Origin of the sequence: Gilliamella sp. Choc6-1, from assembly GCF_001690385.1 — a bacterium.
GTDB classification, from domain to species: Bacteria; Pseudomonadota; Gammaproteobacteria; order Enterobacterales; family Orbaceae; genus Gilliamella; species Gilliamella apicola_A.
Genome location: NZ_LZHI01000066.1, coordinates 1 through 230,686, shown reverse-complemented (window position 1 = coordinate 230,686; position 230,686 = coordinate 1). Strand labels below are relative to the sequence as shown.

General features: G+C 34.3%; 191 protein-coding genes, 6 tRNA genes, 3 other RNA genes, 2 pseudogenes and 2 riboswitches (1 of these 204 cut by a window edge). Of the genes and pseudogenes, 88 read left to right on the top strand and 114 right to left on the bottom strand.

Annotation, left to right across the window (positions count from 1 at the left end; translation table 11 throughout):
* The 15 genes from tssE to tssB all read right to left on the bottom strand — a co-directional run.
* A protein-coding gene (gene tssE / locus A9G36_RS09425; protein ID WP_034943643.1) for a type VI secretion system baseplate subunit TssE crosses the window boundary here: on the bottom strand, window positions 1-287 show its 5' portion. Its footprint begins 139 nt before the window's first position; 287 of the gene's 426 nt are visible here — the first part of the coding sequence; it begins with the start codon at window positions 285-287; the stop codon falls past the left edge of the window.
* Window positions 288-289: 2 nt separating this feature from the next.
* On the bottom strand, window positions 290-805 hold the full coding sequence (gene tssJ / locus A9G36_RS09420) for a type VI secretion system lipoprotein TssJ (RefSeq protein WP_051825029.1): 516 nt from the start codon (window positions 803-805) through the stop codon (window positions 290-292).
* A gap of 17 nt (window positions 806-822) precedes the next feature.
* A complete protein-coding gene (gene tssG, locus A9G36_RS09415; protein ID WP_065569374.1) occupies window positions 823-1,872 on the bottom strand; it encodes a type VI secretion system baseplate subunit TssG in 1,050 nt (349 codons plus the stop codon).
* The gene (gene tssF, locus A9G36_RS09410) at window positions 1,836-3,599 is read right to left on the bottom strand and encodes a type VI secretion system baseplate subunit TssF (protein WP_065569375.1); all 1,764 of its coding nucleotides are present in this window, start codon (window positions 3,597-3,599) and stop codon (window positions 1,836-1,838) included. Before tssF ends, tssG begins: the two co-directional genes overlap by 37 nt.
* Before the next feature lie 49 nt (window positions 3,600-3,648).
* Window positions 3,649-5,262: a type VI secretion system protein TssA gene (gene tssA / locus A9G36_RS09405; protein WP_065569376.1), complete on the bottom strand. Its 1,614-nt coding sequence runs from the start codon at window positions 5,260-5,262 to the stop codon at window positions 3,649-3,651.
* A gap of 33 nt (window positions 5,263-5,295) precedes the next feature.
* On the bottom strand, window positions 5,296-8,634 hold the full coding sequence (locus A9G36_RS09400; protein ID WP_065585657.1) for an ImcF-related family protein: 3,339 nt from the start codon (window positions 8,632-8,634) through the stop codon (window positions 5,296-5,298).
* Between the two features lie 18 nt (window positions 8,635-8,652).
* A complete protein-coding gene (locus A9G36_RS09395; RefSeq protein ID WP_034943660.1) occupies window positions 8,653-9,774 on the bottom strand; it encodes a hypothetical protein in 1,122 nt (373 codons plus the stop codon).
* A 4-nt stretch (window positions 9,775-9,778) separates the two neighbouring features.
* Window positions 9,779-10,045 carry a PAAR domain-containing protein gene (locus A9G36_RS09390; RefSeq protein ID WP_065569378.1) on the bottom strand — a complete coding sequence of 89 codons (267 nt, stop codon included), beginning with the start codon at window positions 10,043-10,045 and terminating at the stop codon, window positions 9,779-9,781.
* A 16-nt stretch (window positions 10,046-10,061) separates the two neighbouring features.
* Window positions 10,062-12,905: a type VI secretion system ATPase TssH gene (gene tssH / locus A9G36_RS09385; RefSeq protein ID WP_065569379.1), complete on the bottom strand. Its 2,844-nt coding sequence runs from the start codon at window positions 12,903-12,905 to the stop codon at window positions 10,062-10,064.
* A 90-nt stretch (window positions 12,906-12,995) separates the two neighbouring features.
* Window positions 12,996-13,484 carry an Hcp family type VI secretion system effector gene (locus A9G36_RS09380; RefSeq protein WP_065569380.1) on the bottom strand — a complete coding sequence of 163 codons (489 nt, stop codon included), beginning with the start codon at window positions 13,482-13,484 and terminating at the stop codon, window positions 12,996-12,998.
* A gap of 34 nt (window positions 13,485-13,518) precedes the next feature.
* Complete coding sequence (locus A9G36_RS09375; protein WP_065569381.1) at window positions 13,519-15,270, bottom strand: OmpA family protein; 1,752 nt, start codon at window positions 15,268-15,270, stop codon at window positions 13,519-13,521.
* A 9-nt stretch (window positions 15,271-15,279) separates the two neighbouring features.
* Window positions 15,280-15,945 carry a type VI secretion system protein TssL, short form gene (gene tssL / locus A9G36_RS09370; protein ID WP_051825031.1) on the bottom strand — a complete coding sequence of 222 codons (666 nt, stop codon included), beginning with the start codon at window positions 15,943-15,945 and terminating at the stop codon, window positions 15,280-15,282.
* 9 nt (window positions 15,946-15,954) lie between these two features.
* Window positions 15,955-17,307: a type VI secretion system baseplate subunit TssK gene (gene tssK / locus A9G36_RS09365; protein ID WP_034943669.1), complete on the bottom strand. Its 1,353-nt coding sequence runs from the start codon at window positions 17,305-17,307 to the stop codon at window positions 15,955-15,957.
* Between the two features lie 50 nt (window positions 17,308-17,357).
* Entirely contained in the window at window positions 17,358-18,890 is a 1,533-nt protein-coding gene (gene tssC, locus A9G36_RS09360) for a type VI secretion system contractile sheath large subunit (RefSeq protein ID WP_065569382.1), read from the bottom strand.
* Between the two features lie 76 nt (window positions 18,891-18,966).
* Window positions 18,967-19,467 carry a type VI secretion system contractile sheath small subunit gene (tssB, locus tag A9G36_RS09355; protein ID WP_034943675.1) on the bottom strand — a complete coding sequence of 167 codons (501 nt, stop codon included), beginning with the start codon at window positions 19,465-19,467 and terminating at the stop codon, window positions 18,967-18,969.
* A gap of 514 nt (window positions 19,468-19,981) precedes the next feature.
* Here tssB and A9G36_RS09350 point away from each other — a divergent pair.
* Genes A9G36_RS09350 through A9G36_RS09335 form a run of 4 tightly spaced genes read left to right on the top strand, consistent with a single transcriptional unit; the run spans window position 19,982 to window position 23,498 of the window.
* Window positions 19,982-20,902 (top strand): metal ABC transporter substrate-binding protein, encoded by a 921-nt coding sequence (locus A9G36_RS09350; RefSeq protein WP_034943678.1) that lies wholly within the window; start codon window positions 19,982-19,984, stop codon window positions 20,900-20,902.
* Entirely contained in the window at window positions 20,902-21,798 is an 897-nt protein-coding gene (locus A9G36_RS09345) for a manganese/iron ABC transporter ATP-binding protein (protein ID WP_065569383.1), read from the top strand. The genes A9G36_RS09350 and A9G36_RS09345 overlap by 1 nt, the downstream gene beginning before the upstream one ends.
* Window positions 21,799-22,665, top strand: a complete 867-nt coding sequence (locus A9G36_RS09340) for a metal ABC transporter permease (protein ID WP_065573904.1) — start codon at window positions 21,799-21,801, stop codon at window positions 22,663-22,665.
* On the top strand, window positions 22,662-23,498 hold the full coding sequence (locus A9G36_RS09335; RefSeq protein ID WP_034943686.1) for a metal ABC transporter permease: 837 nt from the start codon (window positions 22,662-22,664) through the stop codon (window positions 23,496-23,498). The genes A9G36_RS09340 and A9G36_RS09335 overlap by 4 nt, the downstream gene beginning before the upstream one ends.
* 85 nt (window positions 23,499-23,583) lie before the next feature.
* Here the strand turns inward: A9G36_RS09335 and dnaB are convergent, their stop codons facing one another.
* Genes dnaB through A9G36_RS09320 form a run of 3 tightly spaced genes read right to left on the bottom strand, consistent with a single transcriptional unit; the run spans window position 23,584 to window position 26,842 of the window.
* The gene (gene dnaB / locus A9G36_RS09330) at window positions 23,584-25,008 is read right to left on the bottom strand and encodes a replicative DNA helicase (RefSeq protein ID WP_034943689.1); all 1,425 of its coding nucleotides are present in this window, start codon (window positions 25,006-25,008) and stop codon (window positions 23,584-23,586) included.
* A 36-nt stretch (window positions 25,009-25,044) separates the two neighbouring features.
* Complete coding sequence (truA, locus tag A9G36_RS09325) at window positions 25,045-25,836, bottom strand: tRNA pseudouridine(38-40) synthase TruA (protein ID WP_034943691.1); 792 nt, start codon at window positions 25,834-25,836, stop codon at window positions 25,045-25,047.
* Window positions 25,823-26,842, bottom strand: a complete 1,020-nt coding sequence (locus tag A9G36_RS09320) for an aspartate-semialdehyde dehydrogenase (RefSeq protein WP_034943694.1) — start codon at window positions 26,840-26,842, stop codon at window positions 25,823-25,825. Before A9G36_RS09320 ends, truA begins: the two co-directional genes overlap by 14 nt.
* A 179-nt stretch (window positions 26,843-27,021) precedes the next feature.
* On the opposite strand from A9G36_RS09320, the gene A9G36_RS09315 reads away from it, so the two are divergent.
* Window positions 27,022-28,068, top strand: a complete 1,047-nt coding sequence (locus A9G36_RS09315) for a LacI family DNA-binding transcriptional regulator (RefSeq protein ID WP_065585656.1) — start codon at window positions 27,022-27,024, stop codon at window positions 28,066-28,068.
* A gap of 69 nt (window positions 28,069-28,137) precedes the next feature.
* Here the strand turns inward: A9G36_RS09315 and truB are convergent, their stop codons facing one another.
* From truB to A9G36_RS09260, 11 genes are all read right to left on the bottom strand, one after another.
* On the bottom strand, window positions 28,138-29,043 hold the full coding sequence (gene truB / locus A9G36_RS09310; RefSeq protein WP_065569385.1) for a tRNA pseudouridine(55) synthase TruB: 906 nt from the start codon (window positions 29,041-29,043) through the stop codon (window positions 28,138-28,140).
* A gap of 63 nt (window positions 29,044-29,106) precedes the next feature.
* A complete protein-coding gene (gene rbfA, locus A9G36_RS09305) occupies window positions 29,107-29,484 on the bottom strand; it encodes a 30S ribosome-binding factor RbfA (RefSeq protein WP_034943701.1) in 378 nt (125 codons plus the stop codon).
* Between the two features lie 75 nt (window positions 29,485-29,559).
* Entirely contained in the window at window positions 29,560-32,220 is a 2,661-nt protein-coding gene (infB, locus tag A9G36_RS09300) for a translation initiation factor IF-2 (RefSeq protein WP_034943702.1), read from the bottom strand.
* A 17-nt stretch (window positions 32,221-32,237) separates the two neighbouring features.
* On the bottom strand, window positions 32,238-33,713 hold the full coding sequence (gene nusA, locus A9G36_RS09295) for a transcription termination factor NusA (protein ID WP_065569387.1): 1,476 nt from the start codon (window positions 33,711-33,713) through the stop codon (window positions 32,238-32,240).
* A gap of 17 nt (window positions 33,714-33,730) precedes the next feature.
* Window positions 33,731-34,192 carry a ribosome maturation factor RimP gene (gene rimP / locus A9G36_RS09290; RefSeq protein WP_034944727.1) on the bottom strand — a complete coding sequence of 154 codons (462 nt, stop codon included), beginning with the start codon at window positions 34,190-34,192 and terminating at the stop codon, window positions 33,731-33,733.
* 190 nt (window positions 34,193-34,382) lie between these two features.
* Window positions 34,383-34,459, bottom strand: a tRNA-Met gene (locus tag A9G36_RS09285).
* A gap of 218 nt (window positions 34,460-34,677) precedes the next feature.
* Window positions 34,678-35,484, bottom strand: coding sequence for a tryptophan synthase subunit alpha (trpA, locus tag A9G36_RS09280; protein WP_065569388.1), 807 nt, complete (start codon window positions 35,482-35,484; stop codon window positions 34,678-34,680).
* Window positions 35,481-36,674 (bottom strand): tryptophan synthase subunit beta, encoded by a 1,194-nt coding sequence (trpB, locus tag A9G36_RS09275; protein ID WP_034943712.1) that lies wholly within the window; start codon window positions 36,672-36,674, stop codon window positions 35,481-35,483. Before trpB ends, trpA begins: the two co-directional genes overlap by 4 nt.
* A gap of 26 nt (window positions 36,675-36,700) precedes the next feature.
* On the bottom strand, window positions 36,701-38,083 hold the full coding sequence (gene trpCF, locus A9G36_RS09270) for a bifunctional indole-3-glycerol-phosphate synthase TrpC/phosphoribosylanthranilate isomerase TrpF (RefSeq protein ID WP_065585655.1): 1,383 nt from the start codon (window positions 38,081-38,083) through the stop codon (window positions 36,701-36,703).
* A 15-nt stretch (window positions 38,084-38,098) separates the two neighbouring features.
* A complete protein-coding gene (trpD, locus tag A9G36_RS09265; protein ID WP_065569390.1) occupies window positions 38,099-39,730 on the bottom strand; it encodes a bifunctional anthranilate synthase glutamate amidotransferase component TrpG/anthranilate phosphoribosyltransferase TrpD in 1,632 nt (543 codons plus the stop codon).
* Window positions 39,730-41,292, bottom strand: coding sequence for an anthranilate synthase component 1 (locus A9G36_RS09260; RefSeq protein WP_065585654.1), 1,563 nt, complete (start codon window positions 41,290-41,292; stop codon window positions 39,730-39,732). Before A9G36_RS09260 ends, trpD begins: the two co-directional genes overlap by 1 nt.
* A 382-nt stretch (window positions 41,293-41,674) precedes the next feature.
* Here A9G36_RS09260 and A9G36_RS09255 point away from each other — a divergent pair, with 382 nt between their 5' ends.
* Complete coding sequence (locus A9G36_RS09255; protein WP_065569392.1) at window positions 41,675-42,583, top strand: SPFH domain-containing protein; 909 nt, start codon at window positions 41,675-41,677, stop codon at window positions 42,581-42,583.
* A gap of 108 nt (window positions 42,584-42,691) precedes the next feature.
* Window positions 42,692-43,153, top strand: a complete 462-nt coding sequence (locus A9G36_RS09250) for an NfeD family protein (RefSeq protein WP_218055783.1) — start codon at window positions 42,692-42,694, stop codon at window positions 43,151-43,153.
* Window positions 43,154-43,457: 304 nt separating this feature from the next.
* Here A9G36_RS09250 and A9G36_RS09245 read toward each other — a convergent pair whose 3' ends face one another.
* From A9G36_RS09245 to dapD, 3 genes are all read right to left on the bottom strand, one after another.
* Window positions 43,458-45,605 carry a carbon starvation CstA family protein gene (locus A9G36_RS09245; protein ID WP_141670382.1) on the bottom strand — a complete coding sequence of 716 codons (2,148 nt, stop codon included), beginning with the start codon at window positions 45,603-45,605 and terminating at the stop codon, window positions 43,458-43,460.
* 491 nt (window positions 45,606-46,096) lie between these two features.
* Entirely contained in the window at window positions 46,097-46,588 is a 492-nt protein-coding gene (locus A9G36_RS09240; RefSeq protein WP_034943734.1) for a YajQ family cyclic di-GMP-binding protein, read from the bottom strand.
* A 102-nt stretch (window positions 46,589-46,690) separates the two neighbouring features.
* Window positions 46,691-47,515, bottom strand: a complete 825-nt coding sequence (gene dapD / locus A9G36_RS09235; protein ID WP_034943736.1) for a 2,3,4,5-tetrahydropyridine-2,6-dicarboxylate N-succinyltransferase — start codon at window positions 47,513-47,515, stop codon at window positions 46,691-46,693.
* A gap of 226 nt (window positions 47,516-47,741) precedes the next feature.
* Here dapD and A9G36_RS09230 point away from each other — a divergent pair, with 226 nt between their 5' ends.
* From A9G36_RS09230 to A9G36_RS09215, 4 genes are read left to right on the top strand one after another with little or no spacing between them, the layout of a single operon-like run.
* Complete coding sequence (locus A9G36_RS09230; protein ID WP_034943739.1) at window positions 47,742-48,218, top strand: hypothetical protein; 477 nt, start codon at window positions 47,742-47,744, stop codon at window positions 48,216-48,218.
* On the top strand, window positions 48,176-48,775 hold the full coding sequence (locus A9G36_RS09225) for a prepilin peptidase-dependent protein (RefSeq protein ID WP_141670706.1): 600 nt from the start codon (window positions 48,176-48,178) through the stop codon (window positions 48,773-48,775). The genes A9G36_RS09230 and A9G36_RS09225 overlap by 43 nt, the downstream gene beginning before the upstream one ends.
* The gene (locus A9G36_RS09220) at window positions 48,759-49,196 is read left to right on the top strand and encodes a DUF2509 family protein (protein WP_034943747.1); all 438 of its coding nucleotides are present in this window, start codon (window positions 48,759-48,761) and stop codon (window positions 49,194-49,196) included. The genes A9G36_RS09225 and A9G36_RS09220 overlap by 17 nt, the downstream gene beginning before the upstream one ends.
* Window positions 49,189-49,512, top strand: a complete 324-nt coding sequence (locus A9G36_RS09215; RefSeq protein WP_051825032.1) for a type IV pilus modification PilV family protein — start codon at window positions 49,189-49,191, stop codon at window positions 49,510-49,512. The genes A9G36_RS09220 and A9G36_RS09215 overlap by 8 nt, the downstream gene beginning before the upstream one ends.
* 31 nt (window positions 49,513-49,543) lie before the next feature.
* Here A9G36_RS09215 and A9G36_RS09210 read toward each other — a convergent pair whose 3' ends face one another.
* The gene (locus tag A9G36_RS09210; RefSeq protein ID WP_034943749.1) at window positions 49,544-50,299 is read right to left on the bottom strand and encodes an alpha/beta fold hydrolase; all 756 of its coding nucleotides are present in this window, start codon (window positions 50,297-50,299) and stop codon (window positions 49,544-49,546) included.
* 137 nt (window positions 50,300-50,436) lie between these two features.
* On the opposite strand from A9G36_RS09210, the gene A9G36_RS09205 reads away from it, so the two are divergent.
* The 14 genes from A9G36_RS09205 to A9G36_RS09140 all read left to right on the top strand — a co-directional run bounded on the left by A9G36_RS09205 (window position 50,437) and on the right by A9G36_RS09140 (window position 65,987).
* Window positions 50,437-52,380, top strand: a complete 1,944-nt coding sequence (locus A9G36_RS09205; protein ID WP_065585653.1) for an exoribonuclease II — start codon at window positions 50,437-50,439, stop codon at window positions 52,378-52,380.
* A 196-nt stretch (window positions 52,381-52,576) separates the two neighbouring features.
* Window positions 52,577-52,813 carry a YecH family metal-binding protein gene (locus A9G36_RS09200; protein ID WP_034943757.1) on the top strand — a complete coding sequence of 79 codons (237 nt, stop codon included), beginning with the start codon at window positions 52,577-52,579 and terminating at the stop codon, window positions 52,811-52,813.
* A gap of 157 nt (window positions 52,814-52,970) precedes the next feature.
* Window positions 52,971-53,636, top strand: coding sequence for a hypothetical protein (locus A9G36_RS09195; protein ID WP_034943760.1), 666 nt, complete (start codon window positions 52,971-52,973; stop codon window positions 53,634-53,636).
* Between the two features lie 18 nt (window positions 53,637-53,654).
* Window positions 53,655-55,217 carry a glucan biosynthesis protein G gene (locus A9G36_RS09190; protein ID WP_051825033.1) on the top strand — a complete coding sequence of 521 codons (1,563 nt, stop codon included), beginning with the start codon at window positions 53,655-53,657 and terminating at the stop codon, window positions 55,215-55,217.
* A 14-nt stretch (window positions 55,218-55,231) separates the two neighbouring features.
* Window positions 55,232-57,586 (top strand): glucans biosynthesis glucosyltransferase MdoH, encoded by a 2,355-nt coding sequence (gene mdoH / locus A9G36_RS09185; RefSeq protein WP_065569395.1) that lies wholly within the window; start codon window positions 55,232-55,234, stop codon window positions 57,584-57,586.
* 63 nt (window positions 57,587-57,649) lie between these two features.
* A complete protein-coding gene (gene epmA / locus A9G36_RS09180) occupies window positions 57,650-58,624 on the top strand; it encodes an elongation factor P--(R)-beta-lysine ligase (protein WP_034943762.1) in 975 nt (324 codons plus the stop codon).
* Between the two features lie 2 nt (window positions 58,625-58,626).
* Window positions 58,627-59,985 carry a DNA recombination protein RmuC gene (gene rmuC, locus A9G36_RS09175; protein ID WP_065569396.1) on the top strand — a complete coding sequence of 453 codons (1,359 nt, stop codon included), beginning with the start codon at window positions 58,627-58,629 and terminating at the stop codon, window positions 59,983-59,985.
* Between the two features lie 149 nt (window positions 59,986-60,134).
* On the top strand, window positions 60,135-60,380 hold the full coding sequence (xseB, locus tag A9G36_RS09170) for an exodeoxyribonuclease VII small subunit (RefSeq protein ID WP_034943764.1): 246 nt from the start codon (window positions 60,135-60,137) through the stop codon (window positions 60,378-60,380).
* Window positions 60,373-61,242, top strand: a complete 870-nt coding sequence (ispA, locus tag A9G36_RS09165) for a (2E,6E)-farnesyl diphosphate synthase (protein WP_034943767.1) — start codon at window positions 60,373-60,375, stop codon at window positions 61,240-61,242. The genes xseB and ispA overlap by 8 nt, the downstream gene beginning before the upstream one ends.
* 25 nt (window positions 61,243-61,267) lie before the next feature.
* Window positions 61,268-63,127 (top strand): 1-deoxy-D-xylulose-5-phosphate synthase, encoded by a 1,860-nt coding sequence (gene dxs, locus A9G36_RS09160; protein ID WP_065569397.1) that lies wholly within the window; start codon window positions 61,268-61,270, stop codon window positions 63,125-63,127.
* A 3-nt stretch (window positions 63,128-63,130) separates the two neighbouring features.
* Entirely contained in the window at window positions 63,131-63,415 is a 285-nt protein-coding gene (gene zapA / locus A9G36_RS09155; RefSeq protein ID WP_034943774.1) for a cell division protein ZapA, read from the top strand.
* 65 nt (window positions 63,416-63,480) lie between these two features.
* A non-coding RNA gene (ssrS, locus tag A9G36_RS09150) (6S RNA) lies at window positions 63,481-63,662 on the top strand.
* Between the two features lie 18 nt (window positions 63,663-63,680).
* Window positions 63,681-64,226 carry a 5-formyltetrahydrofolate cyclo-ligase gene (locus A9G36_RS09145; RefSeq protein ID WP_065569398.1) on the top strand — a complete coding sequence of 182 codons (546 nt, stop codon included), beginning with the start codon at window positions 63,681-63,683 and terminating at the stop codon, window positions 64,224-64,226.
* A 300-nt stretch (window positions 64,227-64,526) separates the two neighbouring features.
* Window positions 64,527-65,987, top strand: a complete 1,461-nt coding sequence (locus A9G36_RS09140; protein WP_065585652.1) for a catalase — start codon at window positions 64,527-64,529, stop codon at window positions 65,985-65,987.
* A gap of 351 nt (window positions 65,988-66,338) precedes the next feature.
* On the opposite strand, the gene rlmB is transcribed toward A9G36_RS09140, so the two are convergent.
* From rlmB to A9G36_RS09060, 16 genes are all read right to left on the bottom strand, one after another.
* Window positions 66,339-67,091 carry a 23S rRNA (guanosine(2251)-2'-O)-methyltransferase RlmB gene (gene rlmB, locus A9G36_RS09135; protein WP_034943783.1) on the bottom strand — a complete coding sequence of 251 codons (753 nt, stop codon included), beginning with the start codon at window positions 67,089-67,091 and terminating at the stop codon, window positions 66,339-66,341.
* A 26-nt stretch (window positions 67,092-67,117) separates the two neighbouring features.
* Complete coding sequence (gene rnr / locus A9G36_RS09130) at window positions 67,118-69,541, bottom strand: ribonuclease R (protein ID WP_065585651.1); 2,424 nt, start codon at window positions 69,539-69,541, stop codon at window positions 67,118-67,120.
* A gap of 187 nt (window positions 69,542-69,728) precedes the next feature.
* Window positions 69,729-70,409, bottom strand: coding sequence for a hypothetical protein (locus tag A9G36_RS09125; protein WP_065585650.1), 681 nt, complete (start codon window positions 70,407-70,409; stop codon window positions 69,729-69,731).
* A 102-nt stretch (window positions 70,410-70,511) separates the two neighbouring features.
* Window positions 70,512-71,192 (bottom strand): hypothetical protein, encoded by a 681-nt coding sequence (locus A9G36_RS09120; RefSeq protein ID WP_065585649.1) that lies wholly within the window; start codon window positions 71,190-71,192, stop codon window positions 70,512-70,514.
* A 14-nt stretch (window positions 71,193-71,206) separates the two neighbouring features.
* Entirely contained in the window at window positions 71,207-75,658 is a 4,452-nt protein-coding gene (locus A9G36_RS09115; protein ID WP_065585648.1) for a toxin VasX, read from the bottom strand.
* Between the two features lie 45 nt (window positions 75,659-75,703).
* Window positions 75,704-76,666: a hypothetical protein gene (locus A9G36_RS09110; protein ID WP_034943799.1), complete on the bottom strand. Its 963-nt coding sequence runs from the start codon at window positions 76,664-76,666 to the stop codon at window positions 75,704-75,706.
* Between the two features lie 324 nt (window positions 76,667-76,990).
* Entirely contained in the window at window positions 76,991-78,283 is a 1,293-nt protein-coding gene (purD, locus tag A9G36_RS09105; RefSeq protein ID WP_034943802.1) for a phosphoribosylamine--glycine ligase, read from the bottom strand.
* 93 nt (window positions 78,284-78,376) lie between these two features.
* Window positions 78,377-79,969, bottom strand: a complete 1,593-nt coding sequence (purH, locus tag A9G36_RS09100; protein ID WP_034943804.1) for a bifunctional phosphoribosylaminoimidazolecarboxamide formyltransferase/IMP cyclohydrolase — start codon at window positions 79,967-79,969, stop codon at window positions 78,377-78,379.
* Window positions 79,970-80,363: 394 nt separating this feature from the next.
* Complete coding sequence (gene era / locus A9G36_RS09095; protein WP_034943806.1) at window positions 80,364-81,269, bottom strand: GTPase Era; 906 nt, start codon at window positions 81,267-81,269, stop codon at window positions 80,364-80,366.
* Complete coding sequence (gene rnc / locus A9G36_RS09090; protein ID WP_034943808.1) at window positions 81,266-81,940, bottom strand: ribonuclease III; 675 nt, start codon at window positions 81,938-81,940, stop codon at window positions 81,266-81,268. Before rnc ends, era begins: the two co-directional genes overlap by 4 nt.
* A gap of 12 nt (window positions 81,941-81,952) precedes the next feature.
* Window positions 81,953-82,954: a signal peptidase I gene (gene lepB / locus A9G36_RS09085; RefSeq protein WP_034943810.1), complete on the bottom strand. Its 1,002-nt coding sequence runs from the start codon at window positions 82,952-82,954 to the stop codon at window positions 81,953-81,955.
* Between the two features lie 24 nt (window positions 82,955-82,978).
* Entirely contained in the window at window positions 82,979-84,775 is a 1,797-nt protein-coding gene (lepA, locus tag A9G36_RS09080) for a translation elongation factor 4 (protein ID WP_034943812.1), read from the bottom strand.
* Between the two features lie 136 nt (window positions 84,776-84,911).
* Window positions 84,912-85,814, bottom strand: a complete 903-nt coding sequence (locus tag A9G36_RS09075) for a MucB/RseB C-terminal domain-containing protein (RefSeq protein WP_255305681.1) — start codon at window positions 85,812-85,814, stop codon at window positions 84,912-84,914.
* A 105-nt stretch (window positions 85,815-85,919) separates the two neighbouring features.
* A complete protein-coding gene (locus A9G36_RS09070; RefSeq protein WP_034943819.1) occupies window positions 85,920-86,480 on the bottom strand; it encodes an RseA family anti-sigma factor in 561 nt (186 codons plus the stop codon).
* A 49-nt stretch (window positions 86,481-86,529) separates the two neighbouring features.
* Window positions 86,530-87,102, bottom strand: coding sequence for an RNA polymerase sigma factor RpoE (gene rpoE / locus A9G36_RS09065; RefSeq protein ID WP_065569407.1), 573 nt, complete (start codon window positions 87,100-87,102; stop codon window positions 86,530-86,532).
* Window positions 87,103-87,311: 209 nt separating this feature from the next.
* On the bottom strand, window positions 87,312-89,783 hold the full coding sequence (locus A9G36_RS09060) for a class I adenylate cyclase (RefSeq protein ID WP_065585647.1): 2,472 nt from the start codon (window positions 89,781-89,783) through the stop codon (window positions 87,312-87,314).
* A 1,026-nt stretch (window positions 89,784-90,809) separates the two neighbouring features.
* On the opposite strand from A9G36_RS09060, the gene A9G36_RS09055 reads away from it, so the two are divergent.
* Window positions 90,810-91,610 carry a YdgH/BhsA/McbA-like domain containing protein gene (locus A9G36_RS09055; protein ID WP_065574225.1) on the top strand — a complete coding sequence of 267 codons (801 nt, stop codon included), beginning with the start codon at window positions 90,810-90,812 and terminating at the stop codon, window positions 91,608-91,610.
* A 425-nt stretch (window positions 91,611-92,035) separates the two neighbouring features.
* Here A9G36_RS09055 and A9G36_RS09050 read toward each other — a convergent pair.
* The 9 genes from A9G36_RS09050 to A9G36_RS09010 all read right to left on the bottom strand — a co-directional run bounded on the left by A9G36_RS09050 (window position 92,036) and on the right by A9G36_RS09010 (window position 99,199).
* Window positions 92,036-92,110 (bottom strand) — tRNA-Gln (locus A9G36_RS09050).
* A 192-nt stretch (window positions 92,111-92,302) separates the two neighbouring features.
* A tRNA-Gln gene (locus A9G36_RS09045) sits at window positions 92,303-92,377 on the bottom strand.
* 24 nt (window positions 92,378-92,401) lie between these two features.
* Window positions 92,402-92,486 (bottom strand) — tRNA-Leu (locus tag A9G36_RS09040).
* 37 nt (window positions 92,487-92,523) lie between these two features.
* Window positions 92,524-92,600, bottom strand: a tRNA-Met gene (locus A9G36_RS09035).
* A gap of 116 nt (window positions 92,601-92,716) precedes the next feature.
* Window positions 92,717-93,814, bottom strand: a complete 1,098-nt coding sequence (locus A9G36_RS09030; RefSeq protein WP_034943828.1) for a CCA tRNA nucleotidyltransferase — start codon at window positions 93,812-93,814, stop codon at window positions 92,717-92,719.
* Window positions 93,815-94,429, bottom strand: a complete 615-nt coding sequence (locus tag A9G36_RS09025) for a TIGR04211 family SH3 domain-containing protein (RefSeq protein WP_051825037.1) — start codon at window positions 94,427-94,429, stop codon at window positions 93,815-93,817.
* Window positions 94,430-94,978: 549 nt separating this feature from the next.
* A complete protein-coding gene (gene recB, locus A9G36_RS09020) occupies window positions 94,979-98,455 on the bottom strand; it encodes an exodeoxyribonuclease V subunit beta (RefSeq protein WP_065585646.1) in 3,477 nt (1,158 codons plus the stop codon).
* On the bottom strand, window positions 98,434-98,877 hold the full coding sequence (sixA, locus tag A9G36_RS09015; RefSeq protein ID WP_218055706.1) for a phosphohistidine phosphatase SixA: 444 nt from the start codon (window positions 98,875-98,877) through the stop codon (window positions 98,434-98,436). The genes recB and sixA overlap by 22 nt, the downstream gene beginning before the upstream one ends.
* A gap of 25 nt (window positions 98,878-98,902) precedes the next feature.
* Complete coding sequence (locus A9G36_RS09010; protein ID WP_034943839.1) at window positions 98,903-99,199, bottom strand: YfcZ/YiiS family protein; 297 nt, start codon at window positions 99,197-99,199, stop codon at window positions 98,903-98,905.
* A gap of 716 nt (window positions 99,200-99,915) precedes the next feature.
* On the opposite strand from A9G36_RS09010, the gene A9G36_RS09005 reads away from it, so the two are divergent.
* Window positions 99,916-100,104, top strand: a complete 189-nt coding sequence (locus A9G36_RS09005; protein WP_065569412.1) for a hypothetical protein — start codon at window positions 99,916-99,918, stop codon at window positions 100,102-100,104.
* Between the two features lie 20 nt (window positions 100,105-100,124).
* Here A9G36_RS09005 and A9G36_RS10380 read toward each other — a convergent pair whose 3' ends face one another.
* The 13 genes from A9G36_RS10380 to proQ all read right to left on the bottom strand — a co-directional run bounded on the left by A9G36_RS10380 (window position 100,125) and on the right by proQ (window position 113,204).
* The gene (locus tag A9G36_RS10380) at window positions 100,125-100,259 is read right to left on the bottom strand and encodes a hypothetical protein (protein WP_255305680.1); all 135 of its coding nucleotides are present in this window, start codon (window positions 100,257-100,259) and stop codon (window positions 100,125-100,127) included.
* A 56-nt stretch (window positions 100,260-100,315) separates the two neighbouring features.
* Entirely contained in the window at window positions 100,316-102,079 is a 1,764-nt protein-coding gene (locus A9G36_RS09000; protein ID WP_081296685.1) for a DEAD/DEAH family ATP-dependent RNA helicase, read from the bottom strand.
* Window positions 102,080-102,479: 400 nt separating this feature from the next.
* Complete coding sequence (gene nlpI / locus A9G36_RS08995) at window positions 102,480-103,331, bottom strand: lipoprotein NlpI (protein WP_034943844.1); 852 nt, start codon at window positions 103,329-103,331, stop codon at window positions 102,480-102,482.
* A 24-nt stretch (window positions 103,332-103,355) separates the two neighbouring features.
* Window positions 103,356-105,470, bottom strand: coding sequence for a polyribonucleotide nucleotidyltransferase (gene pnp / locus A9G36_RS08990; RefSeq protein ID WP_034943847.1), 2,115 nt, complete (start codon window positions 105,468-105,470; stop codon window positions 103,356-103,358).
* Between the two features lie 304 nt (window positions 105,471-105,774).
* A complete protein-coding gene (gene rpsO, locus A9G36_RS08985) occupies window positions 105,775-106,044 on the bottom strand; it encodes a 30S ribosomal protein S15 (RefSeq protein ID WP_034943850.1) in 270 nt (89 codons plus the stop codon).
* 150 nt (window positions 106,045-106,194) lie between these two features.
* Window positions 106,195-107,118, bottom strand: coding sequence for a LysR family transcriptional regulator (locus tag A9G36_RS08980; RefSeq protein ID WP_034944753.1), 924 nt, complete (start codon window positions 107,116-107,118; stop codon window positions 106,195-106,197).
* 267 nt (window positions 107,119-107,385) lie between these two features.
* A complete protein-coding gene (locus A9G36_RS08975; RefSeq protein WP_065569413.1) occupies window positions 107,386-108,138 on the bottom strand; it encodes a TSUP family transporter in 753 nt (250 codons plus the stop codon).
* The gene (aroC, locus tag A9G36_RS08970) at window positions 108,135-109,208 is read right to left on the bottom strand and encodes a chorismate synthase (protein WP_034943855.1); all 1,074 of its coding nucleotides are present in this window, start codon (window positions 109,206-109,208) and stop codon (window positions 108,135-108,137) included. Before aroC ends, A9G36_RS08975 begins: the two co-directional genes overlap by 4 nt.
* 30 nt (window positions 109,209-109,238) lie before the next feature.
* A complete protein-coding gene (prmB, locus tag A9G36_RS08965; RefSeq protein ID WP_051825038.1) occupies window positions 109,239-110,132 on the bottom strand; it encodes a 50S ribosomal protein L3 N(5)-glutamine methyltransferase in 894 nt (297 codons plus the stop codon).
* Between the two features lie 153 nt (window positions 110,133-110,285).
* Window positions 110,286-110,373 (bottom strand) — tRNA-Ser (locus A9G36_RS08960).
* Between the two features lie 57 nt (window positions 110,374-110,430).
* Complete coding sequence (gene cydH / locus A9G36_RS10045) at window positions 110,431-110,520, bottom strand: cytochrome bd-I oxidase subunit CydH (protein WP_176701033.1); 90 nt, start codon at window positions 110,518-110,520, stop codon at window positions 110,431-110,433.
* 83 nt (window positions 110,521-110,603) lie between these two features.
* Window positions 110,604-112,634 carry a carboxy terminal-processing peptidase gene (prc, locus tag A9G36_RS08955; protein ID WP_034943861.1) on the bottom strand — a complete coding sequence of 677 codons (2,031 nt, stop codon included), beginning with the start codon at window positions 112,632-112,634 and terminating at the stop codon, window positions 110,604-110,606.
* 9 nt (window positions 112,635-112,643) lie between these two features.
* Entirely contained in the window at window positions 112,644-113,204 is a 561-nt protein-coding gene (proQ, locus tag A9G36_RS08950; RefSeq protein ID WP_065569414.1) for an RNA chaperone ProQ, read from the bottom strand.
* 1,007 nt (window positions 113,205-114,211) lie between these two features.
* On the opposite strand from proQ, the gene rnpB reads away from it, so the two are divergent.
* Window positions 114,212-114,602: RNase P RNA component class A (gene rnpB, locus A9G36_RS08945), an RNA gene on the top strand.
* Here the strand turns inward: rnpB and A9G36_RS08940 are convergent.
* The 6 genes from A9G36_RS08940 to A9G36_RS08915 form a co-directional block, all read right to left on the bottom strand.
* Window positions 114,597-115,304, bottom strand: a complete 708-nt coding sequence (locus A9G36_RS08940) for a DedA family protein (RefSeq protein WP_034943867.1) — start codon at window positions 115,302-115,304, stop codon at window positions 114,597-114,599. The genes rnpB and A9G36_RS08940 overlap by 6 nt on opposite strands.
* 32 nt (window positions 115,305-115,336) lie before the next feature.
* A complete protein-coding gene (gene tldD / locus A9G36_RS08935; RefSeq protein ID WP_034943870.1) occupies window positions 115,337-116,791 on the bottom strand; it encodes a metalloprotease TldD in 1,455 nt (484 codons plus the stop codon).
* Window positions 116,792-116,944: 153 nt separating this feature from the next.
* A complete protein-coding gene (gene rng, locus A9G36_RS08930) occupies window positions 116,945-118,420 on the bottom strand; it encodes a ribonuclease G (protein WP_034943873.1) in 1,476 nt (491 codons plus the stop codon).
* Window positions 118,421-118,430: 10 nt separating this feature from the next.
* Complete coding sequence (mreD, locus tag A9G36_RS08925; protein ID WP_034943877.1) at window positions 118,431-118,916, bottom strand: rod shape-determining protein MreD; 486 nt, start codon at window positions 118,914-118,916, stop codon at window positions 118,431-118,433.
* Window positions 118,903-119,745, bottom strand: a complete 843-nt coding sequence (gene mreC, locus A9G36_RS08920) for a rod shape-determining protein MreC (RefSeq protein WP_051825039.1) — start codon at window positions 119,743-119,745, stop codon at window positions 118,903-118,905. Before mreC ends, mreD begins: the two co-directional genes overlap by 14 nt.
* A 155-nt stretch (window positions 119,746-119,900) precedes the next feature.
* On the bottom strand, window positions 119,901-120,944 hold the full coding sequence (locus tag A9G36_RS08915; protein ID WP_034943880.1) for a rod shape-determining protein: 1,044 nt from the start codon (window positions 120,942-120,944) through the stop codon (window positions 119,901-119,903).
* A 370-nt stretch (window positions 120,945-121,314) separates the two neighbouring features.
* Between A9G36_RS08915 and accB the strand changes: the two genes are divergently transcribed.
* A complete protein-coding gene (accB, locus tag A9G36_RS08910; protein WP_034943883.1) occupies window positions 121,315-121,779 on the top strand; it encodes an acetyl-CoA carboxylase biotin carboxyl carrier protein in 465 nt (154 codons plus the stop codon).
* Window positions 121,780-121,820: 41 nt separating this feature from the next.
* Complete coding sequence (gene accC, locus A9G36_RS08905; RefSeq protein WP_034943886.1) at window positions 121,821-123,164, top strand: acetyl-CoA carboxylase biotin carboxylase subunit; 1,344 nt, start codon at window positions 121,821-121,823, stop codon at window positions 123,162-123,164.
* A gap of 128 nt (window positions 123,165-123,292) precedes the next feature.
* Here the strand turns inward: accC and A9G36_RS08900 are convergent, their stop codons facing one another.
* Together A9G36_RS08900 and A9G36_RS08895 are read right to left on the bottom strand one after the other, a co-directional pair.
* Window positions 123,293-124,063: an ABC transporter permease gene (locus A9G36_RS08900; RefSeq protein WP_034943889.1), complete on the bottom strand. Its 771-nt coding sequence runs from the start codon at window positions 124,061-124,063 to the stop codon at window positions 123,293-123,295.
* A complete protein-coding gene (locus A9G36_RS08895; protein WP_065569417.1) occupies window positions 124,056-125,000 on the bottom strand; it encodes an ABC transporter ATP-binding protein in 945 nt (314 codons plus the stop codon). Before A9G36_RS08895 ends, A9G36_RS08900 begins: the two co-directional genes overlap by 8 nt.
* Window positions 125,001-125,263: 263 nt before the next feature.
* Here A9G36_RS08895 and mog point away from each other — a divergent pair, with 263 nt between their 5' ends.
* The 5 genes from mog (at window position 125,264) to cysS (ending at window position 130,586) form a co-directional block, all read left to right on the top strand.
* The gene (gene mog, locus A9G36_RS08890; protein WP_065585645.1) at window positions 125,264-125,842 is read left to right on the top strand and encodes a molybdopterin adenylyltransferase; all 579 of its coding nucleotides are present in this window, start codon (window positions 125,264-125,266) and stop codon (window positions 125,840-125,842) included.
* Window positions 125,843-126,032: 190 nt separating this feature from the next.
* The gene (gene argR / locus A9G36_RS08885) at window positions 126,033-126,491 is read left to right on the top strand and encodes a transcriptional regulator ArgR (RefSeq protein ID WP_034943898.1); all 459 of its coding nucleotides are present in this window, start codon (window positions 126,033-126,035) and stop codon (window positions 126,489-126,491) included.
* Window positions 126,492-126,601: 110 nt separating this feature from the next.
* Window positions 126,602-126,775: riboswitch (Lysine riboswitch) on the top strand.
* 83 nt (window positions 126,776-126,858) lie between these two features.
* Entirely contained in the window at window positions 126,859-128,220 is a 1,362-nt protein-coding gene (lysC, locus tag A9G36_RS08880; protein WP_065569419.1) for a lysine-sensitive aspartokinase 3, read from the top strand.
* Window positions 128,221-128,532: 312 nt separating this feature from the next.
* Window positions 128,533-128,775, top strand: a complete 243-nt coding sequence (locus tag A9G36_RS08875) for a GlsB/YeaQ/YmgE family stress response membrane protein (RefSeq protein ID WP_034943904.1) — start codon at window positions 128,533-128,535, stop codon at window positions 128,773-128,775.
* Between the two features lie 413 nt (window positions 128,776-129,188).
* Window positions 129,189-130,586, top strand: coding sequence for a cysteine--tRNA ligase (gene cysS / locus A9G36_RS08870; RefSeq protein WP_065569420.1), 1,398 nt, complete (start codon window positions 129,189-129,191; stop codon window positions 130,584-130,586).
* A 101-nt stretch (window positions 130,587-130,687) separates the two neighbouring features.
* On the opposite strand, the gene trmJ is transcribed toward cysS, so the two are convergent.
* The gene (gene trmJ, locus A9G36_RS08865; protein ID WP_065585660.1) at window positions 130,688-131,377 is read right to left on the bottom strand and encodes a tRNA (cytosine(32)/uridine(32)-2'-O)-methyltransferase TrmJ; all 690 of its coding nucleotides are present in this window, start codon (window positions 131,375-131,377) and stop codon (window positions 130,688-130,690) included.
* A gap of 312 nt (window positions 131,378-131,689) precedes the next feature.
* Here trmJ and hpf point away from each other — a divergent pair.
* The 3 genes and pseudogenes from hpf (at window position 131,690) to mutY (ending at window position 134,314) form a co-directional block, all read left to right on the top strand.
* Window positions 131,690-132,017, top strand: a pseudogene (hpf, locus tag A9G36_RS08860) (ribosome hibernation-promoting factor, HPF/YfiA family).
* Between the two features lie 99 nt (window positions 132,018-132,116).
* The gene (gene pheA, locus A9G36_RS08855; RefSeq protein ID WP_065585644.1) at window positions 132,117-133,268 is read left to right on the top strand and encodes a bifunctional chorismate mutase/prephenate dehydratase; all 1,152 of its coding nucleotides are present in this window, start codon (window positions 132,117-132,119) and stop codon (window positions 133,266-133,268) included.
* Window positions 133,269-133,273: 5 nt separating this feature from the next.
* A complete protein-coding gene (gene mutY / locus A9G36_RS08850; RefSeq protein WP_065585659.1) occupies window positions 133,274-134,314 on the top strand; it encodes an A/G-specific adenine glycosylase in 1,041 nt (346 codons plus the stop codon).
* A 228-nt stretch (window positions 134,315-134,542) separates the two neighbouring features.
* Here the strand turns inward: mutY and A9G36_RS08845 are convergent, their stop codons facing one another.
* Both A9G36_RS08845 and tatA read right to left on the bottom strand, forming a co-directional pair.
* Window positions 134,543-135,727, bottom strand: a complete 1,185-nt coding sequence (locus A9G36_RS08845) for an FAD-dependent monooxygenase (protein WP_065585643.1) — start codon at window positions 135,725-135,727, stop codon at window positions 134,543-134,545.
* A gap of 15 nt (window positions 135,728-135,742) precedes the next feature.
* Entirely contained in the window at window positions 135,743-135,925 is a 183-nt protein-coding gene (tatA, locus tag A9G36_RS08840; RefSeq protein ID WP_176701036.1) for a Sec-independent protein translocase subunit TatA, read from the bottom strand.
* A 654-nt stretch (window positions 135,926-136,579) separates the two neighbouring features.
* Here tatA and A9G36_RS08835 point away from each other — a divergent pair.
* Window positions 136,580-137,269 (top strand): LexA family transcriptional regulator, encoded by a 690-nt coding sequence (locus A9G36_RS08835; RefSeq protein WP_065569425.1) that lies wholly within the window; start codon window positions 136,580-136,582, stop codon window positions 137,267-137,269.
* A gap of 253 nt (window positions 137,270-137,522) precedes the next feature.
* A complete protein-coding gene (locus A9G36_RS08830; RefSeq protein WP_065585642.1) occupies window positions 137,523-139,358 on the top strand; it encodes an ABC transporter ATP-binding protein in 1,836 nt (611 codons plus the stop codon).
* A 57-nt stretch (window positions 139,359-139,415) separates the two neighbouring features.
* On the opposite strand, the gene dacB is transcribed toward A9G36_RS08830, so the two are convergent.
* Window positions 139,416-140,852 carry a serine-type D-Ala-D-Ala carboxypeptidase gene (gene dacB / locus A9G36_RS08825; protein ID WP_065569427.1) on the bottom strand — a complete coding sequence of 479 codons (1,437 nt, stop codon included), beginning with the start codon at window positions 140,850-140,852 and terminating at the stop codon, window positions 139,416-139,418.
* 170 nt (window positions 140,853-141,022) lie between these two features.
* Here dacB and A9G36_RS08820 point away from each other — a divergent pair, with 170 nt between their 5' ends.
* A complete protein-coding gene (locus tag A9G36_RS08820; protein ID WP_065569428.1) occupies window positions 141,023-142,042 on the top strand; it encodes a TerC/Alx family metal homeostasis membrane protein in 1,020 nt (339 codons plus the stop codon).
* 41 nt (window positions 142,043-142,083) lie between these two features.
* Here A9G36_RS08820 and cycA read toward each other — a convergent pair whose 3' ends face one another.
* Window positions 142,084-143,463: a D-serine/D-alanine/glycine transporter gene (cycA, locus tag A9G36_RS08815; protein WP_034943930.1), complete on the bottom strand. Its 1,380-nt coding sequence runs from the start codon at window positions 143,461-143,463 to the stop codon at window positions 142,084-142,086.
* 192 nt (window positions 143,464-143,655) lie between these two features.
* Between cycA and mltA the strand changes: the two genes are divergently transcribed.
* The 3 genes from mltA (at window position 143,656) to asmA (ending at window position 147,333) form a co-directional block, all read left to right on the top strand.
* Window positions 143,656-144,732: a murein transglycosylase A gene (gene mltA, locus A9G36_RS08810; protein ID WP_065569429.1), complete on the top strand. Its 1,077-nt coding sequence runs from the start codon at window positions 143,656-143,658 to the stop codon at window positions 144,730-144,732.
* 69 nt (window positions 144,733-144,801) lie between these two features.
* Window positions 144,802-145,383, top strand: coding sequence for a dCTP deaminase (dcd, locus tag A9G36_RS08805; RefSeq protein WP_034943933.1), 582 nt, complete (start codon window positions 144,802-144,804; stop codon window positions 145,381-145,383).
* Between the two features lie 33 nt (window positions 145,384-145,416).
* Window positions 145,417-147,333 (top strand): outer membrane assembly protein AsmA, encoded by a 1,917-nt coding sequence (gene asmA, locus A9G36_RS08800; protein WP_065569430.1) that lies wholly within the window; start codon window positions 145,417-145,419, stop codon window positions 147,331-147,333.
* A 65-nt stretch (window positions 147,334-147,398) separates the two neighbouring features.
* Here asmA and hslU read toward each other — a convergent pair whose 3' ends face one another.
* From hslU to sucC, 11 genes are all read right to left on the bottom strand, one after another.
* The gene (hslU, locus tag A9G36_RS08795) at window positions 147,399-148,727 is read right to left on the bottom strand and encodes an HslU--HslV peptidase ATPase subunit (RefSeq protein ID WP_065585641.1); all 1,329 of its coding nucleotides are present in this window, start codon (window positions 148,725-148,727) and stop codon (window positions 147,399-147,401) included.
* Window positions 148,728-148,753: 26 nt separating this feature from the next.
* Window positions 148,754-149,281 (bottom strand): ATP-dependent protease subunit HslV, encoded by a 528-nt coding sequence (gene hslV / locus A9G36_RS08790; protein WP_034943942.1) that lies wholly within the window; start codon window positions 149,279-149,281, stop codon window positions 148,754-148,756.
* A gap of 151 nt (window positions 149,282-149,432) precedes the next feature.
* Window positions 149,433-150,311, bottom strand: coding sequence for a cell envelope integrity protein TolA (gene tolA / locus A9G36_RS08785; protein WP_065585640.1), 879 nt, complete (start codon window positions 150,309-150,311; stop codon window positions 149,433-149,435).
* A 38-nt stretch (window positions 150,312-150,349) separates the two neighbouring features.
* Window positions 150,350-150,769, bottom strand: a complete 420-nt coding sequence (gene tolR, locus A9G36_RS08780) for a colicin uptake protein TolR (RefSeq protein ID WP_034943948.1) — start codon at window positions 150,767-150,769, stop codon at window positions 150,350-150,352.
* A 2-nt stretch (window positions 150,770-150,771) separates the two neighbouring features.
* Window positions 150,772-151,452 (bottom strand): protein TolQ, encoded by a 681-nt coding sequence (gene tolQ / locus A9G36_RS08775; RefSeq protein ID WP_065569433.1) that lies wholly within the window; start codon window positions 151,450-151,452, stop codon window positions 150,772-150,774.
* Complete coding sequence (gene ybgC, locus A9G36_RS08770; protein ID WP_034943954.1) at window positions 151,453-151,848, bottom strand: tol-pal system-associated acyl-CoA thioesterase; 396 nt, start codon at window positions 151,846-151,848, stop codon at window positions 151,453-151,455. It lies immediately after the preceding gene.
* A 194-nt stretch (window positions 151,849-152,042) separates the two neighbouring features.
* On the bottom strand, window positions 152,043-152,153 hold the full coding sequence (locus tag A9G36_RS10040) for a cytochrome bd oxidase small subunit, CydX/CbdX family (RefSeq protein WP_141670384.1): 111 nt from the start codon (window positions 152,151-152,153) through the stop codon (window positions 152,043-152,045).
* Window positions 152,154-152,162: 9 nt separating this feature from the next.
* The gene (gene cydB / locus A9G36_RS08765) at window positions 152,163-153,299 is read right to left on the bottom strand and encodes a cytochrome d ubiquinol oxidase subunit II (RefSeq protein WP_065569435.1); all 1,137 of its coding nucleotides are present in this window, start codon (window positions 153,297-153,299) and stop codon (window positions 152,163-152,165) included.
* A 12-nt stretch (window positions 153,300-153,311) separates the two neighbouring features.
* Window positions 153,312-154,889 (bottom strand): cytochrome ubiquinol oxidase subunit I, encoded by a 1,578-nt coding sequence (locus A9G36_RS08760; protein WP_034943961.1) that lies wholly within the window; start codon window positions 154,887-154,889, stop codon window positions 153,312-153,314.
* A 101-nt stretch (window positions 154,890-154,990) separates the two neighbouring features.
* A complete protein-coding gene (sucD, locus tag A9G36_RS08755; RefSeq protein ID WP_034943964.1) occupies window positions 154,991-155,863 on the bottom strand; it encodes a succinate--CoA ligase subunit alpha in 873 nt (290 codons plus the stop codon).
* Window positions 155,864-155,888: 25 nt separating this feature from the next.
* Window positions 155,889-157,061 carry an ADP-forming succinate--CoA ligase subunit beta gene (gene sucC / locus A9G36_RS08750; protein ID WP_034943967.1) on the bottom strand — a complete coding sequence of 391 codons (1,173 nt, stop codon included), beginning with the start codon at window positions 157,059-157,061 and terminating at the stop codon, window positions 155,889-155,891.
* 187 nt (window positions 157,062-157,248) lie between these two features.
* Here sucC and fldA point away from each other — a divergent pair, with 187 nt between their 5' ends.
* From fldA to cls, 5 genes are all read left to right on the top strand, one after another.
* Complete coding sequence (gene fldA, locus A9G36_RS08745) at window positions 157,249-157,761, top strand: flavodoxin FldA (RefSeq protein ID WP_034943970.1); 513 nt, start codon at window positions 157,249-157,251, stop codon at window positions 157,759-157,761.
* Between the two features lie 75 nt (window positions 157,762-157,836).
* Window positions 157,837-158,295, top strand: coding sequence for a ferric iron uptake transcriptional regulator (gene fur / locus A9G36_RS08740; RefSeq protein WP_034943973.1), 459 nt, complete (start codon window positions 157,837-157,839; stop codon window positions 158,293-158,295).
* A gap of 70 nt (window positions 158,296-158,365) precedes the next feature.
* Window positions 158,366-158,908, top strand: a complete 543-nt coding sequence (locus A9G36_RS08735; protein ID WP_065569438.1) for an inner membrane-spanning protein YciB — start codon at window positions 158,366-158,368, stop codon at window positions 158,906-158,908.
* 27 nt (window positions 158,909-158,935) lie between these two features.
* Window positions 158,936-159,394, top strand: coding sequence for an acyl-CoA thioester hydrolase YciA (gene yciA / locus A9G36_RS08730; protein ID WP_065569439.1), 459 nt, complete (start codon window positions 158,936-158,938; stop codon window positions 159,392-159,394).
* A 5-nt stretch (window positions 159,395-159,399) separates the two neighbouring features.
* Window positions 159,400-160,863 carry a cardiolipin synthase gene (gene cls, locus A9G36_RS08725; protein WP_065569440.1) on the top strand — a complete coding sequence of 488 codons (1,464 nt, stop codon included), beginning with the start codon at window positions 159,400-159,402 and terminating at the stop codon, window positions 160,861-160,863.
* A 43-nt stretch (window positions 160,864-160,906) separates the two neighbouring features.
* Here the strand turns inward: cls and cpdA are convergent, their stop codons facing one another.
* Entirely contained in the window at window positions 160,907-161,737 is an 831-nt protein-coding gene (gene cpdA / locus A9G36_RS08720; RefSeq protein WP_034943986.1) for a 3',5'-cyclic-AMP phosphodiesterase, read from the bottom strand.
* Between the two features lie 138 nt (window positions 161,738-161,875).
* Window positions 161,876-162,505: an ADP-ribose diphosphatase gene (gene nudF / locus A9G36_RS08715; protein ID WP_034943989.1), complete on the bottom strand. Its 630-nt coding sequence runs from the start codon at window positions 162,503-162,505 to the stop codon at window positions 161,876-161,878.
* 139 nt (window positions 162,506-162,644) lie between these two features.
* On the opposite strand from nudF, the gene tolC reads away from it, so the two are divergent.
* Complete coding sequence (tolC, locus tag A9G36_RS08710; RefSeq protein ID WP_051825042.1) at window positions 162,645-163,979, top strand: outer membrane channel protein TolC; 1,335 nt, start codon at window positions 162,645-162,647, stop codon at window positions 163,977-163,979.
* Between the two features lie 792 nt (window positions 163,980-164,771).
* On the opposite strand, the gene metG is transcribed toward tolC, so the two are convergent.
* Window positions 164,772-166,799, bottom strand: coding sequence for a methionine--tRNA ligase (gene metG, locus A9G36_RS08705; protein WP_065569442.1), 2,028 nt, complete (start codon window positions 166,797-166,799; stop codon window positions 164,772-164,774).
* Window positions 166,800-167,050: 251 nt separating this feature from the next.
* Here metG and apbC point away from each other — a divergent pair, with 251 nt between their 5' ends.
* Entirely contained in the window at window positions 167,051-168,124 is a 1,074-nt protein-coding gene (apbC, locus tag A9G36_RS08700) for an iron-sulfur cluster carrier protein ApbC (RefSeq protein ID WP_065569443.1), read from the top strand.
* A 137-nt stretch (window positions 168,125-168,261) separates the two neighbouring features.
* On the opposite strand, the gene A9G36_RS08695 is transcribed toward apbC, so the two are convergent.
* Entirely contained in the window at window positions 168,262-169,002 is a 741-nt protein-coding gene (locus tag A9G36_RS08695; RefSeq protein ID WP_065569444.1) for an acid phosphatase, read from the bottom strand.
* A gap of 449 nt (window positions 169,003-169,451) precedes the next feature.
* On the opposite strand from A9G36_RS08695, the gene tpx reads away from it, so the two are divergent.
* Window positions 169,452-169,964 carry a thiol peroxidase gene (gene tpx, locus A9G36_RS08690; RefSeq protein WP_065569445.1) on the top strand — a complete coding sequence of 171 codons (513 nt, stop codon included), beginning with the start codon at window positions 169,452-169,454 and terminating at the stop codon, window positions 169,962-169,964.
* A 140-nt stretch (window positions 169,965-170,104) separates the two neighbouring features.
* Window positions 170,105-171,286 carry a sugar transporter gene (locus A9G36_RS08685; RefSeq protein ID WP_034915274.1) on the top strand — a complete coding sequence of 394 codons (1,182 nt, stop codon included), beginning with the start codon at window positions 170,105-170,107 and terminating at the stop codon, window positions 171,284-171,286.
* Window positions 171,287-171,389: 103 nt separating this feature from the next.
* On the opposite strand, the gene A9G36_RS08680 is transcribed toward A9G36_RS08685, so the two are convergent.
* Entirely contained in the window at window positions 171,390-173,315 is a 1,926-nt protein-coding gene (locus A9G36_RS08680; protein ID WP_065574216.1) for an ABC transporter ATP-binding protein, read from the bottom strand.
* Window positions 173,316-173,514: 199 nt separating this feature from the next.
* Between A9G36_RS08680 and A9G36_RS08675 the strand changes: the two genes are divergently transcribed.
* Window positions 173,515-175,683: a hypothetical protein gene (locus tag A9G36_RS08675; protein WP_065569447.1), complete on the top strand. Its 2,169-nt coding sequence runs from the start codon at window positions 173,515-173,517 to the stop codon at window positions 175,681-175,683.
* Window positions 175,684-175,751: 68 nt separating this feature from the next.
* On the opposite strand, the gene glyA is transcribed toward A9G36_RS08675, so the two are convergent.
* A complete protein-coding gene (glyA, locus tag A9G36_RS08670; protein ID WP_065585639.1) occupies window positions 175,752-177,008 on the bottom strand; it encodes a serine hydroxymethyltransferase in 1,257 nt (418 codons plus the stop codon).
* Between the two features lie 473 nt (window positions 177,009-177,481).
* Here glyA and A9G36_RS08665 point away from each other — a divergent pair, with 473 nt between their 5' ends.
* The 12 genes from A9G36_RS08665 (at window position 177,482) to thiD (ending at window position 189,008) form a co-directional block, all read left to right on the top strand.
* Entirely contained in the window at window positions 177,482-178,822 is a 1,341-nt protein-coding gene (locus A9G36_RS08665) for an LTA synthase family protein (RefSeq protein ID WP_065574215.1), read from the top strand.
* Between the two features lie 379 nt (window positions 178,823-179,201).
* A complete protein-coding gene (gutQ, locus tag A9G36_RS08660) occupies window positions 179,202-180,164 on the top strand; it encodes an arabinose-5-phosphate isomerase GutQ (RefSeq protein ID WP_034944025.1) in 963 nt (320 codons plus the stop codon).
* 188 nt (window positions 180,165-180,352) lie between these two features.
* Window positions 180,353-180,874, top strand: coding sequence for a shikimate kinase AroK (aroK, locus tag A9G36_RS08655; RefSeq protein ID WP_034944028.1), 522 nt, complete (start codon window positions 180,353-180,355; stop codon window positions 180,872-180,874).
* Window positions 180,875-180,956: 82 nt separating this feature from the next.
* On the top strand, window positions 180,957-181,811 hold the full coding sequence (locus A9G36_RS08650; protein WP_065569451.1) for an SPOR domain-containing protein: 855 nt from the start codon (window positions 180,957-180,959) through the stop codon (window positions 181,809-181,811).
* A gap of 46 nt (window positions 181,812-181,857) precedes the next feature.
* On the top strand, window positions 181,858-182,679 hold the full coding sequence (locus A9G36_RS08645) for a Dam family site-specific DNA-(adenine-N6)-methyltransferase (RefSeq protein ID WP_034944036.1): 822 nt from the start codon (window positions 181,858-181,860) through the stop codon (window positions 182,677-182,679).
* Window positions 182,680-182,728: 49 nt separating this feature from the next.
* On the top strand, window positions 182,729-183,397 hold the full coding sequence (rpe, locus tag A9G36_RS08640) for a ribulose-phosphate 3-epimerase (RefSeq protein WP_034944040.1): 669 nt from the start codon (window positions 182,729-182,731) through the stop codon (window positions 183,395-183,397).
* Window position 183,398: 1 nt separating this feature from the next.
* Window positions 183,399-184,097: a phosphoglycolate phosphatase gene (locus A9G36_RS08635; protein ID WP_034944043.1), complete on the top strand. Its 699-nt coding sequence runs from the start codon at window positions 183,399-183,401 to the stop codon at window positions 184,095-184,097.
* A gap of 19 nt (window positions 184,098-184,116) precedes the next feature.
* A complete protein-coding gene (gene trpS / locus A9G36_RS08630; RefSeq protein WP_065569452.1) occupies window positions 184,117-185,112 on the top strand; it encodes a tryptophan--tRNA ligase in 996 nt (331 codons plus the stop codon).
* 95 nt (window positions 185,113-185,207) lie between these two features.
* Entirely contained in the window at window positions 185,208-186,569 is a 1,362-nt protein-coding gene (gene trkA, locus A9G36_RS08625; RefSeq protein ID WP_065569453.1) for a Trk system potassium transporter TrkA, read from the top strand.
* Window positions 186,570-186,606: 37 nt separating this feature from the next.
* Window positions 186,607-186,709: riboswitch (TPP riboswitch) on the top strand.
* Window positions 186,710-186,759: 50 nt separating this feature from the next.
* Window positions 186,760-187,551: a hydroxyethylthiazole kinase gene (gene thiM / locus A9G36_RS08620; RefSeq protein WP_065574214.1), complete on the top strand. Its 792-nt coding sequence runs from the start codon at window positions 186,760-186,762 to the stop codon at window positions 187,549-187,551.
* Window positions 187,552-187,560: 9 nt separating this feature from the next.
* Window positions 187,561-188,202: a thiamine phosphate synthase gene (gene thiE / locus A9G36_RS08615; RefSeq protein WP_065569455.1), complete on the top strand. Its 642-nt coding sequence runs from the start codon at window positions 187,561-187,563 to the stop codon at window positions 188,200-188,202.
* A gap of 11 nt (window positions 188,203-188,213) precedes the next feature.
* Window positions 188,214-189,008, top strand: a complete 795-nt coding sequence (gene thiD, locus A9G36_RS08610) for a bifunctional hydroxymethylpyrimidine kinase/phosphomethylpyrimidine kinase (protein ID WP_065585638.1) — start codon at window positions 188,214-188,216, stop codon at window positions 189,006-189,008.
* A gap of 207 nt (window positions 189,009-189,215) precedes the next feature.
* On the opposite strand, the gene A9G36_RS08605 is transcribed toward thiD, so the two are convergent.
* On the bottom strand, window positions 189,216-189,419 hold the full coding sequence (locus tag A9G36_RS08605) for a heavy-metal-associated domain-containing protein (RefSeq protein WP_065569456.1): 204 nt from the start codon (window positions 189,417-189,419) through the stop codon (window positions 189,216-189,218).
* A gap of 357 nt (window positions 189,420-189,776) precedes the next feature.
* Between A9G36_RS08605 and A9G36_RS08600 the strand changes: the two genes are divergently transcribed.
* Complete coding sequence (locus A9G36_RS08600; protein ID WP_051825046.1) at window positions 189,777-190,220, top strand: DUF3597 domain-containing protein; 444 nt, start codon at window positions 189,777-189,779, stop codon at window positions 190,218-190,220.
* A 103-nt stretch (window positions 190,221-190,323) separates the two neighbouring features.
* On the opposite strand, the gene pth is transcribed toward A9G36_RS08600, so the two are convergent.
* Together pth and A9G36_RS08590 are read right to left on the bottom strand one after the other, a co-directional pair.
* Window positions 190,324-190,908 (bottom strand): aminoacyl-tRNA hydrolase, encoded by a 585-nt coding sequence (gene pth / locus A9G36_RS08595; protein ID WP_065569457.1) that lies wholly within the window; start codon window positions 190,906-190,908, stop codon window positions 190,324-190,326.
* A 73-nt stretch (window positions 190,909-190,981) separates the two neighbouring features.
* Window positions 190,982-191,929, bottom strand: a complete 948-nt coding sequence (locus A9G36_RS08590; protein WP_034944068.1) for a ribose-phosphate pyrophosphokinase — start codon at window positions 191,927-191,929, stop codon at window positions 190,982-190,984.
* Window positions 191,930-192,196: 267 nt separating this feature from the next.
* Here A9G36_RS08590 and trmB point away from each other — a divergent pair, with 267 nt between their 5' ends.
* From trmB to relA, 4 genes are all read left to right on the top strand, one after another.
* Window positions 192,197-192,898, top strand: coding sequence for a tRNA (guanosine(46)-N7)-methyltransferase TrmB (trmB, locus tag A9G36_RS08585; protein WP_034944071.1), 702 nt, complete (start codon window positions 192,197-192,199; stop codon window positions 192,896-192,898).
* A gap of 339 nt (window positions 192,899-193,237) precedes the next feature.
* Window positions 193,238-193,726 carry a pantetheine-phosphate adenylyltransferase gene (coaD, locus tag A9G36_RS08580; RefSeq protein WP_034944074.1) on the top strand — a complete coding sequence of 163 codons (489 nt, stop codon included), beginning with the start codon at window positions 193,238-193,240 and terminating at the stop codon, window positions 193,724-193,726.
* Between the two features lie 11 nt (window positions 193,727-193,737).
* The gene (gene rlmD, locus A9G36_RS08575) at window positions 193,738-195,075 is read left to right on the top strand and encodes a 23S rRNA (uracil(1939)-C(5))-methyltransferase RlmD (RefSeq protein WP_034944079.1); all 1,338 of its coding nucleotides are present in this window, start codon (window positions 193,738-193,740) and stop codon (window positions 195,073-195,075) included.
* Between the two features lie 2 nt (window positions 195,076-195,077).
* Window positions 195,078-197,324, top strand: coding sequence for a GTP diphosphokinase (gene relA / locus A9G36_RS08570; protein WP_034944082.1), 2,247 nt, complete (start codon window positions 195,078-195,080; stop codon window positions 197,322-197,324).
* Window positions 197,325-197,367: 43 nt separating this feature from the next.
* Here relA and folA read toward each other — a convergent pair whose 3' ends face one another.
* Window positions 197,368-197,868, bottom strand: a complete 501-nt coding sequence (gene folA, locus A9G36_RS08565; protein WP_176701035.1) for a type 3 dihydrofolate reductase — start codon at window positions 197,866-197,868, stop codon at window positions 197,368-197,370.
* 5 nt (window positions 197,869-197,873) lie between these two features.
* Window positions 197,874-198,938 (bottom strand): MJ1255/VC2487 family glycosyltransferase, encoded by a 1,065-nt coding sequence (locus A9G36_RS08560; RefSeq protein ID WP_034944089.1) that lies wholly within the window; start codon window positions 198,936-198,938, stop codon window positions 197,874-197,876.
* 844 nt (window positions 198,939-199,782) lie between these two features.
* On the opposite strand from A9G36_RS08560, the gene A9G36_RS08555 reads away from it, so the two are divergent.
* The 4 genes from A9G36_RS08555 to mutT all read left to right on the top strand — a co-directional run bounded on the left by A9G36_RS08555 (window position 199,783) and on the right by mutT (window position 205,142).
* On the top strand, window positions 199,783-201,321 hold the full coding sequence (locus tag A9G36_RS08555; RefSeq protein WP_065569458.1) for a multicopper oxidase family protein: 1,539 nt from the start codon (window positions 199,783-199,785) through the stop codon (window positions 201,319-201,321).
* 146 nt (window positions 201,322-201,467) lie between these two features.
* A complete protein-coding gene (locus A9G36_RS08550) occupies window positions 201,468-201,806 on the top strand; it encodes a hypothetical protein (RefSeq protein ID WP_034944092.1) in 339 nt (112 codons plus the stop codon).
* Window positions 201,807-201,892: 86 nt separating this feature from the next.
* Entirely contained in the window at window positions 201,893-204,619 is a 2,727-nt protein-coding gene (gene secA / locus A9G36_RS08545) for a preprotein translocase subunit SecA (RefSeq protein WP_065585637.1), read from the top strand.
* 118 nt (window positions 204,620-204,737) lie between these two features.
* The gene (mutT, locus tag A9G36_RS08540) at window positions 204,738-205,142 is read left to right on the top strand and encodes an 8-oxo-dGTP diphosphatase MutT (protein WP_034944098.1); all 405 of its coding nucleotides are present in this window, start codon (window positions 204,738-204,740) and stop codon (window positions 205,140-205,142) included.
* 549 nt (window positions 205,143-205,691) lie between these two features.
* Here mutT and A9G36_RS08535 read toward each other — a convergent pair.
* The 5 genes from A9G36_RS08535 to A9G36_RS08515 are packed head-to-tail and all read right to left on the bottom strand — an operon-like array spanning window position 205,692 to window position 207,578.
* Window positions 205,692-206,075: an SMR family transporter gene (locus tag A9G36_RS08535; protein ID WP_065569460.1), complete on the bottom strand. Its 384-nt coding sequence runs from the start codon at window positions 206,073-206,075 to the stop codon at window positions 205,692-205,694.
* On the bottom strand, window positions 206,072-206,431 hold the full coding sequence (locus A9G36_RS10035) for an EamA family transporter (RefSeq protein ID WP_034944770.1): 360 nt from the start codon (window positions 206,429-206,431) through the stop codon (window positions 206,072-206,074). The genes A9G36_RS08535 and A9G36_RS10035 overlap by 4 nt, the downstream gene beginning before the upstream one ends.
* A complete protein-coding gene (gene zur / locus A9G36_RS10030) occupies window positions 206,419-206,853 on the bottom strand; it encodes a zinc uptake transcriptional repressor Zur (protein ID WP_176701032.1) in 435 nt (144 codons plus the stop codon). The genes A9G36_RS10035 and zur overlap by 13 nt, the downstream gene beginning before the upstream one ends.
* A gap of 10 nt (window positions 206,854-206,863) precedes the next feature.
* Complete coding sequence (locus tag A9G36_RS08520) at window positions 206,864-207,154, bottom strand: RnfH family protein (protein ID WP_176701034.1); 291 nt, start codon at window positions 207,152-207,154, stop codon at window positions 206,864-206,866.
* Complete coding sequence (locus A9G36_RS08515; protein ID WP_034944108.1) at window positions 207,150-207,578, bottom strand: type II toxin-antitoxin system RatA family toxin; 429 nt, start codon at window positions 207,576-207,578, stop codon at window positions 207,150-207,152. Before A9G36_RS08515 ends, A9G36_RS08520 begins: the two co-directional genes overlap by 5 nt.
* 64 nt (window positions 207,579-207,642) lie before the next feature.
* Between A9G36_RS08515 and smpB the strand changes: the two genes are divergently transcribed.
* Entirely contained in the window at window positions 207,643-208,125 is a 483-nt protein-coding gene (gene smpB, locus A9G36_RS08510; protein WP_034944110.1) for an SsrA-binding protein SmpB, read from the top strand.
* A gap of 1,234 nt (window positions 208,126-209,359) precedes the next feature.
* Window positions 209,360-210,142, top strand: a pseudogene (locus A9G36_RS10550) (FCD domain-containing protein).
* Between the two features lie 158 nt (window positions 210,143-210,300).
* Here the strand turns inward: A9G36_RS10550 and lolA are convergent.
* Window positions 210,301-210,894, bottom strand: coding sequence for an outer membrane lipoprotein chaperone LolA (gene lolA, locus A9G36_RS08500; RefSeq protein WP_065569462.1), 594 nt, complete (start codon window positions 210,892-210,894; stop codon window positions 210,301-210,303).
* A 198-nt stretch (window positions 210,895-211,092) separates the two neighbouring features.
* On the opposite strand from lolA, the gene A9G36_RS08495 reads away from it, so the two are divergent.
* The 7 genes from A9G36_RS08495 to A9G36_RS08465 all read left to right on the top strand — a co-directional run bounded on the left by A9G36_RS08495 (window position 211,093) and on the right by A9G36_RS08465 (window position 221,830).
* Window positions 211,093-212,433 (top strand): replication-associated recombination protein A, encoded by a 1,341-nt coding sequence (locus tag A9G36_RS08495; protein ID WP_065569463.1) that lies wholly within the window; start codon window positions 211,093-211,095, stop codon window positions 212,431-212,433.
* A 528-nt stretch (window positions 212,434-212,961) separates the two neighbouring features.
* Window positions 212,962-215,250 carry a class 1a ribonucleoside-diphosphate reductase subunit alpha gene (nrdA, locus tag A9G36_RS08490; protein ID WP_065585658.1) on the top strand — a complete coding sequence of 763 codons (2,289 nt, stop codon included), beginning with the start codon at window positions 212,962-212,964 and terminating at the stop codon, window positions 215,248-215,250.
* 145 nt (window positions 215,251-215,395) lie between these two features.
* The gene (nrdB, locus tag A9G36_RS08485) at window positions 215,396-216,526 is read left to right on the top strand and encodes a class Ia ribonucleoside-diphosphate reductase subunit beta (protein WP_034944777.1); all 1,131 of its coding nucleotides are present in this window, start codon (window positions 215,396-215,398) and stop codon (window positions 216,524-216,526) included.
* A gap of 165 nt (window positions 216,527-216,691) precedes the next feature.
* Window positions 216,692-217,330, top strand: a complete 639-nt coding sequence (locus A9G36_RS08480; RefSeq protein WP_065569464.1) for a DUF7424 family protein — start codon at window positions 216,692-216,694, stop codon at window positions 217,328-217,330.
* Window positions 217,331-217,588: 258 nt separating this feature from the next.
* Entirely contained in the window at window positions 217,589-218,029 is a 441-nt protein-coding gene (locus tag A9G36_RS08475; RefSeq protein WP_034944123.1) for a hypothetical protein, read from the top strand.
* A 161-nt stretch (window positions 218,030-218,190) separates the two neighbouring features.
* The gene (glnD, locus tag A9G36_RS08470; protein ID WP_065575647.1) at window positions 218,191-220,881 is read left to right on the top strand and encodes a bifunctional uridylyltransferase/uridylyl-removing protein GlnD; all 2,691 of its coding nucleotides are present in this window, start codon (window positions 218,191-218,193) and stop codon (window positions 220,879-220,881) included.
* A gap of 25 nt (window positions 220,882-220,906) precedes the next feature.
* Window positions 220,907-221,830: an AEC family transporter gene (locus tag A9G36_RS08465; protein ID WP_065585636.1), complete on the top strand. Its 924-nt coding sequence runs from the start codon at window positions 220,907-220,909 to the stop codon at window positions 221,828-221,830.
* 38 nt (window positions 221,831-221,868) lie between these two features.
* Here A9G36_RS08465 and A9G36_RS08460 read toward each other — a convergent pair whose 3' ends face one another.
* Entirely contained in the window at window positions 221,869-222,510 is a 642-nt protein-coding gene (locus A9G36_RS08460; RefSeq protein ID WP_141670386.1) for an HD domain-containing protein, read from the bottom strand.
* A 354-nt stretch (window positions 222,511-222,864) separates the two neighbouring features.
* Between A9G36_RS08460 and mprF the strand changes: the two genes are divergently transcribed.
* Both mprF and A9G36_RS08450 read left to right on the top strand, forming a co-directional pair.
* Entirely contained in the window at window positions 222,865-225,468 is a 2,604-nt protein-coding gene (gene mprF / locus A9G36_RS08455; RefSeq protein WP_065569467.1) for a bifunctional lysylphosphatidylglycerol flippase/synthetase MprF, read from the top strand.
* 1 nt (window position 225,469) lies between these two features.
* A complete protein-coding gene (locus tag A9G36_RS08450; protein WP_065569468.1) occupies window positions 225,470-226,750 on the top strand; it encodes a virulence factor family protein in 1,281 nt (426 codons plus the stop codon).
* A gap of 80 nt (window positions 226,751-226,830) precedes the next feature.
* Here A9G36_RS08450 and A9G36_RS08445 read toward each other — a convergent pair whose 3' ends face one another.
* Complete coding sequence (locus A9G36_RS08445) at window positions 226,831-227,733, bottom strand: DMT family transporter (protein WP_218055710.1); 903 nt, start codon at window positions 227,731-227,733, stop codon at window positions 226,831-226,833.
* Window positions 227,734-228,332: 599 nt separating this feature from the next.
* Between A9G36_RS08445 and ssrA the strand changes: the two genes are divergently transcribed.
* Together ssrA and A9G36_RS08435 are read left to right on the top strand one after the other, a co-directional pair.
* Window positions 228,333-228,697: a transfer-messenger RNA gene (ssrA, locus tag A9G36_RS08440) on the top strand.
* 584 nt (window positions 228,698-229,281) lie between these two features.
* Window positions 229,282-230,686: type VI secretion system Vgr family protein (locus tag A9G36_RS08435; RefSeq protein WP_141670643.1), on the top strand; the 1,405-nt coding region annotated here is incomplete at its 3' end.

Here is a 230,686-nt window from a genome sequence, read left to right as displayed (position 1 = left end):
TCATCTATGTTGATATCAATTGAAGCTAATCTTGGCTCATACATCAGCAGTGTCCGTTCAATCGCTCTCATTAAGACATAAGCCGATGAAGGTAGCGCTTGAAAAACGGTGGACATGTCTGGTAATCCATAGTCTGGCAGGTGGTGAATTGCCCCTGCACGACTATTTAAAATTCGTTCAATGTTATCCATGACACTGATAATGGTTTGTTCATTTTCGGCTACGTCATCGATCGGTATGCCTGATTCAAAGTAACCGTATAGCATGTCGTATAACGAAGCACTCATTTTTACTCTTCTTCCTCTAATTTTATTGAGTATTGTTTTGCCGAAATTTCACGTGCTGAAGTAATGTTTAGGTCACCACGCTTTAACACTAATCGCCATGTGTTATTTTTTAGGTTTGGCTCTTTAAAAAGTGCAATAACTCCAACGGCATTCGCTTTTTTGTTTAATGGTGTATCAATTGAAATTGCGGTATCAGGTTTTAATACGACTTCTTTACTTTCTAACAATGAATCGCCTAATACATCACTATCTTGAGTAACTAGGTCTTGGTAAGTTGCAGAATTAAATTTGTTATTATTTTTCAATTGGTAAATGCGTATTACAACTGGTGAAGATCTTCCGTCATCCCCCATGTTTAATTCTGATCTGGCTATGAGGTCTAAATGCAGTGTTCTTATATTCCATTTAAATACTGAATCACTAAGATCCGATGCTGATTCAGTTACGCTTTGTGCAATACCACATCCTGTTAACCATACAATTGATAAACTCGCAATTAATAATTTGATTAATTTCATTTTGATTCCTTTTCTTTTTAATGTGCATTGTAATCAATCCCCGAATATTGCCCTATGTTTATAGCAACGGTTTCTTGAATTGATTCATTATTGGTGTTTGCTTTGCTAAATGAGGCTGTCAGTCCTAATCGACAATTCTTCGAGGTTAGCCTGCTACTTGGCAAAAAGTTTTTCTTGATTTTAAGTGTTAGTTTGGCATCAACTTGATAGCCTAAATAAACTCGTAATAAAGCTAATATATCTTGAAATAATTGACCATCCGGCAGTAACTCTGCTATCTGCTCTTCATATTGAGGAGTGATAGCAATATGGATAGTTTGGTTGCATTCTTTAAAACGCGATCCTAATGCTCTAGCACCATTTAATCCCATTCGCTGTTGCCCTTTTCCCCCTAATTTGACCGGCGTGTCTATAGTGTGCCAAATTGGATAAAATTCAGTGACATCTACTTTGGCGTCATCCACCATCACCCGAATTAATCCAGCGACCCCTTCAGCAGTGCGTGTTTTTTGAGACATTAATCCTAATAATGCCAAAAAACGGGATAATGGAGTGCCTATTTGGTCACCTGTGCCTTTAATTCCTAAACCTATTAAGCCCAATAAACATTGGGAAACAGGATCACGCCCGCCGCTGGTAAAACTCGAAGGGTAGTGATACTTTAACCATATACGATAAAACTGCGTGATGATCCGGTGATTGAACATATCCAAAAAATCTGTCATCACTTGGTAATTATCTTCACGGCGTATAATGTTGTTAAGTAATCTTAACGGTAATACGGCATCAACCCCATATAATCCAAGAAATCGGGTTCTGACTGTCGCAGGACGATTTAAATAAGGCGTCCGTTCAATATATTTGAGCTCACTAGCTGGAAAAGACATGTCCACCGAAGGTGCAAAACGCAATGGGTCGGCAGCAGGTGATTCGTTTTTACCCAATATAGGTTCTGATGCATATAATTGTTCAAGTAACTGACAAAAACGATAAAAGTTTATTTTTGGCAGTTCTTTTTCAATCATTTGCATTAAAGGGCTGTTTTCGATACTTTGCTCTGATTCCATACTATTTTCTTTCCTGTTGGTAAACTAATGATAACCAGTTGTGTAAATAGATTAACATCGGCATACAAGGCAAAAAATTGCTGTAGTAATTCGCCAAATAACATCATGTCACTTTCACCTGTGAATTGATAACTGTTTAGTGTAACTTCAATTTCAATTCCACGTTGTAACATGCCGTTTTCTGTTCGTTTTATTATTCGATGTGAGACTTCAATAATTCCTTCTAAACGTCGGCGATTAATTTCATTTTCTGTCCAGTCGTATAAAGCAAGTGTTCCACGTAACACTTCGGCATTCATTAGCGATAGGTAGTTCGGCGCTAGGTGTGATAGTACTCGCCAATAAAAACGGTCTTCTGTTGGTGGGTAACATGGCATTGTCGGCGAACATAAGTTGCGTACTTTGGCAATGCTACTATGAGAATCAGCAAGTTCGTGAATTCGAGCATTACGTAACGCTTTTCGCGGTAACATGCCATTGGTACCTGTTACTCGTAAAGATAACGTTTCATTTTCAAAGTGTTCATCTTTATCCCAGATTTTTCCACCAAGAATTAGCCATGTGTCATGCAGCCCCGATGCGCCTTTACGAACGCGCGTGTGATAATAGCGTTCTGGTGAGTCATGTCGTAACATACCACCACGATGTTTAAAACTAGTAAAAGGAACATAACGATATCGTCCTTCTTTTGTAATAGCTTCTACATGTTCAACTGAGTAAACTTCGACATGTCCGTCTTGTCTTAATAATGGGCGAAGTAGGTATTCGCTTTCTAATTGATTTACTACAATAGGATCGGCTTCCATATCAAATAGGTTAATGACTGGAACACAATGTAAACGGATATTGTCATAAGCCAATGGCATATCGCTTGGCCAAGTTTCACTAAGTGTTAATTCAATGTCAATATAGGTACAAGATTCTGGTACATTTTTTATGTTTAAACCATGCAGATCAACAAACATGAATTTTTCACGAAATGCAAAATATTCTAATAGCAGTTGATAGCCAGAGAAAGCATTATCTGGCTTTAACCATAAGCGATCCTCATCAGCAAATCCTACTGGTGTTATTTTACCGTCGAAGCTAAATTTTTCTTCGGTATTAGTTGAGTAGCGTAGATGCATAGCCGCTACTTGTTGAGTTAAAGCATGATGTAATGTAGAAGCTATTGGAGCATCAGCATTGAGATAAAGCCGTAAACAAGACAGGTCGATCTGTTCAAAGTCAGCTAGCTCACTAAAGCTTAAACGTATTGATATTACACTTCGGCCGTCATGACTTAATTCAAGTTTTGCTCGATTTATTTTTATTGGTTGTAATGTGACTGATTGTGTTGTTCTAAATGGGCATTTAGTTCCAACATGCCCTAAGGGCTCAGTCTGTACTTGTAATCCTTTTGGAATCACTTCTTGGCGCGATAATATGGAATAATCAGGCGTTAATTCAACTATCGACATGGAAGGAATTAAACGCAGGTAATGTGGCCAAAGTAATGTCACCAAACTTTCAGTTAGTTCGGGTATATCATCGTCAATTTTCTGACGTAACCGCCCGGTTAAAAAAGCAAAACCTTCAAATAATCGTTCTACGTAAGGATCGCGATCACCTACACGATCTAAGTTTAATAAACTTGCTCTGTCTGGGTGTATTTTAGCGAACTCTTTTCCAGCTTCTCGCAAATAACGCATTTCTGATTCGTAATAGCGTAGAATTAAATCATCCATTGTTTTTCTCTTAACTGATTATATTTTTGTCTTTTAGTTATAAATAATGTTACATCGCATTTAATGCACGAGCAGGATCAAGCTGCATTAATTCATGTTGTAACAGATCTATTTGTTCTGGCAGATTGACTTTTATGCCGTCTTTTAATTGGCTTTTTTGTTTCATTAATCTCAGTAGAAAACGTTTTACATCAAAGATTAATTCGGGCTCCCATTGAATTAATGTCAATGTTTCTTGTTGATTATTCAATCCAATTAGTAATTTTAGTGCAATATCTTGTTTACCAAGCTGTTCAGCAATTCGAGCTTGTGTATATTGAAGTAAATATCGTTGCTTCGGTGAGCGTACAGATGGTAAGTTTTGTAACCATTGAAATGATTTTTCTAAATTTTCGCTACGCGCTAATTCTTGGGCTTGTTTTTCAATTTCTACCCAATCGTTTTCGCCCGATATTGAAACTGGACCAATGCTGTCATCTTCATCTAAATGGTGTATACGCGCGTTTGTCGCTATCCAATTTAAGGTTTCATCGTCAGCAAATGGCATTCCATTATCAAAACAAAGGCGCTCAATACCATTGAGTCGTTCTAACATTAATCCGATGTCAGCCAAAAAAATATCTGCCCAAGATTGATGAGGCTCACCCAATTTTTGAAGCGATAAGATCGTTGCTCGTTGTAAATCTAACCAGAAGTGATTTGCCCCTTCCATAAAGGCAGCTTCAACACGTTCAAATAATTCCGCCCATTGTTGTTGTAGGATCAATCGATTAATATTTTGTTTAAGTTCAGCCCTTGGTGCTGGTAAGCGTGTTCTACCTCTCTGATCAACTGGCGGTAAGTCAATTATGGTATCCCATCTAAGTATTCGTAAAAATCGCCCTGCTGGTAAATACCCTTCTGGTTTTTCACGCAGGAAAGCAGCCATTTTGCGAGCTTGATCAAGAAGATCACGTTGAGAGCTAATTTTTACATCAGCAATTTTTATCGGCGATTCAACAGCTGATGCCGTTTCTGTTGTTGCCTGTTTTGCTGCTTCTTCAGTTGATGTATTTGCAGCTTGTTGCTTTAGGTTGTTATTAAAAAAATGAAAAAGTGCTGATAAATCTGGTGGTTCAACCGTTTGTTCTGGCGTTTCACCTACAAATAATTTTTTACAACTTTGATCTATTTCATTTAATGCAATAATAATACGACTTAAATTTTCTTCAGAAATTGGCTGCACTAAGGTAAGTTGGTCGATAAACCTAGCATTAGCTAACCATTCGATCGCATTTTTACGAATGTTATGTCGAGAGGGATAGATCGATGATCCAAATGTGTTAAGTAAGCCACCAAGTAGTTCTATCCCATCTGCATAGCCATCTGCACCGTCAACGTATAATCGAGCAAGACAATAATAAGTAGCAACACGGATGTCTTTACTACTTTGTTTTATCATGTTTTCGCTTTCAGTAACAATCATTGGGTAATCAATGCCTGAAAGCTTATTGATTTCATCTTTTATTTCTTGAAAAGTATCATAATAAGTTAAATCTTCACCCGAAGGTTTGTCTGGACTGATTGGTTGTAACCAATCAGTCCATTTTTGATTTAGCTGTTCTTTTGCTGATTCACTGGTATCTTGCGTGCCAAAGATACGACTTAACAGTTGGCTAAACATAACAATTTTCCATTATTTGATTTTTATTAATCTCTATTCAAATACCGTTTGTGGTAAATTAAAGTTGCGTAATTTCAACAGTGTTAATGGTCCACCACCTAACTGTGTTCGTAGAATGAATCTTAATTTATTGTCATCAGGTGTCTTCCATACTATCTCATAACGTGATGAGTCTAATGGTTTAACTGACGCTGTTTCAAGAAGTCGTACCCAAGCCCAATCTCCATTAAAGTATTCATAAAGTTGTAAGCCAGTTTCATCACTGCTCCAGCTAAGTTGTGAATACGGTGAGTAACCATCGCCTGGCCAGTTAAATCGTTGCCATGTTGGTGCTTGGTTAAAATATTCCAATTTTTGTTTGTTGATAACTAATTCTGTGCGAGCTATTTTGTCCCCACTTCGTGGCATTAAATCAAATGATAATCCGATATCGCCCGATGTAATCAATTCGGATGAAATATCATTAAATAAATTTAATGTTTCAAGAAACTCTGGTGAGAAGTTTAAACCTTGGGCATTGACAGCATTGACAATCCATCTTCCACCTTTTTTCTCTAGAACACCACTTAGTTCGTTAATAATGAAGTTATCAATAATTCCTGTGTCAGAACGTAGGAATCGAGCAAGCTCCGCTAAAGATGCTTCATTTTCACTATTTTTGAATGGATAGCGTCCTGCAAAGGATTTTTCCCATTGGTTCACAATGTAATTTTGCCAAACTTCATTGAAACTGTTTGTTGCAGGAGAAAGTACAACTTGCCACGATTGTTCAAGTGGTTGTTTAAACAAACTATAACCAAATCCAGCCCATTCATCTCCAAGGTTAGCTGCAATTAAGTTTCCGTAATCTCGTGTTTCTGTTAGGTCAACGGACGTGCCTTTAAAAACACTTTTAGCTAGCACTTGCATCATGGCTTGAGGATCAGGGCTATTTGTTACATTTTGTAATTTTAAGCGCACTTGTGTAACACGTGATAAATAACTCTGTAATGAAAGCCCACTGTTATTATCATTTTTAAGTAAATTAATTAAAGGGGCAAATGTAGCAGTTAAAGGTCCTGATCCTTCATTCTCTTTTAGCATGCTTCTTGATGATTTTTTACCCATAATTTCTTGCGCAGTACGCATTAAATTATCAGATATGCCATCTTTTGAGAACTCAGTTTCTGATTCATATTTGACAATATTAATCAAAGCGATGAGTGGGGAATGCCGGCTATCAGCAAGTAATGTTAATTGTTCAATAGAGTCTGAAATATTTTCAGTTTGTTGCCACTGTATAGTATTTAAAAAATATAACCAAGCTGCACCAAATTCATTAAAATAACGTTCAGTAAGTTCTTTTTTCAATACTTCAGGCGAAATTGCTCTTGTTAGGCTATTTTTACCACCTTCGCCTAATACCCAGTCAATTTGATCTCTACGTGTTTTAGCCGCATCTTCAATTTCATCTTTTATGGTGTTTTCCCATGCTTTTCGAGTGTAGATACCCGGCACTTCAACATCATTAAAGAAGAGTATATGACTGTCTATCCCAGGCAGTAATTCATATAAACTTAGATTTGAATACTGTTGACTAGCACGTTGAATTATTTCTTGGTACAGTCTATTAACCGCATTTTGAACACCTATTTTATTGATTAATACTCTTCGTGAATTTTTAACCAATAGTTTATCTTCGCTTAGCGTCCAGTCAGAATGCGTTTTAAGCATTTGTCCCCAAAAACGAACCAAATCAGGCATTAGTCGCTGCCAATCACCGTCGTTAACACCTTCAGGTGTTCGCCATCTTTGCGAAGCAAATTGGCTTAAATATTTGCCATCACTTTTATCTGATTGGCTCATCATTAAATATGCTTTTAATACATCATATGCAGAATCAACAAGTTTAGCTCGCTCAGGGTTATCTGGTGGTAATTCAGTTAATAAAGTTAAATAATCTGTCAATAAATTATGAAATGGTGTAGCAATATTGCGTGAGTTAGTTGTTCTATAGCTAAGCAATAATTTATTTAACAGTGGATCATTATGATTTAATCCAAAACCATAAAATAACGGTACGCCATGTTGTTTGCGATACAGGAGCTGTTCAATGCGTTGTTGTAATTGATATTGTATCTGTAATCTTGCTGTATAATCTTGTTTAACAGAATTATCAGCTTGTGTAGCCAACTCAATACTTTCATTAATTAATGATGCATTTTTAACGTAGGATGTGATTAAGCCTGCGCCAAACATCAAAATAGCTCCGATAAGAGCACACCCAGAAACCATTCCCCATTGAAGACCAATACGTTTACCAGTTAGCTGCGTTGCATCATCACTGATTGACTCCCATGTTGGTGTCATTGTAAGGTAGTTATCAAAGAATTGTTCTTCTTCATCGGTTGGTAACTCTTGATGAGGTATGAAAAATAGTCCACGAATACGCGGAGAATATGGCAATGAGATCAATGCATTTAGGTAACGCCTAATATTTTCTATATCGCCTTTAACTAGCTTTTGACTTAATTTAAGTAAGAATGTATATAAAACGTTTTCTTTTATTTGCTGTACTCCACGCTTACTGCATTCTTCCGATAGTTTATTGAGTGAGAATACCACTGATTCCATTGATTCTGGTGTTAAACTAGAGAAGAAAAGACCAACACTTTGTTCAGTTCTCCCTGCTTGTGACCATGTATTTTCTTGGGCAGCAACTAAGTAGAGAGGTGCAGACCATTTTAATAGTTTATCTCGCGATTGGGATTGTAATATTGCCTTCTCAATAATTAATTGTTGTTGTCGAGAGTTGACAAGATAATCTTTATTTACAACCCATATGATTGCATCTAACGGTTTACGAGAGAATGGTAACCAACGTGAGAAGTGTTTTCTTAATGCGATTGACCATGATGTATTAAGTTGTTCTTCAACATCACCGCCATAGATCATTAATGTTTTATCGTTTAGCTGCCATTTGTCTTGTTGTAAACGAGGAAATGCTGATTGAACATCAGTTGATGTACCTAATACAAGGCATTTGCGAATTTTATAACGCCAAAATAAACCGCGTCGGTATTTACATTCTTTTTGAATTTCTGAAAATTCATTAAATGTTTTTATTTTTTTATGGCTAGTAGTTGTTTCTTTAGGATTAAGTGATTCACGTTTAACTCTATCTCTTACCCAGCCTATACGACTTCTTAAAATAAGGGAAGGAGCTATAATCAGACCCACTATAAATAACATGCCATATAGCCATATCTCAAATTTTCTTCCTAATGTCTTATAACCTAACTCGTCGCCAAAAAGGTATATACCCATGGCTAATGATGCGGCTCCTATCAGGATAATGAAAATTAATCCAAACTGCTTCCATTTACTTCTCATTACAACACCCTTTCCCGTTTACGCTAATGTCACTACCGAAAATAACCATTGATTTTGGTTTCTAGTAGCAATTAAATTATTCCGTTTAGTTTTATTTATCATTTCAGAACTCATTGCTAACGCTAGCCAATAAGATAACTCTGTTTGTTTACCTACAAACTTTTCTAGTCCATATAATTGCTCAGGCTCTACACTTTGATTAACTAGCTGTTTGTTGATTTCTGTTTCTTGTTTATTATCTAAATTAACAAACCAAAGATGACTTACTTGTTTTATTGCAGGTTGCATTTCAACCATTTGCTTAATTGCAATTGGCAATTCTTCATCAATCATCGGTCTTAAAATTTGAGCTTTAGCTTTCTTTATTTCTAAATCTTGATATTGGGCATTATTTACCAATAAAAAGGCAGCTAAAAACTCTGAGGCACTAGATTGAGTATTATTAATAATAATTAACTCAATCATTGGCTGTGGTGAATCTATCCATTCGGCAATTTTTTCAATATTAGGCACAGTGTCAATCATATAATTTAAATTATAATCATGTTTAATCCCTGAGTTACGATAAGCTCGAGCTATTTCTCTATCAATATTTTCATATGAGTCAATTGGCATATAGAGAGAAATATTGATATTTGCTTTACTCGGTAAGATCGATATAGCATCGCTCATTGAACAAAATATATTATCAAAAGCCGAGGTTAGTTCAGACTTGTCTTTAAATTTTAGCGATTTATTAATTTTGGAATGCAAATTTGAGCCATTCTCTAAAATAGAACTGGCAGTTATTTCATCCGGTATTACATAAGCGCTGTCAAGAACCAATAATGACTTCATTGCCCACTTTTGCCAATTTTGTTCAACTTTTTTTTGTTCATCTTGCCAAATATCATATTTTTCTTGTGCAAGCCCATATAGGTATAATCGAATACTAAAAGCTGAACCACCTATTAATGTCGGAAAAAATGCTACACCGACCCAATATGTCCACTGTGAGGCGTAACTATCATTTGGCCAAGCTTTTGCAAGAATAAAGCTTGAGATAATAGCTAAAGCAGTGATAAAAAGCCCCCATCTTCCGCGATTTAATTGCACTGGAGGTCTTACAATATTGGTAATATTAGGTTTAGGCCAAGACATAATATTATTCAATCTCCGCAGTAGTAATTGTGGCTATAACTTTACAGCCACACGCACACTCGCACTGATCCATCGCTATCCCTTTTCCATCTGAAAAGCTTTTTTCAGATGATTCCACAATTGGATTTACACCATGATATTTTATAGGGCAACTAACCAGATCACCAATTAAAGCAGCAGGCTTACCTTCTATAATCATAGCTGATGAAGCCGAAATTACCGATCCACCGTGTGTTGTTGGATCTCCTAATCGCACTATATTCTTACCCATTTTTTATTTCCTTTATTTATTCCTTAATTTTCAAATCTTCTTTTGTTTTTTTAGAAGTCTTTTGTTTACTGTTTTGAGTATCATCTGCTGGTTTTATTTTAGCTGTTTTAGCCTTTGTCGCTTTAGTTTTCGCTTTACCATTATCTGTTACCCATTCCAATACAATTCCTTCAGATTCGTTAAAATCAAGTAGTAAAGTTTGAACTTTGCTATTAGCAATGTTGCTTCTTTGTAAAAGTAAATTTGATACCACAGGTAAAATTTGCTGATTTAAAATACTGTCAATATTGCGAGCACCTGTGTCTGGTAATAAGCATGCTGAAACCAACGTATCGTAAAGTTTTTCGCCAACTTTAAACACGACTTTGTAGTGTTTTTGTAATCGGCTCGCAACTTTGTTTAATTTCATTTCGACTATTCGACGTAGCGCATCTTGACCTAACGGGGTGTAAATGACCGTTTGGAAACGAGCAAGTAACGCCGGTTGGAAGTGTTCACGAATAATAGGTCGTAATAATTCTTGTTGTGTTGCAGTGTCTGCATCTGGCATTTCTTCAAAAAGTGCCATAAGCTCATCACTTCCTAGGTTAGATGTCATTAATATTAATGTATTGCGGAAATCGATTTCTCGACCTTCACCATCTCGCATAAATCCACGATCAAACACTTGATAGAATAAGTTTAGTACATCACGATGTGCTTTTTCGACTTCATCTAATAGTACAACACTGTATGGTCTTTTACGGACAGCTTCAGTTAGTATCCCACCTTGTCCATATCCCACATATCCAGGAGGAGAACCTTTAAGTTGCGATACCGTATGCGCCTCTTGATATTCTGACATATTAATTGTCACTAATGATTGCTCACCACCAAATAGTGTGTCAGCAAGCGCTAACGCAGTTTCTGTTTTACCCACACCCGATGGACCAACTAATAAAAATACACCCATTGGGGCATCTTCAGAAGTAAGCCCTGTTTTTGCTGCACGAATACGCTTAGCAATTTCAAATAGCGCAGTATCTTGCCCAACAACCCGTTGACGTAAATCATCTTCAAGTGCTAATAAATGGCTTTGCTCATCTTTTAATAAGCTTTCCAAAGGTACGCCTGTCCAATCTGAAATAACTGAAGAAACAGTACGGCTATCAACATCAAGTGAAAGTAATGGATTATTACCTTGTAATTCATTTAATTGTTGTTGCTTTTCAGAAAGTTTCTTAAGAATTTTTGTATCTGTATCAGTAGTGATTTCTTTACGCAATTCAATTAATTCTTCAACTAACTCCTTCTCTTTTTCAAATTGAGCTTGTTGAGTAGCTAATTTTTTGTGCAATTCATTGAGCTGTAATTCAATTTCAGTTATACGCTCACTAGATAAATTTTCACCTAATGCTAAATCAGCTTCTATGGCTTCTTGTTCTATCCCAAGAGAATCTATTTTTGCTTCAAGTTGGACTATTGATTCAGGAATAGTATCAAGCCCCATTCTTACACGTGCCGATGCTGTATCCAGTAGATCTACCGCTTTATCCGGCAGTTGACGGCCACTAATGTAACGCCTTGATAATGAAACGGCAGTTTTGACTGCTTCATCTGAGATATGTACGCCATGATGTTTAGCATAACGCGATTTTAATCCACGCAACATAAGGCAGGCTTTTTCGTCATCAGGTTCATCAACTTTGACTATTTGGAAACGACGCTCCAATGCGGCATCTTTTTCAAAATATTGTTTATATTCTGACCATGTGGTCGCAGCTATAGTCCGTAACTCACCTCTAGCCAATGCTGGTTTTAATAAATTTGCAGCATCAGCACCACCAGCAGAATTGCCTGCACCAATAATGGTATGTGCTTCGTCAATAAATAATAGTATTGGTGTTGGTGATTGTTGAACAGCATCAATAACATTTTTTAATCTTTGCTCAAATTCACCTTTAACACCCGCACCAGCTTGTAATAGACCAAGATCAAGCGATAATATACTAACATTTGCAAGATTTTTAGGTATGTTACCTTCAGCAATACGAAGTGCTAAACCTTCAACTAAGGCTGTTTTACCAACACCCGGTTCTCCAACTAGTATTGGGTTATTTTTTCGGCGTCGAGATAAAATATCTACCATTTGTCTGATTTCATTATCACGACCAAAAACAGGATCGATTCTACCTGCTTTAGCTTTTTCTGTTACATTTTCAGTAAAGCGTTCAAGTGCTGCCTGAAGATGTTTTTGCAACGTAGCTTGTTTATCTGTGTCATTTTTAGAATCAGACGTTGATAATTTTTGTGCATTATTTGCTGAACTGCCTTCCGTTGTTGATTCAATATTCAAATTATCTGCTGTATCAATGTTAGCTTCTGAATAATAATTAGATTGATTAATTGGGTTTTCATCTGACAGTTCATCTAATTTGGAACGCATTTTTTTCAATGATACAGGCGATAAACTTAATAATTGCCAAGCATCTTGTGCTTTTAAGCAATGTGGCATTTCTTGCAATGCTTGTAATATATGGACTGAACGAATCGCTTCTTCATGATCTTCTAGCGATGCTTTTAACCATGCTGATTGTATTATAGCAATCAACGATGGCGATAAACTTGGTTTTGTATTAATGGTATGAGGCAATGCGTCTAGATAATTTAGTAATCCTGTCCAGACTTTATCCATATCAAATTGATAATGCCTTGCAATAATTGTAATATCACCTGAACCCTGTTCTAATAATTTTAATAACCAATGTTCAAGTGTAATTTCTGTATGTGCTCGTGTTTGGCATAAACCAGCCGCAGCTTCGAGTGATTTAGCACAATACGAATTTAGTCGTCTTAATAAAACAGAGGGATCAGCAATCATTACTACTATTCCTTTCTTTAATTCCATTATTTGTTAGTTTAAAAATGCTGATCCAATTAATACTAATTGGATCAGCGCGTTAATTAAAAATTAACCTCGGCTTTCTACCCAGCTATCTGAGTGGATGATGTTGCCATCTTTGTAAGTCCAAGTAATTTTTTCATAACGAAGTTCAACACGCTCTAAGTGATTGTATTGTTCTTTCGTTGGATCTTTGATGTTGTGCATTTCAGGTTTAACAGAAACAACTTTTACGCCATCCATTAAAGTATTGAAATATTCAACTTCTTGACCTGCATCGTTAATTTTGTACCATTTGATCTCAACTGTTTTTAAGTTTTGACCAGTAGTAACAGCTTTGTAAAGGTATGGTGATGAAGCATCAACTTCTTTAACAAATTCAAGTGCTTTATGAACACGAGTACCTGTTAATTTACCTGTATTACCATCTGTTGGGATGTATACTTTGTGATCAAACTCAACCACTTCTACACTACCTTCACGACCTACAACGGTTACAGAACCTTTAATTTCAGCACCGCCATCATCTTTTAAAAACATATAAGCTGGAACAGCCATTGTTTATCTCCTTTTGTTGTTTTTGTTTCAAAAATTAGTTCTCTTTCACCAATATACAATTTGATGTTTGAGGAACTAAGTTTATTTCCACCCTTCGGTTTTTTGCACGATTCTCTGGAGTATCGTTACTTACCAAAGGTTTTTTTGCGCCATACCCTTGTATAGCGAAACAGGTATCAGGAATATCACTGGTTTTTAATATCCAGTCACGCACCGACATCGCTCGATTAAATGATAGTTGACTATTTTTGGCATCATCTCCAATTGAGTCGGTATGTCCTGTAATTATGATTAACCAACCCGTTTCCGGATTAGCATTCATCTGTTTTTTTATTTCAATTAATGCATTGATTAAGAATTTTTCTGAACCAGATTTTAAGCTCGATTGCCCACTTTCAAACAAGGCCATACTATCTAAACGAATTGGTGGAAGTGGATCTACTGTCACAATTTTAGGTTCAACAATGACAATTTCTTTTGGTTTTGCAACATAGTCGCTCATGGTCACATTGAGCGGTTCAGTTAATCGCAAACCTTTATAAAGCCCCAAACCTAAGCGAACTGGTTCACCCTTTGTATAATATTCATTTAGCATTGATTTATCTTCTTGTAAGGCCTCAAGCGCCTGACGTTTTGCATCATAATTATCCATTGGAATCAAGCGATAATGATGAATATCATTTTTTATTCGTTCAATAAGTTTTGCATTATTCCAAAATGATGCCCCTAAGCACCCCATAATAAATAGAGATGTGATAATCACTAAACCACAAATCATCGAGCTAATTGGTGAAAATGGGTAAGCAATAGGCATGAATTTCACTAATGCATCCGGAGGACTTACGTTGTCTTGTATGCTATGAGTATTAGGAAGCGATAATGTAGTCACACTTTCCCACAATTTTTGCATGACATTATTTTTTACTGTCGATTTATTAGTAGGATAAATTGCTACTCCCGATGGTATGCATTTAGCAATCGGTTGTTTGTCATTTACTAAAGTAGCTAATACTGTGCTTTCTAGCCAAGTTTCAGTTTCGTTTAAAAATGGGCGAATTCTTAATCGGCGTTCACGTTCATCAGTTGGGATTTTAATATCATTGACCCAATTATCTATCGGCGATAAATACTGATCAAGTAGATATAACTTTTGATTTAAAGATCGAAACCAATAAACTGGTAATGGGTTATATTCATCGTAGATTAAATCGTTAAGCCCGATATGCGTTGATACATATACCGGTAATTGATATTTTGCAATTCTACAGGTATCGACCCATGATTGGCGGAATGCCTGTAATTTAGCTATGAAAAACCCATGTTTATCTTCCACTTCTGGCGTAATTGCAAGAAATAGCCCTACTCGTCCTAACATGTCTGGCCATTTGGCAATTAATGAGTCATAAACTATAGGTAAATGCGAAAACTCGTCAACATAAATCCAAACGGCTTCTGAAGAAATAACTACATTAGATTCAGCTAAGGATAAATCTTCCGGGAAAAAATCTTTTGCCGCACTGCCTGAAACCAATAAAATTGGTAAACGGTAACGCTGCCTTGCTGGTAATAAGTCAAGCTTCTGAGTTAAAAACTGAATATTGGCTGTTGATGAGGCAAGTACTTTTCTGTAGCGTTGCATCTGCCAAAGAATTCCACCAGCAATAGCAAAAATTAAGCCAGTACCTATAATTTTCCAGCCAATTGCTACTGGTAAAAAAACAAACAATAGCAATAGGCTTAATATAACAGCATAGATAACCTGAATGCGCTTAGGATAATCGCTCATAATGCACCTTTAACCAACTAATTGTTTAACTAAATTATCTAGCTGATTATTAAATACAAAATAAAGGGCAAGAACCGAAATAACTGACAATACAGTGCATGTTAATAACACTGTTTTTCTTCCCTTATATCGGTAAATTTTTGTTTGTTCAATAATTGGGTAAGATTGTTCTGGCTCGTACTCTCGTAAAGCTTCACGTAGTGCTATGATTAGGTGTTCTCGTTCCATTTGAGGTTTATCAAGATAGCATCCCTGAAAACCAAGTCCAAGAACTCTGTCAAAACAAGCTAATACAAGACCTTCTTTTTTATCCGCCTTTAAACGAGCTCGGATTTTTTCAAACAGATCATAACCTGCATTATGTGTGTTGAAAAAAATCACTTGCAGCGGAGAACCCAACCATTCATCATAGTCTTGGTTTTTCGGATTGTCTCGATGACAAAGTAATACAGTCTCATCTAATAAAGCACATAATGCATAACTGATATCGTCAATTACATCTTGGCTGTATTGTGCGTTATATAATTTTTCACGTACGCTTGTAACTTGCTGTTTACAAAGCTCGTATAATTTGTGTCCTGAAGGAATATCCGCTTTTGCTTTAAGTTGGACAACCACTAAGATTGAATCGCGTAATAATTCATCAATAACAATTGGTTTTGGTTCTATACTCATAATTTAATCCTATGTTCGCAAAACTGCGAATAGCTCCAATGAAATATCTTGCATTGCTCGAGGTACATAAAATTCACAACACCTTGTTTCTAACATATTTTTTGCCGCACTATGGGTCAAATCCAATGCAAAATATTGATTATCTAGACGCACAGGTATTGCTGCGGGTACATGGCTTAAGGCTTTAATTGGAATTCCAGATAGTGCTGAGTGGATGATTTGTTTTACATCATCTGGTGCACCGGCTTTACACAAGATTGGGAATCGAGATTGTAACTGATGTCCTGGCATGCTTGATCGAACAGAAAGATAGAAATCTGCATCTTCGACGATGCGTGAATCATTTAATCGTCCTGTCCATAGTGTATCTTTGTCATGAACTAGTTCAATCTTAATTACTCTTGATGGTAAACTTTCTTCAAGCAAATTGCGAATTAATCCAAATAGTGGTGGAAAAACTTCATTAAGCTTGTCATGTTTATAAGTCGGAATACCATCAACACTATTTAATAACGAAAATGTTAATAGTGCCCCTGTAAATGAAGTTAATACTTGATAAAGTCTTTCTGGATGTAAGGATGGATTATCACGTAAGAATTTAAGTTGAGGCTCAAATGTGTTTAATGCATTTAAGAGCCAAAATAACGAAACATCAGCAGTCGCAAATTCAGCTATTTGTTGATTACGCTCATGTCGCATTCCTGTTAGATGTAGGCGTTTTGCTTGCACTTGTACACATAAAAGTTCTAATTCTTTTATAAGTGTTCCACTTTGTGTGTAAAGGTTTACCATTGGGTGAAGATAATCAAGATCAAGGACAAATTTACCGTTAAGATCACGTTTTAAACGAGCTATAGGACACGTTAAATAATCATTGTGATTTTCAAAGTCAAATAAGAATTTCAATGCATAACGTTCAACTGCAATCGTTTCAACATTTTGCCCCAGTAAATCAGGTACTTCTACCCATTCTTGTCGATAACGTAATGGACGTTCAAGTCGCTGGTTATCTTGCAGACAGTTACCGCCATTGGATTGCAATAATGGAATAGCAATTAATACAGTTACTTCCTCAAGCTCAATAGGAATATCAGTATTTAATACTCTAGCTTCAGGTAATTTATCAGCGATATCAGTATTAACTACTACTCCATCAGGAAATCGAACACTTATTGACTCAGCTTGTAACCGATCAACTGTCAACGCATTTGTATCAATGGTTAAATGCTCAATTCCCCATGGGTTAGCAACCGACATAGCTGCTAACTTTTGTGAAGTAAATTGTTGCCACAAGCCTTGCTGTTGAAACTGCTGAGGCGTCAAAAAGACGCCTTCATTCCACAAAGGACGAAAAATTTTCATGTATCCTAAATACTCCTAGTTATTAGATATTAATCAAATCAGACTAAAATTTATGATTTAGCCTTAGGCATTTGTGACACCATTGATAAGTTAATATCCATCCCTTCCACTTGGAAATGAGGTACTAGGAATGTTTTAACACGGAAGAAACCTGGATTATCTTCAATATCTTCAACAATAACTTTCGCCTCTCTTAATGGATGTGCTGCTTGGACTTCATCACTTGGGTCAGTCATTTCAGTGACAAGGTTGCCAATCCATTTGTTTAGCTCAAGTTCTAACATTCGACGATCTTTTGTTGCACCAATATTTTCTCGTTGGATTACTTTTAAGTAATGTGCGATACGTGATAATAAGAAAATATATGGTAAACGAGAATTTATACGGCTATTTGATGACGCTTCTTTCGTGTCGTAAACAGCAGGTTTTTGAGCTGAGTTAGCAGAGAAGAAACAAGCATAATCCCTATTTTTATAGAATGAAAGTGGGATAAATCCTAAATTAGCAAATTCAAACTCACGTGTTTCAGGAATAAGTACCTCTGTTGGGATTTTGACTTGATTACCTGTTCCTAAATCGTAAAGGTGGATTGGTAGATCTTCAACAAGCCCACCAGCTTGTGGTCCACGAATTTGAACACACCAACCATTACGAACAAAACTTTGTGCCATGTTAGCTGCAAAAGCATAAGAAGCATTAGCCCATAAGTAACGGTTGTGCTCTACACCTTTAACATCTTCAATATAGTTAAAATTACGTACAGGAACAGTATCTGGACCATAAGGTAAGCGAGCAAGCACTCTTGGAAAAGTTAATCCAACATAACGGGCGTCATCTGTTTCTCGGAAACTATTCCATTTAGTATATTCAGCACGATCAAAATAGTTACCTATATCTTTAATTGCAGCAACTTCTTCCATTGTTTCTTTACCAAAGAATTTTGGACCAACCGAACTTACAAACGGCATGTGCGCTGCAGCAGCAACTTTTGATACGTTTCTTAATAAAGAAATATCTTGAGGGCTACGATCAAATTCGTAATTCGAGATAGTTACTCCAATAGGCTCTCCACCTGGTGTGTCGTATTCCTGAGTATAAGTATGCCGATAAAAACCTGATTGGCTAATTTCTGGGGCATCTTCGAAGTCTTGACGCAGTTCTTCTTTTGATACATCCAATAATTCAATTTTAACATTACGGCGGAAATCAGTGCGATCAACTAAGAATTTCAATCCACGCCAAGTGGATTCAATTTCTTGGAATGTTTCATTATGCATGATTTCATCAAGCTGACGACTTATTTTTTGATCTATTTGACTAATATGGTAGTCTAATAAGTGTTTATCTAATTTTTCAACTTTATTTGATGAACCTTGTATTAATTGAAGCAAAATATTAATTGCCATGGTAACACGTTCATCTTGTGAAGATTCGAATAATACTTCGTTATCTTCATATCTATCAATTCCGCCCGCTTTTTTAATTGGGTTTAAATTTATTTTATCAAATAAAGATTGGTAAACACTGCTATTTTCTTCAACAACCGTTTTAGTAGCATTGTTTGTTTGATTTTGCACGTTCATTAATTTCTTCTCTTGCTTTTATCAAAACTTTATATTTTGTTTTGAAAATAATTACATTAATTTATTAAAAAAATATTTATTTATCACTTTCCGCTACGATTGATTCCAATTCTGCACGGAGTTCATCTGATAGTTGTTCGTCTTTAACGATTTTTTCTAATTCATAACGAAATGTAGCGTTATCTAATAAATTAGATTTTAAATCTCTTAATAAATTACGCATCGCAAGCAATGAACGTAGTTCTGGAACTTTTTTGGCAACTTGCTCGGGTGAAAAATCATTCATTGACTCAAACGCCAAATTCACAACAATTTCGCTACCATCATCCGCAATTTTGTTTGGAACAGTAATATTGGCTTCAGGTTTAAAATCATTTAATACAGCATCAAAATTATTTTTATTAATCGATACTTTTTGTTTATCTGAAAGTGATCGCTTGTCTTTACCTCGACCATAATCACCTACAGATAAAATTTTGAGAGGTAATTCAACTTTTTTTGTGGCTCCACCTGTGTGTAAATCAAGATTGATACTGACTCGAGCAGAAGGAACTTCGTTTTGATAACTACTAGACATAATTTCTCCTTTAATTTCCTTTTCCTTTAAAATAATGTTTAATTAGCAGGCTTAAGTGGAGAGTAAATTACACGATTTACGGATAAATTACAATCTCATCCTGCAATTTAAATGTATTTAATTTTTATAAAAACTCTTAAAAACTATCGCTAATCAAGTAATATTAAGGGTTTTTAAAATTTTTATATCATGAAATATTTGATTAATTTTTAAGCTGGTTTATTGCAAATAATCTTCTGATTGGTGCAATTTTGTCCTTATTGAGTTAGAATTAACAAATAATTTTCATTTTTTTATAGTACCAGCTCTTATAAGCTTTATGTTTTCTAATTAACTATTATTTTAATAGATAGGAATTATCTGCTATCTATTTTATTTTTTTATAAAATATTCTAATAACTTTGACTTCTTTATTTAATGATAATAATTCTCATTATTATTTTAATAAACTTTTGTATTATCATATAATGCAATAACGTTGTTATAAGATTGCATATGAAACAAGGAGTAGCTAATGAAGCTTATTTTTTTTAAAAGCCGAAAACCGGTATTAAAAGCCATATTGACCTCTTTAATTCTTTTGACTGCTCTTTTAGATTCTGCTTTAGCAATCGATAAAAAATTTAAAGTTGTTACAACCTTTACTATCATTCAAGATATCGCGCAGAATGTTGCTGGCAATGCTGCTACAGTCGAATCTATTACAAAAATAGGGGCTGAAATTCATGAGTACGATCCTACTCCTCAAGATATTACTAAAATGCTTTCCGCTGATTTAGTCTTGTGGAATGGGCTTAATTTAGAATTACGGTTTAAACGCTTTTTTGAAGATATTCAAGATGTACCTTCTGTTGTGGTAACTGAAGGTATTGAACCAATATCTATTCAAGAAGGCACTTATAAAGGTAATCCTAATCCACATGCTTGGATGTCGCCAACACTCGCTTTAATTTATATTGAAAATATCCGTGCAGCTTTGGTTAAATATGATCCTAAAAATGCCGGAGTTTATAATAAAAATGCCAGTGATTACATCGCAAAGATTAAAGCACTTGATACCCCTTTGCGAGAACGTTTAGCAAAAATTCCAGAAACTAAGCGCTGGTTAGTGACCAGTGAAGGGGCTTTTAGTTATTTAACACGAGATTACAATTTGAAAGAAGCTTACCTATGGCCGATTAATGCCGAGCAACAAGGTACACCGAAGCAAGTTAAAAATCTAATTGATTTGGTTAGAGCTAATAATATACCTGTCGTTTTTAGTGAAAGCACAATTTCGGATAAACCAGCAAAACAGGTCAGTAAAGAAACTGGAGCAAACTATGGAGGGGTATTATATGTCGATTCATTATCAACTAAAGATGGTCCTGTCCCAACTTATATAGATCTATTGAAAGTTACCGTTGAAACAATTGCTAAAGGATTTGAAAAATAATGAATCGAATTTGCCTAAATGTTAATGATATAACCGTGACATATAATAATGGTCACACAGCAATACATGATGCAAGTTTCACTCTCAATGGAGGAACGATTTGTGCATTAGTTGGCGTAAATGGTAGTGGTAAATCAACATTGTTTAAGAGCATTATGGGCATGATACGACCAACTAGAGGAAAAGTGACTTTAAATGATATGTCTGTCAAAGAAGCACTAAAACAAAATGTTATAGCTTATGTTCCTCAAACAGAGGAAGTCGACTGGGACTTTCCTGTTTTAGTGTCTGATGTCGTCATGATGGGGCGGTACGGTCATATGTCTTTTTTTCGTATTCCAAGTAAAGAAGATAAGAAGCAGGTAGATATTGCTCTTGAGCGTGTCAATATGTTGGATTTTAAATATCGCCAAATTGGAGAACTTTCCGGTGGACAAAAAAAACGTGTTTTTTTAGCTAGAGCTTTAGCTCAGCAAAGTAAAGTTTTATTATTAGATGAACCTTTTACCGGTGTTGATGTAAAAACAGAGAATGCCATAATAGATTTGTTAAAAGATCTTCGAAAAGATGCTCACCTTATTTTAGTTTCGACCCATAATTTGGGTAGTGTCCCTGAATTTTGCGATCAAGTGGTGTTAATTAATCAAACAGTTCTGGCCTTTGGTCCAACTAAAACAACTTTTACACCGCAAAATTTAATGACCACTTTTGGTGGTGCACTACGTTATCTTAGCTTGTCAGGAGAGAAATTGCATGATGATGAAGATCCTCGTAAAGTATCCATCTTAACCGACGATGAACGTGCTGCAATTTTTTATGGAGAAGGGAAAGATGATTCGCCTCATCGAGATTTGTTGGTTGACCATGTCAAAAACGAACCAAAAGGGCAATTATAAATGGAACTTTTATTTGAACCATTCACCTATAATTTTATGCTCAAAGCGATTTGGGTAAGTAGTATTGTTGGCGCTACTTGTGCTTTTTTATCTGCCTTTTTAATGTTAAAGGGTTGGTCACTAATGGGAGATGCACTGTCACATTCTGTTGTACCTGGCGTGGCGGGAGCTTATGCTCTAGGCTTACCCTACTCTGTTGGTGCCTTTTTTACTGGCTCACTGGCTGCTCTGTCAATTACAATAATACGTACAATGACTCGTTTAAAAGAAGATGCCATTATTGGTTTTATTTTTTCAACTTTTTTTGCTACCGGTTTATTGATTATTTCACTTAACCCAACTTCCGTTAATGTGCAAACCATTATTTTTGGTAATATTTTAGGTATTGACGATAGTGATATGTGGCAAGTGCAAATCATTATTTTGATTTCGTTGATATTACTACTGCTGTTTTGGAAAGATCTTTTAGTGGTGTTTTTCGATGAAACTCACGCACGCTCAATTGGCTTAAAGCCATTGATGTTTAAAATCCTTTTTTTTACTATTTTAAGTGCTTGTACCGTTGCTGCATTACAGACCGTTGGTGCTATTTTGGTTATTGCCATGGTTGTAACTCCAGGTGCAACAGCTTATTTATTAACAAGTCGATTTTCTAGACTATTGGTTATTTCGGTGATTATTGGTGCTACGACTAGCGCTATCGGCTCTTGGTTAAGTTACTTTCTAAATGGTGAAACAGGTGGTGTGATTGTTACATTACAAACACTAATTTTTATTGTGGTATTTTTGTTCGCACCGAAACAGGGGTTGATTTCAAACAAACTAAAAATCAGGCAAAGCAGATTAAATAAGAGAGCGAATTTATGACAGATTTATGGGAATATATTTATTATCCTTTCACGCTACCTTTTATTCAACGAGCCATATTAGCAGCATTAACAACTAGTATCGTTTGTGCACTTCTTTCTTGCTTTTTAGTATTAAAGGGTTGGTCATTAATGGGGGATGCGATTTCTCACGCAGTGTTGCCTGGCATTGTGATAGCTTATTTAATTGGTATTCCTATTATTTTGGGGGCATTTGCATCAGGCTTATTCTGTTCGGCCGCAACAGGCTATATCAAGGATAACTGTCGAATTAAAGAAGATACTGTAATGGGGATTGTTTTTTCGGGAATGTTCGCTTTTGGGTTAGTACTATTTTCGAAAGTCGATACTTCACTGCATTTAAATCATATCTTATTTGGTAGCGTGTTGGGTACTAGTTACGCTGAATTGAAACAAATTATTTTAATTGCAACTATAGTGTCGTTATTGGTAATTATTAAACGTCGTGATCTTATGCTTTATTGCTTCGATTCTATTCAAGCCAAAGTAGTAGGCCTACGAGTTAAATTATTGCATTATGGGTTACTAAGTGTTATAGCATTAACTATTGTTAGTTCTTTAAAAACAGCAGGAGTTATTTTAGTTATTGCAATGCTTATTGCGCCAGGCATAACAGCATTTTCATTAACTCGGCGTTTTGAAAGAATGTTACTTGTTGCGGTAATTGTTTCGGTATTTTCTTCGGTGATTGGTACGTTAATTAGTTTTTATTTTGATGCCTCAACCAGCGCTTGTATTGTCATATTACAGGCTGCTATTTTTTTGTTTGTGCAAATTTATCAATTTATTATTAGGAAAATGATACACCGTTAATCTCAATTGTTTGAAATGCAACATGCGTGTAAATCTTTTCAACGCGCATGTTACCCTAACTTTTATCCTGTAAATTGGAATAAAATTATTCATCATCCATATATTTACTGGCATCGGCATAGTTATCAAACCGTGAGAATTGCCCTTGGAATTTTAAACGAACCTTACCGATAGGACCGTTTCGTTGTTTACCTAATATAATTTCGGCAATGCCTTTATGTTCAGACGCTTCATTATAAACTTCATCACGGTAGATAAACATAATCACATCGGCATCTTGTTCGATAGAACCTGACTCACGTAAATCCGAGTTTACAGGTCTTTTGTCGGCACGCTGTTCTAAACTACGATTGAGTTGTGATAATGCAACAACCGGAATTTGCAGCTCTTTTGCTAAAGCTTTAAGTGACCGAGAAATTTCAGCAATTTCTAAGTTTCGGTTTTCTGACATATTCGGCACGCGCATAAGCTGTAAATAATCAACCATGATCATACTTAATCCTTTATGCTCGCGATAAATGCGTCTTGCCCGTGAACGCAGCTCCATTGGCGTTAAACCAGAAGAATCATCAATATAGATGTTTTTCTTTTCGAGCAATAATCCCATAGTACTTGAAATTCTTGCCCAATCATCGTCTTGAAGTTGTCCAGTTCGAATGCGTGTTTGATCAACTCTAGATAATGAGGCTAGCATACGCATCATTATCTGTTCTGAAGGCATTTCTAGACTAAATATTAATACCGGCTTTTCCTGTTCTAGCGCAGCATTTTCACACAAATTCATAGCAAAGGTGGTTTTCCCCATTGAAGGTCTTGCGGCAATAATAATTAAGTCTGAACGCTGTAATCCTGCGGTTTTTTTATCCAAATCAATATATCCAGTAGAAACCCCCGTTACGCCATCGTGTGGGCGTTGGAATAGCTCTTCAATTTTAGCTACTGTTGACTCTAATACTTCGGTGATACTTTTTGGTCCTTCACCCTGTTTAGTTCGGCTTTCAGCAATTTGAAAAATTTTACTTTCTGCCAGATCCAATATTTCACTGCTATCACGCCCTTCTGTAGCATAACAGTTGTCAGCAATTTCGTTTGAAGCGCTAATTAGTTCACGCAAAATTGCTTGTTGACGGATGATATCACCATATGCCACCACATTAATTGCACTTGGTGTATTTTTAGAAAGCTCAGCTAAATAAGCAAACCCGCCAACATCACTTAGTAAATCTTTACTTTCTAAGCTTTCTGATAAGGTAATTAAATCAATTGGCGTACCTTTGCTAACTAACGTATGCATTTCTGAAAAAATTAGTTGATGATGACGCGAATAAAAATCACGTTCTGTTATCATTTCGGAAACCGCATCCCAACGTTGATTATCAAGCATTAGGCTTCCTAGCACAGCTTGCTCTGCCTCAATTGAATGTGGAGGCATTTTGATATTATGCAACTTTGAGCTTTTCGACTCTTCATTTCTTGAGTTTCTACTTGAACTTGTTTCGCCAGTATTCATACATTCATCTTTTTAATTCATCTTTAAGCAATGTGCTTATGTTAAAAATAATGGTCCTAATACAAGATTAGGGATTTGATACTCTTTTGGATATTCTACTTGAACTAAATACAACCCTTCTGGTTTAGCTGTCGCCGCGGCTTGAGTTCTATTCCTTACTTGTAAAAGCTCAGCAATCCATTCAGGCGGTTTATTACCAGTGCCAACTTCAAGCAAACTTCCCACAATATTACGTACCATGTGGTGTACAAAGGCATTCGCTTTGATATCAACAATAATATATTCACCCTGCCTTATCACTTCAATATGATGTATATTACGCCAAGGAGTTCGTGATTGACATTGTGCAGCTCTAAACGATGAAAAATCATTTTCACCTAATAGATATTGTGCTGCTTGGTGCATTAATATTTCATTTAAAGGCAAATAATAATGCGATACCCCTTTAGCTAAAATGGCTGGACGATAACGATGATTATAGATCACATATCGATAACGACGAGCTGTCGCACTAAACCTCGCATGAAAACTATCATCAACTATTTGTGACCAACGCACCGCAATATTATCAGGTAAATGAGAATTCACTCCCATTGTCCAAGCACTCGGTGAACGTGTTGATTGGGTTTCAAAATGGATAACTTGCCCTGTTGCATGCACGCCAGCATCGGTTCGACCAGCACAAAATACGTTTATTGTTGAATTAGCAATTATCGATAGTGCGGATTCTAACCTTTCTTGAACAGAATCAACAGATTGTTGTCGCTGCCAGCCAAAGTAATCGCTGCCATCATATTCAATGCCAAGAGCAATCTTATAGGTAGTCATGAATGAGAATCTCTAGTGTCTCAATTAACATTAATGCACCTAAATAACGAATATTATCAGCAACTGACCAAAATTGAATTTGTTCATAATGACCGTAACTGTGTCTCAAATTAGCCAATTTAATAGTTAGCTGACCTTCAGACTCTATACTAACTTCGGTCACTGGAGTTGGCAGATTATCGCTTTGCACTTCAACCCCAAACTCGCTAAAACGTGTCATATCTAACTCAATCGGTAAGCTACTTGATACATTAATAGCTTGTGACACCCCATAAAACACAGGCACAATCACTGATTCAATAGAGACAGGAAGTTCATAATTACTTAATATTTTACGAATTTGATTAACTTGTGACTTTTCACCTAATATTGAATCATCATGTTCGTGCGATACGGGTAATAAGTTAAATGCTAATTGCTTGTCAAATAACTGATTATCAACTGGCATGCCATTTAATAAGCGAGCGCTCTGCCCAGCCAATTCATCAACACCTTGCTTACCATACAATGAGGCAGGAATAAAACTGGTGGCATGCAAATTGGTTAATAACTCAATATCAGTTAACGACGCAACACAACGCAACAATTGGCACACAGTGGCACTAGCTACCGCTATAATGTTTTCATTACGGTATTCAGTTAATACGCTATTATTAACTTTAGGTACTACTAATGGTATATGCTCTTGCTGAGCAAAATAGCCACTAGAATCAATCACTACACAGCCTGATTCTGCCGCAATTTGTGCATATTTTTCACTTGTTTCAGAACTAGCAACAAAAAAGGCAAAATGGCACTGACTCCAGTCCATTTGTGCACTATCAGTAACAGTTAAATTTTTACCAGCAAAGCGAACAACTTCACCAGCACTATTGTCACTGCCGACCAAATAGAGATTTTCAATTTTTAGATTATTGTCTTGTAAACTACGTTTTTGTAGCAATTCAACTAGCGCAGAACCTACTTGTCCTGTCGCCCCAACAACAGCAATATTCCATACAGACATATTTAGAACCTAAATAAAAAAATTTAATGGTGATTATATCACTATATTGTCAAAGATAGCGTAAAAAAGCTGTTTCACTATTTTGGAATATAGATCGATAAAATGAATTTTGGTCAATTACAAATTATGTAATCGTCGTTAAAGTAATAAGCCAAATTAATTGAACTATTTTTGTCATCATGGTAAAAACAACGTTATCCACTATTGCTAAAAAAGCTAATTTATCAATTGCTTCTGTTTCAAGAGTATTAAATACACCCAATTTAACTTCACCACAGACTCAATCAAAAGTTTATCAAGCTATACAAGAGCTACATGTTGATACTTTCAACAATTTTAAACCATATCAAGCTGGACCTGAAACTAAGAAAATTTTAATTATTGATAATCAGCTTTTTTCGAAAAGTTTAATTAACTTAGGTTTAGAACAAGCTTTGAAAAAAGAAGAATATATCTTTTTTTATTTACGTTTTCCTTATTCTGATAACCATGATATTCATTATTTAATTCGATATGTGACCCAAAATATCTTTGACGGTATTGTGATAATTAATGACGCCCCTTATTTAGAAATACTCAGATATTATAAAAACACATTACCTCCTATAATTTTAGTTAATCATTATTCAATTGATTTTACGTGTATTTATTTTGATCACCTAATGATTGCTTATCAGTTAACTCAATATCTAGTTTGTAATTCACATTCAAAGATCGCTGTTTTATTAAATGATCATGATAAAATTAGTTCAAGTTTGTTTTTAGAAGGCTATAAACAAGCTTTGTTGCGAGCAAACATCATTGTTGATCCTAACTACATCATTGAAAATTGTTTTAGCTTTGATCATGGTCGAACTGTAACTAAAAGATTATTTAAGAGTAACAAACCGCCTTCTGCCATTATTTGCGCTGATAATATCAGTTTAAATTACTTAGATGAAAACTATTATAATCAACAAAATTTTTATTCTTCTTATAGCGCAGTGTTGGGCGTTTTGCATCAAGCAAATGAAATCCTATCTAATACAGACAATCCATTGACTTTAACTTATATTAGCCATTCAAAAGATCGACATTATAATGAATTAGATAAATTGAGCAGAATCTATAAGCCTTTATATAAAATGGGGCAAAAAGCAGCAATATTAATTAATGAGATAATTCAAAAAAACGATCCATTAATAAAAAACAATTATCTTATTGAAGCTGAACCAATTTTCTATTAAATAGAATATAGCTAATAGAAAATAATGCTCGCTCCAATAATTATTACTATATTTTAAACTTAAATTTGTTTAAACCACCGTTGAAACTAGGCGTTTAGGTGATAATTGGTCACCCACTAGTATACCTGCACCAATAAACTGATCCCCTTGATATATTCTGACTAGGGTTTCAGTTGGCATGGTATTTTCAAGCGTTATAGTTCGTCCTAATAAAATATTTTTACCTTGTTGTTCGGTAAGTATAACTTTAGAGTATTCATTTAATGGGCTATCACAAGGTAATAATACTTTATCCCGTTCAAGCATCACTTGTAATGCATTTAAAGTGATCATATTTTCTATTGGATAATTAGAAACTTGCAAACGTCTTAAATAAATCACATGTGCACCACAACCCAGCAACTCGCCTAAATCATCAATAATAGTTCGAATGTAGGTTCCTTTAGAGCAGTGTATTTCTAACGTTAATTCACTATTATTGACGTTAAAATCAATAAATCGATTTTCGTAAATGGTAATAGGTCTTGCTTCACGTTCAATAACAATACCTTGGCGAGCATATTCGTAAAGTGGTTTTCCTTGATATTTTAGTGCCGAAAACATGGTTGGCACTTGTAAAATATCACCGCAAAAATGTGTTAAAGCTTGTCTGATTTGTGATTCAGTCACTTTAACAGGTTTGGTACATATAATTTGCCCATCGGCATCAGATGTATCGGTTCGTTCACCAAGTTTGGCAATCACACGGTAACGTTTATCCGAATCCAATAAATACTGCGAGAATTTTGTCGCCTCGCCAAAACAGATAGGGAGCATCCCTGTAGCTAATGGATCAAGTGCGCCTGTGTGCCCTACTTTTTTAGCATTAAATAACCATTTCACTTTTTGCAATGCATCGTTGGATGTCATGCCTTGCGGTTTGTCTAGTAACAAAACGCCGTTAATGTCACGGCGAATTTTTTTTATATTCATCATCTTTTTATACTGAAAAACATAGCGTTCTGAAGCTTTTTGACAAAATCAGGGCTATTTTTAATCTTAATCTTTATGACGTTCGTTATCTTGTTTGATAACATCTGCTACCAAATTAGACATTTGCATACCTTTAATTAGCGATTCATCATAAAAGAATTTGATTTCGGGAATGATTCGTAAACGCATCGCTTTACCAATTAAAGTTCGAATATAACCTTTAGCATCATTAAGTACTGCTAAACCTTGTTCAATCACCTGTGGATCATCATCATTTAAAAAAGTGACAAACACTTTGGCATACGAAAGATCGCGCGAGATATCAACACCCGAAACTGTGACCATACCGAGCCGAGGATCTTTAATTTCACGTTGTAAGATAATTGCAATTTCTTTTTGCAATTCATGTCCAACTCTAGATGAACGATTAAATGCTTTTGCCATATCTATGTTCCTTAAAATATGAATAAGCAAGGGTTAAACCTTGCTTATAAACTTATTACATGAAATTCGTAATGGCTAAATTGTACGTTTGATTTCGATAGTTTCAAATACTTCAATTGCATCCCCAACACGAACATCATTGTAGTTACGCACACCAATACCACACTCCATACCGTTACGAACTTCGTTAACATCATCTTTAAAGCGACGTAATGATTCAAGTTCGCCTTCATAGATAACCACATTATCACGTAGAACACGAATTGGGTTATGACGTTTAACCACACCTTCAGTAACCATACAACCAGCAATTGCGCCAAATTTAGGTGATTTAAAGACATCACGTACTTCAGCAAGACCAATTATTTCTTGTTTGTATTCTGGTGCCAGCATACCACTCATTGCTTGTTTAACTTCATCAATTAAGTCATAAATAACAGAATAATAACGAAGATCAAGGTTCTCTGTTTCAACTACTTTGCGGGCCGAAGCATCAGCACGTACGTTAAAACCTAAAATAATGGCATTTGATGCTGCCGCAAGCGATGCATCAGTTTCGGTAATGCCGCCTACTCCTGAACCAATAATTTTAACCTTAACTTCATCAGTTGACAGTTTAAATAATGAGTCAGAAATCGCTTCAACTGAACCTTGAACATCTGCTTTTAAGACAATATTAAGTTCAGAAACGTCACCTTCTGTCATATTAGTAAACATGTTTTCAAGTTTCGCTTTTTGTTGACGAGCTAGTTTTACATCACGGAATTTACCTTGGCGATAAAGGGCAACTTCGCGTGCTTTCTTCTCATCACGCACAACGGTGGCTTCGTCACCTGCTGATGGCACACCAGACAAACCGAGGATTTCAACCGGTATTGATGGTCCCGCTTCTGTCACTTCTTTTCCAAGTTCATTACGCATTGCCCGAATTCGCCCATATTCAAATCCACAAAGAACGATGTCACCTTTACGTAACGTACCTGATTGCACTAACACTGTCGCAACTGAGCCACGTCCTTTATCAAGGAATGATTCAATAACCACACCACTTGCCATTCCAGTTTCGTATGCGGTAAGTTCAAGCACTTCTGCTTGTAATAAAATTGCTTCAAGTAGTTGATCAATACCCGTTCCCGATTTTGCTGAAACATGAACAAACTGCGTATCGCCCCCCCAATCTTCTGACATCACGCCATATTGAGCAAGTTCGCCTTTAACGCGCTCTGGATCTGCTTCTGGTTTGTCAATTTTATTTACCGCAACTACCATCGGCACATTTGCCGCTTTAGCATGTTGAATCGCTTCAATGGTTTGTGGCATCACACCATCATCAGCGGCGACAACAAGGACTACAATGTCCGTTGCTTTAGCACCACGAGCACGCATTGAGGTAAATGCCGCATGCCCCGGAGTATCTAAAAAGGTAATTTCACCACTTGCCGTTTTAACATGATAAGCACCAATGTGCTGAGTAATACCGCCTGCTTCGCCTGAAGCTACTTTTGCTTTACGAATATAGTCAAGCAATGAGGTTTTACCATGGTCTACGTGCCCCATAATAGTAACTACAGGCGCACGAGAGACTTTTTCAGCCCCAGTATCACGATCACTCATCAGTGATTCTTCTAGCTCATTTTCACGACGAAGTACCACTTTATGCCCCATTTCTTCGGCAACAAGTTGTGCTGTTTCCTGATCGATAACTTGGTTGATCGTTGCCATCGCCCCCATCTTCATCATGGTTTTGATTACTTCTGATCCTTTTACAGCCATTTTATTTGCTAATTCGGCAACAGTAATAGTTTCGCCAATAACAACATCACGGTTAACTGCTTGAGCTGGTTTGTTAAAGCCCTGCTGCAACGCACTTTTTCCTTTCTTTTTATGATTACCACGGGTTGCCGCACGCGCTTCTTCCCGTTCTGCTTTTCCTTCAGATAGCTTACTGTTTTTTTTCTGTTTGGTTTGTTTGGCATTGCGACCACGACCGCGCGCACCTTCAACTTCACGATCAGTATCATCTTCTGCAGCTCTGGCATATTTCGATGTTGTAACATGATAATCATCATCATCATTGTTATTATCGATTTCAACTGCATCACTGTATTTTTCAGCTAATTTACGCGCCTCTTCGGCCATACGTTTAGCCTCTTCTTCAAGTTTACGACGATTTTCTTCTTCGGCTTTACGTTTAATTTCATTAGCTTCTGCTTCTAAGCGTGCTTTCTCTTCTTGCGCTTTTTTCACTTTTGGATCTGTCTTTTGCTCCTGAACCGCTTTAACGGCTTGTTTAGCTTTATCTTCTTGGGCTCTTTTTTTTGCCTCATCTTCACGCTTTTTGGCTTCCTGAGCGGCTAATTTCTCTTTTTCTTCTGCCTCTTGGCGTGCTTTCAATTCAGCTTCTTGTTTCGCTTTTTGTTCAGCTTCTAAACGTGCTTTTTCAAGTTCAGCAGGATCTTGTTTAACAATAGTCCGTTTTTTTCGGACTTCAACTTTAATCTCTTTACTTTTGCCACCCCCGCTTGACACATTCAATGTTGAGTGCGTTTTGCGTTGTAATGTTAATTTTGTCGGGCCTTGCTGAGGATTTAAATGCGCAAGCAAAGCTTCTTTTTCCTTTTGAGTAACAGTATCAGATGCGGTTTTCTTAATACCAGCATCGGCAAACTGTTGCAAAAGTGTTTGCACTGGAGTGTTGATTTCTTGAGCCAGTGTTTCTATTGATACTTTGGTCATGTATTGCTTTCCCTCAATTATTCATTTGCAAACCAACAAATATTACGTGCAGCCATAATAAAATCGCCAGCTTGTTTACTTGTTAAACTGTCTATCCCCACTAGATCATCAGTACCTTGTTCAGCTAAATCTTCCAAAGTAATTACATCATGTTGTGCTAATTGATAGGCTAACTCTTGTGTCATTCCTGGTAGATTTAATAAATCTTGGGCTGGTCGTTTATCGCCACTATTTGCTAATGCTATTGTTGTTAACGCATCTTTAGCTCGATTTCTTAACGCTTCAACCAAATCTTCATCAAGATCTTCAATTTCAAGCAACTCATCAACAGGCACATAAGCAAGCTCTTCTAAAGAAGTAAAGCCTTCTTCAACCAATAACTTTGCTAATTCCTCATCAATATCAAGATGCTTCATTAGATTATTGATTGCAGCAAAAGACTCTGCATGATGTTTTTCTTGCAAGTCTTCGGTGCTCATAACATTTAAAGTCCAACCTGTAAGCTGAGATGCTAAACGGATATTTTGTCCATTTCTACCAATCGCTTGCGGTAAGGTTTCAGCATTAACCGCTACATCCATGGTATGTTTGTCTTCATCAACAACAATGGAAACAACATCTGCTGGCGCCATGGCATTAATAACGTATTGTGCTGGGTTATCGTCCCATAAAACTATATCGATGCGCTCGCCACCAAACTCATTGGATACGGCTTGAACACGTGCACCACGCATTCCCACACAAGCACCAACGGGATCAATACGGCGGTCATTACTGCTTACCGCAATTTTAGCACGCGAACCAGGATCGCGAGCTACCCCCTTAATGTCAATCGTCTCTTCGCCAATTTCAGGCACTTCAATACGAAATAGCTCTTCCATCATTTCAGGGTTTGAACGACTGAGGCAAAGTTGCGCAGGTTTATTATCTTGTTCAATAAGATATAAAATGCCTCGAACACGATCACCGATGCGAAAGTTTTCACGTGGTAACATATCATGGCGTGACATCATTGCATCAGCATTATTGCCTAAATCAAGAATCACACTATCACGATTCGTTTTTTTGACGATTCCTGTCACAATATCGCCGAGACGATTTCTAAACATGTCAATCACCATGGCACGCTCCGCTTCGCGGACTTTTTGCACGATCACTTGTTTTGCGGTTTGCGTAGTAATACGATCAAAGGCAACAGATTCAATTTGTTCTTGAACATAATCACCAATTTTTACGTTTGAATCTTCGTATTGTGCAGCATCTATTGTCATTTCTTTGGTTGGTTGGGTTACTTCATTAACAACTAACCAACGTCGGAACGTATCGTAATCACCTGTTTTATGGTCTATTTTTACGATAACGTCAATATCAACAGCGTGTTTCTTTTTAGTGGCCGTTGCTAATGCCGTTTCTAGTGCTTCGAAAATTTTGTCGCGCGTAAGCGCTTTTTCGTTTGATACAGCTTCAACAACAGCTAAAATTTCTTTATTCATCCTTTTACATCCGTACTCTATTTAAGGTTAAAATTAGGTACAATATTTGCTTTTTGTACATTACTAAAAGCAAACACTTCATCATTATCATCGACAGTTAATGTAACCATTTCACCGTCGATAGACTTAATTCGTCCTTTCCATTTGCGACGGTTAGCAACAGGAATACGTAGACTCACTGTGACTTCTTCGCCGATAAAACGCTGGTAATGTTCAAGCGTAAATAACGGCCTGTCCATTCCTGGCGATGAAACTTCAAGATTGTAAGCATCTTTGATAGGGTCTTCAACATCAAGAACTGCACTGATTTGTCGGCTAACATCAGCACAATCATCAACCGTTATACCATTTTCACTATCGATATAGACTCGTAGTATAGGGTAACGACCACGACTATATTCAACCCCGACTAATTCAAAACCAAGTGCATTAACTGGTTCTTGGATAATGCCGGTTAATTGTTGTTCTATATTAGCCAAACAAACCTCCACTGCAGAAAATAAAAAAGGGCATAAAGCCCAACATTTTTTAAACTTACGTTTAAATGATAACACGAAAAAAAACCTCGACATGCGAGGCTTACATTTAAATACTAACTATAATGAAGCCACTTGTTTCGAACTTTCATAAATAAAAAAGGGTAGATTGGTTTATGAATGAAAATTTAAGTGGTTGCGGGGGCTGGATTTGAACCAACGACCTTCGGGTTATGAGCCCGACGAGCTACCAAGCTGCTCCACCCCGCGATAGATGAATGAGAATTATACGGCATTTTAAATAAAATGCAACCGCAAATCACACTGGTTTTATAAGTAAACTTAAAGTTATTTAAAATATGTTACACATCAATTTTAATATACATACCACTTAACTTAAGCATAACTGTTTAACTCATATTGGCACAATAATTTCATTTTCAAGTCTATTATTGTGCCCACTATTTAGTACTATAAAGTAATATAAATTACTTGCTAGTTGCCTGTTTCATTGATTGAACAAATTTGGCTAATTGGCTAAGCATTTGTTCGGGATTGTCGAAGTTTTTCTCAATAATTTTTACTGTTGCCGATCCGCTAATTGCCCCAACTGCACCGGATTTAATCGCTTCGCTAACTTGAGTTGGTTCTGAAATACCAAACCCTTGTAACGCAGGTGGAGCGCCAAACTCAATTAATTTCTTTATCAGATGGGTAAGCGGTTTGTTAGCTCGATTTTCAGCACCAGTAACACCTGCTCGTGATACCAAATAAGTATAACCTTTACCTTGCTTAGCAATACTTTGAATGACTTTATCATCAGCATTAGGTGGGCAAATAAAAATTGGCGCTATATTGTATTTTTTTGCGGCCACTGTAAATTCTTGTGCATATTGAGCTGGCAAATCAGCAATCAATACTGAATCAACTCCCGCTTTGGCACACTTGGCATAAAATTCGTCGATACCATTTTTGAAAACTAAATTAGCATAAATAAGTAATCCTATTGGAATATTGGTGTATTGTGCTCTGACATTGGTTAAAATTTCAAAACACTTTTCAACTGTTATTCCTGCTTTAAATGCCCGAATATTGGCATTTTGAATAGTTGGACCATCGGCCATCGGATCTGAAAATGGGATCCCAAGCTCTAGTGCATCAGCGCCAGATTCAATTAAAGTTTGAATGATTTTAAATGACAGTTCTGGCGTTGGGTCACCGACTGGAACAAAAGGAACAAAAGCGCCTCGTTTTTCGGCTGTTAATGTTGCAAACAGTTTTTGATAACGGCTCATTCGATTTCTCCTTTTGCTTTTAAAATATCATAAACGGTAAAGATATCTTTATCGCCACGCCCTGACAGGTTAACTATTAGTAGCTGTTCTTTAGTTGGATTTTCTTTTATCATTTTCATAGCATAAGCTAATGCATGCGATGATTCTAACGCAGGAATAATACCTTCATGTCGTGATAACGCTTTAAATGCATCAAGCGCTTCATCATCAGTAATTGACACATAATCAGCTCGACCAATACTATCTAAATACGCATGCTGTGGACCAACTGATGGAAAATCTAACCCTGCCGATATTGAATAAGATTCTTCAATTTGTCCTTCTTCCGTTTGCATCATCGGCGATTTCATACCGAAATAGATGCCAAGCTTACCATGTTTTAGCGAAGCTCCATGTTTGCCACTTTCAATCCCATGACCTCCTGGCTCTACACCAATTAATTTGACGGATTTATCATCAATAAAATTAGCAAACATACCAATTGCGTTTGAACCACCACCAACACATGCAATTACTGCATCAGGCAAACGTCCTTCTTTTTCAAGGATTTGTTGTTTAGCTTCACGGCTGATCATCTGTTGAAATTCACGTACAATTGTTGGAAAAGGATGCGGACCAGCTGCAGTACCTAACATATAATGCGCTTTCTCATAACTGCCAGACCAATCGCGTAATGCCTCGTTACACGCATCTTTTAATGTTGCTGAACCCGTTTCAACTGGGATGACTGTTGCGCCCATCAGTCGCATTCTAAATACGTTAGGTGCTTGGCGTTTAACATCTTTGGCACCCATGTAAATTCGGCATTTTAAGCCAAGTAGTGCGCAGGCTAAAGCTGAAGCAACTCCATGTTGCCCTGCACCTGTTTCGGCTATAATTTCAGTTTTACCCATTCTTTTAGCAAGCAATGCTTGTCCTAAAACTTGGTTAGTTTTGTGCGCACCACCATGCACTAAATCTTCTCGTTTTAAGTAAAGCTTGGTTTTGGTGCCTGCCGTTAGATTTTTACATAAAGTTAATGCTGTTGGTCTACCAGCATAGTTAACTAATAAGTCGTTAAACTCTTTCTGAAAGTTTGGATCGTTGACTGCAGAGATAAAAGCATCTTCAAGTTGTTCAAGCACTGGCATTAATATTTGAGGAACATATTGCCCACCAAATTCGCCAAAGTAAGGATTTAACTTAGACATAACTATTCCTTTTTTTTAAATAAAAATTAAATTTGTTCAAATACAGCTTGGATTTTTTGTTTATCTTTAATTCCTGGCGATATTTCAACACCAGAGTTTAGATCAACACCTATCACTCCTGTTGCTAAAGCTGACTTTATATTTTTTGAGTTAATTCCCCCAGCTAAAATGACATTATTTAAATTGTGATTAGATAGCATTGTCCAATCAAAACATTTACCTGTACCACCACCGCCGTTATCAAACAGATAACGTGAGATTAAGGGATTATTATGTTTAGGGATGGTGCTACCAATACTTAATGCTTTCCAAATTTGGCAAGTTCTGGGTAATTCTTGTCGCAACGTTTCGATATAGTTTTCATCTTCATTTCCATGAAGTTGGACAGCATACAAGGATAACTGTTTTGTTATTTGAACTACTGTTTCGATCTCTTCATTTCGAAATACACCAACCCAATTAAGTGGTGCTGCAACAATAACTGTTCGAGCCCTAATTGGCTGTATATAACGCGCTGAATTTGTAACAAAAATCAAACCACCATAGACTGCACCAGCTTGATAAGCACTAACAGCATCTTCGGTTCGAGTTAAGCCACAGACTTTATTTTCGCCTAACATCACCTTACGAATTGCCAAAGTTAAATTTGGTTCAGACATTAACGCACTGCCAATTAAGAATCCATCTGCAAAACAACTGAGTTCTTTAACCTGATTGTGAGTATAAATACCTGATTCACTAATAATAATGCGATCGTTAGGAATTGATTTGGCTAAGACTTTTACCCGATTTAGATCAACCGTTAGATCCCTTAAGTTACGATTATTAATACCGATTACTTTCGCCCCCAGTTGGATGGCTCTTTCAACTTCATTTTCAGTACTAGCTTCTGTCAATATACCCATATTGAGCTTATGAGCAATGTTACTTAGATGACGATATTCATCATCCGTTAATACAGATAGCATTAATAGTACTGCGTCTGCTTGATAATAACGCGCTAAATAGATCTGATATTCATCAATAATAAAGTCCTTACAAAGTACTGGTTGTGTGACTTGATTACGAACTGTGGGTAAAAATTCAAAGCTACCTTGAAAATATTTTTCATCAGTCAATACTGAAACTACTGAAGCATAATCTTTATAAACTTTAGCAATAGAGGCTGGATCAAAATCATCCCGAATCAATCCTTTTGATGGCGACGCTTTTTTACACTCTAAAATAAAAACCGTTTTAGGTTGATTTAACGCTTGATAAAAATTGCGATCACTAGGGAATATCGCTGATTTAAAGGTATTAATTGGCTTTACTGCTAACTGCTCAGTTAACCATGTTTGTTTATCTTCAATGATTTTTTTCAATACTGTTGCCATTTCAACATTTTTTTCTAATGCTGCAATTGCCATATTATTCTCCACTTATTATCTTGCTGCTAGTTGTTGTAATAATGCATAAGGTTTACCACTTTGCATCATTTCAATTGCCCGTTGTGCATTTTGTTTTAAATTTGACTCGCCAAATAAGCTCATTAACATCGCAACATTAGCGGCAATTGCTGATTGGTGTGCTGGTTTTCCGTAACCTTGTAAAATGGCAATTAACATATCACGATTCTGCTCAGGTGTACCCCCTTCAATATCTTTTAAGGTAAATGTTGGCAAGCCAAAATCGTCAGGTTTAAGCGTAAAATAACGAATTTCACCATCTTTAACTTCAGCAACGTCAGTTTTACCATGAATAGCAACTTCGTCCATTCCTGCACCATGCACCACATAAGCATGTTTATAATTAAGCATTTTTAATGTTTCAGCAATCGGTTGGATCAAATCTGGATGATACACGCCTAATAAAATACGTTTAGGACGAGATGGATTAATCAATGGCCCTAACACATTAAAAATGGTCCGAGTTTTTAATTGTTGGCGTATTGGTGCTGCATGGCGAAAACCTGAATGATATTGCTGGGCAAATAAAAAGCACACGCCAAGTTCATCTAATGCCTGACGAGATGTTTGTGCTGACATATTTAATTTAATGCCTAAGGCAGAAAGCACATCGGAAGAGCCTGATTTACTTGATACACCACGATTACCATGTTTAGCCACTTTATAACCTAATGCTGCAGCCACAAAAGCACTAGCTGTTGAAATGTTAATGCTATTGGTGCCATCACCCCCAGTACCAACAATATCAGTAAAATCATAATCTGGAGAATCAAAAAGATCGGCATTCTCAAGCAATGCTAAAGCTGCCCCTGCTATTTCATCCGGTTTTTCACCACGAACTTTCATACTAATTATTGCGGTAGCCAATACAGTTGGTTCAATCTTACCTTGGATAATTAAACTAAATAGTATTTTACTTTCCTCTTGTGTAAGGGATTGCCCTAAATATAATTTATTAACAATAGGTTGAATATTGTACTCTTGCTTATCAACAATAGCCTCCTGTTTTGGCTTATCTTGTTTTTGAGGAGGATTTAGTGCCCATTTAATAGTTTGTTCTAATAATTCTGCACCTTGAATAGTTAATATTGATTCTGGATGAAATTGAAAACCGCAAACCCGATCCTCATCATTACGAACTGCCATGACAATATTATTGCAAAGCGCATTGATGGTTAGTGTTTTTGGAATATTTTCACCTTTTAAAGAGTGATAACGAGCGACCGGTAGCGGATTCGGTAATCCTTTAAACATCGCTTGCTCATCATGCTCAATTAAAGATGCCTTACCATGCAAAATATCGCCAGCCGGCACAATACTGCCACCATAAGATTCAACAATCGCTTGATGACCAAGGCAGATACCAATAATAGGCAATTTACCTTTTAAACGTTTTAACAGTTCTGGCATACATCCAGCGTCACTTGGTGCTCCTGGACCTGGTGATAACATTAAAATAGGGTTTTGCATTTGTGACAATTTTTCAATAATTACATTTGCAGGTATAGTATTTCGATAAATCGTCACACAATGCTTACTATTACGTAATTGATCGACCAAGTTATAAGTAAAAGAATCAATATTATCAATAAATAAGATATTAGCCATTAGAATACACCTTCTACATTATGCGCTGCCATGATAGCTCGAATTACTGCACGTGCTTTATTACGTGATTCATCAGATTCTGATTGTGGCTTTGAATCTAGCACCACACCACTACCCGCTTGTACTGTCGCTATGCCATCTTCGACATAGGCACTACGAATCACAATACAGGTATCAAGATCGCCATTCGCAGTAAAATAGCCAACAGCACCACCATAGCTACCACGTTTAACTTTTTCTGATTCAGCAATTAATTGCATCGCACGAACTTTGGGTGCTCCTGTTAATGTTCCCATATTCATAGTGGCTTGATAAGCATGGAGCGCATCTAAATCACTTCGTAACTGCCCAACCACACGTGAAACTAAATGCATCACAAAAGAGTAACGATCCACTTTTAACAAATCTTTGGTATAACGGGTACCGGGTTTACAGATACGCGCTAAATCGTTGCGTGCTAAATCAACTAACATTAAGTGTTCGGCTAGTTCTTTTTTATCGGTGCGCATTTCAAGTTCTAACCTACTATCTAAATCAAAATCAATTTCACCATTTGTAGTTAATCCACGTGGACGAGTACCGGCAATTGGGTAGATTTCAACTTGATTAGTTGCTTTAGTATACTTAAGTGCACTTTCAGGTGAGGCGCCAAATAACACAAAATCACTATCTTGCATATAAAACATGTAAGGGCTTGGATTATTGTTTTTTAATATCTGATAAGCCGATAATGGCTCAGGGCAAGGCAATTTAAAACGCCGTGAAGGTACTGCTTGAAAAATCTCCCCCTGCTCAATTGCATCTTGCATTTTTTTGATAACTGTATTGAAATCATCATCACTTTTATTACATGTCACATCGATATTAGCAAGGGACTGAGTATGAATGGCTTTCATTGGGCTATTTAATGTTGCTTGTAAATTAGCTAACCGTTGTGTTAAGCGCTCAGTTTCTTTTAAATCAGAAGTGAAAACCGTCGTTTTTAAAATGGATTTATGATCTTTATGATTTATTTCTAATATTGTTTCAGCTAAATAAAAACAGAAATCTTGACAACGCTGCTCTGTAGGTAAATTAGGTAAGTTTTCAAACCCAGCTACAAGATCGTAACAAAATAGCCCACCAACAAAAATCGCATCTTGACCACATTGTTCAGGGGTATCTACTATAGTCAATAGTGTGCGTAATGCATCAAAAACTGATAGTGACTTTAATCTTGAATCTTCATCTTGCATACTATCAATAGAAGGAAATACCAATTTAAGTGTTTGTTCATCCACTTGTACATTATCTAACTTGTCTGTAAAAGCCTGTTGTAATAAAGGTAATAGCTTTTCACCATTTGTAGTCAATGCTTTAAAAGTCACTTCATTATTTATTGCCGAAATACGTAATGCACTATCGACAATCATGACACTTTTAATTCCTTGCTTATTATCAATTTCGGCTGATTCTAGTAACAACGTTGCCGGTTTATTATCACACAATTGATAAAACACTTGAGTTGGATCTTGATAATAACCTATCGTCTTGGTTATCTGAGTTAATATTGGCTTATTCATTGTTTGCTCTCTACATTTAAATTTTTATTTAGACTGATTCGTTTAACATCCAGAAACTAAAAAACCCGCATAAAGCGGGTTTTGTAAAAAAACAATATATCATCACATCACCCACAAAAAGTAATGCACCACCAACCAAAACTAGTGAATTGACGAGTAATAAAATGTAAATATTGTGCTATCATCATTTTTATCGGTTTAAAATAAATTATGTACTATTAAACTAGTTCAATAGCACATTGTCAAGAAATTATTTATTCTTAAAAATAAACTTGAAAATGGACGTGAATAAGCCTTTTCATTTATAACTAGCAAAAAAATTCAATAACCTATAAAATGATTAGCTCATTTTTATTATAAAAAATTATAAGGATTTTGTACTATGTCTGTATTTTATATAGTCATCGGCGTTATCGTTTTACTTGCGTTAACTACTGTTTTAAAGGCCATAACAATTGTTCCTCAAGGATACCAATATACTATTGAACGTTTTGGTAAATATACCCATACACTTGAACCCGGTTTAAATATCATTATTCCATTTATGGATGGTGTTGGTCGTAAAATTAATATGATGGAGCAAGTACTCGATATTCCATCACAAGAAGTCATTTCAAAAGATAATGCTAATGTGCAAATTGATGCGGTTTGCTTTATTCAAGTACAAGAAGCAGCTAGAGCTGCATACCAAGTCAATCAATTAGAGCGTGCAGTAATTAATTTAATGATGACTAATATTCGTACTGTTTTAGGTAGCATGGAATTAGATGAAATGTTATCACAACGTGATCATATTAACTCTAAGTTACTAAGTATTGTTGATGATGCAACTAGTCCATGGGGAATCAAAATTACCCGTATCGAAATTCGAGATGTTCGCCCACCTGCTGAATTGATTGCAGCGATGAACGCGCAAATGAAAGCAGAACGTAATAAACGTGCTGAAATTCTTGAAGCGGAAGGTGTTCGCCAAGCAGCGATTTTACGCTCTGAAGGTGAAAAACAATCTGAAATTTTAAAAGCAGAAGGTGAAAGACAATCTGCCTTTTTACAAGCCGAAGCGCGTGAGCGTGCAGCCGAAGCCGAAGCAAGAGCAACTCAAATGGTATCCGATGCTATTGCTGCAGGTAATATTAATGCAATTAATTACTTTGTTGCCCAAAAATATACTGAAGCGTTACAACAAATTGGCTCATCTGATAACAGTAAAGTTATTATGATGCCACTTGATGCCTCAAGTTTAATGGGTAGCATTGGCGGTATTGCTGAATTAATAAAAAATACGAAATAAAAAATCAATTTTTATACTTAAACATAGTGTTTTCTTAAAACTTTTTGACAAAATCTATAAACGCTATGTTTAAGGTTTTTACTGAATAAATTTTAAAGGTAATTGATAATGAATGATTTTTTTATGGTTTTTTATAATTCACCTCATTGGGTATTTATTGCTTTAGGCGGTATTTTGCTGATTATAGAATTGCTGGGTACCGGCGGATACGGGCTTTGGAGTGGGATCGCAGCCATTATTGTTGGTTTAATTGCTTGGATTTTACCTCTTTCTTGGCCACTTTTGTGGATCTTATTTGCAATTCTAACGCTTGTATCAGCTTACCTTTGGTGGGTTTGGCTCAAAAAGCAAGGAAAAGATAAATCAAGCAAAGGCAAAATCAATCAGCCACAACAAGATTTAATTGGTATTAAAACTATTGTTACTGATGCTATTGTCAATGGTTCAGGACGAGTAAAAATCAAAGATGGAACATGGTCTGCAAGATGTGATAAAGATTTAAAAGTTGGCCAATCAGTAATAATTATTGCTGTAGATGGAATAATGTTAAGCGTTGAACCAATAGTATAATAAAGAAATGTTATTTATTTAATTCGACAAAAGGTGCGCCTTATTTTATTAAATCTAAATTGTGCAATATTAAAAAAATCATTAAGTTTTATAAAAAATAATTTGTTATTTTAATGTTCTTATTATCGTTGGATAAATAATTTATAGTAATATAAGCTGGCTAATGATAAATGATGCCATTAGACTGCTGAGCTCAATTGAAGCATGACATCTTAAAAAATACAATTTAGCTATTTTGTTGAAAAAAATAAAATCAAAAATTCATTACAATAAAAGGTGCTTATAAGCACCTTTTAAGTATTCACTAATGTGACATTGACGTCTTTACGCCACCTTCAGGAATGGGGACATAAGCAGTTTCTTTATCGGTTCTTTGTTTATTATTACGTACTTTCAGTGCTGTTTTAATACCAAAAAAGATAATACTGTAAACAACCAATAAGAATAAAATACTTAAACCGGCATTGGTATAATTATTAATAACAATGTGATGCATATTATCGATCTGATGTGGCGTTAAATTACTACCTTGCGTAATGCGACGATTATATTCCTTCGCTAAATAGAAGAACCCTTCTAGTTTTGGATCCTGACTGAATAACTTCAAAGCAAGAGCCCAAGTGGTACAAATTAACAACCAGATAGCAGGAATAATAGTTACCCAAATATATTGCGCACGTTTCATTTTAATTAATACAACGGTTGCTAAAACTAATGCAACTGCAGCTAACATTTGATTAGAAATTCCAAATAGTGGCCACAAGCTTTTAACACCACCTAATGGATCAACAACGCCTTGATAGAGTAAATATCCCCATAAGCCTACACAACCTAACGTACCAATAAAACCTGCAATAAGCGAGTCTGTTTTTTTCAAAAATGGAACAAAATTACCTAATAAATCTTGTAGCATAAAGCGTCCAGAACGAGTACCTGCATCAAGTGCGGTTAAAATAAATAGCGCTTCAAACAAAATACCAAAATGGTACCAAAAGCCCATATTTGCGCCTGGGATAATTTGGTGGAATACATAAGCAATACCCACAGCTAAAGTCGGGGCTCCGCCAGCACGATTAAGTACTGATGGTTCACCAATATCTTTTGCCGTTTGCAAAATATCTTCAGGAGAGATAACAAATCCCCAAGAACTTACAGTAGCGGCAGCATGTGCCGTCACGTTTTTTAATTGCTCCATGATCATCGGTGCATCATCTGTACCTAGCTTATGAAGATCGGGCATAGTGATACCTAAAGCAGAAGGAGGAGTATTCATTGCAAAATAAAGTCCCGGTTCAATAATTGATGCTGCAACTAGTGCCATCATTGCTACGAAAGATTCCATTAACATTGCGCCATAACCAATAAAACGCGCATCAGTTTCATTAGCTAGCAATTTTGGTGTCGTACCTGAAGAGATTAATGCATGGAAACCTGAAACCGCACCACAAGCAATAGTAATAAATAAAAATGGGAATAATGAACCTTTCCAAACTGGTCCACTACCATCAATATATTTGGTGATATCAGGCATTTTTAAGTCAGGATTTAAAATCACAATACCAATAGCTAAACCAACAATCACACCAATCTTTAAGAATGTTGCTAAATAATCACGTGGTGCCAAAATTAGCCATACAGGTAACATTGCAGACACTAGAGCATAACCTATTAATGCATAAGTGATAGTAGTTGCTTTAAATGTTAATGCCGGTCCCCAGTAAGGATCATGCGCTATAACACCACCAAACCAAATAGATAAAATAAGCAATACAATACCAATAATAGACACTTCACCTACACGACCTGGTCTTAGGAATCTCATATAGATTCCCATAAATAAAGCGATTGGAACAGTTGAACAAACAGTAAATACTCCCCATGGACTTTCAGCCAGTGCTTTAACAACAATAAGCGCTAATACTGCCAATATGATTAGCATAATTAAGAAACAACCAAATAATGCAATGGTACCGGGAATAGATCCCATTTCTTCTTTAATCATTTCCCCTAAGGAAGAGCCATTTCGGCGAGATGATAAAAACAACACCATAAAGTCTTGTACCGCACCTGCAAAAACAACACCAGCAAGTAACCAAAGTGTGCCGGGTAAATAACCGACTTGTGCCGCTAGTACCGGACCAACTAATGGACCTGCACCAGCAATTGCGGCAAAATGGTGTCCAAATAATACATATTTATTTGTTGGAACATAATTTAAACCATCATTATTAATGACCGCTGGCGTTGCGCGAGTTGGATCTAACCGCATGACGCTTTTGGCAATATACATACTGTAATATCGATAGGCAACAAGGTAGATCGAAACTGAAGCAGCAACAATCCAAAGGGCACTAACATGCTCACCTCGCCGTAATGCAACGACAGCTAAACAACATGCACCAATAAAGGCTAGAACGATCCATGGAATATGCTTAAAAGCTTTATTATTCATAATGATTCTCTTTGTTATTTTTAGGATTTGTTAACATTATAATAACCATTAAATTAAAATAATAAAAATCAAAATGGTAAGCTACAGTCAATAACTGTAAATTTTTTCATAAAAAAAGACACTAAGTAATACCTTCCACTTCTTTTCAATGTAAATAATTATCAGAAAACATAGCGTCTATACCTAATATAGGTTCTGAATTGCACGAGTATTAACAAACAGCTCCATATCATATTTTTATCATGGTTAACATTTATGATCGTTAAGTGAAGATATAGGTTAATAACATAATGCTTTCATTATTAAAAATCTCGTTATTTACAACAGTAGTTATCAACAATTAAATTCTTTTAGCATATAAAACAACACAATTTTATTGCTATAAAATTATTATAATGGAATGACACTATCCTAAAACTAGTTTTCGGTTTGCATGATGGATTTTGAAAGGAAAATCGCCGATGAATATCGGCAAATTATTATTGAAAAAATTAGTCTCTAAAGTTAGTAAATTGAAACGGCTGTCCTAATTCACCATTTTTAACTAACGCTATAACGGCTTGCAAATCATCACGAGATTTACCCGTTACACGAACCTGCTCACCTTGGACTTGTGCTTGAACTTTAAGCTTACTGTCTTTGATCAGTTTGACAATTTTCTTAGCCAACTCTTTATCAATACCCTGCTTAAGTTTAACTGTAACGCTATAAAATTTACCGCTATGTTCCATTTCTTCAGGAATTTCAAGCGCGCCTCCATCAATACCACGTTTAGCCAGCTTATCACGTAGAATATCAAGTAATTGCTGTACTTGGAAATCAGATTGGCTTGTTACTTTAATTGTTTCATTTTTTTCATTTAATTCAAACGATGCTTCAACGTTTTTAAAATCCCAGCGAGTAGCTAACTCTCGAGTGGCATTTTCAACACCATTTTTAACTTCAGGCATTTGAATTTCTGAAACAATATCAAAAGAAGGCATAAATTCTCCTCTTCTAATGGTTATAAATCTAAATTATCTAATTAATAAATAGAATAATTGCCGCCTAACAATAATTAGGCGACTTTAAAATATAAGTGTGAATTAGTCGATAGTACGAAGCAATTCATTAATACCTACTTTACCTAATGTTTTAGCATCCACTTTTTTCACAATAACCGCACAATAAAGACTATATTTACCATCTTTCGTTGGCAAGTTACCAGAAACAACCACAGAACCTGCTGGTACACGTCCATAATAAACTTCACCTGTAGCACGGTCATAAATTTTGGTACTTTGACCAATAAATACACCCATTGAAATCACACTGCCTTCTTCGACAATTACGCCTTCAACAATTTCACTACGTGCACCGATAAAACAGTTGTCTTCAATAATGGTTGGATTTGCTTGAAGTGGTTCTAAGACACCACCAATACCTACACCACCTGATAAATGCACATTTTTACCAATTTGTGCACAAGAACCAACAGTTACCCATGTATCTACCATCGTACCTTCATCGACATAAGCACCAATATTGACATAAGATGGCATCAATACAGTATTCCGAGCAACATAGGCACCTTTACGAGCAATAGCTGATGGAACAACACGGAAACCTTCTTGTTGGAATCTTGCTGCATCATATTCAGCAAATTTTAATGGCACTTTGTCATAATAATTAGTCGGACCGCCATCAATCAGTTGGTTTTCGTTAATACGGAAAGAGAGCAAAACAGCTTTTTTTAACCATTGATGAGTTACCCAATCACCATTGATTTTTTCAGCGACACGCATCTTACCGCTATCTAATAAATCAATAGATTGATTAATTGCATCACGGGTTACTGTATCGACATTGGAAGGTGTAATTTCAGCGCGGCGTTCAAATGCTGCTTCAATAATAGTTTGTAGTTGTTGCATCTCAAGTTTCCTTTAACTTATAAGCCCATTAGGTAATATAAATAGATCCACAGTATAATATAATAATCAGTACTTTTTAAGTGCGTTTATCATATCCCCACTATTTTACTTGAAAAAAAACAAAAATATCTGTGAAACGAAGCCCAACTTTATCTTCTAAAAATAACATTAATCAACTAGCAGTTACAATAACAGCTATATCATCATTTTTAATAAAGAAAAATTTATGCAAAATTCGGGATTTTCATTATTAGAGCTTTTAGTGATTATTTGCATAAGTGCCATTATGATTTCAATCGGTATATCTCATTGGAAAACGTTACATCTTCGTAATGAACTAATGACAACAACAAAACAGCTAGCCTATTTTTTAAATGAAGCTCAGTTTAAAGCTTATACCAATAATAAAACCTACAACATTTATCTTTTTTTATCCCCTTGGTGTTTATCAATTAGTGAAGGAGAACGCCCAACTACTTGTAATCAAGGAGAGTTTCAATTTATCAAACCAAACAACTCAGTTACAATCAGTGGGTTAACAGATAAAAAAACGCTTGCATTTTGGGGACGTCGAAATATGGCACAAACCGCATCATTTCAACTTAAAAATGAAACTGGCGAAACAAAAGTGTTAATCTCCTTTCGTGGGCGTGTTCGTTTTTGCCACCAAAAAAGCTATTTATCTGGTTTACCGCCATGCTAAAAACATCAGGTTTCTCGCTTCTTGAAATGTTAATAAGTGTTATGTTATCGAGTTTAATTATCATTGGCAGCGCATCTTTTTATTCTCAGCTACAAATAAACAGCCAGAAATATTATCAAATGATGCATTTACAACAAACCATTAATCACGCTTTGTCTGGATTATCTAAAGACATAAAACGCGCAGGCTTTATTGCTAACCATCCTACTTCAACAAAAGTAAAGGCTATAGAAATAAATCAACAACAAAATTGCATCATAATCCGATACGATAGCAAAAGTCGCCATGAATGGGTTTATGACTCTATTCACCTCAATAATTCAGATATATTTACCTTTCGATACTATAAAAATAATCTTGAATACAAAACAGGGGCAATTGATTGCCAAGGCACTAACTGGCAAAGGATATTCGATCCTGCTGAAATTAGAATCACTAAATTTTTGATTAAACAACAAACACACACTATCAAAATATTTTTAGCTGCTGAATTAAAAAAACATGAACAAATTAAGTATGAAATAACTAAAATTATCAAAAATGAAAATTCAAATTAAACAAAAAAATATTTCTATCTTGGGATTGAGCGCAATTGCCATGGTAATAATTTTAATGATAATTGGTTTAACTTTATTAACTGGTTTGGACTTCTTGGCGAACTCATGGAAAAAATCAACCATAATAGAACAACATTATTATCAGCAATATAATCAAGCAAGCTCTTCACTCAATTGGGCTGTAACACAAGATTGGCAACCGCCTTCTAATCATTGGCAATGTAAAACCGAGCCAATATTGCACTTAAGAGTATGTATCAAATTATCACTATTAAAAATAGACAATTACACATTAATCCGAGGTGAAGCCGATGATTTTTCTCTTTATATGCTAGCACATTATGATAATCACAAATTACTTGTCGAAAAAGGCCATTGGCTAGATTATTGCCCTGAAAAAAGGAATAGCGATTGTGAATAACCAAAAGGATGCAGGATTGAGCTTAATTGAAATCATGATAGCGTCATTACTTTTTGCCATTGTTTTGCTTGGTCTTACAAAATATCAGCAAATAATGTTAAAAAAATACCACTTTTTTACAAACAGATTACAAGCAGCACAAATTGCTTTTCAGCTGCTTGATAGTTACCCCCAAACAGCTGATTATTTAGTCCCTTCTGATTGGCAATATAATATCAAAATCACCCCATATAATAACCAATGTAAACTTATTATTGTAAAGATAACCACACCTTATAAGAAACAAACGCAACAGCAACGTTTAATTTGTAATTAATATACTTATTCAATTATTATCATTAGTTAATTTAGCTGTTATATTCTAACCAATGATGTAACAATTGTAATACTTCCCCTGTTTTTTCCGCATGAACATTATGACCAGCACCATCAACAACCTCAATTTTAGAAAGAGGAAACTGTGCGGAAATCGCTTCATAATACTCATCAGCAACGTAAGGAGAATTACCGCCTCTTATGAATAATGTAGGAATTAAACAAGGTGAAATAGATTGCCAATCACAGATGTGGCTATATTGATTATTAATAGCTTCAATATTAAATAACCAATGTTGGTCTTTAAACGATTTCAGTAAGAAAAGGATCACAGCATCATTAATTCCAGCTTGTTTCATCACATTAATGATTTGTTTTTTATCAGTGATCTTGTTTGAAAGGCAATACATTAATGCCCTTAAAATAATGGCATTAGGTGAACGAGCATATTTTATTGGCGCAATATCGATTATTCCAAGTTTTTGAATAATAGTGGGAAACACTTGCGATAACTGCAGAGCAACCTTTCCTCCCATTGAGTGACCAATTAAAATCACATCTTTTAATTTCAAAGCATCACAAAGTTCAGCAACATCTTCAGCCATAACCTGATAATTCATTTTATCTGACCAAGGTGAATGACCATGATTACGCAAATCAACTTGAATGGTTTGATAATTGGATACAAAATCTTTTGCTAACATGTTCAAATTGTCTAAACTGCCAAAAACACCGTGCATAAATATAATTGGTTGTCCTTCACCTTGTAACTTATAGTTTAATTTCATTGTGCTACTCGATAGTTGATTATAAAATTTTCAAAGGGATGTAAATATTACCAATACATAAGCGACTAATTCAATAACCCAAATAGACATAAGTATGATAAAATCCAGAGAAAGTTTTCAAATATTGTTAATATAATATGTTTCAGAATAATCCTTTACTTGCACAATTAAAGCAAGAACTACATCAACAAACCCCACGAATTGAAGGCACAATCCGCGCACATGAAAAAGGATTTGGTTTTTTAGATGTTGATAATAAAAAAAGTTATTTCATCTCTATTGCAAAAATGAAAAGAGTTTGCAATGGTGATAAGGTCTCAGGCACAGTAATAAGCAATAATGATAAAGAATTTTTTGAACCTGAATTATTAATTGAAAGTGCGTTGCAAAAATTTATTGGTAAAATAGGTTTTCAAGATCGAGCGATGGTTATTTATCCTGAAAATATGCCTACAAATCTCGCCATACGCTGCCAAATAAACAAGCAAGTTAGCGAAAAACTAAAAGAAGGTGATTGGGTTGTAGCAACGCTTGTTTCTCATCCTTTGCAAGAAGGACATAATCATTTCCTTGCTGAAATTGTTCATTTTGTTGCTGAAAGCAATTCACCTTATCAGCTTTGGCTAAAAACATTAGCCCGTTACGATTTAGAAACTCACGCCCCAAAAAGCGAAACATTAGTAATTAATGATGCTGAATTTAATCACCGTCAAGATTTAACCGATGTTAACTTTTTCACCATCGATAGCGAAGATACCGAAGATATGGATGATGCAATAGCGGTTTCTAAAAATGAACAGGGAGATTATCAATTAATGGTTGCCATTGCTGATCCCACTGCTTATGTATTACAAGATAGTGAACTTAATAATATTGCTAAGGTTAGAAACTTTACAACTTATTTGCCTGATTTTAACATCCCTATGCTGCCAAAAGAACTTGCTAATGATTTATGCTCATTAAAAGAAAATCAAAAACGTCCAGCAATGATATGTAAAGTGAGCATTGACCAAGAAGGCAATATTATTACTAATGATATCACCTTTATATCCGCTTGGATTGAATCAAAGGCCAAACTAACTTATAACAATGTCTCTAATTTTTTAGAAAACATTGATGAATTAGCATCTAATAATCCTATCATTAAACAGCAACTTAAGTGGTTATCTGACTTAGCAAAAGCCCGTACAACATGGCGGCAAACCCATGCATTAATCTTTAAAGATAATGGAGATTATCGTTTTGAACTTGATGAAAACCGTCAGGTTAAATCAATAATTAAAGAGTTTCGCCGGATTGCTAATCATATCGTTGAAGAAGTCATGGTTATCGCCAATCAGGCGCTAACCTTACATTTAAAAAATAAAATAGGTTTTGGTATTTTTAATACGCATTCAGGTTTTGACAGCAAATATTTCGATCAAATACTAAAAATTTTAAATGAGCAAGGCATTACTTACTTTGATAAAGATTTATTGTCATCTTTTGAAGGGTATATAAAACTACGTCGATTGATTGATAACAATGAATTTTTAACTGCGCGGTTACGTAAATTTCAAAGTCCTGCTGATTTTTCTATTGAACCACAACCTCATTTTGGTCTGGGATTTGAGGCTTATGCAACTTGGACATCACCAATCCGTAAATATGGTGATATGGTCAATCATCGATTAATCAAAGCTTATTTACAATCCCAACCATTAACTCAGCCAGATAAAGAACAATTAAAGGTAATGAATGAAAGGCGTAAAACGCTTCGTTTAGCTGAACGTGATATAGCTGAAAACCTTTTTGCTCAATACCTATCTGACAAGATTGGCAAAAATTATGCTGCTCAAATCGTCGATATTAATCGAGGAGGAATGCGAGTACGTTTAACTGATATTGGCGCTTTTGCGTTCATTCCACTCTCAATGATACATTCAGTTAAAGAAGAAATAACTTCCTTACCTGATGAAGGTATTATCAAAATAAAAGATACTATTTGCTATAAACTAGCTGATAATATTTCCGTTTCCATTTACCAAGTAAAACCAGAAAATCAATCTATCATTGCAAAATTAACCAATGATAATCAATAAAGATTTAACCGTATCAAAAAGGTAACCTAATTGGGTTACCCTTTTTCCATCAATAGCATATCAATAGGAACAAAATACTATTTATTGACAATATTTTAACATTGCCCCCCCTTTTTTTTCCTAATGATATCTGATATCTTGCTTCTTATATTAAAGCCATTATTAATCCTTAAATAAACGATATTGAGAGGATATTATGTTATCCATTCATGGGCATGAAGTTTTAAATATGATGATAGGAAACAGCTACACAGAATCATCATTGCTTGAAAGCATTGCACAAAAATTTGGGAACGATGCTAAATTTCATACTTGTTCTCAAGTCGATATGGATGCAAAACAGCTTATTGCTTTTCTAAAATCAAAAGGTAAGTTCAAACCTGTGAATGACCTTAAATTTACAATTAATCTTCAAAAGATTTGTCGTCATTAGTTTTTTTAGGTTGTAGTATATTTTTATAGCAATTTTTTATAAATTTAAATGAAACGCTTAGTGTATTTAATACAATAAGGGTATATAATTTTTGCTCAAACTAAATACAACCTGCCCTAAAATAACAATTCAAGAATATGTTCATGGAACTTTATATATGAAAATAGGTAATATTTTAACATTAACCATTGTTTCTATTCTTGTTGCAAGTTGTGCAAATAAATCAACTTCATTGCAAAATCACAATGAACAAAATATAAGCACTAATCAATTGGCGCTATTGAAACAAGAAACAGAGCTTAACAATTCTTTTGTTATTAACGCTAAAAACCAATTATTGAAATTAGTAGGCGAAAAAAATTTCGATAACTATATTACCAAGCATGGTATTTTAGCTTGTAATAACGATCCAAACCAATCGCTTTGTGTTTTAAATTTCTATTTACAAGAATATTATAGGCTTAAATATGATGGGCAAATTAAGAAAATTGTTAAGGAAAATCAAATAAAAAGACATATTGAATTAAGTAAAATAAATGCAAGTAAAATTAATATTCAAAATTATTGTCAGCTTTCTGCTGATTTTATTAATGCAATTTACTTAAACGATACTGTAAAAATATCCTCCTATTTTCAACCTTTATTCAAAATGTCTGAACAAGATATAGCAACATTACGTACTAAGGTCAATAAGGATGGTTATTCTCAATTTTTGATCAACGAAAACCCAAGCATATTACAAGAGATGAAAACCGATTATGTTGAAAAATGCTTAAATGATCCAAAACATAATGTTATCAATTATTTCCATATCTTTAGATAATACTAACGTGAGCATTTTATGTACAAATTTTTAATAACGAATCAATTTAGCAAAAACATCGCTTGCAAAATAATTTGCATATTCTCCGCTTTGCTTATAAGTTTTTCCACTTGGGCTTTTTCATACGATGATGTGGTTAAAAAAGCAGAAAAATTATCAAAACAGGCTTATGAACAGCCATCTAAGAATATTCCAAGTCAATTAGCTTCCTTACAATTTGCTGATTATCAGAAAATTTTATTCAATCATCAAAAAGCCTACTGGAAGGATCAAAATACACGTTTTAAACTTGAGTTTTATCATGAAGGAATGTATTTTGATACTCCCATAAAAATCAATGAAGTTGTTAATAATCAAGTTAATGAAATCAAATATGATCCAAGTTATTTTGATCTCAGCCAAATTAACTTAGGTAATTTAGATACCAAAAATCTTGGCTTTGCAGGATTTAAAGTACATTATCCGATTAATTCATCAAACAAAACTGATGATGAAATTTTTACAGCACTTGGTGGCAGTTATTTTCGTGCCGTAGGCAAGAATCAAATTTATGGTCTATCAGCGAGAGGACTGGCGCTTGATACAGGCGAAATGTCAGGAGAGGAATTTCCTCGATTTAAAGAATTTTGGATAGAAAAACCAGAACCGAATCAAAAACACCTCATTATTTATGCATTACTAGATTCACATAGTGTAACAGGGGCTTATAAAATTACATTAGTACCAAGTGTCGACACAACTGTTACCGTTGAAGCTAAAGTCTTTTTCCGTAATGCGGTTAAAAAATTGGGTATTGCACCATTAACAAGTATGTTTTTGTATGGACCAAATCAGCCATCACCTTTACTTAATTATCGTCCTGCTATGCATGATTCTAACGGGTTATCAATTTTAGCAAGTAATAAAGAATGGATCTGGCGGCCTTTAAACAATCCAAAACGATTATCATTTTCTTCGTATAGTTTAGAAAACCCTAAAGCATTTGGTTTGATTCAACGCGATAATGGTTTTAGTGATTATCAAGATCTTGACGATCATTATGAAAAACGCCCAAGTGTCTGGACAGAAATTCTTGGTGATTGGCAAAAAGGACGGGTCGAACTTGTAGAGATTCCCACTCCCGACGAAACCAATGATAATATTGTAGCCTTTTGGGTACCTGAAAAACAATATAATGCTGGAAATATGCTCAATATTAAATACCGATTGCATTATACATTAAATGAACAACAGCGTTACCCCGATAACGTAGCCAGAGCAGTAAGTACACGTTTATCATTAGGTGATATAAAACAAGCTAATTTAATTCGTAAACTTGACGGTTCTAATGCTTATGTTATTGACTTTGCTGGTCCTCAATTATCAGAAGACAAACCTGTAAAAATCATTTCAAGCATTAACAACGGAACTATTGTTAGCAGCCAATCACAATACAATCCGATTATAAAAGGTTGGCGTGTCATAGTACGATTCAATGTTGAAGATAGCAAAAAAGCAACCGATATTCGTATACAATTAGCCTCAGAAAAAACCAATGAAGTTTTATCTGAAACTTGGAGTGGGCAATATCCTGCACAATAACTTTAATCGAAAATATGAAAAAAGATTACTTTTCAACACTTTCTGACGCTGATTATTGGCGTCAGAAAAATCAAAATAAAGCACCACTATCTAGTGATGTCGAGTTTTTGAAGTATCGCTTAAACCAAATCAGCGATACCTCAACATTTATTGACGAAAGACAGCAACAGCCTAGTTATCCGAAAATAGAACGCGTTGCCATCCAACCACAAATTTGGAAGCAATTTTATAAAGCAAAATCGGAGAAAAGCTTCATTGTCACGATTCGACGCTTTATCATGTTATTACTTATTATTGTGCAAACTTATTTAGGAACGGGTTACCTTTCTTCACTATTGCCTTATCAAAGTTGGGACAAAATCAATTTTATGGCAAATTGGGAAATAAACCCCGAACTTGCAGTTTATAGCGTTATACCTTATATCATACAAGGTTTTATTATTGCTTTATTTGCTATTTTATTTTGTTGGATTTCCATAGGATTTTGGACCAGCATTATGGGGCTAATTTTAGCTATCATGGGGAAAGATCGTTATACTGTTCAAATCCCCAAAAATCCAACTGAACATATTGATGCTCGACATCGAACTGCATTAGTAATGCCAATTTGTAACGAAAATGTGGCACGAGTTTTTGCTGGATTACAAGCAACTTACCAATCTTTGGTTGAAACAGATCATGCAGCCTATTGTGATTTTTTCATTTTAAGTGATACCAATGATCCCGACCTTTATGTCAATGAACTCAAGGCTTGGGCTGAGTTTAATACAAAAAAACAAAATAATGGCTGCAATATTTTTTATCGTCACCGTAAGCGCCGGATCAAACGTAAAAGTGGTAATATCGACGACTTTTGTCGCCGTTGGGGACATCAATACGAATACATGATGATTCTTGATGCTGACAGCATCATGACAGGTGATTGTATATTAAATATGATTGCCATGATGGAAATGACACCTAAAGCAGGAATACTGCAATCTCCACCTAAATCAGTAAGAATGAAAACCCTTTATGGTCGTATTCAACAGTTTGCTAATCAAATTTACAGCGATATATTTTGTGCTGGCACCCACTTTTGGCAGTTAAGTGAAGCACAATATTGGGGACATAATGCGATAATTCGCTTAAAACCGTTTATTAAACACTGTATTTTATCCCCACTGCAAAAACGTAAAGGTCCTTTGCACATTTTGTCACATGATTTAGTAGAAGCTTCTTTAATGCGTCGAGCAGGCTATGGCGTTTGGATTGCCTACAATATAAATGGTAGTTATGAAGAATTACCAGGCAATATGATTGAAGATCTAAAACGAGATAACCGCTGGTGTATGGGAAATCTGATTAATCTTAAATTAATTTTCGAAAGCGGAATCACTTTAACCCACCGAGTTATGTTTGCAACCAGTGGTATGGCTTATATATCTTCATTACTTTGGTTAATTTTTCTAATATTTTCAACATTACTTTTATTAGTATTTAATATATCCGAACCGCAATATTTTTATCAATCAAACCAATTTTACCCGACATGGCCGAAATGGGATGAACAATTGGCTATGCAGTTATTATCAACAACACTGGTATTGTTATTTGCTCCTAAATTTTTTAGCTATGGCATTATTATTGCTAGAACAAGAGCAAAGGATGTTGGCGGTATATTTAAATTAACCTTATCCATACTTATTGAAATGGTTTGGTCAATGGTTCTGGCTCCAATTCGCATGATCTTTCATAGTAAATTTGTACTAAAAGCATGGATGGGTAGTAAAATACAATGGAAATCACCATCCCGAAGTGACGATTCTTTAACATGGGGGGAATCATTTTATTTTTGTTGGCCACTTTCATTATTAGGTATTGTCTGGTTAGGAGTAATTATCTGGTTAAATCCACAATTTACTTATTGGTACATAGCCATATTAATACCTTTAACCATTTCTCCTTTAGTAATTAGAGTATCGGGACTTTCAAGTATCGGCATGAAAGCCCAAAAAGCAGGACTATTTTTAACTCCTGAAGAAACGCATCCTACAAAAGCTGTTACTCTTACAGGCGAATATTTAATTAAAACTGAAACTGCATTTGTTGAACATGGCTTTGTTATGGCGTTGGTCGATCCTATATATAACGCACTAGCTTGCGCTTTGTCGACTTCAAGACATAGCGTTAATAATAAAAACCAACAAAAACGCAATGAACTTATTAAACAATATCAACACATAGATTTAGAAAAAATGAGTAAAGAAAAGCAATTAGCCATTTTAGAAGATCCTATTATTCTTTCAGCATTACATAGCCACATTTGGCAACAACAAGAAAAATACGACAATCTATTTGCATTATGGCAAAATAAAGACCAGCAATAAGAGATAGGGTTTTACCCTATCTCTCACCTTTTAGTAAATAATCAAAACCCATTGGATATTTTTATGACTTGGCAACCTTCTGCACCTATTAATAATTTACTTAAGCGCGCAAAAATTGTATCTCAAGTAAGACAATTTTTTTCTGATCGCTGTATTTTAGAGGTCGAAACACCTACCTTAAGCCAATATGCTGTAACAGATGTACATTTAAGCTCTTTTCATACATCATTTTTAAAACCAGGTGAAATAGACGAGCACAAAGGACAAAAAATGTCATTAATAACTAGTCCTGAATACCATATGAAACGTTTATTAGCTGCTGGTAGTGGACCTATTTATCAAATTTGTAAATGCTTTCGTAATCATGAGGAAATAAGCCGCTATCATAACCCTGAATTTACCATGCTTGAATGGTATCGTATCCAATTTGACATGATGCAGATGATCAATGAAGTTGATGATTTTCTACAAACAATTTTAGACTGTGAACCTGCTGAACGAATCTCTTATCAAAAAGTGTTTCAGCGTCATCTTAATTTAGATCCATTAGAAGCAGATCATGCAAGTTTAGTTAATGCAATCAAACAGCTTAATATTGAACTTGATGCCGAACATTATGATAAAGATACACTATTACAGTGCCTATTTTCCTTTGGCATTGAACCTCATATTGGTCAGGACAAGCCTATCGCAGTATACCACTTCCCTGCATCGCAAGCGGCACTAGCTGCAATCAGCTCAGAAGATCATCGAGTTGCTAGTCGTTTTGAATTTTATTATAAGGGTGTTGAATTGGCCAATGGTTTTAAAGAGCTAACTAATCCTCAAGAGCAAAAAATGCGTTTTGAACAAAACAACATTGATCGTGCTAATCAAAACTTACCACAACAAAATATTGATATTGAATTATTAGCTGCTATGGAAGCTGGATTACCTGATTGTGCTGGTGTAGCTATTGGTTTAGACCGTTTAATAATGCTCGCCCTTGGTGCTAATACTTTAGATGATGTGATTTCATTTACCTTTAAAAGGGCTTAATTATGTTCGGAGTTTTAGGTTTAAGCGAATGGATTGCCATAATTATCGGCATTGTTTCATTCATCTTATTAGTATTGGTTTTAAAGTCTCAACTGACCATTAATAGCCAAAATCAATTATTTGATCTACAGTTAGCACAAAAAAAAGAAGAAAATCAATCGTTAGTTTTTCAGGTAAAACAGTTGGAGCATGAGTTAGCTCAACATCGACAACAAAATCTTGCACAAAATGTCAAAATCAGTGAACTTAAAACACGTTTAGAAGAAACATTAAATGCAACCCACGAACGCCAAACTATTCTTGAACAGAGCGAACAACGATTAACCACACAATTTGAAAACCTGGCTAATCGCATTTTTGAACATAGCGGAAAAAAAATAGAGCAACAAAATAGACAGAGCCTCAACTTTTTACTTTCGCCACTAAAAGAGCAGTTAGAAGGGTTTAAAAAACAAGTACAAGATAGTTTTGGGCAAGAAGCAAAAGAACGCCACACCCTTACTCATGAAATACGTAATTTGCAACTGCTTAACGAACAGATGAGCAAAGAAGCGATAAACCTAACCAATGCGTTAAAAGGCAATAATAAAACTCAAGGCAATTGGGGAGAATTCGTTCTTAGCCAAATATTGGATAATTCAGGATTACGTTTAGGCTATGAATACGACACACAAGTAAACTTAACTAACGAAAATAATCAACGATTACAGCCCGATGTTATTGTACACTTACCACAAGGTGGCGATGTTATAATTGACTCAAAAGTCACATTAATTGCTTATGAACGCCATTTTAATAGTAATGATGAAACCATTAAGGCTAAAGCCATGACGGAACATTTAGCTGCAGTACGTAATCACTTAAAACAGCTTAGCCAAAAAGATTATCATAAACTTATAGGGGTTAATTCTTTAGATTACATACTAATGTTTATTCCTGTCGAACCTGCATTTTTAAGTGCGATAGATCATGACCCAACACTCATCAATGAGGCATTAAAAAATAACATTATGATTGTAAGCCCAACTACTCTTTTAGTCGCATTGCGTACTATTCATAATTTATGGCGATTTGAATACCAAAATCGAAATGCCGAACTTATTGCCGATAAAGCAAGCAAATTATACGATAAAGTGCGTGGATTTGTTGAAGACATGGAAAACCTAGGAAACTGCTTAGACAAAGCACAACAAACTTATCAAAATTCAATGAATAAATTATCTAAAGGTCGTGGTAATGTAATTGGACAAATTGAACGATTCCGTGAACTTGGCGTTGAAGTAAAAAAAACAATCAACCCCAATATAGCTATATCATCTAAAGATGAACTAAATGGCGATAGTGAAAACGATTTGCATTAGCTAAATTACACACGGCTGATTATTGTCACCAGTTAAAATACAAACGCCTTAATAAACAAGCTAACATTAGTATAAAAAACAGTATAAAAGCATGATTCACCATTATCCAAAATACGTGTATACTCACTTAGCATGAAGAGGAGTAAAAAATGGCAAAAAACCAAAATAAAGAACCCAGTTTTGAAGAGATACTTAAACAACTTGAAACGATTGTGTCCCAACTTGAAAATGGTGATTTCCCTTTAGATGAAGCTTTAAATGAATTCGAAAAAGGGATTAAATTAGCTAAGGCAGGGCAAAAACAATTACAGCAAGCAGAACAACGTATTCAAATTTTATTATCTGAAAATAGTGATGCACAATTATCAGAATTCTCATTGAAAAATAATGAATAGCTTACAACCATTACAACAACGAATTGATTCGTTTTTAACTGCCTATATTGCCAAACTTCCTTCTTCTAAATTACAAGAAGCGATGAGTTACAGCTTACTTGCCGGTGGCAAACGAATTCGTCCTATTTTGGTCTATTTAACTGGGCAAATGTTCAACTGCCCACTTGCTAAGTTAGATGAGCCTTCAGCAGCCATTGAAGCGATTCATACCTATTCACTAATTCATGATGACCTACCTGCAATGGACAATGACAACTTAAGAAGAGGAAAACCAACTTGCCACATTCAATTTGGTGAAGCGCAAGCCATTTTAGCAGGTGATGCCTTGCAAAGTTTAGCCTTTTCATTATTAGCAAAAAGTGAGCTAATTGATACTGAAACTAAAATTAACATGATAGCCGAACTTGCCCATGCTAGTGGGGTTAATGGCATGTGCCTTGGTCAATCACTAGATTTAGCGGCAGAACGCCAATTAATTAGCATTGAACATTTACAAAAAATCCATTGTTATAAAACAGGTACCTTAATCAAATCTGCAATTAGATTGGGTGCTTTTGCCAGTGGTGATATTGCAAAACCCTATTATAAATTGCTCGATAATTACGCAGAATCGATTGGATTAGCATTTCAAATTCAAGATGATATTTTAGATATCGTTGGAGAACCGACTATCATGGGCAAATCTCAAGGTTCGGATATAACTCATGAAAAGAGTACTTATCCAGCACTAATTGGGCTTGAAAACGCAAAAAAATTAATGCAACAACTTTATTATCAAGCTATCGATAGCCTAAATCAGATACCATATAATAGCCAAACATTACACGACCTTGCTAATTTTATTATTCATAGAACTAACTAACAAATAGCGAAAATAAATTTAAATAATGAATTTAGACAATTACCCTTTATTAAAGCGAATTAATTCACCAGAAGATTTAAGACTCTTCCCACAATCTCAGTTACAAGCTATTTGTGGTGAACTTAGGCAATATTTATTGACCTGTGTTAGTCAATCAAGTGGTCATTTGGCTTCAGGGCTTGGAGTGGTTGAATTAACCACAGCACTACATTATGTCTTTCACACGCCTTTTGATAAAATTATTTGGGATGTCGGTCATCAAGCCTATCCGCATAAAATTTTAACTGGTCGCCGAGACCAAATGCTCACTATTCGCCAAAAAGGAGGGCTTCATCCATTTCCTCATCGTAATGAGAGCGAATATGATGTACTGACCACTGGACATTCTTCAACTTCGATTAGTGCAGCACTTGGAATAGCAATTAGCGAACAAAAGAAACAATCGGGTAAAAAAGTAGCCGCAGTAATTGGCGATGGAGCCTTAACTGCTGGTATAGCATTTGAAGCTATGAACCATGCAGGGCATATCAAACCAGACATGCTAGTGATTGTAAATGATAATGATATGTCGATTTCAGAAAACACAGGCGCACTTAATCAGCATCTAACCCAAATTTTATCAAGTAAAGCTTATGCATCTTTTCGTGAAAATGGTAAACGTGTACTTGCTAATATTCCACCATTAAAAGAATTATTTAAAAAGACAGAAGAACATTTAAAAGGTTTGGTTACCCCCGCTATCTTATTTGAAGAGCTTGGATTTAATTATATTGGTCCTATTGATGGGCACGATATTAATGCATTAGTTGCAACACTACAAAAAGTCCGACAATTAAAAGGTCCACAGCTGCTTCATGTTATTACTCAAAAAGGCAAAGGCTATGCACCTGCTGAAAAAGACCCAACTTTATGGCATGGCGTACCAAAATTTAATCCCAATGATGGAATATTACCTGCCCCCCCAAAAGCAACGCCAACTTATTCACAAATTTTTGGAGATTGGCTATGCGAAATAGCGCAAAACGATAAACGATTAATGGCAATAACTCCAGCCATGAGCGAAGGATCGGGCATGACAAAATTTGCAAATAGCTATCCTGACCAATTTTTCGATGTTGCAATTGCCGAACAGCATGCAGTTACCCTTGCAGCAGGGTTTGCAATTAGCGATTTAAAACCAGTTGTTGCCATTTATTCAACATTTTTGCAACGTGCTTATGATCAGGTTATCCATGATATAGCCATTCAAAACTTACCTGTTTTATTTGCTATTGATCGTGCCGGTATTGTAGGTGCCGATGGCGAAACGCACCAAGGTACCTTCGATTTAAGTTATTTACGCTGCGTGCCAAATTTTGTCATTATGACACCAAGCGATGAAAATGAATGCAGACAAATGCTTTATACAGGCTATTTACATCATGGACCTTCTGCAGTGCGTTACCCAAGAGGAGAAGGAATTGGAGTAGCACTAACACCATTATCTCCTATACCAATAGGGCAATCTAAGCTATGCCGACAAGGGGAAAATATAGCTTTACTCAATTTTGGCACATTGCTTCCTGAAGTTTTACAAGCGGCAAATAAAATTAATGCTACAGTCATAGACATGCGTTTTGTAAAACCACTAGATGAAAAAGTCCTTTTGCAGATTAGCCAAACACATAATATACTGGTAACTATTGAAGAAAATTGCATCAATGGTGGCGCCGGTAGCGGTGTCAATGAATTTTTATTATCGAAAAAAACAAAATGTGATATTTTAAATATTGGATTACCTGACAAATTTATTCCTCAAGGTTCTCAAAATGAGATGAGAGAAGAGTTTGGATTGACCTGTAAGCACATAATAGAGAAAATCAATAATTTTAAAATTAATAGGTAAAATATGGAAACTGAAGCTATCACTATTCAAATTTTCGGGCGAACTTTAAGATTTAACTGCCCTGTTGATGAAGTTGATGCACTTAAGAATGCAGCAAAAGATTTAGATACACGCTTATCCAATTTACGAGAAAAATCGCCTCAAGTTGGTAGTGATCAACTCATCATGACCGCTGCATTAAATATTTCTTATGAACTAACAAAAGAAAAAGAAAAAAGCGGTGAATTTAGTAACCGATTAAAGATGTTGCAGCAATTGCTTGATTCAGCCCTAAATACTGATAATTAATTCACATAATTGTAAATTTAGTACAAATGATATTGTATCGCCCTCTAAATTTTGTATTATTATGCTCACCTCTGGGATGTTCGCGATAAGGGTTAGTCCCCTGAGCCGATATTCTAAACTTTAGAACGATGTGATTTTTAATTGGTGTGTATGCCTTACTTGTAAGGAAACCTAAAAATTAAAACGCAATGTTCACCTTGAACCTTGGGTTCAAGGGTTACAACCCTAACGGCATCTTGGAGTTTTTTCTTTACAGAGATAACAGATGAATATTCGACAGGTTATTCGTCAAAAAAGACGACAATTGTCTCAAACAGAACGGCAAACCGCACAGCTAGCGATTTATCGTAAAATTGCGGATCATCAAGTTATTCAATCTTCCCAAAATATAGCTATTTTTTTATCCTTTGATGGTGAAGTCGAAACCAAACCAATTATTGAATATTTATGGCAACAGCATAAATCTGTTTATTTACCCATTATTCATCCTTTTTTTTCAACTCACTTACTCTTTTTAAAATACACTCACCAAACGCCTTTAATTAAAAATAAATTTGGTATATTAGAACCAACTTTGAATGCATCAACCATAATCCCCTCTCATAAATTAGACGTCGTATTTACGCCGCTAGTTGCATTTGATGACAGAGGTTATCGTATAGGCATGGGAGGTGGTTATTATGATCGCATGTTAGCCAATTACCAAAGCCAACAAATTTACCCTATAGGACTGGCGTTTGCATGTCAAAAAGTACCATATATAGACAATCAGCCATGGGATATTCAATTACCTGAAATTATTTATGCATAATTTGATAATTCAACAAATTAATAAAGATAATCGGAATAAAATTCGTATTATTATACGTTGATTTGCAGTATAATTATCACAATTCATCTCGAATGTTCTTCCAATAAAAATAAACGATCATTCTTTACTAATTTAATGGCTGTAGCTTAAAAATTATTTTTACCGTGTGATTTTTCTAACATAAAATTTTTACTATATGCTTTACCATTCTATTTTTTATTTTAATCACGTTATATACCGTCACTCACAAGATTTTTAATTTAACCAAAGCGGTTTTATATTATAAAAAGGAGTGTTGTAATGTCAGAAAAAAAAGTCTTAACCACTAACAATGGGGCACCAATTGCCGATAATCAAAACTCACGCACAGCAGGACCTCGTGGTCCGGTTTTAATTGATGATTATCAACTTATCGAAAAACTTGCCCAATTCAATCGTGAAAATATTCCAGAACGTCGTGTTCATGCTAAAGGTTCTGGTGCACATGGTACCTTTACTGTCACTAATGATATTACAAAATATTCTTACGCTAGTTTATTTGCCAATGTAGGCAAACAGACGCCAATTTTTGCTCGATTTTCGTTGGTAGGTGGTGAACGAGGCTCATCTGATACCGCGCGAGATCCCCGTGGATTTTCAGTCAAGTTTTATACAGATCAAGGAAATTGGGATATCGTAGGCAATAATACTCCCGTATTTTTTATTCGTGATCCTTTGAAATTTCCTGACTTTATTCATACCCAAAAACGTGACCCTAAAACTAATTTAAAAGATCCGCAAATGATGTGGGATTTTTGGTCTTTATCGCCAGAATCACTTCACCAAGTCACTATTTTATTTTCTGATCGTGGTATTCCTGATGGTTATCGTCATATGCACGGCTATGGTAGCCATACTTATAGCTTAATCAATAAAGATGGCATTCGCACTTGGGTAAAATGGCATTTTAGAACAGAGCAAGGAATTAAAAATATTCATCCTAAAAAAGCAACAGAAATAGATGGAACTAATCCAGATTCGGCGCAAGAAGATCTATTCAAAGCCATTGAACGTGGCGACTATCCAAAATGGCGAGTTTACATACAAGTTATGACTGAAGAGCAAGCCAATAACCATCGAGAAAACCCGTTTGATGTCACTAAAGTATGGTCACAAAAACAGTACCCATTAATTGAAGTCGGCGTTATGGAACTGAACCGTAATCCAGAAAACTATTTTGCAGAAGTTGAACAATCTGCCTTTGAACCAAGTAATGTGGTTCCGGGTATTGGCTTATCACCAGATAAAATGCTTCAAGGACGAATTTTTGCTTATGCCGATGCGCACCGCTATCGTATTGGTACTAATTATCAACAACTACCAATCAATGCGCCAAAATGTCCTGTACATAATTATCAACGTGATGGCGCAATGCGTTTTTATACTCCTGATAATGCGCCTAACTATGAACCAAATAGCATTGATAGCGCACCAAAACAGCAACCACAATATGCCGAGCCACCAATGCATGTACCAGCTGGCACAATGGATAGGCATGATCATCGTGTGGATGGCGATTATTACTCGCACCCACGTGCACTATTTAATTTAATGCAACCAGATCAAAAACAGCTGCTTATTGATAATATCGCAGGATCAATGAAAAACGTAAATCGAGACATTCAAATCAGGCAGCTCAAGCACTTCTATAAAGTGCATCCTGACTATGGAACTGGAATTGCAAAAGGATTAGGCATTGATATTGATCTAATTAAAAGTTAGCACTTAAAATAACAATGCCGACTAACTTAGTCGGCATTTTACTGTATTTATATTCATAAAAAACACTTATCAAAAACCTATAACTGTTGATTGTTATCACGCTCTATTTTTCTGTTCTTAGGACAATTTTCATTAAGGAAAGATTGCTAAATTATATGCTTTACTTACATTATTAAATAACGGTTTTACTTAGTCACACTTGTTTAATAGTGTTAGCGTTTTAAGTTTGCAAGAGCGCAAAATAGTAAAGCAATTAATATAATGACTACCTTATAAAATAGGACTAAATTATTTTTAGTAGCGCTATTTTTAAAAGGTAGTATTTAAAAAACCTCGTATTTTATTTTTTGATTATCGATTTTTTTGCCGAACAATCTCAAACAAACAAACACCAGTTGCAACCGATACATTTAGTGATGACACAATACCCGCCATAGGAATGCTCACCAATTCATCACAGTGTTCTTTGGTTAAACGGCGCATTCCCTCGCCTTCAGCCCCCATTACTAAGGCAAGTGAAGTTGGGGTGGATGTTTTATAAAAGTCAGTTTGATAAAGCGTTCTATCTGCTTCACCAGCGGTACCGACAATCCAAACTTGATACTCATCTTGTAGCATTCGCATAGTGCGAGCCAAATTAGTCACTCTAACCACAGGAACGCTTTCAGCTGCACCACACGCAACTTTTTGAGCGGTTGAATTAAGTGGCGCTGAACGATCTTTTGGTACAATAATAAAACTAACCCCAGCAGCATCAGCAGTACGAATACAGGCACCTAAATTATGCGGATCGGTCACTCCATCTAAAATTAAGATAACTGGGTTTGGCTGCCCTTCCATAAGTACAGGAATATCGTTTTCTTGATAACCTCGGCTTGGTTTAACCATGGCTAAAATACCCTGATGTACCCCATTTTTAGATTTTTCATCTAACCATTGGCGATTGGCGACTTTAACAGGCAAGCCTAGCTGTTCTAATTCAAGAACCAAGGCATTTAGACGTTTATCTTCACGCCCTTTAATAATAAACACTTCAATAATTCTTTCTGGCGAACGTGCTAATAATGCTTCTATTGCGTGCAAGCCATAAACTGTTTCACTCATTTATTTATTACTCTTTATCTTATTAACTATTTAGTTTTATTCGTTGATTTTGATTTACTCCGTTTTTTACTTTTGGCTTTCAGTTCAACTTTAGCACTTGATTTCATGCTTGATTTAGTGCGTGATTTTGCTTTTTTTGGGTTACTTGGCTTAGCACTACTTTTTTTACTGGTTGATTTTTTGCCTTTTCGCTTAACGGATAAATCAGCTTGTTGATCTTTTGGGGCTTGTTTGGACTTCTCTTTTGCCGTTTTCCCCTGACGTTTTGGCTTATTATTACTGCCCACTAATGAAAAATCAATTTTACGTTCTTCAGGATTCACATTATCGACTTTTACTTGCACTTTATCGCCCAAACGATAAACGAAACGGCTGTTTTCACCAATCAAACGATTACGCGAACCATCAAAAATATAATAATCATTTTCTAGCGACGACACATGCACTAAACCATCGATAAATAGATCGTCCAACCGAACAAAGAACCCAAAATTAACCACGCTTGAAATCGTACCGTTAAAAACTTCACCCACATGATCTTGCATGTAATCACACTTAAGCCAATCAACTACATCACGCACGGCTTCGTCAGCACGACGCTCAGTCATTGAGCAGTGTTCACCAAAGTAAAGCATTTCATTTGTATCATAACGATACCCTCCCGTTTTACTGGTTTTATGTTTTTCATTAGCCAAAATCCATTTAATAGCGCGATGCAAAAGCAAATCAGGATAACGACGAATTGGTGAGGTAAAGTGCGCATATTCGTCAAGCGCTAAACCAAAGTGCCCTCGATTTTCGGGATCATAAATGGCTTGCTTCATTGAACGTAAAATCACGGTTTGCAACATATCATGATCGGGGCGAGCTTCAATAGCAACCATTAATTCGGCGATATCTTTCGGTTTTGGGTTGCTTCCTCCTGCTAGTGATACGCCTAGCTCACTTAAAATACTACGCAGATTATTCATGCGATCTTCATCAGGTCTATCATGCACTCGGAATAATGAAGGCACATCAGCTTTAATCACTAATTTCGCTGCTGCTACATTAGCTAAAATCATGCATTCTTCAATGATTTTATGTGCCACATTACGCTGTGCCAGCTCAATACTTTCAATACGTTTATCGGCATTAAAAATAAATTTTGGCTCTTCGGACTCAAAGCCTATCGCACCACGGACCACACGGGCTTTATCAAGCACATTATAAAGTCCATAAAGATTTTCAAGATGAGGGACTAAATCATGATAATGCTCACGAAGTTCTTCATCTCCCTCTAAAATCTTCGCCACTTTGGTATACGTTAACCGAGCATGCGAATTCATCACGGCTTCGTAAAACTCATACCCTGTTAATCGTCCTTTGTTCGATACGGTCATTTCGCACACTAAGCATAAACGATCAACTTGCGGATTTAACGAACAAAGCCCATTGGATAACACTTCTGGAAGCATTGGTACAACTCGTGAAGGAAAGTAAACCGATGTCCCCCGTAAACAAGCTTCTTTATCTAACGCCTTACCTGGTCTAACATAGTAACTTACATCTGCAATAGCCACCCATAAGCGATAGCCGCCTCCGCGGTTTTTTTGACAATAAACCGCATCATCAAAATCACGCGCATCTTCACCATCAATTGTTACCAAAGGCAATTGACGCAAATCTCTTCGCCCTTTTTTGGCGCTTTCTGGCACTTGTTCGGTAAACTTGCTAACTTCTTTTTCAACAGCCTTTGGCAATTCATAAGGGATTTCATGATTCCGCAGGGCAATATCAATTGCCAAATTAGTTCCCATTATTTCGCCAAGCACTTCTTTTATTACACCTACCGCTTTTTGACGGCGTTCAGGACGTTGTTGTAACTCAACTACCACCACTGTTCCCATACGAACTGTGCGGCTAGGTTTGCCTGCAATTAAAATATCAAAGTTTAAACGACTATCATCAGGGACAACAAAACCAACCCCTTGCTCAATAAAATATCGCCCGACAATAGAATTACTACGAGGCTCTAAAATTCGAACCACTCGAGCTTCAGTTTTACCACGATATTTAGTCCCCATTGGCTGCGCTAAAATCACATCACCTTGTAACACCTTTTTCATTTGCTCTGGCGATAAAAAGTAGTCTTCAGGAGTGCCTTCTACCCGTAAAAAACCAAAGCCGTCACGGTGTGCAATCACACTGCCTTTTACCATATCAAATTTTTCAGGCAGGGCATAACATTTCCGGCGAGTAAACACCACTTGACCATCACGCTCCATTGCACGTAAACGACGATGTAACGCTACTTTTTGTTCATCATTTTTTATCGCCATTGCTTGAGCAATGGTTTCTAAACTTGCTGGTTTGGCTTCTTGTTTAAGGTAATCTAAAATAAGTTCACGGCTAGCTATTGGGGAATCATACTTCTCGGCTTCGCGGTCAAAAAAGGGATCTTCTATCATAAAGGGATATCCTGTGACTAATATTAACGCTAGCATAACATAGAGTTATATAACTTAAAATGAACATTCATTTTTACCCATGCTATTTCTCTATGTGGTTAAATGCGCTCAAAGGAAAAATACTGTTACCAATAATTTACTAAATATCAATAAGGTATTAATAGCACAACCATTTTATCTATAAATATCACTCTTCTAACTCTTCATCAACATCCGATGCCCATTTATATCGACCGCTTACCCCAGTTAATGTTTCTAATTTATTCTTTCCAAATACTTTATAGCTATGCATTCCTTGTACTGGCTCACCATTAACCAGTTTTTCAGAATAACCAAAACGTTTATAGATTTCAGGGTCTTTCACCCAATCAGGAATATTTTCAACATGATAGGTAATGTACACATCGCGCACGGTGCCGCCCCCTACGCCATTAATGGTGTCTTTAGTGCGTTTAATTTTATCGACAACCACTCGACCAAAACAAAAATTAGTATTACCAAATGTCCATTCTACATATTTGCGCCCTAAATCGGTCAGGTTATAACGGTATATCGGTTTACCGTCGACTTCGCCTAGGTATTCCTCGGTAAAAAAGCCTCGCTTGCTAAATAAATGTAAATTCTCATTTTTTAAGCGGTTATGAAATTCTTTCATAGTTTGAGTTGAGAAAGGTAATTCTTCCCCTTTTAGATGTATAGTGGTATACGGGTACATGGACTCAGTTACTCTGCCTGCCATCATACAAATCGCTTTATCGCCAGTTTCATTGTTCCAGTCATAAATTTCTTGAATATCCTTTTTATATGGGTAGTTATCGCAAGCGGTCAACAAGATACCGCATATTGAGAGTGTTAGAATTTTTTTCATTTTTTATACTTCGCTTAATCTTTTATATAGTTGTATGAAAGCAAGAATGGCGTTTTTTCTTGTTTCTAATTATTATTTTGCTATCAAACTAACTACCCAATATCACTCTTCTAACTCTTCATCAACATCCGATGCCCATTGATAAACACCGCTTTCACCAGTTAATGTTTCTAATTTATTCTTTCCTAATACTTTATAGCTATGCATTCCTTGTACTGGCTCACCATTAACCAGTTTTTCAGAATAACCAAAACGTTTATAGATTTCAGGGTCTTTCACCCAATCAGGAATATTTTCAACATGATAGGTAATGTACACATCGCGCACGGTGCCGCCCCCTACGCCATTAATGGTGTCTTTAGTGCGTTTAATTTTATCGACAACCACTCGACCAAAACAAAAATTAGTATTACCAAATGTCCATTCTACATATTTGCGCCCTAAATCGGTCAGGTTATAACGGTATATCGGTTTACCGTCGACTTCGCCTAGGTATTCCTCGGTAAAAAAGCCTCGCTTGCTAAATAAATGCAAACTGTCATTTTTTAAACGGTTATTATATTCTTTCATAGTTTGAGTTGAGAAAGGTAATTCTTCCCCTTTTAGATGTATAGTGGTATACGGGTACATGGACTCAGTTACTCTGCCCACCATCATACAAATCGCTTTATCGCCAGTTTTATTGTTCCAGTCATAAGTGCCTTGGATTTTTTGTTTATACGGGTAGTTGTCGCAAGCGGTCAACAAGATACCGCATATTGAGAGTGTTAAGATTTTTTTCATTTTTTATACTTCGCTTAGTCTTTTATATAGTTGTATGAAAGCAAGAATGGCGTTTTTTCTTGTTTCTCTTTATTGTTATCTGATTCTTCAAACATGCCTGTTGGCCAGTAGTTAACCCGAATTGAAACTTCGTGCTTGCCTTTTATTTTCCCCAACTTCCATTTTATTAAAAATAGCCCTACTTGGTTTTCAATTGGTTTACTATCCGATGGGGTTTCAATCGGTTTATTATCTGATGGGGTATCCGTCGTCGATGCGTCCGAGCTTTTATTGTCGTCTGACTTGCTGTCAAAAGTGATATCCATCATTTCTATTAACAGTTTTTCATCATCATTTTCATCGCCCTTTTTCTTATCCATGCGGTAACGTTCTTCATCTTCTGCTTGTTTTTTGGCTCTCGGAGTAAAAAAATCTGCGGAGGATAATGGCTTGATAGCTAATAACTTACCGCCATGAGATATCGTCAATTCAACAGGTGTTTGATTACTCTTCGATAAGGATTTAATGGTTACTTTTCCTTCAAATACGGATTTGTTTTCATCAAAATCCGGCAAGTTTAGCGTTAGCATTAAATCGTAATCGATTTCAATAAGTTTATACGCCACCCCTATAGGATACATTGGTGGTGTATTTGTTAATATGGTATCCGCTGCTTCTAATAAGGTACTCCTTTCAGCTTCGAGCAAACAACGACCCCCATTTACCGCTAAATAGTAATCCTGCTCGGAAAGTAACATACATTTCGGCGTCGGTAAGTAATAAGGTGGGTATTTTGATTGATGAAAATCAAAATTACCTAGCATACAACGGTTTAACCATTTGTTGATTTCATCCCAATCGCTTCCATCACTGTAAAATATATTATTGACAATCAAAATACCAATAGAAATAACAATAAATATAATTTGCCCCCAAAAAGGCACAATATTTGCGCATACGGCAAGACCCATGATAAGACTTAAAGCACTTGTGGCACAAACAACACCAGAACCCGTGTTCCCTTCAATACAGCTTGTTATTGCTTGAGTCAGCGACATTGCACTGTCTATCACACCTAGCACATTAGCTACATTGGCTACCGGTTTTAACCCTTCTAGTAACGCACTGAGTCGACCGCCTCGCTCGATAAATAGTGACGCGTTTTGCGCACGTATTACCCCTAATAATTGGGTGCCGTCTATGATTAACTGCGTTGTTGCCGACATTGTTGAGGCATAACTTATCAATAGGCGATACTTCATTAAAATTTTGGCAATCGGATCTTTGATATTATCGATTTCTTTTTGCGCCTCTTTTAAGGCGGTCACCTGAAAATATAAACCTATGCTACCTAACACACAACTGGAGGATTTATCAAATATTTCAATAAGTTGTTTTTTCCTTTTTAAGGTTTTTGATAAATGCTTAATGTCATTTTCATCAAGTGTGGCATTGTTAGCTTCAATAATGTTAGAGGTTATCCGTTTTAACGATTTTTGCCCCAAACCACCCTTTGAGCTAAACCCTTTTTCAAAAAGGCGTTGCTGCTCTTCGCTTTCAAATGCCATTAATATATTGATTTCAACTGTTTCTTTTGCTATCTGTTTATTATTTGTATGTTTTATATACCAACGAGACTTTTCTGACTGGGCTAAATTGACAGTTGTCCCTTTATTGGTTTTCAGCTCTTTATGCACAAAAAAGGGCATCAGCTTTTCATTGTGTTTTATATATTCATTTAAGCCTTTGATTGACATTTTTACTTTATATTGACATACCCGTTCTTGCCCTTGTACTTTAAACAGTTTTATAGCTTCTAGATAGTGGTCTTGCAATTTTAGATTATGGATTTTTACATTATTTTCCATTGAACGATTGGCGCCTTCAATACTAAAATTCACAATTTTTTCAATGAACCGGGTCATTAAATTTTTGTTATTTTTTAACTCAACACTAAGGAGCTCATCGGTGATAGCAATAACGTCCCTGCCCGATAAGCCCACTTGTTTCAAGGCTGATTGGTCGTTGTCCTCTAATTCTGCCACATATTTAAATACCAACGGGGTCGTTGATTGTGTTGTTCCTTCCTTCTCGTTTATTTTCGTTTTATCCCCAAGCAGATAAAAATATATCGATTGGTCATTATTCAGTAACATTCCCCATAACGCCGAATGTTGCGGTAAGGTGATGGTGCCTAAACAGGCACTGTCAAATATCACTAAAAATGAATTTAAAAAGCTTAAGTGCATATCTGAAATATCTGGCTCTATTTCTGCTTGCCAAAAAAGCAGCTTATTTACCGTGCTTGGTAACGCAGCTTTCGGCTCGCCGTTTTGAGCACTACCCTTCGATGCCGGCGAAGATTCAACCTGATAATATTTGTGGTCCTCACCAAATAACCAAATCAAATAGTTATAATAATCTTGCGAGCAAGTTTCAATATAATGATATAAAGATTGATACCCCGTTTTTTCAAATGTTTCATAGTTGTCTAACGACGGTTGATTAAGTCGTTTAGCCCGTTTAGACCAGTCATCTTCAAGCCGTTCATCAGCATAATATTGTTTTACTTGTTGTAAATCATAAAAATGTACAACTTTTACACTATCGATATTTTTATATCTATTCGCTTTTTTACCTATATTAGCTTTATATTTTTCAAGTAACTCAGCTTGTTGAACCGGGGTTAAGGGAATTTCTTTATAATTACCTAAACCCCTTTTTTTTGATATTCGGTTTTCAAGACCCAATACGCTGATACGACGGCAATAAACACGCCTATTAAATTGCCATAGGTTATAGACATCATCTTCTGCTATACCCAATTTCTTCGCTAAAGGTATATCACCAATAACACCTCGTACGCTAATTTTATCTATATCACTAAGCTCATCTATGGTCTTTTGTTCTTTATCATATGTATTGATTTCATCGTTTTTCTTGATGTAATGCGTAATATTTTCGTCTGCACTGCCCACTCGATAACGTGGATATTGAGAAGGAGCATTATAGTTCTCTTTGGAATTATAGAATAAAAATAAATAAGCTTCGTTTTCACATTCTTGGGAAATGGAAGAACGTATTGAGTCTTTGTATTGTTCTATTAACTGATATTGTCGGCGGGTATAGTTCAGCTCTGGCTTAAAGTAAACAAAAGGGGATTCTTTTTCTAATTGTGTTTGCTCACTGTAATAATTTGCAAGCTCATTTCGACCTCTAGCCTTTTGCATTGCCCTTGCCAATGGGTGAGCGGTTAAATGCTTCTCTTTTTCATAAATTAAATCATGACTACTACTGCGAACTAGTTGATGATACTTTTTTAATTCAACTACATCACTATTATCTTTTATATTTTGACTGGCTAGCCCTTCCGCCACCGGCGCTAATTTTTGGCGCCTTTGTATAGATAGCTCTTCTGCAATACCTAGGCTATCTTCTACTACTAATGCCGCAATTTCTGTAAGGTAATGGCTATTTGATTGGTAGCTTTGTAGCGTATTATTTAATGCCTCAAAGGATTTTTCTAATATTAATGAATTGAAATGGCTTGCCGTAAAAAACTGTTGAACATTCACTTCTTGTAACAGCTCTAGGGTGTAACGAAAAAGTCCATCCAATGAAACGTCCAGTTTTTTAAAAATGCCTTTACTCATTGAGCCGATAAGAGAAATGATTTCATCTAGCTTTTCCTTTGCTTTTTTAGGTTGACGCGATTTTTCCTTTTTTCGCCCGGTTTCATCAAAATAATCATGGACCATTCTATCGTCACACTCAAGCTCTAGTAAGTGACGTTTTTTATCCATAAAGTCGTTAAACAAAAAACTGCGATTTTGCGGCGAAATGTCTGGGGCTTTGGTTTGTGTCAGATCTACTTCACTAAATCGCTGTAAGCGTTCGATTTTATTTTTTCGGTAATGGTTAATCGTTTTGACTTTCCAACGTATCGGGGAATAAGCAATCCAAGCTTTATCATAAACTCGATTGTCAATGGTGATAAATAACCCTTTTATGTTGTGATTGTCTTTAAGGCAACTTTCGGGGATTTCTTTAGGTCTTGAACCTTTGACATCACGGAACTTTCGTAGGCGCATCGCCCCTGAATAAGTCACTTCATAAACCATTACCTCTAGTTTACTATCATCTGTATTGCCTATCGGGTTGCAAAGTATATATACATAACCTTCACGTAGCATTCGATATACGTATTTATATTCTTTCCAACTCTCTTTCGGTTCTCTGTCCCCTAACTCTACCATACCTTTAGACCAGTCAATATTATGATAAAATCTAATCGGTACAATTGACTTACGAACTAAAAATAAGGGAAAACCTTTGCGCTGACATACTCCACATTGTCCATTTTCTAATAATAAGGCTTTTTTATCCGATTCATAAACCAATTCTGGTTCAAAATAACTTTCTTGTGGATCTTGTAAATCGTCTATATTTTGTGTTTTTTTTGTTTCTAATATGTTTTCTTGGTTCATTGTTCTCTTCATCCAGATAAAACTAATACGATACTAATATATTATTTAATTGTTATTTAACGCTTTGCTTTTTATTGAAGTTAAAGCGTGCTCTTCTTGGCTTAATAATTTGCCTAGTTGACCTTGCTTTTCTTCGTTATTTATCACTTGGTTAATTATTTCAGCCAATTGTTCGTTTTCAGTTAATTGTCCATATATTATCGAAAATAATACATATGCCCGCCGGTCATTAGCATTTTTTAGCTGTTTGCCTTGAGGATCATAAAAATAATGAATTATTTTTGATAAGATTTTCGGCGGTAACGGTTTTTCTTTTTCTTCATACAGGTCTGATAATGTTACCGCTATTTGATAAAGCTGAGGTTTGTTAAGATGATTATAACGCAATGATTCATTAGTAAAATTTAATACAAACTCCCATTCATCTTGATAGCTAATTGAATGGAAAGCATACAGCTGATAGTCCATATCAACAAAGTAATAATTGCTATCGGTCGGTAATAATAATCCAAGGTGTGAATTTGGTTCAATATAACTGTGACGAATGAGATCTAATATAAAAGGTTCATAAAACGGTAAATAATTGGTATTTAAAGCTTTACCTGCTCGCAAACAAGATTCGACCAATGCTTCGGCAAGCTCTTTGGGCGGTAAGGGGCTGGCAATAAATCCAGATACATACTGTTTTTTGTTTAAAAATTCATCGTCTATTTGTACAATGGCCGCGGCTAATAGCTCTCTATTTAACGGCTCGTTGGGTGCGGCTATACATACAAGTAGTGGGCAAGAGTGTAATTCATGCAAAAGAGTCGGACGTTTGAGCACCGCTAAACGATCAGAAGGGAAATTTTCTTCTAACTCTTCACTATAGATAAGTGATAATTCACTGACAACACCTAATCTATCTAACAATATATAGCGATATTTTTGTTGATTTGTGTCATTGCTTAGTTCTTTTTTTAATTTATCAAAAGCAACGGATAATGGTATAAGGGAAGAATCCTTCATTATTGCCCCCTTATTCTAAGATTTATTACTATAAGCTTACCGCGTGACTCATCACCACTTTCCAATAAGATTTCTTCATCCAAGAACACTTTATTGGCACAACACTTTTTTTTATTCATCTCTATTCCTAAAATACTAATAGTTTGAACACCTTTTGGGTGGTATTTTTTATTTTATTCAATTAATTCTTTTAAATAAAAAATCATTAACTAATATATATGCTGTTCAACCAAAAATCAAAAAAAGTTTTTTTATGATCTTTTTTGGCTTGTTATGTAGCCGATTATTGATTTTTCTTTATTCTTAATGGTTCGGATATTATCCTTATGTTTGATTTTTTTCGCGCTCAATTGCTCGATAGCCAATATCATGACGGTAAAAACAACCATGCCAATGAATTTTTTTCACTTGTTGATAAGCTCGCTGTTGAGCATCTTGCACTGTGTTGCCAAGTGCAGTTACGCAAAGTACACGCCCACCATTTGTAAATATATGACCTTTTTCAAAACGAGTGCCGGCATGAAATACTTTACAATCTTGCGTTGGCTTTGTCGGTAAGCCCGTTATTATATCTTGGGTGTCGTAGTGACCAGGATACCCTTCTGCTGCCATAACTATGCCTAGCGATGGTCTTGGATCCCATTTTGAGTTGATGGTATTTAATTTGCCATCCACTGCTGCAAGGCAAAGTTCGATGAGATCAGATTGCATTCGCATCATTATCGGTTGTGTTTCTGGATCGCCAAGTCGGCAGTTGAATTCAATAACTTTTGGGTTGCCGTTTTTGTCAATCATTAACCCCGCATATAAGAAGCCAACATAAGTATTACCCTCTTGCGCCATGCCGTTAACAGTTGGGTAGATGATCTCATCGATTACCTTTGCAAAAACGGCATCTGTTACTACAGGAGCAGGTGAGTAAGCCCCCATTCCACCTGTATTTAATCCAGTATCACCATCACCAACTCGTTTATGATCTTGGCTTGTTGCCATCGGTTCTATATGTTTGCCGTCAACCATGACAATAAAACTCGCCTCTTCACCTTCTAAAAACTCTTCTATAACCACTCGGTGACCTGCATCGCCAAAGGCATTGCCTGCTAACATGTCACGTACGGCGTTTTCGGCTTCTTTTAGCGTCATGGCGACAATTACACCTTTTCCTGCTGCCAATCCGTCGGCTTTGATAACAATCGGGGCGCCTTTTTGCCGTAAATAAGTAAGTGCGAGCTTAACGTCTGTAAAATTTTGATATTCAGCGGTAGGGATGTTATGCCGTGCAAGAAAGTCTTTGGTAAAGGCTTTTGAACCTTCTAATTGTGCAGCGGCTTTTGTTGGACCGAAGATTTTTAATCCCGCTTTTTGAAAACTATCAACTATACCCAAAACTAACGGTGTTTCTGGTCCTACTATGGTTAAATCTATTTGCTGTTGCTCTGCAAAGTTGAGTAATCCACTAATGTCGGTTGCTTTGATGTTTATATTTTCTAAATTTGGCTCAAGCGAACTGCCTGCATTTCCTGGTGCAATAAATACTTTTGAAACGAGCGGTGATTGTGCTGCTTTCCATGCTATGGCATGCTCACGCCCGCCATTACCAATGACTAAAACTTTCATAAAAAATCCTTAATAATGCCTTTTTAATAAAAAGATAACTATAAGTAATTATTTGTAATAATAAGCAAAGTTGCCATATTATTCATTTCAAAATTAATGTCTAAAATGGCGCATATTCGTAAATATCATTGCAATATTGTGTTCATTTGCAGCTTGGATCACTTCGTCATCACGAATCGATCCGCCAGGTTGAATTATACACGTTACTCCCGCTGCCGCTGCTGCATCAATCCCGTCCCGAAATGGGAAAAAGGCATCGGAAGCAACGACAGAACCTGAAACTTTTAGGTTTTCATCTTGTGCTTTGATTCCTGCAATTTTGGCGGAATAAACTCGGCTCATTTGTCCTGCGCCAATGCCAATTGTCATGTTGTTTTTGGCATAAACAATGGCATTGGATTTAACAAATTTGGCTACTTTCCAACAAAATAAAGCATCAGACAGTTCTTGTTCTGTTGGTTTGCGTTTGGTGACAAAAGTAAGTTCGTTTGGCGATACCATGCCTAAATCACGATCTTGTACTAATAATCCGCCATTAACACGCTTAAAGTCTAAACTGACCACCGTAGGTGTTGACCATTCGCCGCATTCCAGCACGCGTACATTTTTTTTCGCTTGAATAATGGCTAACGCATCTTGATTGATAATTGGGGCAATGATAACTTCAACAAATTGTTGTTGAACAATAGCCTGAGCCGTTGCCGCATCTAATGGGCGGTTAAAGGCAATAATGCCTCCAAAAGCTGATGTGGGGTCGGTTTTGTAGGCATTTAAATAGGCATTTAAAGTATTGTCGCTAACCGCAACACCACAAGGGTTGGCGTGTTTGACAATTACACAAGCAGGCTGTTCAAAGGATTTTACGCATTCAAGCGCTGCGTCAGTGTCGGCTATGTTGTTATAAGATAGTGCTTTACCTTGTAGTTGTCTTGCCGTTGCTATTGATGCTTCGTTAACGCCTTCTTCAATATAAAAAGCGGCTTGTTGATGACTGTTTTCACCATAGCGCATGTTCTGTTTTTTTATAAATTGAAGATTTAATGTGCGTGGAAATTGTCCTGCTGGTTTGTCGGTTTCGCCCATATACGGTGGTACTTGTTGCCCAAAATAGTTGGCGATCATTCCATCATATTTGGCGGTGTGTTCAAAGGCTTTAATGGCAAGATTGAAACGATATTCAAAAGAAAGAGCGTTTTGGTTATTATCCATCATATCAATGATATGTTGATAATCACTACAATCAACCACAATGGCAACATCTTTATGATTTTTAGCAGCAGAGCGCACCATGGTTGGACCGCCAATATCGATATTTTCAACAGCATCATCTAAAGTACAATTTGGTTTAGCCACGGTTTGTGCAAAAGGGTATAGGTTTACAACGACCATATCAATAGGCTCAATTTGATATTGGTGCATAATATTATCATCAATTCCTCGTCGCGCTAAAATAGCGCCATGAATTTTGGGGTGTAGCGTTTTGACTCGTCCATTCATCATTTCAGGAAAACCAGTGTAATCAGATACTTCTATGACCGGTATTTGGTGTTCCATAAGTAATTTAGCGGTCCCCCCCGTTGATAGAAGTTGTACGTTTCGTTGATGTAGAGCTTGGGCAAATTCTACAATTCCAGTTTTGTCAGAAACACTAAGTAAGGCTCGATGGATGGGACGTAACTGCTGCATGATGGGACTCCCGATGTTGATACTTTAAATCCAAATCAGTTAAATCGGTATTATATATAAAAGCGTTGTTGTTGTTTAGTAATTAGTTTATATTCTGATAGATTTATGATAATTCGGGTGTTTTATTAGATAGTTTTGCTAGTAGCTTTAAAATTTAAAAATTTTGATATCACTGAGCTAATTAGGTCTAATTATATGTTTTATTTTTAATTAAATTTGGACTATAAAGCGCGTTAGGTGGGGCGTTTATATTTTAGAACTGCTTTCATTTATATAGGGCGATTTTGTGTAGTTTTGTTAGTATTTTGTATCAATAAGTTGTGATATCAATACTAGCTATCAATATTATGTTTAATTTATGCCACTATACCGATAGCTAGTTGGTTATGATATGTTAGTCGTCACTATAACCAAGACTGCGTAAGGCACGCTCGTCATCAGCCCAACCCGCTTTGACTTTTACCCAAAGCTCTAAATGAACTTTATTATCAAAGAATAACTGCATATCTTTGCGAGCTTCTATACCAATTTTTTTGATTTTTTCGCCTTTATTACCTATAACCATTTTCTTTTGTCCGTCGCGTTCAACCAAGATTAATCCATTAATACGGTACATGCCGTTACGTTCGTCCACTTTGAATTGTTCAATTTCAACAGTCACCGAATAGGGTAATTCATCGCCTAAAAATCGCATTAGCTTTTCGCGAATAATTTCAGATGCCATAAAACGTTGGGAGCGATCAGTAATATAATCTTCAGGGAAATGATGCTCACCTACAGGCAAGTGTTTTTTAACAATATTTTTGATGATATCAATACCTTCGCCTGTTTCAGCACTAATCGGTATGACATCAAGAAAATTCACTTTTTGGCTGATCGTTTGAATATGTGGCAATAGCTGTGTTTTGTCAGTGACATTGTCAATTTTATTAATCACTAATAATACAGGGCTTTTGCAGTCTTTCAGTTTATTGACGACCATTTCGTCGTCATCAGTCCAATGTGTACCTTCGACAACAAAAATAACCAACTCAACATCACCAATTGAACTGCTTGCTGCTCGGTTCATTAGGCGGTTTATGGCTCTTTTTTCTTCTATATGTAATCCTGGGGTGTCAATATAGATAATTTGGTCGTTATCTTGGGTATCAATTCCAACAATACGATGGCGTGTCGTTTGCGCTTTACGTGATGTAATTGAAACTTTTTGTCCAAGTAATTGGTTTAGTAAAGTCGATTTGCCAACATTTGGGCGTCCTACTATAGCAACAAATCCACAATGTTTTGTTTTTTCTGTCATTTTATACCTAGTTGATTAAGCGCTTCTTGAGCTGCGGCTTGTTCTGCTTTACGGCGGCTCAAACCACGACCTAAATATTCATGTTTGTCATTTTCGATTTTACATTGGATTAAGAATTCTTGTTCGTGGTTATCGCCTGTCACTTCAAGAATTAGATAACATGGTCTTTCATGATGTATACCTTGTAAATATTCCTGTAAACGTGTTTTAGCATCTTTTTGTTTGATGCCTGGTTTTATCTCTTTTAATCGAGTTTGGTACCAAGATAAAATTAATCGACGTACATTTTCAATATTACTATCTAAATAAATAGCACCAATAATGGCTTCGACAGCATCCGATATTATTGATTCTCGACGATATCCGCCGCTTTTTAATTCACCTTGACCAAGAATTAGGTGATCACCCAATTTGAAGTTAATGCCAATTTCCGCTAGCGTTTGACCACAAACTAAACTTGCTCGCATTTGGCTTAAATCACCTTCATCTTGCTGGGTGAAACGGTGGAAAAGCTCATCTGCAATAACAAAGCTTAATATTGAATCCCCTAAAAATTCCAATCGTTCATTATGTGATTTATTAGCACTGCGATGAGTCAGTGCTAGTTCTAATAATGAAATGTTTTGGAACTGATAACCTATTGATTGTTGAATTTGAATAAATTTTTTCATAATTGTGATAGCTTAGTGTATACCACCAATCTGGCTAAAGCGGATGCCTGTCGGCCATTCATTAGGTTGTTTTTCAAAGCTCATCCATATTGCTACCGCTTTACCAACAAAGTTTGATTCAGGAACAAAGCCAAAATAGCGACTGTCGCCACTATTGTCACGATTATCACCCATCATAAAGTAATGCCCTTGAGGTACTACCCATGTAGCTATCGGCTGTCCTTTTTGGTGATAGAAATAATTAGGATCTTCATAAGTTCCTTGTGTAATTAAGATATCATGCACCTTGTTACCTAATGTTTCTTGCCGTATTTTCATGTTAAAAGTGATTAATGAATCAGAATCGGTGATCCCTCTATCTTTATACTGTTGTAAGGTATAAAAATTAGGGTTGGATTTAGATCGTTGATGTACTTCTTTCCAATTGCTTTGTCGTAATTCACTATAGTGTAAATCAAGAGGTTCTTCCTTTTGGGCTGTGCAATTGGTATCGTTTATTTGGCAAGCCGGATAAACAATAACTTTTTTCTCTTTTACAAGATAGACAATTTTGTCACCAGGTAATCCAACAACACGCTTAATTAAATCTAATTGGGATCCATCAGGGTGTTTGAACACAGCAACATCCCCACGTTTTGGATGACCAGTTGAAATTAATACTGTATTAGTTATAGGATCGCGTAATCCATAGGAATATTTTTGAACTGCAATAAAATCCCCAATTAATAACGTTTGCATCATTGAACCAGACGGAATTTGGAAAGGTTCAATTAAAAATGAGCGTATGATAAATACCACAAAAAGTACAGGGAAAAATGAAGCTAAGTTTTCAATCCAACCTTTAGGCTTGCCAACTTCAGCAAGTATTTTTCCATCAATGTCTCCATTACATTGTTTACGAACTTCTTCAACTTTTCGTTGGCGAGCAGGTTTCCATTTATATTTTTCTAGAACCCAAAATATTCCTGTAATGAATGTTGCTAATGTTAATATGATGGCAAATGTTCCAGCCATTTTTATTCCTCTTTAACTGATTTATTAATCTTTACCGACATGCAAAATAGCTAAAAACGCTTCTTGTGGTAATTCAACATTACCAATTTGTTTCATGCGTTTTTTACCTTCTTTTTGCTTCTGTAAAAGCTTTTTCTTACGACTTACATCACCGCCATAACATTTGGCTAATACGTTTTTACGCAACTGTTTAACCGTTGAACGGGCAATAATATGATTTCCGATAGCTGCCTGAATAGCTATATCAAACTGTTGGCGTGGAATAAGATCTTTCATTTTTTCAACTAATTCTCGTCCACGATAAGGCGCATTGTCTTTGTGCGTAATTAATGCCAACGCATCTACACGCTCGCCGTTAATCAATACATCTAATCTTACCATGTCAGACGCTTGGAAACGTTTGAAACCATAGTCTAACGAAGCATACCCACGAGAGGTTGATTTGAGTTTGTCAAAGAAATCTAAAACAACTTCTGTCATTGGAATTTCATACGTTAAAGCAACTTGATTACCATGATAAACCATGTGAGTTTGTACACCACGTTTTTCTACACATAATGTTATCACATTTCCTAAGTAAGTTTGTGGGACTAAAATGTTACATTCAGCAATCGGTTCTCGTAATTCTTGAATATTGTTGACCGCAGGTAGTTTAGCCGGGCTATCCACATAAATAATGTCATTTGATGTCGTTAGTACTTCATAAACAACCGTTGGTGCTGTAGTGATTAGGTCGAGATTATACTCACGTTCTAGACGCTCTTGAATAATTTCCATATGCAGTAAGCCAAGGAAGCCACATCTAAAGCCAAAACCTAATGCGCCTGAATTCTCTGGCTCATAAAAGAGTGAAGCATCGTTTAAACTTAATTTTCCAAGTGCATCTCGAAATGCTTCATAATCATCCGAGCTCGTTGGGAATAAACCTGCGTAAACCTGCGGTTTTACTTTTTTGAACCCTGGTAATGGTTTTTCAGCAGGTGTTTTTGCAGAGGTTAAAGTATCGCCCACAGGTGCACCCAAAATATCTTTGATTGCACAAACAACCCAGCCAACTTCACCACATCGTAAGCAGTTTTTATCAACTTGTTTAGGTGTGAAAATACCAATTCTATCAACGTTATAAGTCATGCCTGTGCTCATAACTTTGATTTTGTCACCTTTATGTAATTCGCCATTTTTAATACGAATTAATGAAACAACACCCAAATAGTTGTCAAACCATGAGTCAATGATCAGCGCTTGTAGTGGAGCGTTTGAATCCCCTTTTGGCGCTGGAATGTCACTCACCAATTGTTCAAGTACTTCAATTACACCTATGCCTGTTTTAGCAGAACATCGCACCGCATTAGAGGCATCAATACCAACAATATCTTCAATTTCAGCAGCCACACGATCAGGTTCAGCAGCAGGTAAATCAATTTTATTAAGAACAGGCACCACTTCAAGATTCATGTCTAAGGCTGTATAACAGTTTGCTAATGTTTGCGCCTCAACCCCTTGACCTGCATCAACCACTAATAATGCACCTTCACAAGCTGCTAGCGATCGTGAAACTTCATATGAGAAGTCAACATGACCAGGTGTATCAATGAAATTCAGCTGATATGTTTCACCATTTTTAGCCTGATAATCTAATGTTACGCTTTGCGCTTTAATTGTAATTCCACGCTCACGTTCTAAATCCATGGAGTCTAGCACTTGTGCTTCCATTTCACGATCAGAAAGCCCACCACAAATCTGTATTATGCGGTCTGAAAGTGTTGATTTCCCATGGTCAATATGGGCAATAATTGAAAAATTGCGGATATTTTTATTCATATCAATAAATTATAATCTGTATTTTTGTTATAAAAAGTTAACGATTTAAATGCCATTTGATTATAAATAGTATTTATAATGATAACGAAGTCAGAAAAAGTAGCATTTTACACATTTATCACTACTAAGCATAGCGTTATCGAGAATTTTGCGCTGATTTCTCGACAATATTTTGCGCAATACGCTCAATGGTTGTGCGTGGCAAATTACCAATAATAATAATATTTTTTTGCCCAATATTTGTTGAAAAAACAGTTCGACCACCTTGCTGTATAAATTGATTTGATTGGCTTGTTTTTTCAGGCGATACATTAACTGTAAATGAGAAAACACCATCAGAAAATAATTTAGTTTCTATATCAGAATTGTAAAAATTAACATTGTAGGCTGCAATTTCTTTGAAACCTTTTGGTAACCAAGCTAGTTGCCATGCTTCTAGTACGTCGCCCTCTTTTTGTATTGATAATAATATGGGATATGTTCGTGTATCGATATAATCATTAATTTTGTTTTTATCAAAATTTAAATCAAGATCCACAACTTTTAATTGGCTAATAATTTCACTATGCTGGTCTAATAAGTCTATTCGAAGCGGTAAATAAATTTCATCGTCAATCCAAAAAACATAGCTATAACGATCTTTGTCTTTGGCTATCATTTTAACTAGTTGAACACTTCGATTCGCTGTTCTGGTTTTTCCCAATAATGTAAAATCATAAACATCAATCAGTTTACTGAAATTGTTATAAATTACATCCGGAAATGCTTCAAGAATTCGAGGACTGGTTATAGAAAAAGAAGCGCTGTCTGGTTGGAAATAACTAGTAATATTATCATGCAAAATAATTTCTTTCGCTGAACCTTCAAGATAAAGTAACATCGCTTTAATGTCGTTTTTTTTCGTTGCACCTAAATGTGTATATTCATAGGTGGTAACATACTGATTTTTCTCTTGCGATAGAAAATGAATTTGATAATTTTGAGTTTGCACAGCCTTATTCATTTTGTTTAGTAGGCTGAGGGCCTCATCATAATCCATTGCATTAGCAACTAGGGAGAATAATATCAGAAACAAAGTGACAATATAATATCGACTCTTTTTAATCATTAGTAAACCTGAATTAAATATTAATCTCATTTCGGGTTAACGTGCGTTCAGTCTTTTTTGTAGTTCATAATCTTGTACAAGTAATCGGATTTTATCATATTGTCTTTTTTCAAGTAATAACTGTTCGTTTGATTGTTGTATACCACCAACTGGAGCAACATTAACACCAAAAGGAACTGTGTTTAATGTCGGTACGCCATGATTACTTTCAGATTTGCCTTGTTGATACTGTACTCCTGCAATAATGGCTAAGGTAACACAAGCAGCAAGTCCTACTTGACCTACTTTTGATATGACATCTTTAATACGTATCCAAAGTAAGCTTTCAGTTTTTGGAATAGAAACTTGATTCGGATTAGGTTGGTTATCTAACTGATCATATAAATTTTCATTAGCAACTGCTTGTGCAACTTGATTAGAAATGTCTAGAGTTAATGAGCTACTATGCAGTGCACCTCGCATGACATCTCGTACAATATGGTAACGGTGCCAGCATGATTGTAAACTTACATCTTTTGATATTTCATCCATAATCTGTTGGTCTGTAAGTTGGTCATCCATAAGTAGTGAAAGTTGTTCTTTCTGTTCTGTTCGCATAGTAGATACCTTAAAATTTATGACTACTCTCAATCAATTTTTATTTCCATTAACTAATTAATGGTTTAATTTTTTCATCAATCGCATCTCTTGCTCTAAAAATGCGTGATCTCACTGTTCCAATCGGTGTATCCATAATTTCGGCAATCTCCTCATAACTTAATCCTTCAATTTCACGCAGTGTAATTGCAATCCTTAAATCATCAGGCAATGATTCAATTGCTGCAAATACCGTCTTTTTGATTTCTTCTGAAAGCGCTAAATTTTCGGGATCATCAGGATCCCTAAGAGAATCTGCACCTTCATAACTTTCGGCCTCATTAGCATCGATGTCAGATAACGGCGGCCTGCGACCTTGAGAAGTTAAGTAATTCTTTGCTGTATTTACTGCAATTCGGTATAACCAAGTGTAAAAAACACTTTCTCCCTTAAATAGACTTAAAGAGCGATAAGCCTTAATAAAGGTTTCTTGCACAACATCAGGGACTTCAGAAGCAAGTACATAACGAGAAACCAAATGAGCCAATTTACTTTGATAACGTATTACAAGTAAATTGAACGCATTTTTATCTCCACTTAATACACGAGCAACCAATACTTGATCTGTTACTTGCTCCCCCATTAAAGGCCATTCCTCATTATGTTAATAACTGCTAGCTGACCCAAAATATGTGCACACATACAGTTAGATTCTTAAAATTTAAAAAAGTTCCAATATTTTAATAGAAAATTAATTTTTTTTTCTGTTTAAAATAGAACTGCCCTATTTTTATTTGAATTAATAATTGATTTTATGATATTTTTCATATTTATATCACTTTTAGTGATCATCTAATTCAATAAAAAGATCTCACGTTTACCAACATCATTATAGGTGATTTGGTAAAATTGAGGTAGATTAAAATTAACAGAGCTGCTTGTAGTAAACGTAAAACGATCATCAGATAAAACATAAAAATCATTGATATCTTTGACCATATTTTCTTTTGTGCCATTGCAATTGCGATAAATTTCTACTTGGTTGTGTTCATTTAATATATAAAGATCAAAACCTGAATTGGTATCTTCAAAAAAGAATTGGATAATACCTTCATAAGCAACACTGTCAATTTCTTTGGGTAATTCATCAGTTTCATCTAGTATATTCAATGGACGACCTTGAACTTTATTATTTGATACCGCACCATAAAAATCAACCGCATTTTCGAACTGATGAAACGAAACACCTAAGCGTTCAAAAAAAAGATACCACGAAGATCCATCAATTCTTAACGGTTTTACTTGTGTGAAATTATTTTGTGTTGTAGTTAAACGAAGTTCAATACATTCATCCATTAATTTTTTTATTTGCTGTTTAATTTCTATACTTAGATATTTACTGTAGCAAAAAATTTCAATAGGATTAGGTAAATCAGCATCTTTATGCATTCGATTTAGTAATGTTTTAATGGCTTCTAGTACACATAACGATCCACTAAAATGCAATACACGTATTTCATTCCATGAATTTCTATAAAGTAGATCAATTGATCCTACTAAGCTAAGCTCTTTTTTACCATAATTTAAAACATTTTTACTAATTTCATATTCTAATTCTAAATTGGAACTTGGATCATTTTCTAAATTTAAAATAATAGCTAAATGGCGAATTTCGCAAGGACCATATAACTGTTCTTCTGTAGCTGCGGGCACTATAATTGGGAAATATTCTTTTAGATCGCTAATGAACCGGTTGATTTTTGAATTATCTCTATCATCTGCATCATGATAATAAAATTCGGTTGTATCAGAAATTAAACCATTAAAATAACACCAACTTATTAGTTTAACAAGATATTTACTGTATTCTAGATATTGATGCCCTAATATTGATTCCAATACTGGTTTTTGATTATAAACATACCAGCCAGCTCGATTTATTCGGTCTTCTTTTACATGGATAAATGTTAACACTTCTTCTTGTAAGTTATTGGAAATATTAAGTTTTAATGTTGTTATTTTACCTGGCAAAACTTCAAAAGAAGCATACAATTTACGCGTTAAAATAGCTAAGTCTTGTGGGCTAATTAATGAATCTAAATTATTTCGGCGACCAAAATTTAGTAAATTACGATAACCTGTCATCATTGTGTGCAAAAGTATTTCATGCATTTCGCGGACAGATTGAATTTTCCATGTATTACTTGCATCTAACTTTGTAATTCGCTGTTCACTCCAATTCCATTTTTTAACTAGATTATTTAATACATCTCGACGCCATGAAGCAGCTTTATTAGGTTGAGATAATTTTTCATTGACTTTTAAGTAAAAACAGTTTCGTATTAATTCCAATCTCTCAAGATCTTTAATTTCAATTAAATATTTTGTGATCCTGTCTAAAAGCATATAATAAGAATCTAAATAAATATTTTTCTTAGTTTCAGATTTTTGTATACATTCTCTCATTTCATAAGCGATCGGCCTATTTTCTGGATAGCTCCATGAATAGGCTTCGAGCAATAATGTTTTAAGCACCGCTTTAAAAGGAGAATCAATACTTTTATAAAGCTGCCACAAGCATGCTCCGAAATACTCTTCTGCTGATAATCCGGTTAATGGTCCAAAATCAATCCATTCTTCACGATTTACTAATTTTAGTTCAACTAAGGCGTTAACGCATTGCTCATACGTTGGGTGACTTACGTTATTTATTGTTAAATTATAAGGCACCGCAAACCATAATAGGTATTTACCGGCTAAAAGGTTTGCGGTACGATAAAATTCTTCAAGTAACAAAATATGTTGTGCTGATCCACAGTTTTCTCCCATTAAACATTCATGATGTTTATTAACGAACCGATCAGCATTTACAACAAAGAGTGTTAGTTTTACTTGTTGTTTTTCCGCCCATTGTTCTACTAAACGACATTTGTGTAGTAACGTTTGTTTTCGACTTTCTGATAAATTATTTTCAATACATATCCAAATGTCTAGATCAGACTGAACAGATTGACCAATGGAACAAGTACTACCCATTGAATATAATGCTGATATTTCTGATTTGGCTGCATTTGCTGTAGGAATAAAACCAAAATCATTTTTAAGTTGTTTTTCAATTTCATGAGGTAGATGATAATAAGCTATACCATGGGGTGTATCTTCATTAATGTACCCAGGTATTTTGGGATCATGAAAATGAAAAATAGCTGGTAACAACGAAAAAACGTATTGAAATTCAGCTGACATTCCAATCAAAGCTCGTTCATACTTTAGATTGGCTAGATCTTTAAGTTCTTTTTTTATGTTACTAATATTATATAGCATAGCATTATTTAGATAAAACAGGTGTACCACCAACGGACGGCAATCAATCTAACACTTTATAACTAGAAGGTAAATAGACTAAAAATTTTTAATATCTATAAATTAAGTTATTATTCACAATAATTGTAAAATTATTAAACAGTTTAATAACATTAATTTTGTTAAATATGTTGATAATAAAGCATCTGTTTTATTATCAATAGTAAGTTTCGATGAACAATTGCAATTATTATTTTAATTAAGACAAAAGATACTACAAAGGTAACTCAGTGGTATCTGTTTACTAAGTAGATATCTAGAATCAATCAATATTACATTTGATATATGATTAAAGGAGAAATAATTAAGTCGTTGGCTCTACCAATAAAGCAAATCATAATATTAGATCAATGAAATTAATGTATCACATCATGAGCAAAGATCACCTATCTTTTTATGGGGGGCTCTAATTCTTTCAATTTTGAATACTATATAACTAAATCTATGTGAATTTGAAAACTGATTTACTATATGGATTAGCTTGTTTTACAAATACTCTATTAATTTAATTGATTGCTTAACCGAAAAGTTGAATGAAGAAAAAGATCTGATTATTCATTTTATTTTTTATCATTATGAATGATTATATTATTTAGGATATAACAGCCTAAACATTAAATGTTTTTATCACAGCTACTGCTAACTTAGCTTTTTTGATTCATTTGACTTTAATAATAAATTTTATAGGTACGCAAAATAAAACAGAGTTTTTTAACAACCTGTTGCGTATTTAACTACTAATACTGTAGAATGATACTGCATTTCGAAATTCTTTGAGTATCACGCAACAATTCTTTTATGTATAACAAGTTGTTTAATTATCTTTCATTAACAACTTTATGTTCGAACGCTTTTAATAAGCAGAAAATAGACAAACATCTGAGCATTCTTTCAGATTGCTATAGTATCTAGAAATTGACACTTCATCTGCCCGTTAAGTAAGCGTTACATATTGATTTAAATCACTTAAAAACAAAGGGTACTAAAATGAAACATTCCAAGAAATTATCTTTTACATTAGTTGCATTATTATCTTTTCCCGTAGTAAATCTTTATGCTGCAGAACCATTAACAGCAAAAGAAAGTAGTAATTTGGTACCAATGAAAGAAATCTCAGTAACAGGCAATTATTTACAAGCAGAAAACGCAGCTGATGATATTTCAAGAATAGCAGATAAAGCTGGCGCTAAATATTATCATATAACAGCTATTGAAAATGCTACTACTACAGATTCCGCTGATTTAGCTGTTGTTTACGCTGATATTTATCAATCAAATGCGCCAATCACATTAAAAAAAGATGAAACAACTTATAACGGAATTGTAGCATATGAACGCAATAAAGCACTTTATTATTTACCATTTGAAATTGTTAAATTTAAAGGCAATTTCAATAATACTTCTGAAATTACTAACGAAGCAAGTAAAATAGCTGCCGAGAAAAATGCTTATGCATTTTACATTACATCCATTACTTCAGCTAATTTACAAAATCTGGCGCAAGATGTGGAGGTAGCTTTATATAAAAAAGATGCCCCTGTAAGAGATTATATTGTTACTAAGGCGATTGAAGGCGAAGATGCATATGAGTTAAGTAGTGATGCATTCAAAATTATGAAACCTTATAACACAATTAGTTTCCATGGGGTATTTAATAATACTTCTGAAATAAGCTCTGCTGCACAAAAGCATGCCATTGCTAATGGGGCTCATTTTTATTATGTTAAAGAAGTTACATCAAATGCTGCAGGCACTGCTCAAACTGTATTTGTGAATTTATATAAATAATGTTATTGCAATAGTAATTTTCCACGTGTGAAATCATTTATGATCACGTGGAAATAAATAACCATACTATATCTTCTATTGATTAGTAATCCTGCTTACGCACTTGGTGCTCTATACTGAAAATTATTTATGGTATCGCTTCTTATTTTATAAAACCGGATATTTTTTCAGCTAGCTGAGTGCAATCGTGATTATGACAAGAGCTTACTATATACCACTAAACTGAATCAATTAATTATAATGTTAAAACCTAATTATGGTTTGGGAGGTACTATTACGCCCTTTCATTTCGAAAATGTTACTATTAATAGCTATAATGTTAATAATGATGAAAGTTCAAAATTAAAACAAATATTGAACTATATAACAAGGCGTTCTATTTTTTGCTAGCATGAGCACAAGAGGAATAATTCAAAAAATAATGATGGCTGGGGTACCAGGATTCGAACCTGGGCATGGCGGGATCAAAACCCGCTGCCTTACCGCTTGGCTATACCCCAATATAAAAAATAAGGCACTTGGTATGGACAATGTAAGATTTGAACTCATACAACTTTCGAAACTAAATTATGAATTAGCATATCTATCTACTAGGCGCTACCACAACAATAGCAGCTAAGCAGCGTTTAGGGCAATATGCCAAAATTTAAATCATGCCGAATCGAGTAATGTTGAATATACTAACATTGTAATGGCTGGGGTACCAGGATTCGAACCTGGGCGTGGCGGGATCAAAACCCGCTGCCTTACCGCTTGGCTATACCCCAAAAAGGATAAATACTAAGATTAAATGGTGCGGGTGGAGAGACTTGAACTCACACACCTTGCGGCGCCAGAACCTAAATCTGGTGCGTCTACCAATTTCGCCACACCCGCACTGAACACTTTCGATAAAAGTACTACTTAATCTTCATGGTGGCTACGACGGGATTCGAACCTGTGACCCCATCATTATGAGTGATGTGCTCTAACCAGCTGAGCTACGTAGCCATTTATTCGCAACGTCATAACCAACACTGCGAGGCGCATTATGCTTGTGTTACGGCAAATCGTCAACTCTTTTTTTAAGATATTTTGAAAAAAAGTGGCGACTGATTAAGTTACAATCAAATACAGTTTAATAACAATTCAATTCGTTTTTTTTGCAATTCGAGCTGAATATTTTTACCAGTGAACCCTTCAGCAATAATATTTTGGACATCCACGCTTCTAGCTATTTTATAGGCATTTTCAAGATATTGAGCTTGGGGATATGAATCGGTTTCAGAAAAAGCCTGGCTTGCAATAATCAATTGATTAAGGTGTTGTGAATTACGCCATACATCAATATTATTTAGTAAGTTAAGAATTTGACTAGCTTCTAGTCGTTGTATTTGCTCCACGTTTTTTCGATATTGTTGTACCATAATAGCAATTTTAGTATATTGGCTTGGTGTTTTAATTTTATTACATAGCGTTTTAACCAATGTGCTATTCACCATATTTCCACATAAAACAGCAAAACGAATGATTAGATTATCAGTCAATAATACTGATTTTTTTAGTGCATTAAGAAGATCATTTGTTAGCATTACAGATGGAAATAATAGTGAAAGTGCGCCGCATTGTTCGAGCACTTGAAAATAAACCTGAGGGTTTGCTGTTGATAATGCTTTCTCAGTTTCTTTCCAGACTCGTTCAGCTGTAAGGTATATAACCTCCCCTTCTGATACCATTTCTTTCATTAGATCCATTGTTTCTTGGGCTATTACAAATCCTAATTGATGATAACGAGCAGCAAAGCGTGCAACACGTAAAACACGTAATGGATCTTCACGAAAAGCAGGAGAAACATGACGTAATAATTTGTGATGAAGATCATCAACACCATGATAAGGATCAATAATGTTGCCATTTTCATCCATCGCTATAGCATTAATAGTGAGATCACGACGGATGAGATCTTGCTCTAAGGTAATATGTTTACCGAAGTCACAGGTAAACCCTGTATAACCCTTTCCTGATTTACGTTCAGTACGAGCTAATGCATATTCTTCTTTTGAAGTCGGGTGTAAAAAAATAGGAAAGTCCTTTCCCACTTGATGAAAACCTTGTGATACAAGTTCATCGGGTGTTGCTCCGACTACAACCCAATCACGATCAGCAATTGGTAATCCTAGTAAATTATCACGTACAGAACCACCAACTAGATAGGTTTTACTCATTTAATGCATCCAACGATCTTTTTTGCGTCGACGAGGCATAATATTAGGTAGAATTAGCCCTAAGAGAAAACCACCTCCTGCAACAAGACCACCATAAGTAAACCAAGTAATAATTAAATCACGCCGTTTATCGTCAACTTGATTTAATGCTGAATCCAGTTGTACTTCTTGTTCTTTGAACTTTCTTTCTAATTCATTATTTTTATTTTGTAGGTTTTCAATTAATTTTTCCGATGTTTGTAACTTTTCAACATAATCACTAATCATTTTTTGATGATAATCTTCTGCATTATCTACTTTGTCTTTATATTCTGCGATTTTTGCTTCTAAAACAGGGATTCGTTCTTTATAACTTGGATAGTCATTTAATTTGTTCGTTTCAATCCATGCGACTTTACCACTGTTAAGTTTGATACGTGTATATTTTCCATCAGGACTTTTTTCGAGCTCAGTAACTTTAGCTCCACTTTTGACCGTATATAAAATTGCATGCTGTTGGCTCGGACCACGGCGTAAATAAACATCAACCTCATCTGCCACATATTTATCTACTGCATTAGCATTTGAAGCCAACATAATAAAAGAAAATAAAGTAATAATATTCTGTTTTTTCATTATATTTCAAACAATCATCCGTAAATAATTTACATGATAACATAAAAAAATATCTTTTCGCACAATCATTTTACAATTGATGTAGGTAGAACCTGAGTTATGAAATATACTTAAATGAAATCGATTACATTTTTATGAGATATCAATCAAAAAATATTATAGTTATTAACAAGTAAATTATTGTGATCGTTACCATACATTATTTGCTCATTAAGTAATAAATCAGGTTATAGTTTAAATTATCATTAACTTTATATCCAAATTAAAAAAACAACCTATTTTCGTGAGTTGAACTGTGAAAAGCTTTTGGTTCTTATGATTTAATACATAGATGTGGAGGAATATGCAATTAACTATTTTTAAAAATAAAATCAAATAGTTATCAATAAATTAATACGATTGTTAATAATAATTTTTGGACACCAAAATATACCCAAATTATTATTGACCAATAAGCGTTATAACTATAGGTGAGCTTAAAATGTTGATAAAGAAAATTTATAATCTATAAAAAACAAGAATCTCAATTAGTATCTTATTTTTTGCCTATTACACTATTTTTATGGCATTGCCATCAAATAACTTATCAAGTTTTTCTATAAATGCTTGTTTAGGGCGATGAAAAAAGATACCTTGTTCAGGCATTCCTCGCAGAAATAGATAATAAACACCACCGAAATGAGTTTGATATTGATAATTTGTAATTCGGCTTCTTAAAAAGCGGTGTAAAGCTAAACTGTAAAATTGATATTGTAAATCATAGCGATGCTCGCACATTACTTTTTCTAACGCGTTTTTCTCATAATATGATACATTATTACCTAACCAATTTGATTTATAATCTACTATATAATATTTACCTTCAAATTCAAAAACCAAATCAATAAATCCCTTTAACATACCCTGTACTGTGCCAAAATCTAATTCAGGGCATAATTTTGATAGTTCATCATATTCTTTACATAAACTATCTAATTGCTGACTAGATATTTTTTCACGAATTGGAAAATGAAATTGTAATTCATTAATGCATTTTCCTATTAATACATTTGATAATATTAAGTTTGGTTGATGAAGTTTCGTGGTTAGTACCTTTTGCATCCATACTTTGATAGGTTCATTCCACACTGTATCCAAATTAAGTTTTTTCAACATTTGAATACATAATTCATCAACATTTTCTGATGCAAGATTTTCCATAACGCTATGCATTAATGTACCAACATAGGCTCCTTTTGGAAAATGATGAATATCATATTGCAAATTAGTTGAATTTGTAATTTCTGATTGTGGTTGATATTCGTCCCAGTCATTATTGAGTTCTGGATTATAAGCCAATGCGGTATTATTACGCTTTTGTAATTCCGTATAACTAGTTACTCTCCAACAAGTTGAAAGCTGTCGTGAAAAAACATTAGCAGATAATGATGTTTTTTTTAAAACAGGGGAAACATATTTTTCAGTTACTATTGGCAATTGAACATCTACTAAATCAGCAATATTTGCAATCGAACGTAAATCATATTTTAATAGGTGATTTATAGCTGATTGTTTTTTATTTAAAAAAGCAATTCCAATACTGCAATGATATATAGATCTAGTCATAGCAACATATAATAACCGTAAATCTTCGGCAAGGCGTTCTTCTTCTATTTGTTTTTTAATTTCATCTGTTAATAACCAAGCATATGTTAACTGATAGTCATTTTTTTTATCATGATAAAATTGACTTTCTGATGAACGATACATAGAAATAAATGGTAACCATACAATCGGAAACTCCAAACCTTTTGATTTATGAATGGTTATGATTTTTAATAAGTTTTCATCACTTTCAAGACGCTGCTCATGATTTTCTAAATTCAAATCAGGATTTACAATTTGTTTTTTTAACCAACTTATTAACGAATGAGGGTTATCTAATTCATTTTCTGCTTCTTGCAATAATTCACCCAAATGCATTAAATTAGTTAATATACGTTCACCATTTTGGCGAACTAAAATATCTTCAGCTAAATGACGTTTTTTCATCATTCGGCGCAGCATAACAAATACACCATAGTGTTGCCAAACAACTTGATACTGTTTAAACTCTTCTACTAAACTTTCCCATTTATCTTGGTCATCAGTGATTTGTTCAAGCTCAGACATCGTTTGCCCAAATAGAGAGGTCATTAATGCCAATCTTAACATTGATTCGTTTTCAGGCATTAATACTGCATGTAACAAGCAAAGAACATCTTTTGCTTCAGCTGAAGAAAAAACGCTACGATGATTTGATAAGTAAACACTTTTGATACCAGAATCCGACAATTTTTGACGTATAATCTCAGCCTCACGTCCAGTACGAACCAAAATAGCAATATCAGAAGTAGTAACAGGACGTAATTCATGTTGATTATTGATTAATATCGAAGGATCAGATAACCATTTCACAATTTGTTTAGCACAACAACCTGCCATATACTCTTGATATTCGTCATTGGTAGAAATATCATCAGGCAATAAATAAGCAGTGAATGCACTAGCCTCTTGATTATTAATTAATAAGGCTTTTCGTTCATTCTGCTTTGCTACGTTCATTGGTAAAAAAGGAATGTCTTTAAAGATAAACGGATTATCATGATTAGCAAATAACTGGTTAACAGCACTTATCATCGGTGCGGATGAACGATAGTTAACATCCATTGTAAAATAATTTTCACCAGTTGACTGCTTGGCTTTTAAATAAGTAAAAATATCAGCGCCGCGAAAACTATAAATAGCTTGTTTCGGATCACCAATAAATAGCAAGCCGCAATCAGATTGTTGACTATCATAAATACGATTGAAAATTTGGTATTGAAGAGGATCAGTATCTTGGAATTCATCAATTAAGGCTACACAATATTTTTTTGCAATACTTTGAGCTAACCGTTTTCCTGTTTTTTTGCATAAAGCACGATTAAGTTGCCAAATAAGATCATCAAAACTTATCTCTCCGTATTTGAGTTTTTCGTCATAAATTCCCTTTTGTATAACCTTCACAATATCCATTAATATTTGGCTACGCAAATCTATCGGGTGTTTACATAATGTCTCAATTTTTTCAAAAATAGTATGACAAGGGACGATTTTTCCTTTTTTTGTTTTTTCGGTTAAGACAGACTGACTAAACCTTTCCAGTTCATTGGGCAATTCAAATGTGTAGGTATCTTTATTTGCCCATTGAGATACTTTAGCCAACCAATTAGGTAAATTTCGGATACTATATGATTGTTTATTTATCCCTGACTGTGTAATTATACTAGTAATTTCTTCGATTGATGTTAACCATTCATGTTTTATCTCGTTAATCTTTGTCAATTTTTTTTGATAAAAGGTGTGTATTTTTGAAACAATATCAAAATTAATTTCATCACTGTCATGTTGTTCTAAATTTAAATATTGTGTGATATCTTTCAATAAGCTTTTTGGGTCTTGCCACGTAGCAAATATTAAATATGCCAGTGATTTATCAAGTGGCGAAAAATAGCGACGCCAAAATTCCTGCACTACACGCAATTGTAGTTGATATTCATCTGCAACAAAATTTTGTTCAAATAGAACACCAGATTCAAAAGCATGACTGGTTAAAATGCGCTGACAAAAACTATGTATAGTATAAATTGCTGCATCGTCCATTGATTGATGAGCGTCATTTAGTTTCTGCAAAGCTGATTGACGATCAACAATTAACTCAATTAATTGTTGAAAAATAGGATCTTTATGATGCCCTTGCTGTAACCCTATTTTTAATTCTTGAATATTTAGCCTAATGCGAGAACGAAGTTCTTGAGTTGCTGCTTTTGTAAAAGTTACAACAAGAATTTGGCTAACATTTAAAGGTTTTGGATAACTATTTTGACCAATACCAAGCAATAGCCTTAAATAAATAAAAGCGAGAGAATAAGTTTTACCAGTGCCTGCCGATGCTTCAATTAAGGTTCGACCTGTTAAAGGTAAATCAAAAAGGTTGAGTTTTTTTATCCTACTTGATGAAACCATTCAAGCTTCCCAGCTGCATTTGAAGACAAATCCACACAGGCAATAGCCGCTGTTGAAAACATAGATGGCAGAGCTTGCGGGCATAGCTCGCCAATTAAATATCCTACTAACGGCAAGTGAGATACTACTATTATATTTTCAAAACTTTGTGACAATAACATAATTAATAAATCAACAATATGTGATGGGCTACCACCTGGAACTAACAATTTATTCGTTTCAATTTTTGAAACACTCACCTTTGATGATAACACCGATAGTGTTTGTTGTGCACGTAAATAGGGACTTACTAAGCCTAAATCAAATTGAAAATTTTGCTGCTTAAGCCATAGTCCAACTTGATTTGACTGTTTAATGCCATACGTAGTCAGCGCTCGCTCCGAATCAGTGGAAGCAGAAAACCCTGCTTCGCCATGCCTCATAATGCAAACTTTCATTAATTTTCAATTAACGTAATTTTAATTGAAAAATCATACATTCAGCGCCACAACAAAATGTAAATTTAGCAGCTAATTTAAAACCACTTTCTATTTTTTCGATGCTACTGGTGATTTCACACGGTTCGGTTTCTACATCTTTTGCAGATTGTGTTAATAATGCTAATTTATTTTTAGCTTCTGACTCTGTTGCAAAAACGTGCTCATATTCAGCACTACAATTTTCATTATCAATAATAGTACCTACATCCACACAACAACAAGCAGGAGTTTCATTTGCTTTACATTTGCTTTGAGAATCTGACATGTTACACCTCTATTTACGTTTTTATTGTTAGTAGTATACTCTCAATCATAAATAAGGGCAAAATTCTGATAATAATTACTTTCGATTAATCACATATTAATTTTCTACTATACAGGTAGTTGAATATTCTTTTTTACAATTAACGTAATGATTAATTACTTTTTAAAATTAGATCTTTGTGGCATATCATATAAGACGTAAAAATTATATTTTTATTAATATTTCTTCTATAATAATAAAATAGCCATATTCATAAAATGGCAATTTTAGTCTCAACGACGTTTTTATGAAAAACTTAGATGCGACTGTGATCACCACAGCCGTACTTAGTATGACAAAATCTTTTTTATCAATATACAAAACTTTTCAATTAACTATAATAGGTTCGGTTGCCAACAATCAATTAGTACAATACATACTATATATTTTTATTGTTTAAGGTATAAACAAACACATATCATTTATATGAATCTTTTTATTCGGCTGATGTTATATCTATCCAATTTGCTAGATTAAATACTGTAGAGTTTTCAACAATCGACAAAATTAAAATTAATTTGAAAATTAATGGATAAAATTTACATTATGATCACTCAGTGCAATTCCCCCCTAACTGTATCAAGTTGCCGTGGTAATGAAGCAAACCAAATCGACCTAAACAGTCAAGCACTGTCGACTCACAGTTTTGGCATGAAAGGAATGAAATCACCCGTAACATGGGGCGATTTGGTGAACTCAATTGTCATCAACAATTTTATAGCCGTGTTCGATTGCTTAATCAAAAAGTCAAGATCAAAGGCGACCAAAACAAACCGTTTGAATGTCATGATCAATATAATGTTGCCGATAAGCTTGGCAAAATGAGCGACAACTACAGAGGGCTGAAAATTTTAACCCACGATTAAAAAAGCCCGACTAAGTAGCATCAGCCACCAACCGTATAACCATGGACAATTACCGGTTGAGCTGAGCTATAAAGGCTAGCATGAACACTTTTATTTTGATAGGGCAGATAACTTACAGGGTATTGAATTACCACTTGATGAGTTAAAACATGCATCACATGCCCCAAAATTACCGCAACCCCATATAAACTCTAGATAGTAGTTAATAAAATTAAAATTTAGGTGCTGGTGGGCGAATACGCTTTTTGGTAAAACCATTATCAGATATTTCTGATTTATTGGCTCTACGATTTCGTTTTCCACTGGAAGTGCCACCAACTAAACTCATCTTCATTGGCTTATTAAGTATACGTACTTTTTCAAAGTGCTTTAAGATGTCTTTTGGCATTCCTTTTGGTAACTCAACCGTTGAATAAGTGTCATATAGTTTAATATTACCAATATAACGGCTGCTAATATCTGCTTCGTTAGCAATTGCACCAACAATATGACGGACTTCGACTCCATTTTCTTTACCAATTTCGATACGATACATATCCATATCTCCTACATCGCGGCGTTCGCGACGTTTTGGTAATTCTCGATTATCACCACGTAAACGATGCTCACCACTGCAGCTATCTCGATCACGTATTTCATGAGAAGATTTAAACACTGGGTCAGGAGGAAGAATTAATGGTCGTTCGCTTTGTGCTAATTTTAATAAAGCAGTTGCAATTGTTTCCAAATCTGCACAGCTATCAGCTTGTATTTGCGCTAACAATTTCTGGTATTGATTTAAATCATTACTTTGAAGTTGCTTTTGCACTTGCTCAACAAATTTGGTTAAACGGCGTTTTTCTAGCAACTCTTTAGAAGGTAATCCCACTTCTGGAATTGTTTTTTTAATTGTTCGTTCAATATTTTTAAGTAAACGGCGCTCACGGCTATCAACAAATAAAATAGCTCGTCCTGCACGACCAGCTCGTCCTGTTCGTCCGATACGGTGTACATAAGATTCAGAATCTAAAGTAATATCGTAATTGATAACCAAACTAATACGTTCAACATCTAAGCCTCGAGCTGCAACATCAGTCGCAATTAAAATATCTAAACGACCACTACGAAGACGATCTAGTGTTTGTTCACGTAATTGTTGTGTCATATCACCATTTAATGCTGCACAACTGTAACCATGTTTCTCAAGAACTTCAGCCACTTCTAACGTTGCTGATTTTGTACGAACAAAAATAATCGCTGCATCAAAATCTTCCGCTTCTAAGAAACGAATAATAGCTTCATTTTTACGCACTCCTCGAACTAACCAGTAGCTTTGTTCGATATCAGGTGCTGTTTGATTCGTTCCCTTGATTTGTACTTCTTTAGGGTTATGCATAAATCGTTTAGTAATACGACGAATTGGAGCTGGCATAGTCGCAGAAAATAGCGCAGTTTGATGATCTTCGGGAATCGTAGCCATAATACTTTCAACATCATCAATAAAGCCCATTCTTAACATTTCATCAGCTGCATCGAGTACTAATCCTTTAAGACTAGTAAGATCCAAAGTTTTACGATTTAAATGATCAAGTAAACGGCCTGGTGTCCCCACCACAATTTGTGGACCTTGTTTCAAAGCTCGTAATTGTACGTCGTAGCGCTGCCCACCATACAGAGCAAGCACTTTTACACCTTTCATGTATTTTGAATATTCCGAACAGGCATCTGCTACTTGAATAGCTAGTTCACGTGTTGGTGCTAACACTAAAAGCTGTGGTACTTTTAGATTTGGATCTATATTCATTAAGAAAGGAATCGAAAAAGCAGCTGTTTTACCACTTCCTGTTTGAGCCATTCCCAATACATCGTGACCCTCTAATAATAAAGGAATACACTCAGATTGGATTGGTGATGGTTTGGTAAAACCAAGATCATTTAATGCATTAAGGATATCCTTGGATAATCCAAGGTCAATAAAAGAAACTTCTTTTGTCATGTAAACTCGCTTATAAAAACTAGATATATATATACTTGCTTTCTTAAAGTACTGCCTTACTACTATTTATCAATAGCTCGAATAATTGTGATTAGCTTTAACCAATCTAATAACAAATATTATTTCGTAATTTTCTAACGAAAGAAAGTATACATGAATATAATGCCAGCTCACTAAATTGAAAATTTACAACTCACTACTATAACTAACTACGAATATTGATTAAATTAGTAAAAGTTGTGAATGTTACATGGACAAATATAAAACCTGTTCCATACTCTGATCTAAATTTGGATAAAGCCGACTAATAATATCAACAAATCTTATTAAGATACTATTAATGGCAAATCAGAACTAATTTATAACAATATTTTCACTTTTAAAACTGGCATGACCCTTGTTACTTTTCTTCAAGTAACTTTACTTCATAGAGTGCCTGTTGATGTTCAACAAAGTTATAAATATTATTCGTTAAAGCATATTTAAATAACATTTTGGCACGCTCTTTATCACCTTTACTCTGGTAATACTTACCTAAGTAAAAGTATACTTCACAAAGACGCTCGGCTAATTGCCGATTATTTTCAACGCCCCGTTGAATATTTTGCATTAATTTAGATTCGGAAATTTTGCCTAAATAAAATGCAATAATGTTACTACTATAAATCGTTTTGTCATTTATCAGATTATAACGGTTTTGTAGCATATTTAAGGCTTTTTTATCATCAATCTCTTTTTCAATTAGATAAAGCCATAAAATTCTGATCGGCTCATTTATATCATATTGATAAAATTTAATTGCATCATAATCTGCTGCTTGATAATGTCCTGTACGATACAATGTAATTGCTCGATTCAAATAAGCATAAGCATAAGTAGGGTCTAATTCTAACGTTGTATTAAATGATATTAAAGCAACTTCAAAATCCCCTTCTCTTAATGCGTAAGTTCCTAGAAAATTATATACATCTGGAATTTCTGGGTTAAAACTAAGTAGATGAGAAAAATCACTTTGTGCAAACGCTTTAAAACCTAAGGAGTCATAAATAATTCCCCTCTCAAAAATAAGTTGCATCCTTGTGGTTGTATTAATATTTCTTCGAGATAACTGCTGGCTTATCTGAGCAACTCTTAATTCATTATCATAAGAAACTTGCTCAGGAATAGCTAGTATAGGTAGAGAATTAGTGCAACCTGACAAAAGTATAACAGCAAGTAGACAGCATACAATCCTCAGGTTAAACAATCTCATATTTAACTCCTAGTGAGTAATATTTTATTCTACAGAGTGCACAGCTTCCGGTAGTGTTTCTATTGCATCCTTCATACTTAATCGGATTCGTCCTTGTCTATCAATTTCCAATACTTTGACATTCACTTCTTGTCCTACCTTTAAATAATCACCGACTTTCTCAACTCGGTGATCTGCAATCTGAGAAACATGAACAAGACCTTCTTTACCACCAATAACTGATACAAATGCCCCAAAATCAACGATTCTGGTTACTTTTCCGGTATAAATCTTTCCAATTTCAACATCTGCGACTAAATTAGTGATACGATCCATTGCATCTTTAGCTTTATTGCCATCTGATGCTGCAATTTTAACAGTACCATCATCAGTGATTTCAATTGTGGTACCTGTTTCTTCGGTTAATGCTCGGATTGTTGCACCACCTTTACCAATAATATCACGAATTTTTTCTGGATTAATATTCATTGTGTAAATGCGTGGAGCAAATTCTGAAATCTCTTGGCGAGGTTTATTAATCGCCTGATCCATTACATCTAAAATATGTAAACGAGCACCTTTCGCTTGATTAAGTGCTACTTGCATAATTTCTTTAGTGATACCTTCAATTTTTATATCCATTTGCAATGCGCTTACACCTTCACGTGTACCTGCTACTTTAAAATCCATATCTCCAAGATGATCTTCATCACCTAAAATATCAGACAATACGACAAACTTATCGCCTTCCTTCACTAAACCCATTGCAATTCCTGCAACTGATGATTTAATTGGCACACCGGCAACCATAAGTGCAAGTGAAGCACCACAAACAGAAGCCATTGAAGATGAACCATTTGATTCCGTAATTTCAGAAACAACACGCACAGTATATGGAAAATCTTCTTTGCTTGGCATTACAGCTGCAACACCTCGTTTAGCCAAGCGTCCATGACCAATTTCTCGACGTTTTGGTGACCCAACCATACCTGTTTCACCTACAGAATATGGAGGAAAGTTATAATGCAGTAAGAAACGTTCTGTATATTCGCCGGTTAGTTCATCAATAATTTGTGCATCACGCTCTGTACCTAATGTGGCAGAAACTAATGCTTGGGTTTCACCACGAGTAAATAATGCGCTACCATGTGCTCTTGGTAATAAATTTGTACGTATATCTAACGCACGAATCATATCTTTTTCTCGCCCATCGATACGTGGTTCCCCAGCAATAACACGCTTACGAACAATTTGACTTTCCAACTCAACAATAATATTAATCACTTCGTTTTCATCGAGTTCGTCATTTTGTTCTTTTAGTGTAGCTAAAACTTCTTCTTTAATTAAATCAATTTTTGCATAACGTGCTTGTTTTTCAGTAATACGATAAGCTTCACCAAGGCGATCTTTAGCTAGTTCTGAAATAGCATTATATAGCGCTTCATTCTTAGCTGGTGGCACCCAATCCCACTTTTCACGATTTGCTTTAGCTACAAATTCATTAATATTGTCTATAACAACTTGTTGTTGTTCATGCCCTAAAACTACTGCAGCTAACATTTGCTCTTCTGACAATAAATCAGCTTCTGATTCCACCATTAATACAGCACTTTTAGTACCAGCAACAACCAAATCTAAACGGCTATTTTCAAGCTCCTTCACTGATGGATTTAGCACAAACTCATTATTAATCAATCCAACTCTTGCTGCCCCAATAGGGCCATGGAATGGGACTCCAGACAAACAAAGCGCAGCAGAAGCACCAATCATTGCAACTAAATCAGGACTAACATCTGGATTTACCGAAACAACTGTTGCAATAATTTGGATTTCATTAACAAATCCTTCAGGGAATAATGGGCGAAGGGGACGGTCAATTAAACGTGCAATTAGCGTTTCACCTTCACTCGGGCGACCTTCGCGTTTAAAAAAACCACCAGGAATTCGCCCAGCTGCATAAGTACGTTCTTGATAATTAACTGTTAAAGGGAAAAAGTCTTGGCCTTCCTTCACCTTTTTTTGAGCAACAACAGTTACAAATACTGCGGTATCATCCATATTTACCATGACTGCCGCCGATGCTTGACGAGCTAAAATCCCTGTTTCTAAAGTAACTGTATGACGCCCATATTGAAATTTTTGATATGTTGGATTAAACAAAATAATGCCCTCTTGTAATTTAATATGTTGAAGTTTTTAATTCGAAAGGAAGTAACAATAATTCAATTTATTGATACTCACTTCAACAGTGTGGGGAATAACCAACAAAAAGACTATTTCACTGTCACGACTAATGACAAATCTATAAATTATAGAGTTCTCATTAGTCGCGCGAAACATGAGATATAATCTTTTATTTGTTGTGTTATATAAAAGTATTAATTTTTTGAGGCTTATTGCTAGATCAAAGCCTCAATATTTTTCAAGAAAAAGAGGCCTAAGCCTCTTTTCAAGTAGATTATAATTAGCGACGTAATCCTAATTTTTGAATTAATTGATTATAACGATCAATATCTTTACGACGTAAGTAATCTAATAATTTACGGCGACTAGATACCATGCGTAATAAACCACGACGGCTGTGGTGATCTTTCTTATGTTCAGAAAAATGACCTTGCAAGTCATTAATACGTGCAGTCAAAAGAGCAACTTGAACTTCAGTTGAACCAGTGTCATTAGTACCACGACCAAATTCAGCCACGATTTTCGCTTTAGTTTCTACAGTTAGAGACATAATAAACCTCTTAAAAATTAATATAAAATATGGGATGTCCAATCTCTAATTCAGACATACCTCGGTATTCATATAATAAATATATAAACCGTCCGCAATTATACTCAAATTTAATAAAATAGCAATGTGATTCCGCTAAGCACCGAGGATTTACTTAAGTTCAAAACCATATTCTTCTTGAATAAGTTTTTTAAGTGCTTCTATATAATTTTGTGCTGAAATACTCAATTGTGCTTTTTGTGAAGTAATCCAACCAATTAATATTTTTTCTTCTACATCAAGAGGAATCGATAAAATGTCTGAGCCATTCAAATCGGTACTTAGCACACCAGTACTAATTGTATAACCATTGAGTCCATGCAATAAGTTAAATAATGTTGCTCTATCGCTAACATGTATACTTTTTTTATGATAAACCGTACTTAAAATCTCTTCTGAAAAATAAAAAGAATTATACTCTCCTTGTTCAAAAGATAGATAAGGATAATCTTCAAGATCATTTAAGGTTAATGACTTCATTGCTACTAAAGGGTGATTAGTACTAATAAATACATGGGGAGCAACCTCAAAAAGAGGGTTGAATGTTAGTCGATGCTCTTTAAGTAAACGTGAGATTACTTTTTGATTAAAATCGGTCAGATATAAAATTCCAACCTCACTGCGCAAATTTGCTACATCAGTAATAATATCATAAGTCCTTGTTTCTCTCAGCGTGAATTCATATTCATCAGTATGATTTTTTTTAATAAGGTTAACAAATGCATTAACGGCAAAGGCATAATGCTGTGTTGATATGCTGCATAATTGTTTAGAAGGCTCTTTTTTAGAATAGTGTTGTTCTAATAGTTCGGCTTGATCTAAAACTTGCTTAGCATAACCTAAAAACTCAACACCATCAGTGGAAAGAGAAACACCTTTAGATGTGCGCACAAATATTTCAATACCAAATTCATTCTCTAGCTCTTTCACTGCTGTTGATAAGCTCGGTTGCGTAATGTATAAATTTTTGGCTGCTTCATTAATCGAGCCTGAACGGGCGATTTCCAAAATATAACGTAATTGTTGAAGTTTCATAATGTCAGTTAATTGTGTAACATAAACTATTTTAGTTAACACAAATATATACTAAATAGTATTTAATTGAAGTAAATAATTGTTGTCATTTTTATACTCAATCGAATCTTTTCCTGAAAGTTTTTAACAATAATTTACTTTCTATTAAGCCCAGAAAAATGGCTGAAGAAGCTACGGACTTAATTATAAAATTATTTTAGCTATATTGGTCAAAACACAATTAATATTGAAATATAGCAAAATACTCATTATTTAACTGGTAATACACTAAAAGAAGTTTTCATAAATCAATTTGATACTCATAAGCGTTGAAACAGTAATTAGCATTGGTCTGATTAGTTTACGACCTTTAGTAATGACCATCTTAGCGCCAATCCTTGCGCCTATAAATTGACCAACTAGCATCACAAGACCAATTGACCATATCACTTCGCCCCCAACAATAAAAAACAGCAAACCAGCTAAATTTGAGGTGAAGTTTAATACTTTGGTATGAGCCGTTGCTTTGGTTAAATTAAATCCTAACAATGTAATATAGGCTAAAGCATAAAATGAACCCGCACCAGGACCAAAAAAACCATCATAAAATCCAATGCTAAAAGCGGGAATTAAAGCAAATTGGATGAGTGAAAGCCGGTTTTTACAGTCGTTTTCCCCTATGTTTTGGGAAAGTAAAAAATACATCCCGACACCAATGGTTAAGATAGGTAATAATAGTTTTAAAAAGTCAGCTTTGATATGCATCACTAATAATGAACCAACTGCTGAGCCAATAAAAGCAAAAGTAATTGCCCATTTTTGCTGTATTATATCCACCATACGCTGATGAATAAAATATAAGCTAGCAGAAAATGATCCACCACAACTTTGTAATTTATTTGTGGCCAATGCACTTGTGGGCGGCAGACCAACTGCAAGTAAAGCCGGCACGGTTAATAAGCCACCTCCCCCCGCAATTGAATCAATAAAACCAGCTAAAGTTGCAATTATGAACAGTAAAATAAACAATTCATAATTCATAACGAATTTACATCATTACATTGTGCACGATAGCGAAGATAATGGTCCATAAGTACAATAGCTACCATAGCTTCGGCTATTGGTACAGCTCGAATTCCTACACAAGGATCATGTCGACCACGAGTACTAACTTCCACTGATTCATTATAAATATTGATTGATTGACCTACTAGACCAATACTTGGTGTCGGTTTTAAAGCGATATTAGCCAAAATAGTTTGGCCCGTACTAATTCCCCCCAAAATGCCACCGGCATGATTAGAAAGAAAGCCTTGTGGCGTAATCTCATCACGATTTTCGCTACCACGCTTATTAACAACAGCAAAACCATCTCCAATTTCAACACCTTTTACTGCATTTATGCTCATTAACGCATGTGCAAGATCTGCATCAAGTTTGTCAAATACTGGTTCACCTAATCCAATAGGAACATTTTCAGCAACAATACAAACTTTAGCCCCAATCGAGTCGCCTTCTTTCTTTAAATTTCTGAGTAACTCTTCAAGTAATTCTAATTTACTTTCATCTGCACAAAAAAATGGATTATGCTCAACCTGTTGCCAATCGCTTAACTCACATTCAATATCACCCATTTGAGCTAAATAACCTCGAATTTCGATACCAAGCTTTTCACGCAAATATTTTTTAGCTATTGCGCCAGCAGCAACACGCATCGCCGTTTCACGAGCAGAAGATCTTCCACCACCTCGATAATCACGTATTCCATATTTTTTTTGATAAGTAAAATCAGCATGACTTGGTCTAAAAATATCTTTAATTTGGCTATAGTCTTGTGAACGCTGATCCATGTTTTCAATTATTAAACCAATACTCGTACCTGTTGTTATTCCATCAAAAACACCCGATAAAATTTTCACTTGGTCTGCTTCGCGGCGTTGGGTGGTATAACGTGATGAGCCAGGTCGACGACGATCGAGATCCCTTTGCATATCGGATTCCGTCAAACTTAGTCCAGGAGGTACACCATCAACAATACATCCTAAAGCAATCCCGTGTGACTCACCAAAAGTAGTCACTTTAAATAACTTTCCAATTGAGTTTCCAGCCATAATAATTTTATTCCAATTATTGAAAACAGCTTATTTAAAATAGTCATGATATTGGATGAGATTTTCAAGTGTAATTGAAAAAACACCATGCCCACCATGTTCAAAATCAATCCAATTAAAAGGAACGTTAGGGTATTGTTTTTGCAAACTTATCCAACTATTACCCACCTCACAAACTAATACTCCATTTGGAGCTAAATAATTTACTGCATCGTTTAAAATTCGTTTAACTAAATCCAATCCATCAAATCCAGCTTCTAGAGCTAATTTTGGCTCATACAAAAATTCTACAGGTAGATCACTCATGTCTTCATCATCAACATAAGGAGGATTTGAAACAATAAGGTCGTATTTTTTTGGTGGAATATCATTAAATAGATCGGACTGGATTGGTATTACTTGAAAATCCATTTCATGTAATTCGATATTTGTCTGAGCAACATCTAATGCTTCTAATGAGATATCTGTTATATCAACTTGAGCTTTGGGAAAAGCGAAAGCGCAAGCAATGCCAATACATCCACTACCTGTACATAAATCTAAAATATTTACAGGATCACTAGATAATAGTGTGCGAAATTGATTGTTAATTAATTCTCCAATTGGAGAACGGGGTATTAAAACTCGTTCATCAACATAAAAACAATGCCCACAAAACCAAGCTTGATTAATTAAATATGGAGTTGGCACCCGATCTTTAATTCGTTTTTGAATAATATCGAATAGCTGCTGCTTTTCGTTATTAGTTAAGTTTGCATTATAAAATTCTGGTGGAATAAATAACGATAGACCAAGGCTACCTAAAATAAGCTGTTTTGACTCATCAATAGGATTATCGGTACCATGCCCAAGATAAATTTCCGATTGACTAAATTGTGAAGTTGTCCAGCGTATAAAATCCTGAACAGTACATAAATTTTCCATTAGTGCTCCCAATAATCGAGGAGAAAGGAATAACTTGTCATTTCAGGTAGCTTACATATACAAGATGTATATTGCCAAAATAATATTAAAAGCTATATCTGATATTCACAGTGAACAAGATGATCCTATCATCCTTCAATGACTTAATTTTAATGGCGGTGAGGAAGGGATTCGAACCCTTGATACGTTGCCGTATACACACTTTCCAGGCGTGCTCCTTCAGCCACTCGGACACCTCACCTATTCTTTAATAGAAGACTGCATACTATAATGATCATAAGATAATTAATCAAGTATTTTAATTGGTACAAACAATAATACCAAAAGCCGCAATAATACCTAATATAACCAGTACTGAAATTAATGCATATTTTAGATCTATATTCATATCTGTATCTCCACTCATTTTACTGGTTTAGCTTAAGTAACCTATTTAACTGACGCATTAAATGAAGTTATAGCATTATCTATTTATTGATTTTTCATACCCAAATATTTAGGTGCAAAATCAAGTAACATTTCAACTGCTTCATCTAAATAGGCATCTGGTCGCTTATAGTTTTTAGGAAGATCATCCATTTTAGCAATTATAGGAAGACCTGCTCTACTTAAGCGCTCATTGATTCTTTTCAAATCACGATCTTCATTGCTTTTTTGCTCTGCTTCGCGCTCTATTTTATTTAAAGACACACTATATTGGGCTTCTGTTTTATCATTAAATTGTTTGATATCTTCTCCAATATAGGTAAACTCAGGATTTTTTGCAATTCGTACCAAATGCTGAGATTTTAGCTCTGATAAAAATGGCTTTATATTTGCAATAATAGAATATTTTGCTGGCTGTATTTTATCCCATGGCATTGCGTTATCTAAAAACCTTTCACCAGTTTCATCTATATATTTGGTGTTGATCATTTCAATATCTGGCTCTACGCCTTTAAGTTGAGTACTACCGCCATTAATGCGATAAAACTTTTGAACCGTATATTGAACACCACCGAGCTCTGGCCAATTAGGATGTAATCTCGCATCTACTGGATAAGCAATATTCCGAGATGTTTGTACTGTACCTTTACCATAAGTGGTTTCGCCAACGATTAATGCTCGACCATAATCTTGCATAGCAGCCGAAAATATTTCAGAAGCCGATGCGCTGTAATGATTAATCAAGACAACAATTGGACCAAAATATTTTATTCCTTTCTTTTTGTCATCATAAATAGTCACTTTTTGTAGATTATCACGAACTTGAACAACAGGTCCTGAGTCAATAAATAATCCAGTTAAAGTAATTACTTCAGCCAATGAACCCCCACCATTATCTCGTAAATCGATAACAAGACCTTTTAAATTATCTTTATTAGCTTGCGTCAATAATGAATTAACTTTTTCTGTTAGTCCTATGTAAAAGCTAGGAATTTCAATAACCCCAACTTTTCCTCTAATATTATCAATAATAGTTAATTTTGCTTCACGATCTTCAAAATGAATTTTATCACGAGTAATTTCTACAACTTTAGGTTTACTATTGTTACCAGCTGGTAAAATTTCCAATTTAACTACCGTGCCTTTTGGTCCACGAATTTTGTCAACAATATCATCTAAACGCCAACCAATAACATCTTCAATAGGCGTATTACTTTGTCCCACGCCAATAATTTTATCCCCTACAGCTAATAGTTTACTCTTTTCGGCAGGACCACCTGTTACAAAAGACATAATTTCTGTGTAATCTTCCTGTTGGCTTAGTGTGGCACCAATACCTTCCATTGATAAACTCATTTCTGAATCAAAATCACGTTTTTTACGTGGTGCTAAATAGCTTGTATGTGGATCAATTTCTCTAGCAAAAGCATTCATAAATATTTGAAATGCATCTTCATTTTTTGATTGAATTAATGTTTTTAATACTCGAGTATAACGTTTAGTCAAAATGTCTCGAATTTCTTTTTCGCTTTTTCCAGACAGTGACAAATTTAACTCATCATATTTCACGCGTTTATTCCAATAAGTATCGAGCTCTTTTTCAGTTGTTGCCCATGAAATATCATCTCGTTTAAAATTGATACTTTCTTTCACCGAAAAATCCATAGGTTTTTGTAAAACTTCAAGCGCGAATTTATATCGATTGTATCTTTTTTGAATTGAAAGATTATAAATATCGTAAGCGGTGGTTAAATTGCCGTTTAACAATTCTTCCCCTAAATACTCTTGCTTACCTCGAAAACTATCAATATCACTTTGTATAAAGTAAGTCTTGCTTCCATCTAATAATTTAAAGTAACGATCAAAGATTTTAGCTGAAAATGCACCATCTAATTGGAAATTACGATAATGTGATTGCGTAAAATAGTTTGTTACGCGATTGGTAACAATTTGATGAATCTGATCTTGTTTTAATATTGGTAATTGTTCTATTGAAGGCGTTTTGGCCTGAGCACCTTGGCTAACAATAAACAATACAAAACTTAATTTAATTATTCCTTTTAATAATTTATTCATTTGTATTCTCTATTTATTAATAATATGCTCAGGTTTAACTGTTAATTCCATTCCAGAGCCGACTTTTACCTTTATATGCTCTTTTTCTATTTTTAGAATCTGGACTGTTAGTAGTTTTCTACCTAAAATTACTTTAACAAAATCACCAATTTGTAGGATTTTAGCGTTATTTTTAGCTTTTCTTAATGGTGAGCGAGCTGTTTTGCGTTTCTCTTTTGCTTGCTCTTTTAAACGCTCTTTAACCTTCTCTTTACTTTCTTTAAGCTGCTGTTGAGCATATTCCATTTGCTCTTGGGTAATTAACTCTCCCTCATTCCCATCTAAATCAACACGATGCAAACCAACTTTTATACTATATAAATAACGCCAACTCATTGTATAAGTACGTAATGCAACTCGAAGTTTTGTTTTACTTAATTCTGCTTTCCCGTTTAAACGAGAAAGAATATCTTGAAAAATACCAATCTTTAATGGTTTAACTTCCCCTTCAATAGCGAAACAATTAGGAAATTGTTGAGCTAAATAAGCAATAATTTCTTTACTATTTGTTAATTGAAACTGGTTTTCCATTCGTTTTTCCGTCGTGGCTAAAATTTTATAGCGCTAAAGTATAGCGTAGCTTTCACAATAACACTAATTATCTTTTATTTTTTGTTTATAAAAGTAATAAAATCATTAACACTGTTTTGCATTAACAATTAAGTAATTATTAATTGCTCAATAGCCGATATAACATAACTTATTATTTCTTATTTAATAAATAATAATTTTTACTATAAAAAGCAAACTACCAATATAATATTCAGAAGTTTTAGCTTCATCGCTAGTACATTTGCAAAATGTTCAATTTTCAGTTCTTGTTTTTCAATCGATACTTCATATTATCGTAATTATCCCTAAATAGTTGACAGTTCTTTGTACTATAATCATCTTCTCATTTTAATTGCTCCACTTTTCAAACAATAAAAAATTTTTGAGAAATTAAGGAAATGTCAATACACTCATTAAGTGACCAATTATTGTAATTAACCAATTTTAATACTAAAATTGGCTAATTTAGTAATTTTGAAGCTTATCATATATAAAATAATTAATAAATTGACGAAGAAACGGCATAGTTTTAACTACTCCCAATAATAAGGTTCTGATTCGGTAGCTTTTAGAAACTGCGTTTGTTGAACTATATACGAAAAAAGAATTTTTTATTTCATTATACTTTGATTTAGATACTTCAAAAATTTGACTAAGTGATTATATCAATACAGTAACAAAACAAATTATCAAGAAGATAATTGATATATGAAGCGCAATAAGCCCATGAATAATAGGAAAATTTTAGCCGCTCAATTTATTCTAATAGAAATATAATGCGGCATCATCAAAGGTAGACTAGATCTTTTAATTTTCATAAGAAATATTTTGATTAATTCTTATTGCTGTGGTCTATTAAGTTTTACTGATAATGCAAAAAATAGTTTTTAGACTTACTGTATATTTTATCGTTCGTAGATTACACATACCCTTTAAATTAAAATACAATTCTGGACAAAATAATTCATTTCGTTATACTTATTAATGAAATTAACCAGACAATCGCTGCTTTGTTGTTGTCCTTGTGAAAATAGTGAAATAAACAAAGGGGAGGAAAGTCCGGGCTCCATAGGGCAGAGTGCCAGGTAACGCCTGGGAAGTTTTTGCGATAGCGAAAATTTACGACTAGTGCAACAGAAAGTATACCGCCGATGGCTTATTTATAAGATCAGGTAAGGGTGAAAGGGTGTGGTAAGAGCGCACCGCGTAACTGGTAACAGTTGCGGCACGGTAAACTCCACTCGGAGCAAGGTCAAATAGGGATTCATTAACGCGGCCCGCGTTGAATCCGGGTAGACTGCTTGAGCTAATGCGTGAGCATTAGCCTAGAGGAATGATTGTCCACGACAGAACCCGGCTTATCGGTTAATTTCACTTTTCTATTTTTTTTCTATTATTAATTGATGTGACTTTAGATTGTTTTTTATTAGCTAATGAACGTTTGACAGCAAGCCAAATTGAAAAAAGTAATCCTAAAACTAATAAAAACACAGGAATTATCATCAATAATGACATAATTTGTTTTTCATAAGTCTTGAAAATTGGCGATAAGCCAAATAGGTAACCTAAAGTGACAATTAAAAAGATCCATAATGTCGCACTCACCCAATTATAAATATGAAATTTTCGACTGTGTAGCCCTGATAAGCCAGCCATCATTGGCATTAATGTACGGACAAAAGCAATAAATCTCCCAATAAATAGTGCTTGTAACCCATATTTATGGAATAATAGTTCTGTTTTATGATGATATTTTTCGGGTAAATTCGCCATCCAACCTTTTACTATTTTCGTATTACCAAGCCACAACCCTTGAGCATACCCTAACCAAGTTCCCAGAGCAGCACCAGCAATTAAAATCACATTAATTAGACCGAAATGGAAGACATCTAGACTAATTAACACTCCTGTTAAAAACAGTAAACTATCACCTGGTAAGAAAGCTGCTGGCAAAAGACCATTTTCTAACAAAATGATCACAAATAACATGCCATATAATGACCATAAAACATTAGGGTTTGAGAGTGTTGCTATGTCCATATTAACAAACGCTTGATAAAGTGTAATGATTGTTTCCATTTATTTTGATATCCCACTATGTATTTTTATTATTAGTTAATAATACCACCAACCGTCAAATTATCCACTTTTAAAGTAGGTTGCCCAACTCCTACTGGTATACTTTGCCCTGCTTTACCACAAACACCTATGCCTGGATCTAATTCAAGATCATTGCCCACCATTGATATTTGTTGCATAGTTTCAATACCTGAACCAATCAATGTTGCGCCTTTAACTGGTTTAGTTACTTTGCCTTTTTCAATTAAATAGGCTTCGGATGCAGAGAAGACAAATTTGCCAGATGTGATATCCACTTGCCCACCGGCAAAATTAGGTGCATAAAGTCCATACTCAACACTGCTAATAATATCATCAAAACTTGAATTTCCATGCAACATATAGGTATTTGTCATTCTGGGCATAGGTAAACATGCATACCCTTCACGACGCCCATTGCCAGTTGAATGTGTATTCATCAATTTAGCATTCAGTTTATCAAACATATACCCCTTAAGAATGCCATTTTCAATGAGCACTGTTTTTTGACTTTGTGTGCCTTCATCATCAATAGTGAGAGAGCCACGAAGATTACTAATCGTACCATCATCTACAATAGTGCAAAGTTCTGAAGTAACTTTTTCTCCTATTTTCCCTGAAAAAACAGAACTATTTTTGCGATTAAAATCGCCTTCTAAACCATGCCCTACCGCTTCATGTAATAATACACCAGGCCAACCCGCGCCTAAAATAACTGGCATTGAACCTGCAGGTGCTGGTATAGCTGATAATGAAATCAGTGCTTGTTTTACAGCATCACGAGTATAGCTATCAGCATAACTTTCTGCCGTTTTAGGATTTTTCATTAAAAAGTAATCGTAGCTAAAACGTCCCCCGCCGCCACTATTACCTCGTTCACGTATACCATCTTGTTCAACAATAACAGAAATAGATAAACGCACTAATGGTCTAATATCTGCACACAATGTTCCATCAGTCCCTGCTATTAATATATCTTCATAGCTACCAGTCAAACTAGCTGAAACCTCAATAACTCGTGAATCGATTGAACGGGCTAATTGATCTATTTGCCTTAATAACGCAATTTTCTGTTCTTGAGAAAATGAATTAATCGGGTTTAATGATTGATATATTGGCGTTACATCTATTGTTTTTAATGGCGTAATAGCCATTGGCGTTTTTAGTTTAGTAATAGAATTAGCTGCCAGTACACTTTGTTCCAAACGTTTTAAAGAAAGCTGATCAGTATAAGCGAAACCTGTTTTTTCCCCAATAATAGCTCTCGCACCTACCCCTTGATCACGATGAAAAGTAGCATTTTTAATAATGCCATCTTCAAGCGACCAACTTTCATAGTATCCTGATAAAAAATATAAATCACCATAATCAATTTGCCTCGAACTCAGTATATCCAATAAACGAAATATATCTTGTTGGCTTAGATTATTCGGATTAAGTAGTCGTTCACTAACTTGAGTTACTATCATAAATTCCTTCAATTTAAATTTTTAGACTAACCAAATAGTTATAATTATTAATACATTACTTAAAATAAACAATAATCTTTGTTTTATTTATTAGCAGTCATCAGTTTTAATATAATTAATTTATAACTTAAAAACATACAAAAATTTATCTTATTAAATTAATACAACATCATATTGTTCTTGAATATAAAGTGGCTCTACTTTTACTTCAACATGTTTACCAACAAATACTTCAACCTCTGCTAAAGCATGTGATTCATCACTGGTTAAGGCATTTACAACAGCAGCAGAAGCATAAACCAAAAAGTATTCGGAACGATGAGCTTTATGAACACGGACTATTTCACGTAAAATTTCGTTACAAATTGTTTCAACCGATTTAACCATCCCGCGGCCTTTACATGCTGGACATTCCTCACACAAAATATGTCCAATACTTTCCCTTGTTCGTTTACGTGTCATTTCAACCAGTCCTAGGGTTGAAAATGAGTTAATGGTGGTTCTAACTCTATCTTTTGATAAAAAATCCTGTAGTGATTGCAATACACGTTCGCGGTGCAAATCTTCTTGCATATCAATAAAATCAATAATAATAATTCCGCCCAAATTACGTAAACGTAGCTGCCGCGCAATAGCTATCGTTGCTTCAATATTGGTATTAAAAATCGTCTCTTCTAAATTTCGATGACCAACAAATGCCCCTGTATTAATATCAATTGTTGTCATAGCTTCAGTTTGGTCGATAATTAAATAGCCACCTGATTTTAATTTTACTTTACGATCAAGTGCTCGTTGAATTTCGTTTTCTGTATCATAAAGATCAAATATCGGAGCGCTACCACAATAATGCGATAATTTACTAGTCACTTCAGGCATGAATTCTTTCGTAAATTCCAATAAGAGATCATAAGTAAGTTTTGAGTCAACCAAAATTCGTTCTATTGGATCACCAACAAAATCACGCAATACTCTTTGAGATAATTGCAACTCACCATAAACCAAGTTTTTGCTAGTTGGGCGTGCCATACGCTGCTGTATCTTAGCCCAAAGGCGTTTTAAAAAATTAGCATCCTGTTCTAACTCATGCGCACTTGCACCTTCCGCTGCGGTTCTAACAATAAACCCACCTTCTTCTGTCACATATTGCTCGACAGTTCTTTTAAGTCTTTCGCGTTCTTCTTCACTTTCAATACGTTGTGATGTCGCAACATGAGCTGAGTTAGGGCCAGGCATAAATACAAGATAACGTGATGGCAAAGTAATATCCGTAGTTAATCTTGCCCCTTTTGTTCCTAATGGATCTTTAACGACTTGTACCATTAAGTCTTGACCTTGACGGACAAGTTCAGAAATATCTTTAACTTGAAATTGCTCTTGTTCACTATCCGATACACATTCTGTATGTGGCATAATATCTGATGCATGTAGAAAAGCAGCTTTTTCCAAACCAATATCAACAAATGCAGCCTGCATACCTGGTAAAATACGGATAACTTTTCCTTTATATATATTACCTACAATCCCTCTGCGTGACTCACGATCAACATGGATCTCTTGTAATACACCATCTTCAACATAAGCAACTCGCGTTTCAGAAGGTGTTACATTCATTAATAATTCAACAGTCATAAACTTTCCTTTAATTAATCACAAAGCTCCGTCTTATTAGTCGCAATAATAGATAAAATACTATCCATAATATACCATCAACACAGCTTGATAGTAGAATTAAAGGAGATATGGTAATGGTATGATATATAATTGCTTGAAATAAAAAAACCAATAAGTTATAACACAACAATACGCCAAATATAATGAACGACTGCTGCCATAAAGCTAAATTGCGTATCAATTGAAATTTGAAAATTAGTAAAAAGGCAATAACCGAAAAAATAAAAGCATGTATACCCAATATTGTTCCTGAACATAAATCAATTATAGTTCCAAATATAAAAGCTGTACCTATTCCCACACGATGAGGAAGGGCAATTAACCAATAAGCTAAGATCAACATAAAAAAATGTGGTTTAACCATATTGTAAGTTGGTGACCATGGTATAATTTGAGCAAATAATCCTAATAATAATGTTACCCAAATAATGAAGACACCTCTACGGTCTCTCATGTTGTACTCCTTGATCTATTCCTAACAATAATAAATAACGTAGTCGTTTTAAGTCTGCTGTAGGTGTTGCTGAAATAAGTGGCGAAGAATCACTAATATCAATTTTTACCGAACTAACTATCGCAACAGGATACCCCTCAGGAAACCGTCCATCCAGTCCAGAAGTAACAAGAACATCACCAACTTTGACATCAACATTATTTGGCAAAAAATCGAGCGTTAAATCGTTATTACAACCATTACCAACAGCAACCATTGATATATCATTTCTTTGCACTTGTACAGGTATTGCATGTTGATAATCACAAATTAGGATTGCTCTACTTGTATTTTGTGCTGTTTCATAAATTTGTCCAACAATACCCTTTTCATCAATCACGGGTTGACCGACATAAACGCCATCATGTTTTCCTTTATTAATGACAATTTGATAAATGTAAGGATCTGTATCTGTTAATAAAACTTGTGCAACTCTTTTAGGCTCTTTTATGTGTATCGGAGAACCAAGCAATTCTCTGAGTCTATTATTTTCATGCCTTAAATGTTCCAATAATAAAAGATCAACTTTTTTATTCAATAATTCTTCATGCAGCTTCTCATTTTCATTTGCTAATGCTTCTCTAGTTTTTGACATTTCGTAAAGCGAATCAAACGATGCTCGAGGCGCATTTGAAATATTGTAAAGTGGCGAAACAATAGTATCTAAATAATAACGAACTTCTTTGAAAGGTTGGTAGCTTACGTCTAAAACAATTAAAACGGAAGCAAGAGTCAAAGAAGCTAATAATTGCACGCTAAGAGGGGATCGTTTAGAAAAAAGTAATTTCATTGCTCAATACTTTACCTGCTATATATTCAAGTTTTATATATAATGATATGAGTCCGCCGGCTACTGCGGCGGAAAAGATAATTAAGATGCTTAGCTATTAAGCATTTTATTATTTAATTGAAAGCAAAATGATAATACATTAATACATATAGTTTTTACTCTTCACTAAACAGATCACCACCATGCATATCAACCATATCCAGAGCTTTACCTCCGCCTCTAGCAACGCATGTCAATGGATCTTCAGCAACAACCACATGAATACCTGTTTCTGCAGATAATAGTTTATCAATATTACGTAATAATGCGCCACCGCCTGTTAAAACCATACCATGTTCTGAAATATCGGAAGCAAGCTCCGGTGGACATTGTTCTAACGCAACTTTGACCGCACTAACAATACCACTAAGTGGTTCTTGCAATGCTTCTAAGATTTCATTCGAGTTTAGAGTAAAACTACGCGGAACACCTTCAGCCAAATTGCGACCTCTAACTTCAATTTCAAGAACTTCGTCACCTGGATAAGCACTACCAATAAAGTGTTTAATTTTCTCTGCCGTTGCCTCACCAATTAAAGCACCATAATTGCGGCGAACATAATTGATAATTGCTTCATCAAATCGATCACCGCCAATACGCGCAGAGGCAGAATAAACAACGCCATTTAAAGAAATAACAGCAACTTCAGTGGTCCCACCACCAATATCAACGACCATTGAACCTGTTGGTGAAGACACTGGCAAATCAGCACCAATCGCAGCGGCCATAGGCTCTTCAATTAAATATACTTCACGTGCCCCAGCGCCTAATGCTGATTCACGAATAGCTCTACGCTCCACTTGTGTAGCGCCAACTGGCACACATACAAGTACACGGGGACTTGGTCTTAAAAAACTGTGACTATGAACTTGGCGAATAAAATGCTGTAACATTTTTTCAGTAACAGAAAAATCAGCAATAACACCATCTTTCATCGGTCTTATTGCAGCTATATTACCGGGAGTTCGCCCAAGCATTTGTTTCGCAGCATGACCAACAGCAGCAACACTTTTAGGTGTCCCTGAACGATCTTGGCGAATGGCCACAACAGAAGGTTCATTTAGTACAATACCTTGCCCTTTTACGTAAATAAGAGTATTGGCTGTACCTAAATCGATCGATAAATCATTTGAAAACAAGCCGCGAACTTTTTTGAACATAATAAAAACTTTTCCTAGAATTAATCTTAACTTAAGTATATTTAAATATGATGAAGTTAACTATGATATAAATATATATTTATATTTTAAATTGAGAAAATAACATACTTGCTTATTGTGTTTACTCCATAGCTGCCCCAATAATAATTGAGATTTACTATTCTATTGTATCGCAATTATAAAATAATACCTAGAAAATAGTATAAAAACAGATCGTAAAATAGATATATAATGACAAATTGTGTTTTACAGTGTATCCTTCCGCGTTAATGTTAAGTTACAGCCTTATTTTCTTTTTAAAAGGTTACTTTTAAAATATTAAGGTTACATTAAATAATTGTTACTTATATTAAATAAAATGGTGTAATTCATGGATATACGCAAAATTAAAAAATTAATTGAATTAGTTGAAGAGTCAGGTATTTCAGAACTTGAAATCTCTGAAGGTGAAGAATCAGTTAGAATTAATCGTTCTGTACCTGCTACAAATCATTCAGCGCCAGTACAAAACTTTCATATTCCTCAAGCTGCTCCAGTTGTTGTAACACCAACCACTTCAATTGAAGAAGTAGATAATGAGGCTGCATCAGTTAATATTTCAGGTACAACAATAAAATCACCAATGGTTGGAACGTTTTATCGTACTCCTAGTCCTGAATCAAAAGCTTTTGTAGAAGTTGGTCAAACAGTAAATATTGGCGATGTACTTTGCATTGTTGAAGCTATGAAAATGATGAATCAAATTGAATCTGAAAAAGCAGGTATTATCAAAGCCATTTTAGTTGAAAATGGTCAACCAGTAGAATTCGATCAACCATTATTCATAATCGAATAATATGAATTCATTCATTAATTTATAAAATTAAGAGATCGAATATGCTGGATAAAATTCTTATTGCTAACCGTGGTGAAATTGCGCTACGTATCTTACGAGCATGTAAAGAACTTGGAATTAAAACTGTCGCTGTTCATTCTTCGGCAGATAAAGATTTGAAACATGTGTTACTTGCAGATGAAACAGTCTGTATTGGTCCAGCAGCCTCTGCCAAAAGTTACTTGAATATCCCAGCATTAATATCCGCTGCCGAAGTAACTGGAGCTGCTGCTATTCACCCTGGATACGGTTTCTTGTCTGAAAATGCAGATTTTGCAGAACAAGTTGAGCGTTCTGGTTTTATTTTTGTTGGTCCAAAACCTGATACTATCCGTTTAATGGGAGATAAAGTATCAGCAATTCATGCTATGAAAAAAGCAGGTGTCCCTTGTGTGCCTGGCTCAGATGGTCCATTAAGTAGTAATATAGAGACGAACAAACAGATAGCGAAGCAAATTGGCTATCCTGTTATTATTAAAGCTTCTGGTGGCGGTGGTGGCCGTGGTATGCGCATTGTTCGAGAAGAAAAGGATCTTGAACAATCAATAAAAATGACCAAACTTGAAGCTAAGACAGCATTTAATAATGACATGGTTTACATGGAAAAATTCCTTGAAAACCCACGGCATATCGAAATTCAAGTCCTTTCCGATGGTCAAGGTCATGCAGTTTATTTAGCCGAACGTGATTGCTCAATGCAGCGGCGTCATCAAAAAGTAGTTGAAGAAGCGCCAGCTGTTGGCATTACACCTAAAATGCGCAAATTTATTGGTGAGCGCTGTGTAAATGCCTGTATTGAAATAGGTTATCGTGGTGCAGGTACATTTGAATTTTTATTTGAAAACGGCGAATTTTATTTCATTGAAATGAACACCCGTATTCAGGTAGAACATCCTGTTACCGAAATGATTACAGGTGTAGATTTAATTAGAGAGCAAATTCTAATTGCAGCAGGAAAACCACTTTCTATTAAACAAAAAGACATTGAAATTAAAGGTCATGCAATTGAATGCAGGATTAATGCCGAAGATCCTAAAACATTTATGCCATCACCTGGAAAGATTACCCGTTTTCATGCACCAGGTGGGTTCGGTATTCGTTGGGAATCACATATTTATGCCGGTTATACAGTACCGCCATATTATGATTCAATGATAGGTAAACTAATAGCTTATGGGGAAACGCGAGAAGTAGCTATAGCACGGATGAAAAATGCATTAGCAGAATTAGTTATTGACGGTATCAAAACCAATATCGACCTTCATATCGAAATTATGAATGATAAAAGCTTCCAAAAAGGTGGCACAAATATCCACTATTTAGAAAAAAAATTAGGTATTTATTAATAATATAGTTCTTGAGTTCTATTTATAAACTATTATATTATTTTAATTTTTATTACAACAATTATTATATTGATAACACACAACCAGTCATTCCCGCCGACTATAATCGGCGGCGTTATTTCTGGTTGTTAATTTCGTAATCCTTTTCCTCTTTCAATTAATCGCCACACCATGACATACAACGCTATTACAAACAAAATAAGCATTGAAAAAGTGATCCAAAGTGAAACATCAGTTATGCCTAAAAAACCATAACGAAATCCATTAATCATATAAACAATGGGATTAAATTTGGATACCCATTGCCAAAAAGTTGGTAGCATAGTGATTGAATAAAACACACCTCCCAAATAAGTTAATGGCGTTAATACGAATGTGGGAATAATACTAATATCATCGAAAGTTTTAGCATATACCGCATTTAATAAACCTGCTAATGAAAACAGAATTGAAGTTAATAACAATGTGTAACCGACGAAAAACCATGAGTAGACTTGATAATTAACAAAAAATAGCGATACAATTGTGACTAATATTCCCGTTAAAATACCGCGTATCACCCCTCCCCCAACAAACCCACAAATTATGATGTGTGTAGGCACAGGAGCTACTAATAACTCTTCTATATTCCGCTGAAATTTGGCACTGAAAAAGGATGAACAAACATTTGTGTAGGAGTTAGTAATTACCGACATCATGATTAATCCTGGTACAATAAAAGCCATATAACTATAGCCCCCCATATTACCTACACGTGAACCAATTAAATTCCCAAAAATAATAAAATAAAGAGACATCGTAATCACAGGTGGAATCATTGTTTGGATCCAAATTCTTAAAAATCGAACTACCTCTTTACGCCAAATACTTTTTAAGGCTATCCAATATAAATTATTCATTATTCACTCCTTGCTTTTGTGTATCATTACGCAGTAATTCAACAAATAATTCTTCCAGCCTATTAGCTTTATTTCGCATACTTATCACTTTGATTTGCTGTTGATTAAGCTGTTCAAATAACTGGTTTAAACCATATTGTTTATCAAATTTAACCTCTAACATTCCCGGCTCGATATCTAAAAATGAATATCCTTTTAATGCAATAGGTGTAGATGTTGGTAAATAATCAATAATAATTGTTTCAGATTGACTATTAGCTAGTAAATCACGCATTGATGAATTAGCAATAAGCTCACCACGTTGAATAATACCGATATGCCTACATAAAATCTCGGCTTCTTCTAAATAATGTGTAGTTAAAATAATGGTAATTCCTTGACGGTTTATTTCATGAAGAAAATTATGCATAGAACGACGTAATTCAATATCAACACCTGCGGTAGGTTCATCTAAAATTAATAATTTAGGCTCATGGACAAGTGCCCTTGCTATCATTAACCTTCTTTTCATACCACCTGATAACATACCTGCTCGGCTATAGCGCTTATTCCATAAATCTAAAATACGTAAATATTTTTCAGCTCGCTCTAATGCCAACTTCCGTGGTAATCCATAATAACCACCTTGATTAGCAACGATTTGAAGCACTCCTTCAAATTGGTTAAAATTAAAATCTTGTGGAACCAAACCAATCTGCCTTTTAGCATTCACTACGTCGCTATCTAAATCGTATCCAAAAATTTTAACTGTTCCTGATGTTTTGGTGACTAACGAACTAATAATACCAATAGTTGTTGATTTACCGGCCCCATTAGGCCCAAGCAATGCATAAAAATCCCCTGCTTGCACTGTTAAATTAATACCTTTTAAAGCTTCTACACCATTTTTATAAATTTTTTTGAGCCCAGTTAGCTCAAGTGCAGGAATAGATGACATGAATAAATCCTAAGTGAATAAATTATGATTAAAGAGATATAAGATCATATTTGATGAAATTTAATATTGACAATATAATCAATTATTGTAAAGGTATTTTTAGTATTATTTAATGTTGATATTAAGATAAAACATGATTCAATGCCTAAATTATAATTATTTAAGCAACGATTAAACTTTGCAAAAGTTTTATTATAATTAGGTTCACCAGTAATTTTATTTTAAATTGATTTGAATACTCCCTTCATTAAGGAATAGATATTATGTTTAAAATTGGGTTAATTTCTGTATCGGATAGAGCTTCAAGTGGCATCTATAAAGACGAAGGCATTCCCACTTTAGCTTCATGGCTAAAAAAATCAATAAAAACACCTTTTGAAACTATCGATCGCGTGATTCCTGATGAACAATCAATTATTAAACAAACCTTATGTGAATTAGTTGATAAGTTAAATTGTAATTTAATTTTAACAACGGGGGGGACAGGTCCAGCTCTCAGAGATGTCACGCCAGATGCAACACTTGCAATAGCGGATCGTATTATGCCAGGCTTTGGTGAGCAAATGCGTCAGATTAGTTTGCATTTTGTACCAACTGCCATCTTGTCTCGACAAGTGGGTGTGATTCGCAAAAAATGTTTAATTTTAAATTTACCAGGTAGACCCAAATCCATTCAAGAAACCTTAGAAGGTGTTAAAGACTCCCAAGGCAATGTGATTGTAAATGGTATTTTTGCTAGTATTCCTTATTGTATACAGCTTTTAGAAGGACCTTATATTGAAACCCATGAATTAATAGTCAAATCTTTTCGTCCTAAAGATGCATTTAAATCAAATGCTTAATATTATGCAAATTTAATGGATAATTATTTAACTAATATTAATAATTTTAGATTGTCCCATTAAAAATGACAATTAACTAGTTAAAAAATATTTATAATTGGTATCAATCGAAATTATGATTAATAAATGCCAAACATAATATAAAAATATTTTCATCTAAATAGAAATAAACTCAATCTGAAGGAACATTATGAAACAAGATGCTCTCACTAAAACATTTAAAGAGATGCTTAGCCAAGAAAAGTTCAGCTCACAAGTCGAAATAGTGCAAGCACTGCAAGAACAGGGATTTGATAATATAAATCAATCTAAAATATCGAGAATGTTAACTAAATTTGGGGCAGTTAGAACTCGTAATGCAAAGTCTGAAATGGTCTATTGTTTGCCAGCTGAAATGAGTGTACCGACCACAAGTAGCCCATTAAAAAACTTAGTTCTTGATATTGATTATAACAGTTCAATGGTTGTTATTCATACTAGCCCAGGAGCAGCTCAACTTATTGCGAGATTACTTGACTCGATTGGTAAAGCCGAAGGAATTTTAGGTTCAATTGCTGGTGATGATACAATTTTTAGTACACCCACTAAAGGCTGTACAGTTAAAAAATTGTATCAAATTATTCTAGAATTATTTGAACAAGAATTGTAATCCCACTTAACTTAAATTTTAGTGAATAAGTAATTTTTTCATATTTAACATATTGACACAATTTACAAAATCGTTAATTCTATATAGCAATGATTTTGTAACTTAAGTTACAAGAACGAAGAGGCGCATTACTCAGGCGAATTATTTTAGGGACTGGAACCGTTGAAAATAATTGAGGGGATGTAATGCCGAGGTTTGTTTGATAATCCAGAAATCAATCAAATCAACTGCAAGGGCTGAATCCCTTGGGTTGTCACCATACCAGGTGGAGCGCTTCATGGTTTGTACTTCTTTGCTTTAATTGTAAATAGGACATTACCTCGCTCTATCTCTTTTAAAAATAAAAAATTTTTAATATGAGGAATCCATGGAAACATCATTTGTAATTGCTAAATTTGGAGGTACTAGTGTTGCTAATTACCAAGCAATGGTAAATAGTGCTAATATCGTCATCACAAATCCCAAAATTAAAGTCGTTGTATTATCTGCATCGGCTGGTATTACCAATTTACTCATTGCATTAGCTGAAGGTCGGGATGCAGAGGTAAGAGCACAACATATTGCTAAAATTCAAGCTATCCAATACGGAATTTTAGAACAACTACCTGAAAACCCAAATCTGCGTGCAGAAATAGACCAGATTATCCTAAATATTGCCTCTTTATCCGAGGCTGCCAGTTTGGCTACATCATTAGCACTGACCGATGAGTTAGTCAGCTACGGTGAAATTATGTCTTCAAAACTTTTTGTTGAGATATTAAAAGAAAAGCAAAAAAATATATTATGGTTTGATGTCCGCAAAGTGATGCGTACAGATGATAAATTTGGTAAAGCGACTCCCAAAATAGAAGAAATCAAACAACTTTGTTGCGCACATTTAAAATCATTAAATAATAATTCTATTATTGTCACTCAAGGTTTTATTGGTTGTGAAAGCTCAGGCAAAACCACCACTTTGGGTCGTGGCGGCAGTGATTATACCGCAGCTTTATTAGGCGAAGCATTAAATGCTACACAAATTGATATTTGGACTGATGTTGCAGGTATTTATACTACTGATCCTCGCATTACTCCTGCAGCAAAACGAATTGATGAAATTTCCTTTGCTGAAGCTGCTGAAATGGCTACTTTTGGAGCAAAAGTGTTGCATCCTGCAACCCTTGTTCCTGCTGTACGGAGTAATATTCCAGTGTTTGTTGGTTCAAGCAAAGAACCACAAGTTGGTGGCACAATTGTCTATAATACTCATAGTATAAAAGCTGAATTACCATCATTTAGAGCGTTAGCCTTACGCCGTAAACAAACATTATTAACAATTACTAGTTTAAATATGCTGCATGCACAAGGCTTTTTAGCTAATGTATTTACAATACTTGCTAAACATAACATTTCAGTTGATTTAGTGACAACATCAGAAGTCAGCATAGCACTTACTATTGATACCACCGGCACCTACACCAATGGTACCAGCTTATTAACCAAAGCACTATTTGATGAACTATCTACCGTTTGCCATGTTGATGTTGAAGAGGATTTAGCATTAATTGCAATTATTGGTAATAATTTAACTTCAACTAAAGGCATAGTTAAAGAAGTTTTTGGCGCACTAGATGATTTTGTTATCAGGCTTTGTTGCTATGGTGCAAGCACTCATAATCTCTGTTTATTATCAAAAAGTCATGATGCTGAAGAAATTATTAAAATTCTGCATAGAACAATATTTGAATAATTGCCTTTAGAGGGAGTTAAATCTTCCTCTATTTTCTTAACTAATCTACATTTTAAATCGATTAAAAAATAAATTGTAAAGCACCATAAAATATCTAAACATTTACCAAAAAAAATTATAAAATAGTAATCATTATATGAATTACAATTTGTTCGTTACGTTCATATAACTATACTTAATTTTCAATTATTTGTCTTTTTTATATAGTTTCACTAACAGCAATTTATACGTTTCAAAAGTTGTGTTAATTTTTACTTATTAAAGCTAATCAGCAAGATAATATTAAACTTAATCAAATAAAGGAAAATTATCATGGGTATTTTAAGTTGGATTATTCTAGGATTAATTGCCGGTTGGATTGCCAAATTTTTTATGCCTCTAGGAAGTGTTGGTGTGGTAAAAACAATTCTACTTGGTATTGCTGGAGCATTAGTTGGCGGTTATATAAGTACTTTTTTAGGTTGGGGAACTGTAACTGGCTTTAATTTCCCTAGCTTGTTCATTTCAGTACTAGGTGCGGTTCTACTAATTTATATTTATCGCCTATTCAAATAATATTTTATATGCAATCAAAATTGGCGGGGAATTACCGCCAATTTCTTGCTCAATTGTCTTTTTATCTTATCCTTTATTTAAAGAATTTTTTATTATCCGTAAGCAAAAGAACCGCAAAGTATTGATATAGAAAATGATAGACCAACATTTTTAACACATTGATAACAACAAAAACGATGGTTGCAATAATCAATATAGGATAAAATAGTATTCTTTTAGTTTGTTATAAGTTTTTAGAGCGCAATTTTACTTGCTAATGCCATACGATGAAATGCCTCCCTTCAAATATCTAATGACAAAGTATCCATGTCCATTTATTTTCGTTGAAAACAATTATAATAAGTAATTTCGTTATATCTAGATTTTTGTTATATTAATCGCTAGAATCAATTACCAACAAATAGTAAACTATAATGTTAAAAATATTCAATACATTAACACGCAAAAAAGAAATATTTCAACCAATTACCCCTAATAGAGTTGGACTCTATGTTTGTGGAGTGACGATTTACGATCTTTGTCATATTGGTCACGGACGTACTTTCGTAGCTTTCGATGTTGTCGCACGTTATTTACGTTTTTTAGGTTACGATTTAACTTATGTTCGTAATATTACTGATGTTGATGACAAAATAATTAGACGTGCGTTCGAAAATGGTGAAACCTGTGATCAACTAACAGATAGAATGCTACAAGAGATGTATGCCGATTTTGATGCACTAAATATTCGTCGACCTGATATAGAGCCTCGTGCAACTCATCATATACCACAAATTATCAAATTAGTTGAAGAGCTTCTCGAAAAAAAACATGCATATATTGCCAATAACGGCGATGTCATGTTTTCGGTAGACAGCGATCCGAATTACGGTATTTTATCTCGCCAAAATTTAGAACAATTACAAGCTGGTGCTCGAGTTGAAGTTGTTGATGTTAAACAAAACCCAATGGATTTTGTATTATGGAAAATGTCAAAACCTAACGAACCAAGTTGGGATTCACCATGGGGTAAAGGACGCCCTGGTTGGCACATTGAATGTTCAGCAATGAACAGCTATCAATTAGGTAATCACTTTGATATTCACGGTGGCGGTTCAGATTTAATGTTTCCACATCATGAAAACGAAATTGCCCAATCAACTTGTGCGCATAACGGTCAATATGTAAATTACTGGATGCACTCAGGTATGGTGATGGTCGACCAAGAAAAAATGTCAAAATCACTCAATAATTTTTTCACTATTCGCGATGTATTAAAGCATTATGATGCTGAAACAGTACGTTATTTTTTACTATCTGGTCATTATCGTAGTCAGTTAAATTATAGTGAAGATAATTTAAAACAAGCAAGAATGGCACTTGAGCGACTATATACAGCCTTGCGAGATACTGATGCGAATCATCCACATACAACACCTGATAGTAATTATTATCGCCAGTTTTGTAACGCCATGGATGACGACTTTAATACGCCAGAAGCTTATTCAACGCTTTTTGATCTGGCTCGTGAAATAAACAAAGCCAAAGCCGATAATAATATGCAACTCGCTAATGAATTAGCAGCTGAATTACGTTATCTATCAGCAGTTCTTGGATTATTAGAGCAAGATCCTATTAAATTTTTACAAGGTGATAAGCAAGATGATGTTGATGTTGCATTAGTTGAAACATTAATAAAACAACGTAATGAAGCAAGAGCCAGCAAAAATTGGGCACAGGCTGATGAAGCTCGTGACAAACTAAATGCAATGAATATTGTTCTTGAAGACAGTGCAAACGGCACAACATGGCGCAAAAAAGCTAAAAGCTAACATACTTAGAATTGATATTTTGATTAATAGATAAGATACTACATTAAACAGTATCAACCTTAAAATAGCACCCACAAATCTGTGGGTGTTTCTATTTGTCATCAATGTAAAATTTTATTAATCGAAGTTAAAATGCCACGCAAAATATTTAGTTCCTGTTGTTCAATACGAGCACGTGTAAATAATCGCCGCAAACGTCCCATAATTTGCCCTGGATGATTGGCATTAATAAAGCCTGTCTGTAACAAGGTTTGTTCTAAATGCTGGTAAAAGCGCTCTATATCAGCATCTATAGGAAACTCAGTTTCAGTCATATTCTCATTTTCCTTTTCAGATTGCTGATCTTCAAGATTGAGCATTGACATGCGAATTTCATAACATAAAACCTGTACCGACATAGCAAGATTTAAAGAACTATAACTAGGGTTAGCTGGAATTCCAACATGATAATGGCACTTTTGTAATTCTTCATTAGTTAAACCAACACGCTCACGCCCAAATACCAAAGCGACTTGAGTATGGAGATTTGAGGCTTCTTGAATAATCTTATCGCCACACTTTTTGGGAGTTAAATATGGCCACTGTAAACTACGAGAGCGAGCACTAGTGCCAATCACTAAAGTACAATCAGCAATCGCTTGTTCAAGTGAAGAAAAGATTTGTGCATTTTTTATAATATCACTGGCACCTGCAGCTAACGAAATCGATTGAGAATCAGGCTTGATTACTGGATTAACTAAACAAAGGTTAGTTAATCCCATGGTTTTCATTGCTCTCGCAACGGAGCCCATATTACCTGTATGAGATGTTTCAACCAAAACAATCTTCACATTATCTAAATAACTCACATTGTCCTCATTATTGAATAATTACCTATAACACAGGATAAACTAAATAATTATTAAAACAGTATATATCAAAATCATGGTAAAATCAGTTTCAGTCCGTCACATGCTATGCAATATTCAGACAATGGAATCCATTTTAAAATTAAATTAATAAAAATTAGATAAAAACAAATATCTTATTGACGAAACTAAAATAATTTGCCTATGTAGTAACAACATTTAAATTAAATTTGTTAATAAAAAAGGAAATCAATTATGAGTTTAAGTATCACTAGTCAACAAATGGATGTTACCTCTGCTATTTGTAGCTATCTAGAAGATAAGTTTTCGAAGTTAGATAAATGAAGAGCACTGCTAATCAACCCTCATTTTATTTAAAGAATCAGATGAATTTATTGTTAGTGCAACAATTGCCACCAAAGGAACCTCATTTGTTGCTTCTGCCAAACATATTGATATGTATACTGCAATTAATGGCCTTATTGATAAACTTGAAAAACAACTTAATAAACTACAACGCAAAAACGAATCTAGCTGCGCGAATAACAGCATAAAAAACACACTATTACAAGAAGGAATTTAATTTATCAATTTTCTTGATTGAATAAAAAAGCACTTTGATGGTGCCTTTATTTTTTTGCTTGTTATAATACAAATCACTTTTTTTAAATATCTAATAAAAATGACTGCAAATCCTTTGTTACCATTACGAGATAAAATTAATAAACTTGATAAAACATTACTAGAGCTTATTGCCGAGCGGCGTCAACTTTCAACACAGGTAATTCATACTAAAATTGAAGCAAACATTCCTGTCCGTGATATTGATCGTGAGCGTTCACTTATCAAAACCTTAATCAATGAAGGAAAAAACTATCATCTTGATGATATTTTCATTAAACGCTTATATCAATTAATTATTGAAGACTCTGTACTATTACAACAAAAAATCTTACAAGAAAAGATAAATCTAAGTACAATCACCACCGCCAAAGTTGCCTTTTTAGGACCCAAAGGATCTTATTCGCATTCTGCTGCTCGCCGCTATGCTAGCACTCACTTAGATGAAATGATTGAATTAAGTTGTTCAACCTTTAAAGAGATTTTTGAACAAGTCGAAAATGGTGCCGTAAATTATGGAATTTTACCAATAGAAAATACAAGTTCTGGCTCAATTAATGAAGTTTATGATTTATTGCAAAAAACTAACCTGCATATTATTGGTGAGCTCTCTTTGCCTATTGATCATTGTGTTCTTGCTATACAAAATTCACAGCTAGAGCAAATCGATACTATTTATAGCCATCCACAACCATTCCAGCAATGTAGTAACTTCTTAGAGAACTATCCTCATTGGAAAATCATATACTGCGATAGTACTTCATCAGCAATGAAAACTGTAGCTAAATTGAATCAACCTAATATTGCAGCTATGGGTAATAAAGATGGTGGTGAATTATATGGGCTACAAGTCCTTGAACATAATTTTGCTAATCAAAAAGAAAACATTACTCGTTTTATTGTGTTAGCTCGTCAGCCGATAGAAGTATCTGATCAAATCCCGGCTAAAACCACAATTCTCATGAAAACAGGTCAGCAAGCAGGGGCTTTAGTTGATGCGCTATCGGTATTACGTAACCATAACATTGTTATGACCAAACTCGAATCACGTCCAATTCATGGTACGCCTTGGGAAGAGATGTTTTATATCGATTTGCAAGGTAACATTCATTCTTATGAAATGCAAACAACACTCAAAGAATTGGCATCAATGACTTTATATACTAAGGTACTAGGGTGCTATCCTAGTGATTCTATTGTTGCTGCAATGTAATGACTATGACAATACAACACTTTTCACAAGCGGTCCTTACCTGGTATGAACAATATGGCAGAAAATCACTACCATGGCAGGTCGAAAAAAGCTCTTATCATGTTTGGTTGTCTGAAGTAATGCTACAGCAAACCCAAGTTGCTACGGTTATTCCTTACTTTAATCGTTTTATTGAGCTCTTCCCACAAATAACAGATTTAGCAAAAGCGCCAATTAATGATGTATTGTATCTGTGGACAGGACTTGGTTATTATGCAAGAGCACGTAATTTACATAAAGCAGCACAATTAATTGTTGATAAATTTAATGGTATTTTCCCTACAAAGTTCGATGATGTTATCGCACTTCCCGGCATAGGGCGCTCCACAGCCGGTGCAATTTTATCTCTTGCACAAAATCAACATTACCCAATTTTAGATGGAAATGTAAAACGTGTTTTAGCCCGATACTTTACTGTTGAAGGTTGGCCGGGTATTAAAACTGTCGAAAATAGGCTTTGGCAATTAAGTGAGCAAGTCACACCAAAACACAAAGTAGAAAAATTTAATCAAGCTATGATGGATATTGGTGCTATGGTTTGTACACGCACTAAACCTAAATGCGTCTTATGCCCATTGCAAAATCATTGCCTAGCATATAAAAACGAAAGCTGGCAACTCTATCCCACAAAAAAAACTAAAAATACCATTCCCGAAAAGATAGCCTATTTTTTAATGCTGGAATATGATCATGCAATTTGGCTTGAAAAAAGGCCTCCATCTGGTATTTGGGGAGGGTTGTATTGTTTTCCTCAATTTCCAAGTAAACAAGCAATAGCTGACTGGTTAAAAAAACAAGGTATCGAAACAACAGCACCAAAGCAACTTGTTGCATTTCGCCACACATTTAGTCATTTCCACTTAGATATTTTTCCTATTCATTGTGTCATTACCAAGTATACAAAATGTTTCAATGAATCTGTTGGCTATTGGTATAATCTAAAATCTGACAACGTCAAAATAGGACTTGCAACTCCTGTTTATAACTTATTAAAACAAACTGTTTAATCAATATTAGTGCAATTTTTAGTACATAATTATTATTCTTATTTAACTATAATTTACTATACACATTAGATCATGCGGCTTTAGTTCAGTTTACTTATTTTATGATTGGATTGTTATTTCTGGAATAGATTCTTAATCTATTAAGTATCATAATTTGTTTTTTATACTGAAACACATAATTACCTAAAAGTTTTGACAAACACAATAATAACTAGATATAAGTTTAAATTAAATATGCATAGCATATTTAATCAGTTGTTTTTTTAATAGCTGACTATTATCAATAATATTCATACCAATTGTTCTTAACGTCTTTTTCAACAAATTATCACCATTAAACATATCTTGAATAGTTTGCATGGCCGTAAGCATAACTAACGCATCTTTGCGACGATTAAATTCAAATGATTTTAAATTTTTTACAAGCCCAATATCTTTATTAGTTTCAATTAATTGTTTAATGGTTGAAACTAACAAAGCAGAATCTTGAAAACCTAAATTTACCCCTTGTCCTGCTAAAGGGTGAATAGTATGAGCTGCATCGCCAATAAGTACTAATCGATGCTTAATAAATTGTTTAGCAAACCGCGCTTTTAATGGAAATACCATTCTAGGGTTAATTAACTGACATTTACCGACTTTATCACCAGTTAACCGAAATAATTCGTTCGAAAATTCTGATTCGGAAAGTGAAGTTAAAGTAGATGCATTATCTGGTTTTGTCGACCAAACTAAGCAACTTTTATTTGCATTCCAAAGAGGAAGAAAAGCAATAATTCCATTGGGATAAAACACTTGTCTAGCACAGGATTGATGAGGATATTCAGTTTGAACAGTTGTAATGACAGCATGATGAAGATAATCACGCTCAAGAACAGAAATATTTTCACTCCTACGCACCCAAGAATGAGCACCATCAGCGCCTATCATTAATTTAGCTTGTAAAACAGTTTTATTTGCAAGTGTCAAAAAGGCAAAATCATCATTAAATGTACAATCAATTGCTTCATAACTATAAATATTAATATTCGGACATTTTAAGACAAACTGGTAAAGGGAATGAGAAATGACATTATTTTCAATTATGTATCCAAGATTAGAATAACCGTAATCTTTGGCTCGAACAGACAAATGGGCTAGACCATTTTTTTCCCATACACCTATCTCGGTAAATTCCTGTACGCGGTTGCTATTGCATAAATCATCCCATATACCTATTTTTGAAAAGTAACGCTGGCTAGCGCCATTAATAGCAGAAGCTCTAATACTCATTTCAGCATGTGGCAAGAATTCATGCTGATGAATTTTAGTATCTATAATCGCAATGTTTAAATCACATTGGTTAAGTGCACAAGCAGTGGCTAAACCAACTAATCCACCACCAACAATTACTACATCAAATTGTAAATTCATACTCAATAAATGCAACTATTTTTGATTATCTAACTTATTATCACTTTTTGATTCAACTTCGTCATCATTCATCGCTTTTTTAAAGCCTTTCAACGCTAAACCAAGATCCGAACCTAAATTACGTAACTTTTTAGTACCAAATAATAAAATCACCACGGCAAGAAACACTAAAAGATGTGGAATACTAAAAGACATAATCAAATCCTCTCAATAAATATAACGCTCTCGCTCTGTTAGGGTAAGCTTTAAAAAATATTATATAGAAGACTGATTATACTCTTTTTGTGAAGGGATTTCATGGATAGTTCAAAAATAAAAAAAAAGACCTGTATAAAACTATACAGGTCAACATGAAATATAAGGAATATAAGGAAAGAAAACAATGAAAAATCCTTACCCTGCTTATTATCCATTTTTTTTCGTTTTAGTCAACGTTTTTATTTGTTTTTTTATTTATTTTAAAATCGTTCAAAACAGAAGCAATATCAAATAAAATCTAGCAAAAACCAGCTGCTAATAAATAAATCAAGATTTAATTCTAAAAAACAAGTATTTGACATATATCAAATAAATTATAAAAATCAAATTAAAACAATTAAAAAACAAAATTTACCAATAAAAAACATCGATAATTCAAAAGAAAAACATAGAAATATTATTTTTTTAAAAAATTGCAGACAACGTATTTTAATAATTGAAATAATGAAATCATCAAAATATAAAACGAAAATCACTTACAAATATTAATAAAATCACATTTTTATATGATTTTTTCATTAGACGAAATATGTAAAACTTGTAAAATATACACTATAATTGGAAAACGGATGAAATAACAAAAATGAGTTAGAAATGAATATGATTAAAAATAAAAATGTTAAAACATTTAAAGATAGATTACATAGCTCAATGCAAGGTTTATCTGTTTCAGCCTTTGCTAAAAAATGTGATATGTCTGAAACAGTCATTCGAGACTATTTATCAGGGAAAACATACCCATCACTAACACGCTTAGAAGTTATTGCAGAAAAATGTAATGTTTCTTTTAACTGGCTTGCTACTGGTTACAAATTAGAAGTTTTAGGCTCAAAAGATGATGAAAATGTTTACAATGAAAATATCTACCGTGTTCCTGTTTATAGAAAACAGTTGCCTACTAAAGAAGAAGCTCAAATGCAACGTTATGTTCGTGAAACTCCACCTGTCATGAATTACCCTATTGTAGAAGGTTGGGCCTCCCATCGAGGGTTAGACATCAAAAAGTTACTCATATATTGGGCAAAGGGCGATCTAATGTCGCCCGAAATAAACAATAACAATGGTCTTATTATTAATACGGAAATAGGTGATATTGTTGATGGTGCAATTTATCTGATTGAATATGAAGATATTACCTTTCTAAGAAAAGTACGCTTAACTCTCGATGGGTGGCTGTTAATTTGTAATAATAGTGAGTATCCAACAATTGAAGTACCAAAAACAAACTTTCATAAATATCACATTGTTGGTCGTATTGTACAGATCATTAAAGATATTTTTTAATCACTTTTAATAGCTATATACTAACTTTCAAGATATAATCTGGACAGAGGAAATAACAAGCAAATTATTTCCTCACTAATTATCCAACATTTATTACTTTCACAAAAACAGAAAGTCAATTAAATGATATTTATTTAAAGTTTCAAACAAAAAATTAGTGCGATAATGATTTACATCTACCTACACTATCCCAATATTTTAATATCATTGATAACCTATCAATGAATGAACGTTATTACTAATTAGGTCTTATATGTATAGATTTTTTGAAAAATTAGTATCACCTTATCCTATAGATGAACCTAAACCAATATCTAAAAACTTTTTTAGTTTTATATGGCACTCAACCAAAGGTACTCGCTTATTTATGTTACTGCTAATTATCCTCAGTGGATTAGGTGGTGCATTTGAAGCTTTTTTATTTGCCGCTCTCGGTAAAGTTGTTGATTCTCTATCAGAAGTCGAATCAAGTAAATTTTGGCAACAAGAAAAGATAACATTAATATCATTAGCCTTGATAATTTTAGCAAGTACATTAATAATTGGTTTGCAAACTATAATAAAGCACCAATGTCTTGCCGGTAACTTTCCGATGAGAATGCGTTGGGTTTTACATAGATTAATATTGAACCAAAATATGCATTTTTTCCAAGATGATTTTGCTGGTCGAATATCATCAAAAGTGATGCAAACAGCACTTGCTGTTAGAGATACCTGCTTTTTAGTATCTGATATTTTCATATACGTTTTTATTTCGTTTATTACTATGGCAGCAATTATTGGTCAATTAGAACCTCGGTTATTATTACCATTTTTAGGCTGGAGCTTGCTCTATGGAATAGCAATGTACTACTTTATTCCACGCCTAAGTAAAATTGCCAGTATACAAGCTGATGCGCGTTCGACTATGACAGGAAGAGTCACAGATGCTTACACGAATATTATGACAGTAAAGCTGTTTTCACACTCAGGTAATGAAGCTAAATACGCTAGAGAATCAATGGATGAATTTTTGGCTACTGTCAATAAGCAAATGCGGTTAGTGAGTAGTTTTGAAATTGTTAACCATTTACTTTCTGTTTCACTAATACTAAGCACGACAGGGGTTGCCCTATGGTTATGGACAAATCAATTAGTTGGCATTGGAGCTATTGCAACAACAACAGCTGTTACCCTACGATTAAATGGTTTCTCACATTGGATTATGTGGGAAATGGCTGCTTTATTTGAAAATATTGGTGTGGTTAAAGATGGAATTAATACATTTTCTGACGCAAAAACGGAGGTTGATAAACCCGGTACAGCTAACCTTAATATTACTCAAGGAAGAATTGAATTTAAACATATCTACTTTAACTATGATGAAAAAAGAGATAAATCTATTATTGAAGATTTAAATTTAACTATCAACCCTGGAGAAAAAATTGGTTTAGTAGGTCGTTCAGGTGCAGGAAAATCAACGCTTATTAATTTACTACTTCGCTTTTACACTTTAAAAAGTGGCGAAATCATTATCGACGATCAAAATATTACAACAGTAAACCAAGAAAGTTTGCGCGCTCAAATTGGTATGGTGACCCAAGATACATCACTATTACATCGATCAGTACGAGAAAACTTACTTTACGGAAATAATGAAGCGACGGAAGATGAAATGATCAAAGCAGCCAAAAAAGCCCATGTCGATAGTTTTATCCAAACCTTAGTTGATGCTAATGGTAGAACTGGCTATGATGCTTTTGTTGGTGAGCGAGGTATAAAATTATCAGGAGGGCAAAGACAACGTATTGCAATTGCTAGAGTGATTCTTAAAAATGCCCCTATTTTATTATTAGACGAAGCCACAAGCGCACTAGATTCTGAAATAGAACAAGCGATACAAGAAAGTTTGTATACATTAATGGAAGGTAAAACCGTTATTGCTATTGCTCATCGTTTATCCACTATCGCAGCAATGGATAGAATAATTGTTCTTGAACAGGGAAAAATCATTGAACAAGGCACACATCAAGAGCTACTTGAAAAAAATGGACTCTATACAAATCTTTGGAAACACCAAAGCGGCGGTTTTTTGCCAGAAAATTTATAAATAAAATCAACTAAAATATAAACGCATATATCACTATATATGCGCTATCAGGTTACATTAATTGATAAAGTTTTTATAAAAATCTGATTCAAACCTCATAATCGCGCTATTTTTAGGTTCAATAGGGTTATCAGCATGATATCCCGATAGTAATTGAACGAATGCAATATATTTGCCATCTGATTTTTGAATAAAACCAGCTAAGTTATAACTACCTTGTATATATCCTGTTTTAGCGCGTACAGCTTCTTTAAGAGGTGATTCAATAAAACTTTTACGATATTGCAATGTACCATCAGTTCCCGCAATGGGAAGTTTCTCAATAATACCCAATTCAGCATTATGAGCCGAAATATACTGTAAAATTTCCATCATTTTATTAGCACTAACTAAATTCAATCTTGATAAACCAGAGCCATCTACAATGACCAGATTTTCAAGATCAATACCGGCTTTTTTTCGTAAAATTTGCTTAACAGCATCGCCGCTATTTCGCCATGTGCCTTGTATATTATAATAGTGAGCCCCCAATGTTCTGAAAATGGCATCAGCATATAAATTATTCGATTTTTTAAGCATAATAGTTAACAGTTCTGAAAGAGGAGCTGACTGGTTTGTAGCTAATAATATAAGTTTGGAAGTTATTTTTTGATTGCTCTGTGTAATAATCCCAGTAAAAGTCATTTTTTGTTTCTTAAGTTCATTTTTTAAAATTGCAGAAAAATAATGAACTCCATCTAATATAGCAAATTTAAGTGGTATTTTTTTTGAACTAGTAGCAATACAACCTGATAGGTAATAATTATTTTTGGCAGAGTAGCTAACATCTAATTCACAATATTTATCATTCAAATCTTTACTAGATTTTGCAATAGTTCTTACATCCCCCATTACTGTAACAGGAATACCAATTGGAATCGAAATAGACGCTTTTCCACCGATTTTACTTGGCGTAACTGATGCAAAAAAGCAGTTATTATCAATAATTGCAGCGGATGGAGGAGCATTATAACAAGCAGTTAAATTATTCCATGACCATCCTTCAGCTTTATCGTGACTTGTAAAAATTGAAGTATCTAAAATAATTTTTCCCGATATCTTTTCAATCCCTTTTTGGCGTAATGCAGAAAGCATAGTTTGCAGCCGATTTCGACTAAAGGTTGGATCACCACTTAATTTAATTATTAAATCACCATTTAACTGTTTATGACTAATTAAACCATTAGTTAACATTTGTGTTTCAAATCGAAAATCACTACCTAACTCAAGCTCTGCTGCAAGAGCAGTTATGATTTTTTGAATACTAGCCGGTTGTTTAAATTGATCACTCTTGTATTGGGCCAAAGTTGTAGGCTGCCTTCCAACAGATTGAACCAGAATGGATATATCGCTTCCTTTAGGTAAAGTAGAAATATAAGGTTCAACTGATAACGCTTGCACTAAACTAGATAAAAAAGAAAGAACAAAAACACAAATTGCTTTGAATTTTTTCATTGAAATCGGCTCAAAATGGTTTTTAATAAAGAAGTTAACTACAAATATAGCTTTTTTTGTTATGCCTATCAATATATACTCAATCCGTTTTATTAATATATTCCATTAAAATAATAAAAATAGCTATTGAAATTATTTCAATACAAAATTTAACTTTAGGTGATAATAACATGATTCAACATTTATTAGGTTTTCCAATTGAAACAGTACTAGTTTTCATTATATTGGCTTTAACTGCAATCGTTATTGATTTGTTTGCTCATCATAATGATAAACCGATAAGCTTAAATAATGCTATTGTTTGGTCACTATTTTGGATTGCTATTGCTTTGGCTTTTTCACTCTATTTATACCTTCATCACGGAAGCTCTATTGCAAGCCTATTTATTACTGGTTATATATTGGAAAAGGCACTCTCAGTGGATAATCTTTTTGTCATTATGGCTATTTTTTCATGGTTTGGCATTCCTGATAATTATCGTCATCGCTTACTCTATTGGGGAGTAATTGGTGCTATTATATTCCGCGCTATTTTTGTGATAATTGGTTCCAGTTTATTATCATTAGGGCCATGGATGGAATTATTATTCTCTGCTATAGTTGCTTTCACTGGGATAATGATGTTAAAAAATCAAGGAAAGAATCATGAAATAAAGGATTATTCAGAACATTTTGCTTATCGCATCGCAAAACGCATTTTACCATCTTATCCCAAAATTGTTGGCCACCATTTTTTATTAACACAAAAACAGCTCAATGCTGAACTGGCAAAATCAGGAGATGCTGAATTTGTTAGTAAATTCTCCAAAAATATTTTATATACTACCCCGCTGTTTTTATGCATTGTTGTAATTGAACTTAGCGACGTAATGTTTGCTTTTGATTCTGTGCCAGCTATAATCGCCGTTAGCCAAGAGCCATTCATTGTTTATAGCGCTATGATCTTTGCCATTTTAGGGTTGAGAACAATGTACTTTGTTTTAGAAGCTATGCAACAATATTTAGTCCACCTTAGTAAAGCTGTAACCTATTTGTTGTTTTTTATTGCCTTCAAATTAGCTTTCAATGCTAGCAACCACCTATTTGGGTATAACATCAATATTAGCCCAACTAATAGCCTTTATATCGTGTTAGGCATTTTAACTTTGGGAATTATTGCAAGCTTCATCTGGCCAGAAAAAAATAAATAATAGTTATGAAGATATTGGCAGGCATTCCTGCCATTTAAAAATCAAAATTTATTACGTTTTAAAGAACGTAAATAATAACTTATACCTAAAATGATAAACCAAATTGGTGTGGCAATTAAAGCTTGTCGTGTATCAGATTCCAAAGTAAGAAGCACAATCACAAAGGCAAAAAAAGCTAAACAGACATAACACATCAAAATACCACCTGGCATTTTAAATTGTGATTGCTGATGTAAAGTAGCTTTTTTGCGTCGATAAGCTATATAAGAAATTAGAATCATTGACCAAATATACATAAATAAAATGGCTGAAATCGTAGTCACAATAGTAAATGCATGCATAACATTGGGTACAAAATAAATTAATACCACCCCACCAAATAAACAAGAGCACGAAAAGATTAATCCATTAGCAGGCACAGAACGACTAGACAACTTACCAAAAGGTTCCGGCGCATCTTGTTTTTTAGCAAGTCCAAATAACATTCGGCTTGTTGAGTAAATTCCACTGTTCGCTGATGATGCAGCTGATGTCAATACAACAAAATTGATAATACTTGCGGCAGCAGGTAAACCTATTAAAGTAAATAATTCAACAAATGGGCTTTTATTCGGTGAAATTAGCTTCCATGGCGTTACACTCATAATAATAATTAACGCAAAAACATAAAAAAAGATAATACGAGCAGGCACAGAATTAATAGCTCGTGGTAGGTTTTTCTTAGGATCGATTGTTTCTGCGGCTGTTGTACCTACAAGTTCAATTCCCACAAAAGCAAAAATGGCAATTTGAAACCCAGCAAAAAAACCCATAGTACCATGAGGGAAAAAACCACCAAATTTCCATAAATTGGAAAATGCAGATATTGTATTAGTTTGTTCAGAATGGTAAGAGGTTAAAATTAATACTATACCAATAGCTATTAACGCCAAAATCGCAATAATCTTAATCATCGAAAACCAAAATTCTGTTTCACCAAACATTTTTACTGTTAATAAATTTAAGGTTAATAATAAAACAACCGTTAATAACATTGGTATCCATGATTGTAGTTCAGGTATCCAATGTTGCACATATCCTGAAATGGCGACAACATCAGCAATTCCAGTAATAACCCAACAAAACCAATAAGTCCAACCAGTAAAAAAACCAGCGCAAGGTCCTAGTAGATCATTAGCAAAATCACTAAAAGATTTATATCTTAAATTAGAAAGCAGAATTTCACCCATTGCTCTCATGACAAAAAAAAGCATAAAACCTATGATTATATAAACAAATACAATCGACGGTCCAGCAAGGCTAATCGTTTTTCCTGAGCCCATAAATAGCCCGGTACCAATAGCACCACTAATTGCAATTAATTGGATATGCCGATTAGATAGGTTTCGCTTTAGATCATTGTTTGAGGATGTAATGCTCATCGCTATTATCACCTTTTATTTCGAAATTTTTTCGATTTTATAAAGAATATAGAAATATAAAGTTTATCCCTGCAAACCGCAAGCTGAAATATTATGAAAACTTTTTATGCCGACATAAAATTAACAGTAGTTTCTTATAAAAGAATTGTGTAGCATAACAAACCATGCTTATTACTTAAACAAATCATTAGAATGCAAAAGAATAACTACTGTGACTATTTTTATTTGGCACCTATTTTATTTATTCTATTATTAGCTGGCTGTCAAAACAATAAAATTGAACAAGGTCAAAGATATACTGAAGGTAAGCTATCTTCATCTTTCAATATTACATACCCTCAATTAGCTATTCCTATAAATATTTCAGATTATGTTATACAAATTGAAAAAATCAAAACTTATTCACCATCTTTATATCATAAAAATAAACATATTTATAATGCCATTGACTCTTGGATTAACCGTTCTTTAGGAACTGATGAATTTGATAAGGTTGGGTTGAAAAGTTATGAAATGGAAGGCCAAGACGGCTACGGAAATGTACATTTAACCGGCTATTATACACCCGTTATAAAAGCAAAGCATAAGCCAACTAGCGAATTCAAATATCCGATTTATAAATTTCCTAATCGATTAAAAGGCAGATTACCAAGTCGAGAGCAAATCTATAATGGCGCACTATCAGGAAAAGGGCTAGAAATTGCTTACAGTAATTCATTAATGGACAATTTTATTATGGAGGTTCAAGGTAGTGCTTATATTGATTTTGAAGATGGTTCTCCATTAGTTTTCTTTTGTTTTAGCGGAAAAAATGGATATGAATATTCTAGTATAGGAAGATTATTAGTTGAACAAGGGGAAATCGATAAAGAAAATGTTTCAATACAAGCCATCAAAAATTGGGCCCAAAATAAAAGTGAAAAAAGACTTAAAGAATTACTAGTACAAAACCGTTCATTTGTTTTTTTTAAACCTCAACATAATACCGAAGTAAAAGGCGCTGCAGCAATACCTTTAGTTGCAAATGCATCTGTAGCTTCAGATAAAGTAGTTGTGCCAATAGGATCTGTCGTCCTAGTCGATGTACCACTCCTTGATGACGATGGAATATATAGAGATAGACGAGAAGTTCGTTTAATGGTCGCACTTGACGTTGGTGGTGCGATAAAAGGTCAGCATTTTGATCTTTATCTTGGTGTAGGAGACAAAGCCGGTAAATTGGCTGGTTATTATAACCACTTTGGGCGTGCATGGGTCATCAAGCCTTAAATTACTAACATCGACGGCATGGGAAGAACCTGTTAAAATGAAAAATAAAAATTTTATTAAGGACAATTCATGAGACTATGCGATCGAGATATCGAAATATATTTACAAAATGGTAAATTAAAGATTACACCACAACCTGCAGCTAATTGTATTAATGGCGCAACAGTCGACGTCAGATTAGGCAATCAGTTTCGTACTTTCAGAGAACATACTACACCCTATATAGATTTAAGCGGACCAAAAGAAGAAGTTTCAGCTGTTTTGGAACAAGTAATGAGTGAGGAAATAGTACTCCCCAAAGATGGTATATTTTACCTTCATCCTGGAGAATTAGCGCTAGCGGTTACATTAGAATCGGTTACAATTCCAGATGATTTAGTCGGATGGTTAGACGGGAGATCATCACTTGCTAGGCTTGGGCTTATGGTTCATGTGACAGCACATAGAATTGATCCTGGTTGGCAAGGACAAATTGTACTTGAATTTTATAATTCAGGGAAAATTCCACTCGCACTTAGACCAGGCATGACAATCGGTGCGCTTAGCTTTGAAACACTAACAGGACCTGCTGAAAAACCATACAACCGTCGTCAAGATGCAAAATATAAAGACCAACATGGTGCAGTTGCTAGTCGTATTGATAAAGACTAAAATAATTCATAACGTTAATCAAGGAATATTAATATGATTAGAAAAATATTGGTTACTCTTTTTATCTTAATTCTGCTCATTGCGATCGGAATAGTCTCATTAATAGTTTTTGTTGATCCTAACAATTTTCGAGGATTTATCTCCGATAAAGTAAGGGATAAAACTGGTTATGAGTTAACTATCGAAGGGGATTTACGTTGGCATATTTGGCCACAAATAAGTATATTAACCGATTCAGTAAAACTTTCTGATATTGGTGCTCAAAAACCTATTTTAACCGCAGATAACATGCGGCTTGATGTTGAGTTATTTCCTTTATTTTCTAAAAGGCTTGATGTTAAAAATGTATTTGTAAAATCAGCAGTCATCAATATTACAGAGGAAAGCAAAGGGAAAAAAATGCAATATGAGCCCCCCCATCAACCTACAACAACTTCAGATGGAATATTACAAAAACAAAAAAAAGAAGAAAAAAACAAATCAGGTTGGGAATTTACTTTAAATAAATTCGAAATTTCAGATAGTACAGTTATTTTGCAACAAAAAAATAACCTTATTAATTTTAGAAATCTGACCTTAACACTTGAACAAAATACAGCCAAAAACATTTCTGTTGATGTGAAAGGAAATATTGATCGAAACCAGCAATACCTATTTTACACAGCAAAAGCGAACATTGATTTAGGTCAATATCCTGAATATGCAAAAATAGAATTAGAACATCTTGATTATATTATTAAAGGAATTGGTATTCCATCAGGAAAACTAAAAGGTAATTTAAAAGGCGCGTTTAATTATCAGCAAAAACCTCGGATTTTTGAAACCCAACGTCTAACCTTTTCAATTAATGATAATATTTTTACAGGTCATATACATGCTAATTTAGATCAAAAAACACATTTAGTATTAAATTTTAATGCCGACCGACTGAACCTTGATTCGTTTGCAGATGGAATAAATGAAAAATCAAATAATAGTAATAATAATGTTAACTTAGCAACACAGCAAACAACACCTGTTGTATCGACAATACCAAAAGCGAATAATGAACTTATTTTTCTTAATTTATTTGATGCAGAAACTAAATTTACAATAAAAGAATTAGTCAAAAATAAATTAGTATTAAATAATGTAAATGTGGACGTCATTAACAAAGATGGAATCGCAACATTTAACGATGTTAGCTTTGATTTTGCGAAAGGTCATATTGTTGCAAAAGGTTTTGCAAATGGTAAACAAAAAGAAACTTTAATTAAACTTGATACAAAAGTGAGAGATGTTGATTTAAATACGTTTTTTAACCAAATTGATACCGGTAATGATCTAGTAGGTCTTTTTAATGCAACTGGAGAATTAGAAGCAAGCACTATAACACTATCTAAATTATCCAATAATTTACAAGGTAAATTGGGTATTGTTATAACCAATGCAAGGCTTGATAATATAAATATTCAAAATATTATCCAAAGTGCAACTGCGAAATACACTAAAGATGTTTTAACCGTTGAAAATCAAAAAAAATATACTGAGTTTCACGAAATTTCAGCGAATGCTTATTTGAGTAATGGCAATATAAACCTTACTTCTTTAACAGCTAACTCAGAAACACTTGATATTATTGAAGGTTCAGGGCGAATTGGCATGGAACAAAAAGATTTAGACGTTAATTTAAATATAAAAATGCTAGGAGGCTGGAATGGCAAAAGTGAGACAATTGCGAAATTACAGCAACTGACTATTCCGTTCCGTATTTATGGGCAATTCACTAAACTTAATTATCAAATTGATATCAGCCAAGTTTTAAAAGATTTATTGAATGATAAAATACAACAAGGTTTAGATAAACTTCGTAATAAGTTAGAAAATCGAAATTTAAAAGATGACAAGAAATCAAATTCTAAGCAAAAAGCAGCAGAAATATTAGAAGGGCTATTAAAAAATAACCTGTAAAAATTAAACTAGTTAATAAAAAGGTGAGCTTAGCTCACCTTTTTAGTGTCAACAATTTAAATTGCCTATAAGATAAATTTACTTAAATCTTCATTAGCAACAAGTTTATCTAGATGATCACCTACATATTTGGCATCAATTGTAATCGTATGACCATCGAGTTCACTCGCTTCAAATGAAATCTCTTCCATTAAACGTTCTAATACAGTATGCAATCTACGAGCACCAATATTTTCATTTTGTTCATTTACTTGCCAAGCAGATTCAGCAATCTTACGAATCCCATCAGCTGTAAAATCAATATTTACACCTTCAGTTGCCATTAGTGCTTTATATTGAGCCGTAAGTGAAGCATTAGGCTCAGTTAATATACGCTCAAAATCTTCACTAGTTAATGCTTGCAGTTCAACTCGAATAGGTAATCGACCTTGCAATTCCGGTATTAAATCCGACGGATTTGCTGTTTGGAATGCGCCTGATGCAATAAACAAAATATGGTCAGTCTTAACAGAACCATGTTTTGTTGAAACCGTACATCCTTCAACAAGAGGTAATAAATCACGCTGTACACCTTCGCGAGAAACATCTGGACCAGATGAGTTACCACGTTTACAAACTTTATCGATCTCATCAATAAAAACAATTCCATTTTGTTCAACTGCTTCTATTGCTTCCTGTTTAAGCTCATCAGGATTTACAAGCTTAGCGGCTTCTTCTTCAATCAATTGTTTAAATGCATCTTTAATTTTCATTTTACGTGGTTTAGTTTTCTGTCCACCTAAATTTTGAAACATTGATTGTAGTTGATTTGTCATCTCTTCCATACCTGGAGGAGCCATAATCTCAACTCCTATATTGACACCTGCTATTTCTATTTCGATCTCTTTATCATCAAGTGAACCTTCACGTAATTTTTTTCTAAATGCTTGCCTTGCGGTTGAATCATTATTATTTTCTACTTGTCCCCAACCATCTTTTGCTCGTGGCACTAGCACATCTAAAATACGGTCTTCAGCTAATTCCTCTGCTCGAGTGCGATTTCGTTCAATCGCTTCTTGACGAATCATTTTAACTGCAGAATCGGTTAAATCTCGAATGATTGAATCAACTTCTTTACCAACATAACCTACTTCGGTAAATTTTGTTGCTTCAACTTTAATAAAAGGCGCTTTAGCTAATTTAGCTAAACGTCTTGCAATCTCAGTTTTACCAACACCTGTTGGTCCAATCATTAAAATATTTTTGGGTGTTACTTCATGGCGTAAAGCTTCATCTAATTGCATACGACGCCAACGATTACGTAAAGCTATAGCAACAGATCGTTTTGCCTTATCTTGTCCAATTATATATTGGTTTAATTCGCTTACAATTTCGCGAGGAGTCATTTCAGACATAATAAAATTCTCTTAGATCAGTTTAATTAATAATTGAGTTCTTCGATTGTTTGAAAATCATTAGTATACACACAAATATCACCTGCAATTGATAATGATTTTTGCACAATATCATGCGCTGATAGCGATGTATTATCAAGTAAAGCACGTGCAGCTGCTTGTGCATAAGGCCCACCAGAACCAATTGCAATTAAATCATCTTCTGGTTGGATAACATCTCCAGTACCAGTAATAATAAGTGATGCGCTTTCATCAGCAACAGCAAGTAATGCTTCAAGCTTACGTAGCATTCTATCTGTACGCCAATCTTTCGCTAGTTCAACAGCTGATTTGGTTAAATGCCCTTGATGCATTTCTAATTTTCGCTCAAATAATTCAAAAAGCGTAAAAGCATCAGCAGTACCACCAGCAAAACCTGCAATCACTTTATTATTATATAAACGGCGAACCTTGCGAGCGTTTCCCTTCATAATTATTCGTTCGCCTAGCGTGACTTGGCCATCCCCACCAATAACGACTTGGCCTTCTCGACGGACACTGACAATTGTTGTCATATTCTGCTCCTTCTTTTACATAAATAACTTAAATTGGAATGAATAGATTATATATTGGGGTGATAAGTCGATTTTCAATATCTTTATTTAAAGATATTGAAGGTTTATTCACGGGAAAGATATTTTAGGTTAGCACTTCTACAAACAATTATCACTTTGGTTCAAAATTAATTTTCATTCTTTTAACTTCATTATAAAGTATATTCGATGGTTTTGGTATGACGGCTAATTTTGTAGCTGCTAATGCTTCCCGACATAAAGCTTCATCACCACCTAATACTTTAACATCCAATAACAAACCATCGGGTGCGATACGAATTTCTAACATACAGCTTTGACCAACATAAAGCTTATTTGGATTAATAAATTTATTACTTATAGCACTTTTAACTAAAAATATATACTTATCTAATTCACCATTAGATGTACCTTTACGAGTCAATGAGGAACTAGATGTAGAAATAATTCCACCAAGAAGATCATTAACTTTTTTATCATTTTGAGCAGCTGCCGCCTTCTGCTTAATAGCTAGCCTTTCTTTTGCTATTTTCTCTTCCTCAACTTTTTTCTCTTCAGCTTTCTTTTTTGCTTCTAGTTTTTCTGCAATAGCTTTTTCCTCTGCTGCCTTTTGCTCAGCTGATCTCTTTTCTGCTTCTAACTTTCCTATAGCAGCTTTTTGCTCTTGTTTGAGTTTTTCTTCAAGTTTTAAACGTTCTTTTTCTAATTCTTGTAACTGCTGCTGTTGAACAAGCTGTTTTTCTTGAAAATTTTGAAACTGCCTATCAATTTGCTCCTTCCTTTGTTGTTCTGCTTTTTGTTGAGATATTGGGCTTTGCATTTGCCTTTGGTACTGTTCAGACATTATAGTTGGATCAACCATGATAGCATCAATTGTTTGCCCATTATTGCTGCCATAATTATTACTATCATCTTGTGTTAGCCTATAGCTTAAAATAATAATTAACGCTACATGCAGTATAATCGATATGATGATTGCAAGGCTTAACTTTGATTTTGAATTATTCGACATTGCTGACATTTCTAATATATTGTTATCATCGCTTAAATTTAAATTGGTTGAGTCATTAACCCTACAGACTTAACACCTGCAGATTGCAATAAATTCAACGCATTTATTATTTCTTCATAAGGAACATTTTTAGCACCACCAACTAAAAAAATTGCCTTTTCATTTAAAGCTAATTGCTGTTTAACTTCAGCAATAATTTGCTCTTGAGATAAATTTATTTGGCGCTCTTGATTAATGACTAATGTGTAAACACCAATGTCTGATACCTCTATAATAATTATTTTATTATCGGATGGTGAAACCGTTTTAGATTCAGAAGTTTGAGGCAGATCAACTTCAACACTTTGGCTAATAATAGGAGCGGTCGCCATAAAAATTAGTACCAACACTAATAACACATCAAGCAGTGGTACTATATTAATTTCAGATTTAGTTAAATAACGAGAACGCCTGCTCATAATTATTTCCTAATAGCCACAGCTTGACGTTGTAATATAGCTGAAAATTCATCAATAAAGTTAAGATAATTTTGCTCAATTCTTCCTACTTTTAATGATAATCGATTAAAAGCCATAACAGCGGGAATAGCAGCAAATAATCCAATAGCCGTAGCAATCAATGCTTCGGCGATTCCCGGAGCAACCATTTGCAAGGTGGCTTGTTTAACAGCACCAAGAGAAATAAATGCATGCATAATTCCCCAAACCGTCCCAAATAAACCTATATATGGACTAATAGATCCAACTGTACCTAAAAAAGCAATATTCAATTCTAACTTATCAAGTTCGCGGTTCATTGCTAAACGCATAGAACGCGATGCGCCATCTAAAGCGGCTTCGGACATATTAGGGTTAATTTGATACAACCGAGTAAACTCTTTGAAACCTGAATAAAAAATATGTTCTGTACCACTAAGTTCTTCTTTATTAAATTTTGCTTTATCAAACAAAACATTTAATTCATCAGCAGCCCAGAAATTATTATCAAATTGCTTTATTTGCTTTTTAGCTTGCCCTAAAACTTTCGTTCGTTGAAAGATGATAGCCCAAGATATCACTGAGAACATGAGTAGTAATAGTATGACACATTGTACTAATAGACCTGCTTGCAAAAACAGATCAACAATATTCAGGTTTTCCATTTATATAAACTCCAAAACTAATGACTTTGGAAGCGCACATGGCTTCATTTTAATAGTATCAACACAAGCAATAATAACATTAGCTTCGCTAATATATTGCTGATTTTGGTTGGTAATAGTTTGCTTAAAAATAATAGATGCTTTACCAATTTTTTCAACTTTACTGTTGATAGTTAACATATCATCTAAACGAGCTGGGAAATTGTAATTAATATCCATCTTTTTCACAACAAAAGCAATACTTTCTTGTAACAACTTGTACTGGCTAATACCTAAGTGTCTAAGCATTTCTGTTCTAGCACGTTCAAAAAAAGCAAGATACCGAGCATGGTAAACAACACCACCAGCATCTGTGTCTTCATAATAAACTCTAGCATTCCAATTAAATTGTTTCATCTTTACATTTCATATCAAATAAAATTAAGAGATATTATATCTGAATATAGATTCAGCTGCACTATGATATAAAATCACCTAAATAAAAAATTATTATTTTTAATTAACCTGCTTATTTGAATTAAATTATAGCTACTTAAAATGAAAAAGGCGGCTATAAGCCACCTTTTTCAACTTATAAGATTCTTAAATCGCTACTTATTGTTAGTTTCTTTTTCACTACTTATACGTTCAATCCAAAGTCCAGAAACTACTGAAATCATACATGCAGCTATAAGTCCAATAAACCATAAAATGTAATACATAATAATTCCTTAATAAAGTGAATGCTTATTATTTTCTATATGATTTTTATCAATTCGTCCAAACATTTTTATATAAGTCCAAATTGTATACAAAAGAACAATTGGTAAAAATATCAATACAACAATAAACATTATATTAAGTGTTAATTGGCTTGATGAAGCGTCCCATATTGTTAAACTAGCATTAGGCATAATGTTAGAAGGCATAATAAATGGAAAAGTTGCAATGCCATATGTGAATAGTACACAAGCAATAGTTAACGCTGATAAAACAAATACCAAAGCATTTTTATTTAAGCCAGAACACAAAATAGTTAGTAAAGGTAGTACAACACCCAATGTAGGGATAACCCATAAAATAGGATAATTCATATAGTTAGATAACCATGAAGCATCTGTTGATACAGTCTTGCTTAATGGGTGAGACACCCCATTGTGATCAATTGCACTTGTAATCTCATAGCCGTGCATGCCAAATGCTACCCAAATCCCAGCTAAAATAAATGCAATTAGCATTATTAAACTAGCAATTTGTGTAGCCTTTCTGGCTCTTAAATAAAGCTCACCTGACGTTTTCATTTGTAGCCATGCGCCACCATGAGCAACAAATAACATTAGACTCACAATTCCTGTTAATAGTGCAAAAGGATTAAGTAAACCGAAGAAATTGCCATCATAAAAAACGCGGTAAGAATTATCAAATCTAAATGGAACGCCTTCTAATAAATTGCCAAAAGCAACACCAAAAACCAATGCTGGTACAAAGCTTCCTGCAAAAATACCACTATCCCATAAATTACGCCACTTAGAATTTTCAAGTTTACTTCGATAATCAAAACCAATTGGTCTAAAAAAAAGCGCACACAGCACGAGAATCATTGCAATATAAAAACCTGAGAATGCAGCAGCATAAACCATAGGCCAAGCGGCAAATATTCCTGCTCCAGCTGTAATTAGCCAAACTTGGTTACCATCCCAGTGAGGCGCAATCGTATTTATCATAATACGACGCTCTGTATCTGTCTTACCAATGAATGGTAATAAAATACCTACCCCCATATCAAAACCATCAGTGACAACAAAACCGATTAAAACAACACTAATCAGTAGCCACCAGATAACACGTACAATTTCGTAATCAATCATTGTGTATACTCCCTATGCCTTATTCTGTACCGGTTGTGTTTTTTCATAATGATAGCTGCCGGTACCTAAAGAACTTGGTCCTAATCTAGCAAACTTAAACATCAAAAACATTTCAGCAACTAAGAACAATGTATAAAGACCACAAATAAGAATCATAGTAAATAATACTTCACCTGAAGTTAATGACGAATTTGCAACACCTGTTGGTAAAATATCTTGAATTGCCCAAGGTTGACGACCATATTCAGCAACAAACCAACCACACTCACAGGCAAGCCATGGGAATGGTAAAAATAAAACTAATAAACGGTGTAGCCAACTTATTTCACCAACTCTATTTTTATAAGTTGCCCATACCCCTATCGCAGTACCAAGAATCATTAATAAACCTAAACCAACCATTCCTCTAAATGCCCAAAATAGTGGCCAAACAGTAGGAATTGAGTCGTCAACAGCTGCTTTAATATGTTTTTCTGTAGCTTGAGAAATTGTGAGGTTATCACGATCTGTAAAACGTTTAACAAGATAACCATAGCCTAAATCTGCTTTATTATCTTCAAACGCTTTAAAAACAGCCGGTTCCTGATCACCTTGTTGAATCTTCTGTAGGTTTGAAAAAGCTAAAATTCCATTACGAATTCTCTTTTCATTATCCGCTAAAATATCCTTAAGTCCTGTTACTTGAGTATCAAATGAACGTGTTGTCATTATACCCATTACATAAGGAATCTCAATTGCGAATAAATTTTCTCTATTTTTTTGGGATGGAAACGCAATAACATTGAATGAAGCTGGAGCTGGTTGAGTTTCCCATTCACCTTCAATCGCAGCAAGTTTCGTAGGTTGAACAGTTGCTAATTCATGACCGGCTTCATCTCCCATTATAGCAACAGCAATTGACATAATAAAACCAAAGACTGCGGCAATCGCAAAAGAACGTTTTGCAAATGCAACATCACGCTTTTTCAAGAGATAATAAGAGCTTATGCTTAAGACAAAAATAGCACCAGTTAAATATCCTGCAGTAACAGTATGAACGAACTTATATTGAGCAACTGAATTGGTAATTAACTCATAAAAGTTAGTCATTTCCATACGAGAGTTAATTGGGTTGAAATCGGAACCAACAGGAAATTGCATCCAACCATTAGCCACTAAAATCCAAAGAGCCGAAAGGTTAGAACCAAAAGCAACACACCAAGTAACCATCAAATGTTTACCACGGCTTAATCTATCCCAACCAAAAAAGAACAAACCAACCATTGTTGATTCTAGGAAAAAAGCCATCAATCCCTCAATTGCTAACGGCGCACCAAAAATATCACCCACATAATGTGAATAATAAGACCAGTTAGTACCAAATTGGAATTCCATGGTTAAACCTGTTGCAACACCTACTGCAAAATTAATACCAAACAGTTTGCCCCAGAATTTTGTCATATCTTTCCAGACTTGCTTTCCACTAACAACGTATACTGTTTCCATAATTGCTAGCATAAATGCCAAGCCTAGCGTTAATGGAACAAATATAAAATGATACATTGCGGTAAGTGCAAACTGGAGGCGTGATAGTTCTACTATATCTAACATAAACGCTCCCTAACCTTTAATTGCTACAAAAATTTCTAACATCATTGTAATATATTGTACACCAATATTTAAAGAAGAAAATTGATGTAAATCAAAAAACGCTACTTAAATCTTTCTTTTGCTGTTTTACCTATGTCAGATAAATTCCTGACGACAAAAACACCTGCATCCTGTAGTACTTTAGTTTTTTCTTCTGCAGTACCTCTATTTCCCGAAATAATAGCACCGGCGTGCCCCATCCGTTTACCCACTGGTGCAGATAACCCTGCGATATAAGCAATTACTGGTTTTGTAACATGTTTTTTGATATATTCGGCTGCTTCTTCTTCAGCATTGCCCCCAATTTCACCTATCATTATGATAGCTTCAGTTTCAACATCTTTTTCTAACAATGCTAAAATAGTAGTAAAATCACTCCCGAGAATGGAATCACCACCAATACCAATACAAATTGACTGACCTAATCCAATATCAGTTGTTTGTTTAACCGCTTCATAAGTTAATGTTCCCGAACGAGACACAATACCTATACGGCCAGCTAAATGAATATGTGCAGGCATAATACCAATTTTACATTTATCTGGAATAATAATCCCAGGGCAATTTGGACCAATCATGATCACATCATTATTTTGTTTTAACTTTTCTTTAACAATAAGCATATCTAAAGTTGGAATACCTTCAGTAATACATACAATCAATTTGATACCAGCATCAATTGCTTCAAGTATTGAATCTTTACCAAATGCTGCCGGGACATAAATAACACTTGCGGTTGCATTCGTTGCTTTAACTGCATCTTTAACCGTATTAAAAACAGGTAATCCTAAATGTGTAGTTCCGCCTTTACCAGGAGTTACTCCTCCAACTAACTTCGTACCATAAGCTAAAGCTTGCTGTGAATGAAAGGTGCCCTGACTACCAGTAAATCCTTGGCAAATAACTCTGGTCTCTTCATTAACTAAAATTGACATATTAACTATTTCCTCCACCCTATTGTTATGCTACTGCAACTATTTTTTGAGCCGCATCCGTTAAGCTTTGTGCTGAAATAACATTCAATTTACTTTTAGCAAGAATTTTTCTGGCAAGTTCAGCATTATTTCCTTCAAGCCGAACAACTACTGGGACAGTAAGGCCATTTTCTTTAATGGCACTAATAATGCCATCAGCAATTAAATCACAACGAACGATACCCCCAAAAATATTAACTAAAATAGCTTTTACATTTTTATCGGATAGAATTAGTTTAAAGGCTTCGGTAACCCGTTCTTTTGTCGTTCCACCACCAACATCTAAAAAATTTGCTGGCTCCCCTCCATGCAGTTTAATAATATCCATAGTCGCCATTGCAAGACCAGCACCATTAACCATGCAACCAATATTACCCTCTAATGAAACATAGCTAATCCCTTGCTTTGCAGCAATAGATTCGCGTTCATCCTCTTGTGTTGTATCTCTTAAAACATTTAAATTCGGATGCCTAAATAGTGCATTATCATCTAGAACAATTTTAGCATCTAAACAAATTAGCTCATCCGAATCAGTAATAACTAGAGGATTTACTTCTGCTAATGCAACATCATTTTCTAAAAAAAGTTTAGCGAAATTGACAAATAATTTTGCAAATTGGTTAATTAACCTTCCAGTTAAACCTAATTTAAAAGCCAGCTCATAACCTTGGTAAGTGCAAGGACCGGTTAAAGGATCTAGTGAGATTTTATGAATTAAATGCGGAGATTTATCAGCAACACTTTCAATATCTATTCCCCCTTCAGTTGATGCCATAATAACAACACGTTTCAAACTACGGTCAATTACCGCCCCCAAATAGAGTTCTTTCTGGATATGAAATGCTTTTTCAATTAAAATTTTATTAACCGGTTGACCTTTAGCAGTTGTTTGGTAAGTAACAAGATATTGTCCTAGCCATTTTTCAGCAAATTGTTTTATTTCACTGAAATTTTTTGTACAAATAACGCCACCAGCCTTAGCTCTTCCTCCTGCATGCACCTGACATTTTACAGCCCAAGAGCTACTTGCAGAAGTCTGAGAAGACAATTCAGCTAAAGTATCTTGTATTTCATCTATGGAGTTGCAAACATACCCTTCAGGTACAGGTAAATTATATTGCTTAAAAAGATATTTTGATTGATACTCATGAAGGTTCATAAAGAATTTCCGCAATTTAAGTGAACATTAAACTTTTTATAATTTTAATTCAATATGAATAAATTGTGTAGTAAAGAATGTTTTATGTTTAATATGGTTTAATGTAATTGAGAATTATTGCTGATGACATGCGACAATGATATACTCAAAAAATTGTTTTGATCGTAATTATTGTAAAGGTATAAATATGAAGCAAGTTGGTATTTTTTTTGGTAGTGACACTGGCAATACGGAAAATGTAGCTAAACAAATCCAACTCATTTTAGGCGAAGATAGAGCCCAACTTTTTGATATTGCTAAATCAACAAAAGAAAGCATAGCTCAGTTTGATTATCTTTTCTTTGGTATTCCAACTTGGTATTATGGTGAATCTCAGGCCGACTGGGATGACTTTTTCCCTAATCTAGAGCAAATTAATTTTAACGGTAAAACCGTTGCTATTTTTGGCTGTGGTGATCAAGAAGATTATGCCGAATATTTTTGTGATGCAATGGGAACCTTACGTGACATTATTTCCCTAAAAGGGGCCAAAATTGTCGGAAATTGGTCCACTGAAGGTTATAGCTTTGAAGCCTCTAAAAGCTTAGTGGATAATACACATTTCGTTGGTTTAGCTATTGATGAAGATCGCCAACCCGAGTTGACAGACGAACGCATAAATACTTGGGTCAAACAAGTTCAAGCCGAAATGGGAATTTAGCCTACCAAATGATTTCTTTTATTTTCCGTTAATTATTTTTATAATAACGCATATTAATATATATTGGGATGTAATATGACAAATCATGATAAAGATAATAATGCCGCGCTTAAAAGTGCGGGTTTAAAAGTTACGTTACCACGATTGAAAATTTTAGAGTTATTACGTGATCCTTCATGTCAGCATATTACAGTAGAAGATATTTATAAAAAGCTACTTGATATGGGAGAAGAAATCGGACTTGCCACTGTTTATCGTGTTTTAAATCAATTTGATGATGCAGGGATTGTTACTCGCCATAATTTTGAAGGTGGTAAAGCTGTTTTTGAACTTGCGACACAACAGCATCATGATCATTTAATTTGTTTAGATTGTGGTGAAGTATTCGAATTTCGAGACGAAATTATCAATATGAGACAAAAAGAAATTGCTGAACAATATGGTGTTAAATTAACTTTCCATAGTCTTTACCTTTATGGTCATTGCCAATCAGGCAACTGTAAAGAACACCCTGAACTTCATACAAAAAAATAAGCCTATTCCAATAGGCTTTTTCCTTCTTTAAAATATAAATCTTTAGTTTATCTTTTAGGTTAGTAATTACATGAAACAACTTTTGAATTTTATTCCTCTTGTTTTCTTTTTTGTGTTTTTGACAATGTATGATGTTTTTGTTGGTGTACAAGCATTGATGATATCAGCAACTGTCTCTTTTCTTATCATACTTATTATTTACAGAAAGCTAGATAAAATAGAATTGATATCTTATTTGATGATTATTATTTTTGGCGGATTTACACTCTATACACGAGAACCAAATATAATTAAATGGAAAGTAACAATTATTAACTTTTTATTCGCCTCAGCATTACTAATTGGCAAGTTTATTTTCAAGAAAAATCTACTTCAACAAATGTTAGGCAAAGAAATACAGCTTGATATGCTTATTTGGAACAGGTTAAATACATTATGGATAGCATTTTTTATATTATGCGGCATAGTTAGCTTATTTGCAACCTACTATACAACAGATGATTTTTTTTGGATATTTAAAGTATTTATATTACCAATTATATCATTGTTATTATCATTAATTTCAGGTATTTATATCTATAAAAATATGAAAAAAGATATAGATAACAAATAAAATAACATAATTTGGAGCTTTCAAAAAATGAAACAAAACACAGACATTCCAAAAGGGCAATTAGTACTAAGAACACTTGCTATGCCCGCAGATACCAATCCTCATGGTCATATCTTTGGTGGTTGGATAATGTCACAAATGGATCTTGCTGGTGGGATATTATCAAAAGAAATAGCCAAAAATCGCGTTGTGACCATTAATGCTAGCAGCATCACATTTTATAAACCAGCTATGGTTGGCGATGTTGTCTGTTGTTATGCGCGTTGCATCAAGACGGGGAAAACATCGATAACAATTGGTATAGAAGTATGGGTAAAAAAATTAGTTGATACTGGTAATATGACACAACGCTTTTGTATTACTGATGCTGAATTTACTTATGTTTCAGTTGATAAACATAATAAATCTAAACCATTACCAGAGATCTTTCAAAATTATGATTGTACGAAAGATTCAATTAATAAATTAAATCTTAGTGATAGTTAATAAATATGCAATTTTCCTCATTTCATGCATTAATAAGTACTCTTATATTTCTTGTTTATTGGTTGATTATTGTTGCGACAACATTACGTGTAGTTTTTAAGCGCAGACCAACAACTTATGTTATTGCATGGATGTTGGTAATTTATATTTTACCTATCGTTGGAGTGATTCTTTATTTTGCACTTGGCGAAACCCATTTAGGACAACAAAGAGTTAAACGCTCACAAAAAATGCGTCCAACTATCGTAAAATTTATCAATAGATTAAGTGACTTTCCTAATATTTTTACTAATAATGTTAGTGCTGTCAGTAAACCAATTTTTCAGCTTTGTAAACATCAAACTGGTCTTGATGGAATTAATGGTAATCATATCGAATTACTCAGTGACACAGATAGCATTTTTGATCGTTTAATTGAAGATATAAATAAAGCGACTTCGAATATTGAGATGGTATTTTATATATGGAATGAAGGTGGACGAGCTAATGATGTTGAACAAGCACTGATTCAAGCAACTAAACGCGGAGTAATTTGCCGCTTAATGATTGATTCAGCGGGAAGTAGGCATTTTATTAGAACCAGTGCAAGTAAAAGAATGCGTGAAGCCGGAATTATCATTATCGAAGCCTTGCAAGTCAACTTACTTCGATTTATGTTTAGGCGCTTAGATCTGCGTCAACATCGTAAAGTTGCGATTATTGATAACTATATATCTTATACGGGTAGTATGAATATTGTCGATCCTCGTTTCTTTAAACAAAATAAACATGTAGGTGAATGGGTTGATATTATGGTCAGAATGAGTGGACCGGTTACTACTTTAATGGGGGCTATCTACGCAAGTGATTGGGTGTTAGAAACAGGAAACTATTTAGCATTACCTCAAATAACTGATTTTGCCGAACCACCAGAAGATAAAAAACACATTATGCAATTGATAGCTTCAGGTCCAGGATACATGGAAAACATGATCCACCAAGCATTATTAACTGCGATCTATTCAGCACAAGAACAAATCATTTTTACCACACCTTATTTAGTGCCAAGTGACGATATTTTACATGCTGTATGCACAGCAGCCCAGAGAGGTGTTGAGGTTATTATCATCATTCCTAAAAAGAATGACTCTCTTATGGTGAAATGGGCTAGTCGCGCATTTTTTTCTGAATTATTAGAGGGCGGAGTAAAACTTTACCAATTCAATGATAATTTATTGCATACCAAAAGTGTACTAATTGATAATCAGTTAAGCCTTGTAGGCACCGTTAATTTAGATATGCGGAGTTTATGGCTTAATTTTGAAATTACTGCAGTTATAGATGATGCCGAATTCGCCAAATCACTCTCTCAACTCTTACAAAAATACTTATCACAATCGGATGAAATAACTTTTGATGACTGGAAAAAACGCCCCATTTGGCAACATATAGTAGAACGCCTTTTTTATTTTTTTGCACCACTTCTTTGATATTTATAAATTAAAAACAAATATGCATTGTTTTTTAGTTTTTTTAGTAACCATTTTGTGACAGATCAGGTTTAAAATGATTGTTATGAATACGATAAACATTTGTCTGAATCGAACCATCAATATTAAGTACAATTTCACGCCATCCAGGTGCATCATCGCTTGATAGCTGAAAGTCATAACTTCCTGGTTTGAATTGCACACATGTTGAAGGAGTAGAAAATGCTAAACAGTTATGCCATATATACTTTTGATTTTGATGTATATGTCCCCAACCTAGCCCTTTTATTTTAGGATTGTTTTGAATAATTTGTTCTAATTTATCGCTATTTTTTAAAATATGCTGATCCAACCAATTGCAGCCAGATTTGATAGGATGATGATGCAAAAAAACAAGTACTTCTCTATCTGGATAACTTTGTAATGCGTTTTTAAAAAAATTAAGTTCCGATTTAGACAAAAAACCATAAGCACACCCCATGACTTGGCTGTTTAATAAAACAATTAACCATTTATCACCCAATAGTACTATTTTATTGCTAGCAAGTTGATAATTAGAAAAAACATCTTGCATAAAAATATAATTATCATGATTTCCAGCCAACCATACACAAGGTGTATTAAATTTCCTTATATTTGTTGCAAAACGAATATAAGCTTCTTTTGAGCCATCTTGCACAAAGTCACCTGTTGCCACAATTAAATCAAATATTTTATTTCGACGCTTAATTTCAGTGATAACCGATGAAAAACTTGCGTTTGAATTAACTCCTAATAATACATTATTATCCTTGGAAAAAAGATGAGTATCAGTAATATGTAATATATTACTGTAATTCTTATTTCGGTTAGAAAGCTGTAAAAAAGACGCCAAAATTTACCTCAACCTTCTGTTAAATTATATTAATGCTTAATGATATTCACGATAAATTGTAACATTATAATCGATTATAATATTTTATTATAAAACCAAGTATATTTATTAAGTGTAAATGCGACCATTAATAATAAACTATTTCCATTCATTTTTTAATAAAATATGGTTAAGTTGCAACCATTGAAGTGCAATAATTGATGCTGCATTATTGATAATTCCATTTTCAACCCATTGGTAAGCCTTTTCTCTACTAATAACATGCACTTTAATATCTTCATTTTCTTCAGCAAGTCCATGAATACCACTTGCTGTTGATGAATCCACTTCGCCAACTATAATATGTAATTTTTCTGTTAAACCGCCTGGAGAAGCTAAATAACTAATTATAGGCTTACAACGACCAATTGAAATACCAGCTTCTTCCATCGCTTCACGCCTTGCAACATCTTCATAGGATTCATTTTTATGATCCATCATTCCTGCAATTAACTCTAGCAGCCATGGGCTCTGTTGCGTTTCTATAGCCGCAATACGAATTTGCTCAATCATTACTACTTTATCGCGCTTAGCATCGTACGCTAACAATACTACAGCATGCCCACGCTCTAAAATTTCTCTTGAGACTTCTTCACTAATTGAACCATCAAATTGACGGTATTTAAAACGATATTCAAATAACGAAAAAAAGCCTTTATATAAAAGACGTTTAGTTAAATTAAATACGTCTTTGTTGTCAAAAAGGATTGGATTATTCTTAATTTTCATATGCCCCCTCAATTTTAGGTTGAATTTTAATAAAAAGTGCGAATAGCGAATAAACTATGCTTACTATATCTTAATTATCTGTTAAAATTATATAAATGAGAATGCTACTATATTTTAATGTTTTTTAAAGAGAAAATTAATGAAAAAAACTTTAACCTTTCTAATCGGCTTAGCCTTAAGCCAATCTGTATTTGCCGAAAATTTGGTACAGGTTTATGAACAAGCTAAGGAAACCAATCCTGATTTGCGCAGTTCATTAGCTGAAAAAGATAAGGCATATTCAGCAATTTCAGGATCGCGTGCAAGTTTACTTCCACAAATTGGTCTAAATGCTTCTTATGGTGTTACGCATGGTCGTCGAGATAGCAGTGGCGTTAAAACTAAAAGCGGCAATTTATACCAATTGACCTTAACACAAAGTATTTTCGATTATTCGAATTGGAAAGTTCTAGACATAACCAAAAAGCAAGCTTCCATCGCTGACATCGCTTACCAATATCAAGGTCAAACATTGATATTAAATACATCTGTCGCTTACTTTAATGTATTAAAAGCACTTGATGCATTAAGTTTTATTGATGCACAAAAAAAAGCCATTGGGCGCCAATTAGAGCAAACTCGCCAACAGCATCAAGTTGGTTTAGTTGCAATTACTGATGTACAAAATGCCCAAGCAAATTACGATCTTACTGTTGCGCAACAAGTTAATGCTTTAAATGATTTAAACAATGCTCTCGAATATTTACGTCAAGTAAGTGGTCGCTTTTATTCTAAATTGGCTACCGTTGATCCTAAAACGTTCCAAGCGGTTGCACCAACTCAAATTAGCACTTTGTTAAAACAATCTGAAATATCTAATCTCAATCTATTAACAATGAAATTAAATCAAGATATTGCGCGTGAGCAAATTAAGCTTGCTCAAGCGGGGCATCTACCTACTGCTAATTTAAATGCTTCAACCAATTTAAACAAAAATGATCGATATGGTAGCAATAGCACGCATACTAAGTCATATTCAGGAAATAATTATGTAGGGATTAACTTAAATATGCCTATTTTTTCTGGTGGTGCTACTATGTCAAAAGTTGATCAAGCACAACATAATTTTGTTAGTTTTAGCGAAAAACTGGAAAGTACTAATCGAAATGTAATCAACCAAGTACGTTCTTCATACAATAATATTTCTTCATCAATCAGTGCTATTAAAGCTTACCAACAAGCTGTTATTTCAGCTGAAAGTTCATTAGAAGCAACAACATCAGGATACCAAGTAGGAACACGAACTATCGTTGATGTATTAAATGCAACTACACAACTTTATAGTTCTAAAAGAAATTTATCAGATGCAAAATATAACTATTTAACTAGTTTGTTACAACTGAAATATGCTGTTGGTACATTAACAGCTGATGATCTTGTCACACTAAATAACATGCTTGGTAATGAAGTTGGTACCTTGGTAACAATTAAATAATTATTTAGAAATAAAGGGCGATTAAATCGCCTTTATTTTTAACTTAAAATCTGGTTATTATCCATTTTTTACGACTTGCACTTACTAAATTTAGTACTCTTCAACCTTATAAAGTTACATAAAATTTTCCTAATCTAATATTTAAAATCCACAATAACTATAATAATCATTGCAATTTTTGATAGGCAATGCCTGTCCGTATATAAAGTATATACCTTTCTAAAAGGTAATATATTTAGCGGCCATTTGTATTGTTAATTTATGCTGCTAAATTGGCGACCAACAAGAAATGATTGAACTTAGCAATATTACTTTTATTGCTATTTCATTTAATCGCTACACTCAATTGCTAACAGTTCTGCGCAATAAAAATCATACTTAATACATCAAACTATTATCTGATTATTGTGAGGGTATTAGTAACTAAATTTTACGCCAAGCGTCTATTGAAAAGCTTGTACAAGAATTGATACAAACTAAAACGTTATTAAAAGCAAAGTCCATCTACAACATAAACTTGAGTTGGAAAAGATTAAATAGATAATAAATACTATATCTTTTATGTTGATTATCTTAAACTGGAGCGAATATATTAAAGAAAGTTTAGGGCAAAATATAATTATGAAATGTTACCCTTTAAAAAAAGAATTTTGGCTAAACCAATTAAATGTTTTTAATAAACGAATAATGAAACTTAACACCCTAATAAATTAAAATATATAATATAGATTCCATACATCTTAACAAACATATTAATTTGTTAAGATGCAGTTTCTATAATAAAGATATCAATTACGAAATTCGCATTCCTGGTTTAGCGCCACTATCTGGTGATAGTAGGTACACACCTTCGCCATCATCTTTACCACTTGCACAAAGCACCATTCCTTCTGAAACACCAAAGCGCATTTTACGAGGTGCTAAGTTAGCAATCATAATAGTTAAACGCCCAATTAACACCTCTGGGTCAGGATAAAACTGCTTGATACCTGAAAGCACGTTACGGGTTTCGTCACCAATATCAAGCGTTAATTGAAGTAATTTATCGGATCCTTCAACAAAACAAGCATGTTTAATTAAAGCAACGCGCATATCGACTTTAGCAAAATCATCAAAATTAATCGTCTCAGCGATAGGTTCAGCAACTTTAGGGTTTACAGGTTGTGCTAATGCAGTTTGTTGTTTTGTTTCTTCAATCATGGTTGTAATTTTATCCATATCAATACGATTAAATAAAGCTTTAAACTGATTAATTTTATGACTTGTTAAAGCATTATCAATTTCGCTCCATTCTAATTTGCTATTTAAAAATGCCTCTGTACGTTCAGCCAATGAAGGCACAATTGGTTTTAAATAAGTCATTAAGATGCGGAATAAGTGAATTCCCATTGAACAAATATCTTGCAATACTTGATCTTGCCCTTCTTGTTTAGCAACCACCCAAGGTGCCTTTTCGTCAATATATCGGTTAGCTTCGTCAGCAAGTGCCATAATTTCACGAATTGCCTTGCCTGATTCGCGTTGTTCAAAATAGTCAGCAATCACTTTTGCTTTTTTAACAAACAAGGAATACAGTTCAGGCTCTGCCACTTTATTTGATAATTTGCCGTCAAAGCGTTTATAAATAAATCCTGCAGAACGCGAAGCTATATTGACAACTTTATTGACTAAATCGCTATTTACTCGTTGCACAAAATCTTCAAGATTTAAGTCAATATCATCAATATGTGAGGATAATTTAGCTGCATAATAATAACGTAAGCAATCAGGATCTAAATGTTTTAGATAGGTACTTGCTTGAATAAAAGTGCCGCGTGATTTAGACATTTTCGCACCATCAACAGTCACATAACCATGTACAAAAATATTGGAAGGCTTACGATATTCGCTACCTTCAAGCATAGCAGGCCAAAATAAGCTGTGAAAATAAACAATATCTTTACCAATAAAGTGATACAGTTCTGTACTTGAATTTTTGTCCCAAAACTCATCAAAAATTGGTTTATTTTTTTTATTACAGTAATTTAAGAAAGATCCCATATAACCAATTGGCGCATCTAACCAAACGTAAAAATACTTACCAGGAGCATCGGGGATCTCAAATCCAAAATAAGGTGCATCACGACTAATATCCCACGGTTGTAAACCAGATTCAAACCACTCTTGCATTTTATTAGCAACTTGATCTTGTAATGTTCCTGAACGAATCCACTCTTGTAACATATTTGAAAAAGCAGGTAGATCAAAAAAGAAGTGCTCAGAATCTTTCATAACAGGTGTAGCACCAGATACTACTGATTGGGGATTAATTAAATCAATTGGATTATAAGTTGCTCCGCAAACTTCACAGTTATCACCATACTGATCTGGTGCTTTACAGCGTGGGCAAGTACCTTTTACAAAACGGTCAGGTAAAAACATCTGTTTTTCAGGATCGAATAGCTGTGAAATAACTTTAGTTTTAATATAGCCATTCGCTTTTAAACGTTTATAAATTTGCTCTGATATCTGACGATTTTCTGGGCTATGTGTTGAATGGTAATTATCATAACTAATATTAAAGCCAGAAAAATCACGTTGATGTTCGGTTTTGACATCACTAATCATCTGCTCTGGAGTAATCCCCAATTGCTGAGCTTTGAGCATAATCGGCGTGCCATGGGCATCGTCAGCACAAATAAAATAGATCTCATTTCCCCGCATACGTTGATAGCGTACCCATACATCAGCTTGAATGTGTTCTAGCATATGACCTAAGTGAATTGCACCATTGGCATAAGGAAGTGCACAAGTCACTAATATTTTGCGTTGAGTTTTCATGTTGATTTATTACCCTTTTTTACATAATGGCAGAAATAGTACATCAATCGTGGGATTATCGCTAGATTTATGCCATAATTTCATAAAATTTATATGCTCAATTTACTTTTCAAACAGCAAATAATCATTTTTTAGTGAGGTAAACCAATAAAATGTACCGCCCTATTATTATTTAATGTTTTTTAGCTTTTGATACAAGGTAATTGGAAATAAAACGAGTATAAATACTGAGGCACAAAGAGATAACCACAATGAATACTGAAGTAAAAAAAATTCTTGAAAATTTTACTCATTCAACGCTAAAAAAAAATTTACTTGAACTTGGCGCAATAAAAGAATGTGAAATAGTTAATCACTGCTTAACTATAAATTTAACAATGCCTTTCGCTTGGCAATCTACTTTTGAAGAATTGAAAAAAATAACCTCTCCAGAATTGCTTAAGCTTAACAGCGTTAATGATATTGACTGGCATATTGAATATAAAATTGCTACTTTAAAACGTGCTAATAACAAAAATGCCATTAATAATATAAAAAACATTATCGCGATAAGCTCAGGAAAAGGCGGCGTTGGAAAATCATCAACAGCGGTCAATCTTGCGCTAGCTTTACAAAAACAGGGGGCTAAAGTAGGGATTTTAGATGCAGATATTTATGGCCCCTCGATCCCAACCATGTTAGGTACAGAAAACCAGCAACCCTTAACACCCGATAATAAACATATGACACCAATAATGGCATATGGGCTTGCAAGCAATTCCATTGGTTATTTAGTTGATTCCGATAGTGCCATGGTATGGCGTGGACCTATGGCAAGTAAAGCTCTATTACAGATTTTACAAGACACGCTTTGGCCAGAACTCGACTATCTTGTCATTGATATGCCTCCAGGCACAGGGGACATCCAATTAACCCTAGCGCAAAACATTCCAGTTACTGCTGCTGTAATTATCACAACGCCTCAAGATATTGCCTTAATCGATGCAAAAAAAGGTATTACCATGTTTAATAAAGTAAACATCCCAACACTAGGAATTATTGAAAACATGAGTTACCACATTTGTGAACATTGTGGACATCATGAGGCCATCTTTGGTGAAGGTGGTGCAAAACGTTTAACTGAACAATATCAAACAAAATTGCTAGGGCAAATTCCACTTCAAAAAATGTTACGCCAAGATCTTGATACAGGAAAGCCCACTGTTATTAACCACCCTGATAGCGAATTTAGCCAACTTTATTATCAAATAGCAGGAAGTATTGCTAGTGAGTTATATTGGCAAGGTGAAGCGATTTTGCCTGATATCCCTTTTAAAACTATATAAATTTAAAATCGATATATTGGCTACTAAATATAATAGCCAATATATCAAGATGAAATTTAAATAATAATGTGTAAATAATCCAGCATTTTTCAATAAATAATTCAAATAATAATCAATATGACACCAATCAGTATCTACTATTTTAAATGACTAAACTCCTCCTTCGCCTTAATTAATTGTTGAGTAAATTCCGAGTTTGTATGTAGCTGAGCCACAACAGCCGCTGCCATAATCTTTGCAGCATCGACATCACTTTGCCAATGATAACCACAAATTACCCGACTTTCGCCTATTTCATAACCACGCTTAAAAATTTCATTTTGTCTCTCTGGATTGATTTCAGCAAGTACTAGCGAAATAGCAAATCCCATTGTAGTATGACCTGATGGATAAGAGCCATTAGTTGATAATGTTTTTTCATCTTCTGGACGACAAGTTGGCTCATTAAAAAAAGAAAATGGTCTAACTCGATTATAAAAATTTTTAGCAGAACGAGTCGCCAGATCACCGGCATCTTCTTTCATCGTAGTAATGAGTTTATAAATCTCGGGAGTTGTAGTTATAGAAATTTCAGATCCAAAAGAGGAGGAAAACTGTTTGGCTATATTATCCTTACTAGAATCAGCATCTAAATAAGCTTGATGTCCTCGTTCAGAATTACGAAGTGACTTACCCCAATCATACATCGCTTTATCCCTAAGAAAATCAACACTATTAAAAGAAGGAGGAGGAGGTAATAAAAATAAACTATTAGGCGATTGATTTTCTGTAAGGTAAAAATCTTGTGGATTAGTCGTCACATCTTTAATATTATTGGCATAAACATTTGTAGATATTAAGACACACATAATAATACTGTTTACAAAGATTTTTTGCATATAAGTTTCCTTATTAAAAAGCACTATAATTCTCGGCAACCAACACCAACAACTTATGATAACTAACCTGCTTATTTAAATAGATTAATTGCCCTATAAGATAAATAAGTAATAAATATTTCTTATTTTAAGCATATCAATGTGGTTATTTAACAACATTCACCAATTAATAGCTTAGTTAATCATAAAAATAATTTCTTTATTAATAAACAAACAAATTTTTTATATGTGATAACTATCACATTTATTTTTATTGAAATTTTTTGACTTATTATTGCTCACTAAATTGAGTAATCAAAAATGTTATTCATTGGATAAATTATCAAATCTAGCATAATATGAATATGACAGCTGAATAATGCTAAATTTATAGTAAATAAAGCTGTAAAACTTTAATAAGTTCACTCTATCGAAACAACGTTATTAGTTACAACACTAAGGAAACTGTTATGCAAAAAAGAGTTAATGAAATCACCATGCGCGGAGCACCTATTACTTTGTTAGGCACACAAATTAAAGTTGGCGACACAGCGCCCAATTTTATCGTGCAAGATTTAAAAATGGAGCCCATTAAATTGTCCGATTTTAAAGGTAAAATCAGAATTATTAATTCGGTTCCATCCATTGATACCTCAGTATGTAGTGCTCAAGTGCATCGCTTTAACGTCGAAGCGGCAAAATTAAAAGACACAGTGATATTTTCAATTAGCGTCGATTTACCTTTTGCCTTAAATCGCTACTGTGCTGCTGAAGGTATTGATGCCGTTAAAGTCACCTCAGATCATAAAGAACTCAACTTTGGTTTAAAATATGGAGTTGTTATTGAAGAGTTGCGATTACTTTCTCGATCTGTATTTGTCATTGATAAAAACGACAAAATTGTTTATGTGGAATATGTCAAAGAAACCTCTTCTGAACCTGATTATGACAAAGTCCTAGCTGCAGTTAAAGCACTAGAATAAATCGCTATAATGAAACATCGCCCTCAAATACTAATATTGGTGGCGATTAAGTTTAAGATTTATTCTTAGCAACTATTTAATAGACAAACATATTCAGTTATAATCAAAAGTAATCTAATATTCCCTCCAAAATCTTAATCATGAATAATAGTATTAACCGATCTCGGGTTTGGTCATCAATTCTTTGTCTTGCATTTGCGGCATTTATTTTTAATACAACGGAATTTGTACCTGTCGGGCTATTACCCAATATTGCTGAAAGCTTTTCAATGGACGTAGCCCATGCTGGATTATTACTCACTATTTATGCGTGGGCTGTTTCGTTATTATCATTGCCACTCACAGTATTAACATCAAAAATGGAACGAAGGAAGCTACTTATCCTTTTATTTTGTCTATTTATAGGTAGTCATATTTTAGCTGGAGTCGCATGGAATTTTTACAGTTTAATGATAGCAAGAATTGGTATTGCTTGTGCACATGCGGTATTTTGGGCAATTACAACACCACTTGCAGTTCGGTTAGCGCCCAATGGTAAAAAAGCTAAAGCAATGGGCTTTATTGTTATTGGCGTATCGATGGCAACCATTCTAGGTATTCCAATTGGCACCATCATAGGACAACTCGTTGGCTGGCGCGTGACTTTTTTATGTATTGCTGGTATCGCTTTTTGCGTGATGATATTACTACTCCGCTTATTGCCTACTGTACCAAGCATGGATATTATCTCTATCAAAGATATTCCAATGGTATTAAAACGCCCAATACTGCTAAACATTTATTTATTAATTGCCATTATTATTGCGGGTCACTTTACTGCCTATACCTATATTACGCCATTCATGAAAAATATTGGTGGATTTAACCAAAATGTTATCGTCCTTTTATTATTAGTTGTAGGTTTTTCTGGAATGATTGGTAGCGTTATTTTTGCAAAATATGCTGAAAAGAATCCAACCGCAATTTTCATCATCCCTATGCTATTACTGATTACTTGCTTATTATCGCTTTATGTCTGTTCATTAACGCTTTATACTGCAATTATTCAATGTTTGATTTGGGGACTTTCCATTACAATTATTGGAATGGTTATGCAAAGTAAAGTAATTGATGCCGCACCCGATGCCACAGATATAGCCACTTCAGTCTATTCTGGTATTTTCAATATTGGAATAGGAGGCGGTGCTTTTATAGGCAGTAAGGTATTAATTTTACTTTCAATTGATTACATTGGTTATGTTGGTGCGTGTTTTGTCATCATCGCACTATTATTATTCTACTTTTTATCTAGAAAATTATGGAATAATAAAACGGTTATTTAAAAACTGTTATGTAAAAAATATTATATAAAAACCTTAGGGTAAGGAAACAGCATTATTTATTTTATAACACAAATAAATAATGCTGAAAATACTAACACTTACCTTATGATTTGCTTAAAGACTCTAACTGCTCCCATCTTTCAAAAACAGCTTCTAATTCAGCCTCTTTATCTGCCAAAGATTGTAAAATTGGACTAGTAATTTCATGAGTTTGATTAAAAAAGTCACTTTGACCAATTTGTGCTTGTAAATCAGTAATCTCTAATTCTAATTGTTCTATTTTGCTTGGTAATTGTGCCAATTCTCGTTGTTCATTATAACTCAGTTTAACTTTCTTTTTAGTGGTTCGCTCACTACTTTGATTATTAGTAGCAGATAATTCTTTTTTAGGTTGCTCAAGTTTATTAACTGTCGTTACTTTAACTGGTTGTGCTTGCTGCTGTTGTTGCAGAGCATCGGCATAACCACCAGCATAAACACCAATATGGCCTTTTTCTTCAAAAAACCAACATTGAGTGACCACATTATCAACAAATTGCCGATCATGACTAACCAACAAGACAGTTCCTTGATAATCATTCACTAACTCTTCTAGCAATTCTAATGTTTCAATATCAAGATCATTGGTCGGTTCATCAAGTATTAATAAATTGCTAGGTTTTAAAAATAGTTTAGCCAGCAATAAACGATTACGCTCCCCTCCAGACAGTGCTCGTACAGGTGTTCTGGCACGTTTAGGCGGAAATAAAAAGTCCTGTAAATAACCAAGTACATGGCGTGATCGGCCATTAACCATGACCTCTTGCTTACCTTCGGCTAAATTATCCATCACCGTTTTTTCAGGATCAAGTTCGAGACGATATTGGTCAAAATAAGCAACTTCAAGCTTTGTGCCACAATGCACACTACCTAATGTTGGTGTCAAATTACCCAACATCAATTTTAATAAAGTTGTTTTACCAACACCATTAGGGCCAATCAGAGCGATCTTATCACCACGTAATACTTGCACAGAAAAATCATTAACTAGTAACTTATCTTCAATCTGATATGTCACATTTTCAAGTTCAAAAACAACTTTTCCTGAACGTAATGCTTCCTCAATTTGCATTTTAGCACTACCCATAACTTGGCGACGCTTGCTATATTCTTGACGCATTGCTTTTAATGCTCGCACTCGCCCTTCATTACGAGTACGACGAGCTTTAATACCTTGTCGGATCCAGACTTCTTCTTGAGCTAATTTTTTATCGAATTCAGCATTTTGTAACTCTTCAACACGCAATGCTTCTTCTTTACCAAGCAAATAATTATCATAATTCCCACTCCAAGACGCAATTTTACCTCGATCCAAATCAATAATACGCGTTGCCATTTGACGAATAAACGAACGATCATGGGAAATAAACACAATACTGCCATTAAAACTTTTCAAAAAATCTTCCAACCATTTAATGGTTTGAATATCCAAATGATTGGTTGGTTCATCAAGCAATAAAACTGTTGGCTGACAAACCAACGCTTTGGCTAATGCGGCTTTACGCAACCACCCACCCGATAACGAAGACAACAACGCATCACCATCAAGCGATAATGAAGAAATAACATTACGAATACGGCTATCTAATTGCCAACCATTTTGATGATCTAACTGTTCTTGCATTTTCGCTAATTTATCTAAGTTACTTTCGCAAGGATCGGACTCTACACGATGTGCTAAATCGTAGTAATCTCGTAATAATTGTGTTTGTTCGTGTAACCCTTCTGCCACAAAATCAAACACGCTGCCTTGCACATCACGAGGAGGATCTTGTTGTAATCGTGAAACAATTACATTATTTTCATAAATGATTTGCCCTTCGTCTAATGGCATTTCTTTATTTAACACTTTAAGTAAAGTCGATTTACCAGCACCATTACGGCCGACAAGGCAAACACGCTCGTTTGGTTCAATAGACATATTGATATGATCAAGCAACGGCGCATCACTAAATGATAGGTAAGCATTTGTAAGGTTAATTAATGACATATTTATGTTTTTATTTGGATAAAAAGTAATAAAGCGTTATTCTATCATAAAGTTGTATCAGCCAATTAAAATCAATTATCAAAGATATAATAAAATTCTTTACTAATGTAAGATTCTTTATTTTTTCTTAAGAAGGATAAGAATGCTGTATTTATTGATCATTTAAAAATATTAATAATATTTAGATAAGGAGATTTCTATGAGTCATATGTGGACATTTCAGCGTGTAGGCGGATTAGATCAAGTTGTATTTAAAAATGCCAAAGATATAATCAATTTGCCAGAATTAGATCCTAAATTGTGGGTTGCTCTCAGTTGCCCAACAACTGGATTAGATTTTGATAAAAAAACGCTAGCATTACTTGATTCAGATAAAGATGGGCGCATCCGAATTCCCGATATTTTAGATGCAATTAGTTGGACTAGAGATAAAATAATTTCATTTGATAGTATTTTAAACACAAGTGAAACACTACCATTATCACAAATTAATACATCAACTCCGCAAGGAAAAAAACTATCGGTCACCGCTCAAAGTATTTTAGCTAGCTTGAATAAAAATAACGTGGATTATTTAACGCAAGATGATATACAGAAATCTATTAAAATCAATGAGAATAAACTTTACAATGGTGATTTAATCTTTCCTGCATCAAGCGAATTATCACCAGACATGCAAATGTTTATTAAAACGGCGATCAAAACTATCGGCGCACAAAAAGACATGAGTGGACAAGATGGTATTAATTTAGATATTGCTAAAACTTTTGTTGCAAATCTAAAAATATGGCAACAATGGCAAAAGGATATAAGCAATTTCCAAACACCTTTTGGGGAAAACACTGCAGAAACTTGGAAATTAGTGCAAATGTTAACACCTAAAATTGACGACTACTTTTTGCGTGTCGAATTAGCACAATACGCCCCACAAGCACAAACAGCACTTAACGTTGACGAAAAATATATTGTACCAACCGAAAATGGTTTATTGTCTGATGAAGCATTAGCTGAGCTACCTCTATCTAAAATTGATACAACTGATGCTCTCGATCTGGTTAATGGGCTTAATCCGCTTTGGAAAACTAAAATTGGGCGATTTAAAACCTTAGTTGCTTCAACATTATCAACCCCAGACAAACTCACACAACAAGAATGGCAAAATATAAAAAATAGTCTTGAAAATTATACTACGCTAATAAGTTCTAAACCTGAATTGTCAAAATTAGATGTCACAACTCAACCAACAGAAAGTATTGAAGATATACCAACCAAATTGATTACTAGCATGGCTAATGATGAATTACTTACTAAATTCGAAAAAATGGTTGAACAAGATAATAAAACCTCTATTTCAGCATCAGATGTACTGATTTTAGAAAAGTTAGTCCTATTTCATAAGCATCTTTATCGCTTGCTGATTAATTTTGTTTCCTTTGCAGACTTTTTCATCCCAACAACTCGAGCCGCATTTCAACTTGGTAAACTTTACATAGATGGCCGCTGTGCAAACCTTTGTGTTGCGGTCGACAATATAGCCAAACACTCAACCATGGCAAATTATTCTGAGCTTTGTTTACTTTATTGTGAATGTACACGACATGGTCAAAAACAACTGATTGCCGCAGCGATGACTGCCGGACAAGGAGATTTGTTAATAGAAGGTAGAAATGGCGTATTTATCGACAATGAAGGGAATGATTGGGATGCCAATGTAGTTAAAATAATCACTAAACCAATTAGCATTCAGCAAGCAATTTTGGCACCTTACCAACGTATTGGACGTTGTATTACTGAACAAATTAATAAATGGGCAAGCAGTAAAGATGCCGATGTTGAAAAATCAAGTGAACAAGCACTCCAAAACCCAGTAAATAAATTTGATATTGGCAAAAGCGTTGGAATTTTTGCTGCAATTGGTTTAGCAGTTGGTGCAATTGGCACGGCATTAGCCTCGATTTTTCAAGCAATATTTTCACTCACTTGGTGGCAGCTCCCTTTGTCGTTTATTGGGTTATTCCTGATTATTTCTGGTCCATCTGTTATTTTGGCATGGCTAAAATTACGACGAAGAACGTTAGGACCACTGCTTGAAGCATCTGGTTGGGCTATTAATGGACAAGTAAAAATTAATCTAATGTTAGGTAGATTACTCACTAGTAAAGCCGAACTACCTACAAATGCAAAACGTAATTTGCGTGACCCAATGAAGCAACGCCATAAAAAATTAAATATCATTTTTGTATTAGCAATGTTATTAGGAATTGGCACAACTGCAGGCTGGCTATGGCATGAAGGTTATATTGACCGTTACATCGAACCACTAAAACAACAAACTCAAAATAACATCGATACAAATGCCGACAAATAAAAATGGCTAGACATAACAAACTACCAATAAATAATTCCACCGACAACCTTCGGTGGAATTGCTAGCCATTAAGGCTGATAAACAGGAAAGCGTCGACAAATAGCTAAAACTTTCTCTTTTACTTCTTGTATGTTTTGCTCATCATCAATATTATCTAAAACATCACAAATCCAATTGGCCAAATCGCATGATTCGGCTTCTTTAAAACCTCGACGAGTAATAGCTGGTGTACCAATACGCACACCTGATGTTACAAATGGACTTTGCGGATCTTTAGGTACACTATTTTTATTGACGGTAATATTGGCACAGCCCAAAGCGGCATCAGCTTCTTTGCCGGTGATATTTTTATCAACTAGATCAATTAAAAATAAATGATTGTGTGTTTCACCCGATACTACTTTAAAACCACGTTTTAAAATCACTTCAACCATGACCTTAGCATTTTTCACTACTTGCTGTTGATATTCTTTATAAGCGGGCTCCATTGCTTCTTTTAAAGCAACTGCTTTAGCGGCAATTACATGCATTAAAGGACCACCTTGCGTCCCTGGGAAAACAGCCGAATTCAACTTTTTGTATAACTCTTCACTACCATTTTTTGCTAAAATCAAGCCCCCTCTTGGACCACCTAAGGTTTTATGAGTTGTAGTAGTAACAACGTGAGCATAAGGAACTGGATTTGGATAAACCCCTGCTGCAACTACCCCCGCCACATGCGCCATATCCACAAATAAATAAGCCCCGACATTATCAGCAATTTCGCGCATACGTTTCCAATCAATTACTCCAGAATAGGCTGAAAACCCACCTATGATCATTTTTGGTTTTGATTCTTTAGCAATTTTAGCTAACTGCTGATAATCAATATGTCCAGTATCATCAACGCCATAAGAAACAACGTTATAAAGCTTTCCGGAAAAACTAACTGGGGAACCATGAGTCAAATGACCGCCTTCAGATAAATTCATACCCAATACAGTATCGCCCGTTTTTAAAAGTGCCATATAAACTGCAAAATTAGCTTGTGAACCTGAATGAGGTTGCACATTAGCATAATCAGCACCAAATAAAGTCTTAGCGCGCTCAATTGCCAATTTTTCAACAATATCAACATATTCACAGCCACCGTAATAACGTTTTCCAGGATAACCTTCAGCATATTTATTGGTGAGTTGCGAGCCTTGAGCTTGCATTACTCGTGGACTGGTATAGTTTTCTGATGCGATCAGTTCAAGATGATCTTCCTGACGCTGCTCTTCGCCTTTAATTGCATCCCATAATTCCTTATCATAATCAGTAATGGTCATTTTTTTACTAAACATGTTGACTCCTTCTTATTAATCACATTAGCCTTTAATTTCATTGATAAATTTATTTGCACAAAAATTACCTTTGTTATCCTTACTTATTCATCACGTTATTTCAATATTTTTTATTCTATATAAATAATTTTCATCTAAAATAGATTATCAAAAAATAACTTGATTATACTAAGTAGCCTATTGCATTTGTGCAATTTAACGCTTAAAACAGTCCAATGTTTTCAAAAAATTGTTTTAGAATATTACAACCAAGAGCTGGATAAAAATAATTTAACTTTTATCAGAGTAAAAATAAAATAATTAGCGATTTTTATTTTTTATAGTATTACGGATATACTTATACAAAAATTAATTATTGAGTCTTAAGATCTATGCCTATATCGACCTTAGTTGTTATACCTCTTTTCATTATTACTATCGTTTTCGCATCATTGTTTAAAAAAAAGAAGTTACAATTACTAATTATAACGATAATGACTGTATTTATTGTAATGGAACTAACCTCTATCTATTTCAGTGGTGGTTTTATTGATTATCAATTTTATGTCAATTTAAACGTCAACGATATTATTGAAGGGTTATTTATTTTCAAATTACAAGCTAGTTTAGTTATTATCGTATTCTCTTTCTTGATATTTCTTTTATTAAAATTAGTCAACATTTTTAGCAATAAATGTCGAATATTAATTCGTTTATTATTAGCATTTATTTCATTTATTTCAATTAGTTATCATAATGGACCTTTAAGCCATTTATATGAAATCTATCAGGTAATCAATTCTCCTTGTAAGCCATTTAATGAAGCGCTGCAATCACTTAATATGATTGATTATCCTAATAAAGATCAAATTGTTAGTACTAAAGGTAAAAACATTATCATTTTATCATTAGAATCTTTTGAACAAGGTTTCTTTGATTTTCACGATATAACTCCTAATTTACAAAAATTACGCCAGAACTATACCTTTTTTGCTGACATGCCAATGAGCCGAGGAAGTACATGGACTACAGCATCAATGTACACTTATATGACAGGTATGCCTTTTTTAATTGGTGGATTTACAACTTCGCCATTAATAAAAGCAAATGAAACAAGATTAGTTAGTTTAGGTGATGTGCTTAAAAAAGCTGGTTATCAGACACGTTATGTAATGGCAAACCCAGATTTTGCTGGTATTGGACACATTGCAGAAATTTTGGGTATACAAGTTGTTTCAGAAAAAAATTATATAGATCAATACCCAAAAGCACCATTTGGTCTTTATGACAAAGATATCTTTGACATAGCTAAAAAACAAATTACAGAAATGCGTCAAACTGATAAACCATTTGCATTATTTGTGTCAACTGTTTCAACACATGCCCCAAATGGTTTTTATGATGAACGAATGCAATCAGTTATTTCACCTAAAAAAGACAATATGTCTTTTGTTGCTGCCTCACTAGATCATAATTTAGGAGCTTTTATTCAATACTTAAAAGATGAAGGTATCTTAAATAATACTGTATTTTATATCTTCCCAGATCATTTAATGATGGGCTCAGGCACTCCAACAATTAGTCATCTGTCCGAAAAGGAACGTAAATTATATTTGCTCACTAATGCTAAAATAAATAATTTACAAAAAAAAACCAATCAAAGAATCTACCAAATAGATTTACCGCGCTTAATTTTAAACGGTGCACAAATTGAAAGTAATGCCAAATTTCTAACAGACTATTTAACAGAGCCTAATTTCGATAAGAAAAAATTTATTGAACAAAATAAATCTAATATAGCAACACTTAATTATTCTGCTGAAAAATATGAATAAACTAATAGTTAATGCATTAAATAACTAATCTAGAAACTGAATATTTTCATAAATTAGGATGATATACAAGTATCTTTTTTACTTTTTATTTTTAGTGCTTTGGATTCTTGGTAATTTTTTCAATTATTAATATAGACTTAATAAGATATCCGCCAAAATTTTATTTATATATTATAATAGCAAAAACTAACCAATTGGTTTTTAAAATAGACATTGTTATTTAAATATTTATATATTAAAAATATAGGATACTTTATTTTTGAATATTAAAAGGTTAATTGCTAAACTGTAACACATTATATTAATATCTATTTATAAGTTAATTACTATTCATAAGTAAAATAGTTACTGTTTAAATAATTTCCATAGGTTAATTGAAATGGATGAATTACTAAGATATGGTCGAGAGCTTCTTGAACTAGAATTAAACGAAGCTCAAAAACTACCCGATCGTCTGGGAGAAGATTTTATTAAAGCTTGCCAACTTATTTTGGCAACTAAAGGAAAAGTGGTTGTATCAGGCATTGGAAAATCTGGACATATAGGTAAAAAAATTGCAGCTTCATTAGCAAGTACAGGTAGTCCTGCTTTTTTTATGCATCCTACAGAGGCTCTACATGGTGATTTAGGTATGGTTTCTGAAAATGATGTTGCTATCTTAATTTCTTATTCTGGTCGTGCCAAAGAATTTAATTTCATTTTACCAATACTCGCTTCAATAAATGTTCCTGTTATTGCCATAACAGGAGGATTAAACTCACCACTAGCTAAATCAGCACAAGCAGTGCTTGATATTTCAATTGAAAAAGAAGCCTGCCCAATGGGCCTTGCTCCCACTTCAAGTTCAACTAACACTTTACTAATGGGAGATGCTCTTGTTATTACAGTAATGCGAGCTAGAGGTTTCAAAGAAGAAGATTTCGCACGTTCGCATCCTGGTGGCAATTTAGGAGTAAAATTACTCAATCAAGTAAAAGATGTTATGCGAAAAGGTGACTTAATCCCCAAAATTTCAAAGTCTTCCACAGTTCTTGATGCTATGTTAGAATTAAGCCGAACAGGAGTAGGTTTAGTAACCATATGTCAAGATGATAATAAAATTATTGGTGTATTTACTGATGGCGATTTACGTAGATTATTACTAAAAAACGGTACATTACATGATAGCATCTTATCTGTAATGACCACTCCAGGTTACAGAATTCCAGAAAATTGGAAAGCGACAGAAGCGTTAAAATCATTTAATTATCACAATATTACTGCTGCGCCAGTTGTCAATGCCAAAGATGAATTAGTTGGTGCTTTAAGTATTCATGATTTACACCAAGCGGGAATAAGCTAAAACTATTGATAAATACCTATTGCAAAAAGGGGCTATCTATTGAGATAATTACCAACCTAAATTTTTGTCGTATAAGACGGAGATCCAAGAAAAAGTTACACAATTTATTTTGTGCATGATTTTTCGAATCATAACAAAATAATATTGTGTTGTATATTTAACCAAAATTAATAGATGATGAAACTACAATGGCAGAAAAGCGAAATATCTTTCTAATTGGCCCAATGGGGGCAGGAAAAAGCACAATAGGCCGACAAATTGCACAACAGTTAGGCATGGAATTTTTTGACTCAGATCAAGAGATCGAAAAACGTACTGGAGCTGATATTGCCTGGATTTTTGACTTAGAAGGTGAAGATGGATTCCGCGCCAGAGAAGAAAAAATTATTAATGAATTAACAGAAAAACAAGGCGTAGTGCTCGCAACTGGCGGGGGATCAGTCTTATCTAAAGAGACTAGAAACCGATTATCAGCTCGTGGGATCGTAGTTTATTTAGAAACAACCATTGAAAAACAAATGGCAAGAACACAAAAAGATAAACGACGCCCATTACTACAGGGTGCCAATACACCCCGTGAGCTTTATGAAGAGCTCGCAGATGAACGAGAACCGCTTTACGAAGAGATTGCAGACATTACAATTAAAACTGATGAGCAAAGTGCTAAAGGTGTTGCAGGTTATATTATTGATAAAATAGAACAAATTTAAAAAATTTGTTTACAATAATATAATGATAAACGGGCAGCTCTCATAAGTAGTAATATGGTTGTTAGTAAGTTAAGGGGTGAATATGCGTGTAGATAAAAATGATCGTTATGTATCAGAAAAAGCGAATAAGAACTCTACAACTTCATTTAAATTACCAAGTTTATTTCAAGATTTTCCAAAGAGAAAACTGATCATTCTTGGTTTTGCTGTGATAATGATTTTTATATCGCTCATCTTGATGATATATAGCTATTCAAAACAAAGTAAGCGAACGGAATTAACACCATCGGTTATCAATGATTTGCCATCAACAAATTTTGATAGCGACAACAATACGTCATCCTCCTTAACTAAAAGGGAATCTATTGCCACTAATAATTCCCAAGCTATAAGTTCAAAGAGTCAGACTAACTCTCAAACTGAAACAACATTAAATCAAACATCAGGTAAGCAAGAGCAGCCTAAAAATATAAAAAACATTACCAATAAAGGAAAAGATATTGATAATCGAAACATAAAATCAAATATGGATTCATTAATAGCAGATGAAAATAATGGCGTTAGTAGTTTGAATAATAAATTTAGTTCACAAATAATATCAAATAATTATCCTCTTACAGAAGAATCTAGTCATAAAGGGGAAAATACTAAATTAGATAAAAATAGTAATTTGGAGGACAACTATTATGCGATTCAACTTAGCGCATCTTCATCTGCTGAAAATTTAAAGAAATTTGCCATACAAAACAATATAAGTAACTATCAAATTTATAAAACAAAACATAACAACAGCACATGGTTTGTATTAATTGAAGGCAATTATTCATCATATGATGAAGCAAACAGAGCGATAAAATCTTTGCCGAATGCACTACAAAAAAATAACCCATGGGTTAAATCTAGTGCAGCGATTAATAAAGAAAAGGCAGTAAAGTAAAGGATATAGTTCATTTATCCTACCAATATCAAAATAGGAGTATCCGTTGAAAAAACAACGAGCCTTTTTAAAATGGGCTGGAGGAAAATATGAGCTTGTAGACACTATTAGGCAGTATCTACCAAACGGTGATCAACTCATTGAACCTTTTGTTGGGGCAGGTTCTGTCTTCTTAAACACAAACTACAAAAGCTATATTTTGGCTGATATTAATCATGATTTAATTGAATTATTTAATTTATTAAAAACTAAACCAGATCAGTTTATCTGCGATCTAAAATCGTTATTTGACCCTCAGAATAATCAACCTGAGGCATTTTATCAGCTGCGCAATGTTTTTAATCATAGCAAAGATCAATATCTACGTTCTCTACTATTTGTATATTTAAATCGTCACTGCTATAACGGATTGTGTCGATATAATAATAGTGGTTTATTTAACGTACCATTTGGTCGATACAAAACAATCTATTTCCCAGAGAAAGAGCTAAATTTTTTCGCGCAAAAAGCGCAAAATGCCATATTCATTTGTGCTCCTTATCAAGATGTGATGAAAAAAGCGCAACGGAATTCTGTGATATATTGTGATCCACCTTATCTATCACCAAACGAATCGGTTGGATTTACAGCATATTATTCAAATAGTTTTGGATATGATGAACATAAAAAATTATCAAAATTAGCCGAAAAGATAGCTTATAAAAAAGATATTCCTGTACTTGTATCAAATCATGATACAAATTATACAAGAACTTTATATAGCAAAGCTCGTCATCTTTATCGAGCAGAAATGCGACGTTCAATTAGTTGTGCCGGCGAAGGCAGAAAAAAAATTGATGAAATTTTAGCATTATACAAAAAATCTTAGCTTAGCTTTAGTATAATAATAAGAAGATTTTATCAATAGAGGGATTGTTATGAACGAATTTATTATTGCACCATCAATTCTATCAGCTGATTTTGCTCGTCTTGGTGAAGATACTCAAAAAGTATTAGATGCAGGTGCAGATGTTGTACATTTTGATGTCATGGACAATCATTTTGTGCCTAATCTCACTATGGGCTCAATGTTTTGTAAAGCATTGCGAGATTATGGCATAAAAGCCCCTATTGATGTTCACTTAATGGCATCTCCTGTTGAAGAGTTGATCGTATCTTTTGCTAAAGCCGGAGCTACAAATATATCAATCCATCCAGAATCTACAATTCATCTAGACCGTTCATTGCAATTAATTAAAGATCATGGCTGTCACGCTGGTATTGTGTTTAATCCTACCACGCCGCTTGATTATTTAGATTATTCAATTGATAAAGTAGATATTATTTTATTAATGAGCGTTAATCCTGGTTTTGGTGGACAATCATTTATTTCTTCAACTTTAAAAAAATTACAACAAGCAAAACAACGTATACTTGAATCAGATAGGAACATTCGTTTAGCAGTCGATGGTGGAATAAAAGTTGACAATATAGCCCAAATAGCTAAAGCTGGTGCAGATATGTTTGTAGTAGGTTCAGCTATATTTAACCAACCCAATTATAAAACGGTCATCGATGCAATGCGAAAAGAATTAGCAGGAGTGTAATATGCATAAATTAGACAATATTCAAGCAATAGCATTTGATTTAGATGGTACACTTGTTGATAGTGTTCCTGGCCTTGCTCTTGCAACACAAAACATGTTAGTTGATTTACAATTACCAACAGTTACTAATGAACAAATTAAAAATTGGGTTGGTAACGGTATTGATATCATGTTAAAACGTGTTTTTAAAGCTATCGAAGTCGATCCATCAGAAGCCCTCTTTATACAAGCTAGAGATATTTTTAACTGTCATTATGATCAGGTTATCGATGTTGGAACGAAATTATTTCCTAACGTCAAGGAAACCTTAAAAACACTTTATACTAGCCAATATCCATTGGCATTGGTCACTAATAAACCAGCAAAATTTCTACCTGATCTACTCACTTCTTTAGGAATTAAAGAGTATTTCTCGCTAGTGCTTGGTGGTGGAGATGTAATAAAATTAAAACCACATCCTGCTCCATTATATCAAGTTATGGCAACATTTGGATTATTTAACAATCAACTACTTTTTGTGGGTGACTCTAAAAATGATATCACAGCAGCTAAAAATGCCAATTGCCCAACAGTGGCATTAAGTTATGGATATAATTATGGTATTTCGATTGCTACAAGTGAACCAGACTTTTTATTTGATGATTTTAAAGATATATTAACGATATTACCTCAGCCTAAAGCTGACGAAAAATATAATTAACACATATTAGGAATAAATTATGAGTAAACCAATTGTATTTAGTGGTGCACAACCTTCAGGCGAGTTAACACTTGGTAACTACTTAGGTGCTCTAAAAAATTGGGTGGCATTGCAAAATGAATATGATTGCGTTTATTGTATCGTCAACCAACATGCGATAACAGTACGCCAAGATCCACAAAAATTACGTAAAGCCACACTTGATACGTTAGCACTCTATTTAGCTTGTGGTATTGATCCACAAAAGAGTACTATTTTCGTACAATCCCATATCCCTGCGCATACTGAGTTAGGGTGGGTTTTAAATTGTTACACCTATTTTGGCGAGCTCAGCCGCATGACACAATTTAAAGATAAATCGTCACGTCATTCGGAAAACATTAATGCAGGCCTATTTGATTATCCGGTTCTTATGGCGGCTGATATCTTATTATACCAAGCCGATTTAGTGCCAGTAGGGGATGATCAAAAGCAGCATCTTGAATTAACTCGCGATATTGCAATACGTTTTAATGCTCTTTATGGCGATATTTTTACTATTCCTAAACCATTTATTGCTAAAGTTGGTGCAAGAGTTATGTCATTACAAGAGCCAACAAAAAAAATGTCCAAATCAGATGAAAACCGTAATAATGTAATTGGATTACTTGAAAACCCAAAAGACATTGAGAAAAAAATTAAACGTGCAATGACCGATTCTGATGAACCACCAACAGTGCGCTACGATTTAAAAACTAAAGCTGGCGTATCAAACCTGCTCGATATATTAACAGGTATTACAGGTAAACCAATTACCGAGCTTGAAAAAGAGTTTGAAGGTAAAATGTATGGTCATCTTAAAACCGAAGTAGCAACCCAAATCATTGATATGTTAACCACTTTACAGACCAAATATCACCAATATCGTGATGATGAAAATTATCTACTTTCAATTATGCAAGAAGGAGCCCAAAAAGCTCGTTCAAAAGCCGAGCCTACTTTGAAAAAAGTCTATGATGCAATAGGCTTTGTATAGTTAGCAATCAAAAAATGGTCATTGATAATAACATTAAACAGTATTGATTGGTTTTAATATACTATATTAAAAATCTTAGCTATTACAGGTTAGTTATGAAGATTATCATTCTTGGAGCGGGACAAACAGGCAGTGCTCTTGCTGAATACCTCGTTACAGAAAAACAAAACGACGTCACTGTTGTAGATGAAGATGACAACAAATTGCAATCATTGCAAGAACGCTTTGATTTACAAGTAATTTGTGGAAAACCCTCTTATCCACAAGTTTTAGAAAGTGCAGGTGCTGAATCAGCCGATATGCTAGTTGCTGTAACTAGCTCTGATGAAGTAAACATGATGGCATGTCAAATTAGTCATGTGATGTTTAATATTTCGCAAAAAGTTGCACGAATTAGAGCGCCAGAATATAACGAGGAAAAATATTCTTTTTTTAATAAAGATTGTATCAATATCGATCATATTATCGCTCCTGAAAATCTCATCACTAACCATATAAGCCATTTAGTCCAGTATCCTGGTTCGCTACAGTTTGCCTCCTTCTATGATAATAGAGTATGTTTGGTTGCTGCTAAAGCATATTATGGCGGGGCTTTGGTTGGAAGTGAATTATCGGAGCTCAAAGAACACCTTCCTCATGTTGAGGCCCGAGTCGTGGCAATATATCGTAAAAATCAATTTATTCGCCCACTAGGATCAACATTGATCGAGGCTGGCGATCTGGTCTATTTTATAACCCCACCTTTTAATATTAAAGCCGTGACCAGTGAGTTACAACGTTTAGAAAAACCATACAAACGTATAATTATTAGTGGTGGAGGGAGTATCGCAGTCGCGCTAGCTAAACGTTTAGAAAATGCCTACCAAGTTAAACTAATTGAACGTAATTCTGTGCGTGCTGAATTAATTGCCGAACAGCTAATTAACACAACTGTATTACATGGTGAATCATCTGATCAAGAGTTATTATCACAAGAACAAATTGAGCTTACCGATCTTTTTATCGCAGTAACAAGTGATGATGAATCAAACATCATGTCTTCAATGCTTGCCAAAAGAATGGGGGCAAAAAAAGTCATTGTATTAATTCAACGTCAGGCCTACCTTGAACTTATCAATGACAGTGTAATTGATATAGCGATTTCACCACAACATGCCACCATTTCAGAGCTATTAAGTCATGTAAGACAAACAGGTATGGTAAAAGTTGTCTCATTAAGACAAGGTGAATCTGAAATTATTGAAGTCATTGCTCATGGTGATAATGAAAAATCAAAATTGGTAGGTAAAAATATTAATGGATTAAAATTACCTTCAGGCGCAACTATCGGGGCTATTGTACGAGGAGAAGATGTGATCATTGTTAATACTGATTTAACCATTGAAGACAAAGATCATCTCATTATATTTTTACCAGATAGAAAAGCGATTACTGATATAGAAAAATTATTACAATGACTTGTTTAAAATAAATAGCCAGTTCATAATAAATAAAGATTTTGACTCGGGGTGTTTTTTGTTTTACACAAAAAACTGAGATATTACCCGTTGAACCTGATCTGGGTTATACCAGCGTAGGGAAGTCTAAGCCATATACGGCCTAACGCGGCATATTCTTCCCAATTACTAAGCATAAAAAGGAAAGAATATGTTATTAACAATAAAACCATTTCAAGCTGTTCAATTCCCACCTTTCATTAAGCAAGTACAACAGCAACAACCTTTAGTTCATTGCATGACCAATGATGTAGTGCAAAATTTTACCGCCAATGTATTACTTGCAATTGGCGCATCGCCAGCCATGGTTATCGCTGAACATGAAGTTTCTTCATTCGTTCGTGTTGCTAACAGTTTATTAATTAATCTAGGTACGGTATGCGGCAATACCGCAAAGAGTATGCTATTAGCCGCTGCTCAGGCTAAGAAAACTCAAACCCCTTGGGTATTAGATCCTGCTGCAGTTGGATTAGCCCTTCCTTACCGTACGAATATTGCAAAACAATTATTATTATTAAAACCAACAGTAATTCGTGGCAATGCTTCTGAAATATTAGTATTAGATGAACAAAATTCATCATCGAAAGGACCTGACAGTCAAGATTCGACTGAATCAGCCTTAACAACAGCTATCTCACTTGCACAAAAATATGAAACTATCGTAACCATTACCGGTAAAACTGATTATATTACTAATGGTAAAGATATTTATAGCATTACAGGCGGTGATATTGCATTAACAAAAGTCACAGGTACTGGATGTTCATTGTCAGCAATGGTTGCCGCATTTATAGCCAATTCAATGGATCCATTATTAGCTACCGCCTCCGCTTGTTTTATGATGAAAAAAGCCGGTGAACTTGCCAATAAACAGCAAGGATTAGGAACTTATGCAGTCTCACTACTAGATAAACTTTCATTATTTAACATATCAGACAAATAGGAAAATCTAATGAAAAAGCAACTAGATTTGACACTTTACTTAGTCCTCGATCCATTATTATGCGGCGGCATTAAAGGCATGATAAATACCACCAAAATAGCAGTTGCCAATGGCGTAACCGCAATACAATTAAGATCCGAACACGAATTTTCATGTAAGAATTGGTATCAAGCAGCAGTAGCTTTAAAACAGGTTCTTAACGATACTCCTGTACCATTATTTATTAACAATCATATTGATATAGCGTTAGCCGTTGATGCTAACGGTGTACATATTGGGCAAACAGATCTACCTATTAATATCGCAAGAAAATTAATTGGCAATGATAAATGGTTAGGATTTTCGGTGACTAATCGTCAGCAACTTGAGGCAACGCCGTGGCAATTAGTGGATTATATTGGTGTTGGTCCGATTTTTTCAACAGACACTAAAAAAGATGTCACGCCACCAATAGGCATGCAACAACTAACTGAGTTAGTAAAGCTAAAACAGCGCACTGCCGTCGCTATTGGAGGAATCAATACCAATAACGCCACAAAAATTTTGCAGACCGGTATTGAAGGAATTGCTGTGGTTTCAGCAATTTGTGGTCAAACAGATGTTTCACAAGCTACCTTAGCACTTATCGAAAAAATAAAACAAACTAAATAGGAAAGAATATTATGACAACAATTGCCTTAACAATTGCAGGATCTGACTCAAGCGGTGGAGCGGGTATTCAAGCAGACTTAAAAACTTTTTCAGCATTCGGCGTTTATGGTATTTCAGTCATAACCGCCCTTACAGCACAAAGCACTCAAGGGATTGATGCCATATTAGCAATTAAACCGAAATTTATTGAAGCACAATTTACTACGTTATATCAAGATATTAAAATTGATAGTGTGAAAATAGGTATGCTGATAAATAAAGAGATTGTCTCAACCGTTCATCACCTTCTAAAAAATAATCCGATTAAAACTGTTGTAATAGATACAGTAATGGTAGCCAAAGGAGGACATTTATTATTAAAATCGGATGCTGTTGCTGCCATTCGAGAGCTTTTATTACCTTTAGCAACGATCATTACCCCCAACCTACCTGAAGCTGCAACATTATTAGATTGTGATGAAGCTAAAACAGAAGAAGAAATGCAAATACAAGGTTATGAGCTACTTAAATTGGGTTGCAAAGCAGTATTAATAAAAGGTGGGCATCTATCAAGTAATCAAAGTCCTGATTACTTAATTACACAAGATAATATAATAAGGCTGACTTCACCTCGAATTGCCACTAAAAATACCCATGGAACAGGATGCACCTTATCAGCTGCTATTGCTGCACTGCTCCCCAATAATACCTTAGAACAGGCAATAAAATATTCAAAAGACTATATACAAGGTGTGATTAAGCATGCAGATAATTTATCGGTTGGTCAAGGAATTGGACCAACACATCATTTTTATCAGTGGTGGTAAAAAACTTTAGAAACACTATCTTTTTTGAAGCCTTTACTCAGTTATTTTCGGTATTTTGAGAAAATGGGAAAGTTATTTCCTTTTGATACAGATCTTATGTTTAGAGCTATACCATTTTGACCATTTCATGTATAAATGATGTAGCCTAAACAGAGCTCCACCAAAACGTAAAATATCTATAAATTAAAAGCTCGAAAAACAGTATAATTAATATAAAATCTCAACGAATTCAAATCCTGCTTCGCTAACAGCAGTAATAGCCGCTTCTTGTGAGATAGTACCTTTTTCAATATTAACTTCATGTTTATTCAAATCCACCGTTACTTTAGCTTTTGGATCAATATCGTTAATCGCTTTGGTAATGGTTTTCACACAATGCTGACAACTCATATTATTAACGATTAATTTCATTATTAGCCTCTTTGTTTCATCAAGCTTAGATAAATAAATTTTAACGTGTTAATCGAGAATAATAAACTAATTATTAACCGAATCAATATACATTTAATAAACTAAATAGCTAAAGCTAATTAGAATAACAGTTTTAATCTTAAGCTCAAAAATGTAAATAATTTATATTAAAATTGTAATATTATTGAATAAAATATTAGTTAGGCTTAATAATTCAATTAAAAACAAAAAGTGCTATTAATTTATAGCCACTTTGACATCATTATTCATTAAGCGTTATACTACTTATGATATTTTGTGCATCTAAATAGTTAAGCAGACTTTTATTAAAAGCAGTTTAAACATAGGGGGTGTAATTTGGGTATCTTAAATAATATTTTTTCTAAAATCTTTCCAAACGCGCAAGCTGCTGTAGGCAATGTTGCGGATGCAGTTAAAAATCAAGTCAATAATATAACTGGTCACGATAAAGAGGAAACGCAAAATAGCCAAGACCAAAATTCAAATCAGAATCAACAAAATTCAGATAACAAAGCACCTATATCTGAAGTTGATGTTATGTCAATTCTCGAAAACCTTGCCAAAAAATTTCCGGAAAAACTTAACTGGAAAACCTCAATTGTAGATTTATTAAAGTTATTAAATATAGATAATAGTTTAGAAGCTCGGAAAAAATTAGCTCAAGAACTGAATTATACAGGCAGTACTGATGATACGGCATCAATGAATACTTGGCTTATTAAAGAAGTATTGAAAAAAATTGCTGAAAAAGGCGGAAATGTAACTCATCTATTTTCTTAAGTAATAAAGTAAAAAATGTACCTCGGGATTAATCCACCTGTGATAAGGTGGATTTCTATACAAAAAATCTTTTACTATTCTTAATTTTATAAATTATCAAAAACTAAGCTTTAAACGAATGTAATTGATTCATTGCAGCATCTATTCCGTTAGACAACAAAACCTCCACACATTGAACCGACTCATTAATCACTTTATTAATCAATTCTTGTTCAGATTTGCATGGTTTGTTTAAGACATAACTAACAACTTTATTTTTATCACCTGGATGTCCGATACCAATTCTTAATCGATAAAAATTTAAATTATTACCCAATTTGCTAGCAATATCTTTTAGCCCATTATGCCCACCATGACTACCACCAAACTTAAGTTTAGCTATTCCGGGATTTAAGTCGAGTTCATCATGTGCAACTAAGATCTCTTCTGGCTTTATTTGGTAAAATGTCGCCATAGCCTGTACCGCTTTACCACTTAAATTCATGAAAGTAGTTGGAACTAATAAACGCACATCATAACCAGAAATGTTGATCCGTGATGTGTAACCAAAAAATTTAGGCTCATTTTTTAATGATTGATTATAGCACTCAGCCAATTTTTCAATAAACCAAGCCCCCGCATTATGGCGAGTTGCGGCATATTCATTTCCGGGATTAGCAAGCCCTACTATCAATTTTATCGTTGTCATAATATATTTATTATCGATGATTTTATCGTAAAAAATGCCCCTAAAGGGGCATCAAATTAAATGATAAAATAGATTATTGATGGAACATTGCTGAAATTGATTCTTCGTTACTAATTCGACGAATTGCTTCAGCAAGCATACCTGATAATGTTAATTGGCGAACATTTTTCAATGCTTTTACTTCAGCCGTTAATGGAATTGTGTCACAAACAACAATTTCATCAATGGCACAGTTTTTAATGTTACTTACTGCTTTACCTGAAAATATCGGGTGTGTCGCATAAGCAAACACTCTTTTCGCCCCTCGTACTTTTAAAGCATCAGCTGCTTTACAAAGTGTTCCAGCAGTATCAATCATATCATCAACTAAGATACAATCTCTATCAGCAACATCACCAATAATATTCATCACTTCTGCTTCATTTGCACGTTGACGACGTTTATCAATAATTGCCATATCAGTATCATTAAGCAGTTTAGCTATGGCACGTGCACGCACCACACCACCAATATCAGGCGAAACAACAATTGGGCGTTCAAACTCACGTTGTAGCATATCTTCTAAAATAACTGGGCTGCCAAATACATTATCAACAGGCACATCAAAGAAACCTTGAATTTGTTCGGCATGAAGATCAACGGTTAATACCCTATCGACACCAACTGTTGATAGAAAATCAGCAACAACTTTAGCAGTAATAGGTACACGAGCCGAACGAACACGGCGATCTTGCCTTGCATAACCAAAATAAGGAATAACAGCAGTAATACGACCAGCAGATGCACGGCGCATTGCATCGATCATAACTAATAATTCCATTAAATTGTCATTGGTAGGAGCACAAGTTGATTGAATAATAAAAACATCTTCACCACGGACATTTTCATTGATTTGGACATTGACTTCGCCATCACTAAAACGGCTTACAACAATGTCACCAAGGGAAGTATAAAGACGATTAGCTATACGCTTTGCTAGTTCTGGTGTGGCATTACCAGCAAAAAGCTTCATATCAGGCACGAGAAATCCTCAAGCATGTATTTATGATTACTTAATACGTAATCGGTTAAATTGGAATGACAATTATATAATCATTTAATGATTATGCTCAACAACATTATAAAAAATTATTTGATATCTCAATCAAATTGCAAGTTAGTAAATTTGATAAAATATGTTTTTTGACGTCATCTTAAAATAGAGTAAACTAATTAGCCAAAGTTTTCTAACTACATTAGAATTTTCCATTAACTTTAATCAATCTTACAACGATAAGTAGATAACGTAATGAATGAACACTTAAATACAGATATTAAAGATTTAAAATCTAAACGAACTATTCGAAGTTTTGTATTAAGACAAGGACGTTTGACTAAAGGACAAGAACAAGCATTAAAAAATTTATGGCCAACATTTGGCATTGAATATAATCCGAATAGCGTTATATCTTTTGAAACAAACAAAAATGTAGTGTTAGAAATTGGATTTGGCATGGGCGCCTCATTGATTGAAATGGCCAAAAATGCACCCAATACATCATTTTTAGGTATAGAAGTGCATAAGCCTGGTATTGGTTCTTGCTTAATGGCTATCGAGGAAAATCAATTACCCAATTTAAAAGTAATGTGTCATGATGCTGTTGAAGTATTACAGAATATGATTACAAATGATTCACTAAATAAAGTGCAAATCTTTTTCCCAGATCCATGGCATAAAGCAAAACACAACAAACGCCGAATTATTCAACCTAATTTTGTCGAGCTTATTAGGCAAAAATTAAAACCAGGTGGTATTTTACATTTAGCCACAGATTGGCAACATTATGCTGAACATATGCTTGAAGTCTTAACTCAAGCAAAAGGTTTTAAAAATTTATCAATAACGAATGACTACATACCAAGACCAGAAGAAAGACCAATTACCAAATTTGAAAAACGAGGAAAAAATTTAGGTCATGGCGTTTGGGATTTGCAATTTATGAAAAAATAGCAGCATTAAGTAATAATTATACGAAATGAAATACTACATTTACTTCGTCTGCACCGTTTAATCCATGTATCTAAATCAATACAATTTACTCAATAACAGATAAAATTATTTTAAATGTAATAAAATTGCGATTGTATTCTAAATTTATTATTAAATGATTAATGATAGGCCTGAGTCTCATTCGCCAAAAAACTTAGCATTATAATTGCCCATAAGGAGAAATTATTCTATCAGCAATTGCCTTTCTTGAAAAAAGAAAGGCAATTGCTATAGTTAATCTAACAATTCTGTGCAAAATTATGTATGATATAAATCTCGTCGTTAATGGATATAAGATAAATGACTAGCAAAACTTCAACAGCCATCTTTCCTGGCACTTTTGATCCCACAACTAATGGGCATATTGATCTTATTACTCGAGCCTCACTATTATTTCCTAAACTAATTGTTGCTATCGCTGAAAATCCTAGCAAAAGGACTCTCTTTACTTTAGAAGAACGAGTTAACTTAGCTTTAATTGCGGTTGAACATTTACCTAATGTTGAAGTCATTGGTTTTGATAATTTAATGGCGGATTTTGCACAAATTCATAATGCAACAGTCATTGTGCGTGGTGTTCGAACAACACATGATTTTGAATACGAAAGACAACTTGCCGAAATGAATCGAGCATTAAAGCCAGACTTAGACACTATCTTTTTAATGCCTTCAATTGCAATGGGGTTTATTTCTTCAACCATTGTAAAAGATGTTGCTTATCATGGTGGAGATATATCCAACTTAGTCCCACCGCATGTTAAAACAAAATTACTTGAACAGTTAACATAATTCAAATTTATATGGTTAATTTTTACACTCCTGCAAAAAAGAAACTTTCCCCAAAAAAATTGACTGTGACAGTCTCAAGCTTAGATGCCTTTGGGCAAGGAATAGCTAGTCATAAAGGTAAAACAATTTTTATTAAATCAGCACTACCTGATGAAACTGTTGATATTGTTCTAACTGAAGATAAAAAGAATTATGCAAAAGCAAAAGTAATAAAATATCATAACCAAAGTGCCACACGCATAAAACCACAATGTAAATACTATCAAAAATGTGGTGGCTGTGAACTACAACATATTGCACCACATTTGCAACAACAATCAAAATATGAGGCACTAATAAATCTGTTACAAAAAGAAACGGGACAACCTTTAACAGATATTGTCAAAAGCTCACTCCAAATTATTACCGATCAACCTTATCATTATCGTCGACGAGCAAGACTAGCGATTAATATTGTTAAAGGCGAATTATTGATTGGCTTTCGTCAGTTAGAATCAAATCAAATAATCAATATTGAACAATGTCCAGTATTAGTTAATGAATTAAACTCACTACTTTTACCACTACAAAATATATTACGTCAAATAAAACAAAAAAAAGCGCTTGGCCATATTGAATTAATCTCTGTGGATAGCGGTATCATTCTTGTATTAAGACACACTACATCATTATCAGAAGTTGATACCAGATTATTAAAGAAATTCGCCGAAGATAATAGAATTTCACTTTATTTTCATGGCAAAGAATTAATCCATATATATGGTAAATCCGAACACTATTACCTAATTAACAATCTAAAACTTACATTTAGTCCGCTTGACTTTATCCAAGTCAACAGCAAAATTAATCAAAAAATGATAGTTGAAGCACTCAAGTGGCTTGACTTACAATCCACAGATAAAGTTTTAGATCTATTTTGTGGTATGGGTAATTTTTCATTACCTATGGCAACAATATGCCAATCGGTAACAGGTATTGAAGGCATCAACGAACTAGTTGAAAAAGCAAAATTTAACGCTATATTAAATAGCAATGAAATTCGTGCTGAAACCCATTTTTTAACTAGTAACTTAGAGGATAACCAACAATTTTCGACATGGAATCAATTAAAATTTAATAAAATTTTATTGGATCCTGCTAGGGCTGGAGCATTTAATGTAACCACCGAAATTCTGAAAATAGAACCTTCTAAAATTGTTTATATATCCTGTAATCCAGCAACGTTAGCTAGAGATAGTAAGCAATTTCTTGATGCAGGATACCAAATTACTCAAGTTGCTATTTTAGATATGTTTCCGCAAACTAAGCACATTGAATCAATGTTGTTGTTAACGAAATTAGGATCATAATTATGGTATCAATTAGAGGAGCACACCAACATAGCGAAGAGCATTACACGCTTACACAATTTGATGTTGAACAATGGATCAAACAAGAGTTATTGTTGACTAACCCAACAGCCTACCAAAAATTTAAAGATGTTTGGGATTTTTGTTTTGAAAATAGCGCTGGTGCATCTGAACAAATACATTGTTTTCAAAATGCTATAGAAATGGTCGAAATTTTATCAACACTTAATATGGACATCAATAGCCTATGTGCTGCATTATTACTTCCTTTTGTTGATACCAAAATTATTCGTCGGGAGGATATTCCCGATGATTTTGATCGCGAAATTTCTCATATAATTTCAAGCATAGTTAGAATGAAGGAAATTCGCCAACTTCGTGCCATTCGTAATGGCAGCGCGACAACAGAACAAATTGATAGTATCCGTCGCATGTTACTGGCTATGGTTAATGATTTTCGTAGTGTAGTGATTAAATTAGCAGAACGCATTACTTACTTACGTAATCTGATGCACTCGCCTCAAGAAGAACAAGTCCTTGCGGCTAAAGAATGCTTTAATATCTATGCTCCACTTGCAAATCGTCTTGGTATTGGTCAACTAAAATGGGAACTTGAAGATTTTTGTTTCCGTTATTTATACCCAGATCACTATCGCCTTATTGCAAAAAAATTACAAGAAAAGCGGCTAGATCGAGAATCTTATATCAATCAATTTGTAAAACACTTACAAGATTTAATGAATAAAGATCATATTTATGCTGAAGTTTATGGGCGTCCTAAACATATTTATAGTATATGGCGTAAAATGGAGCGTAAGCATCTACAATTTGAAGATCTTTATGATATCCGTGCCGTACGGATTATTTGTGACCGTATTGAAGATTGTTACAATGCATTGGGCATTGTTCACAGCCATTACAAGCATATTGCTAAAGAGTTTGATGACTATGTTGCAAATCCTAAACCGAATGGCTATCAGTCCATTCATACTGTCGTTTATGGTCCTCAAAATAAAACAATTGAAATTCAAATCCGTACTGAACAAATGCATAATGATGCTGAACTAGGAATTGCCGCACATTGGAAATATAAGGAAGGCAGCACTGATAAAATGACTGCTTATGATCAGCGAATTTCTTGGTTACGCAAATTATTAACATGGCAACAAGAAATGTCTGAAAGTGGCGAAATTCAGGAGGCAGTACGCAGTCAAATTTTTGATGATAGAGTATATGTGTTTACCCCTAAAGGTGATGTTGTTGACTTACCTGCTGGCTCAACACCTCTTGATTTTGCTTATCATATACACAGCGATGTGGGGCATCGCTGTATTGGTGCCAAAGTAAGCGGAAGAATTGTACCATTTACTTATCATTTAAAAATGGGAGACCAAGTTGAAGTCATTACCCAAAAACAGCCAAACCCCAGCCGAGATTGGCTAAACCCTAATACTGGATTTGTTAACAGTAATCGTGCTAGAGCTAAAATTCAAGCTTGGTTTAAAAAACAAGATCGCGATAAAAATATCTCCGCAGGAGAACAAATTTTACAAAGTGAACTTGAACCTTTAAACATCAGCTTAAAAAGTGTCGAAAAAATACTTATTAAGAAATATAACGCCCATTCATTTAATGAAGTATTAGCCGGTATTGGTAGTGGTGATGTTAGAATCAACCAATTAGTCAATTTTATTAATGCTCAATTTAATAAACCAACAGCTGAAGAAGAAGACGAAGCGGCATTAAAACAAATTGCCCAAAAATCGAATACTCAATCAAAAAATACCAATAAAAAAGGTAGTGAAATCATCATTGAGGGAGTAGAGAACCTAATGTATACCATTGCTAACTGTTGCCGCCCTATTCCAATCGATCCGATTATAGGGTTTGTTACCCAAGGAAGAGGTATATCAATTCATCGTGCTGATTGTGAACAATTGCAAGAACTTAAAAACCATGCTCCAGAACGCATTACCAACGCCATTTGGAGTGATAACACTCTCTCAAGCTACACAATGGTAGTAAAAATCATTGCAAACGATCGCAGCGGGTTATTACGAGATATCACAACCATTTTAGCTAATGAAAAAGTTAGCGTGCTTGGTTTAATTAGCCGTTCTGACACGAAGCAACAGTTAGCTACCATTGACGTCGATATGGAAGTTTTCGATCAAAATTCACTAAATCGTGTACTTAATAAAATAAAACAACTCCCCGATGTTATTGAAGCAAAACGTTTTCAAGACTAATACATTAAGTTTGCGATAATAATGTCATCATGAAAAAGAACAATTACGCAATACGTTCTAAAATTTCAAATTTGTAGTTGTATGGGTTTTTATTATCTGCTTGATGATAATCCTGAAAAATTGTTTGCCATTGTTTTGATAAGTACTCTGGAAAATAAGTATCGCCTTGTAACTTTGCATCGATATGAGTTAAATAAAGGCGATTGACCAACGGTAATACCTGATCATAAATATTCCCACCACCAATAATAAATGCCTCTTGTGCACATTGAGCTTTAGCTAATAAAATAGCCTCATCAGTAGATCGAACCCAACTAACATTGGAATCAACCTCAACTTTTATATCAGCGCGTCGCGTAACAATTATATTTTTTCGATTAGGTAATGGTTTACCAATAGATTCAAATGTTTTTCGTCCCATTATAACGGGTTTATTGAGTGTATTTTGTTTAAACCAAGCCAAATCGGCTGGTAGATGCCAAGGCATTTGATTATTTAAACCAATAACACGATTATGAGCCATCGCCACAATAATGCTTAAGATCATATTTATACATATCCTAAAGATTTAATTCGTTGTTTCACATTCTCAGGAAAAATAGTTTGGCACCACAATCGTTTACTTAAAGATAGCAAGGGTTCTTTTTTCCCTGCAACAATCCAATTAGCTAACTCTGTAGCAACATCAGGATAAACGACTGGTTTTGGAAAGGGTAAATCCAGCCAGTATTTAAGCTTTATGCTATTTAAATTTTCCATTACTGTTGCCATATCTAAAGTTTGCAAACATTGAGCATTATAGATTTGTTCAAACTGACCAGAAACGGGCTTGGTTAAAATCTTTTTACCAAGCACTAAAGCTTCTGAAATTAGAGCAAAACCTGTATTTGAGATAATACCAGAACAGCTAATTAAAGCTTGCGTAAAGCTATCACGACTCAATGGTTGCAAAATAATATTACCTTCTTGTTCTATTTGCTTAACATATGGATGAAAACAGATAAAATTGTGGCTAGGAAACGATTTTAGTAGCCCTATAATTTCATTTAATTCTTCAAATGGTAAATATACAACAATATTACCATCTTCTGTAGGGGAAATAGGAAACGAATCAATCATGGGAGGAAGTAATTTATGACCAAAATGAAACCAATGCAAACCAATAGGCAAGGTTACAGGTGCATAATACTTCATAATGACATTAGCAATAAGACCGTATTCTTTCGGCTTAAGATACTGACATACAGCTTGATTGCTGATGCCCAAGCATTCCCGATGTTGGTAATGTGCAGCCCATGCGCTTACAGGCTCAAAATCACTAATAATGCAATCATATTTTGATAAGTCAAGTTCACGAACATCTTTGATTAATCGAAAAGCTCTAATACGTTGCACAGTTTTACGGAAATTAATCTTACCATTTAGCGTTGCAAAAGTAACTCCACGGAAAGCCCTATAATTTCCAAAAGAATCCATATCGAAATAATCCTTCGGATCTCTGCCACTCAAAATATAATCAACATCAACCCCTAATTTTTTTAATGCTTTGGCTAACGTTCGACAACGACTAATATGACCATTTCCCGTTCCTTGAATACCAAAAAGAATTTTCATATCGCTATTATTCACCCATTAATATTGGTTAATATGATATCAGAACAAAAAATAATTATCTTTATTATTTTAAGTCAAAGCTAATGTTACACGCTCGTTAAACATATTTTCATGTATGAAAATAACAAAAATAAAACGCTTTAGTTGTTACTTATAATTGCAGCAAAACTTCAATCATTGTTTATTATACAGTGACTGAGTTAATAAATTAGTTAATAGAAACATAATCATATATTACCGTATAACAAACATTTAATCATTAAGTTATAGAATTAATATATTTTTAATATCCAATTACTATAACTTACATAAAAATAATGATTAAAAAACGTGCTATTTAGTTTTATTTCTTGTAAAATAATGGTTATCAACTATCGGTGAGTTAAACGATAAATAATTTTGAATGTTAACAAAAGTGTTATCAATAGATAATTTACCATCAGTAACATATTCATTATAACAATGATTATTAATTTGCTATTTAGCCTAGTTTTATCCTAAAAATTTCTTCTAATTTTGCTGTTTTTATTATGTTAATATCTAAGACTATATCCAGCGAGCAACTGAAAATTGCTCACTAAAGTAATAAAGGCTTTCGTCTTACTTGTGATTTAATCTTTACAAAGCTGTAGGCTACATGGATAACCACAATTATCGAAAACAATATCTACCTACAAAACCTAGTTTAGATAATAGCAATACTTATTCCTAAATTGACCTAAAATAATTACTAAAAAATTTTAACTAAAAAGTAAATTTTGAGAATCATCACCGTAGCACTAGCAAACCACCGTTATGAATTATTGCATTAAAAAATCATTAATTAAATTAAAATAGGAATATTATGAAACGCCGAAATTTTTTGATAAATATTAGCGCAGTTCTAAGCGGATTAGCCGTAACTAAAACTTTTGCGAAAATGGATCATTCAATGATATCGGGTCAAATGTGTGGGCAAAATTCTGCTAATTGTAAAATGGGGGATAACATGCACGAACATATGCATATGACCAATACAAAAACGTCTCAAAAGCTTTTACCAACATCATCATTTCCAAAAGGGCTTAATTTACCGCTTTTAGCCAATTTAAAAAATGAAAGTACAAAACAAGGTATATTTGAGGCAACGTTAAATTTGAAATCTGTTAAAATTTCGCTAATACCTGAGTTAACAACTGAATTTTGGACATATAATGGTATGGTTCCGGGACCTAAAATTGAGGTATTTGAAGGTGATCAAGTCAAAATAACAGTTAAAAATGATTTATCACAACCTACAACCGTACATTGGCATGGTTTATTGATTCCTGCTGATCAAGATGGTAATCCACAAGATGAAATCCCTGCCGGAAGCAGTCGAATTTATGAGTTTACCATTCCTAAAGGTTCTGCTGGAACCTATTGGTATCACCCTCACGGGCATAATACTGTCGCTGAACAAGTTTATCATGGTTTAGCGGGTACCTTTATCGTACGTAGTAAAAATGATCCTTTAAGTGATATACCTGAACAAAACTGGTTTTTTTCTGATTTAAAATTAACTGATAAAGGTCAAATTGCGAATAATTCAATGGCTGATTGGATGAACGGTCGTGAGGGACAATTTGTGCTAATCAACGGTTCGTACCAACCTAAAATAAAAGTTAATGGCACCACACGTATCAGAATATGGAACGCTTGTTCTGGTCGATACCTTAATCTTTCTATCCCTGGATGTGATGTCTATCTAGTGGGCAGTGATGGTGGATTATTAGCTCAACCTTATTTACTCAATAAACCATTATTATTAACACCAGCAGAGCGGGCTGAATTGGTTATTATTCCAAAACACTCTGGACTATTTTACCTTCAATCTATTAGTTATGATCGCGGAAAAATGGGCGATATCCCACCAGAACAAGATTTTATACTTGCTGAATTAGAGCTTAACAAAGCTGATTCTTTTGATTTACCAACTACACTACGCCAGTTACCCATTTTAGGAGAACCTGTAGCTCATAAATCTATTGAATATACAGAAGCTATGGATATGAAAGAACCCAGAGGGAATATGATTTTTTTAATTAATGGAAAACGACACGACATGTCAAGAGTTGATTTAGAAAGTAAAATTCACGATGTAGAAGAGTGGACAATTATTAATAATTCACACATGGATCATAATTTTCATATACATGGCACCCAATTTATCGTGCTATCACATGAGTTAAATGGTGTAAAAACACCACCTGACTATGTAGCGCTAAAAGATACAATTAATCTCCGCCCACATGAAAAGATTACACTTAAAATGCAACAAAACTTTACAGGCCTTCGTATGTACCACTGTCATATTATCGAGCATGAAACACTAGGTATGATGGGACAATTACTTGTCAAATAATACCTCTTCATTGCCCCTCTATTTTTAAACTTCATTGGCTAAAAATAGAGGTTTTTTTATCATAATAAAAAACCTTAATATATAACCTTCTATAACAAATAATATTTGTTTTTCATTTTGGCAAAAAATGCTAACATATCACAATTATGAATGTGATCTATTATTGGCAAAAACTTAGCAAACGTTTAATTTTTAAAACGACTTTTTCGCACTTACTATTAGGTGTAATTGCTGTTGGATTTGGCTCATGGCAACAAAATACCCTATCTGTAGAATCTTCTACGTCAAATATTGGTATTATCGCAATAACGCAAGATTATAAGACAACAGTGAGAACGAAATCACAAAATTTATCTCAATCACAAAAACATCATGATTTAATCGAACTTATCATACAAAATTATCATGATATTTCACCGAGTAAAGCTATTCGTTTATCTTCCCTTTATAATGGTATAAGAGCGGGGCCAAGTGTTACCATTTAACGAGTATGTAACTCGATAAAATTGATATTTTATACTTATTATTAAGCCAAGGTTTTACATCCTATATTAAACACTAGAGAAATATTATGTTATTAAACTTATTAACCAAAGTATTTGGTAGCCGTAATGAGCGCGTATTAAAAACCATGCGTAAACGAGTTGAAAAAATCAATGCACTTGAACCTACAATGGAAGCATTATCTGATGATGAGCTTAAAGCTAAAACAACTGAATTTAAAAAAAAATTGGCATCAGGCACACAATTAGATGATATTTTAGAAGAAGCTTTTGCCGTAGTGCGTGAAGCTAGTAAACGTGTATTTGGTATGCGACATTTTGATGTGCAATTAATTGGTGGTATGGTACTAAACGAACGCTGTATTGCTGAAATGCGTACCGGAGAAGGTAAAACATTAACCGCAACACTACCGGCTTATTTAAATGCATTAAGTGGTAAAGGAGTTCATGTTGTAACTGTTAATGACTACTTAGCTCAACGTGATGCCGAAAATAATCGTCCATTATTTGAATTTTTAGGTTTAACTGTAGGCATTAATTTGCCTAACATGCCTCCACAAATGAAACGTGATGCTTACCATGCCGATATCACTTATGGAACAAATAATGAATATGGTTTTGATTATTTACGCGACAATATGGTGTTTAATAAAGAGTCACGCGTACAACGCCCATTGCATTATGCCCTAGTCGATGAAGTTGACTCAATTTTAATTGATGAAGCTAGAACACCGTTAATTATTTCAGGTCAAGCAGAAGATAGTTCCGACAAATATATCAGCGTGGATAGAATTATTCCGCATTTGATCCGCCAAGAAAAAGAAGATTCAGACCAATTTCAGGGTGAAGGAGACTTTTCAATTGATGAAAAATCACGCCAAGTTAATTTAACTGAACGAGGTTTAATCAAAGTTGAAGAATTGCTTATAAAGCAAGGCATAATGAAAAGCGAAGAATCGCTTTATGCACCGGCAAATATTGTATTAATGCATCATGTTAATGCCGCTTTACGTGCTCATCATTTATTCCATCGTGATGTCGATTATATTGTCAAAGATGGTGAAATTATTATTGTTGATGAGCACACAGGTCGAACTATGGAAGGCCGTCGTTGGTCTGACGGCTTACATCAAGCCGTTGAAGCCAAAGAACATGTAAAAATTCAAAATGAAAATCAAACATTAGCGTCAATTACTTTCCAAAACTATTTCCGTTTGTATAAAAAGCTAGCTGGTATGACAGGTACAGCCGATACAGAAGCATTCGAATTTAATCAAATTTATGGATTAGATACTATTGTCATTCCAACTAATCGCCCAATGTTACGTAAAGATCAGTCTGATCTGGTTTACATGACCGAAAAAGAAAAAATCAATGCGATTGTGACTGATGTCCAAGCATGTATCAAACGAGGGCAACCAGTTCTAGTTGGTACCGCATCAATCGAAAAATCGGAGCTTGTATCAAACGCATTTAAAAAAGTGGGTATTAAACACAATGTATTAAATGCAAAGTTCCATGCTCAAGAAGCTGAAATCATTGCTAATGCAGGTAGCAAAGGTGCAGTTACCATTGCAACAAATATGGCCGGTCGTGGTACCGATATTATGTTAGGCGGAAACTGGCAAAGTGATGTAGCTAAAATTGAAAACCCAACGCCTGAAGATATTGAAAAAGCTAAAAAAGCTTGGCAAATAAGGCATGAAGAAGTTATTGCGCTTGGTGGGCTGTACATTCTAGGAACAGAACGCCATGAATCACGTCGTATTGACAATCAGCTGCGAGGGCGTGCTGGTCGTCAAGGTGATCCTGGTGCATCACGTTTCTATCTTTCTCTTGAAGATCCATTAATGAGAATCTTTGCATCAGAACGTGTCGGTAATATGATGCGTAAACTAGGTATGAAAGAAGGTGAAGCCATTGAACATCCATGGGTTACCAAAGCAATTGCTAATGCACAAAAGAAAGTTGAAAGCCGAAATTTTGATATACGTAAACAGTTACTTGAATACGATGACGTCGCTAACGATCAACGTAAAGCTATCTATCGCCAACGAAATGAATTACTGGATAATTCAGAAATTAAAGAAACAATTGATTCAATTCGAGTAGATGTCTTTAATGCACTGATTAATCGTTATATTCCACCTCAATCAATGGAAGAAATGTGGGATGTTACTGGGCTTGAGACCGCACTTAAAACAGACTTTGATTTAAACTTACCAATTTCTAAATGGCTCGAAGAAGAACCGAATCTTTATGAAGAAACGCTACGCGAACGTATTTTACAGCTCGCTCACCAACATTATCTAGAGAAAGAAAATATTGCTGGCTCAGAAACTTTTAGACAGTTTGAAAAAACAGTAATGTTACAAACACTGGATAATTTATGGAAAGAACACCTTGCTTCAATGGATTATTTACGTCAAGGTATTCATTTACGGGGTTATGCACAAAAAGATCCTAAACAAGAGTATAAACGTGAATCATTCAATATGTTCGCAGACATGCTAGAAACACTTAAATATGATGTTATTGGCATTCTTAGCCGGGTGGTAATTCGTTCTCAAGAAGAAGTCGAAGAGGCAGAGCGCCAACGGTTAGCAGAAATGGAAAAATTGTCCACTAAACAACAAGCTAGCCATCAATCTACCACTAATATAAACAGTGGAGTCGAAGATGAAGTAAATACCATGCAGCCAATTGCTCGTCATGAAGCAAAAGTTGGGCGTAATGATCTTTGTCCTTGCGGTTCAAGAAAAAAATATAAACATTGTCATGGGGCTGTTCAATAAATAAAAAATTTAGTATCATCAAATTACTTTGAATATTTAATCGCCGATCACTGGCGGCGTTGAAAATTCAGGGAAAATACCTACTTTCCCTGAATTTTACTCATAGACAGACAGAATTATGAAAAAACATACTGAAATTGCTATAGGTATTATTCGTTCACAAGATTGTCAAATCTTCATCACTCAGCGCGGAGAGGATTCACACCTCGCTGGTTTTTGGGAATTCCCTGGTGGAAAAATTGAATTAGATGAGACTCCCTATCAAACCCTACAACGCGAAATTTTAGAAGAAGTCGATATTCATATAAATCAAGCTCAATTTTTAAAAGTGGTCAATCATAGCTATGATGATCGCGATATTACCATCCATGCCTATTTAGTTGAAGAATGGGACGGTGTACCTTTTGCTAAAGAAGGGCAGCCAAGTCGTTGGGTCGCACAAGAAGATTTGAATGCCGATGAATTTCCAGATGCCAATCGACCTATTATTGAAATGTTAAAAAATTTAGATAAACAAATCTAAATTATTATTGTTAGTTTAGTCTTATGATTTATTGTAATTTTAGATTAGCATATTATTTCTCTACTAATTTTTTTAATAGGATAACTTTTTAACATTGTTTTAAAAATTATTTTATCAATCATTTAATAAAAAATATTATGTGTGTATTTTCTCTTAAAAGTGAATATTATAACGACGCCTCCATCACCTTTTCTTAAATAAAACCAAAATTAAATAACTCAAAAATTAAAAATGACCAATTTTAGAACTAGCAATTTTTCACTGAGTAAGAACTGGCAGAAAAATATCATCCATTTGATTTTTAACTAATTTTATTATTAAAAAGCATTTTAGCATTAAAATTAGTAGAATTATTATTAAATAGGTATTAATCAAGGCGAATTGAGTACATTTAGTCTGAAAAAAAGATATACATCACTAGTTATTATCCTAGAAAAAAGCATATACCCAATTGTTATAAAACGATAACATAGTTAAATAAATAATGGTTATCATGCCTTAACATAAGGTCTTATTAACCTCATGCCTAATAACAATCTCAAAAAAGAATCAAGATTTACGCTGTAACCTTTGTTCGGCTAATGCCAAAAATATAATACCAATAATAATAAACAGTGCGCCAAACAAACGATTTAATGTCATTTGTTCATCAAAAAAGATAACGGATACTATCATTACCGTTACCACTTGTAAATGAGAAGCAGCAAAAGCTGGTCCTACTGGTGCTTTTTTCAATAACACCATCCAAGTGATAAATGCCCCAGTATAACCAATTATTACCAGATAAGCCCAACAATGGCTAAAAATACGCACTAACCAATCAAAACCTATTTCAAAAGGTTCTGCTGCTGATGCTGTAAGTTTAAAATTAGTTTGTCCAAAAGTATCAAAAAATAAAAGTAACACAAAACCAATTAAATAAAATTTTTTCATTCCATGATCCCCACTAAAACCACTCCTGTTGTAATAAAAAATATCCCCAGAAGACGCAGCAATGTTAGATGTTCTTTAAATAAAATCCTACCAGCAAGCATCACCGTAATCATATTAAATGAACCAAGCAAAATGCCTTGAGATAATGGAACTTTACTCAAAAAAGCTAACCAAAAAATAAAGCCAACAAAATATGAGCCAAAACCAATCCAAAGCCAAAAATTTCCAAATAGTTTATGCCAATAATCCACACCTTGTTTATGTTTTGAGGTAATAGCTGCATATTTAAATGCAATTTGTCCTACAGTATCACAACTAATGTTGAGCAGCCAAAGTACAATAATTATAGTTGACACAACTGACATACTCCATGGATTTCAAGCACACTATACTTAATCAAAAACTCGCTTTGTAGCGCCAATTGTTTAAGTTGTTTTTCAATATGCTCAGAATGTTTTTCGATAATCTTTTCACAATTATCACAAATAAACATAATTGAAATATGCTGTGGATCTTGAAAGTGAGGACAAATAATATAACTATTTGCCGACTCAACTTTATGTATAAAACCATGTTCAAGTAGAAACTCAAGTGCACGATAAATTGTTGGCGGCTTAGCTTGTGGTTCACTTATTTTGAGTAGATCTAAAAGATCATATGCACTCATTGCCTTATTTGCTGTTAACATAATATTTAAAACTGTTCGACGTTGCGTTGTCAGTTTGATACCACGTTTTTTGCATAAAGTTTCAATCTTTTCAATCATCAGATTATGCATTTTAATTCCTTTACCTATGATCATTATTTTTCAACGCAGCTTTCCTTCGCCTTATTTCTTTAGGATCATTAATTAACGGACGATAAATCTCAATACGATCGCCATCTTTAACCTGTTCACTTAATTCACAACGTTTGCCAAAAATACCGATTAGATGTTCATCTAATTGGATTTGACATAATGATAAGATATTGGATTTTATAATGGCTTGCAAGACATTAGTTGGCTCGTCGACTTGAAAATCAATTACCGTAGAATTATTAGGTAATGCATAAACAATTTGAATATTCATCATATTAATAAATCTGCCTTGCACGTTTCGAAAAAGCATTAACCATATTAGACATAACTTCTTTAAAAACAGGTTTGAATGTTATATCTAAAAACTTACTTTGGAACTCAAAATCCAAGCTAAAACTGATTTTACACTTGTTTTCAGCAATTTCCACAAATTGCCATTTACCTGAAAAATACTTAAAAGGTCCTTCCAAAAGAGACATATCAATTGAATTAGGTTCATTAATCTGATTTAATGTCGTAAATGATTTTTTAAAACCAAATTTTTCAACTTCAATAAACGCTGCAACGATATTATTTTGTTTTCTAATAATACCAGTTGCGATACAATCAGGAACAAATTCAGGATAGCGAGCAATATCATTAACTAAAGCAAACATTTGCTCAATTGAATAAGGTTCAATAACTTCGTGAAATATATTTGCCATAATAAAAATTAAAAAATAAAATTTGTGGCATATAGTATCACGTAACTCTATAATAACGCACACTATGACTAAGAAAAAATCACATAAACTGGGTTCGTCAACCATCGCATTAAACAAACGCGCACGCCATGAATACTTTATTGAAGAAGAAATTGAGGCGGGATTATCCCTACAAGGTTGGGAAGTTAAATCATTACGTGCGGGAAAAGCCAATATTAGTGACAGTTATGTCTTACTCAAAGAAGGAGAGGCATGGCTTTTTGGTGCTACTATCACTCCACTTAATGTCGCTTCAACACATGTGGTGTGCGAACCAATGCGTACACGTAAATTACTATTAAACGAACGTGAATTAAATTCACTATTTGGTCAAATTAATCGTCAAGGCTATACAGTTGTTGCGCTTTCTCTATATTGGAAAAATGCGTGGGCAAAAGTAAAAATTGGCGTAGCTAAAGGTAAAAAAGAATACGATAAACGAACTGACATTAAAGAACGTCAATGGCAGGTAGATAAAGCTCGTATCATGAAAAATGCTCATCGATAAAATTGGGTTTTATGTTAACAAAATATTGCTAAATAATGCATTTAGCAATATTAAATAGCTTATGTTCTAATAAAAAATGCACTGTATCTTAACTTCTTAAAATTCAGCAAATCATATATAATGACAACGTACATATACGCTATAATTTAAAAAATCTTCAGCACTTGCACTAATTAGATAATAAAAATAACCTATACATATATTTAATTATAACAATATTAACAAACCTATATTGTTTTAGCTTTTTACACCAAGTGAATAACTTCAGTACTTCTTACCATCAAATTCCTGGGCACATAAAACTCGCATCCCCCTATTTTTTCATACACACTTTGAATAACTCATAATTTTTATCTAATTGCCATCACTCAAAGTTTAATCAGAATGTAATATTACCTTGCAGGTTATAAACAGCAAGATGACATTCCCTATGTGGAGTTCAAAAAATAAAAAGAAAATATTGCTGATCAATACTGATACCCCTAAAAATTATACATATAAAACTGTAGCAGAAAACAACCCAATAAATTGACTTGTTATAAAATATCCCTGCCATAATTTGCTCTATAAAAAATAAAACACTGCAGCTCTGAGAATGCGAAACTAAAAGCCATCTTTAACAAATTTGGGGATAAATGCGATCAACATCAAATTAATTTCGCTTGCAAAAGAAAAATGTAATATTTAGCAACTAAATATCATTAATTAAGTGGTATTGACAGGATTAAACACTAAAAAAATGAGATAAAAAAAATTAATAAACGTAAAAAAGAACCTTAAAACAAGGTATCATATAGATTTTTAAATTGGTAATATCAAACTATTTAAGATGTCGATAAAAAAAGTAATAATTCTAATTTAAAGAATATACAAGCATCATATAAATAATTAAAAATTAAAATAAAATATATTTTTTTTGATAAAAATCATATTTTTTATTCAAATAATGATAAAATATATCTTACAACCATTAGTAAACTAACCTTATTTATATAAGCTTATCCCTCAATAAAAATACATGAAATAACGTAAAACATATATGACAATACAACAAGTTTTCATACATCATGTTTTCAAAATATAACAACAAGGTAAGCTGTTTTTTTACTTGTCGGCTATGTAAAAATTAGTAAAAAATGGGTTAAAAAAATTAGAGTAATATTATTTAACTCTTGCCAATTAGATGCTATTTTAAAATTATGTATAACCAATTTAGACCTCATAAAAATAAATCATGACCCAAGAACGAAATGAATATAACAACAGGCTTTATCAAGTCATCGCTACAGAGCTTAAAAACCGCATCATTAGTGGCATTTGTGCAATTGGGAGTAAATTACCTTCAGAACGTTTAATTTGCGAAGAGTTAAAAGTAAGCCGATCTGTAGTTAGAGAGGCTATTATAATGCTTGAGGTTGAAAGGTTTGTAGAAACTCGTAAAGGATCTGGTATTCATGTTATTGGCAATATTTCACAAAAAAATATTCCGGATATGTCATCAGGGTTGAATTTTGTGAAAAGTGGACCGTTTTAACTACTGCAAGCTCGTCAACTCATCGAAAGTAACATTGCAGAATTTGCCGCAACACAAATCACCAAAAAAGACATTGTTGACTTATTGGAAATTCAACATAATGCTCAAAAAGAAGATTATTATCAAGAATCAAATTGGGATTTAAAATTTCATACTCAAATTGCAATGATAACCCGCAATAATGCTTTAGTCACAATTGTTCAAGAAATGTGGCGGCAACGAACCTTAAATCCTTTATGGAAAAAACTTAATGAGCATATTCCAGAACATGAAATTAATAATTGGTTGGATGAGCACAATAAGATACTTGAAGCACTCATTAATAGGGATCCTAAAGCAGCAAAACTTGCTATGTGGCAACATTTAGAAAATACGAAAAGAACCTTTTTTGAAGCAGCTAACAAGGATTTTGAAATTAAACGCGATCACTACCTATTTTCTGATAATCCTGTTATCTGTATCAATGAAAATGAGTATGACTAATTTTACTAACTCATTAAACTTTTATTCACTTAATGCTATCAAACAATTAAAATTAATATATATTATTAAAATTAATTGATGTTATTTTGTATTTAAAGCTCAACATAAAGCAATGCTAATGTATATAAGTCCAAAATCAATACAAACCTTATTATACATTAGCGCTGATCATCTATTTCAATACCAACGGGTGGAATGAATTGGAACTTTTTAAGATCAACTTTACCAAGTTGTTGATGAGAAAGATCATAAAAACTACGCTGCCCGTCTTCTTCAATTATTGTAAAGTTTGAAATCATACCAGTAGGTAATACTGAAATAACAAAATTTTGATTAGTGCCATCATTGGATTTTAGAGTGAACAAATCTTGTTTACGAGTTACTGTATAGGCATTCCAAATAGAATTATGGCTATCAGTAATAAGCAACATCAAACGATTATCCACCACTTTTTTTAAATCCATAACACTGACCTGTTCAACCGCAGGGGTATAAACCCACAAGTTTTTTCCGTCAGAAATTACCGATGTTTCGTCTGGTTCAGTCATAGTCCAATTGAAATAATAAGGTCTTGCAACCCAAAAATCTCCCTTACCTTCTTGGACAAGCTGATTATCTGCTGTTTTAACATTTTGTGAAAAACGAGCATAAAACCCGTTAACTTTATCTAAACGTTGTTGTAAAACTTCTTTATCACCTGCCCATGCCGATATGCTAGCAAAAATTCCGAGCAATAATAAAATTTTCTTCATGGCAAATCCTTACATTCTCTTATTCGATAACCATTTACTAAAACTAATAAAGATATATTAATTTTGGTTTAATAGTTCAATCAGGTCAAAATATTACCGTTTTTTATTTCACCCGAAAAGTTATTTTCTTTTCTTTTTCACTTATTGGTGAACATGTATATAATACAATAATCTTTCTAAACTTGGACACAAAGTAATATGCCTAGTATGTCATTTGATTTTACGACTGATGAATTTAAGCCTTTAGCGGCCAGAATGCGCCCTCGTAATTTATCAGAATACATTGGGCAAACCCACCTGCTAGGAAAAAATAAGCCATTACCCAAAGCTATTGAGGCTGGCAACTTACACTCAATGATTTTATGGGGACCTCCAGGCACAGGCAAAACAACCTTAGCAGAAATTATTGCTCATCATGCTAATGCTAAAGTTGAACGGATATCTGCTGTAACCTCTGGTATAAAAGACATACGGGAAGCGATTGACCAAGCTAAAATTAATCAACAAGCAGGTATTCGCACAATCCTATTTGTTGACGAAGTCCACCGCTTTAATAAAAGCCAACAAGATGCGTTTTTACCTTATGTTGAAGATGGAACTGTAACATTTATTGGAGCAACCACCGAAAACCCTTCATTTGAATTAAATTCAGCTCTTCTATCTCGAGCCAGAGTATATTTACTTAAATCATTAACATCTGAGGATATAGAAAATATTTTGCAACAAGCTATTAATGATCCCATTCGAGGTTATGGCAAAAAAAACATTATTTTACCAGTAGATACAAAAAAACAAATAGCTGAATTTGTCGGAGGCGATGCAAGACGAGCACTCAATACTTTAGAATTATTAGTGGATATGTCAGATGGAAGTGAGCTTACACCAGCTCTACTTAAAGAGGTCATAGGTGAACGAAGTGCTAGGTTTGATAACCAAGGGGATCGCTTTTACGATATAATATCTGCAGTCCACAAATCCATTCGAGGATCAGCACCTGATGCGGCGCTTTATTGGTATGCAAGAATAATATCTGCAGGCGGAGATCCTCTCTACGTTGCACGTCGATTACTGGCTATTGCATCGGAAGATATTGGTAACGCAGATCCAAGAGCAATGCAAGTTGCACTGGCGGCCTGGGATTGTTTTACACGAGTTGGTCCAGCTGAAGGGGAACGAGCAATTGCACAAGCGATTGTTTATCTTGCTTGTGCGCCAAAAAGTAATGCAGTATATCTTGCCTTTAAAAAAGCAATGACCGATGCACAAAAAAAACCAGACTATGATGTCCCAGAACATTTACGTAATGCACCTACAAGTTTAATGAAGAACTTAGGTTATGGTGCAGAATATCGTTACGCTCATAATGAGCCAAATGCTTTCGCTGCCGGTGAAAATTATTTCCCTCCAGAAATGGCCGATAGTAAATATTATTTTCCTACCGACCGTGGAGCTGAAAAAAATTACATTGACAAACTTGCTTGGTTAGAAGCAAAAAATCAATCGAGTTCAATCCAACGTTATAAATCAAAAAAAAATTAATCTAATTTTTATGACTTTTTCTAATGATACAATACTTATTAATAAGATCATCGATAAAATCTAAACATGGATAATTTAAATCTATTTTGTGAAATACTAATAATCCACATTATCTAAAAAAGTGAGGTTTATAATAAACAATTCAATGACTATGGTAATTTACGTATTGACAATGGTAAATACCATTGCATAAAAATATCTAAAAACAAAAATGGTTTATGCGGGAAAATTAAAGTAAACACCTTTTTTATTTTCCGCTAACATTTTAAGCTTACTTACTCATAGGTAAATCTTATCACTACCGTTTTTATTTCTATCATTATCACTCACTTTTGTTATTTTATAAATTAATTGTAATTGAATTTTATTAATATATAACATTCAATTACAATTAATACACTTCTAAACAGAGATTAATAAATATCCCATATCTAGTATTAAAATGATTGATAGGTACTAAATATTGTATATTTTGTAAAGGATCCATTATGATAGAAACACTAAAATAATGTAAAAATGGGTAAGGGAATGAACAAATCAATGCTCGTCACAAAACGAGACGGCAAAACAGAACCAATTAATCTTGACAAAATCCACCGAGTTATCACTTGGGCTGCTGAAGGATTAGAAAACGTTTCCGTGTCTCAAGTTGAGTTAAAATCGCATATCCAATTTTATGATGGCATTCGCACATCAGATATTCACGAAACAATTATCCGCGCAGCAGCTGACCTAATCTCACAAGAAGCGCCAGACTATCAATATTTGGCTGCCCGTTTGGCAATTTTTCATTTACGTAAAAAATCCTATAACCAATTTACGCCACCACCTCTTTACGAACACGTAAAAAAGCTAGTCGATAGTCAACGATATGACAAACACTTACTTGAAGATTATACTCAAGAAGAGTTTGAACAAATGGATAAAATTATTGATCACTGGCGAGATATGACATTTTCTTACGCTGCGGTTAAACAACTTGAAGGGAAATATTTAGTACAAAATCGCGTCACGGGAGAAATTTATGAAAGCGCACAATTTTTGTATATTTTAGTTGCAGCCTGCCTTTTCGCTAACTATCCTAAAGATACACGTCTTAACTATATCAAACGCTTCTATGATGCTGTTTCAACTTTCAAAATTTCGCTACCAACCCCAATTATGGCTGGCGTTCGCACACCTACTCGACAATTTAGTTCGTGTGTATTAATTGAATGTGATGATAGTTTAGATTCCATTAACGCCACAGCAAGCGCTATTGTTAAATATGTATCACAACGAGCAGGAATTGGGGTTAATGCTGGACCAATACGAGCACTTGGCAGTTCAATTCGTGGTGGAGAAGCATTTCATACTGGTTGCATTCCTTTTTATAAATATTTTCAAACTGCGGTAAAATCATGTTCACAAGGTGGAGTACGCGGCGGTGCAGCAACGGTCTTTTATCCGCTTTGGCATTTAGAAGTTGAAAGCTTATTAGTCTTACGTAATAACCGAGGGGTCGAAGAAAACCGTGTTCGTCATTTAGATTACGGTGTACAAATTAACAAATTAATGTATCAACGGTTAATTAAAAACGAAAATATTACCTTATTTAGTCCATCAGATGTACCAGGGCTATACGATGCGTTTTTTGCTGATCAAACCAAATTTGAAGCGCTTTATCATCAATATGAACAAGATGTAAATATTCGCAAACGAGTGGTTAAAGCCATTGAACTATTTGCATTATTAATGCAAGAACGTGCATCAACTGGCCGCATTTATATCCAAAATGTCGATCACTGTAACACACACAGCCCATTTAATGCGCAGCTTGCTCCGGTACACCAATCCAACCTATGTATGGAAATCGCCTTACCTACCAAACCGCTTTATAACATTAATGATGAAAAAGGCGAAATCGCCCTTTGCACTTTATCAGCGTTTAATTTAGGTAAAATTGAATCACTTGATGATTTTGAAGAGTTAGCCGATTTAACAGTACGAGCGCTTGATTCTCTACTAGATTATCAAGATTCCCCTGTTCCTGCTGCGAAAAACTCATCATTAAACCGCCGTACATTAGGTATTGGTGTTATTAATTATGCCTATTACTTAGCAAAACATGGGGTTAAATATTCTGACGGTAGTGCAAATAACCTAACTCATCGTACCTTTGAAGCTATGCAATACTATTTGCTTAAAGCATCCAATAATCTTGCTAAGGAAAAAGGAGCATGCCCACTATTTAACGAAACAACTTATGCACAAGGCATTTTGCCAATTGATACTTATAAAAAAGATATCGACAGCATTACAAAAGAACCTTTACATTATGATTGGGAATCGCTTCGAGCATCCATTAAAAACCATGGGCTTCGTAATTCGACATTATCGGCATTAATGCCATCTGAAACATCTTCACAAATTTCTAATGCAACAAATGGTATTGAACCGCCAAGAGGCTTTATTAGTGTAAAAGCCTCGAAAGATGGTATCTTAAAACAAGTAGTTCCAGATTATAACGCTTTGAAAAACTTCTATGAATTACTTTGGCAAATTCCTAATAACACAGGTTATTTACAATTAGTGGGTATCATGCAGAAATTCATCGATCAATCTATTTCAGCAAACACTAATTACGATCCAACAAAATTTGCAAACGACAAAGTACCAATGAAACAACTATTAGCAGATTTATTGACTGCTTATAAATTTGGCGTAAAAACACTTTATTATCACAATACCCGCGACGGTGCAGAAGATATTCAAGGTGATATTGTTGCTACAACAAATAGCGATGATGGTTGTGAAGGCGGGGCTTGTAAGATTTAATTACACATTAGCCTCTTCTTATGAATTCAAATCCACGTTAAATGTAATTTTTTAAGGGGGAGTTTCCCCCAATCATTTCTCTTTTTCCACTGCTGCCAGTTAGCGGAAAAGTAATGATGAATCAGTTAGGAGTTCTTTTATGAGCATGAATTACAGTACCTTTTCGCATGTGCATAACGACCAACTTAAAGAGCCAATGTTTCTTGGTCAATCTGTCAATGTTGCACGTTATGATCAACAAAAATATGAGATGTTTGAAAAATTAATTGAAAAACAACTCTCTTTCTTTTGGCGCCCTGAAGAAGTCGATATTTCTCAAGACCGTATTGATTATGCTGCGTTACCAGAACATGAAAAACATATATTTATCAGTAATTTAAAGTATCAAACGTTACTTGACTCAATTCAAGGTCGTAGCCCTAATGTGGCTTTACTGCCACTTATTTCAATACCTGAACTTGAAACATGGGTAGAAACTTGGTCATTTTCAGAAACCATTCATTCTCGTTCTTATACACATATCATTCGCAATATTGTCAATGATCCCTCTATTGTTTTTGATGATATTGTTACCAATAAAGAAATCCAAAAACGCGCTGGTGATATTGCTGGTTATTATGATGATCTAATTAGCTATGCTAGCTATTACAACTTATTTGGCGAGGGTAAACATACCATTAACAATCATACAGTAACCATTAATATGCGAGAGTTAAAAAAGAAGCTTTATCTTTGCTTAATGAGTGTCAATGCACTTGAAGCTATTCGCTTCTATGTCAGCTTTGCTTGCTCATTTGCCTTTGCTGAACGAGAACTAATGGAAGGAAATGCAAAAATTATTAAACTGATTGCACGTGACGAAGCCCTACATTTAACTGGCACACAGTTTATGATCAACACTCTACGTAGTGGTGAAGATGATCCCGAAATGGCAGAAATTGCTAAAGAATGCGAACAAGATTGTTATGAACTATTTTTACAAGCTGCCAACCAAGAAAAAGAATGGGCTGAATATTTATTCGAAGGCGGCTCAATGATTGGATTAAATAAAGATATTTTATGCCAATATATAGAGTATATTACCAATATTCGTATGCAAGCGGTCGGACTAAAATTACCATTTGAAGCTAAATCAAATCCAATTCCATGGATTAATAACTGGCTAGTATCAGATAATGTACAAGTAGCACCACAAGAAGCGGAAATGAGTTCTTATTTAGTTGGTCAAATTGATTCTGAAATTAGTGAAGATGATTTAAGCGATTTTACATTATAAATTTTATACAAACAAACCCTACCTAAGAATGATAACCTAAAAGGAACAAATTACTGTTCCTTTTTTATTCGTCATTATGAACATTTATTAAACTTAAATAGATTGATTTATCATTATATTAATTATATTATTCAGTTAATCACAATTAAAAAAAACGGTTAAAAATTGAATAAAGTATTGATTAGCTTAATAACGATAACGTTATTATCTGGATGTAAAGTCGAGTTAGCACCAACTGTAAATTTAAGTGATTTAAACAGTGAAACAGCCCAAAAAGCTCGTTCAAAATTAATTGTGTCAGTGACAAACTGTAATGATTATCGAAATCCCCAAAATGAATCAGCCGATATAACAAATGCGAAAAAAACGGTATCAAAAGTATTTTCTCAAGCCATATATCTTAAATGCTACAAAGACAATATTATATCAAAAGCAGTTTTTGAAGTACCCATTATTGTTGGCGGCAAATCAAGAAATGAAGGAATTCAAATTAGAAATACCGATACAGGTGGTGGAATGATTGTTGAAATGTCGGATAATTTCAAACAAAAGATCAACAAAGCAAGCAAATCAGCATTTAGTAAATTATCAAGCGACATCTACATTACTGTCAATAACGACTTAAATAAAGACCAAGACATAATAGCACATGCCGTTTATTTGGATGGAAAACCAACTCTTGTAGCTCGATATACATTAAAACCAGGTAATCATACATTTAAATTATCTGACGTTTCAATTTCCTCTATTTTTTCTAACGGCTCAGCCCTAGTTTATGAGGATGCAAATAAGCAATATCAGTAAAAAAATAAAAAATCATAAAAATAAACCATCATGGATTTATTTTACATATTCTAGATATTAACATTATTGCTTATCGTATTGGTTATTAGAGATAGACAAAACTCATTCAAATTGAAGCCATATTTTGCCAATACAGACAAGATCATTGTTAATTAAACAGAATAAAGTTGATTTGGCTTGGTTAAGTATAAAGATACTATATTCATATAATCAAAATATTTTGCCTACTAGCCAAAAATTTATTATAAAAGGAATATAATGAAAAAATTATTATTAATCAGTTTAGTTGGAATTGTGTTAGTTGGCTGTGGTGAAAATAAAGTCACTAAAGAAATGCTAATTGGTCAGTGGGAATGCTCTCTTATAGGACGAGTAGCAAAATGGAAAGACGGTAATTATCAAGAATATGTACCTATAAAAAATGATAGCGGTACAATTAAATATTTCATGAAAGATGATACCCTCTATTTTAATTTTGGTACAAAAAACTCATATCCATATGACCTATCATCTTACTACAATAAATCAGAGTTATTAAAATCACAAAATGGTGCGTATTTAGCTACAAAAAAAAGTATTCAATATATTTCACATGATCAATTCAAAACAATTGAAGAAACAGAAATCATATTTGAGGATGACGAAAATAAAAATAAAAAAGTAAATATAGAAATCACTTGTAATCGCACTCCAAAATAAGCGCTAAGTTTCTTTAGATTGTTATGATTGATCGACAAATCCACTTAATGGGTAAATTATTTATACTATAAATACAGATAAATGTATTTTTAAATATAACACCATCGTAATAACATATCGCCAAACTGTTGCTTGACAGTCATTAAAAATCGCGTAACGATATGACAATAAAATTATTTTTATTTAATAATATCGCTATGACTGAAACGCATTTATGTTACCCTATATCTCCTCATGATTTTAGTGATGAACAAATTAACGTCACTTATCTAAAACAACAACTTGATGCCTTTCAACAATGGTCTGTAACACAATTTAAGCAACAAGCTAACATCGAATCTTTAGTACACTTACGAAGCCAATTCATTGACCATTTACTTCAACGCTTATGGAATTATTACCAAATTCCTAAGCAAATAACTTCACTTTTCAAAAAAAACCGAATTGCCTTAATTGCCGTCGGAGGTTATGGTCGAGCAGAACTTCACCCGCTCTCTGATATTGATATATTAATATTAAGCGATCATCCTCTCACTAAAGACCTTGAAAAACAAATAGGTGATTTTGTACGTTTACTTTGGGATCTCCATTTAGATATTGGTCATAGTGTAAGAACATTAAAAACCTGTCTTGAGGAAGCTAAAAATGACATCACGATTATGACCAACTTAATAGAATCCAGAATGATTTCAGGTTGTAATCTATTATTAAAAAAGCTTCAAAAAAAAATATTTAATAAAGAACTCTGGCCTTCTCCAGCTTTTTTCAAAGCGAAAATTCAGGAACAACAAGTACGCCACCAACAGTATCACAGTACTACTTATAATCTTGAACCCGACTTAAAAAATAGCCCAGGTGGTTTGCGGGATATGCAAATTATTCAGTGGATTGCGATTCGCCATTTTGGTGGTGAATTTTTACAGAAAATAGCTAACTTTAACTATTTAACCCCAGAAGATATTGAAGAATTTAAAACATGTCGAAGATTTTTATGGAAATTACGTTTTGCTCTCCATTGTGTAATTACGCGTTATGACAATCGATTACTCTTTGATCGTCAATTAAGCATTGCCAAAATGTTAGGTTATGAAGGTAAAGGTAATGTACCGGTTGAAAAAATGATGCATGATTATTATCGAGTAGCTCATAATATAACCGAACTCAATCAAATGTTATTACAACTATTTGATGAAACCATTCTTGAACTTCATCCACAAAATACCCCCTATGATATTGATGAACATTTCCAAGTTCGAGAAAAATTAATCGATGTAAAAGATAATAATATCTTCAAAAAAGATCCTGTAATGATTATGCAGCTTTTCTACACTATTTTGCTTAACCCTCAAATTACAGGGCTTTATTCTAATACAATTAGGCAATTGCGCTCAGCCAGACGAACGCTACCTACCCTACTTTGTGAAAATGCAAGAGCCAGAGCACTTTTTATATCGATCATCAAACACCCAAACGCCATTAAAAAAGCCATTTTACCAATGCATCAATATGGCATACTTGCTACTTACATACCTGGCTGGAAACACATTTCCGGTATGATGCAGTTTGACCTATTTCATGCTTATACTGTGGATGAACATACCATTCGTTTACTTCTTGAACTTGACAACCTCAAAACAGAAAGTGGCAAACAAAAACACCCTAATAGCTCTAAAGTTTTTGCTAAATTACCTAAACCAGAATTATTAATTATCGCTGGATTATTCCACGATATTGGAAAAGGGCGACACGGCGATCACTCTGATATAGGTTCACACCTAGTTCAAGAATTTTGTCAATTACATCAATTAGAAAGTAAAGATATCGATTTAATTGTCTGGCTAGTTCGCTACCACTTATTAATGTCAGTTACCGCACAAAGCCGTGATTTACAAGATCCTAAGGTAATTAGCGAATTTATCCAACTAGTTAAAAGTAAACGTCGATTACAATATTTATTGTGCCTAACGGTAGCTGATGTCTGTGCCACTAACGAAACCCTTTGGAATAATTGGAAACAAAGTCTAATGCGTGAGCTTTATTTTAGTGCAGAACATTTATTTGATTCAGGTATTCATCAAATTCCAGAACAACGCAGTATTGCGCGAAAGCATAAGCAAGAAGCATTAGCCACATTAATTAAGCAAAATTATAATGAACAAAGCATCAAAAATATTTGGCAATATTATCGTGTTGACTATTTTCTTCGTTACACTACAGAACAAATTATCTGGCATGCACAAATTCTATTACAACATGACTTAAATAAAACATTAGTATCAATTAATCCAAATCCTTATTATGGTGGTACTGAAGTGCTTATTTATGCACCTGATAGACCTTATCTCTTTGCCACAGTTTGTAACACACTGAGCATGCACAATTTAAATATACACGATGCGCTTATCATTACCAACAAAAAAGGATTTGCACTAGATACATTCATTGTATTAGATCCCAATGGACAAACCGTACAAAAAGATCGACATCAAGGATTGATAAAATCGCTTGAAAAAGCATTAAAACAGCCTACTTACAAAGGTGTTACCATTAAAGCACCTAAACAACGTTTACGATCATTTTTAGTACCTACTCAAGTTAACTTTCTATCTGCTTTTAATGATAGACAAACTTACATGGAACTGATTGCACTAGATAGACCAGCGCTGCTTGCTTGTGTGGGGGAAGTGTTTGCTAATTTAGATTTATCACTAAGCAGTGCCAAAATTGCCACCATTGGTGAACACATAGAAGATCTGTTTATTTTAACCGATAAAAACAAACAGGCACTTAGTGATGATACTTGCCAAAAACTAAGAGAATCAATTACTAACGCCATTGATTCAATGAATTAACATCATTAACTAAAAGATATAGCCTATGAATTTTTTTATTATTTTATTCCCCATTTTTTGTATTTTTATTGTGGGATTCATTGCGCAAAAAACCTTAAAATTTGATGTAGCTAACCTTTCTAAAATGTCGCTTTACGTACTTTCGCCTTTCTTATCGTTTAAAACATTTTATACGCATACCTTAACAACAGACTATTTATTCTACATTTGTTATATATTTGGGCTCTGTTTTTCTTTGGTGATTATCGCCTCAATTTGGTCAGTACTAATGAAATATTCAGATAAAGAGCGCTGCGCAATGATTTTAAGTTCATGTTTTATGAATAATGGAAATTATGGCACACCAGTTCTGTTAGTCTTTTTTGGTACGGTTGGGTTTGATTTAGGAGTAATTATGATGGTATTACAACAGTTTGTGATGAGTACTGTTGGAGTCTACTATGCAGCCAAAGGCAGCTCACATAGTGATATAGTTACTCAAAAAGATGTAATAAATAAAGTAATACGCATGCCTATTGCTTATGGCGCAGTTCTAGGTATTATTTTTCAACTATGCCAAATTCCCTTGTCTAAATCGATTATGACCTCCATCAGCATGATTGGCGATGCCTCTATCGTAGTGATCATGATCATCTTAGGAATGCAGCTTGCCAAAATAAACATTACTCAGCTTGATTACCCTAAAATCTCATTTGCCTTATTAGCCCGTATGGTCATTTCGCCAATTGTTGCACTGTGTATGGTCTCATTTATGCCAATTGAACCTATTTATAAACAAGTATTAATTGTACTTGCAGCGATGCCAAGCGCAGCTAACACCACACTAATGTCGGTCCAATTTGATACACACCCAGAGCTAGTATCAAGTGCAACATTACTTAGCACACTACTAAGCTTAATCACATTACCAATTGTACTTGAATTAGTCGAAGCGCCAATTCCATATTAATACCGTATAAACCTACTCTTTACTCAACTATAGAAAAATCAACACTCACCCCGCCATTCTTCTTCAAATTGCTTAACAAATTCAACCAAAAATTGATGCCTTGGCACAGCAAGTTTTTTGGCTATTTGGGTATTCATCATATCTTTAAGCAAAAAAAGTTTTTCATAAAAATGATTAATCACCGTAGAAGATTGTTTATAATTGACCTCATTTATTACAGTTCGAGGTGAAATTGCCAGATCACACATAACATGGTGTTTATTGCCACCATAATAAAAAGTACGCGCTACACCAATTGCGCCTATTGCATCTAAGCGATCAGCATCTTGCACAATTTTCCCCTCAAGCGATAGTGTTTTTTTACTAGCAAGATTTTTTCGATAAGACATATTATCAATAATATCAAAAATCATACTAATATCATCACTTGAAACGTTAAGTGAATTTAAATAACCACGTAACTCAGCAGAAGCTTGATTCACATCAGCCACCACTTTTTCATCTATAACATCATGCAAATAAGCACTTAATATCACAATAAAACAATTTGCTTTGGGTTCATAAGGCAATATCTGTTGCGTTAATCCAACCACACGCTCAATATGCGCCATATCATGCCCCGAAAAATCATGAGCAAGCTTTTGCTTAACATAACATTTTATTTCTTCAACAATTTTAATTTGTTGTTGCGTTAATTCGATAGCTAATTTTGTGTTCATTTACTTTACAAACATCCATAAAATTGAAGTGAAAGGAGTAAATACATTTTGTTAAAGATTATACTGTTAGATAATCTATTAGTTAACATTCACCCTATTATCAAGTTAAAAAAATTCAACTCATTTTAAATGATAAAATATCACTATTGTTCAACTATAAAATACATAATCAATAGGCAATTGCCATAAAAAAGTACTAATAATTAATAATTTTTTTAAATTTCCTTTATTTTATTTCAGTTGTTTTCATTAAAGTGCAAAGGTAGAATGCATCAATCACAAAACATTATCAAAGCAAATATTGGAGTTGAATAAGTGAAAATATCTGCGCGTAAAGTTTTGCCTTGGTCGTTCATAGAATATTTCACACGCTACCGCCAATTCTTAGCTCTACTATTTGGTCTATCTATCTTTTTTATTGCACTTATAGTGTGTTGGCATTTACTAAAAGAAATTAATCTAAATGATTTAAACCAAGCTGCACATAAATTATCAGCAAATACCATTATATTTTCATGCTTATCAGCTATAGGTAGTTACTTAATGTTAATCGGCTATGAATGGTCTGCTGCCTATTATGCTGGTGTAAAATTAAAGCCGTCAGTTATCGCTCTTGGCGGGATTTGTGCCTCAGCTATTGGAAATGCGGTAGGGCTATCTGCACTTTCAGGTGGCGCCGTGCGTTGTCGCCTCTACTTTAAACATGGCTTAACCACCATTGATGTAGCAAGAATATCTATATTCGTTACTCTTTCTTTAGGATTAACTTTCCCTTTACTAGCAGCTATTGCCGCATTAATTGAAACTAAAAATATTGCCATTGCACTGCATTTATCAACAAAAAGTATAAGTTTAATCGCCAGTAGCATACTTTGTCTTTATTTAGCATTATCAATTTATTTATATTGTAATCGACTACCTCAAAGACCTAATAACTATACTAGATTATTCCAACTATTTCATTGGAGTATTCGTTTACCTAACTTACGTTTAGCGTCATACCAATATTTAATAACCTTATTTGATGCTATTTTTGCAGGAGCAATTCTCTATTTTCTATTGCCAACCCACCCGACTTTTATCACTTTTATCATGATCTATATTTTGGCATTAGTCGCAGGTACATTAAGTCATATACCGGGTGGTGTAGGTGTTTTTGAAGCAATTATGCTTGGTGCTTTTTCATCCGAAATCGGCACTGCATCTTTAACCGTTGCATTAGTGATCTACCGAATTATTTATATTCTAATTCCCCTTATTATTGCTGGTATCTTATTACTAATAAATGAAAGCAAACATCATTTAACTACGCATCAAGTAAAAGAAAGGGAAACCGGTTTTGCCGCGCCTGTTATGTCAGCCTCGTTATTTTTTGCAGGTATCATCATGATGTTTTCAAGCCTCACACCAGGCTTCAATCACCCATTTATTAATAACTTCATTCCTAGTAAAGTGGTCAATTTTGCCCATTTATTTGCTAGCTTAATTGGCGTTTTATGCCTATTACTTGCGATGGGATTGCGTCGTCGCCTAAGTTCTGCATGGAGTTTGTCAGTCATTTTATTATTTATCGGCAGTCTACTTTCAATATTACGAGGACTGCACTGGATCGAAGCATTAGTATTATGCACAATTGCACTATCACTCATTAAATTCAGACATGCTTTTTATCGCAAAAGCCGCTTAAGCATTTTGCCATTCTCTTTTAAATCTTTTACGATTTGTTTTTGCTTAATTGCCCTATTTATTTGGCTAATTTTATTTATTTATCAAGATGTACCATACAGCCATTCATTATGGTGGCAATTAGAATTAGATAGCCGAGTACCTCGTGCACTGCGCGCAGCATTAGGAAGTTTTATTTTATTAACTTGCATCATGTTATTTTGGCTATTTCGACCAGCATTACCTATCTTAACTAGTCCTAAAAAAAATGAACTTGATAAAGCCTATCAAATCATTTTAGATTCAAAGCAGCCAGAAGGAGGGCTTGCGATGAGCGGTGATAAATCACTACTCTTCAATGAATCTAAAACCGCCTTTATTATGTATGCAAGGCGAGGAAGAAGCATGATTGCCCTTTATGATCCAATTGGTAATAATACAGATCGTGCTGATTTAATATGGGCTTACCGTGATTTATGCGATCAACATCACTTACGTCCTGTTTTTTACCAAGTTAAAGCCTGTAATTTACCCTTTTATATGGACATTGGTCTACGAACAATAAAACTAGGTGAAGAAGCTTTAGTGGATTTAGAAAGATTCGACCTTTCATCTAAAGGTTATAAAGATCTCCGTTACACATGGAATCGAGGTCAACGTGATGGTCTATCACTAATATTTTATCCTCCAGGTACCGCACCGCTTGATGAATTAAAAATTGTATCTGATGAATGGTTAAAAAGTAAAAATGGGAAAGAAAAACAATTTTCTTTAGGTGCCTTCTCAAAAGAATATCTAGATAACTTCACCATTGCGGTTATCAAACATGAAGGACGTATTATTGCTTTTGTTAATTTGTTAGAAACCAACCAACATGAAAAATCAAGTATCGATATAATGCGTGTTGTTCAACAAATCCCTAAATTAACAATGGAGTTCCTAATGGTTGGATTAATTCTCCATTATCAAGAAAAAGGGTACAAATATTTCAGTTTGGGAATGGTTCCCCTTTCGGGCATGCATCGACGGCGAGGAGCGCCATTAATTCAAAGACTCGGGGCATTAGTTTTTAGACGTGGAGGACGATTCTATAATTTTCAAGGATTACGGCGCTTTAAAGACAAATTTGCCACCCATTGGGAGCCACGCTACATGGCTGTGCCAGCTGGATTAGATCCATTCGTTGCATTAATTGATACAACCATGCTCATTTCTGGTGGAATAACGGGTTTAAAAAAAAACAAGAGCCAATAAAATGAAAAAAATTATCCGCTACATTTTATTAGTTATTATCTTACTATTCATTGTACTACTTACGACTATTGGATGGTACTTTATTAAAAACCACACAAATGCATCAGTAAAAACAATCACAATTAACAAAGATTTTGAGCTAATCTCGGCTAGCCCTAAACGGTCAGCCGAAGCAGCAGCAATTATTGTGGCAACAAAAGAAAACCATTTCACGGCAGAACAATTATTTGACTTATCTGAAAAAATGGGTGCCAAACTGGTACAATTTGAACTACAACCCCAAGCAAGTTGTAGCGAACAACAAAACCGATTTAATCAAGCAGCAAAGATTTTAAATGAATCCAATTTTGCTGTTGCAGGTATGCAAGAAGGTGCTGCCTTTGCTTATCGTTGGTTAGCTCAGCAACAACGTGATGATGCAAAAGCGCTATCTATTGAATTTACATTAGAACATAAAGATTGTGATACCCCACTGCCTACTCAAGCAAACCATGGCAGTTGGCAAGTCATTTGGAATAATCCACCAGAAGAAAAAACCGCTGTATTTCCTCGAGAACAAAAAAAGATTAATGTCACCACATTAATCGGAGAATACCAAGCTTCACCCGTAGAATTATTAACTTTGCATTTATCATCAATATTATTTGGTAAACATGAACAATTACCAATAATTGAATTGCCAGCAAAAAAGAATGAAGTTCATCCTAAAACAGTTACATTTTACTACTCAGGTGATGGTGGATGGCGTGATTTAGATAAAGTATCTGCCGAATACATAGCAACACATGGTTATAATGTTGTGGGTATTGATGCATTAAAACTATTTTGGCAACACCGCTCTGTTGCACGTAGTGCTCAAGATTTAAGTTATTTAATGCAACAATATCGTGAAAAATGGGGCATAACTAAGTTTATCCTTGCTGGCTACTCTTTCGGAGGTGATATTTTACCCGCTTTATATAATCGCCTATCACCCGATGAACAAAAAAGCATCCAAGCTTTGGTAATGATTGCCTTTTCAAAAAATGCCAACTTTGAAATTGAAATCAGTGGTTGGCTTGGTCAATCAGGTGATGAAATGAAGACCGCTCCAGAAGTAGATAAAATCCCAGCTACAAAATTATTTTGTATCTATGGTGAAGAAGAAAAAGAAGATACAGGCTGCTTACAACCTGAAATGAAAGGGGAAGCATTTCAATTACCGGGTGGACACCATTTTGACGAAAATTATGAACATCTTGGACAAATTATTATGGATGCAATCGACAACCGAATAAAATAACGAAGACGCCTAATAATAAAAAGGAGCCGTTCAAAATGGCGCCTTCTTAAATAATTAAATCATTTTTAACATCATACAATCTAACTTTTCTTAACACGAACCTTCGCTCCAGATAATAGCACACCACAAAGTGTAAACAATGTACCTATCGCAGTAATCCAAGTAAAAGGCTCACCCAAAACAATAATGGCGCCAATAATAGTAAGAACAGGCACTAAATAAAGATAAACACTTATTTTAACCGCCCCAACTAATTTAACGGCATAATTCCAAGACGCAAAACAGATAGCCGAAGCGCCTACACCTAAAAACAAAATATTCAACAAATTAACTGGATCGACAAAACGAAATAAATTCCATTCAAAATCAAAAAATGATAGTGCTGGTAACATCAACAATAATCCATAAAAAAAGAAGCGACGTGTCAGCAAAATAGTATTATAACCATAATTACTACTCAACTTAGTTAAAATCGAATAACAAGCCCAAAACACACAAGCCAACATAGCAAGCAAATCACCGAGTAGGTTAAGCGAAAGCACAAATTTACCATTAAAACTAATTAATCCCACACCAATAATCGCAAATAAACAGCCAATATAAAACCGCTTAGGTGGTGCTTCAGTTTTTAAAAAGAATAGCGAAAAGATTGCAGTAAATATTGGTGCCAAAGTGGTAATCACCCCAACATTCGAAGCTGTTGTATAAGTAAGAGCGATATTTTCACATAAAAAATAACAAGTAACACCACATAACCCGGCACATAAAAACATCAATTCTTGTTTTACCCCTTGCCAAGCAAAAAAACGAGGCGCTAAAATCCATAACGTGGCATAACCAAGTCCAAAGCGAAAAAACAAAATTTCAACTGGCTTAAAATTAATTAACAACACTTTGGTTGCAATAAATGTTGTTCCCCAAAGGAACACAGTTATTAACGCAATTAAATGCCCTTGTACTCTTCTTGAAAATAACATGATCATTCTCTCTGCTTACATAAAAACCTTATGCGATAAAATAGTAAATGATAGTACACAAAATAAATTCCAAATAAAATTACTTTACAAACTTAATAACAACAAATAGTACTATTTTAATAATTAGCGCAGTGAATAATACCCATTTTCTTTTATAAAAATGCATTTTACAAAAAACAATAAAATTAGAGGAAGTGAATAAATGACCTATTGGTAAACGCAGGATAAAAAAAATCCACTCGAAAACTCAAGTGGAGGGCAAAAAATGAAAAAACGTAATCCATTAATATAGACAAGTGAAAACGCAAAAAGTTCAAAAAAATTTCATTTATTTTTTTATTTCACCAAAATATTTAATAACCGAATGATTTTTAACTATTAAAAAAATAAAATAATTTTTATCAAATAGTATTTAATTACTTTCAAAAAGTCACTTTTTAACAAAAATCGCCTTACCATTACCTTAATCACACTTAACTATTGAATTTTTAAGACTCATTTATTAATTCCCCGCTCTTTCTGTTGCATAAACTCAGTTCAGGTTGTATTCGCACTTGATTTCACCTATAATGCCACGATATTACCCATAGGTAATAACCACATTTGGGGCTGATTCTGGATTCGACGGGATTTGCGAAACCCAAGGTGCATGCCGAGGTGCGGTAGGCCTCGTAAATAAACCGCAAAAAAATAGTCGCAAACGACGAAAACTACGCACTAGCAGCTTAATAACCTGTATAGAGCCTTCTCTCCCTAGCCTCCGCTCGTAGGACGGGGATCAAGAGGAGTCAAACCCAAACGAGATCGTGTGGAAGCCTTGCTTGGGGCGGAAGCATTAAATTTAATCAAGCTAGTCTACCAGTAGCGTGTTTGTTCGCAGCGGGTAGATGAAATTCAAAAACAAACTACGCATGTAGTACCGAGGATGTAGAGATTTCGGACGCGGGTTCAACTCCCGCCAGCTCCACCAACCAATCTTACCCTATCCACATTAAGTTAAATTTATAAATAAATTTGTATTTAACATACCATTGAGATGTATCTAATTTAATTTCATCATAAACATCAAACTTTTTCATAATATGCACTAAAAATAGCATAATTGCCTACCAACGTTATTCAATAACTTTAGAGCCTTTACAAAAAATTAAGCCAATAATAATGATATTTACAAAAACAAAATTAACACACTCAAAGCACAGAAAACCAAGTAAAAACCGCATTTCCAAAGGCTAAAAAAAATGTTCTACATTAAGTTATCCTACTAGTTTAATTCATAATTTTTGTAAAAAAAACTTGAAAAATTTAACAAAACAACGTAATTTGCTGCTTCTAATAAAGTTACCATTATCGGTTATTAAAATAAGTCTTAACCAATGTTAAGTGAATTAAATGTTGTAAATTTGGTATGGATTTAACAAAGCAATTAGCGGCAATGCCAACAAAATGAGCAAATCATTTTTTAAATCTAATGATCTTTGATCACATTAGAAAACAGAATAATAAATTAAGTATTAAATTTGAATGAAACGAGGATAATAAGAGGAATATACGGTGAGAGGATTAGACAAAATCATCGAACAAGCAGGACAAGCAGGGAAAGACTTGCTTAGCCAATTAACAAATAAAGTTAGCCATAACCGTTACACACTAACCATTGATGAACTCAGCACTCCTATATCGGTGTTAAACGTCAAAGGCGAAGAGGCCTTAAACCAGCTGTGGCATTACACCATTACTTTTACCAGCGCCAATAAAACCCTATCTACCGATGCTTTTTTAAACCAACCGGCTACTTTCTCATTTAATTCTGTTGTAAGCGATGCGCTCAGTTCTGCAATCCGTGCCTTGGGTGATTTTACCAATGATAAAAGCACCCGCAAGGTTTATGGTATTATCACCGAGTTTAGCCAATTATCGGTGAATAAAGAAGAAGCGCATTATCAAGTGGTCTTATCGCCACGACTGGCTAGACTAACGTTAAACCGCAACTGTGCCATATTCCAGAACCAAAGCGTAGTAAGCGTGGTTGAACAAATACTTAGAAGCCACGGACTTAATGGCATAGACTACCGCCTTGAACTTAAAGAGCACTACCCAGCCAGGGAATTTATTACCCAATGGCAAGAAAGCGATTTTGAATTTATCCAACGCTTAATGGCGGATGTGGGTATCTGGTTTCGCTTTGAAAGCCATGCCGAGCACGACTGCGACGTAATGGTGATAAGCGATTATGAACAAGGTTATGACCAAGTTGCCCATATTGATTACAAATTACCCAGTGGCACCTTGGACGGTGGCACTGAAAGCGTTTGGGATATTAGCATGCACAGCCAAACGGTGGCATCATCGGTTAAAGTGAAAGATTACAACTACCGTGATGCCAAAGCCAACTTACTTGGCGAGGTCAATAGCCAACCCGATGACCGCACCACTAACGGCACCAACTACCGTTATGGCGAGCACTATCAATATGCAGGTAGTGCCAGTGTCAGTTCAGGTAGTCAAAAAAATAGCCCCAACAAAATTTATAAAAATATTCAAAGTGAGCAAAATGGGGGGATGAGCGAGAATAACGATGATGCACAAAATAGGGATAATGATTACCACCTTAATAGCACCCCAGAAAGTGGCAATTGGTACGCACGTATTCGCCATGAACAAGCAATCAGTGAACAAATAATTATCCGAGGCAAAAGCAACCGTTATAACCTTGCTCCTGGGCAACTCATTAGCCTTAATGGCGCCCCGCTGATTGATATTGATGAAGGCATTATTATTTTAAGTGTTACGGGCAGCGGCAGCCGCACTGATGCTTACCAGCTCAGTTTTACTGCGATACCTTTTAAGGTATTAAAACCGTATCGCCCAGCGCCCCTTGCTTGGCCACAAGTCAGTGGCACCTTACCGGCACGGGTCACCAGTCCCGATAATGACACCTATGGCTATATTGATACCC

Excerpts from the sequence above, each read along its gene's own strand:
- tssJ (WP_051825029.1), bottom strand. The coding sequence starts at position 805 with ATGAAATTAATCAAATTATTAATTGCGAGTTTATCAATTGTATGGTTA.
- tssG (WP_065569374.1), bottom strand. The coding sequence starts at position 1,872 with ATGGAATCAGAGCAAAGTATCGAAAACAGCCCTTTAATGCAAATGATT.
- tssF (WP_065569375.1), bottom strand. The coding sequence starts at position 3,599 with ATGGATGATTTAATTCTACGCTATTACGAATCAGAAATGCGTTATTTG.
- tssA (WP_065569376.1), bottom strand. The coding sequence starts at position 5,262 with ATGTTTAGCCAACTGTTAAGTCGTATCTTTGGCACGCAAGATACCAGT.
- A9G36_RS09400 (WP_065585657.1), bottom strand. The coding sequence starts at position 8,634 with ATGAGAAGTAAATGGAAGCAGTTTGGATTAATTTTCATTATCCTGATA.
- A9G36_RS09395 (WP_034943660.1), bottom strand. The coding sequence starts at position 9,774 with ATGTCTTGGCCTAAACCTAATATTACCAATATTGTAAGACCTCCAGTG.
- A9G36_RS09390 (WP_065569378.1), bottom strand. The coding sequence starts at position 10,045 with ATGGGTAAGAATATAGTGCGATTAGGAGATCCAACAACACACGGTGGA.
- tssH (WP_065569379.1), bottom strand. The coding sequence starts at position 12,905 with ATGATTGCTGATCCCTCTGTTTTATTAAGACGACTAAATTCGTATTGT.
- A9G36_RS09380 (WP_065569380.1), bottom strand. The coding sequence starts at position 13,484 with ATGGCTGTTCCAGCTTATATGTTTTTAAAAGATGATGGCGGTGCTGAA.
- A9G36_RS09375 (WP_065569381.1), bottom strand. The coding sequence starts at position 15,270 with ATGAGCGATTATCCTAAGCGCATTCAGGTTATCTATGCTGTTATATTA.
- tssL (WP_051825031.1), bottom strand. The coding sequence starts at position 15,945 with ATGAGTATAGAACCAAAACCAATTGTTATTGATGAATTATTACGCGAT.
- tssK (WP_034943669.1), bottom strand. The coding sequence starts at position 17,307 with ATGAAAATTTTTCGTCCTTTGTGGAATGAAGGCGTCTTTTTGACGCCT.
- tssC (WP_065569382.1), bottom strand. The coding sequence starts at position 18,890 with ATGAACGTGCAAAATCAAACAAACAATGCTACTAAAACGGTTGTTGAA.
- tssB (WP_034943675.1), bottom strand. The coding sequence starts at position 19,467 with ATGTCTAGTAGTTATCAAAACGAAGTTCCTTCTGCTCGAGTCAGTATC.
- A9G36_RS09350 (WP_034943678.1), top strand. The coding sequence starts at position 19,982 with ATGAAGCTTATTTTTTTTAAAAGCCGAAAACCGGTATTAAAAGCCATA.
- A9G36_RS09345 (WP_065569383.1), top strand. The coding sequence starts at position 20,902 with ATGAATCGAATTTGCCTAAATGTTAATGATATAACCGTGACATATAAT.
- A9G36_RS09340 (WP_065573904.1), top strand. The coding sequence starts at position 21,799 with ATGGAACTTTTATTTGAACCATTCACCTATAATTTTATGCTCAAAGCG.
- A9G36_RS09335 (WP_034943686.1), top strand. The coding sequence starts at position 22,662 with ATGACAGATTTATGGGAATATATTTATTATCCTTTCACGCTACCTTTT.
- dnaB (WP_034943689.1), bottom strand. The coding sequence starts at position 25,008 with ATGAATACTGGCGAAACAAGTTCAAGTAGAAACTCAAGAAATGAAGAG.
- truA (WP_034943691.1), bottom strand. The coding sequence starts at position 25,836 with ATGACTACCTATAAGATTGCTCTTGGCATTGAATATGATGGCAGCGAT.
- A9G36_RS09320 (WP_034943694.1), bottom strand. The coding sequence starts at position 26,842 with ATGTCTGTATGGAATATTGCTGTTGTTGGGGCGACAGGACAAGTAGGT.
- A9G36_RS09315 (WP_065585656.1), top strand. The coding sequence starts at position 27,022 with ATGGTAAAAACAACGTTATCCACTATTGCTAAAAAAGCTAATTTATCA.
- truB (WP_065569385.1), bottom strand. The coding sequence starts at position 29,043 with ATGATGAATATAAAAAAAATTCGCCGTGACATTAACGGCGTTTTGTTA.
- rbfA (WP_034943701.1), bottom strand. The coding sequence starts at position 29,484 with ATGGCAAAAGCATTTAATCGTTCATCTAGAGTTGGACATGAATTGCAA.
- infB (WP_034943702.1), bottom strand. The coding sequence starts at position 32,220 with ATGACCAAAGTATCAATAGAAACACTGGCTCAAGAAATCAACACTCCA.
- nusA (WP_065569387.1), bottom strand. The coding sequence starts at position 33,713 with ATGAATAAAGAAATTTTAGCTGTTGTTGAAGCTGTATCAAACGAAAAA.
- trpA (WP_065569388.1), bottom strand. The coding sequence starts at position 35,484 with ATGAGCCGTTATCAAAAACTGTTTGCAACATTAACAGCCGAAAAACGA.
- trpB (WP_034943712.1), bottom strand. The coding sequence starts at position 36,674 with ATGTCTAAGTTAAATCCTTACTTTGGCGAATTTGGTGGGCAATATGTT.
- trpCF (WP_065585655.1), bottom strand. The coding sequence starts at position 38,083 with ATGGCAATTGCAGCATTAGAAAAAAATGTTGAAATGGCAACAGTATTG.
- trpD (WP_065569390.1), bottom strand. The coding sequence starts at position 39,730 with ATGGCTAATATCTTATTTATTGATAATATTGATTCTTTTACTTATAAC.
- A9G36_RS09260 (WP_065585654.1), bottom strand. The coding sequence starts at position 41,292 with ATGAATAAGCCAATATTAACTCAGATAACCAAGACGATAGGTTATTAT.
- A9G36_RS09255 (WP_065569392.1), top strand. The coding sequence starts at position 41,675 with ATGTCTGTATTTTATATAGTCATCGGCGTTATCGTTTTACTTGCGTTA.
- A9G36_RS09250 (WP_218055783.1), top strand. The coding sequence starts at position 42,692 with ATGAATGATTTTTTTATGGTTTTTTATAATTCACCTCATTGGGTATTT.
- A9G36_RS09245 (WP_141670382.1), bottom strand. The coding sequence starts at position 45,605 with ATGAATAATAAAGCTTTTAAGCATATTCCATGGATCGTTCTAGCCTTT.
- A9G36_RS09240 (WP_034943734.1), bottom strand. The coding sequence starts at position 46,588 with ATGCCTTCTTTTGATATTGTTTCAGAAATTCAAATGCCTGAAGTTAAA.
- dapD (WP_034943736.1), bottom strand. The coding sequence starts at position 47,515 with ATGCAACAACTACAAACTATTATTGAAGCAGCATTTGAACGCCGCGCT.
- A9G36_RS09230 (WP_034943739.1), top strand. The coding sequence starts at position 47,742 with ATGCAAAATTCGGGATTTTCATTATTAGAGCTTTTAGTGATTATTTGC.
- A9G36_RS09220 (WP_034943747.1), top strand. The coding sequence starts at position 48,759 with ATGAAAATTCAAATTAAACAAAAAAATATTTCTATCTTGGGATTGAGC.
- A9G36_RS09210 (WP_034943749.1), bottom strand. The coding sequence starts at position 50,299 with ATGAAATTAAACTATAAGTTACAAGGTGAAGGACAACCAATTATATTT.
- A9G36_RS09205 (WP_065585653.1), top strand. The coding sequence starts at position 50,437 with ATGTTTCAGAATAATCCTTTACTTGCACAATTAAAGCAAGAACTACAT.
- A9G36_RS09200 (WP_034943757.1), top strand. The coding sequence starts at position 52,577 with ATGTTATCCATTCATGGGCATGAAGTTTTAAATATGATGATAGGAAAC.
- A9G36_RS09195 (WP_034943760.1), top strand. The coding sequence starts at position 52,971 with ATGAAAATAGGTAATATTTTAACATTAACCATTGTTTCTATTCTTGTT.
- A9G36_RS09190 (WP_051825033.1), top strand. The coding sequence starts at position 53,655 with ATGTACAAATTTTTAATAACGAATCAATTTAGCAAAAACATCGCTTGC.
- mdoH (WP_065569395.1), top strand. The coding sequence starts at position 55,232 with ATGAAAAAAGATTACTTTTCAACACTTTCTGACGCTGATTATTGGCGT.
- epmA (WP_034943762.1), top strand. The coding sequence starts at position 57,650 with ATGACTTGGCAACCTTCTGCACCTATTAATAATTTACTTAAGCGCGCA.
- rmuC (WP_065569396.1), top strand. The coding sequence starts at position 58,627 with ATGTTCGGAGTTTTAGGTTTAAGCGAATGGATTGCCATAATTATCGGC.
- xseB (WP_034943764.1), top strand. The coding sequence starts at position 60,135 with ATGGCAAAAAACCAAAATAAAGAACCCAGTTTTGAAGAGATACTTAAA.
- ispA (WP_034943767.1), top strand. The coding sequence starts at position 60,373 with ATGAATAGCTTACAACCATTACAACAACGAATTGATTCGTTTTTAACT.
- dxs (WP_065569397.1), top strand. The coding sequence starts at position 61,268 with ATGAATTTAGACAATTACCCTTTATTAAAGCGAATTAATTCACCAGAA.
- zapA (WP_034943774.1), top strand. The coding sequence starts at position 63,131 with ATGGAAACTGAAGCTATCACTATTCAAATTTTCGGGCGAACTTTAAGA.
- A9G36_RS09145 (WP_065569398.1), top strand. The coding sequence starts at position 63,681 with ATGAATATTCGACAGGTTATTCGTCAAAAAAGACGACAATTGTCTCAA.
- A9G36_RS09140 (WP_065585652.1), top strand. The coding sequence starts at position 64,527 with ATGTCAGAAAAAAAAGTCTTAACCACTAACAATGGGGCACCAATTGCC.
- rlmB (WP_034943783.1), bottom strand. The coding sequence starts at position 67,091 with ATGAGTGAAACAGTTTATGGCTTGCACGCAATAGAAGCATTATTAGCA.
- rnr (WP_065585651.1), bottom strand. The coding sequence starts at position 69,541 with ATGATAGAAGATCCCTTTTTTGACCGCGAAGCCGAGAAGTATGATTCC.
- A9G36_RS09125 (WP_065585650.1), bottom strand. The coding sequence starts at position 70,409 with ATGAAAAAAATTCTAACACTCTCAATATGCGGTATCTTGTTGACCGCT.
- A9G36_RS09120 (WP_065585649.1), bottom strand. The coding sequence starts at position 71,192 with ATGAAAAAAATCTTAACACTCTCAATATGCGGTATCTTGTTGACCGCT.
- A9G36_RS09115 (WP_065585648.1), bottom strand. The coding sequence starts at position 75,658 with ATGAACCAAGAAAACATATTAGAAACAAAAAAAACACAAAATATAGAC.
- A9G36_RS09110 (WP_034943799.1), bottom strand. The coding sequence starts at position 76,666 with ATGAAGGATTCTTCCCTTATACCATTATCCGTTGCTTTTGATAAATTA.
- purD (WP_034943802.1), bottom strand. The coding sequence starts at position 78,283 with ATGAAAGTTTTAGTCATTGGTAATGGCGGGCGTGAGCATGCCATAGCA.
- purH (WP_034943804.1), bottom strand. The coding sequence starts at position 79,969 with ATGCAGCAGTTACGTCCCATCCATCGAGCCTTACTTAGTGTTTCTGAC.
- era (WP_034943806.1), bottom strand. The coding sequence starts at position 81,269 with ATGACAGAAAAAACAAAACATTGTGGATTTGTTGCTATAGTAGGACGC.
- rnc (WP_034943808.1), bottom strand. The coding sequence starts at position 81,940 with ATGAAAAAATTTATTCAAATTCAACAATCAATAGGTTATCAGTTCCAA.
- lepB (WP_034943810.1), bottom strand. The coding sequence starts at position 82,954 with ATGGCTGGAACATTTGCCATCATATTAACATTAGCAACATTCATTACA.
- lepA (WP_034943812.1), bottom strand. The coding sequence starts at position 84,775 with ATGAATAAAAATATCCGCAATTTTTCAATTATTGCCCATATTGACCAT.
- A9G36_RS09075 (WP_255305681.1), bottom strand. The coding sequence starts at position 85,814 with ATGGATTATGATGAGGCCCTCAGCCTACTAAACAAAATGAATAAGGCT.
- A9G36_RS09070 (WP_034943819.1), bottom strand. The coding sequence starts at position 86,480 with ATGCGAACAGAACAGAAAGAACAACTTTCACTACTTATGGATGACCAA.
- rpoE (WP_065569407.1), bottom strand. The coding sequence starts at position 87,102 with ATGGGGGAGCAAGTAACAGATCAAGTATTGGTTGCTCGTGTATTAAGT.
- A9G36_RS09060 (WP_065585647.1), bottom strand. The coding sequence starts at position 89,783 with ATGCTATATAATATTAGTAACATAAAAAAAGAACTTAAAGATCTAGCC.
- A9G36_RS09055 (WP_065574225.1), top strand. The coding sequence starts at position 90,810 with ATGAAACATTCCAAGAAATTATCTTTTACATTAGTTGCATTATTATCT.
- A9G36_RS09030 (WP_034943828.1), bottom strand. The coding sequence starts at position 93,814 with ATGAGTAAAACCTATCTAGTTGGTGGTTCTGTACGTGATAATTTACTA.
- A9G36_RS09025 (WP_051825037.1), bottom strand. The coding sequence starts at position 94,429 with ATGAAAAAACAGAATATTATTACTTTATTTTCTTTTATTATGTTGGCT.
- recB (WP_065585646.1), bottom strand. The coding sequence starts at position 98,455 with ATGGTTTCATCAAGTAGGATAAAAAAACTCAACCTTTTTGATTTACCT.
- sixA (WP_218055706.1), bottom strand. The coding sequence starts at position 98,877 with ATGAGGCATGGCGAAGCAGGGTTTTCTGCTTCCACTGATTCGGAGCGA.
- A9G36_RS09010 (WP_034943839.1), bottom strand. The coding sequence starts at position 99,199 with ATGTCAGATTCTCAAAGCAAATGTAAAGCAAATGAAACTCCTGCTTGT.
- A9G36_RS09005 (WP_065569412.1), top strand. The coding sequence starts at position 99,916 with ATGGGGCGATTTGGTGAACTCAATTGTCATCAACAATTTTATAGCCGT.
- A9G36_RS10380 (WP_255305680.1), bottom strand. The coding sequence starts at position 100,259 with ATGCATGTTTTAACTCATCAAGTGGTAATTCAATACCCTGTAAGTTAT.
- A9G36_RS09000 (WP_081296685.1), bottom strand. The coding sequence starts at position 102,079 with ATGACAAAAGAAGTTTCTTTTATTGACCTTGGATTATCCAAGGATATC.
- nlpI (WP_034943844.1), bottom strand. The coding sequence starts at position 103,331 with ATGAGATTGTTTAACCTGAGGATTGTATGCTGTCTACTTGCTGTTATA.
- rpsO (WP_034943850.1), bottom strand. The coding sequence starts at position 106,044 with ATGTCTCTAACTGTAGAAACTAAAGCGAAAATCGTGGCTGAATTTGGT.
- A9G36_RS08980 (WP_034944753.1), bottom strand. The coding sequence starts at position 107,118 with ATGAAACTTCAACAATTACGTTATATTTTGGAAATCGCCCGTTCAGGC.
- A9G36_RS08975 (WP_065569413.1), bottom strand. The coding sequence starts at position 108,138 with ATGAATTATGAATTGTTTATTTTACTGTTCATAATTGCAACTTTAGCT.
- aroC (WP_034943855.1), bottom strand. The coding sequence starts at position 109,208 with ATGGCTGGAAACTCAATTGGAAAGTTATTTAAAGTGACTACTTTTGGT.
- prmB (WP_051825038.1), bottom strand. The coding sequence starts at position 110,132 with ATGGAAAATTTATGTACTGTTCAGGATTTTATACGCTGGACAACTTCA.
- cydH (WP_176701033.1), bottom strand. The coding sequence starts at position 110,520 with ATGAATATAGATCTAAAATATGCATTAATTTCAGTACTGGTTATATTA.
- prc (WP_034943861.1), bottom strand. The coding sequence starts at position 112,634 with ATGAATAAATTATTAAAAGGAATAATTAAATTAAGTTTTGTATTGTTT.
- proQ (WP_065569414.1), bottom strand. The coding sequence starts at position 113,204 with ATGGAAAACCAGTTTCAATTAACAAATAGTAAAGAAATTATTGCTTAT.
- A9G36_RS08940 (WP_034943867.1), bottom strand. The coding sequence starts at position 115,304 with ATGGAAACAATCATTACACTTTATCAAGCGTTTGTTAATATGGACATA.
- tldD (WP_034943870.1), bottom strand. The coding sequence starts at position 116,791 with ATGATAGTAACTCAAGTTAGTGAACGACTACTTAATCCGAATAATCTA.
- rng (WP_034943873.1), bottom strand. The coding sequence starts at position 118,420 with ATGACTGTTGAATTATTAATGAATGTAACACCTTCTGAAACGCGAGTT.
- mreD (WP_034943877.1), bottom strand. The coding sequence starts at position 118,916 with ATGAGAGACCGTAGAGGTGTCTTCATTATTTGGGTAACATTATTATTA.
- mreC (WP_051825039.1), bottom strand. The coding sequence starts at position 119,745 with ATGAAATTACTTTTTTCTAAACGATCCCCTCTTAGCGTGCAATTATTA.
- A9G36_RS08915 (WP_034943880.1), bottom strand. The coding sequence starts at position 120,944 with ATGTTCAAAAAAGTTCGCGGCTTGTTTTCAAATGATTTATCGATCGAT.
- accB (WP_034943883.1), top strand. The coding sequence starts at position 121,315 with ATGGATATACGCAAAATTAAAAAATTAATTGAATTAGTTGAAGAGTCA.
- accC (WP_034943886.1), top strand. The coding sequence starts at position 121,821 with ATGCTGGATAAAATTCTTATTGCTAACCGTGGTGAAATTGCGCTACGT.
- A9G36_RS08900 (WP_034943889.1), bottom strand. The coding sequence starts at position 124,063 with ATGAATAATTTATATTGGATAGCCTTAAAAAGTATTTGGCGTAAAGAG.
- A9G36_RS08895 (WP_065569417.1), bottom strand. The coding sequence starts at position 125,000 with ATGTCATCTATTCCTGCACTTGAGCTAACTGGGCTCAAAAAAATTTAT.
- mog (WP_065585645.1), top strand. The coding sequence starts at position 125,264 with ATGTTTAAAATTGGGTTAATTTCTGTATCGGATAGAGCTTCAAGTGGC.
- argR (WP_034943898.1), top strand. The coding sequence starts at position 126,033 with ATGAAACAAGATGCTCTCACTAAAACATTTAAAGAGATGCTTAGCCAA.
- lysC (WP_065569419.1), top strand. The coding sequence starts at position 126,859 with ATGGAAACATCATTTGTAATTGCTAAATTTGGAGGTACTAGTGTTGCT.
- A9G36_RS08875 (WP_034943904.1), top strand. The coding sequence starts at position 128,533 with ATGGGTATTTTAAGTTGGATTATTCTAGGATTAATTGCCGGTTGGATT.
- cysS (WP_065569420.1), top strand. The coding sequence starts at position 129,189 with ATGTTAAAAATATTCAATACATTAACACGCAAAAAAGAAATATTTCAA.
- trmJ (WP_065585660.1), bottom strand. The coding sequence starts at position 131,377 with ATGGGCTCCGTTGCGAGAGCAATGAAAACCATGGGATTAACTAACCTT.
- pheA (WP_065585644.1), top strand. The coding sequence starts at position 132,117 with ATGACTGCAAATCCTTTGTTACCATTACGAGATAAAATTAATAAACTT.
- mutY (WP_065585659.1), top strand. The coding sequence starts at position 133,274 with ATGACAATACAACACTTTTCACAAGCGGTCCTTACCTGGTATGAACAA.
- A9G36_RS08845 (WP_065585643.1), bottom strand. The coding sequence starts at position 135,727 with ATGAATTTACAATTTGATGTAGTAATTGTTGGTGGTGGATTAGTTGGT.
- A9G36_RS08835 (WP_065569425.1), top strand. The coding sequence starts at position 136,580 with ATGAATATGATTAAAAATAAAAATGTTAAAACATTTAAAGATAGATTA.
- A9G36_RS08830 (WP_065585642.1), top strand. The coding sequence starts at position 137,523 with ATGTATAGATTTTTTGAAAAATTAGTATCACCTTATCCTATAGATGAA.
- dacB (WP_065569427.1), bottom strand. The coding sequence starts at position 140,852 with ATGAAAAAATTCAAAGCAATTTGTGTTTTTGTTCTTTCTTTTTTATCT.
- A9G36_RS08820 (WP_065569428.1), top strand. The coding sequence starts at position 141,023 with ATGATTCAACATTTATTAGGTTTTCCAATTGAAACAGTACTAGTTTTC.
- cycA (WP_034943930.1), bottom strand. The coding sequence starts at position 143,463 with ATGAGCATTACATCCTCAAACAATGATCTAAAGCGAAACCTATCTAAT.
- mltA (WP_065569429.1), top strand. The coding sequence starts at position 143,656 with ATGCAAAAGAATAACTACTGTGACTATTTTTATTTGGCACCTATTTTA.
- dcd (WP_034943933.1), top strand. The coding sequence starts at position 144,802 with ATGAGACTATGCGATCGAGATATCGAAATATATTTACAAAATGGTAAA.
- asmA (WP_065569430.1), top strand. The coding sequence starts at position 145,417 with ATGATTAGAAAAATATTGGTTACTCTTTTTATCTTAATTCTGCTCATT.
- hslU (WP_065585641.1), bottom strand. The coding sequence starts at position 148,727 with ATGTCTGAAATGACTCCTCGCGAAATTGTAAGCGAATTAAACCAATAT.
- hslV (WP_034943942.1), bottom strand. The coding sequence starts at position 149,281 with ATGACAACAATTGTCAGTGTCCGTCGAGAAGGCCAAGTCGTTATTGGT.
- tolA (WP_065585640.1), bottom strand. The coding sequence starts at position 150,311 with ATGTCGAATAATTCAAAATCAAAGTTAAGCCTTGCAATCATCATATCG.
- tolR (WP_034943948.1), bottom strand. The coding sequence starts at position 150,769 with ATGAGCAGGCGTTCTCGTTATTTAACTAAATCTGAAATTAATATAGTA.
- tolQ (WP_065569433.1), bottom strand. The coding sequence starts at position 151,452 with ATGGAAAACCTGAATATTGTTGATCTGTTTTTGCAAGCAGGTCTATTA.
- ybgC (WP_034943954.1), bottom strand. The coding sequence starts at position 151,848 with ATGAAACAATTTAATTGGAATGCTAGAGTTTATTATGAAGACACAGAT.
- A9G36_RS10040 (WP_141670384.1), bottom strand. The coding sequence starts at position 152,153 with ATGTATTACATTTTATGGTTTATTGGACTTATAGCTGCATGTATGATT.
- cydB (WP_065569435.1), bottom strand. The coding sequence starts at position 153,299 with ATGATTGATTACGAAATTGTACGTGTTATCTGGTGGCTACTGATTAGT.
- A9G36_RS08760 (WP_034943961.1), bottom strand. The coding sequence starts at position 154,889 with ATGTTAGATATAGTAGAACTATCACGCCTCCAGTTTGCACTTACCGCA.
- sucD (WP_034943964.1), bottom strand. The coding sequence starts at position 155,863 with ATGTCAATTTTAGTTAATGAAGAGACCAGAGTTATTTGCCAAGGATTT.
- sucC (WP_034943967.1), bottom strand. The coding sequence starts at position 157,061 with ATGAACCTTCATGAGTATCAATCAAAATATCTTTTTAAGCAATATAAT.
- fldA (WP_034943970.1), top strand. The coding sequence starts at position 157,249 with ATGAAGCAAGTTGGTATTTTTTTTGGTAGTGACACTGGCAATACGGAA.
- fur (WP_034943973.1), top strand. The coding sequence starts at position 157,837 with ATGACAAATCATGATAAAGATAATAATGCCGCGCTTAAAAGTGCGGGT.
- A9G36_RS08735 (WP_065569438.1), top strand. The coding sequence starts at position 158,366 with ATGAAACAACTTTTGAATTTTATTCCTCTTGTTTTCTTTTTTGTGTTT.
- yciA (WP_065569439.1), top strand. The coding sequence starts at position 158,936 with ATGAAACAAAACACAGACATTCCAAAAGGGCAATTAGTACTAAGAACA.
- cls (WP_065569440.1), top strand. The coding sequence starts at position 159,400 with ATGCAATTTTCCTCATTTCATGCATTAATAAGTACTCTTATATTTCTT.
- nudF (WP_034943989.1), bottom strand. The coding sequence starts at position 162,505 with ATGAAAATTAAGAATAATCCAATCCTTTTTGACAACAAAGACGTATTT.
- tolC (WP_051825042.1), top strand. The coding sequence starts at position 162,645 with ATGAAAAAAACTTTAACCTTTCTAATCGGCTTAGCCTTAAGCCAATCT.
- metG (WP_065569442.1), bottom strand. The coding sequence starts at position 166,799 with ATGAAAACTCAACGCAAAATATTAGTGACTTGTGCACTTCCTTATGCC.
- apbC (WP_065569443.1), top strand. The coding sequence starts at position 167,051 with ATGAATACTGAAGTAAAAAAAATTCTTGAAAATTTTACTCATTCAACG.
- A9G36_RS08695 (WP_065569444.1), bottom strand. The coding sequence starts at position 169,002 with ATGCAAAAAATCTTTGTAAACAGTATTATTATGTGTGTCTTAATATCT.
- tpx (WP_065569445.1), top strand. The coding sequence starts at position 169,452 with ATGCAAAAAAGAGTTAATGAAATCACCATGCGCGGAGCACCTATTACT.
- A9G36_RS08685 (WP_034915274.1), top strand. The coding sequence starts at position 170,105 with ATGAATAATAGTATTAACCGATCTCGGGTTTGGTCATCAATTCTTTGT.
- A9G36_RS08680 (WP_065574216.1), bottom strand. The coding sequence starts at position 173,315 with ATGTCATTAATTAACCTTACAAATGCTTACCTATCATTTAGTGATGCG.
- A9G36_RS08675 (WP_065569447.1), top strand. The coding sequence starts at position 173,515 with ATGAGTCATATGTGGACATTTCAGCGTGTAGGCGGATTAGATCAAGTT.
- glyA (WP_065585639.1), bottom strand. The coding sequence starts at position 177,008 with ATGTTTAGTAAAAAAATGACCATTACTGATTATGATAAGGAATTATGG.
- A9G36_RS08665 (WP_065574215.1), top strand. The coding sequence starts at position 177,482 with ATGACTGTATTTATTGTAATGGAACTAACCTCTATCTATTTCAGTGGT.
- gutQ (WP_034944025.1), top strand. The coding sequence starts at position 179,202 with ATGGATGAATTACTAAGATATGGTCGAGAGCTTCTTGAACTAGAATTA.
- aroK (WP_034944028.1), top strand. The coding sequence starts at position 180,353 with ATGGCAGAAAAGCGAAATATCTTTCTAATTGGCCCAATGGGGGCAGGA.
- A9G36_RS08650 (WP_065569451.1), top strand. The coding sequence starts at position 180,957 with ATGCGTGTAGATAAAAATGATCGTTATGTATCAGAAAAAGCGAATAAG.
- rpe (WP_034944040.1), top strand. The coding sequence starts at position 182,729 with ATGAACGAATTTATTATTGCACCATCAATTCTATCAGCTGATTTTGCT.
- A9G36_RS08635 (WP_034944043.1), top strand. The coding sequence starts at position 183,399 with ATGCATAAATTAGACAATATTCAAGCAATAGCATTTGATTTAGATGGT.
- trpS (WP_065569452.1), top strand. The coding sequence starts at position 184,117 with ATGAGTAAACCAATTGTATTTAGTGGTGCACAACCTTCAGGCGAGTTA.
- trkA (WP_065569453.1), top strand. The coding sequence starts at position 185,208 with ATGAAGATTATCATTCTTGGAGCGGGACAAACAGGCAGTGCTCTTGCT.
- thiM (WP_065574214.1), top strand. The coding sequence starts at position 186,760 with ATGTTATTAACAATAAAACCATTTCAAGCTGTTCAATTCCCACCTTTC.
- thiE (WP_065569455.1), top strand. The coding sequence starts at position 187,561 with ATGAAAAAGCAACTAGATTTGACACTTTACTTAGTCCTCGATCCATTA.
- thiD (WP_065585638.1), top strand. The coding sequence starts at position 188,214 with ATGACAACAATTGCCTTAACAATTGCAGGATCTGACTCAAGCGGTGGA.
- A9G36_RS08605 (WP_065569456.1), bottom strand. The coding sequence starts at position 189,419 with ATGAAATTAATCGTTAATAATATGAGTTGTCAGCATTGTGTGAAAACC.
- pth (WP_065569457.1), bottom strand. The coding sequence starts at position 190,908 with ATGACAACGATAAAATTGATAGTAGGGCTTGCTAATCCCGGAAATGAA.
- trmB (WP_034944071.1), top strand. The coding sequence starts at position 192,197 with ATGAATGAACACTTAAATACAGATATTAAAGATTTAAAATCTAAACGA.
- coaD (WP_034944074.1), top strand. The coding sequence starts at position 193,238 with ATGACTAGCAAAACTTCAACAGCCATCTTTCCTGGCACTTTTGATCCC.
- rlmD (WP_034944079.1), top strand. The coding sequence starts at position 193,738 with ATGGTTAATTTTTACACTCCTGCAAAAAAGAAACTTTCCCCAAAAAAA.
- relA (WP_034944082.1), top strand. The coding sequence starts at position 195,078 with ATGGTATCAATTAGAGGAGCACACCAACATAGCGAAGAGCATTACACG.
- A9G36_RS08560 (WP_034944089.1), bottom strand. The coding sequence starts at position 198,938 with ATGAAAATTCTTTTTGGTATTCAAGGAACGGGAAATGGTCATATTAGT.
- A9G36_RS08555 (WP_065569458.1), top strand. The coding sequence starts at position 199,783 with ATGAAACGCCGAAATTTTTTGATAAATATTAGCGCAGTTCTAAGCGGA.
- A9G36_RS08550 (WP_034944092.1), top strand. The coding sequence starts at position 201,468 with ATGAATGTGATCTATTATTGGCAAAAACTTAGCAAACGTTTAATTTTT.
- secA (WP_065585637.1), top strand. The coding sequence starts at position 201,893 with ATGTTATTAAACTTATTAACCAAAGTATTTGGTAGCCGTAATGAGCGC.
- mutT (WP_034944098.1), top strand. The coding sequence starts at position 204,738 with ATGAAAAAACATACTGAAATTGCTATAGGTATTATTCGTTCACAAGAT.
- A9G36_RS08535 (WP_065569460.1), bottom strand. The coding sequence starts at position 206,075 with ATGAAAAAATTTTATTTAATTGGTTTTGTGTTACTTTTATTTTTTGAT.
- zur (WP_176701032.1), bottom strand. The coding sequence starts at position 206,853 with ATGCATAATCTGATGATTGAAAAGATTGAAACTTTATGCAAAAAACGT.
- A9G36_RS08515 (WP_034944108.1), bottom strand. The coding sequence starts at position 207,578 with ATGGCAAATATATTTCACGAAGTTATTGAACCTTATTCAATTGAGCAA.
- smpB (WP_034944110.1), top strand. The coding sequence starts at position 207,643 with ATGACTAAGAAAAAATCACATAAACTGGGTTCGTCAACCATCGCATTA.
- lolA (WP_065569462.1), bottom strand. The coding sequence starts at position 210,894 with ATGAAGAAAATTTTATTATTGCTCGGAATTTTTGCTAGCATATCGGCA.
- A9G36_RS08495 (WP_065569463.1), top strand. The coding sequence starts at position 211,093 with ATGCCTAGTATGTCATTTGATTTTACGACTGATGAATTTAAGCCTTTA.
- nrdA (WP_065585658.1), top strand. The coding sequence starts at position 212,962 with ATGAACAAATCAATGCTCGTCACAAAACGAGACGGCAAAACAGAACCA.
- nrdB (WP_034944777.1), top strand. The coding sequence starts at position 215,396 with ATGAATTACAGTACCTTTTCGCATGTGCATAACGACCAACTTAAAGAG.
- A9G36_RS08475 (WP_034944123.1), top strand. The coding sequence starts at position 217,589 with ATGAAAAAATTATTATTAATCAGTTTAGTTGGAATTGTGTTAGTTGGC.
- glnD (WP_065575647.1), top strand. The coding sequence starts at position 218,191 with ATGACAATAAAATTATTTTTATTTAATAATATCGCTATGACTGAAACG.
- A9G36_RS08465 (WP_065585636.1), top strand. The coding sequence starts at position 220,907 with ATGAATTTTTTTATTATTTTATTCCCCATTTTTTGTATTTTTATTGTG.
- A9G36_RS08450 (WP_065569468.1), top strand. The coding sequence starts at position 225,470 with ATGAAAAAAATTATCCGCTACATTTTATTAGTTATTATCTTACTATTC.
- A9G36_RS08445 (WP_218055710.1), bottom strand. The coding sequence starts at position 227,733 with ATGATCATGTTATTTTCAAGAAGAGTACAAGGGCATTTAATTGCGTTA.